Below are 226267 nucleotides of genomic sequence, written 5' to 3'. Positions count from 1 at the left end.
CCCGGCCTGCTGTTGGCCGCCCTGTCGTCGCTGGCCAGTGCCCAACCCGTGCTCGAGGTGCCGATGCACCTGGTCGACGAGAAGGGCGTGGGTGCGGCCATCGGGCGGGTCGGTGTGAGCCAGACGCCCTACGGCCTGGTCTTCAGCCCGGCGCTGACCGGGCTGCCGCCCGGCGTGCACGGCTTCCATGTGCACGAGAACGCCAGCTGCGACCCCCGCGAGGCCAACGGCCGGCCGGTGCCGGCCGCGGCCGCCGGCGGCCATTACGACCCGCAGAAGACCGGCCGCCACGGCCTGCCCTGGGGCGACGGCCACCTGGGCGACCTGCCGCCGCTGTTCGTCGATGCGCAGGGGGCCGCGGCCCAGCCGGTGCTGGCCCCGCGGCTCAAGCTGGCCGACCTGGCCGGCCGCTCGCTGATGGTCCACGCCGGGGGCGACAACCACGCCGACCATCCCGCGCCGCTGGGCGGTGGTGGCGCGCGGGTGGCGTGCGGCGTGGTGCCGGCGTCATGAGCGCGCCGACAGGGAGGCGAAGCGACGGGAGGGGCCCGCCTTGAGCCTGATCCTTCGGCACGCGGAGGTGCTGGTCACCATGGACGGGGACCGGCGCGAGATCCGCGACGGCGCGCTGGTCTGCGAAGGTCCGGTGGTGCGCTGGGTCGGCGCCACCGCCGATCTGCCGTCGCCCTGGCGCGAGCAGGCCGGCGACGGCCGGGCGGAGGTGCTGGACCTGCACGGCCATGTCGTCATGCCCGGCCTGGTCAACACCCACCACCACATGTTCCAGAGCCTGACGCGCGCGGTGCCCGCCGCGCAGGACGCGGAGCTCTTCGGCTGGCTGTCGCACCTGTACGGCCTGTGGTCGCGGCTGACGCCGGAGATGATCGCGGTGTCCACCCGCACCGCGATGGCCGAGCTGCTGCTGTCCGGCTGCACCACCAGCAGCGACCACCTCTACCTCTACCCCAACGGCTGCCGGCTGGACGACGCCATCGATGCGGCCGAGGCCGTGGGCCTGCGCTTCCATGCGGCGCGCGGCTCGATGAGCGTGGGGCAGCGCCAGGGCGGGCTGCCGCCCGACAGCGTGGTCGAGGACGAGGCCGCCATCCTGGCCGACAGCCGGCGGCTGATCGAGCGGTACCACGACGCCTCGCGCCATTCGATGCGGCGCATCGTGCTGGCGCCGTGCTCGCCGTTCTCGGTGTCGCGCGAGCTGATGCGCGAGTCGGCGGCGATGGCGCGGGCCTACGGCGTCTCGCTGCACACCCACCTGGCCGAGAACGACAACGACGTTGCCTACACCCGCGAGCGCTTCGGCATGACGCCGGCCGAGTACGCCGAGGACGTGGGCTGGGTCGGCCGCGACGTCTGGCATGCGCACTGCGTGAAGCTCGACCCCGAAGGCATCGCGCTCTTCGCCCGCACCGGCACCGGCGTGGCCCACTGCCCGTGCTCGAACATGCGGCTGGCCAGCGGCATCGCGCCGGTGCGAACCATGCGCGACGCCGGCGTGCCGGTGGGCCTGGGCGTGGACGGCAGCGCCAGCAACGACGGCGCGAACCTGCTGGGCGAGGCGCGGCAGGCGCTGCTGCTGCAGCGGGTGGGGCATGGCCCGGCGGCGATGACGGCGCGCCAGGCGCTGGAGATCGCCACCTTGGGCGGTGCCCGGGTGCTCGGGCGCGACGACATCGGCGCGCTGGCCCCGGGCATGAGCGCCGACGTCGTCGCCTTCGACCTGCGCGGCGTGGCGCATGCGGGGGCGCACCACGACCCGGTGGCGGCGCTGGTGTTCTGCACGCCGGTGAACGCTTCGCTGACGGTGGTCAACGGCCGGCTCGTGGTGCGCGACGGGCGGCTGGTGACGCTGGATCTGCCGGTGGTGCTGGAGCGGCACCGGGCGTTGGCGAAGCAGTTGGCGGCTTCAGGTTGAAGAAGCTGTTTTGCGGTGCAGCCCGTGGGCCTGCGCGGCCCACACCCGCGGTTCTTTCTTTTGGTGGCCCAAAAGAAAGGAACCAAAGAAAAGGGCCTTCAACACAACATCCGATTTCGCTCTCGAACTGGATGACGGGGGCCGCTTCTCGCTCCAGTTTCTGCCTGCCACCAGGCCCTGCCTCAGTCTGCAAGGGCGTCTGACGCTCACGTGCTGCTGGCTTCCGATCAGGCTCGTGTCTGGGTCCGCGCCGCTTCGCTTCGCTCGCTTGCAAGCCCGAAGGCACCTCTTGCCCCCACTGTCTGTTGTAGGCGAGCGCAGCGATGCCGCATGGGCCAAGACACGAGCGCTGTCGGAAGCTGCCGCGGGTGGAGTGTTCCCCTTCCTCGCAGACTGAGGCAGGGCCTGGTGGCGGGCAGAAACTGGAGCGAGAAGCGGCCCCCGTCATCCAGTGAGGGAGCGAAATCGGATGTTGAAGCGCCCTTTTCTTTGGTGACTTTCTTTTGGGCAAGACCAAAAGAAAGTTACCGCGGGCGTGGGCCGCGCAGGCCCACGGGCTGCACCGCTAAAGAACCCGCACCCAAGCCCTACCGGGCAATCAACTGCTCGATCGGCCTCAGATCGTCCGGCGACAACTGCCCCGCCGCCTGACGCAGCCGCAGCGACCCCAGCAGCACTTCGTAGCGCGCCCGGGACAGGTCGCGCTGGGTGGTGAAGAGCTGGGTCTGCGCGTTCAGCACGTCGATGTTGACGCGCACGCCGACGCGGTAGCCGGTCTGCGTGGCCTCCAGCGCCAGCCGGCTGGACGCCTCGGCCGCCTCCAGCGCGCGCACCTGCGCCTGCCCCGACTGCACGCCCAGCCAGGCCACCTGCGTGGCCTGCGTCACCGTGCGCCGCGCGGCCTCCAGGTCCTCGCGGGCCTTGTCCTCCAGCAGCAGGGTCTCGCGGATGCGGTTCTGGATGGCGTAGCCGGCGAACAGCGGCACGTTGAGCTGCACGCCCACGGTCTGCGAGCTGCGGATGACGCCGGCCGGCACGTTGTTGATGTTGGTGCCGTCGCGCCGGTCCACCGACGCCACCGCGTCCACCGTCGGCAGGCCCTGCGCGCGGGCGCGCTCGGTCTCCAGGCGGGCGATCTCGGCGCCCAGCTCGGCCCGGCGCACCTGCGGGTGCTCGCTGCGCGCACGGTCGACCCACTGCTCGACGTTGCCGGCGCCCAGGCTCTCGGGCAGGGTCAGCGGCACGGCCAGCGCGCGCGGCTGCACGTCGGGCCGGCCGACCAGCAGGTTCAGCGCCACGCGCTTGCTGCGCAGGTCGTTCTCGGCGCCCAGCTCCTGCGCCGTGGCCAGGTCGAAGCGGGCCTGCGCCTCGCGGGTGTCGGTGATGGTGGCGTTGCCCACCTCGAAGTTGCGCCGCGCCGAAGCCAGCTGCTCGGCGATCGCCGCCTTGCCGGTGCGCGAGGTGGCCAGGCTGTCCTGCGCGGCCAGCACGTCGAAGTAGGCCTGCGCCAGGCGCACCAGCAGGTCCTGCTCGGCGCCGGCCAGCTCGGCCTGCGAGGCGGCCAGGCTGCGCAGCGCCTGGTCGACCTCCACCGTGCCGGTGGGGTTGTACAGCGGCTGCCGGCCCGTCACGCCGACCTGCGACTGGTTGCCGTAGCGCTGGCCGAGGTTGGAGAACTCGGTGGCGCTGCGCGACGTGCTGGCGGCCAGCGACAGGCTGGGCCGCAGCCGGGCACGCACCTGCTCGGCCCGGTATTCGGCCGACGCGGCGAGCGCGCGGGCCGCGCGCACGGTGGCGTCCTGGTCACGGGCGGCGGCGTACAGCTCGACGAGGCTTTGCGCACCGGCCGTGGCACCGCACAGCCCCAGCGCCAGGCCGACCAGCCAGCGGCGTGCGCCGGCGGCGCGGGGGCCTTGCTCGCCGCCGCGGCGGCTCGAGTCACGGGACATCCTGTCTCCCTCGTCGCGGCGTCGGCCGTCGTTCAGAACTTGAAGCGGGGCGGCTCTTCGAAGCCGATCAGGCGCTGGGCCACGGTGTCGAACAGCTCCACCGTCTCGAAGCGGTCGTCGGCGCCGCGGTCGATGCGCACCGCCCGCATGATGGGTTCGGTGCCGACGATGCCCACCAGCCGGCCGCCGGGCTTGAGCTGGTCGAGCAGCGCCGCCGGCACGCGGGCCACCGAGCCGGAGAGCAGGATGGCGTCGAACGGGGCCTCCTCGGCCAGGCCGGCCGCGCCGTCGGCCTCGTGCACCGCCACGTTCTGCACCCCCGCCCGGCGCAGGTTGTCCCGCGCCAGCTGCGCCAGCGTCGGCTTGATCTCCATCGAATGGACCTGCAGCGCCTTGTGGCCGAGCAGCGCGGCCATGTGGCCGGAGCCGGTGCCCACCTCCAGCACCCGTTCGTGGCGCTGCAGCTTCAGCGCCTGCAGCAGCCGCGCCTCCACCTTCGGCGCCAGCATGCACTCGCCCTCGGGCAGCGGCACCTCGGTGTCGACGAAGGCCAGCGCGCGGTAGGCCGCGGGCACGAACTCCTCGCGCTTGACGACCTCCAGCAGCGACAGCACGCCGTCGTCCAGCACGTCCCAGGGGCGGATCTGCTGCTCGATCATGTTGAAGCGGGCGCGTTCGATGTCCATGGTGGGGTCGGCGTCGGGTTTGGGGCGCGGGATTCTATTTCGCGGCACCCGGGCGGCCGGGGCGGCGCAACAGGCCGTTCAGCACCAGGTCGAGCTGCAGGTCGACCAGCGCGGCGTCCAGCGTCACCGGCAGGCTGACGCAGGCGCCCAGCGAGTGCTCGCACAGCGAATGGAAGAGGGTCTGCGCGAACAGCAGGTGCGCCACCGGGACCGGTTCGACGGGCCGGAACTCGCCGCTGTCGATGCCCCGCTGCAGCGCGCCGACGATGAGCCGCTGCGCCGGCAGCACCACCTCGTCGAGGTAGAACTGGGCCAGCTCCGGGAAGCTGCGCACCTCCGCGATGACCACCTTGTGGATGCCGGAGGCCGCGCCCGCCGCGCGCTCGCGCCAGGTGTGCATCAGCAGTCGCAGCAGGGCGTCCGCCGGGCCGTCGAAGGCTTCGACGATGGCGCTGCCCTCGGCGATCAGCTCGGACAGGTTGCGCCGCACCACCGCCTTGAACAGCTCTTCCTTGCTGGGGTAGTAGAGGTAGAGCGTGCCCTTGGAGACCCCGGCACGCGCGGCCACCTCCTCCGAGCGGGTGGCGGCGAACCCCTTCTCGACGAAGAGCGTCAGCGCCGCGTCCAGCAGTTCCTGGGGGCGTGCTTCCTTGCGGCGCCGCCGGGCAGCGCCGGTGCTGTCACCCACGGGACCGGCGGGCGAGGAGGGGTCGGGGGAGGCTCATTAATGACTAACCGGTCAGTAACTATAGGTCAGCCGGTCGGCCGCGGTCAACGCCGAGGCGGTAGGGTGCGAACCTTTGTCCGCCGCCGGGGGTCCCTGGCGGTCGGACCCACCGCCCCGTTGCCGATGCCACGACCGCCCCTTCGCCCCCACCCTGACGACGACGCCAGCGTCCCCGGCCGCCGTGGGCTGCTGCTGGCCGCCGCCGGCGCGCTGCTCGGCGGCTGCGCCGGCCTGGGTCTGGCCCCGCAATTCACCCTCACCGAGGCCCGGCTGCAGGCGCTGGTCGAGCGGCAGTTCCCGCGCCGGCACCGCCTGCTGGAACTGTTCGACGTGACGCTGGCCGCGCCGCGGCTGACGCTGCTGCCCGAGCGCGACCGGCTGGCCGCCGACTGGCCGCTGGAGGTGGCCGACCGTTTCGGCGGCACGCCTCGCCGCGGCCGGTTGCAGCTGGACAGCGGCCTGCGCCTGGAACCGTCGGACTTCTCGCTGCACCTGCGGCAGGTGACGGTGCAGCGGGTGGCGCTGGACGGCGTGCTGCCGGTCAGCCTGCAGGCGCTGGGCGCCGCCATCGCCGAGCGGCTGCTGGAGGACCTGCCGGTCTACCGCATGAGCGACGAGCGGCTGCAGCAGTTCCGCTCGCTGGGCTTCACCGGCGGCCGCGTGACCATCGGCGGCCAGGGCGTGGAGATCGCGCTCCACCGCCAGGCGCCGCCGCCGCCCCAGGCGGCGCCGTTCGGCCTGCCGCGCTGAAGACGGGCGGCGCCGCCACGGCCCGCTTAACATCGCGCCCGCAACGCCGCCGGTGCCTCCGAGGCCGGCGGCTTTTTTTATGCTCGCCCACGGGCGACCGCTCGACACAAGGACTGACAACGCGTGGACGCCATCCTGCTCGCCAAGGCCGCCGTCATGGGCATCGTCGAGGGCCTGACCGAGTTCCTGCCCATCTCGTCCACCGGCCACCTCATCCTGGCCGGCGCGCTGCTGCGCTTCACCGGCGAATCGGTCAAGGTGTTCGACATCGCCATCCAGACCGGCGCCATCTTCGCCGTCATCCTCGTCTACTGGCAGCGGCTGGCGGCCACCGCACGGGGCCTGGGGTCGCAGCCGCAGGCGCGGCGCTTCGTCGTCAACGTGGCGATCGGCTTCGCGCCCGCGGTGGTGCTGGGCCTGCTGCTGGGCAAGGCCATCAAGGAGCACCTCTTCAACCCGTCGGTGGTGGCGGCGGCCTTCATCGTCGGCGGCTTCGTCATCCTGTGGGCCGAGCGGCGGCCGGCGAGCAGCGTGCGCGTGCAGACGGTGGACGACATGACGCCGTGGGATGCGCTGAAGGTCGGCCTGGCGCAGTGCCTGGCGCTGGTGCCCGGCACCAGCCGCTCGGGCGCCACCATCATCGGCGGCATGCTGCTGGGCCTGTCGCGCCAGGCGGCCACCGACTTCAGCTTCTTCCTCGCCATGCCGACGCTGATCGGCGCCGGTGCCTACAGCCTCTACAAGGAGCGGGCGCTGCTGTCGCCGGCCGATGCGCCGGTGTTCGCGGTCGGGCTGGTCTTCAGCTTCCTGTCGGCCTGGGTCTGCGTGCGCTGGCTGCTGCGCTACGTCGCCACCCACGACTTCAAGCCCTTCGCCTGGTACCGCATCGTCTTCGGCGCCCTGGTGCTGCTCACCGCCTGGACCGGCTGGATCGACTGGAGCGCTTGAGTCAGTCGCGCCGCGTGAACACCAGGTCCCACACGCCGTGGCCGAGCTTGAGGCCGCGGGCCTCGAACTTGGTGAGCGGTCGCACCTCCGGCCGCGGCGCATACCCGTCGAACGGGTTGGCCAGCAGCGGCTCGGCCGACAGCACGTCCAGCATCTGCTCGGCATAGGGCTGCCAGTCGGTGGCACAGTGCAGCCGCCCGCCGGGTGCGAGCCGGCTCGCCACCAACGCGATCAGCGCCGGCTGCACCAGCCGCCGCTTGTGGTGCTTCTTCTTGTGCCAGGGGTCGGGGAAGAAGACGTTCACCCCGGCCAGCGAGGCGGGCGCCACCATGTGCTGCAGCACCTCCACCGCGTCGTGGCGCACGATGCGCAGGTTGGCCAGACCCTGCTCGCCGATGTGCCGCAGCAGCGCGCCCACGCCGGGCAGGTGCACCTCCACGCCGATGAAGTCGTGTTCGGGCCGCGAGGCCGCGATGCGCGCGGTGGCGTCGCCCATGCCGAAGCCGATCTCCAGCACGCGCGGAGCGCTGCGGCCGAAGACCGCATCCCAGTCCACCGGCGCGGGCTGGAAGGGCACGACGAAGCGCGGCCCCAGTTCGGCCAACGCCCGCTCCTGGCCGCTGCCCATGCGCCCGGCGCGCAGCACGAAGCTGCGGATGGGTCGGCGCGGCGCGGCCTCGTCGGCCGGCGGGGTGGGGTCGGGCGTGGTCATGCGGCGCGGGTTGGCAGGGCAGGGCGGCGATTGTGCCGAGGCCTCCGCGACGGCCGACCGTGCAGGCGCTGAGGTATCCTTGCGGCCACCGCTCGACGGTGCCTGAGCGGGCGTCGTTCAATGGCAGGACCTGAGCTTCCCAAGCTCAAGACGTGGGTTCGATTCCCATCGCCCGCTCCACGATGGCGCCGTTGCCGCGGGCTGCCGAGTTGCGGGGCGCCAGCATGCCGTCCCGGAGCTTCCCCGGAGGTGGAACACCTGACTTTGAGGGTCGACGCCGTGGCTAGAGTCGTCACGTGCGGTTTCACGACCTTACATAAGGCGGCTGCCGTGGGTATCGGACCGCTGCACAAGCTCCTCCGCACTGGAGCAAGCCCGAATCCAGCCTCATGTGGGCGTGAGCCGCGCGGCCGCAAGGACGCATAGACCCTCCGATGCAGTTTCAAATACTGGACGATACGGAGGCACACGTCCTCACTCTTCGGCGGCTGAGTTTCGTTGAGACCGAACCTTTGACTGCTGGCCTGCAGGGAGCTCACCCCTCATGGGGCTTGCGACATTGATCGGTTCAAGCGCGCCGGACAAGGGCAGGGGCGGCCGCGACGAAGCCAAGGCAGTGCCGGGCCGCCGGCGCTCGCACTTCCTGACGCGTCTCATGGTCACGGTGATGGCGGTGCTGCTTCCCATGCTGTGCCTGCATGCCTACACGCTGTACAGCGACTTCCGCCGCGCTCACGCCGCGGCCTATGGCGCGGTGCTCAACGACTCCCAGGCGGCGGCCCAGCGGGTTGGCGACCTGATCGATCGCAGCGAGCGACTGTTGCGTCTGATCGCGTCGCGCGAAGACATCCTGGCGCTGGACACGGCGCGCTGTGAACGTTTTCTGGGCGGGTTCGGCTCGGTCAACCCGATCTACGCCAACGTGACGGTGGCCGACCGGCGGGGGCGCATCGTCTGCGTCTCCGTCGGTGCGCGGCCGGCATCGTCGCCGGCGCTGGCGGAGCGCGAATGGTTTCCGCGCACGCTGGCCAGCAACGACTTCGTCCTCAGCAAGCCCATCCTTCGGGGCGTGGTCGTTCAACGGCCGCTGATGCTGCTGGCCATCGCCCTGCGCGACCCGCAGGGGCAGGCGATCGGCACGCTCGCGGTGTCGCTCGACCTTGCCGAACTGTCGAGGTTGCTGGCCTTGCACGCGCAGCCCCCCGACGGGGCCATCACGCTGATCGACCGTGATGGGGACATCCTCGCGCGCAATGTCGATCCGCTGAGTTGGATCGGCCACCGCCTGTCGCCGTCGGCGCAGGCCCTGCGCAGCGAATCACCGGAGGGCGTGATCGTCGTGCGCGGCGTGGACGGCATCGAGCGGGCGTTCGCCTCGGCCGACGTCGGCAAGTACGGGCTGCGCGTGAGCGCCGGGATTCCGGTGCAGTCCATCTTCGCAGCGCCCCGCACCGCGGCCCTGCAAAGTGCGACCGTCGCGCTGCTGACGCTGCTGTTCGCGGTCTCGCTGGCGGGGCTGCTGGCACGCTCGCTGTCCCGCCCGATCGCGTCTCTTTCCGCCGCGGTTCGCGCCTGGGCCACGGGCGACCAGGCGGTTCGCGCCGACGAGCGACTCCCCGGCGAGTTCGGCGAGCTGGCGCAGGAGTTCAACCGCATGATCGAGGCACGCCAGGCCAGCGAAGATCGGCTGCGGCAGACGGAGATGCGCTACGCCGACCTGCTCGACAGCGTCGACATGATCGTCGTCACGGTCGACACGGCGGGGCGGGTGACCGCCTGCAACGACGCGTTGCTGCGCCTGACCGGCTGGCGCCGGGACGAGGTGATCGGGGTCGACTGGTTCACGCAGTTCCTGCCGGACGACTCCGGCCTTCGCGAACGCCTGCGCCGCGCGCAGGCCCAAGACCGGCTGCCGCGCGTCAACGAGAACGAGATCGTGACGCGCAGCGGCCGCCGGCGCCTGGTGCGCTGGAACAACTCGGTGCTGCGTGCCGAGGACGGCACGGCGCTGGGCGTGCGCGGCATCGGCGAGGACATCACCGAGCGCCATGAGGCCGAGCTGGCCCGCCAGGCCAGCGAGGCCGCCGCTTCGGCAAACCGGGCGAAGACCGAGTTCATCTCGCGAATGAGCCACGAGCTGCGCACGCCGCTGAACGCCGTGCTCGGCTTCTCGCAGCTGCTCAGGCACAGCGCCGGCGCGAAGGTCGATGCCGGCGAGCGCCAGCAGCTCGAGATGATCATCATGGCCGGTGAGCAGCTGCGCGCGCTGATCGACGATCTGCTCGACATTGCGTGCATCGAAGCCGGCCGCATCAAGGTCACGCCGCAGCCGCTGGAGCTGTGCGCACTGCTCGACGGTGCGCTCCAGCTCTGTGCGCCGCAGGCCGAGGCGCACGATGTGACGCTGACGCGGGCCTATGCCGGACGGGCGACGCGGCATGTGTGCAGCGACGCCACGCGCCTGACCCAGGTCGTGCTCAACCTCGTGTCCAACGCCATCAAGTACAACCGGCCTGGCGGCGCGGTGACGGTCGACATTCGACCGGTCGCGGACGAGGCGGCGCACGCGGTCGAGATCGTGGTGGCGGACACCGGCATTGGGATGACGCCGCAGCAGCTGCAAGGGCTCTTCCAGCCGTTCAACCGGCTCGGACGCGAGCATGAAGGCATCCCGGGCACCGGCATTGGCCTGATGCTGTCGCGCCAACTGGTGGAACTGCTTGGCGGCACGCTCGAGTTCCGCAGCGAAGCCCAACACGGCACGGTCGCCACGGTGCGCCTGCCGGCGACGCCGGGGCTCGAGGCAATGCCATCGCGGGAGACGGTCGCAGCACCGTCGCCTGCGGCCGCGCCGGTCTCGAGCCCCCGCGAGCCCTCCGGGTCGGTCCTCTACATCGAAGACAACCCGGTCAACGCGATGCTCGTCATCCAGCTGCTGGCGCGATGGCCCTCGGTGCGCGTCGAGGTCAGCACCGACGGCCAGACCGGGCTGCGGCGCGCCCGCGAGCTCAAGCCCGATCTGTTGCTGCTCGACATGCAGTTGCCCGACATGCCGGGGTTGGAGGTCATGCAGCGGCTGCGAGCCGACCCGGCGACGTGCACCCTGACGGTGGTGGCGCTGTCGGCCAGCGCGATGCCGGAGGAGGTGGAGGCCGCCCGGCATGCCGGCGCGATTGCGTACTGGACCAAGCCGATCGACTTCGAGCGGTTCCTGCTCGATCTCTCGGCGCACCTGCCAAGCGTCGAGCGCCCGGACGAAGAAAGTCCGGTCGTGTAGCGCAAGCTGCCCTGCCCGGGCCGCCAGATGGCCCGGGTGCGCAGGAGAAGGATCGACACCGCCGCAGACCGCTTGCGCGGTGTTCGGGCCGCTCGCCGACTGCCACGCTCCAGTGCGCAGCAGGGAGAACCGGCCACTTGCCGCGACGACGGCATGGCCGAGAGCCCGAGCGTCCGAGGACGGCGCTTCGCGGACCAGCGCGACGTGGCATGCCCTCAGCGAAGCGTGCGCGCACACCATCAGCGCCGTCACGCCATGAAGGAAGCGCCGACCGTCGTCGACGGTCGACGTTCGCGGACCGCCGGAGGCGGTGATGTGCCTGGGTCGGCGGCATCGGAGCGTTTCGCCGTTTGATGCGAGGCAGGAGCGATCTCGCCGGAGCGGCTTGATCCTCCGCAAGCGGGCCTTGCGGCCCCGCCCTCGCCGGTCCACGCTGCGTCCGGACGAAGCGCGCCGACGGACTTTGCGCGACGTCAAACACCCAACCCCGGCGGGCGACGACGATGGCGACCCGCCCACAGGCGGGGGCGTTCGCCATGCACCAACACGACCTTGTTCCCCTCGACGCCGGAACGACCGCGCAGCGCGGTCCACGCGAGGCAATGATCGAACCCCCGCCGTCGTCGATCGGTACGAAGAGGGGCTCCGCTGCGGTGTGGAAACAGGGCGGCGGAGCTCCCGAGGTCGACTTGCCGTGACCGTGCCCGCGGCCGTCCCCGTCTTTTCCGCCCGCGGCCTGACGAAGGTCTATGGAAGCGGCAGCGCCGAAGTGCGCGCGCTGGTCGATGTCGATCTCGACATCTGCCGCGGGGAATTCGTCGTGCTGCTCGGCGCGTCGGGCAGTGGCAAGTCGACGCTGCTGAACATCCTGGGCGGACTTGACACGCCCACGCGCGGCGAGTTGCGTTTCGCCGATCACCTGCTCACCGGCGTGAACGAGGCCGAGCTGACGCGCTACCGCCGCGAGCACGTCGGCTTCGTCTTCCAGTTCTACAACCTGATCCCCAGCCTCACGGTGCACGAGAACGTCGCGCTGGTCACCGACATCGCGTCGCACCCGATGCCAATCGACGAGGCGCTGTCGTGGGTGGGCCTGAGCGAGCGCCGCGACCACTTTCCGTCGCAGCTTTCCGGGGGCGAGCAGCAGCGTGTGGCCATCGCGCGGGCCATCGTCAAGCAGCCCGAGGTGTTGCTGTGCGACGAACCGACCGGCGCGCTCGACTACAGCACCGGCAAGCGCGTGCTGGAGGTCATTGCCAAGGTCAACGCCGAATTGGGCACGACGGCGGTCGTGATCACGCACAACGTCGCCATCGCGGCCATGGCCGACCGGGTGATGCGCCTGGCCGACGGTCGGGTCGCCGACGTGCAGGCCAACCCGCAGAAGAAGACGCCGGCCGAGCTGTCGTGGTAGCGATGACGGCGCTCGACCGCAAGCTGCTGCGCGACCTGCGCCTGATGTGGAGCCAGGCGTTGACCATCGCCTTGGTGGTCGCCAGCGGCGTCGGCGGTTTCATCACGACGCTGTCGGCGGTCGATTCGCTGGCGCTGGCACGCGACCGCTTCTACGCCCAGGGGCGCTTTGCCGATGTGTTCGCATCGGTCAAGCGGGCGCCGACCTCGTTGGTCCACGCGCTGCGCGAGATCCCCGGCATCGCCGACGTGCAGGCGACGATCGAGCAGACGGTGCGCGTCGAGCTGCCGGGTGCCTCCGATCCGATCATCGGCATCCTGATCGGCGTCGACCCGGGCGCGCCGCCGTCGATGAACCGCTTGACGGTGAGGACGGGACGCATGCCCGACACGCAGGCGACCGCCGGCACCGTGCTGCCGGCGCTGGTCTCGCCGGGCTTCGCCGAGAAGCGCGGGCTGGCCCCGGGCGCGCAGGTGGAGGCGCTGATCAACGGCCATCGGCGCACGCTGCAGATCACCGGCGTCGCGTTGTCGCCCGAGTACGTGTTCGCCGGCCTGATGGGCATGCCCGACCTGCGCGGCGTCGGCGTGTTCTGGGTGCCGGGCGACGCGCTGGCCGCCGCCTACGACATGAAGGGCGCGTTCAACCGCGTCGCGGTGAAGCTCGCGCCCGGCGCCAGCGAGCGTGCGGTGATCGACGCGTTGACCGCGCGCCTGGCCCGCTTCGGCGGTCGTGAGGCGAGGGGTCGCGAGGACCAGCCGTCGCACGCCATGCTCGCCAACGAGATCAAGGAGCAGCAGGTGCTCGGCACCGTGCTGCCGGCGATCTTCCTCGCGGTGGCGGCGTTCCTGCTCAACGTCGTCGTCTCGCGCCTGCTGGCGACGCAACGCGAGCAGATCGCGGCATTGAAGGCCCTGGGCTACGCCAACCGCGCCATCGCGGCGCACTACCTGAAGCTGGTGCTGCTGATCGTCGGCGTCGGCCTGCTGCTGGGTGTCGCGCTCGGCGACCGGCTGGGCACCATGTTCACCGGCCTCTACGCCGAGTTCTTCTACTTCCCGAGCTTCGAGCACCGCATCGAGCCGAGGCTGCTGGCCAGCAGCCTGGGCATCACGCTCGTGACCGCCGTCGCCGGGACGCTGAACGCGATCGCCTCCATCGTGCGGCTGGTACCGGCCGAGGCGATGCGGCCGCCCGCGCCCGGCACGTACCGCCGCACGCTCGCCGAGCGCCTGGGTGTCACCCGCATCGGCCCCGCGCTGCGCATGATCCTGCGCCAGATGGAGCGCCGGCCGTGGCGCACGGCGCTGGGCATCGCGGGCATCGCGGCGTCGGTGGCGATCGTCGTGATGGGCAACTTCTTCCGCGACGCGATCGACCACATCGTCGACTCGCAGTTCAACCTGTCGATGCGCAGCGACGTCATCGTCTGGATGGACGAGGCGGCCGACGAGGCCGAGGCGCGCCGCGCCGTGCAGCGGCTGCCGGCGGTGTTCTTCGCCGAGTCGGGCCGCGACGTTCCCGTGCGCTTCGTGGCCGGCCACCTTCACGAGCGCGGTCAGATCCGGGGGCTCTCGCAGGACGCGCAGCTCACCCGGATCATCGACGACCGCCAGCGCCAGGCGAGCCGGGTCCGCGACGATGGGCTGGTGATGACCGACCGCCTGGCCGCCAAGCTCGGCCTGCGCGTCGGCGACACCGTGCGCGCCGAGGTGCTCGAAGGGCGGCAGCGCGTGCTGGAACTGCCGCTCGCCGCCACGGTGCGCGAGACGATGGGATTGAATGCCTGCCTCGAGCGGCGCGCGTTGAACCGGGCGCTGCAGGAGGCCGACCATGCGAGCTGGTTCGCGCTCGCGCTGGACCGCGGCCGAGAGGCTGAGTTGCTGGCCGCGAGCCGCAACGTGCCCCGCCTCGTCGGCGTGTTCAGCAAGGCCGCGTTGCTCGCCAATGTGCAGGAGGTGAGCGCGCGCAACGTGCGCATCATGAGCACCGTGCTCACGCTGTTCGCGACGGTGATCGCGGTGGGCGTGGTCTACAACAACGCGCGCATCGCGCTGGCCGAGCGCGCCTGGGAGCTGGCGTCGCTACGCGTGCTCGGCTTCACGCGCGCCGAGGTGTCGGCCCTGCTGCTCGGCGAGATGGGTCTGGCGGTGGCGGTGGCGCTGCCGCTCGGCATGTGGCTCGGCTTCGGGCTGGTGCACGCAGTCGTCGGCCGGCTGGCCTCCGACGCCTTCTTCTTTCCGGTGGTGATCCGGCCGCGGACCTACGCCTGGGCCGCGCTCGCCGTGTTGGCCGCGGCCATCGCCAGCGCGCTGGTGGTGCGGCGGCGCATCGACCGGCTCGACCTGGTGGCCGCATTGAAGACGAGGGAGTGAGGATGAATCGACGCACCCTGCTTGCCGCCGGCGTGGCGACCGTGCTCGCCGCCGCGACGCTGGCCTGGGCCTTTGCGCCGAGGCCGGTGGAGGTGGAAACCGCGACCGCCGCGGTGGGCCCGTTCGAGCTGACGATCGACGAGGACGGGCGGACGCGCCTGCCCGACCGCTACCTGGTCTCCGCGCCGCTCGCGGGTCGGGTCGCGCGGATCGGGCTGCGGGCAGGCGACGCCGTCGAGGCCGGCGCCGTCGTCGCGACCCTCGCGCCGGTGCTGTCGCCGATGCTGGACGAGCGCGCCGCGCGCGAAGCGCAGGCCCGCGTCGAGGCGGCCGCTGCGCTGCTGCAACGCGCGTCGGCACGCGTCGAACGTGCGGCGGTGGCCGTTGAGCAGGCGCGAAACGAGGCGCGGCGCAGCGAGCAATTGGCGCGCGAGGGCTTCCTGTCGCCGAGCCGGCTCGAGACCGACCGGCTCGGCGTGCGGGCCGCCGCTGGCGAACTGGAGGCCGCCCAGCAGGAGCGCCATGTGGCACGGCACGACCTCGAGCAGGCGCGCGCCGCGCTCGGTGCGATGCGGCCATCCCCGGCCGCGCCGGCACGTGCCTTCGAGGTGCGCTCGCCGGTGGCGGGGCAGGTGCTGAGGGTGCTGCAGGCCAGCGAGGGCACCGTCGCCGCCGGCACGCCGCTGCTCGAAGTGGGCCAGCTCGACACGCTGGAAGTCGTCGTCGAGCTGCTGACGACCGACGCCCCCAGGGCGCAGTCCGGCACGCCAGTGCGTTTCGAACGGTGGGGCGGCGAGGGTGTGCTCGAAGGCCGTGTCGTGCGCATCGAGCCGGCGGCGTTCACCAAGGTCTCGGCGCTCGGCGTCGAAGAGCAGCGCGTCAACCTGATCGCCGACGTCTCGACGCCGCGCGCGAAATGGCGGGCCCTGGGCGACGGCTTTCGCGTGGGTGCGCGCATCGTCGTCACCGCCGTCGATCAGGCGTTGCTCGTGCCGTCGAGCGCGGTGTTCCCGATGCCCGAGGGCGACGACCACCAGATGGCGGCCTTCGTGGTCGACCGCGGCCGCGCGACGCTGGTGCCGGTGACGCTGGCCGGTCGCAACAGCGCTTGGGCCTGGATCGCGCAGGGCTTGACCGCCGGTGCAAAGGTGGTCGTCTATCCGCCGCCGGCCGTGCGCGACGGCGTTCGCGTGCGGGAACGCAAGGTGTGAGCGCGTGCGGAACCGGTGCACGACTGCCGGGCGGGAACATCGGCGTCGGGGTCGTGCGGCGTGCCGATGGCGCCATCGCGACGGCGGCGCACGTGGTGCGCGGGGGGCCAGAGCGTCATCGTCAAGCTCGACGCCGACATCGCGCTCCTGCAGGTCGACGAGCGTTGGCCCCAGGAGCCTCCGCTCGGCAGTTCGAAGGGGTTGCACACGGGCGATTGGGTGGTGGCGGTGGGCGAACCGTTCGCGCCAGGTTGGTCGCCTGCAGCGCTGAGGCGCTTTCCGCGATGACCCGGACCGCCACCGGATGGGTGGTAAAGCTGGTGCTGCCCGTGGCAGTTGCCCGGCGCGGACATCTTCCTGGTCTTCACGCCGCGAGGCCACCTGGCGCCGAAGACGCGCGCCCTCATCGACTTTCTCGGCGCCGAGTTCGCGCCATACCGGGACGCCAAAGCCCGTCCGATCGACCTGTGGGGCTGAGACCGGTGGGCGCCCGTCCTCCGACCGGACGGGCCTCCGCATCGCTTGACCGAGGACAAAGGGCCCGGCTCACGGCCGCCGCACAGTGCGCCATGCACCTGACCTTCCTCGGCGGCTCGGACGGCGTGACCGGTTCCAAGGCACTGCTCGAAGCGGGCGGCGCGAGACTGTTCGTCGACTGCGGACTGTTCCAGGGCGTCAAGCGGCTACGCCTGCGCAACTGGGACGCCCTGCCGCTTGCGGCGGCGCAGATCGATGCCGTCGTGCTGACGCACGCCCACCTGGACCACAGCGGCTTCCTGCCGCGGCTGATGCAGCTCGGCTTCGCGGGCCGCGTGCACGCCACCGAGGCGACCCGCGATCTGTGTGCGCTGCTGCTGCCCGACGCCGGCCACCTGCAGCAGGAGGAGGCGGACTATGCCAACCGCCACGGCTTCTCGCGCCACGCGCCGGCGTTGCCGCTGTACGACGAGGCGCAGGCGCGGCGCTCGCTGGCGTCGTTCGCCGTGCAGCGCTTCGATGTCGGCTTCGAACCGGTCCCCGGACTGCACGCGCGCTTCGGCAGCGCGGGCCATTTGCTCGGTGCCGCGAGCGTGCGCATCGAGCACCAGGGACGGTCGATCCTCTTCTCGGGCGACCTCGGCCGTGCCGACGACCTGCTGATGCCACCGCCGGCCCCGCCGCCGGCGGCCGACGTGGTCGTCGTTGAGTCGACCTACGGCGACCGCCTGCACGGCGATGCCGACCCGCTCGAGGCCGTGGCGCAGATTGTCAACCGCACCGCGGCCCGCGGCGGCACCGTGGTCGTGCCGGCCTTCGCCGTCGGCAGGGCGCAGATGCTGCTGTACTGCCTCCACCGGCTCAAGCTCGCGCGGCGCATTCCCGACCTGCCGGTGTACCTCAACAGCCCGCTCGCGGCCGGCGCCAGCGCGCTCTACAGGCAGACGTCGGCAGGCGCCTGTCGCTTGAGCCCGGCAGATCGCACCGCGATGTTCGAGGGCGTTACGGTGGTCGGCAGCGTCGAGGAGAGCAAGCGGCTGAACGAACTGCGCTGGCCGTCGGTGATCATCTCGGCCAGCGGTATGGCCAGCGGCGGGCGCGTCGTGCATCACCTCAAGGCCTATGCGCCGCAGGCTCGCAACACGCTGTTGTTCTGCGGTTTCCAGGCCCCGGGTACCCGCGGCGCCGCGCTGGTCGGTGGCGCCGGCCGCGTGAAGATCCACGGGCAGTACGTTCCGGTGCGCGCCGAGGTCGTGCACCTCGACATGCTCTCGGCGCATGCCGACCGAGACGGGCTGCTCGGATGGCTCGGTGCGCTGCCGCGTCCGCCGCGACGGGTCTACGTCAACCATGGCGAACCGGTTGCATCGGACGCCCTGCGGCTCGCGATCGAGGAGCGCTTCGGCTGGCCGGCCGAGGTGCCCGAGCACGGCCGCCGCATCGCCGTCGACTGAGGGCCGCACACGCGGCGCTCGCCGGCGGCTCGCCGGAACAGGCGCCGCCAGACCTGCTCAGTGCGCCAGCAGCGCGGGCACCGTCATCGCGTCGAGCACGCCGCGACTGACGCCCCCGAGCACCCATTCGCGCGCACGGCCATGGCCGTAGCAGCCCATCACGATCAGGTCCGCGTCGAAATCGGCGGCGCGCGAGAGCACCGCTTCCGCGAGATGGCGTGGCGGCTCGCCTTCGGCGTGGTATCGCGCCTGCACGCCGTGGGCCAGCAGCAACGGCTCCACCTCGCGCGGATCGTCGCCCCAGCTCGCGACATGCACCGCGCGGGCCCGCTTCAACAGCGGCAGCGCGGCGGTGACGGCGCGCGCCGATTCGCGCGTCGGTTTCCACGCCACCAGCACCTGGCCGCCGACGTCGCGGAAGCTGCCCGCGTACGGCACCACGATGGCGGGCCGGCCGATGTCGATGACGACGGATTCGACGAAGTTCGCCGGCGTGCCCTGGGGGCCGCGCGCGGCCTTGTCGTGCTGCCCGAGCACCAGCAGATCGGCCGTGAAGGCGCCGCGCACGATGGCCGGCACGATCGCGGCCTCGTCCAGCTCCCGGTAGACCAGACGCGGGCCGGCATTGCAGGCGTCGAAGCGCTCGCGCGCTTCGCCTCGGCGCTGGTCGTCGAGCTGGCGCCAGGTGTCGGCGAACAACGACGTGCCCTCGCTGCCTGCCGCGGCCATGCGCAGCAGGCTGGACACGACGGCATAGGTCGCGCTGACGGTCGCGTCGTGGTGCTCGGCCAGCGCGGCGGCGATGGCGACGCGCGCGGCGGTGCGGTCCGAGTCATCGAGGTGCAGCAGGATCGATCGGATGGCGTCCATGACGGCGCCTCCGTCACGCGACGCGCGGCGGCGCGGTGCGCACCAGCATCACCGGCACCGGGCTGGCCTGCACCACCGCCATCGCGTCGCTGCCGAGCACCAGGCGCCCCAGGCCGCGGCGACCGTGGGTGCCCATCACGATGAGGTCGCACTTCGACCGGCGTGCCTCGTCGACGATGGTGTCGGCGGCACGGCGGTCGGTCGTCTCGCGCACCGACGTCTCGGCCTGGACGTCGCGGGCCGCTGCGGTCTGGCGGGCCTTCTCGACGACGTTCTCGGCGTAGCGCAGCACCTCCTGGTGCGCTTCGGCCGAGCTCGCGATGGCCGCGCCCTCGACAAGCCAGTCGAGGTCGTTGACGACGCTCAGCAGCAGCAGCCGGGCCTTCATCGGCTGCGCGATGGCGATGGCTTCGGCGAGTCCGAGTTCGGCGGTCTGGCTGCCGTCGACGGGAACGAGGATGCGTTGGTGCATGGTCGGCTCCGGTGGTGGGGACAGGACGTGGTCAGCCTAGGCAGCCGGGGCGAGGCGCGCCTTGACGCCGCGCAAGCCGGCCGCGAGGTCCACCGCCGACACTGGCCGCACCCACCGAGCCATGATGGAGCGAACACCGCCGCATCCCGCCCCGGCCGACGCGGCCGCGTGGGATGAGGCCGACGCGTTGGCGCGCTTCACGCGCCGCGTGCCGTCGGCAGGGACGGCGCTCGTGGCGTCGACCTTCGTCGTGGAGGGCATGACCTGCGCCGCCTGCGCCGCCGACGTCGAGCGGGCGCTGCGGCAGGTCGACGGTGTCGTCGCGGCCGATGTCGTCGGCGCGACCGGCCGCGCCCGGGTGCGATGGCAGCCGCAGCGCACCTCCGCGTCGACGCTGGTGTCGGCGATCCGGGCCGCCGGCCACGGCGTGCGGCCGGCGCTCGGGCACGTCGCCGAGGACCGCCGCCGCCACGAGCGGCGGCTCGCGTTGTGGCGGCTCTTCGTCGCCGGCTTCTGCATGATGCAGATCATGATGGTCGCGACGCCGGCGTACGTCGCCGCGCCCGGCGAGCTGGCGGCCGACGTCGACGCGCTGCTGCGCTGGGCCGGCTGGCTGCTCGCGGTCCCGGTGCTGCTGTTCTCGGCCGGCCCATGGCTGCTGGGCGCCTGGCGCGACCTGCGTGCGCGGCGGGTGGGCATGGACGTGCCGGTGGCCCTGGGCGTCGTCGTGACCTTCGTGGCCAGCAGCGGCGCCACCTTCGCACCCGGTGGCGCGTTCGGCCGCGAGGTCTACTTCGACTCGCTGGCGATGTTCGTCTTCTTCCTGCTCGCAGGACGCTGGCTCGAGCTGCGCTCGCGGCACGCCACGCTCGGCGCGCTCGATGCGCTCGTCGAGCGTGTGCCGGAGCGGGTCGAGCGCCTGCTCGACGACGGCCGCAGCGAGGCGGTGCCCGCGACGAGCCTGCGCGCCGGCGACCGTGTGCGCGTGCGGCCCGGACAGGCCTTCCCGGCCGACGGCTGCCTCGACGAGGGCTCGACGCAGGTCGACGAGGCGCTGCTGAGCGGCGAGTCGCTGCCGCTCGCGCGGCGCGCCGGCGACGCGGTGCTGGCGGGCAGCATCAACCTCTCGTCGCCGGTGGCCGTGCGCGTGGAGCGCACCGGCGAGGACACGCGTTACGCCGCCATCGTCGCGCTGGTGGAGCGCGCCGCGCTCGACCGGCCGCCCTTGGTGCAGGCGGCCGACCGCGTCGCCCGTCCCTTCCTGTGGGGCGTGCTGCTGCTGGCCGCCGCCGGTGCGGCCATGTGGGCCTCCGTCGACCCGTCGACGAGCGTGCGTGTCGCGGTGGCGGTGCTCGTCGTCACCTGCCCGTGCGCGCTGTCGCTGGCCGCCCCGTCGGCGCTGCTCGCGGCCGCGGGTTCGCTGGCGCGCCGCGGCGTGCTGGTGCAGCGGCTCGGTGCCATCGAGGCACTGGCGCGCGCCGACGTGTTCGCCTTCGACAAGACCGGCACATTGACCGAGGACCGGCTGGCCCTGGCGGAAGTCCGCTGGTGCGCCGAGGGTGCGATGGGCAGGCCGATGCCGCAGGTCGTGGCGCTCGCCGCGGCGTCGCTGCACCCGGTGGCGCGGGCGCTGCGCCAGGCGGGCCGCGGCGTCGCGGCCGCGCCGCTGCGCTCGCTGGTCGAACACCCCGGGCAGGGCGTCGAGGGTGTCGACGCCGATGGCCGTCGCTGGCGGATGGGGTCGGCGGCGTTCACCGGGGCGCCGGCCGGGGCGGCGCCATTGCGCGGAACGACCGCGTGGTTGTCGGTCGATGGCCTGGCGGTCGCCTGCTTCGGGTTCGAGCAGGCAGTGCGCGCGGGCGCGGGCCCGGCGCTCGCTGCGCTGCGTGACGACGGTGCGCAGACCTGGATGCTGTCCGGCGACCGGCCCGACGCGGCGGACGACGTCGCCCGTGCACTCGGCATCGGCCGGGTGCACGCCAGCGCGACGCCCGAGGACAAGCTGGCGCTCGTCGCCGCGCTGCAGGGCCAGGGACGGCGCGTCGCGATGGTCGGCGACGGCATCAACGACGCGCCGGTGCTGTCGCGGGCCGACGTGTCGGTGGCGATGGGGCAGGGCGCGGCGCTGGCCCGGGCGCATGCCGACTTCACGCTGCTGTCCGGCCGGCCCGACGACCTCGTCGCCGCGCGCCGGCTCGCGAAGCGCACGCTGTCGGTGATCCGCCAGAACCTGGCGTGGGCCGCCGTCTACAACCTGGCGTGCGTGCCGCTGGCGCTGGCCGGCTGGCTGCCGCCGTGGGCGGCGGGGCTCGGCATGGCCGCGAGCTCGCTGTGGGTGGTGGTGAACGCGCAGCGGCTGCGCCGGCCCGCGTCGCCTTGACGCAGCGCAAGCGGCCGTGCGCACGGCCGCCCACACTGCCGCGATGGACATCCTGTTCCTGCTCGTTCCGATGTCGGTGGTGCTCGCGCTGCTGGTGCTGGCGCTGTTCGCCTGGGCCTTGAACGGCGGGCAGTTCGACGACGTCGAACAGGAAGGCGAACGCATCCTCCTGGACGGCGGTCAGGCGCCGTGCAGCGCCGGGCTTAACGCACGTCAAGGCGCGCCGGCGGCGGCCCTTCCAGAATGGCCCGGCAACACAAGAGGGACGCCATGACCACCACCGCCGCCGCACCGCCGCCCGGCTACGACGACGCCGCCGTCCGCCTCTTCACCGTGGCGTCGGTGGCGTGGGGCGTCGTGGGCATGGCGGTGGGGCTGCTGATCGCCGCGCAGCTCGCGTGGCCCGAACTGAACTTCGGCGTCCCGTGGCTCAGCTACGGGCGCCTGCGCCCGCTGCACACCAACGCGGTGATCTTCGCCTTCGGCGGCTCGGCGCTGTTCGCGACCAGCTACTACGTCGTGCAGCGAACCTGCCAGGCGCCGCTGTTCCTGCCGCGGCTGGCGCGCTTCACGTTCTGGGGCTGGACGGCGGTGATCGTCGCCGCGGCGATCTCGCTGCCGCTCGGCTACACGCAGGGCAAGGAGTACGCCGAGCTCGAATGGCCGATCGACATCCTGATCGCGGTGGTCTGGATCGCCTACGCGGTCGTCTTCTTCGGCACGGTCGCCAATCGGCGCGTGCGCCACATCTACGTCGCCAACTGGTTCTTCGGCGCCTTCATCCTCACGGTGGCGTTGCTGCACATCGTCAACAGTGCGGCCATTCCGGCCGGCTGGATGAAGAGCTACAGCGCCTACGCCGGCGTGCAGGACGCGATGGTGCAGTGGTGGTACGGCCACAACGCGGTGGGCTTCTTCCTCACCGCCGGCTTCCTCGGGATGATGTACTACTTCATCCCGAAGCAGGCCGAGCGACCGGTGTACAGCTACCGGCTGTCGATCGTGCACTTCTGGGCCCTGATCTTCACGTACATGTGGGCGGGCCCGCACCACCTGCACTACACCGCGCTGCCCGACTGGGCGCAGTCGATCGGCATGCTGTTCTCGCTGATCCTGCTCGCGCCGAGCTGGGGCGGGATGATCAACGGGATCATGACCCTGAGCGGTGCCTGGCACAAGCTGCGCGACGACCCGATCCTCAAGTTCCTCGTCGTCTCGCTGTCGTTCTACGGCATGTCGACCTTCGAGGGTCCGATGATGTCGATCAAGACGGTCAACGCGCTGTCGCACTACACCGACTGGACGGTCGGCCACGTGCACAGCGGCGCCCTCGGCTGGGTGGGACTGGTCTCGATGGGCTGCCTGTACCACCTGATCCCGCGCATGTTCGGGCAGCGGCAGATGCACAGCGTGTCGGCGATCAACCTGCACTTCTGGATCTCGACCGTCGGCATCGTGCTCTACATCGCCGCGATGTGGATCGCCGGCGTGATGCAGGGCCTGATGTGGCGCGAGGTCAACGCCGACGGCACGCTGGCCTACGGCTTCGTCGAGGGCGTCAAGGCGACCTACCCGTACTACGTGATCCGCTTCGTCGGCGGCGCGCTGTACCTGGCCGGCATGCTGGTCATGGCCTGGAACACCTGGATGACCGCCAGCGAGGGCGGACGCCGGTCTGCCGGGGCGCTGCCGGGCGCCGCGGCCGCGGCTTGACTCGACGGGAGGATCCGATGACCGAGCACACCAAGGTCGATGCGCTGTCGCACGAACGCATCGAGACCAGCAACACGCTGATGATCGTGCTGATCGTGCTGGTGGTGGCGATCGGCGGGCTGGTGGAGATCGTGCCGCTGTTCTTCCAGCGTTCGACCACCCAACCGGCGCCGGGCCTGAAGCCCTACTCGCCGTTGCAGCTGGCCGGCCGCGACGTCTACGTGCGCGAGGGGTGCTACGGCTGCCACTCGCAGATGGTCCGGCCCTTCCGCGCGGAGACGCTGCGCTACGGCGCGTACTCGCAGGCCGGCGAGTTCGTCTACGACCGCCCGTTCCAGTGGGGGAGCAAGCGCACCGGGCCGGACCTCCACCGCGTCGGCGGACGCTACACCGACGAGTGGCACCGCGTGCACCTGCTGCAGCCGCGCGACGTGGTGCCCGAGTCGAACATGCCGGCCTACCCCTGGCTGGAACGCAGGGCCGTCGACGGCCCCTCGATGACGCGGCACATGAAGGCGCTGCGAACCGCCGGCGTGCCGTACGACGAGGCGGAGATCGCCGGCGCCGCCGATGCCGTCGAGGGCAAGACGGAGCTGGACGCCCTGATCGCCTACCTGCAGGTGCTCGGTACCAGCGTCAAATGAGGAACGCGCCGTGAACCTGGACGTCAACGACCTGCGCGTCGCCGCCACGCTGGCGTCGTTCGCGGTCTTCCTCGGCCTCTGCGTCTGGGCCTGGTGTCGGCGCAACCGTGCCCGCTTCGACGAGGCGGCGCAACTGCCCTTCGAGGACACCCGCCCTTCGAGCCGGAGCTTTTCATGAGCGACTTCCTGCACGACGGCTGGTCGGTCTACATCGCCACGACCACGCTGGCCGGCATCGTGGCCTGCCTCGTCCTGCTGAGCCTGGCGGCTCGGCGCAAGGTCATGTCCGGCGACAACACCACCGGCCACGTCTGGGACGACGACCTGCGCGAGCTGAACAACCCGCTGCCGCGCTGGTGGATGGGCTTGTTCGTCATCACCATCGTGTTCGCGCTGTGCTACCTGGCGCTCTACCCCGGGCTCGGCACCTTCGCCGGCTCGCTGGGCTGGACGCAGCAGGCGCAGTACGACGCCGAGCTGCGGCGCGCGCGCGAGCTGGAGGCACCGATCTACGCCCGCTTCGCCGCGATGGAGGTCGATCGACTGGCCGCCGACCCGCAGGCGCTGCGCATCGGCGAACGCCTGTACGTCAACCACTGTGCGCAGTGCCACGGCTCGGACGCCCGCGGCAGCAAGGGCTTTCCGGACCTGACCGACAAGGACTGGCTGTGGGGCGGCACGCCCGAGCGGATCGTCGAGACGATCACGGTCGGGCGCCACGGCGTGATGCCGCCGATGGCCGCGGCCGTCGGCTCCGGCGAGGAGGTCCGCCAGCTCGCGCACTACGTGTTGAAGTTGTCCGGCAGTGCGCACAACAACCTCGCGGCGCAGCTGGGCCGGCCGAGGTTCGGCGTGTGCGCCGCCTGCCACGGCGTGGACGGCAAGGGCAACACGGCGCTCGGCGCGCCCAACCTGACCGACAAGGTGTGGCTGCACGGCTGGGGCGAGCAGGCGGTGGTCGCCGCCATCGAGCGCGGCGTGGACAACCGCATGCCCGCCCACGCCGACAAGCTCACGCCCGAGCAGGTCCGCGTGCTCGCTGCGTACGTCTGGGGACTGTCGCAGCCGCTGCCGCTGCCGCAGCCGCAGCTGCAGACACAACGGCTCTCGGCCCGGTGAACCGGCGCGCGACGCCGACGCGGCCGGCACCATGATCCCGATCGTGCCCTCCGGTGCGGCCGGCGGCGGCGGCGAAACAGCGCGCGTCGTCTCGCTCTACCAGAAGGCGCCCACCATCTACGCCCGTGCGGTGCACGGCCGCTTCGCCCGCTGGCGCTGGGCCTTCGTGTGGCTGACGCAGCTCGTCTTCTACGGACTGCCGTGGCTCGGTTGGAACGGGCGCCAGGCCGTGCTCTTCGACCTGGAGGCGCGCCGCTTCTACCTCTTCGGCCTCGTGCTGTACCCGCAGGACTTCGTCTACCTGACGGCGCTGCTCGTGCTGTCGGCGCTGGGCCTGTTCCTGTTCACCGCGGTCGCCGGCAGGCTGTGGTGCGGCTACGCCTGTCCGCAGACGGTCTACACCGAGCTCTTCCAATGGGTCGAGCGCCGCATCGAGGGCGACCGCGTCGCGCGCATGCGGCTGGACGCGTCGCCGTGGGGCTGGAACCGCGTCTGGCGCAAGGGGGCCAAGCATGCGTGCTGGGTCGTGATCGGCCTGGTGACCGGCGTCACCTTCGTCGGCTACTTCACGCCGATCCGCGGGCTGCTGGGCGCCGTCGCGTCGTTGGACCTCGGGCCGTGGGAGACCTTCTGGTCGCTGTTCTACGGCGTCGCGACCTGGGGCAACGGCGGCTTCATGCGCGAGCAGGTGTGCAAGTACATGTGCCCTTACGCCCGCTTCCAGAGCGCGATGTTCGACCGCGACACGATGGTCATCGGCTACGACGCCGAGCGCGGCGAGCCGCGCGGCCCGCGCCCGCACAAGGCCGACCCGAGGGCGCGGGGCCTCGGCCACTGCGTGGATTGCACGCTGTGCGTGCAGGTCTGCCCGACCGGCATCGACATCCGCGACGGACTGCAGTACGAGTGCATCGGCTGCGCCGCCTGCATCGACGCCTGCGACGGCGTGATGGACAAGCTCGGCTACGCGCGCGGGCTGATCCGCTACGCGACCGAGAACGGCATCGCGGGCCGCTGGAGCCGCTCGCGGATGCTGGGGCGGGTGCTGCGTCCACGGGTGCTGGTGTATGCCGCCGTCGTGGGCGCCGGCGCGCTGGCCGTCGTCACCAGCCTGGCGCTGCGGGCCCCGTTCAGGGTCGACGTGCTGCGCGACCGCGGCGTGCTCGCGCGCAGCGTCGACGACGGCCGCATCGAGAACGTGTACCGGCTGCAGATCATGAACGCGACCGAGCGTGTGCAGCGGTATGCCGTCGCCGTCGAGGGCCTGCCCGGCCTGGCCGCCGTCGACGCGCCGACGGCCGAGGTCGGACCGGCGCAGGCGCGCTGGGTGCCCGTGCGCGTCCAACTGCCGGCCGACGCCGCCGCCGCGGCGAGCCGGGGCTCGAACCCGATCCGCTTCCGCGTCGAGCGGCTGGCCGAGGGTGCACAAGGCGCCAGCGTCGTGCTCGAGAAGTCGACCTTCATCGTGCCGCGTTGAACCCCGAAGGAGAGCGACCGTGAGCGAAGCCCGTTCGACCCCCACTCCCACCCCCACCCCCCGCCCCCGCCCCCGCCCCGAGCGCGTGGCGCGAGCCGATGGTGTGGCTGGTGTTCGCGCTGCCGGCCGCGGCGGTGGTCGCCAGCGTCGGCACGGCGGTCGTCGCGCTGGCGCGGCCCGACCCGGTGATCGCCGTCGCGGCGGGGCGCACCCCCGCGGTCCAGGGCCGCAACCATGCGGCCACCCCGGGCGCGACGGCGCCGCGGCGATGACACGGCGGCTGATGTGGATCGCCTGGCCGGCGTTCCTGGCGGCCGCCGTCGCCGAGATGCTGATCTTCGCCTTCGTCGATCCCGGCCGGCTGCACGGGCCCGACGGCGAGCCCCTCGGGTGGTCGCGCACCGCCGTCTACACGGGGGTGTTCGTCGCCCTGTGGGCGACGACGTTCGCCGCCAGTGCGCTGACCACGCTGCTCGCGGCGTCGCCTTTCGAGCAGGACCGTTGTCCGATGCCGCGCGCCCGGCGGCCGCCGGCCTGTCCGAAGTAGGGCGCTCGCAGCGCCGGTTGCGTTGGGTCAAGGTGGCCGCGCCGCCGGCCGCAGAGTCGTCGCCATGATCGACTCCACCACGTCCGCGCCGGCGGCGCGCGCCGCGACGGCGCTGCTGTCCGGGACCACCGCGCCGCGCTACACGTCGTACCCGACGGCCGACCGTTTCCGTGAGGACTTCGGGCCCGACGACTATGCGCGCGCGCTCGGCCAGCACGCCCGCGCTGCGCCGCGCCCGCTGTCGCTGTACGTTCACCTGCCGTTCTGCGAGTCGGTCTGCTACTACTGCGCGTGCAACAAGGTCGTCACGCGCGACCGTGGGCGGGCGGTCGAGTACCTGGCCGCGCTCGAAGCGGAGATCGAACTCCACGCGCGCCTGCTCGGCACGCGGGCCGCGGTCTCGCAGGTGCACTTCGGCGGCGGCACGCCGACCTTCCTCGACGACACCCAGCTCGCACGCCTGACGGAGGCGCTCGAGCGGGCGTTCGCGATCGCGCCGGGTGCCGAACGCGCCATCGAGATCGACCCCCGCACGGTGGACGCGGCTCGCCTGAGCGCGCTGGCCGGCCTGGGGTTCGACCGCCTGAGCTTCGGCGTGCAGGACTTCGACCCCGCGGTGCAGCAGGCGGTGCACCGCGTGCAGCCTTTCGAGTCGGTGGCGTCGCTGGTGCACGCGGCGCGCCGCATCGGCTTCGAGGCGATCAACGTCGACCTCATCTACGGGCTGCCGCGGCAGACGCCGTCGTCCTTCGCCCGCACGCTGGATCGCGTGCGGCGGCTGCGGCCGGACCGCATCGCGCTGTACGCCTATGCCCACCTGCCGGAGCGCTTCAAGCCGCAGCGCCGCATCGACGCCGCCGAGTTGCCGCCACCGGACGACAAGGTGGCGATGCTCCGCACGGCGATCGACACCTTCGTCGCGGTCGGCTACGACACCATCGGCATGGACCACTTCGCGCTCGGCCACGACGCGCTGGCGGTGGCCCGGCGGGAAGGCCGGCTGCAGCGGAACTTCCAGGGCTATGCCAGCCACACCGGCGGCGACCTGATCGGCCTGGGCGTCTCGGCGATCGGCCAGATCGGCGACTGCTATGCGCAGAACGCGAAGGCGCTGCCCGATTACCTCGACGCGGTGCGCGCCGGCCGCTTCGCCACCGAGCGGGGCCTCGCGCTCCAGGCCGACGACCGGCTGCGGCGCGACGTGATCATGTCGATCATGTGCCGCGGACGGCTGGTGTACGCGGCGGTCGAAGCCGCGCACGCCATCGACTTCCGCAGCACGTTCGCCGACGAGCTGGTGCGGCTTCGCGCCCTGGCCGGGCGCGGCTGGGTCGAATTCGAAGCGGGCGGCTTCAGCGTCACGCCGGCCGGCTGGTACGCGGTGCGCGCGGTGGCCGCGGTGTTCGACCGCCACCTGCAGGCGGCGGGTGGCCGGGGCGCCCACTCGCGCATCGCCTGATGTCGACCGGACTGATCGCCGCGGCCGCGCTGGCCGGCGCCGTCGGCAGCCCGCACTGCGTGGCCATGTGCGGCGCGGCCTGCGCCGGCCTCGGCGGCACACGCGCCCGTGCGGCGGCCTTCCAGGCCGGCAGGCTGGTCGGTTATGCGCTGCTCGGCGCGATGGCGGCCGGCCTGGCCGGCGGCCTGCAATGGATGGCGAACCACGCCGCACCGCTCAAGCCGCTGTGGGCCATGTTCCATGTGGCGGCCATCGTGCTCGGCGCGAGCCTGATCCGGCTCGGCGCGCAGCCGGCGTGGCTGGATCGAGGCGCCCAGGCGGCGTGGCGCGCGCTGCGCGTGCGCACGCTGGGCCTCGACCCGGCACGCTGGCCGGCGCTGGCCGGTGCGCTGTGGGCGCTGCTGCCCTGCGGCCTGCTCTACTCGGCGCTGATGCTGGCGGCGCTGGCCGACGGGCCGCTGCACGGCGCGGCCGTGATGGCGGCATTCGCCGCCACGTCGGGCGGCGGCCTGCAGTTTGGCGCGTCGTTGTGGCGACGCTGGGGCTTGAACGGCGGCCGCATGGGCGTGCGCGTGTCCGGGGCGGCGCTCGCCGCGGGGTCGGCGTGGGCGCTGTTCCGAGGCGTCTGGCCCGGGCTCGCCGAGCGGTGCGGCTGAGGTCGGGCCGCATCGCCCGGCCGTGCGATGGGCCTGGGCGTGGTCGCGGCGGCCGGCGTCGCGGTCCCGGGCGTCACCGTGGCGCGCAAGGCGTGACGCTGGCGAGGGTCCGGAACAGCGCTGCATACTGGGCTTCCGGCTCGGCGCCGGCAAGTGCGTCTCGGTGCGTGCCGAACGCGCGTTCGAGGATCAGCCAGTCGGCCGCGCCGAAGCACCGTTCGGCCAGGGGCAGCACCGCGGTCTCCTCGACGCGCATGTGGTTGAGGTAGAACTCGACGTACTCGTCGAGCGCCCGTTCGAACGCGGGCCGGCGCGCTTCGCCGAGCAGTTCCCACGCCGTCAGCAGGTGCTCCAGCTCGCGCACGCGCCTCGCGCCGCTGGCGTGGTCACCGTCGAGCTGCTTCAGCACCGCGTCGGCTTCGGAGGTCAACTCGCGAAGCCGGGGGAAGAGCATCGTCGTTTCCTTCACGTGGTGCAGGCGTTCCGGAAACTCGTCGACGTAGAACAGCATCGCGCGCAGGCACCTGAAGTCGGGGGCGCGGTTGCGGTGGCGGGCGTCGCGCACCAGCAGCAGCAGGGCGTGCAGCACCGAGGCGAGCGCGGCGTGCTCGTCGCGGATGATCCTCAGCGCGGCGGTGGTGTCGGCCATCTCGAGGGTCTCCGGGGTCCACGGCGGCGGCGATGGCCTGCTGCGCCAGCCGGCCGCGGCGTGGGCTGGGCGCGGCCGCGGAGCCTATCGGACGATCAGCACGGGCACCCGGCACGAGGCCAACACCTGTTGCGTCACCGAGCCCATCACCAGGCTGCCGACCGCCGAGTGGCCGTGGGACCCCATCGCGACCAGGTCGTAGCGGTCGCCGGTCGCGGCCTTGGCGATCTCGTTGCCGGCACGTCCGACGGGCGCGCGGGTGTCGAATCGCCAGCCGTGGCGGCGCGCGAACTCGGCGACGGGATCGAGCACCGCCTTCGCGGTGTCGGTGTAGTGGCCGTCGATGCTGGACGGCTCGATGTGGTGCGTCGCGATCGGGGGCAGCGGCGGCACGACGGCGATGAAGGTGTACGACACCTCCTTCGCCAGCAACTCGTCGTGGGTTGCCAGCCATGCCAGCAGTCGCTTCGTGTAGTCGCTGCCATCGACGGCGACGAGGATCTTCATGGTCGTCCTCCGCGAGCGGGGTTGCGACCATCCTAGGATGCGGTGCGCACGGGCGTTTGCGCTGGATCAAGCCGGCGTCCCGCCGTCGTCCTCAGCAGCGCGACCGCCACCGCGATGCACCCCAGCATCGCCGCCGCGACGGGCGCCGACGGCAGCGCGATGCGGAACACGTCGCGCAGCGCCGGCACGGCGAGCACCGTGCCCCAGGCGGCCAGCGTGGCGCCGACGACGCTCCACAGCACCCCGTTCGGCGCCGCCACCGCCGCGGCGCGGTTGTGGAGGATCAATGCGACGTTGAGCAGCACGATCGAGGTGACGACGACCGCCCGCGTCGCCGCCTCCCCGGCGCCGGCGGCGACGCAGGCCGCGAACGCGCCGACGCTTCCGCCCAGCGCCAGCAGGCCCTGCAGCGCGGCCTGCGCGAACTGCCGCCGTCCCAGCACGTGCTCGTGCACCGGCCGGGGCGGCTGCGCCATCGGATCGCCGCCGTCGGGTTCGGCTTCGAACGCGAGCGAGCACGCCGGGTCGATGACGAACTCGAGGAACATCACGTGCAGCGGCAGCAGCAGCGGCGGCGCGCCGACGAGCAGGGGCAGCAGCGACGCGCCGACGAGCGGCACGTGCACCGCCAGCACGTAGAGCAGTGCCTGCCGGAGGTTGGCGAAGATGCGCCGGCCCTGGCGGATGGCGGCCACCAGCGAGCCGAAGTCGTCGTTCAGCAGCACCAGCGACGCCGCCTCGCGCGCCACGTCCGATCCGCGCTGGCCCATCGCCACGCCGATGTGGGCGGCACGCAGCGCCGGCGCGTCGTTGACGCCGTCGCCGGTCATCGCGACAACGTGGCCGTTGCGCTGCAGGGCCTGCACGAGGCGCAGCTTCAGCAGCGGCGTGGCGCGCGCCACGGCATGCAGCGACGGCAGTCGCTCGTCCAGCGCCGAATCGCTGCAGGCGGCGAGCTCGGCGCCCTCCACGACGCGCGGCTCGTCGGCGATGCCGGCCGCGCGCGCGATCGCCGCCGCGGTGGCCGGATGGTCGCCGGTGATCATCAGCAGGCGGATGCCGGCGCGACGGCAGTCCCGTACCGCGGTCGGCACCTCGGGTCGCAGCGGGTCCTCGAAGGCGAGCAGCCCGACGAAGCGCCAGGCGACGTCGACGAGCTCGGCCGGCGCCTGCTCGCCGTCGTGGTGGGCCGCCGCCACGCCGAGCACGCGCAGGCCGTCGGCGGCGAGTCGCCGTGCCGCCTCGACCACGCGCTCGCGCGCGCCCGGCTCGAGCGTGCAGACCGCGAGCACGTGCTCCGGGGCGCCCTTGGCGGCGAGGGTCCACCCGTCGTCGAGCGACCAGGCGTGGCCGACGACGAGGCGCTCGCTCGCCATCGCGTAGCGCCGCCGCAGCCGCGCCGCGGGTGGCAGTTGGACTGATGTCCCGGCCCAGGCACGACAGGCCTGGTCCATCGGATCGGCCGGCTCCGGCTCGCTGGCGAGCGCCGCGGTCCGGGCGAGGTCGCGCGCGGCCTCGCCGGGCGCGACGGCGCCGTCGACCGCCGTGATCGACGCATCGGCCGTCGCGATGCGGGCCAGGCGCATGCGGTTGCGGGTGAGGGTGCCGGTCTTGTCCACCGCCAGCAGCGTGGCCGCGCCGAGCGCCTCGATGGCACCGGTGCGCCGGGTCAGCACCTGCGCCGCGGTGAGCCGCCGCGCGCCAAGCGCCAGAAAGACCGTGATGACGAGCGGAAACTCCTCGGGCAGCACGGCCATGGCCAGCGTCAGCGCGCGCAGCACCCCCTCGCTCCAACGGCCATCGATCACCCCGTGGCCGAGCGCCAGCAGCAGCGACAGCCCGAGGCCCAGGGCGCCGAACAGGCGCGCCAGCTGGCGCGTGTCGCGCTGCAGCGGCGTGACGGCGTCGTCGAGGCCGTGCAGCGCCTCGCCGATGCGGCCGACCTCGGTCCGCGTCGCGACCGCGGTGACCACCGCTTCGCCGCGGCCGGCGAGGACCAGCGTGTTCGCGTACAGCACGGAGCGCGGCGCCGCCGGCGTGGTGCCGTCCGGCGCGAACTTGTCCACCGGCACCGCTTCGCCCGTGAGCAGCGATTCGTCGACCCGCAGGTTGTGCGCGCGGACCAGGCGGGCGTCGGCGGCGAGGCGATCGCCTTCGGCGACGACGACGACGTCGCCCACCACCAGCTCGCGCGAGGGCACGCGCCGCAGCGTGCCGTCGCGCAGCACCAGCGCGCGCGGGCTGGACAGGCTGCGCAGGGCGAGCAGCACGCGCTCGGTGCGGTACTGCTGCGCCACCGTGATCGCCGCGGCGGCGACGGCCGACGCGACCAGGGCGATGGCGTCGCCGCGCTCGCCGAGCCACGCATACAGCGCGGCGGCGGTGAACAGCAGCAGGAAGAGCGGCTCGCGCAGCAGCGCCGCCAGCGCGTGCAGCACGCTGCTGCCTTGCGTGGTCGGCGCTTCGTTCGGCCCGTCGCGACGCAGCCGCGCGGCGGCTTCGGCCTCGCTGAGGCCGCGACGGGGTGCTGGCTCGGTCATCGGTCGGGCCCCAGGGTCAGGCGTCGTCCCAACGCGAGTCTGTCGGGACGGCCCGGCCGCGCCCTGATCCAGCGCAAGCCCGCCATGCGCCCATGCGACGATGGGCTGGTCGCGGCCGGCGCGCCGTTTGCGCTGCTCCGCCATCCGGGGTGACCCTGAAGGGTCCATCCAGGGTGGCGGCACCGCAGGTTCCCCTGTCGGGCGCACCGCAGCGTTGCACAATGCCGCCGGTGACGAGCAAAGCCACGCCCTTCCGGCTCAACCTCGCCGGCGACCTGCTGCGATGGCGGATGTTCGTCGCCATCGGCGAGATGGGCAGCCTCACGCGCGCGGCGTTGTTCCTGGACTCCAACCCGTCGCTGTTGAGTCGGCAACTGAACGCGCTGGAGCGCGATTGCGGTGCCCGCCTCTTCACCCGCACCGGCCGCGGCGTCGAGCTTTCGGACCTGGGTCAGCGCATCTTCCCTCGTGTCAAGGCGTTGCTCGCCGACGCCGCCCAGCTGGAAGACGACATCGTCGGCGCGGCCCGCGAACCGGCCGGCGTGGTGGCGCTGGGCGTGCTGCCGTCGATCGGCAACACCCTGGTCGACCGTCTCTTCGGGGTCCTGCGTCAGCGGTACCCGGGCGTCATGCTGCGGGTCTTCGAGGGTTCCAGCGGGCAGGTCGAGGAATGGCTGGCCGACGCGCGGATCGACATCGCCATCCTCTACCGGTACGGCAGCCACCTCCCGGATGGTGAGGAGGCGCTGGCCATCGTGGACAGCTACCTCGTCGGCCGGCCGGGAGGGCCGCTCACCGCCACGGGCGAGGTGGCCTTCGACGCGCTCCACGAGCTTCCCTTCATCCTGCCCGGGGCCCCCAACGGCCTGCGCAATGCGCTCGACACGCTGGCGCGGCAGCGCCACCTGTCGCTGGTGCCGGTGATCGAGGCGGACTCGCTGCCGCTCCAGAAGCTGCTGGTGGCCCGCGAGAGCCTGTACACGGTGCTACCGCTCCACGCCGTGTGGCAGGAGGTCGTCGATGGCCGGCTTCAGGCGGCGCGCATCGTCGATCCGCCGTTGCAACGCACCGTGTCCATGGCGTTCTCGCGAGCCAAGGGGCCGGCACGGGCGGTGTCCGCGGTCGCCGCGGAGATCGTGCGCAGCGTGCGCGAGATGGCCGACTACGGCATGTGGCGGCACGACGCCGAGGCGGTGACCGGCGCCAAGTGACGTCCGTCCTCGCCGCCCGGCGGCGGGTGATGATCGGGGCGGCACGGCTGGTTTGCGTTGGGGGTGGTGGATGGCGGGCGGAAGGTCCCCTAAGCTCATCGTCTTGCTTCGACACGCCCCATGCCGCGATTGCCCCTGCCCACGGTTGACACCTTCACGCCCGAACAGCGTGCCGTGCACGACCAGGTGGTGGCCGGCCGCCGGGGTCGCGTGGTCGGCCCGTTGCGCGCGGCGCTGCACAACCCCGAGCTGGCGAGCCGCTGGCAGGCGCTGGGCGAACTGCTGCGCTACGGCACGTCGTTGCCGCCGCAGCTGTCGGAGCTGGCGATCCTGGTCACGGCGGTGGCCTGCCGTTCACCCTTCGAGTGGCACGTGCACCGGGAAGAGGCCGAGCGTGCGGGCCTGCCGGCGGCGGTGATCGAGGCGCTGCTGGACGAGCGCGAACCGCCCGGGTTGGACGAGCCGGCGCAGGCGGTGCACCGCTACGCCGTGGAGCTCAACCATCACCGCACCGTGTCCGACACCACCCATGCCCGGGCCCGTGCGGTGCTGGGCGACAAGGGGGTGGTCGAGCTCACCGCGCTGGTGGGTTACTACACGCTCGTCGCGATGACGCTGAACGCGCACGAGATCCCCTTGCCCGATGGCGCCGCCCCGGCCTTTCCGCTGCCGCAACACGTGCGCGGCCACCCGGTGTGCGCCGACGGGGACGTGCCGGAGGCCAGGCCCTGAGCGCTTCCTCGATGAGTCCTGCGCTGCTGAAGGGCGAGACGTCCACATGATCCGTTGGGACTGCCACGCCCACCTCTTCGGTCCTTACGACCGCTTCCCGTTGGCCGCGGAGCGCAGCTACACGCCGCCGGAGGCGACGCTGGCGCAGTACGAGGCCGTGCTGGCGCGTCAGGCGCTGACGGGCGGCGTCCTGGTGCAACCCAGCGCCTACGGTGGCGACGCATCGCTGCTGATGCATGCGCTGTCGCGCCGGCCGCTGCTGCGGGGCGTGCTCGTGGCGCGCGCCGGCACGGCGCTGGACCTGGCGGCGCTGCGCCGCCGCGGGGTGCGTGCGCTGCGCTTCAGCCAGCGCAGCGGACAGGACGCGAACTTCACCGGGAGCGCCGGTGTCGACGACCTGATGGCGCTGGCACCGCGATTGGCCGATGCCGGCCTGCATGCCGAGCTGTGGACCGACCATGGCGCGCTCGTCGCGCTGGCGCCGTTGCTGAGAACGATGCCGGTGCCGGTGGTGATCGACCACCTCGGCGGCTTCGACGCCCGCGCCGGCCTGGACCAGCCCGGCTTCGTCGCGCTGCGGCGGCTGCTGGCGGGCGGCCATGTGCACGTGAAGCTGACGGCGTACCGCAACCTGCTGCCCCTGGGCGATGCGCTGTCCGAGGTGGGCGCGCCGTTCGTTCAGGCCCTTCTGCAGGACGACCCCACCCGCCTGCTGTGGGGCAGCGACTGGCCGCATCTGCGGGTGTCGCCCGTGCCGGACGCCGTCGCCCTGCAGGCCCAGATGCGGCGCTGGGTGGGCGACGAGGCGTCATGGCAGCGCATCCTCGGCGCCAACGCCCAGGCGTTGTACGGCTGAGGGATCAGCCGTCCGTCGCCTCGGTGGCGCGAAACGATGGCCGTTCGGACAGCGTCGCGAACCAGCCGGCCAGGCGCGGTGCGTCGCCGCGCCAGTCCATGGCACCGAAGCGGAAGTCCAGATAGCCCAGCGCACAGCCGATGGCCACGTGGCCGATGCCGAAGGGTGCGGCGTCCATGGCCGCGGCCTCGCGGTCCAGCTGCTGCAGCGCCGCGCGCGCCTTCACGGTGAGCGACTCGATGAGCTCGGCCAGCGGCTGCGCGCGCTCGCGCTCGTTGCGCCACAGGATGAGCAGGTCGAGCAGGCCGTCGCCCAGCGCCTGCCACCGCAGCGCCTGCCAGCGCGCCGCGCCCCCGCGGGGGAACAGCGAGCCGCCGGCCATCTCGTCCAGGTACTCGCAGATCACCGCCGAGTCGAACAGCGTGCCGCCGTCGTCCAGCACCAGGGTCGGGATCTTGGACAACGGGTTGTCCCGCATCAGATCGGGGTTGGGCCGCAGCATGACGGCCACCGTGCGGACCCGCTGCAGCCGCCCTTCCAGGCCCAGCTCGTGGGCGCACACCATCACCTTGCGCACGTAGGGCGACTTGGGCGACCAATGCAGCCGCATGCTCAGATCACCTCCCTGGCCCGCAGGTCGGCGATGCGCTCGTTCGCATAGCCCAGCTCCGCGAGGATCTGCTCGCTGTGCTGGCCCAGCCCCGGGGGCACGCGGCGCGGTGCGGGCGGTCGGCCGCCGAAACGCATCGGGCTGGACACCAGCGGCAACGATGCGCCGCTGGGATGTGCCACCTTCTGCAGCATGCCGCGGGCGACCACCTGCGGGTCGGCAAAGACCTGCGCCACGTTGTTGATCGGGCCGCACGGCACGCCGACGGCGTCGAGCGCGTTGATCAGCGCCTCCCGCGGCCAGCGCACGAACGCCTCGCGCAGCAGTGGCGACAGCGTCGCGAGGTTGCGCACGCGCTGCGCGTTGGTGGCGAACCGCTCGTCCAGCGCCCAGTCCGGCCGCTGCAGCACGTCGCACAGGCGACTGAACTGGCCGTCGTTGCCCACCACCAGGATGAACTCGCCGTCGGCGCAGGCATAGACGTCCTGCGGCTGGATGTTGGGATGCGCATTGCCGTTGCGACGCGGCACGTTCCCGCTGACCAGGTAGTTCATGGCCTGGTTGGCCAGCGCGGCTACCTGCACGTCCAGCATGCCGATGTCGATCGTCTCGCCCTGGCCGCTGCGTTCTCGACGCGCCAGCGCGGCCAGCACCGCCACCGCGGCGTACATCCCGGTCATCAGGTCGACGATGGGGACGCCCACCTTCTGGGCCCCGGCACCTGGGCGGCCATCGCGCTCGCCGGTCACGCTCATCAGCCCGCCCATGGCCTGGATGAGGAAGTCGTAGGCCGGCTGGTCGCGCCGCGGGCCGGTTTGGCCGAAGCCGGTGACCGAGCAGTACACCAGGCGCGGGTTCACCGCATGCAGCGACGCCGCGTCCAGGCCGTAGCGTGCCAGCGTGCCGGCCTTGTAGTTCTCCAGCACCACGTCGCTGCGTGCCGCCAGCTCGCGCACGATGCGCTGCCCCTCGGGCTTGTCCAGCGCCACGGTGATGGAGCGCTTTCCGCTGTTGACGGCCAGGTAGTAGCCGGCCTCGCGGGTGTCGCGGCCGTCCGCATCCTTCAGGAACGGCGGGCCCCAACTGCGGGTGTCGTCGCCGCTGCCCGGACGCTCCACCTTGATCACGTCGGCGCCCAGGTCGGCCAGCACCTGTCCGGCCCATGGGGCGGCCAGGATCCGGCTCAGGTCGAGCACGCGCACATGCGACAGCAGGCCGGCGCCGGCTTCGCCCCCGGCGGCAGCAGGGGCGTGGAAGAGGTCGCCCATCATCGGCCCGAGAACACCGCGGGACGCTTCTCCCGGAAGGCCGCCTGCGCCTCGCGCGCGTCGTCGGTCTTGGCCAGCATCGCGGTCATGTCCTGCTCGTAGCGGTAGCCGTCGCGCAGGCTCAGTTCCTCGATGACATTGAGCGTGTGCTTGCCCAGCCGGGTGGACAGCGGGCTCTTGGCGGCCACCGTGCGCGCGATCTCGAGTGCGGTGGGCAGCAGCGCCTCGGACGGCACGCAGGCCTCGACCACGCCCAGCCGGTAGAGCTCTTCGCCGCTCAGGCGCATGCCGGTGAGCGCGAGGCGCCGCAGGCGTGAATGCCCGAACAGGCGCATGGCATGGCGGCCGCCCCCCAGCAGGCCGACGTCCACCTCGGGCAGGCCGAGCGAGGCCGTCTCGGCGGCGACCAGGATGTCGGCCGACGCCACCATGGCCAGCCCCGACCCAAGCGCGGGGCCGTTGATCGCCGCGATGACCGGTTGTGCGGCCTCGCGGATGGCGTGAAAGCACTCGCGGGTGCGCCGCGAATGGGCGGGCAGGTCGCCCGGTCCGCGCAGGACCTCGGCACGGCCCTTGAGATCGGCGCCCGCACAGAAGACCCGGCCGTGGCCGGTGAGCACGATGGCACGGACCGCGTCCGTCTCGCTCAGCCGGTCCAGCGCCAGCGTCAGCTCGTCGTTGAGGGTGCGTGTCAGCGCGTTGACCGGCGGGCTGTCCAGCGTCAGCACCGCGACATGGTCCTCGATGGCCAGCCGCAGCTGGGTGTAGTCGTGCATTCGTCCTGTCTCCTGTGGCCGGGGGGCGCTCTCGTTGGACGACCAGTCTAGGCCGCCGCTTGCGGCAAGCGGCTGCAAACCAGCCTTGTCGTGAGCGGCATGTGCAGAGCGACCGTGGGCCGTTAGCGTGCCGCCCCGTCGGCCGACGCTCGACTGCACGGCACGACGCACACCAACGAGGAGGCAAACTCTTGAAAACCCTTGCGAACCCCATCGCTCGCAGCGCCCTGTCTGCGTCCCTCGCGCTGTTCGCCATCGGCGCTCAGGCGCAGGCCAGCAGCGTCACCGTGTTCGGCGTGGCGGACGCTTCCGTGCGGCAGACCCGCGTGCAGGGCGACTCGGCCGTCAACTCGCTGGCCTCCGGCGGTGTCGCCGGCAGCCGGCTCGGCGTGCGAGGTGTCGAGGACCTCGGCGGCGGGCTTTCGGCGCAGTTCTGGCTGGAATCGGACATCGCGCTGGACACCGGCGCGGCCAACGCCACGTCGTTCTGGAGCCGCCGCGCCACGCTGGCGCTGGCCTCGCGTGACTGGGGCGAGCTGCGGGTGGGCCGCGACTACGTGCCGCTGTTCGTCCGCCAGTACGTGCCGTTCTCGCCGTTCGGGCCCAACGGCGTGGCCTCCAACGGAAGCCTGTTCTTCGGCACCCCGTCGCTGTTGGGATCGGGCTCCGGCGCCGGCGTGCGGGCCGACAACATGGTCAAGTACATCCTGCCGGCCCAGCGGCTCGGCGGCTTCTACGGCGACCTCATGGTCAGCGCCGGCGAAGGCCGCAACGTGAACAAGCACCGCGGCGCGCTGGTCGGTTATGCCTCGGGACCGGTCAACGTCAACGTCGGCTTCGGCGACACCGACGACACCGCCGGCACCGACCGCATCCGACTGCGGTCGGTGGGCGGCGCCTACGACTTCGGCGTGGTGCGGCTGACCGCGCTGCTGCAGGACGGCCGCTACAAGCAGCGCCGCCAGCGCACGCTGGACGTGGGGGCCGCGGTGCCCGTGGGTGCCGGCACCGTCAAGGCGAGCATCATCCGCGCCGACCAGTCCGGCGGTGGCACCGACGCCAACGACGCCACCCAGCTCAGCGTGGGCTACACGCATGCGCTGTCCAAGCGCTCGTTGCTCTACGGCACCTTCTCGCGCATCGACAACCGGGGCACCCAGGTGTTCGGTCTCGGTGGTGTGACACCGGCGGCGGGCCGCGACATTCGCGGCGTCGAGGTCGGCATCAGCCACCTGTTCTGAACATGCCCAGGCTCGTCAAACCCCCGAGCGGCCCGCGCCGCCGCACCGTCGCGGCACTGGCGGCGGTCGCCGCCGGCGCGGCGATGCTGGCCGGCTGCGCCACGCCGCCGCCGTCTGCCCGCGAACTGCTGGTCGAGGGCGGACGTCGCGTCGACGTGCGCATCGACGGCCGCGGACCCGCCGTCGTGCTGCTGCCCTCGTCACTGCGCGACTCGTTGGACTTCGATCCGCTCGCCCGGCGCTTGGCAGGTGCCGGCTTCCGGGTGCTGCGACCGCAGCCCCCGGCATGGGCGACAGCAGCCCGCCGCCGCCCGGCATGACGCTGGACACCCTGGCGAACGACGTGGCGTTGACGATCCGTCGCCTGGCCGACGGGCCGGCGGTCGTGGTCGGCCATGCCTACGGCCACTGGGTGGCGCGGGTGACGGACCTGCGCCATCCATCGCTGGTGCGCGGCGTGGTGGTGCTGGGCGCCGCGGCGAAGGAGTTCCCGCCGGGGCTGGTCGAGCAACTCGCCATCGCCTCCGATCCCGCACAACCGGAGGCACGGCGCCTGCAGGCGCTGCAGGCGTCGATGTTCGCGCCCGGTCACGACCCGCGGCCATGGTTGGAGGGCTGGTACCCCCAGTGGCGCACCGCCTACCGCCAGGCCGGGCAGCAGCCACCGAAGGACGTCTGGTTCGGCCGCACCCATTCACCCATCCTCGACCTGCAGGGCGCACAGGACCCATGGCGGCCGCTTGCCACCCGAAACGAGCTGAAGGACCTGCTGCCCGACCGCGTCACGGTGCAGGTGATCGAGCATGCCAGCCATGCCCTGGTGCCGGAGCAGCCGAAAGCGGTGGCCGATGCCATCGTCGGCTGGATCGGCCGACTGCCGCCGCGCTGAGCGCGCGGAGCAACACAGGCTTGACCGCCGGGACATGGCGGCATCGACGGGACCCCGCTTAGCATGACCGCGGCGGGGCACCGACACCGACACCACCGGTTCCCTCGCCATCGAACAACAGAACCACTGGAGACACCATGCTGTTCCACCGCGCCGCACGCCGGCTGCTGTCCGCGCTGCTGTTAGCCGCCGTCGCCACCCAGGCGCAGGCCGCCTATCCGAGCCGTCCGGTACGTCTCATTGTCCCGTTCGCCGCCGGCGGGCCCGTCGATGTGCTGGCACGGGCGATCGGTGCGCATCTGTCGCGGACCACCGGTCAGCAGTTCATCGTCGACAACCGGCCTGGTGGCGGCTCCATCATCGCCTGGGACAGCGTGGCCAAGGCGGCGCCGGACGGCCACACGCTGCTCGTCGCCGGGGTGGGCAGCCGCACCATCCTGCCGTCGTTGGCCACGCTGCCCTTTGACCCTGCGCAGGACCTGGTGGCGGTCACACGGCTGGCCGACGCGGCGAACGTCTTCGTCGCGCACCCGGGCAGCGGGCTGAAGACGCTGCCCGACCTGGTGAGCCGGGCAAAGGCACAGCCGGGCAAGGTCAGCATCGCCATCCCGGCCCCGGCGACCGTCACCCACTTCGCCGCGACGCTGCTGCAGCGCGACGCCGGCATCGCGCTCAACGAAGTGCCGTACAAGGGGGTGCGCCGGCGGCCCAGGCGGTGGTGGGTGGTGAGGTGGAGGCCATGGTGGCCGACATCGGTGCCGTGCTTGGCCAGGCACAGGCCGGGCGCGTGGTGGTCCTGGCGACGGCCACGTCGAAGCGCCTGCCCGTGCTGCCGCAGGTGCCCACCACGACGGAAGCTGGGCTGCCCAACATCGTGGCGGTCAACGTCTACGGCCTGTTCGCGCCGGCCGGCACGCCCCGGGACCTGGTGGCGCGCCTCAATGCGCTGGCGGTCGAGGCCATGCAGGCGCCTGAGGTGCGGGAGAACATCGCGAAAGTGGGCATGCAGGCGGAAACGAGCAGCCCCGAGGCCTTCGAGACCTACCTGCGCGAGCAGACGCAGAAGTGGGCTCCGCTGGCCAAGGCCAGTGGCGTGCGGCTGAACTGACGAGGACCGAATGCTCGACCACACCCACGACCCGCAGGCGCGCAGCTGGGTGCCCGGCGCCAACGACAAAGAGACCCCCCTTCCCGCTGCAGAACCTGCCGCTGGGCTGTGTCGATGACCGATTGGCCGTCGCCATCGGGGACCGCTGGCTGGACCTGCGGGCCGCCGCCGAGGCCGGCCTCCTCGCGACGTTGCCGTCGACGGTGGCGCAAGCGCTGCGGGCGCCGAAGCTGAACCCGCTCTTCGGGCTGGGTCGGCCCGCGATGTCGGCGTTGCGGCATGCGCTGTTCGACCTGCTGCGCGAAGGCCATGGGCACGCCCATCGCGCGGCGGACTGCCTGCGCCCGCTGCCCTCGGCGCGGCCGGCGCTGCCCTGCGACGTCGGCGACTACACCGACTTCTTCGCCTCGCTCAACCATGCACGCAACACGTTCGAGCTGTTCCGTGCCGGCCAGGCCTTTCTGCCCAACTACAAGCACCTCCCCATCGCCTACCACGGCCGGGCGTCCACGGTGTTCGCCGCGCCCTTCGACGTGCGCCGTCCGGTGTCGCAGATCAGGCCGGAGGCCGACAAGGACCCGCTGACCGCGCCTTCACGCAAGCTCGACTTCGAGATCGAGCTGGGCTTCTGGATCGGCAAAGGCAATGCACATGGCGACGCGATCCCGCTGGACACGGCGGAGGAGCACATCGCGGGCGTCTGCCTGCTCAACGACTGGTCGGCGCGCGACGTGCAGGCCTGGGAATCACAGCCGCTGGGGCCGTTCCTCAGCAAGAATTTCGCGACCGTTGTGTCGCCCTGGGTGGTGACGCTCGACGCGCTGGCGCCGTTCCGCGTTCCCCCGCCGGCGCGCGACGACACCGATCCCGCGCCGCAGGGGTATCTGTCCGGCTCGCTCAACGACGCGGAGGGTGCGTTCGACATCGAGATCGAGACCCGCCTGCAGACTCGAGAGATGCGCGAGCTCGGCCTGGCGCCGACCGTGGTGGCGCACGCCAATGCCGCCCGCGACCTGTGGTGGACCGTGGCGCAGATGGTGGCCCATCACACCGTGGGTGGTTGCCACCTGCGGCCGGGCGACCTGCTGGGCAGCGGCACCATCTCCGGTGCCACGCCGGGCAGCGAAGGCAGCCTGCTCGAGCGCACGTGGAACGGCGCCTGGCCACTGGCGTTGCCCGGTGGCGAGTCACGCCGATTCCTGGAGGACGATGACGACGTGCTGATCGAGGCGTGGTGCGAGGCCCCTGGTCGGCGGCGCATCGGCTTGGGACAATGCCGCGGCCGGGTCCTGCCCGCACGCAAGGCGACGACATGAGCCGCATCATCGACATCTCCATCCCGCTCGAAAACGACGTCCTCTCCGACCCGCCTCACCTGGCGCCGAAGATCCAGTACATCGAGCACCGCGGCGCGGTGGACTCGATGTTGAAGTACTTCCCCGGCGCCACCGCCGATGACCTGCCCGACGGCGCGGCGTGGGCGTTCGAGCGGGTGCAGCTCAACACGCACAACGGCACGCACCTCGACGCGCCATGGCACTTCCATCCGACGATGAGCCGCGGTGAACGGGCGCTCACCATCGACGAGGTCCCGCTGGAATGGTGCTTCCAGCGCGGGGTCAAGCTGGACTTTCGGCACCTGCCCGACGGGCATGTGGTGAGTGCGGCCGAAGTCGATGCGGCGCTGGCGAGCATCGGCCACGTTCTCGAGCCGCTGGACATCGTCGTGGTCAACACCGCGGCCGGCGCGCGCTATGGCCACGACGACTACGTCGATTCCGGCTGCGGCATGGGGTATGAGGCCACCATGTACCTGCTCGAGCGGGGTGTGCGCCTGACCGGCACCGACGCCTGGAGCTGGGACGCCCCCTTCCGGTACACGGTCGAGAAGTTCGCGGCCAGCGGCGACGCGAGCCTGATATGGGAGGGCCACAAGGCCGGCCGCCACATCGGCTACTGCCATCTGGAGAAACTCGGCAACCTGGCCGCGCTGCCTCCGACGGGCTTCCGCATCGCCTGCTTCCCGGTGAAGATCAAGGGGGCTTCGGCCGGCTGGACGCGTGCGGTCGCCATCTTCGACGAATGACCCGTGCAGGGCGGTTCGATCGCAGGCCGGTCCTTGATCGGGGACCGGCACAGGGTCCCCGTGCGCAAGAATGGGGCGCCTCGTCTGCCGCCCCCGTCATGCCTGCGAAAAGAACGCCCTCCCTCCCGGCCGCCGACGGATCAAAGCGCCGGGCGGCCGCGCCCCGACGCGCCAGCGTCGGACGCACCGCGGCGCCGCGCGAGGCCCAGCCGGACCGGCGCACGAGCATCCTCATGGCGGCGGAGAAGCTCTTCGCGCTTCGCGGGTTTCACGCCGTGTCGATCCGGGACATCGCCGGCGAGGCGGACGTCCCGATCGGCCTCGTCGGCTACTACTACGGCGCCAAGCACGAGCTCTACCACGCCATCTTCGAGTCCTGGGCGCCGACGATGGCGGCCCGGCTGGACGCCTTGCGCCTGTCCTGCGAGGAGCCGGATCCGAGTACCCGGTTGAATCGCATCTTGGAGGCCTTCGTGGGTCCCATCTTGGACCTGCACCAGCACCCCAAAGGGCAGTACTACGCGCTGATGGCGGCCCGGGATCTCGTGGCGCCCACGCCGGAAGCGGACCGCGTGCACCGGGAGTTCTTCGATCCCTTGGCCAACGCCTTCATCGACGGGTTGATGACCACGGTCCCGAACGCCAGCCGTGGCCGGGTGGCATGGTGCTACCAGTTCACGCTGGGCGCGTTGCTGCACTTCCTCACCGACCAGCGCGTCGAGCGGCTCTCGAACGCCGAGAACCGGGCGTCCGACCCGGCTGCCAAGGTTGAACTGCTGACCTTCATCGGTGGCGGCTGCCAGGCCCTGCTGGGCGTGAGCCGGAAGTAGCCGCATCCGCAACGGGCAGCGTGAGCCGCTGGGTGCGATGGCCTCGGGCGGCGCTGCCACACGACCGCCGTCAAGGGCGGCGCCGGGTGTCCCGCCCGACGATTGCCGTCGATCAGCCGGAAGGCTCGGCCGTGCCGAAGGCGGCCGATCGGTTCACTGCTCCGGCGTGAAGCCCACGCGCTTGACGATGGGCCCCCAGGCAAGGTGTTCTCTTTCGATGGAACGGGCCAGGTCCGCCGGCGGGGCCAGGTCCACTTCCAAACCGTAGTGCCCCAGCGCCTCGGAGGTTTCGGGGCCGGCCAGCGCGGCCCGGATGGCCGTCGAGGCCCGCTGCACCACCTCGGCCGATGCCTTGCCGGGCAGGAGGAAACCGTACCACTCGACCTGCTCGATGGCCTTGTAGCCCTGTTCGGTGAAGGTGGGCACGTCGGGAAGGAAGCGCGAGCGCTTGGGGCCCGACGTGGCCAGCACCCGCAACCTGCCCGAGCGCACGTGCGGCAGGTAGTCCCCGATGGGCCCGCTGAAGGCGGAAATCTGGCCGCCCAGCAGGTCCTGGATGCCGGGCACCGTGCCGCGGTAAGGCACATGGTTGAGGTCGACGCCGCTTTCCTTCTCCAGCAAGGCACCCACGTAGTGGGGGAGGGGAACCCGCGCCTGGGGGAGCCGTAGCTCCCGCGGTCCGGGTTCGCCTTCGCCCAAGCGAGGAAGTCCTTCACCGTCTTCACCGAATCGGGAACCGCAGGACCGACGCCGAAGCCGAACACCACGGTGGTGGCGCCGCACACAGGCGTCACGTCCTCGATGCGGTAGGTCAGCTTCGGGTACAGGTGCGGGTACAGCGTGATCATCGCCGCCGGCGTGATCAACAGAGTCGATCCGTCGTTGGGGCTGCGGCGCAGTTCATCCACTGCCAGCCGGCCGCCGGCGCCGGGACGGTTCTCCACCAACGCGACTTTCGCGTAGCTGCCGCGAAGTTTGTCGGCCACGCGGCGCGCGACGACATCCAACGTGCCACCGGGAGGGAAACCGGTGAGGATGCGCACGGTGTCGATGGCCTGTGCACGGGCGACGTGGCTCAGCGGTGCAAGCAGGGCGGCAGAGATCAGGTGGCGGCGCAGGAGCATGGCAGGTCGGCAACGGAGGTTGGTGCGACGGGATGATGCTGCATGTTTGTACGGTCGTACAATAGATGGTTGTACGAATGTTCAACCTCGAGCGGCGGCAGGTTCAATGCTTGCGCATATCCCCGATCGTGACCATGCCCAGACGCTTCATCGACCTTTCCATCTACCTTGAAAACGAGGTCGCTTCGGACCCGCCGGGACTGGAGCCGCACATCCAGTACTTTGCGCACGACAGCAGCTACGAGCAGATTGCCCCTTTTTTTCCTGGGCTTCGCAAGGAGGACCTTCCCGATGGCGAAGGCTGGGCGGTGGAACTGGTTCGGCTGTCGACGCACAACGGTACGCACCTCGACGCGCCCTATCACTTCCACAGCACCATGGACAAGGCCCTGGGCGCGCAGCGCTCGGCCATCTCCATCGACGAGGTGCCGTTGGAGTGGTGTTTCCAACCCGGCGTGAAGCTTGATTTCCGCCATTTCGAGGACGGCTATGTCGTCACCGCGGCCGACGTGGACGCGGAACTGGCCCGCATCCAGCACCGACTCAAGCCGCTGGAGATTGTCATGGTCAACACGAGCGCGGGCCAGCGCTATGGCCAACGCGACTACGTCAGCGCCGGCTGCGGGATGGGGCGTGAGGCGACGCTGTACCTGCTGGAGCGTGGTGTTCGCCTGACCGGCACCGACGCCTGGAGTTGGGACGCTCCCTTCGTGCACACGGCCAAGAAGTATCGCGAGACCGGCGATGCATCCCTCATATGGGAGGGCCACAAGGCAGGCCGCGACATCGGCTACTGCCACCTGGAGAAGCTGCACAATCTCGAGTCGTTGCCGGCGCATGGCTTCTACGTCAGCTGCTTCCCCCACAAGATCCGCGGTGCCTCCGCGGGCTGGACCCGTGCGGTGGCCATCTTCGACGATGCCCTGACCGCGGCGGATGCGGCGGCGTCCTGAAATACCGGAGCACCCATTGCTGACCGGCATCGACTTCACGCACGACCCCGGCGCCCGCAGCTGGGTCGTGTCCGCCAACGCGGCGGAGACCGACTTTCCACTGCAGAACCTGCCACACGGGGTCTTCCGCCGCCGCGGGCGTCACGAGGCCTGGCGGGGTGGTGTGGCGATCGGTGCGCAGGTCCTGGACCTGGCCGCCGTCGTGGCGTCCGGCCGTTTGTCGGACGGGTTGGAGCGCACCGCGATCGAGGCTGCATCGCGGGACTCGCTGAACTCGTTGATGGCGTTGGGGCGACCCGCCTGGCGCGCGCTCAGGGCGCTGCTGTTTCGCCTGCTGCGTGACGGTGCGCAGGAAGCCGTCTGGCTGTCGGAATGCCTCGTGCCGCAGGACGAGGTCGAGTTTGCACTGCCGGCACAGGTGCGCAACTACACCGACTTCTTCACGTCGCGCCACCACATGCTGAATGCGGGCCGGATCTTCCAGCCCAATGCGGGGCCGCTCGAAAACTTCGGGTGGCTGCCGATTGCCTACCATGGCCGCGCATCGACGGTCGAGGTCAGCGGCGCGGACTTCGCTCGACCGCGGGGCATCACGGTGGATGGGGAAGGTCGCGTGGGGTTCGGCCCGACGAAGGCGCTCGACTACGAACTGGAACTGGGTGCCTGGATCGGCCCCGGAAACCATCGGGGAGCGCCGATCGCCGTTGCCGATGCCGAAGAACACCTCTTCGGACTCACGCTGCTCAACGACTGGTCGGCGCGTGACGTGCAGCGCTTCGAGGCCCTTCCGCTCGGCCCGTTCCTGGCGAAGAACTTCCTGACGACCGTCTCGCCCTGGATCGTGACACTGGAGGCGCTGGCGCCCTTCCGCTGCGCCTTGCCGCGCGAGCCGGGGATCCGCCCACGCTGCCGCACCTGAGGACCGCCGAGCCACGGCCTGGCATCGATCTGCAACTGCAGGCGCTGCTGCGAACCGCGACCGGCGGTCCGGTGGAGATGCCGCTGTCGCGCAGCAGCTTCCGCCACTGCCATTGGTCGCTGTCACAGATGGTCGCTCACCACACCGAAGGCGGCTGCAGCCTGTTGCCGGGAGATCTGCTCGGAACTGGAACGCAAAGCGGTCCGGTGGACGGCGAGCAGGGGTGCCTGCTGGAACTGACGCAGAACGGACGTCGACCGCTGACGCTGCCCACCGGTGAGTCGCGTGGTTATCTCGAGGATGGCGACACCGTCATCCTGCGCGCCTGGGCCGAAAGCCCGGGGCGGCGTCGCATCGGCTTCGGCGAGTGCAGGGGAACGGTGTCACCGCCTCGTCCTCCGGTCGCGGACACGCCGTCCCATGGCGCCAGCAGGGGGTGACCTGTGCCGTGAGCCCATGAGCGGCGCATGGCTGGCGCGCATCGGCCGGCCGCATGTCGGCGCCGGCCGCGGGTTCGACGAGGGGTAGGGCGGGGGCCTCGAGGGCCGAGACCCCCGCGCCAGGACGAGGGCCGGCGCCGCTCAGCCAGCCGATGCCAAGCGGATCGGCTCCACGGCATGGCGCAGCACCGCCACCAGGTGGTCGCGCTCGGCCTCGATCTCGCGCAGCGGACCGCCCACGCTCAGGCTCATCGGTTCCCGGTCCCGTGCCACCGGGATCAGCACCGCCAGCGCCGCCGCACCGGCCATCGACGTGCCCAACGAAATCGCGTGGCCGCTTCGGCGCACCTGCGCGATCTCCCGCCGCACGGCGTCGAACGCCAGCCGCTGCGCAGGGTCCGCCTCCAGTGCGTTGGCCTTGCGCAGCAGCATGGCCATCTCGCGTTCCGAGATCGTGGTCAGCAGCACCTTGCCGGCCGCGCTGCGGAAGAGCGGCCTCAGCGACCCGGTCTTGGCGATGAAGCGGCCTTCGCGCGTGGCCTGCAGCACGTGCAGGTAGCGCACCTGGACGCCGCGGCGCGTCCCGATCATCACGGTGTGGCCGGTGCGCTCGAGCACGCTTTCCATCAGGCGCAGCAGGTTGTGCTCGCTGTACAGATGCTCCTGCAGCCAGGCGGTGGCCAGCGCGATGCGCACGTTCGGAACGTACATCCCGGTGCGCCCGTCATGGTCGAAGAAGCCGGTGTCGGCCAGACCCTTCAGCAGCACCGACGTGCTGGACTGCGGCCAGCCCAGGGCCTGCGCGATGACGCCGACCCCCGCCGGACGGCGCTCCTCGGCGAAGAACTCCAGCAGTTCGAGCACCCGCTGCGCGGATTTCACCGGTGGTGCCATGGCATCTCATCCGAGAAGTTGAATCACGAATGTGATTCTGCGCGCCGAACGGCGGCCGGCGGGCATGCTCCGCGTCGTCGTGCACCGCCCTGCTGCCGGGTGCGCGGTCGACATCAGACCAGAGGAGACATTCATGCCGGACATCAAGCCGATCGCCATCGCGCGCCGCCCGTTGCTGCTGGGAACCTTGCTGTGGGCCGCGTCCGGCGCGGCCATGGCCCAGCCGGCCTATCCGGAAAAGCCGGTTCGCCTGGTCGTGCCCTACGCGCCGGGTGCGGCCGCCGACCAACTCGGCCGTGCGGTCAGCGAGCGCCTCGCCCAGGCGCTGGGCCAGCCGGTGGTGGTGGACAACCGGGCGGGCGCCGGCGGCACGCTCGGGTCCGACAACGTGGCCAAGGCGGCGCCCGACGGCTACTCGATCGTCCTGGGCACCGACGCCTCGCACGCCACCAACATCTTCGTGGCCAAGCGGTTTCCGTACGACCCCATCAAGAGCTTCACGCCCATCGCCCCGGCGGCCATCAACCACATCGTGCTGGTGGTCCACCCGTCGCTGCCGGTGAAGTCCGTGGCGGAGCTGATCGCCTATGCCAAGGCCCATCCGAACAAGCTCAGCTTCGGCAGTTCCGGCCCGGGGTCGGCCCACCACCTGGCGGGTGAACTGCTCAAGGAGACGGCGGGCATCGACATGGTCCACGTCGCCTACAAGGGCGGCGGGCCGGCGATGACGGACCTGCTGGGCAACAACATCCCGATGGTGTTCGCCAGCATGGCCACGGCGCGGCCGCACATCGATGCCGGCAAGGTGCGGGCGCTGGCGGTGGTGGAGGGCAAGCGGTTCCATGGCCTGCCGAACCTGCCGACGGTCGGTGAAACCGTTCCCGGTTACGCCATCGAGTCGTGGTTCGCCTTCTTCGGGCCGGCCGGGATGCCGCCGGCCGTCACCGCCCGGCTCAACGGCGAGATCAACAGGGCGCTGGCCCAGCCGGCGCTGCGCGAGGGTCTGGAAAAGGCCGGCATGTCGGCCACGGGCGGCAAGGCCGAAGACCTCGCGGCGTTCCTGCGGACCGAGCTCGCACGTCGCGAAAAGCTGGTGAAGGCGGCCGGCATCGAGCCGGAGTGAGCCCGCCATGAGCGAAGGGCACATCCCCGGTCTCGAGGTCGACGGCCCGGTGGCCACGATCCGCCTGCGCCGGCCGGCGCAGCGCAACAGCCTGCGCGACGAGGACCTGCGTGCGCTGCTGACCATGTTCGGCCAGCTCGACGCCGACCCGGCGGTGCGCGTCGTCGTGCTGACGGGTGAGACCACGGCGCAGAAGCGCCCGGTGTTCTGCGCCGGCTACCACGTCGCCGGCTTCGACGACGCCACCCACGACCCGCAGCTGTTCGAGCGCGTGCCCGATGCGCTCGAGCGCCTGCGCCCGATCACCGTGTGCGCGCTCAACGGCAGCGTCTACGGCGGCGCCACCGACCTGGTGCTGGCCTGCGACCTGCGCCTGGCGCTGGCCGGCTGCGAATGGCGCATGCCGGCCGCGGCGCTGGGCCTGCACTACTACCCCAGCGGCCTGCGGCGCTATGTCTCCCGCCTCGGCCTGGCCGGCGCGAAGCGGGCCTTCCTGACCGCGCAGGCGTTGCCGGTGGAGGCGCTGGCCGCGTCGGGGCTTTTCGAATCGGTCGTCCCCGCCGAGGCCTTCGACGGCGCCCTCGCGTCGCTGGTCGGCACCGTGGCCGCGCTGGCCCCGCTGGCGGCGCAGGCCACCAAGCAGTCGCTCAACGAGATCGCCGCCGGCCGGGCCGACGAGGCCGCTTGGCGCGCCCGCGAGCAACTGACCCAGCGCAGCGCCGATTTCGCCGAAGGCCGTGCCGCCTTCGCCGAGCGCCGTCCGCCGCGCTTCACCGGTCGTTGAAAGGACCCAGCATGCCCGTCGCCCAAGCCCACCGGCCGCTCGCCGGCGTTCGTGTCGTCGAGATGGCGCAGATCATGGCCGGTCCCACCTGCGGGATGATGCTGGCCGACCTCGGCGCCGAGGTCATCAAGATCGAGAAGTTCCCCGGTGGCGACGACGCGCGCCAGTACCAGAAGCCCGGCGACAGCGCGATGCCGCCGTCGTTTCGCATGATCAACCGCGGCAAACGCTCGCTGGCGCTGGACGTGCGGACGCCCGAAGGCAAAGCCGTGCTGCTGCGCCTGGTCAAGGAAGCGGACGTGCTGACCGAGAACTTCCGCTCCGGCGTCATGGAGCGGCTGGGGCTGGGCTACGAGGACCTCAAGGCCGTCAACCCGGCGCTCATCTACTGCTCGATCACCGGTTACGGCCGCGTCGGGCCGATGGCGCGCGTCGGCGGTTTCGACCTCATCCTGCAGGCCTTCAGCGGCATCATCGACGCCACGGGGGAGCCCGAGCGAGACCCGGTCAAGCCGGGCGTGTCGCTGGCCGACACCAACGCCGGCATCCTGGCTGCGCTGGCCATCCTCTCGGCCTATGTGCACCGCCTGAAGACCGGCGAAGGGCAGCACGTCAGCACCTCGCTGCTGCAGGCCGCGATGCAGCAGACCTACTGGCTCGCCGCCAACTACTTCTCCAGCGGACGCGAGACGCAGCGGCTGGGCACCGCGCACTCGCTGATCGCGCCCTACCAGGTGTTCAAGGCGGCCGACGGGCGCATCGTCATCGGCGCCGGCAACCCCAAGGCGTGGCAGGGCGCCTGCCAGGTGCTGGGCCACCCCCGAATGGGTCACCGACCCCCGGTTCGACCATCCGCAGCGACGGGTCCAGCACCGGCTCGAGCTGCAGGACCTGATCGAAGCGGAACTGGCCAAGGCCCCGGTCGCGGACTGGTGCGCCCGCTTCGACGCCGCCGGCGTGCCCGCCGGGCCGGTGAACAGCGCGGGCCAGGCGCTCGAGCACCCGCAGGTGCGCGCGGTCGGCATGGTGATCGACGTGCCCGACGGCGAGGGCGGCATGGCGCGGGGCATCGGCAACCCGATCACCCTGAACGGCAAGGCCGAAGCGGCCACCACGCCGGCGCCCAAGGTCGGCGAGCACAGCCGTGCCGTGCTGCGGGAGCTCGGGCTGTCGCACGCGGAGATCGACGGCCTCGTGGCGGCCGGCGTGGTGCAGGTCGCGGGTCACTGACGCAGCGGTCCCCGGGGAATGCGTGAAGGCCGCGGTGCGCCACGCCTGGCCCCGCGCACGGCCTTGGAGCCGGCCCGCGACGGCGGGTGCCGTCAGGCGCTGCCCACCCGGGCCGGCGGGTCGGCCGGCAGCCGCATGGTGGCGGACCGGCCGCGCATGATCCCGCTGTGCCGCAGCACGCGGAAGTGGTCGGTGACCAGGCCGCGCATCCAGACGTTGCCCGGGTCCAGGTCGAAGCGCGGGTGCCAGAACTGCTTGAGGCTGTAGCGGGCCAGCGGCACCGGCACCTCCAGTTGCTGCAGCGGGTGCTCCTCGCACAGCCGGTGGCCGAGCAGTTCGGGCACCGTGGCCAGCAGTTCGGTGCAGGCCACCACCCGGCCGACGCCGACATGGCTGGGCAGCCCCAGCACCACCCGGCGCTTCACGCCGTGCCGCAACAGCCCGCGGTCGACCACCGACTGCACCGCCAGCGGTCCGTGGATGCCGACATGCCCCTCCGCTTCGTAGCCGGCGACGTCGATGCGGCCGTCGACCCGCGGGTGCCCGCGTGCCGCCAGGCAGACGAAGCCCTGCTCGAACAGCACCGCCTCCTGCACCAGCCCCTCCAGCGCGGGCAGGTAGCCGACGGCCAGGTCGATCTCGCCGCTGTCCATCAGCCGCTTGGTGTCCGGCGTGCTGCGCTGCACGTCCAAGGTGACGCCCGGTGCCTGCCGCGTGATGGTGTTGGCCAGCGCGCTGAGCAGACCGGCCTCGGACATGTCCGACACGCACAGCCGGAAGCGCCGGGTCGAGGTGGCCGGCTCGAAGCAGGCCAGCGTGGTCTCGGCCCGCTCCAGGTCGGCCAGTGCACTGCGCAACAAGGGGTACAGCGCCCGGCCCTTGGCGGTGGGCTCCATGCCGCTTGCCGTGCGGCAGAACAGCGGGTCGTCGAAGTGGCGGCGCAGCTTGGCCAGGGTGGTGCTGGCCGACCCCTGGCCCATGTCCAGGCGCTCGGCGGCGCGCGTGACACTGGCTGTTTCATAGATGGCGACGAAGACGTCGAGCCAGTGGGTGTCGAGGTGGCGCATGGCGGACTATCGGCAGTCGAGATGATCGGCATCGCCGCTTGTGGATTGACCCGATGCTAGGCAGGTCGAAGACTGGTCTTCCTCCGGGATGACCCGGCGACCGGCCACCTGCAGGCACCGACCGGCAGGGGCACAAGGAGACAAGACATGCACAAGCGATGGGGCCTGGGCCTGCTGGCCGGCATGGCGGCGGCGAGTGTGGGTGCGGCCGTGCCCGCCCTGCCCAACGTGACCGGACCGGTGCCCGATCCGGACCCGGTGCTGGGGCCGATGTTCGCCGGCCTGCGGCCGAGCCTGACGCCGGGCCACCAGCTGAGCGACTTCCAGTACGTCACCGAGGAGTACTGGATCAGCGGCATGGGCTGTTCCGTGCCGTACAAGACCCGCATCGTCGTGCGCCGCCCGGCCGATCCGGCGCGCTTCAGTGGCGTGGTGGTGGCCGAGCCTCTGCACCGCGGCGGCAACGCACTGATCTTCAACTTCAGCCGCTTCGGTCTCATGCAGCGCGGCCACATCGGCGTCGAGATCGACGCGCGCAGCATCAACCTCAACAACGCCAACAACCCGCTGCAATCGCTGCAGCCGTTCAACCCCACCCGCTACGGCGCGGTGGGCAACACCAACGTCAGCACCGGCTTCGTGCTGGCGCCCAACAACGCCGGCCAGGCCAACGAGGTGCTGGCGCAGGTGGGGCGGCTGATCAAGTCCAACGTGGCCGCCAACCCGCTGCGGCAGTGGGGCGTGCAGCGGGTGGTGATGGCCGGCACCTCGGACGCGTCCGAGGTCGTCCGCCAGTACCTCGCCGGCGCCACCGGCGCCGGCTGCGACGGCACGCTCGGCCACGCCTCGCTGCGCATGCCCGACGGCGGCCCGGTGTTCGACGGCTTCTTCCGCGGCTCCATCCTCAACCGGGTGCCGACGCCCGCGCTGGCCGACGTGCCGCACATCGAGATGCCCACGCAGTTCGAACTGCACAGCAGCAACGGCTTCCGCAAGCCGGACAGCGATGCCGCCGACAACCGGTACCGGCTGTACGAGGTCTCCGGCATGGCGCACAACGACAGCCGCGACAACGCCGGCTTCGACCCGCGCTTCCCCGGCGGCCAGCAGTGCGACCCGGTGATGAGCCGCTTCCACTTCCCGGCGTTCTACTTCCTCGGGCTGCAGCACGTCATCGACTGGACCTACGGCCGCACGCCGCCGGTGGCGCCGTCGCGCATGGGCGTGGACGACAACCTGGCCGGCGACGGCACCCGCGTCGCCACGGACGCCCTGGGCAACGCCACCGGCGGCGTGCGCTCGACCTACCTCGACGTGCCGCTGTTCCGCTACCGCACGCCGGGCACCGGCCCGGGCAGCCTGTGCAGCCAGATCGCGCAGCAGTTCCGCTTCGACGACGAGACGGCGCGCCGGCTGCACCTCAACCCGCGCCACTACGCCGACAAGTGGAAGCAGCGGCTCGGGCAGTTGCTCGACGAGGGCTGGGTGCCGCCGGAGTACGCCGACGAGGTCCGCGCCGACGCCCGCGAGTACTGGGACAACGGCCCCGAGGCGGTGTTCTGGCGCCGCGGCCGCGAGCTGGCCGTGTGGCGGCTCGACGGCGAGCGACTCGTCGCAAGCGGCGTGCTGCCGGCCGTGCCGCCCGGCTGGGACATCGCCGCCCGCGGCGACCTCGACGGCGACGGACAGCTCGACCTGGTGCTGCACCACGCCCGCGGCGACGTCGCGGTCTGGCTGGTCCAGGGCACCGGCCTGAAGGCACAGCTGGCCCTGCCGACGGTGCGGCCGGGGGCCCGCCTGGTGGGCAGCGGCGACGTCGACGGCGATGGCTTCGCCGACCTGGTGTGGCAGCTGCCGGGGCAGGGCCTGTCGGTGCAGCGCATCCGTCCGGGCGGCGCACCGGGCGCCGTGGCGCTGCCGCCGGCGGCCCCGGGCTGGCGCCTGGCCGGCGTCGGCGACGTCGATGGCGACGGCCGGGCCGACCTGCTGCACGCCGGCCCCGATGGCCAGCTGGCCGTCTGGCGCCTGGACGACAGCGGCGCCGCACGCAGCGAGCCGGTCGTGGCACGGCTGCCCCGCGGCACCACCGTGCTGGCGCTGGCCGACGTGACCGGCGACGGCCGCGCCGACCTGCTGCTGCAGCACGCCGGCGGCGGGCTGTCGCTGTGGGCGATGCGCGGTGCCCAGGTGACGTCGGACCGGCCGTTGCCGACGCTGCCCGGCGGCTGGCGCCTGTCCGCGCAGGGCGACTTCGACCGCGACGGCCGGGAGGACCTGGTCTGGCAGGCGGCGGACGGCCGCAACGTGGTCTGGTTCATGGGCGCGACCGGCGTGCTGCGCAGCGCCTACACGGCCAGCAGCGAACCCGGCTGGTCGCCGGCCCAGCCCTGACCGACACCCACCGAGGATCCGCACGATGTCAGCGCTTCACACCCGAACGTTCGTCGCCGCCCTGGGCAGCGGCCTGCTGCTCGCCGCCTGCGGCGGCGGCGACGACGATCGCCGCGTCGTTCAGCACGACGTCGCCTGCACGGCCTTGCCCACCACCTTCCAGGGCACGGTCGACGCCGTGAGGATCACCTCGGCGACCGAGGTTGCCGCAACGGCCACCGTGCCGGCCTACTGCGACGTGCGCGGCACGATCAAGGGCAACGTCAAGTTCGCCGTCCACCTGCCCAAGGCCTGGAACGGCCGCTACCAGATGGTGGGCAACGGCGGCAAGGCGGGCACCATCTCGTTCCCCGCCATGGTCACCGCCGTGCAGCAGGGCTACGCCAGCGCCTCCACCGACACCGGCCACGACGCCGCGGTGCCGGCGCAGAGCGGTGCCCGCTTCGGCTACGACGCCGAGTTCGGCGACGAGATGGAGATCGACTTCGGCTACCGGGCGGTCAACCTCACCGCCCGCGCCACCAAGGAGATCGTCAACGCCCACTACCCGCGCGACCTGGCCTACGCCTACTGGAACGGCTGCTCCACCGGCGGCCGGCAGGGCCTGATGGAGGCCCAGCGCTTCCCCGAGGACTTCGACGGCTACGTCGTCGGCGCGCCGGTCTACGACTACACCCGCCAGCAGCTCTCGGCGCCGGCCCTGCTGCAGCACCTCTACAAGAACGGCATCGCCGGCGGCTCGGCCCTGCCGCCGGCCAAGCGCGACCTCATCGGCAACATCGTCTACAACGGCAACGGCGGCAACTACGCCGGCTGCGACGCGCTGGACGGCGTGCAGGACGGGCAGATCCGCAACCCGCTGAAGTGCAACTTCGATCCCGCGGTGCACGTGCCGGCCTGCGGCGCCACCAACGGCCCCAACTGCCTCACGGCGTCGGAGCTGGCGGCGGTGCAGGGCGTGTACGCCGGCCGGCCCGCGGTGGGCGTGCACCCGCTGCCGGTGGGCTCGGAGAACACCAGCGGCGGCTGGAGCCAGTGGCTGGTCAGCACCGGCACGCCGGGGCTGCACACGGTGATGGTCGACGCCTTCCAGTACCTGCTGTTCCAGCCCGACCGGCCGACCTTCGACTACCTGACGCAGCTCGACTGGACCAACGACCTGACCAAGCTGGACAAGGCCAAGCAGCTCTACAACGCCACCCAGGCCGACCTGCGCAGCTTCGCCGCCGCGGGCAAGAAGATCGTCATGTACCACGGCTGGACCGACCCCGGCGTCAACCCGATGGGCACCCTCGAGTACAAGACCAAGGTCGAGGCGGCCTCGGGCGGCAGCGCCGCGGTCGCAGGCTTCCTGCGGCTGTACCTGGTGCCCGGCCTGGGCCACTGCAGCGGCGGCCCCGGCCACACCGAGGTCGACTGGATGGCCGCCGTCAGCGACTGGGTGGAGAAAGGCCAGGCGCCGACCGCCATCGTCGGACGCAAGCCCAACTCGACCAGCACCCGGCCGCACTGCCCGCACCCGCAGGAGGCGGTGTACGCGGGCAGCGGCGACGTCAACAGCGCCGCCAGCTACACCTGCGCCGTGGTGCCCTGACGCGGGCTCGTCGGGGGGCCGGCGGTGCGTCAGCCCAGCGTGGCTTCCGGCACCGTCCTCAGCCCCGAGATGTCGCGGACCGGCGGCGCACCGAACTGCCGGCTGTACTCGCGGCTGAACTGCGACGGGCTCTCGTAGCCGACGCGGTAGGCGGCGGTGGCGGCGTCCAGGCCGTCGGCCAGCATCAGCCGGCGCGCCTCCGTCAGGCGCAGCCGCTTCTGGTACTGCAGCGGGCTCATCGCCGTCAGCGCCTTGAAGTGGTGGTGGAAGGTGGACGGGCTCATGCGCGCCTGTCGCGCCAGGTCCTCGATGCGCAGCGGCTCGGTGTAGCGCGTCTTCAGCAGCGCGATGGCGCGGGCCACCTGCGCGGCCTGGCCCTCCACCGCCGCGATCTGGCGCAGCCGTGCCCCGGCCTCGCCGACGAGCAGCCGGTACAGGATCTCGCGGCGCACCAGCGGCGCCAGCACCGCCAGGTCCTGCGGCTGGTCGAGCAGGTCGAGCAGGCGGCGGAAGGCGTCGAGCAGCGGCGGCGTCACCACGCCGGTGGCCATGGCCGGGCCCTGCGCCGACGACGCCACCCGGGGCGGCGGCACCGGCTCGTCGAGCAGCAGCGCCGCGATCTCGCGCAGGTCCAGGCGCAGCGCCAGTGCCAGGTAGGGCCGCTCGGCGCTGGCTTCCAGGATGGTGGCCACCACCGGCAGGTCGAGCGAGGCGATGAGGAAGCGGCCGCGGCCGTAGACCACGCTGTGGTCGCCCATCAGCACCTGCTTGCTGCCCTGGAGGATCAGCGCGACGCAGGGTTCGTAGACACCGCAGACGGAGCCGAGCAGGCTGTCGCTGCGGTACAGCGTCAGCCCGGGCAGCGCCGTCGTCGCCATCTGGCCGTCGGTCGCCAGGCGGGCCACGCGCCGGGCCAGTTCGTCGCTCAGGCGGGCGAGGTCGGCGTCGGCGGAAGAGGCGGCGGTGCGCTGGGTCATGGCCTGCGCATGCTAGCGAAGGCGCAACGCCGCGCGCCGCCCGGCCGGAGGATCGGGCAAACAAGCGGCAGCTTCAGGCTAGCGCACGCGCCGTGTGCGGAAGGACACTGCCCGGCACCCAAATCCTCCTCGTCCACCATGGTCTCCTTGAACGTCAACGGCCGCCAGCAGGCGCTGGACGCCGACCCGGGCACCCCCATCCTCTGGGCCCTGCGCGACCACCTCGGCCTCACCGGCACCAAGTTCGGCTGCGGCCAGGCGCTGTGCGGCGCCTGCACGGTGCACCTGGACGGCCAGGCGGTGCGGTCCTGCGTGACGCCGGTGTCCGCCGCGCAGGGCCGGCACCTCACCACCATCGAGGCCGTGGCCGCCGGCGACCGGGTCGGGCAGGCGGTGCAGGCGGCCTGGGTGAAGCACGACGTGGCCCAGTGCGGCTACTGCCAGAGCGGCCAGGTGATGACGGCCACCGCCTTCCTCAAGTCGCTGCCGCGCGGCCAGCGGCCCACCGCGGCGCAGATCGACGCCGCCATGGCCGGCCACCTCTGCCGCTGCGGCACCTACGAGCGCATCCGGGCCGCCGTCGGCGATGCCGCCCGGGCGCTGGCCTGACCGGAGGATCGGACATGCTGCCCTTCACCCAGGACCCCGCCCTGATCGCCGAACTGCCGCCGGCCGTGCGCCGCCTGCTGCAGCCTGCCGCCGAGGCCGGGGCACCGACCGGCCTGCCGCGCCGCAGCGTCCTCAAGCTGGCGGGCGCCGGCGGGCTGGCGCTCGGCGCCTTCCCGCTGTCGGCGTCCACCGCCGCCGCGCCGGCGGGTGACGCCGGCCTCAAGCCCACCCAGCAGCCGTCGGCCTTCGTGCAGATCGCGCCCTCCGGCGAGGTCACCGTCGCCCTCAACCGGCTGGAGTTCGGCCAGGGCGTGCAGACCGCCCTGCCGATGGTGCTGGCCGAGGAACTGGACGCCGACTGGCGCCTGGTGCGGGTGCGCCACGGCAGCAACGATCCCGCCTACGCCGACCCGCTGTGGGGCCTGCACCTCACCGGCGGCTCCACCGCGCTGAAGAACAGCTTCACCCAGTACCGCGAGCTCGGCGCCCGGGCGCGCGCGATGCTGGTCGCCGCGGCGGCCGCGCGCTGGAACGTCGACGCCGCCACGCTGCGCACCCGCGACGGCCGCGTGCTGGGCCCCGGCGGCCGCAGCCTGGGCTACGGCGAGCTGGCCGAGGCCGCGATGGCGCAGCCGGTGCCGCTGCAGGTCGCGCTGAAGGACCCGAAGGACTTCCGCCTCATCGGCCGGCCGACCGGCCGGCTGGACGCGGTGGCCAAGAGCAGCGGCCGCCAGGTCTTCGGCATCGACGTGCGCCTGCCCGGCCAGCTGACGGCCGTGATCGCCCGGCCGCCGGTGTTCGGCGCCAAGGTGAAGTCGGTCGACGATGCCGCCGCGCGGGCCGTCAAGGGCGTTCGCGCCGTGGTGCGCGTGCCGCTGGACCGCGGTGCCGAAGGCGTGGCGGTGATCGCCGACGGCTACTGGCCGGCGCGCCAGGGCCGCGAGGCGCTGAAGCTCGACTGGGACACCGACCGCGTCGAGAAGGTCGACAGCGAACGCCAGCGCGCGATGTACCGCGAGCTGGCCGGCCGCCCCGGCCCGCGCCACTTCGACGCCGACATGGCACCGCTGGCCAGCGCGCCGCGCCGCCTCGAGGCCGAGTTCCACTTCCCCTACCTGGCCCATGCGCCGATGGAGCCGCTGAACTGCACGGTGCAGGCCGTTGGCGACGGCGTCGAGCTGTGGGTGGGCACGCAGATGCCCGGCCTGGACGGCGCGGCGGCCGCCCGCGTGTTCGGCCTGAAGCCCGAGCAGGTGAAGGTGAACGTGCAGTACGCCGGCGGCGGCTTCGGCCGCCGCGCCATCCCGAGCAGCGAGTACGTGGTCGAGGCCTGCGAGGTGGCCAAGGCCGCCCGCGGCGCCGGCCTGCAGGGCCCCATCCGCACGCTGTGGAGCCGGGAGGACGACCTCCAGGGCGGCTACTACCGGCCGTCGCAGCTGCACCGCGCGCGCATCGGCTTCGACGCCGCCGGCCGCGTGCTGGCCTGGGACCACGTCATCGTCGGCCAGTCCATCATGGCCGGCACCTTCTTCGAAGGCGCGATGGTCAGGAACGGCATCGACACCACCGGCGTCGAGGGCATGCGCGAGCCCTACGAGCTGCCGATGCGGCTGACGGTGCACCACCCGCAGCAGAACGTGCCGGTGCTGTGGTGGCGCAGCGTGGGCTCGACCCACACCGCCTTCGTCATGGAGACGCTGATCGACGAGATCGCCCGCGCCAGCGGCCAGGACCCGGTGGCCTACCGGATGAGGCTGTTCGGCACCGAGCACCCGCGTCACCGCGCGGCCCTTCAGCTCGCCGTGGACAGGAGCGGCTACGGCAAGAAGGCGCTGGCGCCGGGGCGGGCCTGGGGCGTGGCGGTGCACCAGTCGTTCGACTCGGTGGTGGCCTACGTGGTCGAGGCCTCGGTCCAGCAGGGCCGGCCGGTGCTGCACCGCGTGACCGCGGGCGTGCACTGCAACCTGGTGGTCAACCCGCGCACGGTGGAGGCGCAGGTGCAGGGCGCCGCGCTGATGGGCCTGGCCATGTGCCTGCCCGGCCATGCCATCACGCTGAAGGACGGCCGCGTCGAGCAGCGCAACTTCGGCGAGTACGCCCTGCCGCGCATCACCGACATGCCGCAGGTCGCGGTGCACACCGTGCCCAGCGCCGACCCGCCCACCGGCATGGGCGAACCCGGCCTGCCGCCGCTGGCGCCGGCCTTCGCCAACGCCGTCGCCCGCCTCACCGGCAAGCCGCAGCGGCAGCTGCCCTTCCAGCTGGCCTGAGGCAGGTCAGCCGGGCGCCTGGCCGCCGCCCCGGCCGGCCATGCGCTCGGCCATCTCCGCCCGCCATTCGGCCCGCGGGCGGAAGCCGGGCAGGGTGCGGGCATGGGCCTCGGCCCAGCGCATCAGCGCGTCGGCCGGCAGGTCGAACGGCGCCGGCACCCGCGCCGGCTGGCTGACGTACCAGGGCGTGTCGACGTAGACCTCGATGCGGTTGCCCTCGGGGTCGCGGAAGTACAGCGACAGCGCGTTGCCGTGGGTCACCGGCTGCAGGTCGTCCACGCCCCAGGCCAGCACCTGGCGGTGGAAGGCCAGCAGCGAGGGCAGGGTCCCGGCGTGCAGCGAGATCTGGTTGATCGGGTTGAAGGCCAGTCGGGACGGCCGGCCGGACACCAGCACAATCTGGTGGTGCTCGTCGGGGTCGCGGCTGAGGAACACCAGGTCCAGCGTCTCGCCGTCGGCGCCCGGCAGGCGGCCGCGATCGGTCTCGGTGAAGCCGAGCAGGCCCTGGTAGAAACCGGCCATCCGGTCCAGGTCGTGCACGCGGAAGCCGATGTGGCTGAACCGCAGGACCACAGGGTCGTCTGCCATGGGCCGCTCCTCTTCGTTCGTCAACGTCATGCCGACATGAACCCATCGCTACGGCAGCTGCGCGGGCTTCATCGGCGTCGCCTCCTCGGGAAGCTTCACCAAGACCGCCCAGCGCCTGCACCTCAGCCAGGCCGCCCTCAGCACGATGGTGCGGGAGCTGGAGTCGCAGCTCGGCTGCCGGCTTTTCCACCGCACCACGCGCGCGGTGGAACTCACCGAGGCCGGCCGGCGCTTCCTGCCGGTGGCCACCCAGATCGTCGAATCGCTGGAGGCCGCGGCCACCGAGCTCGGTGCCCTCGACCGCCTGAACGGCAGCCGGCTGAACATCGGCGTGACGCCGATGATGGCGACCAGCCTGCTGCCGCTGGTGCTGACCCGCTTCCGCGCCGTCATGCCCGACGTGGAGATCGGCGTCGCCGACGCCGCACCGGCCGACCTGCGCGAGCTGGTCGAGTGCGGCGACATCGACGCCGGCTTCGGCGCCTTCTTCACGCGGGTTTCCGGCCTCGACCGCGAGCCGGTCTTCACCAGCCGGATCCAGGTGGTGCAGCCGCGCGGCGCGGAGGTGCTGAAGGGCGGCACCATCCGCTGGTCCGACCTCGCCGGGCAGGCGGTGGTGACGGTGACGGAGGCCAGTCCGGTGCAGCAGCTGGTGGAGGCGCAGCTGACGAAGCTGACCATCGCGCCGAAATCCCGCCTGGTGGTCAACCAGCTGGAGACGGTGATCGCCTTTGCCGAAGCGGGCCTCGGCATCGGGATCATCCCGTCGTTCGCGGGGGCCGCCTGCCGCCGCTATGCGGTGTCCATCGCCAACCTGGGCCCCGCGGTGGAGTTCCAGTTCCAGCGCATCGTGCGCGCCGGCCACCCCAGCAGCCCGGCCCTCACCGCCTTCTCCGAGCTGTTCGCCGCGGTCGCCGAGGAACTGGACAGTTCCGGCGCGCGGGGCACGCCGCCCGCGGTGGCGGGCGGCGGCTGAGCGCCGGGCCCGGGTCATCTCATTCCGGCTGGATGCCGGCCAGCTGCACCAGCCGGCCCCAGCGCTCGGTGTCGCTCTGCACCCGCTGCGCCAGCTCCTGCGGCGTGCTGGGCTGCGGTTCGGCGCCGATGCCGCGCAGGAAGTCCACCGTCGCCGGGTCCTTCAGCGTGGCCTGGATGAAGCCGTTGAGCCGGGTCACCGCGGCGGCCGGCACCTGGGCCGGCATGAACACCGCGAACCAGCCGGCCAGGTCGTAGCCGGGCAGGCCGGACTCGGCCACCGTCGGCACGCCGGGCAGGGCCGCGATGCGCTGCGAGCCGGTCACCCCCAGCGCCTTGATCCGGCCCGCCTTGACCATCGGGATGGCCAGCGTGGCATCGGCGAAGACCAGCTGCACCCGGCCGCCCAGCAGGTCGGTCATGGCCTGGGGCACGCCCTTGTACGGCACGCCCAGCAGGTCGACGCCGGCCAGGCTCTTGAACAGCTCGCCGGCCACCAGGCCGGTGGCGTTGCCGCTGCCGTAGCTGTGCTTGCCCGGTTCGCGCTTGAGCAGCTCGCGCAGCTCGCCGATGGAGTTGACCTTCAGCACCGTCGGGTCGCAGACGACGACGAAGCTCAGCGTGGCCACGCTGCTGACCGGGGTGAAGTCGCGCACCGGGTCGAAGGGCAGCTTGCGGAAGAGGTGGGTGTTGGCGGCGTGGGTGGAGTTGGGCGTGAACAGCAGCGTGTAGGGGTCGCCGGGCGCGGCCGCCACCGCCTGCGCGGCGATGTTGCCCAGCGCCCCGGCCCGGTTGTCGACGAGCACCGTCTGCCCCGACAGCTTCTCGATGCCACGCGCCAGCTGGCGTGCGGCGGCGTCGATGCCGCTGCCCGCGGGGTAGCCGACGATCATGCGCATCGGCCGCGAGGGCCAGGCCTCCTGCGCGCGCAGCGACAGGGTGGCCGTGCCGGCGGCGCCGGCGGCCCATTGCAGGACACGGCGGCGCGAGGGGGTGTTCAACGGCATGGCGGCCTTTCGGTGGGTGTTCAGTAACGCGCGGACAGCGCGGTGGCGGCCAGGTGGCCGGCGAAGCCGCTGGCCGCCGTCGGGCCCATGCCCGGGGCCAGCTGCAGGTACTGCTTGACGGCGCGCAGCGCCACCGGGCTGCGGTCGAGCATCGGCGCCAGCACCGCCGTCGCGGCCGCTTCCAGTTGGTCCGCCGGCACGGCGGTGGTCACCAGGCCGGCGGCCTGCGCGGCCCGGCCGTCGAGGCCGAGGCGGGTGAGGACGAGGTGGGCCAGCGTCTTCGGCGGCACGCGGTCGATGAGCGCGGCCATCACCAGCGTCGGCGGGATGTCGCGTTCCATTTCCGGCACCTGGAACTGCGCGTCCTGCGCCGCCACGGTGATGTCGCAGACGCAGGCCAGCGCGGTGCCGACGCCGATGGCCCGGCCCTGCACCACGGCGACGGTGGGCAGCGGGCAGGCCTTCAGCGCGTCGTACAGCGCCAGCGCCGGCGCGGCGACGCGCAGCCGCAGCTGCTCGGCCGAGGGCACCGGCCCGCCCTTGGGCGGCGTCGGCGATTCGCGGCCGGCGCAGAAGTCGGCGCCTGCGCCGCGCAGGCAGACCACACGCACGTCCTCGTCCAGCGCCTGCAGCGCGGCGACGATGGACGCCGCCATGCCGGCGTCGAGCAGGTTGCCGGTGTCGGGCCGGTTGAGCGTGAGCGTGAGCAGCCCGCCGTCGCGGCGGCTCAGGACGGTGTCGTGTGGCATGCGGTCTCCTGGTCGGTGCCCGGTCGGTGGATGGCCTGCCACAGCGCCAGCGGCGTGGCCGGCATCGGCAGCTCGCCGGTGGTGTGGTCGGACAGCGCGTCGTGCAGCGCGTTGAAGGTGGCCGCGGTCGCCGGCGTGATGCCGCTCTCGCCGCCGCCCTTCACGCCCAGCGGGTTGCCGTGGGTCGGGTCCTCGGCCAGCGCGATCGCCAGCGGCGGGATCAGGCCGGCGCGCGGCATGCCGTAGTCCATGAACGAGCCGGACAGCACCTGGCCCTCGTCGTCCATCGCATGCGTCTCGCACAGCGCCTGGCCCAGGCCCTGCGCCAGCCCGCCGTGCACCTGGCCCTCGACGATGAGCGGGTTGATCGGGCGGCCGACGTCGTCCACCGCCGAATACCGCTGCAAGTGGACCGTGCCGGTGTCGGGGTCGACCTCCAGCTCGCACACCGCGGCGCCGGTGGGGAAGGCCGGCAGGCGGCCGCTGAACTCGGCCTCGGCGACGAGCGAGCGCACCGACCGGTCGTCGGGGCGGCCGTGTCGGGCGACGTGCCGTGCCAGCTCGAACAGGCTCACCGAGCGCCGGTCGTCGGCGACGAAGCGGTGCCCGTCGCGCTGCACGCGCGCGGGCGGTGCCTCCAGCACCTCGGTGGCGGCCAGCGCGGCGTGCTGCAGCAGCGTGGCGCAGGCCTGCAGCAGCAGCGTGCCGCCCAGGCGCATCGAGCGGTCGGAGTGGGTGCCGCCGCCGACGGCAATGTCGGCGGTGTCGCCGGTGCGCAAGCGCACCTGCTGCGGCACCAGCCCCAGCTGGTCGGCCACCACCTGGGCGAAGGTGGTGGCGTGGCCCTGCCCGGTGGACTGGGTGCCGGCGACGATCTCCACCGCCTGGGCCTCGGGGTCCACCGTCAGCCGAACGCGTTCGCGCGGGGCGCCCACCGGCGACTCGATGTAGTTGGCCAGCCCGATGCCGCGCAGGCGGCCGCGGGCGCGGGCTTCGGCGCGGCGGGCGGGGAAGCCGTCCCAGTCGGCCATCGCCAGCACCCGCTCCATGTTGGCGGGGAAGTCGCCGGCGTCGTAGGGCAGGCCCATCGGCGACAGGCGGGGCAGCTGCTCGCGCCGCAGGAGGTTGCGCCGGCGCAGCTCGATGCGGTCGAGGCCCGTCTGGCGGGCGGCGATGTCGAGCAGCCGCTCGAAGACGTGCATGGCCTCGGGCCGGCCGGCGCCGCGGTAGGGGCCGGTGGCCACGGTGTGGGTCAGGGCGGCGCGCACACGCAGCGACACCGCGGGCACGTCGTACACGCTGGTCAGCACCCGCGTGTGGTTGGCCATCGGCACGTAGGAGACGGTGTGCGCGCCGACGTTGCCCAGCAGCTCGTGGTCGAGCGCGAGGATGCGGCCGTCGGCGTCGAAGGCGATGGCGGCGCGCACCAGCAGGTCGCGGCCCTGGTGGTCGCTGACGAAGGCCTCGCTGCGGTCGCTGGTCCACTTCACCGGCCGGCCGACGCGCCGCGCTGCCCACAGCACCGCCACCTGCTCCATGTTGAGCGAGCTGCGCGGCCCGAAGCCGCCGCCGACGTCGGGGCAGACCACGCGCAGCCGGTCGGCCGGCAGGCCGAGCGCGTCGCACAGCCCCAGGTGCTGCCGGTGCACCCCCTGGCTGCCGGAGATCAGCGTGTGCAGGCCGGTGGCCGCGTCGAACTGGCCGATGGCCGAGCGCGGCTCCATCTGCGCGTTGACGATGCGGCTGTTGCGGAACTCGCGGCGCACGGTGAAGGCGGCGCGGGCGAAGGCCTGCCGCACCGCGTCGGCGTCGCCGTGGTGCGCCTCGAAGCACAGGTTGCCCGGTGCGTCGTCGTAGAGCTGCGGCGCGCCGGGCGCCAGCGCGTCGTCGGCCCGCAGCACGGCGGGCAGCGGCCGGTAGTCGACCACCACCGCCTCGGCGCCGTCGCGGGCCTGCAGCGGCGTTTCCGCGATCACCATCACCACCGCCTCGCCGACATGCCGCACCCGGTCCACCGGCAGGGGCAGCTGGCGTCGGTTGTAGACCGGCCCGCTGGCCGGCGGCGCGAAGGCCTTGTCGGCGGGTCGCACGGCGTCGGCCGGGTTGGGGATGTGGTCGACGCCGCGGTGGCCGTCGGCCAGGTAGTCGGCGCCGGTCAGCACCGCCAGCACGCCGGGCAGCGCGAGCGCCGGCGCGACGTCGATGCCGGCGATCTGCGCGTGCGCATGCGGCGACCGCAGGAAGGCCGCCCAGGCCTGGCCGGGCAGCGACACGTCGTCGGTGTAGCGGCCGCCGCCGGTGACGAGCCGTCGGTCCTCCAGCCGCGGCAGGCGCCGGCCGATGTGCGGGCCGCTCACCCCCGGCCCTCCGCATCGCGTGGGGCCGCCGCCGCCTGCCGCACCGCGTCGATGATGTGGACGTAGCCGGTGCAGCGGCAGAGGTTGCCCTCCAGCGCGGTGCAGATGCTGTCGTGGTCCACCGGCCGGCCGGACCGCAGCAGGCCGTCCGCCGCCATGATCATCCCCGGCGTGCAGAAGCCGCACTGCAGGGCGTGGCAGTCGATGAAGGCCTGCTGCAGCGGGTGCAGCGTGCCGTCGTCCTTCTGCAGGCCCTCGATGGTCACCACCTCGCCGCCGCTGGCCTGCACCGCCAGCACGGTGCAGGACTTCACCGCCAGCCCGTCCAGCCGCACGGTGCAGGCGCCGCACTGGCTGGTGTCGCAGCCGACGTGGGTGCCGGTCAGCCCCAGGTCGCGGCGCAGGAAGTCGACGAGCAGGGTGCGGTCGTCGACGCGGCGGCGCACGGCCTGGCCGTTGACCGTGAGCTCGACGTTGGGGGCTTCGTCAGCAGGGTTCATCGGGTCAGGGCGCGAGGTCGGCCATCGCGCGGCGGGCCAGGGTGGACACCAGGTGGGCGCGGTAGTCGGCGCTGGCGCTGCGGTCTTCGTTGAGCCCGGCGGGCGACAGCGCCAGGCGCTGCAGGGCCGCGGCGTCGAAGCGCTGCGCCAGCCTGGCCTCGGCCTCGTGCCAGCGGAAGGCGCAGGGGCCGACGCCGGTGACGCCCACGCGCACCGCGCCGTCGGCGTGGCGGGCGATGAAGACACCGGCCACCGCATATCCCGAGGCCGGGTGGCGCTGCTTGGCGTACAGCGACCGCTGCGGCCGCATGAACTCCACCGCGACGATCAGCTCGCCGGGGTCGAGCGCGGTTTCGAACAGGCCGGTGAAGAAGTCGTCGGCGGGGATGCGGCGGCGATCGGTCAGCACGGTGGCGGCCAGCGCGAGCAGCGCCGCCGGGTAGTCGGCCGCCGGGTCGCTGTTGGCCACCGAGCCGCCCAGCGTGCCGCGGTGGCGCACCTGGGCGTCGCCGATGAGGCCGGCCAGCGTCGCCAGGCCGGGGGCGGCCTGCCGCACCGCGGCCGAGTCGGCCACCTCGGCGTGCCGGGTGGCGGCGCCGATGCGCAGCGTGGTGTCGCCGAGTTCGATGCCCTGCAACTCGCGCAGCCGCGCGACGTCCACCAGGTGCGAGGGTGCGTCCAGCCGCTGCTTCAGCGTGGGCAGCAGCGTCATGCCGCCGGCCAGCGGCTTGGCCTCGGGGTGGCGGGCCAGCCACTCGGCCGCCTCGGCCAGCGAGCTCGGGCGCAGGTAGGCGAAGGGGTACATCCGGCGGGGTGTTCGTCGGGCGTCAGGCTCAGGCGGTGAGCCAGCGCTGCAGCGCGGTGGCGGTGGCCACCGGCGCTTCGAGCATCGGGTAGTGCCCGGCGCCGGGCAGGGCCTGCAGCTCGGCCTGCGGGTGGTGCAGGCGCCAGCTGCGTTCGGCCGTGTCGAGGTTGATGCTGGGGTCGTGGGCGCCGACCAGCACCTGCACCGGCAGGCCGCGCAGGGCCACCACCTCGTCGGCGAAGCCGGGGCCGCTGCCCCATTCGCGCAGGTAGCCCGCCATGGCCTGCGGCCGGTTCGCCGCCAGGCTGTCGGCGGCGATGCGCGCGCACCAGGCGGGCGACAGCCGCTGGCCGGTGGAGAAGTCGACGATGCGCTGGCGGGCGCCCACGTCCTGCACGGCTTGCTCGAACAGGGCCAGGCGCGGGCCGTCCAGCTGCGAGCCGGCGGCCGACACCGGCGCCAGGCCGAGCAGGCGCGTCACCCGCTGCGGCGCCATCAGCGCCACGCGCTGCATGGCCATGCCGCCCATCGAGTGGCCGACCAGCGCAAAGCGCTCCCAGCCCAGCGCGTCGGCCAGCGCCAGCACGTCGGCGGCCGCCTCGCGGAAGGTGAAGTCGCCCTCGACGTCGCGCCGGGCGCCGTAGCCCCGGTAGTCGAAGACGGCCAGCTGCAGCGCCTGCGGATCGAGGGACTGCAGCATCCAGTCCCAGTGGTGCGGGCTGCCCAGCCAGCCGTTGAGCAGCACGGCCTTGTGCGGGCCCTCGCCGTGCAGGCGCGCGCCGGGCGCCGTCATGCGAGGTCCCCGGCGAGCGCGGGCAGGATGCGCCCGCTGCAGGCGCCGAAGCCGATGGGCACCGCGCCATCGCGCTGGGCGCGGGCGCGCAGCTCGATCTCGTCGCCGTCCTGCAGCCACAGCCGCTCGTCGCCGTCGGGCAGCCGCAGCGGCTCGCGGCCGGCGCTGGTGATCTCGGTCAGGCAGGCGCGGCTCTCGTCGGCCTCGCCGGAGACGGTGCCGCTGCCGATGAGGTCGCCCGGCCGCAGGTCGCAGCCGTTGGAGGCGTGGTGGGTGAGCATCTGGGCGAAGGTCCAGCTGAGGTGCGACAGGTGGGTGGCGGCCAGCCGCAGCGGCGGCCGGCCGGCGCGGCGCATGCGCTCGCTGCTGAACCAGGCCTCCAAGTGCAGGTCCAGGCCGCCGGCCGCGCGGTCGCGGGCGCTGTGCAGGTAGGGCAGCAGCGGCGGCGCCTCGGCCGGTCGCGCGGGTGCCTCGCAGGCGAAGGGCCACAGCGCCTCGGCCGTCACCACCCAGGGCGAGACGGTGCTCATGAAGCTCTTGCCGAGGAAGGGCCCGAGCATCTGCTCCCACCACTGCACGCCCTTGGACGACCAGTCGTTGAGCAGCACGTAGCCGAAGAGCTGCGCCGGCGCGTCGTCCAGCGCGATCGGCTGGCCCAGCGTGTTGCCGGGGCCGACGAAGGCCGCCAGCTCCAGCTCGAAGTCCAGCGCCTCCACCGGGCCGTGGCGCACGGCGCCGCTGTCGGCGTCGCGCCACTGGCCGCGCGGGCGGCGCAGCGGCGTGCCGCTGACGCGGATCGACGACGCCCGGCCGTGGTAGGCCACCGGCAGCGAATGGAACACCGGCGGCACCGGGTCCTTCAGGCCCTTGAAGCGGCCATGGCGCGCGGTGTGGTGGAAGGAGGTGAGGAAGTCGGTGTAGTCGCCGATGGCGACGGGCAGCACCATCTCGACGCCGTCCATCGGCCGCAGCAGGTGCTCGGCGCGGTCGCGCAGCCCGGTGTCGGCACCGTCGGCGCGCAGCAGGTCGGACAGCCGCGCGCGCAGCGCCGACGCCGGCGCGTGCCCCAGCGCCATCAGGCCGTTGAGGTGGCCGTCGACGCTGCGCACGGCCGCCGCCGCCAGGCCGCCGAGCAGGCCCGCCGCGTCGACGGCCTGCAGGTCGACCACCCGGTCGCCGATGGCCACACCGGGACGCGGCCGGTCGGCCGGCCGTTCGCGGAACAGGCCCAGCGGCAGGTTCTGCAGCGGGAAGTCGCCGCCCGGGGCGGCGCTGGCCAGCCAGGCGCCGCGCCGCGGGTCGTGGGTGGCGTTGAGGTCCGGCCGCGTCATGCCCGGCCTTCCCGCGGCCGGTCGGTCCAGGCCGCGAGCAGGGCGTGGGCCGAGGCGCGGTGGGCCCGGTCCTCGGCTTCGGTCATGGTCGGCACGGTGAACTCCACCCGCAGGCCGTTGGGGTCGAAGCAGTAGATCGAGCGGCAGATGCCGTGGTCGGTCACGCCCACCACCTCGACACCCTCGGCGGTGAGCCGGCCGCGCAGCGCCAGCAGCGCGTCCTCGCTGGCCACGGTCAGCGCGATGTGGTTGACCCACGGCGGCGTGTTCGGCGAGGGCAGCGCGGCGGTGTCGTCGCCGAGGTCGAAGAAGGCGATGCTGGAGCCGTCGGCCATGCCGAAGAAGATGTGCACGTAGGGGCAGTACTCGCCGGTGCTCGGCACGTGGTCGAGCGCGATCACGTGCACCAGCGGCAGGCCGACCACGTCCTCGTAGAAGTGGCGCGTCTGCTCGGCGTCGCGGCAGCGCCAGGCGAAGTGGTGCAGGCCCTTGGCGACGGGGGTCTTGGTGATGGTCATGTCAGTGGCGCCCGGCCGCCCGGAGGCACTGAGCGCCCCCTCGGGGGGCAGCGAACGAACGTGAGCGTGGGGGTTTCATGTCAGATCGGCACCTCGTCGACGCGGTAGTCGAACAGCCAGTCGTAGCGTTCCTTGACCTTGTCCTCCTGCCACTCGCGGTCGACGTAGTCGGCGGCGCCGGCGGCATGGCCGAGCGCGGGGTTGTGGAAGCGCTTCGCGTTGGCCGAGGAGCCGAGCACGATGCGCGCGGTGCGGTCCTGCCGCGCGGCCTCGTAGCGGCGCAGGCCGGTGGCCGGGTCGTCGCGGTGCGCGTCCAGGCAGCGCGCCAGCACGTAGCCGTCCTCCAGCGCCATCACCGCGCCCTGGGCCAGGAAGGGCAGCGTGGGGTGGCAGGCGTCGCCGAGCAGCGTCATGCGGCCCTCGCCCCAGCGCGGCATCGGGTCGCGCACCATCAGCGCCCACTTGTACGGCGTCTCGATGGCGCGGATGAGGTGGTGCACGTCCTCGTGCCAGCCGGCGAAGTCGGCCAGGCAGTCCTCGGTGCGGCCGCGGTGCGACCACGACTCCACCTCCCAGCCCTGGCGCTCGACCGCGCCGACGAAGTTGAACAGCTGCTGCCGGCGCAGCGGGTAGTGGATGACGTGGGCGCCGGGCCCCACCCAGTTATAGCCGTAGGGGTCGCGCAGGTGCGCCGGCAGGCGCTCGGCCGGGATGACGCCGCGCCAGGCGATGATCCCCGAGAAGCGCGGGCTGTCGCCGCCGAAGACGCTGTGGCGGATCGGCGAGTGCACGCCGTCGGCGCCGATCAGCACGTCGGCCTCGGGCAGGTCGCCGCCGTCGCCCAGCGGCGTGGCGCCCTGCGCGCCCAGCCGCACGCCGGTGATGCGGGTGCCCAGGCGCACCGCGTCGGGGTCGAGCGCCTGCACCGCGTCGAGCAGCACCCGGTGCAGGTCGGCCCGGTGCAGCGTGAGGTAGGGGTGGCCGTAGCGCTCGCGCGAGACCGAGCCCAGGTCGAACAGGTTCCAGGTCTGCCCGGAGTTCCACAGCCGCACCCGCTTGCCCAGCGGCTGCGAGGCGATGCCCTGGATGGCCGCGTCCAGGCCGAGCAGCGAGAACACGCGGGTGCCGTTCGGGCTGATCTGCACGCCGGCGCCGATCTCGCCCAGCACCTGCGTCTGCTCGTACACCCGGACGTCGAAGCCGAGGCGCAGCAGCGCCAGGGCGGCGGTCAGCCCCCCGATGCCCGCGCCGACGATGGCAATCTTCATGTCGACTCCGTTTGCGGCCGCTTCATTCGGCGTGTCATTCGGCCTTGGCGCCCGAGGCCTGGGCGATCTCGGCCCACTTGCGCGCTTCCTCGCGCACGAAGCGGGTGAACTCGTCGACGGACAGCCGCTGCGGCGCGGTGCCCAGCAGGCGCAGCTGCTCGACCACCTCCGGATCGGCCACCACCTTGGCGATGTCGGTCTCCAGCCGGGCCAGCACCTCGCGCGGCGTGCCGGCCGGCGCGACGACGCCGCTCCAGAAGTCGGCCACCAGCTTCGGGAAGCCCGACTCCACCGCCGTCGGCAACGCCGGCACCAGCGGGCTGCGCGACTCGCCCAGCAGGCTCACCGCCTTCAGCCGCCCGGCCTTGACGAAGGGCAGCATGGTGCCCACCGCGTCGATGGTGAACTGCGTCTCGCCGGCGACGACGGCGTTGACCGCGGGCGAGCCGCCCTTGTAGGGCACGTGCAGCGCGGGGATGCCGGTGACCGACTTCAACAGCTCGGCGGTCAGGTGGCCGACCGAGCCGTTGCCCGCCGACGCGAAGCTCATCGGCTGAGCCTGCCGGCGCGCGAAGGCGACGAACTCCTTCAGGTCGGCCGCGGGCACCGACGGGTGCACCACCAGCATCTGCGGGCCGCGGGCCACCAGCGCCACCGGCTGGAAGGCGGTGGCCGCGTCGTAGGGCAGCCGCGGGTACAGCGCCGGGCTGACGGCCAGCGTGCTGGTGCTGCCGAACAGCAGCGTGTAGCCGTCGGCCGGGGCCTGGGCCACCGCGGCCGCGCCCACCGTGCCGCCGGCGCCGGGCCGGTTGTCGACGATCACCTGCTGGCCGAGCAGGGCGCCCAGCTTCTGCGCCAGCAGGCGGCCGGCCACGTCGGTGGGGCCGCCGGGCGCGAAGGGCACCACCAGCCGCACCGGCTTGTTGGGGTAGGCGCCGGCCTGGGCGCGGGCCAGGCCGCACAGGCCCGTCGACAGCGAGCCGAGCGCGGCGAGGACGAGACGGCGTTGCATGCGCGGGGCCCTCATTCGCGGCTGAAGCCGGTCGACTTCATGACCCGGCTCCAGGTCGCCGTCTCCTTGACCAGGAAGCGGGCGAACTGGTCGGGCGTGCTGCCCACCGGCTCGAAGCCCATGCCGACGAACTTCTCGCGCAGCGTGGGGTCCTGCAGCGACCGGGCGACGGCCTTGGACAGCGTGTCGATCACCGGCGCCGGCGTGCCGGCGGGCGCGTTGAGGCCGATGAAGTTGTACCAGGCGTAGGACGGGTAGCCCGACTGCGCGACGGTGGGCACCTCGGGCAGCAGGCGCGAGCGGCTGCTGCCCACGTTGCCCAGCACCTTGATCTTGCCCTCGCGCAGCAGCGGCGCCGCCAGCGAGGCCGAACCGAAGACCAGGTCGATCTGGCCGCCGAGGAGGTCGGCGATGGCCGGGTTCTCGCCCTTGTAGGGCACGTGCACCAGCTTGCCGCCGGTCTCGGTGCGGAACCATTCGCCGCCGAGGTGGTGGGTGCCGCCGGCGCCCGGCGTGCCGAAGGTCAGGCCGGCCGGCTGGCTGCGCGCCAGGGCCACCAGGTCCTTCAGGTTGTCGGCGGGCAGGTCGCGCCGCGCCATGATGACGTTGTCCATGTTGATGACATGGCTCACCGGCACCAGGTCCTTCAGCGGCTGGTACGGCACCTTCGGGTCGGTCAGCGGCGTGATGGTCAGCGGGCCGGTGGGGCACCAGCACAGCGTGTGGCCGTCGGCCGGCGCCTTGGCCACGAAGTCGGCGCCGGTGGTGCCGGCCCCGCCGGGCCGGTTCTCGATCAGCACCGTCTGGCCGAGGATCTTGGTCATCTCGGTGGCCACCAGCCGGGCCGAGGCGTCGAGCGCGCCGCCGGGCGCGTACGGCACGACGATGCGCACCGGCTTGGTGGGAAAGGATGCGGCGGTCTGCGCCGGCGCGCTGCCGCACAGCCCGGCGAGCAGCGCCAGCACGGCCAGCGGTGCGGGGTTCCGCGTCATGGGTGTCTCCTCGTCGTCATGTCGTTCAGGCGGCCCGGGCCACCGGGCCCTGCACCGCGTCGTGTCCGTAGATCCAGTCCACCGGCAGCGGCGGCGGCGGCGGCACGAGCTGGTTGTTGAGGAACTGCTGGCGCGCCTGCAGCTGCACGCGCGAGGCCCGCGGCTGGCGCTCGCGCTCGTAGGCGGCGAGCGCGGCCACCGGGTCCGCCGCGCCGTCGGCGAGGTGGCGGGCCACCGCCGCGCCGTCCTCCATCGAGATGGCGGCGCCCTGCGCCAGCGTGGGCATCATCGGGTGGGCGGCGTCGCCGAGCAGGGCGGCGCGGCCGCGGGCCCAGCGCTGCAGCGGGTCGCGGTCGTAGATGCCCCACTTGAAGCACTCGCTGGCGCGGCGGAAGACGGCGAGCAGGCCCTCGTTCCAGCCGCGGTAGGCCTCGATCAGTTTGTCGACGTTGCTGCGCACCGCCCACGACTCGTCGGCCCAGCCGTGGGGCTCGACGCGGCCGGCGAAGACGTTGAGCAGTTCGCCGCCGCGCAGCGGGTAGAACAGCACGTGGCCGTTCGGGCCCAGCCAGCCGGTGTACTCGCTGCCGTCCAGCGGCGTCGGCAGGCTGTCGGCGCAGGCGGCCAGCTCGGCCATCGGCAGGATGATCCGCCAGCAGATCTGGTGGGTGAAGCGCGCCTCGGCCGGGCCGAAGAGCGCATCGCGCACCACCGAGTGGATGCCGTCGGCGCCGAGGATGACGTCGGCTTCGATGGCCTGGCCGTCGGCGAAGCGGGCCGAGGCGACGTCGCCATCGGCGTCCAGCGCCACGCACTGCCGGCCGGTGTGCACCCGGTCCTCGGGCACCTTCGACAGCAGCAGGCGGTGCAGGTCGGCGCGGTGCGCGGTGTGGTAGCGCGCACCGTAGCGCTCCTGCATCTGGCCCATGAACTGCTCGCGCGCCCGCACGCTGCCGTCGTCCCACTTCAGCGACAGGCGCACCTTCGGCTCGGCGCCGACCGCCCGCAGCGCGTCCTCCAGGTCCAGCGAGCGCAGCACCTTGATGGCGTTGGGCGCGAGCTGCAGCCCGGCGCCCACCTCGCCCAGCTGCGAGGCCTTCTCGTAGACCGCCACCTCGCAGCCCCGGCGGTGCAACGAGGCCGCGGCGGTCAGCCCGCCGATGCCCGCACCGATGATCGCCACGCGCGGTGCACGCCGCCCCGGCAGAACCATGTCGTCTCCTTGTCGTGCCGGGGGCTTGCCGTCGCGACCGTCGCCGACCGTCGTCCCCGGGCCGGTGGATCCCGGCGACGGCCATTGGAGGCGATCCGGCCCGGGCTGTGAATCGCAAAGATTCGATGACTCAACAGCCGTGGCTTATGAGTCGGCCCGCGGGCCGCTCAGCGCGGCACCTTGCCCAGCGCCTGCAGCACCCGCTGCGGGGTGATGGGGATCTCGGTGAGGAAGGCGCCGAAGGGCGCCAGCGCGTCGTTGACGGCGTTGAGCACCGCGGCGGAGGCGCCGGCGACGCCCGCCTCGCCGGCGCCCTTGGCGCCGAGCGTGGAGGTCCGGGTCGGCGTGTGCAGGTGGGCCACCTCGATGTCGGGCATCTCGCCGGCCATGGGCACCAGGTACTCGGCCAGGCTGCCGTTGAGCAGCTGGCCCTCGTCGCCGTAGAGCACCTCCTCGTACAGCGCGGCGCCCAGGCCCTGCACCACCCCGCCGCGGATCTGCTCGTCGACCAGCAGCGGGTTGACCACGGTGCCGCAGTCCTCCACCACCCAGTGGCGCAGCAGCCGCACCCAGCCGGTGTCGAGGTCCACCTCGACATGGCTGGCGTGCACGCCGTTGCTGAAGACGCTGCCGTAGGCCCGCTGCGAGAAGCTGCGCGTGACCATCAGCTCGGGCGTGATGTCGGCCGGTGTCAGGTCGGGCCGGAAGTAGGCGCGGCGGGCCAGGGCTTCCAGGCTCAGGTGGCGCTCGCCGCCCTCGCGTTCCACCACCTCGCCGCCGCGCAGGTCGAGCGCGTCGGCCGGCCGGCCGAGCACCCGGGCGGCGAAGGCGAGCAGGTTCTCGCGCAGCGCCCGCGCCGCCAGCCACACCGCCTCGCCGCCGATGCCGGTGCCGCGCGACCCCCAGTTGCCGCCGCCGTAGGGCGTGACGTCGGTGTCGCCGAGCAGCACCCGCACGCGCTCCACCGGCACGCCGAGGCCGCTGGCCGCCACCTGCGCCACCATCATCGCCGCGCCCTGGCCGAACTCGGTGATGCCGACGGCGCAGTGCACCATGCCGCTGGCGGTCAGCCGCAGCATGCAGGCGTCCTGCGAGGCGATGGGCGCCCCGCCGGCGCCGTACACCCGCCCCGACGGCGAGGTCATCTCGACGAAGTGCGCCAGCCCGATGCCGCGGTGCACGCCGCGCGCCCGCTCGCGCGCCTGCGCGGCGCGCAGCCCGTCGTAGTCCATCATCTGCAGCAGGCGGTCCAGCGAGGCCTGCTGCGACAGACCTTCCACCACCGGGCCGGTGGCCAGCGTCCACGGGTAGGCGTCGTCGGCCACCAGGTTGCGCCGTCGCGCCTGCGCGGGGTCGACGCCGACGGCGCGTGCCGCCTGCTCCAGCATCACCTCGGTGGCCAGGCAGGCCACCGGGTGGCCGACGGCCCGGTAGGGGCCGACCATGCCCTTGTGCTGGAAGGCGACCCGCAGCCGGCCCCGGTAGTGGCGGTTGCGATAGGGCGCGCCGGCCAGGTTGAGCACCTGGTTGCCCTCGCCGGTGCCGGCCCGCGGGTAGCAGCCGTAGGGCCCGAAGGTCTGCACGTCGTCGAGCTCGAAGGCCAGGATCTCGCCCTCGGCCGACACCGCCATGCGGGCCTCGATGCGGTGGCCGCGGGCGTGCACGTCGCTCTGGAACGACTCCAGCCGGTCGGCGACGAACTTCACCGGCCGACCGAGCTGCAGCGCCATCGCCACCGCGGCCATCTCGTCGCCGAAGACGTGGATCTTCAGCCCGAAGCTGCCGCCCACGTCGGGCACGATCACCCGCACCTGCGACTCGGGCAGTCCGAACTGGTCGGCCAGCAGCCACTGCATCATGTGCGGCACCTGCGACGCATGCCACACCGTGAGCTGCCGGTCCGCCGGGTTGAAGTCGGCCAGGATGGCCCGCGGCTCCAGCGTGACGTGGGTGTGGCGGCCGGTGCGCAGCGTGGCGCTGACCACCGCCGCGGCGGCGGCGAAACCCTGCTCGACGTCGCCGCTCGCCACCTCGCGGCGGTAGCAAACGTTGTCGGCGTCGCCCGGGTGCACCGGCCGCGCGTCCGGCGCCAGCGCGGCCAGCTCGTCGGCCACCACCGGCAGCGGTTCCCAGGTCACCTCGACGCGCTCGGCGGCGTCTTCGGCCTGGGCCCGCGTGCCCGCGACCACGACGGCCACCGGCTCGCCCTGCCAGCACACGCGGTCGATGGCCAGCGCGTGCTGCGGCGGCGAGCGCATGCCCGGCGCGGTGGCCAGCGTGCCGACCCAGGGCTTGCACCAGCCGGCCATGTCGCGGCCGGTGGCGACGGCGAGCACGCCCGGCGCCCGCCGCGCCGGCTCGACGTCGATCGAGACGATGCGGGCGTGCGCGTAGGGGCTGCGCACCATCACCGCATGGGCCAGTCGCGGCGGCTGCAGGTCGTCGACGTAGCAGCCGCGGCCCTGCAGCAGGCGCTCCAGGCCGCGGCGGGGCAGCGGCTGGCCGATGCAGGCGTCGGCCGTCTGCGCCTGCGGCAGGTCGCGCGGGCTGTTCATCCCTGCAGCGCCCGGCAGGTCGCTTCGACCGCGTCGACGATGGCCTGGTAGCCGGTGCAGCGGCACAGGTTGCCGGACAGGTGCTCGCGGATCTCCTCCCGGCTCGGGCGGTCGGGCCGGTCCAGCAGGTCCGCCGCGGTGAGCAGCATGGCCGGGGTGCAGAAGCCGCACTGCGCGGCGTTGTGCCGGTGGAAGGCCGCCTGCAGCGCCGCCATGCGGGCATCGGCTGCGCCCTCGATGGTCTGCACCGAGGCGCCGTCGGCCTGCACCGCGAGCACCAGGCAGCCGCGCACCACCCGGCCGTCCAGCCGCACGGTGCAGGCACCGCACACGCCGTGTTCGCAGCCGACATGGGTGCCGGTGAGGCCGAGGTCCTCGCGCAGGAAGTCGGCCAGGTGCCGGCGCACCGCCACCGGCCGCTCGACGGCCTCGCCGTTGACCTGCAGCCGCAGGGTCATGGACTCGATGGGCTCGGTGCTCATGGTGGCGCGAGGGTGGTGAGCAGCCGCCGCAACTGCACCGTCGCCAGGTGGTGCTTGGTGGCCGCGGCGGTGTGCAGGTCGCCTTCGCAGCGCAGCTCATCGCGCAGCGCGGCGCAGGCGTCGTCGATGGCCTCGGCGTCCAGCCGGCGGCCGCACAGCGCCGCCGCCGCGCCGGGCAGCCGCAGCGCGCGGTCGGCGACGCCGAACTGCACGACGGTCGCATCGTGGATGCGATCGGGGCCGCCGGCCAGCCGCACGCAGGTGCCGACCACCGCATAGTCGCCCCGGCGGCGCGCCAGCTCGTCGAAGGCCACGCGTTCGCCGGGCGGTGCGTCGGGCAGCACGATGGCCGTCAGCAGCTCGTCGGGGTCCAGCGCGGTGCTGAAGGCGCCCTGGAAGAAGTCCTCGGCGGCGACGGTGCGCGGTCCGCGGCGACGCGACCGCAGCTCGAAGCGGGCCGCGAGCGCGGTACACACCGCCGGCACTTCGGCGGCCGGGTCGGCCAGCGCCGCGCTGCCGCCCAGGGTGCCGCGGTGGCGGATGGCCGGATGGGCCACGTGCGGCAGCGCCAGCGCGAGCAGCGGTGCCGCTGCGGCGAGCCGCGGGTCGGCCTGCGCCTCGTGGTAGGTGGTCATGGCGCCGAGGCGCACGCCGCCTTCCCCGCGCGCGATGCCGCGCAGCGCCGCCACGTCCTGCAGGTCGACCAGCACCGCCGGCGCGGCCAGCCGCAGGTGCAGCACCGGCAGCAGGCTCTGCCCGCCGGCCAGGGGCCGGGCGTCGGCACCGTGCTGGTCGAGCAGGGCCAGCGCCTCGTCGAGGTCGCGCGGCCGGCAGTAGGCGAAGGCGGGCGCCTTCATCGTGGTGCGGCTCAGTCCTCGGCGACGAAGCCGGTGGCGCGGATGGCCGGTCCCCAGCGGTCGTGGTCGGCCTTCTGCACCCGGGCCAGCACGTCAGGGCCGCCGCCGGTGAGCTGCAGGCCCACCTTCGCCCCCTGCGCCCTGAGCTCGGGCTGCCGCGTGGCCTCGACCAGCGCCTGCGACAGCCGCTGCACCACCGGTGCCGGCGTGCCGGCCGGCGCGTAGGCGCCGTACCAGAAGCTGCCCTCGATGTCGTGGCCCAGTTCCTTGAAGGTGGGCACGTCGGGCAGGGTGGCCTCGCGCCGCGGCGCCGACACCGCCAGCGCGCGCAGCTTGCCCGCCGCGTGCTGCGGCGAGATGTCGTTGACGGTGAGGATGGCCGCCTTGATGTGGCCGCCCAGCAGCGCGTTCATGACGTCGGCGCTGCCGCGGTGCGGCACGTGCGTCATCGACACCCCGGCCGCGCGCTCGAACATCGAGATGAAGAAGTGCGACGGCGAGCCGACGCCGGTGGAGCCGTACAGGCCCATGTCGCGGTCGCGCTTCACCGCCTCGACGTACTCCTGCAGCGTGCGCGCCGGGGCGTCGGCGCGCACGGCCAGCGCGAGGCCGAACTCGGCCAGGTGCGCCACCGGCACGAAGTCCTTCGCCGGGTCGTAGCGCAGCTGGCGGTAGGTGTGGGGGAAGATGGTCATCACCGCCATCGGCGCGACGAGCAGGGTCGAGCCGTCGGCCGGCGTCCGCTTGACGTGCTCGGCGGCGAGCCGACCGGCGGCGCCGACGCGGTTCTCCACGATCACCGGCCGGCCGAGGGCCGGCGCGATGCGCTCGCCGAGCTGGCGGGTCAGCGCATCGATGCCGGCGCCGGGCGGGAACCCGAGCACCAGCGCCAGCGGCCGCTCCTGCGCGGCAACGGGCCAGGGCAGTGCGCCGGCCAGCGGCGCGGCGAGCAGGGCGAGGGCGCGCCGGCGGCGCAGCGGGGTCGACGGCATGGCGGCCTCCGGGCTCACAGGTACAGCCGCGCCACCTCGTGCACGGCCTTCGCTTCGGGGAAGCGCTCGACCAGCTGGGTCCAGCGGGCGTGGGCGTTGCGCAGGCCGGGCAGGTCGATGCCCAGGGCGTCGGCTTCTTCCAGCGCCAGCGTCAGGTCCTTGACCACGTGCACCGGGTGGAAGTTGGGCGGGAACTCGCCGCGCAGGGCCAGCGGCGCCAGGCCGTGCAGCGACTTCGAGTCGGTGAGGCCGGCCTGCAGCATCTGCAGCATCTGGTCGGTGTCCAGCCCCGCGCGGCGGGCGAAGAACAGGCCCTCGATGGCGCTGATCATGTTCTGCATCGCCACGCACTGGTTGACCAGCTTGGCGCGCTGGCCGTTGCCGGCCGGCCCGTAGTGCAGCACGGTGCGGCTGAAGGTGTCGAGCAGCGGACGGGCGCGCTGCAGGGCGTCGGCCTCGCCGCCCACCATCACGATCAGCGCCCCGGCCTGCGCCCCCTGCGGCCCGCCGGTGACCGGCGCGTCCAGCGCCTGGTGGCCGTGGGTGGCGGCGGCCTCGTGCAGCCGCTGGGCCAGCCGGGGGCTCGAGGTGGTCATGTCGATCAGCAGGGCGCCGTGCGGCGCCGCGTCGAGGATCTCGCCGAAGTACAGGCCCTCGACGTCGCGCGGCCCGCCGACCATGGTGAAGACCACTTCCGCGTCGCGCACCGCCTCGGCGGCGGTGGCGGCCCAGCGGGCGCCGCGCTCGACCAGCCCCTGGGCCCGCGACGGCGTGCGGGCGTGCACGCTCAGCGTGTGGCCGGCGGCCATCAGGTGGCCGGCCAGCGGCCCGCCCATGGTGCCGGTGCCGATGAAGGCGATGTTCGACATGGCAGCTCCCGCGGCCACCCCGCGGGCCGGTGCGAAGCATTGTCGAAGCCGCCGGCGCGGCCGGGGCGCGATGACGGTTATCGCCGCCGCGACCGCGAACTGCGGGCTAGTCCCGAGAGACAGCGTCGGCCGGTGTGGGGGCCGGCGCCTGCTGGAACTGCGCGGCGATCTGCTGGCGCAGCCAGACCAGGCCGGGGTCGTGGTGGCGGCGCCGGTGCCAGAACTGGCGCACCTCCCACTGCGGCAGCTCGAAGGGCAGGGCGCAGTGGCGCAGCCCGGGCTGGCGGCAGAACAGCTCGGCCACCGTGGCGGGCACGACGGCGACGAGGTCGGTGCCGGCCAGCACATGCGGCGCGGCCGACAGGCTGGACAGCTCGACGACGATGCGGCGTTCGATGCCGCGCTGCTTCAGCGCCGCCTCGCACAGCGCCTGGTAGCCGATGTCGGTGCCGACCACCGCATGGTCGAGCCGGGCGAAGGCCTCCAGCGTGAGGGCGCCGGACGCGGCCGCCGGGTGGTCCTGCCGCATCAGCACCACCAGCGGCCGCGCGGCGTAGAGCTTCTGCTGGAACATGCTGGCGCCGCCGAACTCGGGGAAGAGGCCGACGGCCAGGTCGGCCTGCCCGCTTTCGAGCAGCGCCTGCCGGTGTTCCGCCGAGCCGCCGAGCACCTTCAGGTCCACCCCCGGCGCCCGCTGGCGCAGGTGGGCCAGCAGCCGGGGCACGAACACCATCTGGCCGAGCTCGCCGAACACCAGCACGAAGGTGCGCCGCGAGGTCGGCGGGTGGAACGCCGGGGCCGTCAGGATCTCGTCCTGCAGCAGCGCCAGCACCTGCGCCAGCGGCGCGCGCAGCGCCAGCGCGCGGGCGGTGGGCTCCACGCCCAGCGCGTGCTTGACGAACAGCTCGTCGCCGAGGGCGGTGCGCAGCCGGGCGAGGGCGGTGCTCACCGTCGACTGCGCCAGCCCCAGGCGTTGCGCCGCGGCGCTGACGTTGTGGTCCTTCAGCAGCGCGTCCAGCACGAGCAGCTGCTGCAGGTCGAGGTGGTGCAGGCTCACGCCCGTTCGAGCTGCGCCTTGGCCTCGGCCTCGAAGGCCAGCGCCCGCTGCACCGACGCTCGCGCCTCCATGCGCGTGCGGTGGGCCTGCGCGCGGGGAAGGCCGACAGGTCGAGCCCCAGCTGCGACGCGCGGCGGACGCACCAGTAGTAGTAGGCGTCGGCGGCGCTGAAGTCGCCGAACAGCCAGGCCTGCTCGCCCAACGCGGCCTCGCCCACCGCGAAGTGCTGGGCCAGCAGCTTCTGCGCGCAGCGCCGCACCGACTCGGCCGAGTCGGGCAGGTCGCAGTAGCGCTCGGGCCGGGCGTTGGGCGTCAGCGACGGGTGGATGGCCGAAGCGCACCAGGCCATGAAGGCGATGGCCTTCAGTTCCTGCAACGGGTCGGCGGGCAGCAGGCGCGCGTCGGGGAAGCGCCGCGCGACGCACTGCTGGATGGCCACGTTCTCGGTCAGCGGCTCGCCGTCGATCAGCAGCACCGGCACCTTGCGCTTGGGGTTGAGCCGGGCGAAGTCGTCGCCCAGCTGCTCGCCCTTGGCCATGTTGACCAGGCGCACCGAGAAGTCGGCGCCGGCCTCGGTGAGGGTGACGTAGGGCACCAGCGAACAGGCCAGCGGCGCATAGAAGAGGACAAGGCTCATCGAAAGCTCCGGAAGGGGGTAAGGGCGCCGGGCGTGGCAGGCTCGGCATTGTCGAGGTCGGTCCGAAGGACTCGACGCCGCGCTAACCAAGTGTCATGGGCTCGTCGATCTTTTCAATGGGCGACGGACGAGGGTCACCGAACAATCGACGCGCCCGCCCGGAGCTCGCCCGATGTCCACCGCCTCCCTCGCCGCCCCTCGGCTGACCGTGCACCACCCGCAGGGCGACCCGCCGGTGCCGGCCACCCGGCAGCCGGCCCGTCGCCCGCCGAGCCTGGAGGGCAGGACGGTCTACCTGGTCGACACCCGCTTCGACGACGGCGTGGAATTGCTCAAGCAGGTGCAGCGCTGGTTCCACGAGCGGATGCCCGGCGTGACCACCCGCCTGGTGCAGCTGTCCAGCTACTACGGCCAGGACGACCCGGCGCTGTGGACCGAGATCCGCGAAAAGGGCCATGCTGCCATCGTCGGCGTCGGCCACTGCAGCACCTGCGCGCCCGCGGTCTCCACCCATGCCATCACGCTGGAGACGCAGTACGGCGTGCCCACGGTGGCCCTGCACACGGCCGCCTTCCGCCGCGTGGTGCAGTCGGTGGTCCGCGTCGCCGGCCTGCCGCAGGCGCCGCTGGTCTTCGTGCCGCAGCCGGTGATGGGCAAGGGCGAGGACGAGCTGCGCGCCTACGTGCACGGCGCCGACCCGGTGACCGGCCGGCCGGTGATGGAGGAGGTGATCGAGGCGCTGACGCGGCCGCTGCCGGCCAGCGCCGACGTGGCGCCGGTGCCGCACCGCACGCCCCGGCTGCTGCCGCCGGACAGCGAGGACCGGCTGCACGAGGCCTTCGCGCAGCGCGGCTGGACCGACCACCTGCCCATCGTGCTGCCCACCGAAGAGCGCGTCGCCGCCATGCTGGCCGGCACCCGCCGGCGGCCCGACGAGGTGGTCGGCCGCCTGCAGCCCACCGCCAACCGCGGCGCCTGGCAGTTCACCGTCGAACGGGTGGCGGTGAACGCGGTGATGGCGGGCTGCCGCCCGGAATCCCTGCCGGTGCTGCTGGCCCTGGCGGCCAGCGGCATCTCGGCGCGCGGCAGCACCTCCAGCTCCGCCTCGGCCATGGTGGTGGTCAACGGGCCGATCCGCCGGCAGATCGGCATGAACGGCGGCCTCGGCGCGATGGGGCCCTACAACCAGGCCAACGCCACCATCGGCCGCGCGTACGGGCTGCTGTCGCAGAACCTGCAGGGCGGCTCGGTGCCGGGCGACACCTTCATGGGCTCGCTGGGCAACAACTACACCTACAACAGCCTGACCTTCGCCGAGAACGAGGAGCGCAGCCCCTGGGAGCCGCTGCACGTGCAGAAGGGCTTCGCCGCCGACGCGAGCACGGTCAGCGTCTTCCACGGCTGCCGCTCGACCACCTTCGGCCTCGGCCTGCGCCGCGCGCACTGGCGCGAGCACGTGCGCGACATGCTGCTGGGCACCGACGCCATCACCGCGCCGGTGCTGCTGCTCGATCCCATCGCCGCGCGGCAGTTCGTCGAGCGCGGCGGCTTCGTGCGCAAGGCGGCGCTGATCCGCTGGCTGCACGAGACGGCGGAGATGCCCGCCGCGCGCTACTGGGACCTGCAGCTGGTGCAGAACTACGTGCACCCCCGCGCCACCGCCGGCCAGTCGCCCAAGTCGCGTTACCTCGACACACCGCCCGACGCACCGGTGCGCGTCTTCGAGGAGCGCGACATCCACGTCGTGGTGGTCGGGGGCGAGGCCAACGGCTACTGGCAGATGATGGGCGCGCACCATAAGGCCACCGTGTCCATCGACGACTGGCGCTGACGCCGGGGCGGTCGGCGGGCCGGGCGCCAGGACCTCAGCCCCAGCCCGGCTCGCGCGGCGGGTGGGCGCGCACCGCCTCCTCCACCACGTCGGCGCCCCAGCCGGGCCCGGTCGGCAGCTGCAGCCGCCCGCGTTCGACACGCGGCGGCACGGTGAGCAGCGAGTCCTTCCAGGGCACGTCGTCCACCTCCACCTCCATGATGCGCAGGTTGGGGATGGCGGCCGCCAGGTGGGCGTTGATCAGCGTGTACAGCGGGCCGCAGAAGTTGTGCGGTGCCACGTTGACGTCGTAGGCGTCGGCCATGGCGGCGATGCGCACCGACTCCAGCAGCCCGTTCCACGGCGCGTCGACGATGGCCACGTCCATCGCCCGCTGCTCCAGGAAGGGCCGGTAGGCGCGGCGGCCGTGCAGCGCCTCGCAGGAGGCGATGGGCGTGGCCGTGGCGGCGCGCACCATGGCCAGCGCCGCCGCGTCGAAGGTGTCGACCTCCAGCCAGGTCAGGTCCAGCGGTTCCAGGTCGCGGGCGATGCGCAGCAGCGCCTCCGGCCGCACGCCGAAGTTGAGGTCGACCATCAGCCCGGTGTCGGGGCCGGCGCCGTCGCGGAAGGCCTCCAGCAGCGCCACCATGTCGCGCCGTGTGCCGGCGTCGGGGTTGAGCTCGAACGCGGTCGGGCTGGGGCCGAAGCCGGGGTAGACCATCGACACCCCGTCCGGCGTGAAGCGCAGCGGGTTGGTCTTCAGCGCGGCGAAGCCCCGCGCACGCACCTCTTCGCCGATGCGCTTGACGTCGTCCAGCGTGCGCAGCGGGGGGTGCCGATGACCTGCTCAAACAGCTCCGGCGCGCGGGCGCGGAACGAGCCGCAGTGCGACCAGTACAGCGGCAGCTCGTGCCGGAAGGGACCCCCGAACAGCGCCACCACCGGCACGCCCAGCGCCTTGGCCTTGACGTCCAGGCAGGCGTTCTCCAGCGCGCCGATGGCCTGGTGGTTGAGGCCGCCCTCGGTGACCCGGGTGCGCGCGGCCAGCTTGGCCGACAGCCGCGCCACCTCGCGCGGGTCCTCGCCCACCAGCACCGCGCCGAGCCGGCGGATGACGTCGGTGAGGCCGCGGCTCCAGTAGGTCTCGTAGTACTCGGCCCAGCCGACCAGCCCTTCGTCGGTGATCAACTTCAAGAAGCTGAAGACGCGCCAGCCGCCGTCGGCGTGCAGGGTCTCGATGCCGGTGATGCGCATCTAGCGACCCTGCAGGTTGGCCGCGCGCACGGTGTCCTTCATCGACTCGTCCATCCGGGCCGCCCAGTCGGCGTAGGCCTTCGAGCCCTGCAGCCAGCGCTCCTTCTTCAGGTCGTCGAGCAGCTTCTCGGTGGCGGGGTCGGTCAGCGCCTTGCTGAACGCGGCGTGCAGCCGCTGCACCACCTCCTCCGGCATGCCCTTGGGGCCGACGATGCCGATGGTGCTGCTGGCGGTGTCGTAGCCCTTCTGCCGCGCCGTGGGCACGTTGGCCATGTAGGGCGCCGGCTCGGCGTTGAACTGCAGCAGGTAGCGCACGCGGTCGGCGGCGACGAAGGGCAGGTTGGCGCCGGCCAGGTCGGAGGTGACCATCACCTCGCCGGCGACCAGCGCGCGGATGACCTCGGCCGTGCCCTTGTACGGCACATGGGTGGCGCTGACGCCCAGCTTGCGGAAGAGGTTCTCGGCGACCAGGTGCATGGTGGTGCCGACGCCCGGGCTGCCGTAGGTCAGGCGTCCCGGGTTGGCGCGGGCCCACGCCACCAGGTCCTCCATGGTCCTGAGCGGCGAGGCGGACGCCACCTGCAGCGACAGCGAGTCGCTGGTCAGGCCGATGATGTAGGTGAAGTCGGTCAGCGGGTTCCAGTCCACCTTGTTCATGTGCGGATAGGACAGCAGCGACGCCGAGAACATGGAGACGGTGTAGCCGTCGGGCTTGGCCGTCTTGGCCATCATCACCGGGCCCAGCGAGCCGCCGGCGCCGGGGCGGTTGACCACCACCACCGCCTGCCCCAGGTCCTTGCCGGCCTGCTCGGCCAGCGCCCGCATGATGGTGTCGGCCGGCCCGCCGGTGAAGGGCACGATGAGCGTCAGCGGCTTGGTGGGGAAGGGCTCGGCCGCACGCGGCGCGCCGGTCGCCATCAGGAGGGCGCTGCTGGCCAGCAGGGACAGCAGGCTGCGGATCACGCGGTTCATTGCACATCTCCGGGGGGTTGGGTCAGCAGGCGGTGCCACTCGCGGTAGCAGGCGTGCATCACGGTCTCGCCGCCGAAGGCCATGCCGCCGGCCTGGGCGTCGGTGGGGCGCACGCCGAGGTCGCGGGCCAGCTGCCAGGGGTCCAGCCGCGGCGAGGCGGGGGCCGGGCCGAGGCCGCGCAGGTGCCCTTCGGTCACGCCGGCGGCGGTGGCCGCCAGCCCGCGCTGTGACAGCTCGAACATGGTGTTGTCGTCCGAGGTCGCCATGCCGCTGGGGTTGAAGAAGTCCTCGTACTGGCGGATGCGGTCGCGGCGGGCCGCGGCCGCTTCGCCCACCGGCGCCAGGCACCACGACCGCATCAGCGTGCGATCGGGCGCCAGCGGCTGCCAGACCCGCAGCTGCAGCGAGTGCACGTCGATGATCTGCAGGTTGGGGAAGATGGTCAGGTTGCGGTTGAGGTGCATCCACTTCAGCCGCAGCGGGTCGGTGCTGCCGCTCACCCGGTCGAACAGACGCGGGTCGGCGCGCAGCGGCCGTGTCACCCGCAGCGAGTTGCGGTTGCCCCACATCACCGCATGGCCGCGGTCGAAGCCGAAGGTGCCCTGGTCCATGGTGTCGTCGGGGAACCAGCGCTCTGGCGCGGGCGGGTTCGCGCCCTCGCCGCCGCGGTTGCGGATCACGTCCATGTAGGACGCGTGCGTCGACGAGAAGTGGTAGTAGTCCAGCCCGTTCTCGAGCTGCAGCTTCCAGTTGGCGTTGAAGGTGTAGGCGATGGCGCCCGGCACCGTCTCGAAGCCGTCGGGCGCCTGGTCCATCACCAGGTCGATGAAGCGGCGCGCGTCGCCCAGGTGCGCCTCCAGGTCCGGCACGTCCGTCGACAGGCTGGCGAACAGCAGGCCGCGGTAGCCGGCGAAGCGGGGCACCGGCACCAGCCCGTGGTCGGACGACGCGTCGAAGGCCGGCGGGTAGCGGCCGTCCTCCTTGCCGGGCAGGAAGGCGCAGCGGCCGCTGGGCTCGTAGGCCCAGCCGTGGTACTGGCAGACGTGCACCCGCTTGTTGCCCGCCGGCTCCAGCGCCACCAGCGCGCCGCGGTGGCGGCAGCTGTTGAGCAGGCAGTGCAGCCGGCCGTCGCCGTCGCGGGTCAGCAGCACCGGCTGCCGTCCGAGGGTGGTGGTGAGGTAGTCGTAAGGCCGCGCCACCTGCGACTCGAGGCCGACGAAGACCCAGGTCGACTCGAAGATGCGCGCCTGCTCCAGCTCGAAGACGGCCCGGCTGGTGTAGGCCGACCGGTCGACGCGGAAGAGCCCGTCGGCGGGCCGGTCGTGCAGCAGACCGGCGAGGTCGGGCGTGTCGTTGCGGTCCTGCGTCATGGCAGGGCCCTCCTAAAATCGAGGCGATGGACCACGACCCGTCGGCCCGGCCGATCAGCCTGGATGACCATGTGCCGACGCTCGCGTCGATCCTCGCCAGTCGTCTGCGGCGCGTGGCCAGCCGGTACTACCTTCGTCATTTCGGGGTGGGCATCGTGGAGTGGCGCATCGTGATGTGCCTGGGGGTGCAGCCGGGCCTGAGCGCCATCGAGATCTGCCGCCGCACCGACCTCGACAAGGCCGCGGTCAGCCGCACGCTGATCGAGCTCGAAGGCCGCGGCTGGACCGAGAGCACGCCGCTCAACGAAGGCGGGCGGCAGAAGCAGATCTGGCTGACGGCCGAAGGCCGTTCGCTGTACGCGCGGCTGGGCGTGGCCATCGCCCAGCGGCACGAGACGCTGCTGAGCACCCTCTCGCCCGAGGAGACGCGCACGCTGGTCGACCTGATGCGCCGGCTCATCGCACGCGCCGACGTGCTGGAGGCCGAACAGGGCGAGGCCGGCGAGCGCGACGACGACATGGCGGGCTGAGGCACGGCCTACAGGCAGTAGACGTCGATCAGGGTGGACACCCGGTCGTTGACCAGCACCACCTTCTTCGCCGCGATGCGCAGCGGCGCGCCGGGCCGCCGGGTCATGCGCACCTCGTAGCGGCCGAACAGGGTGTGCTGCTCGGCCGTGCGCGGGTGCACCGTCATCACGCACCAGGTGGCCGCCACCTGCAGCCCGCCGGCCTCGGCGGCGTCGGCCACCACGTTGCTCACGAAGTGCGCGGTGCGCGGCAGCGGCATCGCCGTCACCGACTTCTGCGAGGTGATGCGCCGCACGCGCTCGACCAGCCCGGCCTTCGACGGGTGGTAGATCCAGGAGATCTCGCGGTCCGGGTCGTCGGTGGTGGTGCCGTCGTCGCGCCAGGCCGGCACCCAGAACACCGCGTCCTCCTCGTAGAGGTCCAGCCAGGCCGCCCAGTCGCGCCGGTCCAGCGCGGCGCCCTCGCGGTGCAGCAGCGCCGCCGCCTGGGCGGCCGCGTCGCGAAGGTCGGGGCCGGCTGGCGTCAAGGGCGCTCCCTGGGAAAAGGCGAGGTGCATCGGGCGAAAGTTCAGTCTAGGATTGGCAAGTTGACAAATCAACTCAACAGAAACCCCTAGCCGCTCGCCATGAAGATCGTCGACGTCCAGAGCCTGCATGCCGATGGCGGCTACCGGGTGTGCTCCTACCTCAAGGTCACCACCGACGAAGGGCTGGTCGGCTGGTCGGAGTACTACGACAGCTTCGCGCTGACGCGCATCGACCCGCTGATCCAGGACCTGGCCCGGGCGGCCATCGGCATGGACCCGCGCCAGTTTGGGCGCGTCAGCGAGAGCCTGCTCGCCACCACGCGGCTGTCGGCCGGCGGGCTGGCGCACCAGGCCGTCGCGGCCATCGAGAACGCCTGCCTGGACATCGCCGGCAAGGCGGCCGGCCTGCCGGTGCACACGCTGCTCGGCGGCCCGCTGCGCGACCGGGTGCCGGTGTACTGGACCCATTGCGGCAGCTTCCGCGTCGGCCCGCGCAAGCGCTTCTACACCGAGGTGCTGGGCTGCCCGCCCGTCCGCACCCTGCAGGACCTGGCCGACGTGGCGCGGCAGGCGGTGGCCCAGGGCTATCGCGCGGTGAAGACCAACCCGGTGTTCTTCGACGGCGAGGAGCCCACCTTCTTCAACGGCGGCTTCCGCATCGCGCCGGGGTTCCTCGACCGCTCGCTCTCCGACCGGCAGGTCGGCGCCATCGTCGAGCAGATGACCGCCTACCGCGAGGCGGTGGGGCCCGACGTGGGGCTGATGCTGGACCTGAGCTTCAGCCAGCGCACGGAGGGCTACCTGCGCATCGCGCAGCGGCTGGAGCCCCTCAACCTGTCGTGGCTGGAGCTCGACACGCCCGACCCGCAGGCGCTGGCGCTGATCCGCCGCCACACCCGGGTGCCCATCGCCTCGCTGGAGTCGCTGCACGGCATCGGCCAGTACCGGCCGTTCATCGACCAGCAGACGGTGGACACCTGCATCGTCGACCCGATGTGGAACGGGGTCTGGCAGTCGGCCCGCATCGCCGCCTTCGCCGACGCCTACGAGACCACCATGGCGCCGCACAACCCGGTGGGCGCGCTGGGCAGCCTGATGAGCCTGCACCTCAGCGCCGCGGCGCCCAACCTGCGCATCATGGAGCTGCGGGTGGACGAGGCGCCGTGGACGCGCGACTTCCTGACCCATCCGCCCGAGGTGGTCGACGGCGCGATGCGCGTGCCCGACCGGCCGGGCTGGGGCAGCGACCTCGACGAGGACGCGCTGCGGGCCCGACCGCCGCGCGGCCGCTGACCTTCCGACCGAGGAGCCTTCCCATGCGCATCGTCTACTGGGCCCGCATGAAGCTCGGCCGCGACGAGATCGTCGACGCGGTGAAGCGGGTGCCGGGCGTCGAACTGCAGGTGACCACCGAGCTCGACGAGACGCTGCAGGCGCTGCCTGGCGCCACCGGCCTGGTGCTGGCGCACGGCCCGCAGGACGAGGCGCGGCAGGTCTTCGCCACGCTGCGCGGCCCGGCCCGCAGCGTGCGCTGGCTGCACTTCACCACCGCCGGCCGCGAGGGCTACGAAGAGCTCGGCTGGCCCGAGGGCGTGACCGTCAGCTACGCCGGCGGCGGCGTGTCGCCCGCGGTGGCCGAACACGCGATGGCGCTGCTGCTGGCCATGGTCCGCCGCGTGCCCGACCTGGTCGGCAGCGTGATGGCCCGCCGTGCCTTCGACCGCACGCTGGTCGCGCCGCGCGCCCGTTCGCTGGAGGGCGGCACGCTGGTGGTGGTGGGGTACGGCCACATCGGCCGGGCGCTGGCGAAGCGGGCGCGCGCCTTCGACATGCGCATCGTCAGCGTGTCGCGCACCGCGCGGCCCGACGGCCTGGTCGACGAGGCGCTGCCGCTGGCGCGCCTGCACGACGCGCTGGCCGTGGCCGACGCGACGGTGGTGGCGATCGCGCTGACGCCGCAGACCACGCGGCTGCTCGACCGCGCGGCCTTCGCCGCCTGCAAGCCGGGCGGCCTGCTGGTCAACGTGGCGCGGGGCGGGGTGATCGACCAGGCGGCGCTGTGCGAGGCGCTGCACAGCGGGCGGCTGGGCGGCGCGGCGCTGGACGTCACCGACCCCGAGCCGCTGCCCGCCGACGACCCGCTGTGGGACTGCCCCAACGTGCTCATCTCGCCGCACTACGCCGGCGCCGGCAGCCCGCACAGCGTGCTGCGCCTGGCCGAAGGCGTGGGCGAGAACCTGCGACGGCTGACGGCGGGCGAGCCGCTGCTGCACGTCGTGTCCGGTGATTGACGCAGGAGACCGCATGACCACCCGACGCCAGCTCCTTCAATCGGTCGGCGGCAGCCTCGCGCTGTCGGCGATGGCCCTCGACGCCCGAGCCCAGGCGGCACCGCCGCTGCTGCGGCAGCTCACCCTCGTGGTGGGCTTTCCGGCCGGCGGCGGCACCGACGTGGCCGCGCGGGTCATCGCGGAGGGACTGCGAGGCCGATATGCCGAGACGGTGATCGTCGACAACCGGGTCGGCGGCAGCGGCCGGCTCGGCGCCGCGTACGTCAAGGACGCGCCGGCCGACGGCAGCGTGCTGCTGTTCACGCCGGCCTTCCCGCTGGCCATCTTCCCGCACATCTACAGGAAGCTGCCCTACGACGCGCTGGCCGACTTCACCCCGGTGGCCACCACCAGCAAGGGCGCGCTGGGGCTCTCGGTGGGGCCGGCAGTGCCGGCGTCGGTGCGCACCGCGCAGGAATTCGTCGCCTGGTGCAAGGCCCACCCGGATGCGGCCACCTACGGCGCGCCGGCCGGCGGCGGCCAGCACTTCGCCGGCGTGATGTTCGCGCGGCGTTCGGGCGCGCCGCTGCGCATGGTGCCGTACAAGGGCGGCGCGCCGTCGGTCACCGACGCCCTGGGCGGGCACATCGCGTCGGTGGTGACGCCGCTGTCGGAGGTGCTGCCGCACGTGAAGGAAGGGCGGCTGCGCCTGCTGGCCACCACCACCCGGCAGCGCAGCCGATTCACGCCCGACGTGCCGTCCATGCAGGAGCTGGGCTGGGACGTGGTCTTCGACGACTGGTCCGGCCTGGTGGCGCCGGCGAAGACACCACGCGAGGTGGTGGCGCGGCTGAACGCGCTGGTGGGCGACATCGTGCGCGCGCCGGCCGGCACGGCGGCGCTGCAGAACCTGGGCATCGACATCGACCTCAACAGCCCCGAGGACTTCGCCGCGCTGTACCGCACGACCTGGGAGCGCTACCGCGACGTGGTCCGCTCCACCGGCTTCACCGCCGAGGACTGACAACCGGCACTGGCAGGACACATGAAGATCACCGACCTCACGATCACCGTCTTCACCTGGGACGGCCTGGTGCCGCTGCGCTATTCGCGGCACGTCGCGTCGAGCAAGCCCTCGTGCCAGCTCGGTCTGCTGCAGGTCCACACCGACGAGGGGCCGGTCGGCCGCGCGTTCATCGGCTCCCCCACGTCGCCGGCCGAGTTCGACGTGCAGCGGCTGATCGACGTGCTCAAGCCCATCGTGATGGGGCAGGACCCGCTGCAGCGCGAACGGCTGGGCCGGCTGATGTGGGGGCGGGTGCGGGCGGCCAGCGTGCGCACCGTCGGCGCCGTGGACACCGCGCTGTGGGACATCGCCGGCCAGGCGGCGGGGCTGCCCATCCACGCGCTGATCGGCGGCTACCGCCGCAGCCTGCCGGCCTACGCCAGCTCGCCGGCGCGCGACGACATCGCCTCCTACTGCGAGGAGGCGCTGCACTGGAAGTCGCGCGGCGTGACGGCCTACAAGATCCACGCGCCGCACCCCTGGCGGCAGGACATCGCGGTGTGCGAGGCGGTGCGCCGTGCGGTCGGCGACGACCACGTGCTGATGCTGGACGCCAGCTGGAGCTACGACTACCCGACCGCGCTGCGCGTCGGCCGGGCGCTGGAGGCGCTGAAGTTCCACTGGTTCGAGGACCCGCTGGGCGAGTGGTCGATCCCCAGCTACGTCAAGCTGCGGCAGAAGCTGGACGTGCCGCTGATGGCCACCGAGCTGCCCTTCGCCGGCTTCGACACCTACGCCCCCTGGCTGATGGCGCAGGCCACCGACTTCCTGCGCGGCGACGTGGCCTTCAAGGGCGGCATCACCACCATGCTGAAGACGGCGCACCTGGCCGAGGGCTTCGGCATGAACTACGAGATCCACCACGGCAGCAACTCGCTGAACAACGTGGCCAACCTGCACGTGGCGGCGGCCATCCACAACTGCGAGTACTTCGAGGTGCTGCTGCCCGACGCCAACAACAAGCACGGCCTGGTGCAGGACCTGGAGATCGACGGCCAGGGCCAGGTGCACGTGCCCGACGGCCCCGGCCTGGGCGTCGAGGTGGACATGGACCGGGTGCGCCGGCAGCAGGTGGCGGTGCTGCGCTGAGCGGCGGGCCGACCCCAACGACAGGAGACGACCTTGCAACGCAGACACCTTCTCGCCTCGGCGCTGGCCGCGCCGCTCCTGCCCGCCGCGGCGCAGGCACCGGACGGCTTCCCCAACCGCCCGCTGCAGCTGGTGGTGCCGTTCCCGCCCGGCGGGGCGGTGGACATCGTCGGCCGCAAGATGGTGGAGAAGTTCAGGGACGGCCTGGGCCAGCCGGTGGTGGTGGTCAACCGGCCGGGGGCCAACGGGGTGGTGGCCTGGCAGTCGCTGCTGACCGCCAAACCCGACGGTCACGACATCCTGGCGCCGGCCGGCCAGGGCCTGGGCTTCATCCACCTGATGAACCCGCGCATCACCACGCCCTTCCTCAGCGAGTTCGCGCCGGTGGCCTCCTATGCCAACTACCCGGTGGTGTTCCTGGTGCACAAGGACCTGCCGGTGAACAGCCTGAAGGAGCTGGCCGCGCACGCGCTGCGCCATCCCCGCACCTTGAACTACGGCACCACCGGGGTCGGCTCCGGCGGGCACTTCCTGTTCGAGCTGTACAAGTCGGTGGCCGGCGTGCCGGACGATGGCCTGCAGCCGGTGCACTACGCCGGCATCGCGCCGGAGCTCACCGCGCTGGTCGGCCAGCAGATCCAGGCCGCCATCATGCCGCTGACCTCGCTGGCGGCGCAGCAGATCGACGCCGGCAGCATCCGCGCGCTGGCGGTGTCGGCGGCGACCCGCTCGCCGTTCCGCAAGGAGATCCCGACGGTGGTGGAGCAGGGCTTCCCCGACCTGGTGGCCAAGGACTACCTGACCTACTGGGTGCCGGCGCGCACGCCGGCGTCGACGGTGCGGCGGCTGGCCGACGCCACGCGGGCGGCCGTGGACGACCGCGAGGTGCGCAAGATCCTCGAGGACCTGTACCTGGAGGCGGAGTTCCTCGACGGCGCCGGCGCACGGCGCCAGTTCGAGCAGCGGGCGGCGGCGTACGAGCCGCTGATCAAGCGGCTGAACATCCGCCTGCAGTGACGGGCCGGCGGGCTGCCGCCGGAGGCCGCGTCCTAAGCTGAACGCGCGTCGGTCGTCGAATGTGTCAATCGACGCCGCGGCCCCCGCCGCCAATACTGGGGGGCCGGGCGAATTGACCCGAGCGCGAAGGAGACCTGAATGACCCTCAACCGACGCGACCTGCTGGTCCATGCCGCCGGACTGGCGGCCTCGGCCGGCGTGCCGCTGGCCGCGCAGGCCCAGGGTGGCGCCGCCGCCAACTGGCCCCGGGGCCCCGTGCGCATCATCGTGCCCAACGTGCCGGGCGGCGCGCTCGACATGACCGCGCGGCTGCTCGAGAGCGAACTCGGCAAGGTGTGGAAGACCCCCATCGTCGTCGAGTTCAAGCCCGGTGCGGGCACCATCACCGGCACCGACGTGCTGGCCAAGTCGCCGCCCGACGGCCACACCCTCGGCATCCTGGCGGTGGGCTCGCTGGCCATCCAGCCGGCGCTGCGCAAGGACATGCCCTTCGACCCGCAGCGCGACCTGTCGGGCATGCTGCTGGTGCTGGGCAACATCCTGCTGGCGGCCTCGCCCAAGCTCGGTGTCAACAACCTGGCCGAGCTGATCGCCTACGGCAAGGCCAACAAGGGCAAGCTGACCTACGCCACGGCCGGTGCCGGCAGCTCCATGCACCTGGCCGGCGAGCAGATCAACCTGCTGACCGGCATCGAGATGACGCACATCCCGTACAAGGGCGCGGGCGGCGCCTACGGCGACGTGTTCGAGAACCGGGTCAACCTCATCATCGACCCGCTGTTCAGCACCATGCCGCACGTCAAGAACGGCCGGCTGAAGCCGATCGCGGTGATGTCGGCCAAACGCGACCCCAGCGCGCCGGAGATCGGCGCCGCCGGCGAGGTGTTCGCGGACTTCGACTTCTCCAGCAACACCGGCCTGGGCATGCCGCGGGGCACGCCGCGCGAGATCGTCAACAAGATCGTCACCGACGTGAACCAGGTCATCCGGTCGGAGGCGCTGGCGCCGCGGCTGAAGGAGGCCGGCCTCATCGTCACCGGCTCGACGCCCGAGCAGTTCGACGAGTACATGCGCCGCAGCACCAAGTACTTCGCCGAGATCGTGGCCAAGGCCAAGGTCACGATCTGACCGGCCGGCCCGCCGCCCGGCGGGTCGGACAGGGTCGGCGCGGCTCGGCAAGAATCGGCCGCAACCGACACGGAGGCACAGGTGCTCGAACGTTTGCTGGCCGAACGCCATTCCTGCCGGGCGTTCCGGCCCGACCCGGTTGCGCGCGCGACCATCGAGCGGCTGCTGTCGCTGGCGCAGCGCACCGCGTCCTGGTGCAACACCCAGCCGTGGCACGTGCACCTGGTCTCGGGCGACCGGCTCGACGCCCTGCGGCGCGACTACGTGGCGCGGCAGCGCGGGCGCTCGCCGGCCGAGGCCGCGCCGGACCTCGAGTTCCCGCTGGCGTACCGCGGGGCCTACCAGGACCGGCGCCGCGCCTGCGGCTTCGGGCTCTATGCAAGCCTCGGCATCGGCCGCGAGGACCGCGACGGCGCGCAGCGGCAGAACCTGGAGAACTTCCGCTTCTTCGGCGCGCCGCACCTGGCGGTGGTCTCGACCGCCCGCGACCTCGGGGTCTACGGCGCCATCGACTGCGGCGGCTACATCGCCACCTTCCTGCTCGCGGCGCAGCACCTCGGCCTGGCGGCGGTGGCGCAGGCGGCGGTGGCGGTCGATTCGGCCTTCGTGCGCCAGTCGCTCGGCATCGCCGACGACCGCCAGGTCGTGGCCGGCATCTCGTTCGGCCATGAGCAGACCGACCACCCGGCGAACGCCTTCCGGGTCGACCGCGCGCCGATCGAGCAGGCGGTGACCTGGGTCGACTGAGGTGGACCGACCGGGGTGGCGACGGGCTCGGAACCGGTCGCGTGCGGCCGGCGGCCGGTCGCTCGAAGGGTTGACTGCGCCCCTGGGTCGGGGTCGACGTGGTAAAAACCCGTGGTTGCCGTGGAACTTGTTGTTGCGTTGCCGGCTCCGTCACCCGCCGCAACGCTCCAGCCCTTCCCTTCGTGACCTTCGCCAACCCTGCCCGCCGCCTGCCGCCCGGTCTCCACCGGGGGCTGGTGCTCGGGCTGCTGCTGTTGCTGGCGCTGCTGTCGTGGGCGGTGTCCGCCTCGGACTGCCCGACGCGCAGCGCGCGGGCGGGCCGCACGCTGCTGCCGGCGGAGCCGGCCAGCGCGACGGCGGCCGTCGCTGCGGCGCGTCCCTCGTGGAGCCAGGCCGCCTCGGTCACCACCGCCACGGTCGCGGCCTGCGCGGTGCGCGAGGCGCCGGCCCCGGCCCTTCCAAAGGAGGCGGCGACGGTGGACGCGCCGGAGTTCGGCCCCATGCCGGGGCTGGCCCTGGCCGCCGGCGGGCGCCCGTCGCAGGCGTGGCCGCTGGCCGCGGGCCCGGCCCATCCCAACGCGCCGCCGCAGCGGCTGCTGCGCCCGCCCGCCCTGGGTTGACGGTGTTGCCCGCCGCGCCGGTCTGGTGACCCGCGCGGCGGTGCGTGTCACGATCCGCCGTCCCGACAGCCCAGGCTTCGGGCGGCGGCCGCGGCCCGTAGCCCCTTCGACCGCTCGGCACCGGACTGCCCCCTCGGCAGGTCGTGGCGTGAAGCGTGCAGGGCTCCGGCCCAACCTTGTCCCGCCCCCCCATGCGCTCCTGCCGTTCGTCCCGTTTTCCCTGGTCGGCCTGTGCCCTGGTCGCCGCGCTGCTCCTGCCCGTCGGCGCCCTGGCCCAGCCGGCCGACCCGGTGCCGCCGCTGCCGGCCATGCCGGCGCCGGCGCCGCTCGGTCCGGTGCCCGAACTGGTCGTGCCCCAGCTCAACCTGCCCTCCGGCCAGGCCTACCGGCTCGACGACCTGCTCGCCCTGGCGCGGGAGGCCAATCCCGCGCTCGCCGCGGCCCGTGCCCGCATCACCGCGGCGCAGGCCGGCCTCATCACCGCCGGCGCCTACCCCAACCCCGACATCGAGGTGATGACCGGCCGCCAGCGCGCGCGGCTGCCGGCCGCCGCGGGGGGCAACGGGCAGAGCCTGTCGATCACGCAGCCGATCGAGCGGCCGGCGCTGCGCGAGGCGCGGCGCAACGTCGCCGAGTCGTCGCTGGAGGGCTCGCGTGCCGCCGCGGGCAGCTTCTCGCTGGACCTGCTGACCGACCTGCAGCTGCGCTACTACGCGCTGCTGCGCGCGGCGGCCGATGCGCGCAACGCGCGCGAGGACCTGGCGCTGGCCGAGCAGATCCGCAACCGGGTGGCGGTGCGGGTGGACACCGGCGAGGCGCCGCGCTTCGAGCTGATCCGCGCCGACACCGAGCGCCTGAACGCCCAGCGCGCCGTGCAGGCGGCCGTGCTGCGCGTGCAGCAGGCGCGCAACGAACTGCGCCGGCTGGTCGGCCCCACGCTGCCGACCGACTTCCGCCTCGTCGGCAGCATCGAGGACCCGCCGGGCGCGCCGCCGGCGTCGCTGGAAGCGCTGCGCGTCTCGGTGCTGCAGCGCCACCCCGAGCTGCGGCTGGCCCGCGCCGAGCTGCAGACCGCCGAGGCCCGCCTGGCGCTGGAGCGCCAGCGCCGCCTGCCGGCCTTCGCCTTGCGCGGCACCTCCGAGCAGGAGCCCGACGTGCGCATCAACCGGGTCGGCGTGGTCGTCAACGTGCCGCTGTTCGACCGCCGGGTCGGCCCGATCGCCGAGGCCGAGGCCGAGCTGATGCGCCTGCGCAGCAGCCTGGCCGACCGTGAGCTGCAGATCGGCCAGCAGCTGGAGATCGCCTGGCAGCAGTACGAACTGGCCGCCGGCCAGGTCGCCGCGCTGGAGGGCGGCGTGCTGCGCCAGGCCGCCGACGCGATGCGGGTGGCCGAGGCCGCCTACCGCGCCGGCGAGCGCGGCATCCTCGAATGGCTGGACACGCAGCGCGCCTTCCGCCTGGCGCGCAACGACCTGAACACCGCCCGCTACGACCTGCGCGCCGCGCTGGTCGAGCTGGGCCGACTGGGCGCGGAGCTGCCATGAGCGCCATGACCGTTGCCCCACACACCACCCGAAGGACCGCCATGTCGTCACACCGCCCCATCGCCGCAGCGCGTGTCCTGCTGCTGACCGCCGCCCTGGCCGCCGCCGGTCTGGTCGCCGGCTGCGGCAGCGAGGCCGAAGCGAACAAGCCCGCCGCCGCCGCGGCGCCGACCGACCCCCGCCTCGTGACGCCGCCGGATTCGCTGGCCCAGCGCCTGAAGACCGGCGTCGTCGCCCGCGTGCCGGTGAGCGAGCCGCTGCAGGTGGTCGGCCGGGTCGACTTCGACGAGCAGTCGGTGGCACGCATCGGCGCGGCGGTCACCGGCCGGGTGACCGAGCTCTACGCGCTGCCGGGCCAGTCGGTGCAGGCCGGCGAGGTGCTGGCGCAACTGCACAGCGCGGAGCTGGCCACGGCGCAGCTGGCGCTGCTGAAGGCGAGGGCGCAGCGCGACCTGGCCGGCAAGGCGGTGGAGCGCGCCCGCACCCTGCTGGCCGCCGACGTCATCGGCAGCGCCGAACTGCAGCGGCGCGAGAACGAGCTGGCCGTCGCGCAGGTCGAGGAGCGGGCCGCCACCGACCAGCTGCGCGTGATGGGCGTCTCGCCCAAGGCGATCGCGCAGACCACCGCCAGCGGTGCCATCAACTCCACCTCCTCCATCGTGTCCACCGTCAACGGCGTGCTGGTCGAGCGGCGGGTCAACCGCGGCCAGGTGGTGCAGCCGGCGGAGATGCTGTTCACCGTCGCCGACCTGTCGCGGGTGTGGGTGGTGGCGCAGGTGCCGGAAAGCGAGATCGGCCGCGTGCGCGTCGGCCAGCCGGTGAAGGTCGAGGTGGCCGCGCAGGGCATCGACGCCATCGAAGGCCACCTGGTCTGGGTGGCCGACATCGTCAACCCCGAGACGCGCACGGTCACCGTGCGCACCGAGGTGGCCAACCCGAAGCGGCAGCTGCGGCCGGCGATGCTGGCGAACATGGCGATCGAGCCGCTGCCGGTGGAGCGCCTGGTCGTGCCGTCCAGCGCGGTGGTGCGTGAGGAGAACGTCGACCACGTCTTCGTCAAGACCGACAAGGGGCCCTGGCGGCTGACGCCGGTGAAGCTGGGCGACGAGGTCAACGGCCTGCGCGCCGTGCGCTCCGGCCTGGTCGGCGGCGAGACCATCGTCATCGAGGGTGGCTTCCACCTCAACAACGAGCGCAAGCGCGCCGAACTGGGCGGCGCATCATGATCGAGTCGCTCATCCGCGGGGCGCTGGCGCAGCGCCTGATCGTCGTCGTCTTCTCGGTGATCCTGCTGGCCTTCGGGCTGGACGCCGCGCGCAAGCTGTCGCTCGACGCCTTCCCCGACGTCACCAACGTGCAGGTGCAGATCGCCACCGAGGCGCCTGGCCGCAGCCCGGAGGAGGTGGAGCGCTTCGCCACCGTGCCGATCGAGATCGCCATGACCGGCCTGCCGGGCCTGGAGGAGATGCGCTCGCTCAACCGGCCGGGGCTGTCGCTGATCACGCTGGTGTTCACCGACGCCACCGACGTCTACTTCGCCCGCCAGCTGGTGATGGAGCGGCTGATCGAGATCGCCGGCCGGCTGCCGGTGGGCATCTCGCCGGTGCTGGGGCCGGTGTCCACCGGCCTCGGCGAGATCTACCAGTACACGCTGGAGCGGCCCGACGACGCCGACCGGCAGCTCTCCATCGACGAGCTGACCGAGCGCCGCACCGCGCAGGACTGGGTGGTGCGGCCGCTGCTGCGCTCCATCCCCGGCATCGCGGAGATCAACTCGCAGGGCGGCTACGAGAAGCAGTACCAGGTGCTGGTGGCGCCCGACAAGCTGCGCTACTACGGCCTGACCATCCACCAGGTGTTCGAGGCGCTGGCGCGCAACAACGCCAACGCCGGCGGCGGCGTGCTGCCGCACTTCGCCGAGCAGTACCTGATCCGCGGCGTCGGACTGGTGCAGTCGCTCGACGACATCGGCCGCATCGTGCTGAAGGAGTTCCAGGGCACGCCGGTGACCATCCGCGACGTGGCGGAGGTGCGCATCGGCACCGCGGTGCGCGTCGGCGCGGTGGTGAAGAACGGCGTCACCGAGAGCGTGGGCGGCGTGGTCATGATGCTGCGCGGCGGCAACGCCAAGGAGGTGGTCGGCCGCGTCAAGGAACGGGTGGCCGAGATCAACGAGCGCGGCATGCTGCCCGACGGTCTGAAGATCGTGCCCTACTACGACCGCTCGGAGCTGGTCGACTCGGCGGTCAACACCGTGGTCAAGGTGCTGATCGAGGGCGTCATCTTCGTCGTCGTCGTGCTGCTGCTGTTCCTCGGCGACATCCGCTCGGCGCTGGTGGTGGTGGGCACGCTGGTGCTGACGCCGCTGGTCACCTTCCTGGCCATGAACCACCTCGGGCTGTCGGCCAACCTGATGTCGCTCGGCGGCCTGGCCATCGCCATCGGCCTGATGGTCGACGGCTCGGTGGTGGTGGTGGAGAACGCGGTGTCGCACCTGTCGCGGCCGGGCGCCGCGTCGGAGTCGCGCATCCGCGTGCTCTTCGAGGCCGTCAAGGAGGTCGCCACGCCGGTGATCTTCGGCGTCGGCGTGATCATCCTGGTGTTCCTGCCGCTGATGACGCTGCAGGGCATGGAAGGCAAGATGTTCGCGCCGCTGGCCTACACCATCGCCATCGCGCTGGCCATCTCGCTGGTGCTGTCGCTGACGCTGTCGCCGGTGCTGGCGTCGTACCTGCTCAAGGTCAAGGCCACGCCCGAGGGCGAGCACCACAGCGAGGAGGCGCACGACACCTGGCTGGTGCGCAAGCTCAAGCGCCCCTACCTCGCGCTGCTGCACCGGGCCATCGCGCGGCCCGGCGTGACCGTGCTGGCCTCGCTGGTGATGCTGGTCGGCGCCGGCGCGCTGATCCCCTTCCTCGGCAGCTCCTTCATCCCGGAGATGAAGGAGGGCTCGGTGGTGCCGGCCATCGACCGGGTGCCCAACATCTCGCTGGAGGAATCCATCCGCATGGAGATGGAGGCGATGAGGCTGGTCATGCAGGTGCCGGGCGTGAAGTCGGCGGTGTCCGGCGTCGGCCGCGGCGAGAGCGCCGCCGACCCGCAGGCGCAGAACGAGTCGACGCCCATCGTGTCGCTGGCCGACCGCGACGACTGGCCCGACGGCTGGACGCAGGACACCATCGCCGACGAGATCCGCAAGAAGCTGACGTCGCTGCCCGGCGTCAACATCGTCATGGCCCAGCCGATCAGCGACCGGGTCGACGAGATGGTGACCGGCGTGCGCGCCGACATCGCGGTGAAGATCTTTGGCGACGACCTGGGCCAGTTGAAGCGGCTGGGCGACGACATCGCCCGCGTGGCCAAGGGCCTGCGCGGCGCACAGGACCTGAAGGTCGAACGCATCGCGGGCCAGCAGTACCTGCAGATCGAGATCGACCGCCAGGCCATCGCCCGCTACGGCCTGAACGTCAGCGACGTGCACAACGTCATCGAGACGGCCATCGGCGGCAAGGCGGCGACCGAGATCTACGAAGGCGAGCGCCGCTTCTCGGCGGTGGTGCGGCTGCCGGTGGACTACCGCGACGACATCGAGTCCATCCGCAAGCTCATCATCAGCGCGCCCAACGGCGCCCAGCTGCCGATGTCCAGCGTGGCCCGGGTGGAGGTGGCCGAGGGCCCGGCGCAGGTCAGCCGCGAGCTGGCCAAGCGCCGCATCGTGGTGGGCATCAACGTCGCGGACCGCGACCTCGGCGGCTTCGTCGCCGAGCTGCAGCAGAAGGTGGCGCAGCAGGTCAAGCTGCCGGAGGGCTACCGGCTGGAGTGGGGCGGCCAGTTCCAGAACATGGAACGCGCGCTGGGCCACCTGTCCATCATCGTGCCGATCACGGTGGGCGCCATCTTCTTCCTGCTGTTCCTGCTCTTCCGTTCGGTGAAGACGGCCTCGCTGATCATCCTGGTGCTGCCCTTCGCCTCCATCGGCGGGGTGGTCGGGCTGTTCGTCTCCGGCGAGTACCTGTCAGTGCCGGCCAGCGTGGGCTTCATCGCGTTGTGGGGCATCGCGGTGCTCAACGGCGTGGTGCTCATCAGCTACATCCGCGACCTGCGCGCCAAGGGCATGGACGTGGCCGAGGCGGTGGTGGAGGGCGCCAAGCTGCGCTTCCGGCCGGTGATGATGACCGCCACCGTGGCCATGCTGGGCCTCATCCCGTTCCTGTTCGCCACCGGGCCCGGCTCGGAGGTGCAGCGGCCGCTGGCCATCGTGGTCATCGGCGGCCTCATCACCTGCACGCTGCTCACGCTGGTGATGCTGCCCACCATCTTCCGCTGGTTCGACGACCAGCCCAAGACGGCCTGAGGCCGTCGATCGACGAGGACGACATGAAGGAGATCAAGGCCGTGATGGCGCCCCAGCGGCTGCCGGGTCTGCATGCGGCGCTGCGGGCGCAGCCCGGCTTCCCGGGCATGACGGTGCTGCGCGCCGAAGGCTATGTCGGCGCCGTCAGCGGTGGCGCGGTGTCCATCCGCGATGCGCTGCGCGACCACGTGCCCCGGGTGCGGGTGGAGATGGTGGTGTCCGACGAGGTGGCCGAGCGGCTCTACGACTGCGTGGTGGCCAGCGTGTCCAGCGGCCAGCCCGGCGACAGCGCGGTGTGGATGACCGACGTCGACCGCGCGGCGTTCGTGCACAAGACGGTCTGACCTGGGCCACCGCCGCCACCCCGGGCATCTGGTCGCCTTCGGCGGCCCGTCCCCTGCCGGGGGGTGGTGAGCGCAGGGTCGCACAATGGACTCATGTCCGACGTCGAACCGCTTCAACTGCTGCAGGTGACCCCGCCGGGCGCGCCGCTGCTGGCCGCTGCCGGCTGGCAGGCGACCCGCTGCGACGACCTGGCCCAGGCCACGCAGGCACTGGCCGCCCGCCGCTTCGACGCGCTGCTGGCGCCGCTGCCGGCGGCGCCGTGGCCCGGGCTCGGCGCCGCGGCGCTCGACACCGCGGTCGTGCTGCTGGCGCCGGGGCGTCAGCAGCTCGACGCGGCGCTGCCGCTGCTGCTGCAGGGCGTGCAGGACCTGCTGCCCGACGACGCCGACGACGCCGAGCGCCTGCGCTCGCTGCGCCTGGCGGTGGAGCGCAAGCGGGTGGAGCGCGAGGCGCGCAAGGCCTGGACCACCGACCTGGCCACCGGCCTGCCGTCGCAGGCCCAGCTGGCCGAGCACATGAGCCAGCTGCTGGCGCTGCGCCAGCGCGAACCCGCGCCGATGGCGCTGCTGGTGCTGCGGCTGGAGGGCTTCGCCACCACGGAGCAGCGGCTGGGCCGTGAATCGGCGCAGGTGCTCAGGCGCAAGGCCGCGGTGCGGCTGCGCGCCGGCGTGCGCGCCAGCGACGTGGTCGCCGCGCTCGGCCCCGATGCCTTCGGGGTGCTGCTGTCGGCGCTGGAGGAGCCGGCCCATGCCCGCCGCGTCGCCGACAAGCTGCTGGCCGCGCTGCACCGGCCGTTCAGCCTGGCCGGCCACCCGGTGGCGGTGGCGGCGGTGGCCGGCGTGGCGCTGTGCCCCGGCGACGGCGACCAGCCCGACGCGCTGCTGCGCCATGCCGCCGCCCAGGCGGCCCTGCAGGCGGCCACCCACCGCGGCGGGCTGGCCAACCGGGTGGAGCAGGGCGGTGCGCTGCCGCGCGCGGCCAACGACGACGAACCGCCGTCGGACGGCTGAGGCCCGGCGCGCGAGCCGCCGGCCGCCGCCGGGGTTCACGCTTCTTTACCTGGGCGGCAAGGCCGGTTCACCGCCGGCCGCGATGCTCCTTCCATCGAGCCTGCCACTGGGCTCGCCACCCGAAGGAGAGAGATCGATGAACGCCCTCAACCCCACCGCCTGGACCCCCGCGCGCCGTCCGCTGCGCCTGTTCGCCGCCGGCCTGGTGCTGGCGATGGCCGGCAGCGTGGCCCTCACCGCCTTTGCGCAGCCGGTCCCGCCCGCCCCCGCGGCGGAGCGCGGCATGGGCCACCACGGCCATGGCCATCATGGCCACCATGGCGGCCCGGGCGGCCCCGGCATGGGCTGGCTGGGCGGCCGCGGGCTCGACCGGATGCTCGACAGCGTGAAGGCCACCGACGCCCAGCGCACCGAGATCCGCCGCATCGCCGACGCCGCGCGCAGCGACCTGCGTGCCCAGCACGAGAGCGGCCGTGCGCTGCGCGGCCAGGCGCTCGACCTGTTCGCCCAGCCGACGGTCGACGCCAACGCCGCCGAAGCGCTGCGCCAGCAGACGCTGCAGCAGCACGACGCCGCCTCGCGCCGCATGGTCCAGGCCATGCTGGAGGTCAGCCGGGTGCTGACGCCCGAGCAGCGCCAGCAGCTGGTGCAGCGGATGAAGCAGCGCCAGGAGCGCATGGCCGAACGCCATGGCCGCGACCGCGCACCGGGCGCCCCCGCCACCGGCGCCATGCCGGCCACGCCGCGCTGAACACGCCGGCCCGCCGGTCCCCCGGCGGGCCGCCGTATGCTGCGCCGCCAACGCCGATCCTTGCCGCATGACCCACCACCGCCTGCTGCTCATCGACGACGACGCCCGCCTGGCCGGCATGGTGGGCGACTACCTGCGCGGCGCCGGCTTCGAGGTCGACGTCGCCGGCACGGTGCAGGCCGGCCGCGAGCGGCTGGCGGGCGGCGGCTACGACGCGCTGGTGCTCGACCTCATGCTGCCCGACGGCGACGGCCTGTCGCTGACGCAGGCGCTGCGCGCCGACCCGAGGACGCGGCGGCTGCCGCTGCTCATGCTCACCGCCCGCGGCGAGCCGACCGACCGCGTGGTCGGCCTCGAGCTGGGCGCCGACGACTACCTGCCCAAGCCCTTCGAGCCGCGCGAGCTGCTGGCCCGCGTGCGCTCGCTGCTGCGCCGGGCCCAGCCCGAGGCCGCCGACGCCGCGCCGGCGGAGCGCCTGCGCTTCGGCCGGCTGGAGATCGACACCGGCGCGCGCAGCGTGCGCGTCGGCGAGCGCGACTGCGACCTCACCGCGCACCAGTACGAGCTGCTGCTGGTGCTGGCCCGCCACGCCGGCCGGGTGATGAGCCGCGACCAGATCATGGACGCCCTGCGCGGCCACCCGCAGGAGGCCTTCGACCGCTCGATCGACGTGCACGTCTCGCGCATTCGCGCCGCCATCGAGGACGACCCGAAGAACCCCCGCCGCGTGCTCACCGTGCGCGGCGCCGGCTACCTCTTCGCCAAGAAGCAAGACGAATGACGCCGGCGCCGTGAAGTCCCTGTACCTGCGCATCTACCTCACGGTGGTGGCCGTGCTCGGCGTGTTCGCGCTGATCGCCGGCGGGCTGGCGCAGAACCGGCTCGACCAGGAGCGGGAGCGGCTGGGCCAGTTCGCCAGCGAGCGGGTACAGGCCTGGGCGGCGCTGATCGAGAACAGCCTGCCGCCGGCCGACGCGCCGCTGGACGAGCAGCGCGACGCCCTGCTCGACTGGGCGCAGCGGCTGCGCCTGCCGCTGGCGCTGGACGACCGGCGCGGTCTGCGCATCGCCACCTCGGAGGCCTACAGCCGCCGCGAGGCCGACGCCGGCCCCGGCGCCCGGGCGCCGCTGCGGGTGGCGTTGAGCGACGGCCGGGCGCTGTGGCTTTTCCGGCCGTGGCCCCGTCGCGACCGCGAGCCGCGCGCCTTCGGTCCGGGCCCCGGGCCGGGCGATGCCGGGCCGGTCCCGCGCGCCGACGACGGCCGGCCGCCCGGACCGCCGCCCGGCCTGCTGGCCGGCTGGTGGTGGAGGGCCGGCGGTGCCGGCATCGCCGTCGGGCTGGTGCTGCTGTTCATCGCCATCGCCGCCGGCGCCTGGCCGGTGGTGCGGCGGCTGACCCGCCGGCTGGAGCGGCTGCAGCGCGGCGTCGAGGCCTTCGGCGCCGGCGACCTGAAACACCGGGTGGCGGTGGACGGCCGCGACGAGGTGGCCGCGCTGGCCGGCAGCTTCAACCGGGCCGCCGGCCGCATCGAGCAGCTGCTGGCCTCGCACCGCTCGCTGCTCGCCAACGCCAGCCACGAGCTGCGCTCGCCGCTGGCGCGGCTGAAGATGGCGCTGGCGCTGCTCGACGACGACGTCCTGCCGGCCGAGGGCCGCCAGCGCCTGCGCAGCGAGGTGGCGGCCAACATCGCCGAGCTCGACGCGCTGGTCGAGGAGGTGCTGCTCGCCAGCCGGCTCGACAGCGCCGCGCAGCCGCTGTCGCGCGCGCCGGTGGACCTGGTCGCGCTCGCCGCGGAGGAGGCCGCCCGCGCCGGCGCCGAACTCGAGGCCGACCCCGGCCTGGCCCCGCTGGACGGCGACGAGCGCCTGCTGCGCCGCGCGCTGCGCAACCTGCTCGACAACGGCCGCCGCTACGGCGGCGAGGCGCTGGCGGTGACGCTGACGCGCCGGGGCGCCGTCGTCGAATGCCGGGTCTGCGACCGCGGCCCCGGCGTGCCCGAGGACATGCGCGAGCGCATCTTCGAGCCCTTCTTCCGCCTGCCCGGCCATGCCGAGCAGGCCGGCGGCGTGGGCCTGGGCCTGTCGCTGGTGCGCCAGATCGCCCGCGCCCATGGCGGCGAGGTGCGCTGCGAAGCCCGCGAGGGCGGCGGCAGCTGCTTCGTGCTCGGCCTGCCGGGCTGAGCGGTCAGCCCGGCGCGGCGACCTGCCGGGCCTGCGCCCGCGCCGCCACGTGCCGCAGCAGCGCCACCAGCGCCAGGGCCGCCAGCACCAGCGCCATGGCGCCGGCGGCCCAGAAACCCGGCGCGCCGGCCAGCGCCGGACCGGCGCCGCCACGGCCCAGCCACCAGCCGCCGCCCAGGCCGACGCCCCACAGCGACAGCGCGTAGATGAGCACCGGCACGGTGGCCACCCGCCAGGCGCGCAGCACCTGCGACGACACCGCCTGCGCCGCATCGGCGACATGGAAGGCCGCCACCCAGGCCAGCAGCGGCACCACGCTGGCCGCCAGCGCGGCGTCGCCGGTGTAGAGGCCGGCGATGGGCTGGCGCAGCAGGGCCAGCAGTGCCGCCGCCACCGCCGCGATGCCGAGCGCCAGCCGCAGCGCCCGCCGGCCCAGCGCCTGCGCCCGGCCGACCTCGCCGGCGCCCAGGGCCTGCGCCACCAGCGCACCGGCCGCCTGCGCCATCGACAGCGGCATCATGAACAGCAATGCGGTGAGGTTGGCGGCGATCTGGTGGCCGGCCACCTGGTCCGGCGCCAGCCGCGAGATGAGCAGCGCCATGAAGGAGAAGCCGGTGACCTCGATCAGCACCGCCAGGCCCATCGGCACCCCCAGGCGCAGCTGGGCGCCCAGGCTGTGCCGCTGCGGCCGCGGCCAGCCGCGCGACCACAGCGCGAAGGGTTCGTAGAAGCGGTCGCGCCGCGTCAGCAGCGCCGCCGCCGCCAGCTGCGTCCACATGACGATGGCGGTGGCCACGCCGCAGCCCGTGACACCGAGCGCCGGCACGTCCAGCGGTCCCAGCGACCCCCCCGACACCAGCAGCGCCGACAGCGGCACCTTCAGCGCCAGCCCGCCGAGTTGCAGCGCCATCACCGCCTTCGGCCGCGACACCGCGGTGTTGAAGCCGCGGAAGGCGGTGAAGAGCAGGGCGGCGGGCACCGCCACCGCCAGCGCCAGCAGGTAGCCGCGCACCCGGTCGGCCACGTCCGGCCCGGCCTTGGCCAGCCAGAGGAAGGGCTGCGGGAAGGCCAGCAGCGCCGCCGCCGGCAGCGCCAGCACCAGCGCCAGCAGCAGCGCCTGGCGCAGCTGCTCGCCGGCGTCGGCGTACCGGCGCCCGCCGAAGAACTGGCCGGCGATCGGCCCCACCGCCATCACCATGCCCATCAGCCCGATGAAGACGGTGACGTAGGCCGACGCACCCACCGCCAGCGCCGCCAGGTCCAGCGCCGAATGGCGGGCCAGCAGCACGGTGTCCACCGTGGCGAAGCCGAGCACCGCGATCTGGCCGATGAAGACGGGCCAGGCCAGCGCGAGCAACCGCCGCGCGTCCTCCATGAAGCGGACCGTCACGTCGGTCCGCCGGTGCCGGCTGGCGCGAGGTTGAGGCTCGCCGGGTCCGGGTGGTCCTCGCCGGAGGCCTTCTGCGCCCGCTCGGCGTAGCGGTTGAAGCGCCAGGCCGTGCCCTCGCGCACGATGCGGTGCCACACCGCACGCTTCTCGCCGGGGCTGTAGGACGGCCAGTGCTGCACCTCCTCGAAGCTGCGGCCGCAGCCCTTGCAGGTGTCGTCGCCCTGGCTGGTCGAGCAGATGGCGATGCACGGCGCGTCGGGCGTGGTGGCGTACCAGGCCAGCCAGGCGTCCTTGGCCTTCTTCGGCATGCTGGCCTCGTCGCACAGCGCCTCGTGGTAATAGACCATCAGGGCGTAGACCTCGGCCAGCGCCCGCACCTCGGGCGCGGCCTTGACGCCGTCGGGCGAGGGCGAGCGCTCGCGCCACCAGTTGATGGCGGCCTCGATGTCGGCGATGTGGATGCCGGCCATCGGCGCGGGTGCAACGCCGTTCAGGCCGCCGCCTCGGCAGCGGCCAGCGCGTCGAGGGCAGCGGCCGCCGCGGCCAGGTCGCCCTGCGCCCGGTCGAGCGGCGCCTCCGCCAGCGCCGCGGCGCCCTCGGCCTTCAGCCGCTTGACCCAGGCGCCGGCGTCGCGGCCGTTGTCGAAGCCGGTGCTCTGCAGCAGCAGCGCGCCGTCGGCGGCCACCAGCTTGAAGTAGAAGCGGCCGTCGGCCTCGCGGTACTGCTTGAAGGCGGCCAGCGCTTCGGCCCGGGGCTTGGCCGGCGCGGCGCCGCCGGTGTCGGCGGCGGTGGCGGGGCGCAGCCCCACCGCCTCGCGCAGCTCGTCCAGCAGCGGCCGTGCCACCGCGCGCGCCTTGGCGGCGCCGGCCTGAAGGATGTCCTCGATGCGGTCGGGCCGGGCCATCAGCTCGACATAGCGCTCGCGCATCGGGCCGATGTGCCGCTCGACCAGGGCCACCAGCCGCTGCTTGGCCTCGCCCCAGGCCAGGCCGGCGCGCAGCTCGGCGTGGAAGGCGGCGCGCTCGTCCGGCGTGGCGAAGGCGTCGTGCACCATGACCAGCGCGCTGCCGTCGGGCTCCTTCGGCTCGCCGGGCGCGCGCGAGTCGGTGACGATGCGCGCGATCGCGTCCTTCAGCGCCGCCGCGCCGCCCGCGAACAGCGGGATGGTGTTGTCGTAGCTCTTCGACATCTTGCGGCCGTCGAGCCCCGGCAGCGTCGCCACGTCTTCCTCGATCTCGGCGCGCGGCAGCACGAAGAGCTCGCGGCCGGCGCCGAACAGGTGGTTGAAGCGCTGCGCCATGTCGCGCGCCATCTCGATGTGCTGCACCTGGTCGCGGCCCACCGGCACCCGGTGCGCGTTGAACAGCAGGATGTCGGCGGCCATCAGGATGGGGTAGCTGAACAGGCCCATGCTGACGCCGTCGTCCGGCTCCTGGCCGGCGGCCTCGTTGGCGTCGGTGGCGGCCTTGTAGGCATGGGCCCGGTTCATCAGCCCCTTGGGGCAGACGCAGGTCAGCAGCCAGGTCAGCTCCGGGATCTCGGGGATGTCGCTCTGCCGGTAGAAGGTGACGCGCGCCGGGTCCAGCCCGCAGGCCAGCCAGGTGGCCGCGATCTCCAGCCGCGAGCGGGCGATGCGCGCCGGGTCGTCGCACTTGATCAGCGCGTGGTAGTCGGCCAGGAAGAAGAAGCTCTGCACACCCGGCTCGCGGCTGGCCGCGACCGACGGCCGGATGGCCCCGACGTAGTTGCCCAGGTGGGGCGTGCCGGTGGTGGTGATGCCGGTGAGGACGCGTTCGGACATCCGGACATTCTGCCCCTGGCCGTCGGGCGGCCGCCGCTACACTGCCGCCCCTTCATGAAACCGCAGCGCATCGTCGTCCTCATCTCCGGCCGCGGCAGCAACATGGCCGCCGTGGCGCGGGCCTGCGCCGACGAGGGCTGGCCGGCCGAGGTGGCGGCGGTGATCGCCGACCGGCCGGAAGCGGCCGGCCTGGCCTGGGCCCGGGACCACGGGCTGCACACCGACGTGGTCGACTTCCGCCGCCATGGCGGCGACCGCGCCGCCTTCGGCGCCGCGCTGGCCGAGGCCATCGACGCCCAGGCGCCGGACCTGGTGCTGCTGGCCGGCTTCATGCGCATCCTCACGCCGGACTTCGTCGCCCGCTACGAGGGCCGGCTGATGAACGTGCACCCCTCGCTGCTGCCGGCCTTCACCGGCCTGCACACCCATCGGCGGGCGCTCGAGGCCGGCGTCAAGTGGGCTGGCGCGACGGTGCACTTTGTCACCGCCGAGCTGGACCACGGCCCCATCGTGCTGCAGGCGGCGGTGCCGGTGCGGCCGGATGACGACGAGGCCTCGCTGGCCGAGCGCGTGCTGGCCCAGGAACACCGGATCGTGCCGCGCGCGGTGCGCTGGTTCGTCCACGGCCGGCTGCGGCTGGACGGCGGCGCGGTGCGCCAGCTCGACGGCGAGCCGCAGGCCGTGGTGGCCGAGTAGGCGGGGGCAGCAGCGGTGCACCCCAAGGCCCTGCTGGCGCTGGCCGCCGACCTGGTCGCGCGCCTCCAGAAGCTGGACGCGCCGGCCGACGGCACCGTCTCCACCTTCTTCCGCGAGCAGCGCGGCCTCGGCCCGCGCGAGCGCCACACCCTGGCCGAGACCGCCTACGCCGTGCTGCGCCAGCGCCTGCGCTGGCAGCACCTGGCCCAGGGCGGCCCGGGCCCGATGGAGCGGCGGCTGGCGCTGCTGGCCTGGCAGGGCGACGAGGGGTTCCTGGCCGTCGCGCTGAACCCCGACGAAGCGGCCTGGCGGCGCCAGGCGCTGGCCGTCGACCCCGCCACGCTGGCGCCCAAGCTGCGCCACAACCTGCCCGACTGGATCGCCCAGCCGCTGCAGGCCCGGCTGGGCGAGGCCGACTTCATGGCGCTGGCCGACGCCCTGCTGCAACCGGCGCCGCTGGACCTGCGGGTCAACGTGCAGAAGGCCAAGCGCGAGGCGGTGCAGCAGGCGCTGGCCGAGGCCGGCATCGCGGCCGAGCCCACGCCGTTCTCGCCCTGGGGCCTGCGGGTGCCGGGCAAGCCGGCGCTGCAGAAGCTCGACGTCTTCACCCGCGGCGAGGTCGAGGTGCAGGACGAGGGCAGCCAGCTGCTGGCGCTGCTGGTGGCGCCGAAGCGCGGCGAGATGGTGGTCGACTTCTGCGCCGGCGCCGGCGGCAAGACGCTGGCGCTCGGCGCGGCCATGCGCAGCACCGGCCGGCTGTACGCCTTCGACGTCTCCGGCCACCGGCTGGAGGCGATGAAGCCGCGGCTGGCGCGCAGCGGCCTGTCCAACGTGCACCCGGTGCAGATCGCCCACGAGCGCGACGACCGCGTCAAGCGGCTGGCCGGCAAGGTCGATCGGGTGCTGGTCGACGCGCCCTGCACCGGCCTGGGCACGCTGCGCCGCAACCCCGACCTGAAGTGGCGCCAGTCGCCGCAGGCGCTGGCCGAGCTGACGCAGAAGCAGGCCGCCATCCTGGCCAGCGCCGCCCGGCTGCTGAAGTCCGGCGGCCGGCTGGTCTATTCCACCTGCAGCCTGCTGGCGCCGGAGAACGAGGCCATCGCCGAGGCCTTCGGCGCCGCGCACCGCGACTTCCGGCCGCTGCCCGCCGCCGACCTGCTGGCGCAGGCGCAGGTGGGCGAGGCGGCCTCGCTGGTCGACGGCGACGTCCTGCGGCTGTGGCCGCACCGCCACGGCACCGACGGGTTCTTCGCCGCCGCCTGGCAGCGGGCGTGACCCCACGGCCGCGTCGGCATGGGCGTTGCACGGGTCGGATGACCAGCGCGGGCCGGGTCGAAGCCCGGATGAGGACAGGAAATACCGTCCCCCGGGATGGAACCCTGCGACGGCAGGCCGTCTAACCTCGTCGGCTGTAAGGTGGTTCCCCGGGGCGCCACTTACAATCCGCCCGCCTTCTTTCAGGCTCCTCAGGCATTTACCTCGATGAACGAACTCTCTACGGTGTGGGCTGCGCTGGTCGACTGGCTGGCCCACGGCGTTGTCGACGCCAACTGGTGGCAGCTGGTGCTGATCACCCTGGCGCTGACCCACGTCACCATCGCGTCGGTGACGATCTTCCTGCACCGCGCCCAGGCGCACCGGGCGCTGGACATCGCGCCGGCCGCCTCGCACTTCTTCCGCTTCTGGCTGTGGCTGACCACCGGCATGGTGACCAAGGAGTGGGTCGCCATCCACCGCAAGCACCACGCCAAGTGCGAGACCGAGGACGACCCGCACAGCCCGCAGACCCGCGGCATCAAGGCCGTGCTGCTGACCGGCAGCGAGATGTACCGCGCCGAGGCGAAGAACCAGGAGACGCTGGCCAAGTTCAGCCACGGCGTGCCCAACGACTGGATCGAGCGCAACCTGTACAGCCGCTACACCTGGCAGGGCGTGGGCCTGATGCTGATCCTCGACCTGTTCCTGTTCGGCGCCGTCGGCCTGACGGTGTGGGCGGTGCAGATGCTGTGGATCCCCATCACCGCCGCCGGCATCATCAACGGCATCGGCCACTGGTGGGGCTACCGCAACTTCGAGGCGGCCGACGCCAGCACCAACGTCTCGCCCTGGGGCATCCTCATCGGCGGCGAGGAGCTGCACAACAACCACCACACCTACCCGACCAGCGCCAAGCTGTCGGTCAAGCCGTACGAGTTCGACATCGCCTGGGGCTACATCAAGGCGCTGGAGTTCATCGGCCAGGCCAAGGTGCGCAAGACCGCGCCCCAGCTGAAGCTGGGCGACGTGCGCCCGGTGGCCGACGACAAGACGCTGGAGGCGCTGATCGCCCACCGCTACGAGGTGATGGCGAGCTACGGCAAGGCGCTCAAGCGCAGCTGCGCCGAGGAGCTGGCGCGGCTGAAGGCCCAGGGCGGCAAGACGGCGGCACAGGCCTCCGAGCTGCGGCTGGCCAAGCGCTGGCTGCACCGCGACGAGGACAAGATCCCGCACGGCGTGAAGCCGCAGGTGGCCCGCGTCGCCGCCGAGCACGCCACGCTGGGCAAGCTGGTCGCCATGCGCGAGGAGCTGCGCCTCATCTGGACCCGCACCAACGCGTCGGCCGACCAGCTGGTGCACGACCTGCAGGCCTGGTGCAAGAAGGCCGAGGAAAGCGGCATCGCCGCGCTGCAGGAGTTCTCGCTGAAGCTGCGGGCGGCCAGGGCCTGAGCGCGACGCGGCGTCTTCACATGACGAAGAAGGGCCCCTCGGGGCCCTTCGTCATTTCTGCCCGGGTGATGGAGGGCCGACGCGGTAGGGCACCACTTTGTCCTGCTCGGCGGGGTCGTTGCGGGCCACGACCGCGCGGGCCGGCTCGGTGGTGCTGAGGTTCGTCGCGTCGTGCGGCACCCCGGGCGGGACGAACAGGAACTCGCCCGGCCGGCTGACCACCTCGTGCTCGAGGTGCTGGCCCCAGCGCGTGCGGACCGTGCCCTCCAGCACATAGATCCCCGTCTCGTAGCCCAGGTGGACATGCGGCTCCGCCTGGGCGCCGGGCGGAATGACGACCAGGTGCATGGACAGGCCGCCGGCCCCGACCGACGCGCCCGAGATGCCGAGGAAATAGGGCAGGCGCTGCAGCGTGGCGACTTCCTCGGTGGGGCGCACCGCTTGCACGGCCGCTGGCGATGGCGACATGGGCTTGCTCCTCGGTCAGGCCCGCGGCCAGCGCCGCAAGCCGGTGGACGCGCTACGTGGCGGACGCCGGGATGACGAACGCCCGCAGCTCTGCCAGTTTGCCCGAGCGAACCCGCCAGACATCGCAGTACCGGTGAGGCACGGTCCGTCCGTCCTGGTCCTGCGCCAGGATCTCGCCGATGGCCACCAGCGTGTCGCCCTCGGCAATGAGTTCATCGACGGTGTACTGCGGCGGGGTGGCGTAGGCCGTCGCCATCCACCGACGAACGGCGTCCTTCCCGCTCAGCGTCATCTCGCCCACCGCCGTCCACTGCAGGTCTTCGGTGCAATGCGACAGAAACGCCTCGGTGTCGCCTCGGTCGATGGCCGCGTTGGCTTCCCGGAGAACCGCCTTGTTGCGTTCAGACATGGTGACCTCTGCCCAAAGCCGGTTGAGCCGCAAACGGCGGGCCCGGCGGGGCTGGCCGCTGGTGGGCGGAGGGATGCTAGGGCGCGAAACCGCCGAGTGACCAGGCAGCGACCGTTGCAAGCCCCTGAAGTACAGACCAGTTAGCTGCCGCGACACCGGCTAACGCAACCCCGACAGTGCGCACAGTGGCACCAACTGTGCGGATGACGAGCGCAGCCAGCGCGACGGTGACCACGACGAAGAGCCCTTGGCCCGGGAAGTACCACGGCGATGCCCACGCCAGTAAGTCGAACGCAGCGGCGGCGGACACTGAGGCGAAGAAGAGACTCCATACAAGGGCGGCTCGCGACGTTGAGGTCATTTGCTATCGCCGCGCCGAGCGTTCGACAAAAGCGGACGACCCCGCGTGCCGGGACCTGTCCGCTCAATGGAGGGGTTAGCCGACACTCCTGCTCATCCTGAGGTTGGTTCGGACGGCCTCCGCAACGGCGATATGTCGGATCTCATCCTCGATGGCGCGGAAAGCCTGCTCGTCGAACATGTAGCTCCGCTCCGCCCTAGGGTGATTGCGATCGCCGATGAAAGAAGTCAGTTCGATCGTTCCTGCGTTGCACACCAGCTTGCATCTTGTGTGGCCGCAGCCGGCTTCACCAGAGGACTTGCCAGGTGAACCCTCTCGCCGATGCCCGTGAGGCTCGGCGTCGAGACCTCATGACCTTGTGCCCGCAGAAGCCGACGGACATGCCGGAAGCCGTGGGCGCCGCCCCAGGCGCCGTGAACCAACACGAAGGTCGCCATGAAGTTCCTTTCCAGAGGCGGTGCGGTGACTGTGCGGCCCAAACGCCGCACTAGCACCTGAGTTCGCGGAACCGGCTTCTTGCAGCCAGAAGCGCCCGCTGGACCTGGATGAGGGAGTCCGACCGAGCCGACTTCTCCTGACTCTCCAGCTCGGGGATCTGCGCGTCCAGGGCCTCGCATTCTGACTTCGCTGCGGCTGACAGCTTGAAGCGCTTGTGGCGTGTTGCGCGTTGCTCCGGACTCTCGTTCAGCAGTGGTCGCAGCGCGTCCGACATCAGTTCGTTGTGCGTCTCCCGGCGAACATCAGCGCCGGCTTGAGGACGCCCGCTTGTCGCGTCCAAGCCGCGAGTTGGAGCGACGTCAACACGCTTGGCACCAAGGCACGGCGCATCGGAATACACCACCTTGCCGTCCTGTTCGCACCGATAGACCGTACGCGACGGTGGCGGGAGGGTTTGTGCGACCGAGCTTGCAAAGACAACAGGAAGCGCGAGAGCGACGAGGTGTATGCGGAGCGATTTCATGCAAGGCGGCGAGAGTGTGCGGCCGAACGTCAATAGCCACCAGATGGGTTACGACGACGAGTGAAGAGTCCTGCCCCAGCGGTTGGTATCTGGGCCCGCACCGAGACACCGGTGCAACAAGGCCGCCTGTAGATGTGCAGTCTGTTCTCTGTGGTGCTGCGGCTTCAAGCACGCAATGAGAAAAGGATCAAGAGAGAGAGCTATCAACGAAAGTGTTGACTCGATGGGAAGTCCCTGTAGAAGGGTTAGCCGTCTCTGCCAATGCCGACGCGTTGAGAGAAGCGCATGTTGGATCTGTGATGGCTAACGTTCGAGCTGAGCGGGCCGGAGACGGCAGAGGCGCCTGGCCCTGGAGGGGGCGATATCCTGCTGGCCCCGGAAGGGCCAGGCGGCTCTGCCGCTGGAGGTCCGCTCGAGCGAAGGGTTAGGCCGCACTGCCACGGCTAGATGTGCTTGACCCAATAGATTCCCGCGTAGCCGAGCATGACGCCAACCAAGGCGGCAAACCCTACCACGCTCCAGGGTGCGGACAGCAAGACGGCAATCGCTGCCAGTGCCACAGCTCCAGAGGCGACCCGAAGCCAGGCGCCGGACGAAGCGTACTTCTGGTTCTCTTCCGTCACGAGGACCACTCCGACGAAAGTGCCGAATATCAGGAAGATAAATGCTGCAGTGGCGATGGACCGGAGCGGTGCGGACCCTACAGGAAGTAGGTGCCCGAGGCTCATGCCGACTGCAAACAAGAAGCCGATTGCAATCACGCTACGAGCGTCACTCCGAAACGCCCAAAGGAGGGCGCGCGCAAAAGGGGTCAACTGAGCAGGCGGCTGCGCAAGTGTTTCCTTAAAGGCTTTGGACGGATGGCGACGAGGCATTGCGTCGTGTGGGGCCTAACGTTCGACATGAGCGACGCGCAAAGGCGAGGCATGGAAGCCGTGAGGCGCAACATGAGCCTGTGCGACTCGCGGCCGGAGTGCCTTGTCGTAGCGCGTCCGCTCGATGGAGGGGTTAGGCGTCATGGTTGGAGCGCGCCTCGGTACCTGGCTGGACCCGGGTGCGGCTCTCGCGCCACCGCCGTAGAAGCTGATAAGTGATTGACACGACAAGCACAAGAAAGCATAGCCAGAACAGCGGCGTGGCCAGATGCTTCCAGGGGGACTGTAGTAGCACATAGAACGCAAGAAGCGAAAGAGCAACGGCAGCCATCCGCACAAAGATGAGCTTGTACTCCCACCATTTGGTCGGACCAAACACGAAGCGGAGGAATGACGTCATGGCGCCTAACGTCAAATGGACGCCACGCAGCCACCGCTGCAGGGTCGGATAAAAATCCTACTCATCGCGCGATGCTGCCGCGGACCTCCCTCTGTGGGAACCCCCGGTTCCTCCGTCTTTCGAAGGACGGTTCTGCGCAATAGGCGGCCTAAGTTTCTGCGGATGGGCTGGCGCTTTTGCCCTGGGCGCTTCGACCCGCGGACCCCGCCCCTCGCCGCCAGCCCGCCCGCCACCGCCAGCGCCGGAAAGAACAGAAAACTGTTGAGCAGCGCATCCCCGACCGTGAGCAGCGGCAGCAGCGCCAGCGCTGCCGTGGCGTCGAATGGCGCGGCCGGCCGGTCGTCGGCCCGGTCAACCCGGTGCTCCCCCGCCCGTCGCCACGCCCACACCCACGACGGCAGCAGCAGCATTCCCAGCGCGGCCGCCAGCGCCGGCAGGCCGTAGGCGCCGGCCAGCAGCAGGGGCAGGCCCCAGGGCCGGGTCCCTCGGTCCATGAACCAGTCCCAGCGGCCGCTGCCGACCATCGGCCGGGCGATGGCCTCGCGCGCCAGCTTCTGGTCCTGCGACACCCGCCAGGCCAGGGAGTTGCCGCCGGCGGTGCGGGACAGGGACAGCGCCTTGGCGCCCCAGGCGGTGTCGCGGGCCCAGTGGTGGATGGGCAGGCGGCCGGAGGCGTAGACGCCGGCGAGCAGCAGCGCGGCCAGCGGCAGGCCGACCAGCCAGGTGCGCCTTGGGCGCGGGCCGACGGCCAGCAGCACGGCGCCGATCGCCATCAGCACGATGGCGCCCACCGATTGCGCGGCCAGCGCCTGGACCACCAGCACGCCGGCGAGCCAGCGCCCGCGCCGGTCGTGCGCCAGCGCCAGGCCGGCCAGCGCGCACAGCGCCACCCACACGCCGTACTGGTTGCCGTGTTCGAAGAAGCCGATCGGCCGGAAGCCGAGGGTGCGCTCGGCGCCGTCCTCCAGGAAGGGATGCGGGCCGTACAGCGCGTCGTGCAGCCAGGGGCCGCGGATGCCTTCCAGCAGCGCGATGGGCAGGCAGGCCAGGCCGGCGGCGCGCAGCGCGTGCAGCAGCGTGGCCCGGCCGGCGGCGTCGGCGGCGTACAGGCGGCCCAGCAGCCAGGGCCCGCCCCAGGCCAGCAGGGCCTCGGCACTGGCGGCCAACGGCGCGGGCGCCGGGTCGGCGTGCCAGGGCCCCGTCCACAGCGGCGCCAGGCACCACAGCAGCGGCAGCGCGTCCAGCGGCACCGGCCGCAGCCGCCGCCAGCGGCCAGGGTCGGCCACGAGCGAGCCGAGCAGCGCCACCGCCGACGCCAGCATGGCCTTCGACCCGCCCACGTCCGACGGCAGCGCCAGGCCGGTGATCCAGTAGGGGAAGCGGCCGGCCGGGGTCGGCGGCCAGTCGCCCACCGGCAGCAGCAGCCAGCCGCCGAGGAAGACCGCCCAGGCGGCCTCGGCCGGCGGCCGCCAGCGGAACAGGGCGACGGCGGCCAGCGCGAACAGCGCGTAGGCCACCCAGGCGCTCAGCGGCATCGGCGCTCCCCGCAGCCGGCCACAATCCGCGCCGCCATCCCATGACCCATCTCTGGCCCTCCAACCCCTCTCAGTGGACCGGCATTGTGGTGTTCACGCTGGCCGCGCTGGCGTGCGCGGCGGTGCGCGGCCGGGCGGTGGGCCGCTGGGGCGTGATGGCGGGGGTGCAGGCGGCCTGGGTGCTCGAACTCTTCCTGGAAGGCCGCTTCGCGCTGCGCGCGGCCGGCATCGCGCTGTTCCGGGCGGCCGATGCCTATGGCTCGCGCGTGCCGTGGCAGGTGGGGCTGCTGGTGCTGCTGTGCGCGGCGTCGGGGGCAGGGCTGATCGTCCTGTCCCGCCAGCGCGGCACGGCCTGGCGCATCGCCTGCCTCGCCGCGGGGGGCCAGGCGGCCACGCTGCTGGCCGAGGCGGTGTCGCTGCACCAGCTCGACACCTGGCTCTACCGCGGCTGGGCCGGCGTGGCCTTCATCGCCTGGGGCTGGGTGGGGCTGTCGGCCGTCGTGATCGTCGCCGCGCTGGCCGCCGCGCGTGCGGGACTCAGCCGGCCAGGCGCGCCCGGTGCCGCGCCACCTGGGCGCGCACCTGCGCCGGCGCCGTCCCGCCGGTGAGCGCGCGGGCGTTCAGCGAGCCGCGCAGCGACAGCACCTCGAACACGTCCTCGCCGATGCTGGGGTGGAAGCCCTGCAGCGTGGCCAGCGGCAGTTCGGCCAGGTCGCGGCCGTCGGCGATCGCCTGCTTGACGGCATGCGCCACCACCTCGTGCGCGTCGCGGAAGGGCAGGCCCTTCTTCACCAGGTAGTCGGCCAGGTCGGTGGCGGTGGCGTAACCCTTCAGCGCCGCGCGCTCCATCGCTTCGGGCTTGACCGTGATGCCGCCCACCATCTCGGCAAAGATGCGCAGCGTGTCCTTCAGGGTGTCCACCGTGTCGAACAGCGGCTCCTTGTCCTCCTGGTTGTCCTTGTTGTAGGCCAGCGGCTGGCCCTTCATCAGGGTCACCAGGCCCATCAGGTGGCCGACCACGCGGCCGGTCTTGCCGCGGGCCAGTTCGGGCACGTCGGGGTTTTTCTTCTGCGGCATGATCGACGAGCCGGTGCAGAAGCGGTCGGCGATGTCGATGAAGCCGAAGTTCTGGCTCATCCACAGGATCAGCTCCTCGCTGAAGCGGCTGATGTGCACCATGGTCAGCGTGGCGGCCGAGGTGAACTCGATGGCGAAGTCGCGGTCGCTCACCGCGTCCAGGCTGTTCTGGCACACGCCGTCCATGCCGAGTGTCTTCGCCACCCGCTCCCGGTCCAGCGGGTAACTCGTGCCGGCCAGCGCGGCGGCGCCCAGCGGCAGGCGGTTCACCCGCTTGCGGGCGTCGGCAAAACGCTCGGCGTCGCGCGAGAACATCTCCACGTACGCCAGCAGGTGGTGGCCGAAGCTCACCGGCTGAGCCACCTGCAGGTGGGTGAAGCCGGGCAGGATGGTCTCGGCCTGCTGCTCGGCCAGGTCCACCAGCGCGGTCTGCAGCGCGGCCAGCAGCGTGCCGATGGCGTCGATCTCGTCGCGCAGCCACAGCCGCACGTCGGTGGCCACCTGGTCGTTGCGCGAGCGGCCGGTGTGCAGCCGCTTGCCGGCGTCGCCCACCAGCTGGGTCAGCCGCGCCTCGATGTTCAGGTGCACGTCCTCCAGCGCCAGCTTCCAGTCGAAGCGGCCGGCCTCGATGTCCTCGGTGATCTGTGCCATGCCGCGCCGGATGGCGGCGTGGTCATCGGCGCTGATCAGGCCCTGCGCGGCCAGCATCTCGGCATGCGCCAGCGAGCCGGCGATGTCCGCCCGCCACAGCCGCTGGTCGAAGAAGACGCTGGCGGTGTAGCGCTGCACCAGCTCGCTCATCGGTTCGGAGAACAGCGCGGACCAGGCTTCGGACTTCTTGTCGAGTTGGTTGGACGACATGGCGATGGGAAACGGGCAAGGGCAGGGTGCTGCCGCACAATGCGGCGCCCTTCAGGCGAAGGGCCAGGGGCGGCGTGAGGCCGCCATGATCGAGTCAGGCGCGTATTTGACCACCGCACGATCCGAAGCCGCCGACCCGCTGGACCACCTGCCGCTGCGCAGCGCGGTGCCCGCGGGCTTCGACCTCTGCCACCCCGGCCTGGCGCTGCGGGCGGTGTTCACCGTGCAGTCGGTGCTGCTGGTCGGCGCGCTGCTGCAGGCGGCCACCTGGTGGCAGGCGCTCAGCCTGCTCGGCCCTGCCGTCATGGCCGGGCTCATCGCCACGCTGCTCTGGCTGGTGGCGGTGTGCGCCGCCAAGCGCCGACTGGCGGCGCTTGGCTCCGGCCCGCGCTGGGCGCTGGTCACGGTGTGGGGGGCGCTGTGCGCCACGCTGGGCTTCGGCCTGCTGCGGCTGCTGGGCGTGGTCGACATGGAGGCGCCGCGCTGGGTGGCGGTGCCGCTGGCCGGGGCCGGGCTGGCGGCGGTGCTGTGGGCCTGGCTGGTGCTGCGGCTGCGTTCGCGGCTGCCGGCGCACACGGCGGCGCGGCTGGCCGAGCTGCAGTCGCGCATCCGGCCGCACTTCCTGTTCAACGCGCTCAACACCGCCATCGCGCTGGTGCGGGTCGATCCGCAGCAGGCCGAGTCGGTGCTGGAGGACCTGGCCCAGCTCTTCCGCGTGGCGCTGGAGAACCAGGGCGAGCCGGTGAGCCTGGCCGACGAGCTGGAGCTGGCGCAGCGCTACCTGGCCATCGAGCAGGTGCGCTTCGGCGAGCGGCTGCAGGTGCGCTGGGAGCTCGACCCGCACGCCGACGCGGCGCGCCTGCCGCCGCTGCTGCTGCAGCCGCTGGTGGAGAACGCCGTGCGCCACGGCGTCGAGCCGTCGCCCCATGGCGGGCGCATCGTCGTCAGGACCGAAGCGCGCCGCCATGCCGCGCGCATCACCATCCTCAACACCGTGGCGCCGCAGCAGCCGGCGCAGCCCGGCCACGGCATCGCGCTGCAGAACGTGCGCGAGCGGCTGCGGCTGCTGCACGACGTGGCCGCGGAATTCGAGGCCGGTCCGGTCAAAGGCCACGACGGCGAACCCGGCGCGGGCTTCCGCGTGCGGCTGGAAGTGCCGCTGTAGCGCTAGGCTCGGCCGTGTAGGAGGAGTTCCATGAGCCAAGACCGCCTGCGGGTGCTGGTCGTCGACGACGAGCCCCTGGCCCGCATCCGCCTGCGCACCCTGCTGCAGGAATGCCGCTCGCCGGCGGCCGAGGTCATCGCCGAAGCCGGCGACGCGCAGCAGGCGCTGGCCTGCCTGGCCGCGCAGCCCTGCGACCTGCTGCTGCTGGACGTGCGCATGCCCGGCCGCGACGGCACCGCGCTGGCCGAGGACCTGCGCCGCCGGCCCAACCCGCCGGCGGTGGTGTTCGTCACCGCGCATGCCGAGCACGCGGTGCAGGCCTTCGAACTGGACGCGGTGGACTACCTGACCAAGCCGGTGCGCCGCGAGCGGCTGCAGCAGGCGCTGCAGCGGGCGGCGCAGCGTCTGATGGCGCCGTCGCCGCCCTCGGCCTCGGCGGACGGCGACGACGTGCTGGTGGTCAGCGACCGCGGGCGCCTGGTGCGGCTGCCGGTGGCCGAGGTGCTCTACCTCAAGGCCGAGCTGAAGTACGTCACCCTGCGCACCGCCGAGCGCAGCTACCTGCTCGACGACTCGCTCACCGACCTGGAGCGGCGGCTGGGCAGCCGCCTGCTGCGCGTGCACCGGAACGCGCTGGTGGCGCGGCGCGCGGTGCGCGCGCTGGAACGCCGCGCCGTGGCCGGGGCCGACGACGCCGACGCGGGCGAGGTCGGCTGGGCGGTGCAGGTGGCGCCGCTGGGCGAATGGCTGGCGGTCTCGCGCCGCCAGCTCGCCGCAGTGCGCGAGGCGCTGGGCGGCTGAGCGCCCGCGCCCCGCTGGCGCCCTGCACCGGGCGTCCGCCGTCGGCCGGTCAGGCCTGCGTCGCCCGGCGCCGACGCGCCACCCAGCCCATGGCGCCCAGGCCGGCGAGCATCAGGGCGTAGGTCTCGGGCTCGGGGATGGGCGCGACCGTCAGGTCGAGCAGCGGCGGGGCGACGGCCAGGTTGCCGCCGATGCCGAACTCGCCGACGAAGCTGGCGGCGCCGGTGGCCAGGTTCACGCCGTACAGGCCGCTCTTGCCGGTGTCGGCGTTGGTCAGCGCCGCGAAGGCGGTGCTGGCGCCGGCGATGTCCAGCCCGGCCACGCCGTTGGCGTTGAAGCCCAGCGCGCCGACGGTGTTGATCACCGGGGCGTTGAAGTTGGCGGTGGCCACCTTCAGCACGTCGGCCGCGCTGTCGACGTAGTACAGGGCGGTGCCGGTGCCCGGGTCGGTGTCGTTGTTGGAGTAGGCCACCGCCGCGAAGTTGGACTGGATGTCGGTGGCGATGGTGGTGGCGCCGTTGGCCACGTTGAAGGCCAGGTTCTGGCCGCTGCTGCTGACCACGCGCAGCGAGGCCATGCCGCCCACGTCGGCCACCGGGTTGAAGTCGATGTCCACCGCGTCGCCGACCAGCGGCTCGCCCAGCAGGGCCACGAAGCTGGCCGCGCCGTTGGTGCCCAGCGTGTAGACCTTGGAGTCGGTGCTGACGCCGTAGATCAGGCCGGTGGTGGGCCGCAGGTCGATGGCGAGGATGCGCTCGTTCGCCGACTGCAGGCCGGTGATGCCGGCCAGCGCCGAACCGAAGCTGGGCGTGGCGCTGTCGAAAGTGATGAGCGCGTTGGTGGTGGTCAGGCCGACGATGGGCGCGGCGTGGGCGACACCCGCGGCCAGCAGCGCGGCGGGCAGGGCGGAACGGAGGATTCGGGCCGAAGGCATGTTGGAGTGCTCCCTGAGTGATGACGCCGGCGGTCGACGCTGACCGCCGGCGCGAAGCACTACGTCGGCACCCGGTGTGCCGGATGCATGGCCCAGGCCCCCCAGTTCCGGGGGTGGGGAGGGTCCGCAGCTTGCCCGACCGCCGCGAACCTGCCGGTCGTCAACCCGTGTTGCGCAGCCCCGCCGCGATGCCGTTGATCGACAGGTGGATGCCGCGTTGCAGCCGCTCGGCCCCGGCGGCCTGGTCGCCGCCCCGGCGCCAGCGGCGCAGCAGTTCCACCTGCAGGTGGTTCAGCGGGTCGAGGTAGGGCCGCCGGTGCTCGATGGCGCGCGACAGCGTGGTCTGGCCGGCCAGCCGCTCGGCCTCGCCGGTGATCAGCGACAGCGCCTCGCAGCAGCGCTGGAACTCGGCGGCGATGGCCTTGAAGATGGCCTTGCCGCGGCGCGGGTCCTCGCTCAGCGCCGCGTAGCGCTCGGCGATGCCGAGGTCGGCCTTGGCCAGCACCATGTCCAGGTTGCCGAGCAGCGTGCGCAGGAAGGGCCACTGCTTGTGCATGCGCTGCAGCAGGGCCAGCCGGTCGTCGCGGCCACTGCTGTTCTCCTGAGGGCCGTCCTGGTCGAGGAAGGCCATCACCGCGCTGCCGAAGCCGTACCAGCCCGGCAGCGCCAGCCGGCACTGGCCCCAGGAGAAGCTCCAGGGGATGGCGCGCAGGTCCTCGATGGCGCGCGTGGCCTTGCGCGATGCGGGGCGCGAGCCGATGTGCAGGCCGGCGATCTCGCGGATCGGCGTGGCGGCGAAGAAGTGGTCGACGAAGCCGGGCGTCTCGTAGACCAGCCGGCGGTAGGCCGCCATCGAGGCGGTGGACAGCTGCGCCGCCACGTCGAGGAAGCGCTGCGGCGCCGGCTTCGACGGGTGCAGCAGCGTGGCCTCCAGCGTGGCGGCGACCAGCGTCTCCAGGTGCTGCAGGCCGATGGCCGGGTGGCTGTACTTGGAGGCGATGACCTCGCCCTGCTCGGTCAGCCGGATCTGCCCGTTCACCGTGCCGGTGGGCTGCGCCAGGATGGCCTGGTAGCTCGGGCCGCCGCCGCGGCCGACGGTGCCGCCGCGGCCGTGGAAGAGCCGCAGCTTGAGGCCCTGTTCCTGCTCCAGCGGGCCGAACAGCTCGACCAGCGCCAGCTCGGCGCGGTAGAGCTCCCAGTTGCTGGTGAAGAAGCCGCCGTCCTTGTTGCTGTCGCTGTAGCCCAGCATCACCTCCTGCTCGCCGCCGCCGGCCTTGAGCAGGTCCAGCATGCCGGGCAGGGCCAGCAGCTCGCCCATGATGGCCGGTGCGTTGCGCAGGTCGCCGATGGTCTCGAACAGCGGCACGACGATGAGCGCCGCCTGCGCGCCGCCCTGGCTCAGGCGGCCGCGCACCAGCCCCACCTCCTTCTGCAGCAGCAGCACCTCCAGCAGGTCGCTCACCGCCTCGGTGTGGCTGATGATGTAGTGGCGGATGGCGGCGCGGCCGAAGCGCCGCAGCGCCACGGCGGCGGCCTCGAACACCGCCACCTCGCCCACCGTGTCCTCGCTGTAGGCGTGGCCCGGCACGCGCAGCGGCCGCGGGTCGTCGAGCAGCCGCAGCAGCAGCGCGCGCCGGGCCGGCTCATCGAGTGAGCCATAGTCGTCGCAGACGCCCGCCGCCGCCAGCAGCTCGGCCAGCGCCGCCTCGTGGCGGTCGGAGCTCTGGCGCAGGTCGACGGTGGCCAGGTGGAAGCCGAACACCTCCACCGCCCGCATCAGCGGCGCCAGCCGCGGCGCCACCAGCGCGCGGCCGTGGTGGGCGGCCAGCGAGTCGGCCACGCAGCGCAGGTCGGCGAGCAGGCCGTCCGGGCCGGCGTAGGGCGTGCTCGGCGCCAGCGCATGGCGCAGCGCCTCGGTGCCGGTCAGCGTGTGCAGGGTCGCCGCCAGCCGGGCGTAGACGCCGATCAGCGCGCGCCGGTAGGGCTCGTCCTGCCGGTGCGGGCCGAGGTCGCCGGAGGCGTCGGCCAGCGCCATCAGCGCGGGCGTGGCGCCGGCCAGCTGCAGCGACATCGACAGCTCGGCGCCCAGCGTGTGCACCTCGGTCAGGTAGTGGCGCAGCGCGGTCTCGCTCTGCCGCGACAGCGCGCGCTCCAGCGTGCCGGCGCCGACGTTGGGGTTGCCGTCGCGGTCGCCGCCGATCCAGTGGCCCATGCGGAAGAAGGGCGGCACCGGCTGCCCGGGCAGCAGCCGCTCCAGCCGGGCGTACAGCTTGGGCACGGTGGCGAGGAAGGTGCTGCGGTGGTAGCCCAGCGCGTTCTCGATCTCGTCGGCGACGGTGAGCTTGGCGGTGCGCAGCATGCGCGTCTGCCACAGCTGGGTGAGTGCTGCGCGCGCAGCAGCGCCTCGGTCTCGGCCAGCGCGGCGTCGTCCTCGGCCGCGTCGTGGCGGTGCTCGATCAGCAGCGCGATGGCGCGCTCGGCGTCGAGGATGCTCTGCCGCTGCACCTCGGTCGGGTGCGCCGTCAGCACCGGCGAGACGTGGAAGCCCTTCAGCGCCTCGGCGATGTCCTCGGGGTGCAGGCCGCCCTGGGTCAGCCGCTCCAGCGCGTGTTCCAGCGTGCCGGCCTGGCGGTGCGCCTGGCGCCGCTGGGCGCGCTGGCGCCGGGCCTCGGCCCGGTCCTCGGCCAGGTTGGCCAGGTGCAGGAAGTAGCTGAAGGCGCGAATCACGCTCACCGTCTGGTCGCCCGACAGCTGCTTCAGCAGCTTGTCCAGCTTGCGGCCGGCCTCGGCGTCCTCGCGCGCCCGGTAGGCCACGGCCAGGCGGCGCACCTGCTCGACCAGGTCGAAGGCGGCCTGGCCCTCCTGTTCGCGGATGACGTCGCCGAGCAGCCGGCCGAGCAGGCGGATGTCGTCGAGCAGGGCGCGGTACTCGGCTTCGGCGGCGGTGGTTGAAACGGCGGCGGGGGTGCGGGGCATCGTGGGTCGGCGAGGGGGGGGTGGGGCGGGCCTCGGCCATGCAAGAACCGGCCCGTGCGGGGGCGATGTTGCCTGCGCCGGCCGCGGGGTGCACTTCCGCTAGCATCCCTTCGATGTCCGCTCCCCTCTTCATCGCCACCCGCGAAAGCCGGCTCGCCCTGTGGCAGGCCGGGCATGTGCGCGACCTGCTGACACGGCGCTTCGGCCTCGAGGTCGAGCTGCTCGGCATGACCACCCGCGGCGACCAGATCCTCGACCGCACGCTGTCCAAGGTCGGCGGCAAGGGCCTGTTCGTCAAGGAACTGGAAACGGCGCTGGAGGAAGGCCGCGCCCAGTTGGCCGTGCACTCGCTGAAGGACGTGCCGATGGACCTGCCCGACGGCTTCGTGCTGGCGGCGGTGCTGGAGCGCGAGGACCCGCGCGATGCGTTCGTCAGCGCCCGGTTCGACGGCGTGCGGGCGTTGCCGCAGGGCGCGGTGGTCGGCACCTCCAGCCTGCGCCGGGTGGCGCAGCTGTGTGCGCTGCGGCCGGACCTGCGCATCGAGCCGCTGCGCGGCAACCTCGACACCCGGCTGCGCAAGCTGGACGACGGGCACTACGACGCCATCGTGCTGGCCGCCGCCGGCCTGAAGCGGCTGGGACTGGCCGCCCGCATCCGCTCGGTGTTCGAGGTGGACGAGATGATCCCGGCGGCCGGGCAGGGCGCGCTCGGCCTGGAGGTGCGTGCCGACGACGCCGAGCTGCGCCACCGGCTGCAGGCGCTGGTGCACCGGCCGAGCTGGCTGGCGGTGCTGGCCGAACGCCAGGTATCGCGTGCGCTGGGCGGCAGCTGCAGCATGCCGCTGGCCGCGCATGCCCGCTGGGACGGCGCCATGCTGCGGCTGCAGGCCGCGCTGGGCCAGGTCGACGCCCCCCAACGGCCGCTGCTGCGCACGCACGTCGACGCCGAGGTGGCCGACGAGGCGCAGGCCCATGCCCTGGGGCAACGCGCGGCCGATGCGCTGTTCGCCGCGGGGGCCGCGGGCTACCTCGCACCCGCCGGCGCATGACGCCGGCGTCGCCCGTCCACGGCGACGGTCCGCGCCTGATCGTCACCCGGCCGCCACCGCAGGCGGATGCCTGGGTCGCGCGGCTGGCGGCGGCCGGTCTCGACGCGGTCGCGCTGCCGCTGCTGTCCATCGGACCACCGGCAGATCCGCGGGCGGTCACGGTGGCCTGGCAGGCGCTGCCCGGTGCGGCGCTGGCGATGTTCGTCAGCCCTAACGCCGCGGCACGGTTCCTTGCCGCACGGCCCCGGGACCGTGCGTGGCCCGCCGGCGTGCTGGCCGGTGCCACCGGCCCGGGCACGGCCGAGGCGCTCGTGCAGGCCGGCGTGCCGGCCGCGGCCATCGTGCAGCCGCCGGTCCACGAGGGCGTGTTCGACTCGGAGGCGCTGTGGCGGGTGTTGAAGCCGCTGCGCGACTGGCGCGACACCGAGGCCTGGATCGTGCGCGGTGAGGGCGGCCGCGAGTGGCTGGCCGAGGCGCTGCGTGCCGAGGGCGCCGCCGTGCACTTCGTCGCCGCCTACCGCCGCGAGCCCGCCCGGTGGACGGCCGACGACCAGGCGCTGGCCGCCCGGGCGCTGGCCTGGCCGCGGGCCCACGTCTGGCTGCTCAGCAGCGGCGAGGCGGTGGACCACCTGCGGCGGTTCTGCCCCGGGGCCGATTGGTCGGCCGCGCGGGCGGTGGCCAGCCACCCACGCATCGCCGAGCGGGCGCGGGCGATCGGCATGGTGGGCGTGCAGGTGCTGCCGCCCACGGTGGACGCGCTGGTCGCCGCCTTCGGACGGCCCTGACCGACGGGACCCCCTGCATACAATCCGCCGCCCCCCATTCCATCGCCCCCGTGGAGCCCATTCCCCCACCACCCGCCGCCGCGCCTTCGGTGCCCACCGTGGGCGCCGCCGTGCCCGTGCGCGACCGCCGGGCGCCGCTGCTGGCCTTCGGCGTGGTGGCGCTGCTGGCGGTGATCGGCCTCGGCGTCGCCTGGTCGACGCACCAGCGGCTGCAGCAGCTGGAGCAGGAGCTGGTGCGCCGGCAGCAGGAGAGCCAGGACCAGGCCGGCGAGGCGCGCCTGGCGGCCAAGCAGGCGCAGGACCTGTCGCGCGACGCGGCGGCCAAGGTGGCCCTGCTGGAGGCGCGGCTGGCCGAGGTGGCGGTGCAGCGCACCCAGCTGGACGAGCTCATCTCCTCGCTGTCCCGCTCGCGGGACGAGAACCTGCTGGCCGACGTCGAGGCGTCGCTGCGCGTGGCCCTGCAGCAGAGCGCCATCACCGGCAGCCCCGAGCCGACGGTGGCCGCGCTGCGCCAGGCCGACGAGCGGCTGGCGCGCTACAACCAGCCGCGGCTGGAGCGCGTGCGCCGTGCCATCGCCAAGGACCTGGACCGGGTCAAGGCGGTGGGCCTGACCGACGTGGCCGCGCTGACCCTGCGGCTGGACGAGGCAGTGCGTCTGGTCGACGAGCTGCCGCTGCTGGCCGGCGCCGAAGCCCGGCGCGAACGCCGCGGCGGTGCCAGCGCGGCCGAGCCGCCGCTGCCGCCCAACCCCGGCCTGCTCAGCCTCGACCAGCCGCTGGGCGCCTGGCTGCTGGCGCAGTGGCGCTTCATCAGCGCCGTGGTGGGGCAGGAGGCGCGCTCGCTGCTGCGCATCACCCGCATCGACAGCCCGGACGCGATGCTCATCGCGCCCGAGCAGGCCTGGTTCCTGCGCGAGAACCTGAAGCTGCGGCTGCTCGATGCCCGCATCGCGCTGCTGTCGCGCCACTTCGACACCGCGCAGGCCGACCTGCGCGACGCGCTGGTGGCGCTGGAACGCTACTTCGACCGCGGCTCGCGGCGGGTGCTGTCGACCGCCGAACTGCTGCGCCAGGTGAGCTCGCAGGCCAAGGCCGTGGGCGTGCCCCGCGCGGACGAGACGCTGGCCGCCATCACCGCCGCGGCGGCCGGCCGCTAGCCCCGCACAGCCCATGCGCGCGGTCATCTGGCTGGTGCTGCTGTTCGCCGCCGCGGTGGTGGCGGCGGTGACCCTCGGCCGCAACGACGGGCTGGTCACGTTCTACTGGGGAGGCTGGCGGCTGGACCTGTCGCTCAACCTCTTCCTGCTCGGCCTGGTGGCGAGCTGCTTCGTGCTGGTGTCGGCCATCCACGGCATCGGCTCGCTGGTGACGCTGCCGCGACGCGCCCGCGAATGGCGGCTGCTGACGCGCGAGCGCGCGGCGCAGCGGGCGCTGCGCGAATCGCTGGCCGAGTTCTTCGGTGCGCGCTACACCCGGGCCGAGAAGGCCGCGGCGCGGGCACTGGCCATCCAGGACGGCACGCCGGAGCTGTCCGGCGACCACGAGCTGCGGGTGCTGTCGCACCTGCTGGCCGGCCACAGCGCCCACCGCCTGCAGGACCGCCAGCGCCGCGACGCGCAGCTGCGCCAGGCCATCCGCCTCGGCAAGCGGCCGGGCCCAGTGAGCCGCATCGCCGACGAGGCCGCGCGGCTGCTGGCCGCCGAATGGGCGCTCGACGACCGCGACGCCCCGCGTGCGCTGCAGATGCTGGCCGAACTGCCCGCCGGTGCCGCCCGCCGCACGCATGCGCTGCGGCTGAAGCTGCAGGCCGCCCGCCTGGCGCGCCAGCCGCAGGAGGCCCTGCGCACCGCGCGGCTGCTGGCCAAGCACCAGGGCTTCTCGCGGGTGGCGGCGCAGGGCCTGCTGCGCTCGCTGGCCTGCGAGGCGCTGGACCAGGCGCACGACGCCGACCAGCTGCGCCGCATCTGGCTCGGCTTCGAGGCCGCCGACCGGCGCGACGCCTTCGTCGCCGCGCGCGCCGCCCACCGGGCCGCGCGCTTCGCCGCCTTCGAAGACGCCCGCGGCTGGCTGCGGCCGTTCTGGGACCGCATCGGCGAACTGGGCGCCGACGAGCGCGAGCAGGTGGCGCTGGGCCTGGTCGACGCCGCGCCGGGCATCGGCGCCGACTGGCTGCCGCGGCTGGAGTCGGCCGCCACCGCCTTCAACCACGAACCGGCGGTGCTGGCCGCGGTGGGCACCGTCTACGCCGAGCGGCAGCTCTGGGGCAAGGCCCGGCGCGTGCTGGCCGAGGCCGCCGCGTCGCCCGGCCTGCAGCCGCGCGCGCGCCGTCGCGCCTGGCGCCGCCTGGCCGACCTGGCGCTGGAGGAGGGCGACACCGAGCGCGCCCGCCAGTGCCAGCACGAAGCGGCGTCCATCGACTGACCCGGGCCCGGCGCCGCGGGGCCGATTCGCCTTCGGTTGACACGGTCCGCACCGGCGCCGACAGTGCCGTTCCGCTGAAACGCATGGGTTCGCCGAGGCGAACGACCGCAGTCCATGAACTCCCCGACCACCACGCCCTCCGACGACGGCACCGGCCTCGTCCCCACCGTCAACCGCGACGCCGAGGCCGGCCGCGCCGGCTTCTACGAGCGCGCCCGCTCCCAGCACCTGGCGCCGCTGTGGCGCGTGCTGCACGGCCTGGTGACCGAGACGCCGCAGCCGCGCTGCGTGCCGGCGCACTGGCGCTACGAGGACGTGCGGCCCTTCGTGATGGAGGCCTGCCACCAGATCTCCACCGAGGAGGCCGAGCGCCGTGTGCTGGTGTTCGAGAACCCGGGCCTGCCCGGCCAGTCGCGCATCACGCAGAGCCTGTTCGCCGGCTTCCAGATCATCCTGCCCGGCGAGACGGCGCCGGCGCACCGGCACGTCGCCTCCGCCCTGCGCTTCATCATCGAGGGCCGCGACGCCTACACCGCGGTGGGCGGCGAGAAGACGATGATGCTGCCGGGCGACTTCGTCATCACGCCGTCGTGGACCTGGCACGACCACGGCAACGTCGGCAGCGAGCCGATGATCTGGCTCGACGGGCTGGACATGCACATCGTCAACCTGCTGGCGGCCAGCTTCCGCGAGGGCTACCCGGGCAAGGTGCACCCGGTGGACCGGCCCGAGGGCGCGGCCATGGCCGAGGCCGGCACCAACCTGCTGCCGGTGGACCAGGACTACGGCACGCTGACCTCGCCCATCTTCAACTACCCGTACGACCGCACCCGCGAGGCGCTGGACCGCCTGTCGCGCTTCCGCGAGATCAGCCCGTGGCACGGCCACAAGATGCGCTACGTCAACCCGGTCAACGGCGGCTGGGCCATGCCCACCATCGCCACCTGCATGCAGCTGCTGCCCAAGGGCTTCGAGAGCCGGCCCTACCGGTCCACCGACAGCACGGTGTTCACCGTGGTCGAAGGCCACGGCACCAGCCGCGTGGGCGACCAGGTGTTCCACTGGGGGCCGCACGACCTGTTCGTGGTGCCGAGCTGGACGACGGTGCAGCACGCCACCGCCACCGACGACGCGGTGCTGTTCAGCTACTCCGACCGCGCGGTGCAGGACAAGCTGGACCTGTTCCGCGAGGAGAAGCTGTGAGCCGGGGCCGGGCAGGCGCCGTGTTATAGTCCGGGGCTCAGCGGCTGTAGCTCAGTTGGATAGAGTACTTGGCTACGAACCAAGGGGTCGTGGGTTCGAATCCTGCCAGCCGCGCCAGAATCTTGGTTCTGGATGAACGGGCCAGATGCTTCAAGCGTCTGGCCCGTTTTTCTTTGCCTGGTGGGGGAACGTCCGGGCCGTCTCAGGGCCCGGACGACCGCCGCCTGCGCAGGTCGCCCGGCGAGCGGCCGGTCCAGCCCTTGAAGGCGCGGATGAAGCTCTTCTCGTCCTTGAAGCCCACCGCCTCGGCCACCTGCTTGACCGGCTTGGCGGTGCGGTGCAGCAGGTGCAGGGCCTGGTCGCAGCGGACCTCGTCGCGCAGGCGCTGCACCGAGCTGCCCTGGTCGGCCAGCTGGCGGTGCAGCGTTCGCGACGACTGCCCCAGCGCCGCGGCCAGCGACTCGGCGGTGCGCAGTTCGGCGCCGCGGGTGCGCAGCAGGTGGCGCACCGAATCGGCCAGCAGCCGGTCGCGCCGATAGGGCCGCACGGTCAGCGGCAGCGCGTGCTGCAGCATGCCGCCCAGCGCCGCCTCGTCGCGCAGCAGCGGCAGCTCGAGGTAGCTGGCGTCCAGCCGCATCTGCGTGCGCGCGGCGCCATGCCGCACCGGGCCGGGGAAGATGAGCTCGTGCACCGCGCCGTGTGGCGGCCGGGCGATGGGCAGGGCCACCTCGCGCAGCGCGATGCGCGAGTCGACGGCCCAGCAGGCATAACCGTGCAGGTAGCGCAGGCTGCTGACCAGGCAGAACTCGCGCATCGCCGCCAGGTCGACGCGCTCGTCGATGGCGACGACGGCGTCTCCGCCCTCGACCGTCAGCGACAGGTGCAGGTCGTCGGTGAGCAGCCGGTGGTGGCGGCACCAGCGCTTGAGCGCCAGCCCCAGCGTCGGCGCGCCCAGCGAGGCGCGGCACAGCAGGCCGTAGCTGCCCCAGGGCAGGCGGCGCGAGAACCAGCCCAGCGCCTCGTCGTCCAGCTCCTGCATGGCATGCGCGCACAGCCGCTCGAACTGCGCGGAGGTGATGCAGGCCGTCGCATCGTCGAGCAGCGACGGCGACACCTGCGCCGCCTCCAGCGCGCCCTGCGGCGGCACGCCGTAGCGGGCGTAGGCCAGCAGCACCGCGCGCACGAAGGCCATCGGCGTCGCCGCGCGCGGGGCGGCCGCGGGCGCGGGGCGGGGGCGGGCAGGCATCGCCGCAGTGTGCAAAGCGCTGGCAGCATTTGCAACCAACTCGGCGCACCCGCGCCGTCGGCCCGCGCTAGGCTCGGCGGCAATCCACCCGACGAGGAACCGCCGTGAACCACCTCCCCGGCCTTGACTTCGACCTCGGCGACACCGTGGCCATGCTGCGCGAGTCGGTGCGGGCCTTCGCCGCGGCGGAGATCGCACCGCGCGCCGCGCAGATCGACCACGACAACCAGTTCCCCGCCGACCTCTGGCGGAAGCTGGGCGGCCTGTGCCTGCACGGCATGACGGTGTCCGAAGCCCATGGCGGCACCGCGATGGGCTACCTGGCGCACCTGGTGGCGATGGAGGAGGTGTCGCGCGCCTCGGCCGCGGTGGGCCTGAGCTACGGTGCGCACTCCAACCTCTGCATCAACCAGCTCCACCGCCACGGCAGCGAGGCGCAGAAGCGGCGCTACCTGCCCCGGCTGGTCAGCGGCGAGCACGTCGGTGCGCTCGCGATGAGCGAGCCGGGCGCCGGCTCCGACGTGGTCAGCATGGCGCTGCGCGCCGACCGCCGGGGCGACCGCTACGTGCTCAACGGCTCGAAGATGTGGATCACCAACGGCGGCGACGCCGACACCCTGGTCGTCTACGCCAAGACCGACCCCGGCGCCGGCCCGAAGGGCATCACCGCCTTCATCGTCGAGAAGGGCTTCAAGGGCCTCGGCTTCGGCCGCAAGCTGGACAAGCTGGGCATGCGCGGCTCCAACACCTGGCCGGTGTTCTTCGAGGACTGCGAGGTGCCCGAGGACAACGTGCTGGGCGGCGTCGGCCACGGCGCGCGGGTGCTGATGTCCGGGCTGGACTACGAGCGGGCGGTGCTCTGCGGCGGGCCGCTGGGCATCATGGCCGCCTGCATGGACCTGGTGCTGCCCTACGTGCACGAGCGTCGGCAGTTCGGCCAGCCGATCGGCGAGTTCCAGCTCATGCAGGGCAAGCTGGCCGACCTGTACACCACCTGGCAGGCCTGCCGGGCCTACGGCTACGCCGTCGGCGCGGCCTGCGACCGCCGCGACCACGCCCGCAGCCTGCGCAAGGACGCCGCCGGGGCCATCCTGTACCTGGCCGAGAAGGCCACCTGGATGGCCGGCGAGACCATCCAGGCGCTGGGCGGCGTGGGTTACACCAACGAGGTGGCGGCGGGGCGGCTGTGGCGCGACGCCAAGCTGTACGAGATCGGCGCCGGCACGTCGGAGATCCGGCGCATGCTCATCGGCCGCGAGCTGTTCAACGAGACGGCATGACATGGGCACCGTGCTGACCTCGCGCATCGACCCGCGCGGCGAGCCGTTCCGCGCCAACGCGCAGGCGATGCGCGCGCTGGTCGACGACCTGCGCGCGAAGGTGGCCGAGGCCGCCCTCGGTGGCGACGCCGCGGCCCGCGAGCGCCACACCGCCCGCGGCAAGCTGCTGCCGCGCGAACGGGTCGACCGCCTGCTCGATCCCGGCACGCCCTTCCTGGAGATCGGCCAGCTGGCCGCGCACGGCCTGTACGAAGGCCAGGCGCCGGCCGCCGGCCTGATCGCCGGCGTCGGCCGGGTGCAGGGGCTGGACTGCATGGTGCTGGCCAACGACGCCACGGTGAAGGGCGGCACCTACTTCCCGATGACGGTGAAGAAGCACCTGCGCGCGCAGGAGATCGCGCTGCAGAACCGGCTGCCCTGCATCTACCTGGTCGATTCCGGCGGCGCCTTCCTGCCGCGGCAGGACGAGGTCTTCCCCCGACCGCGAGCACTTCGGCCGCATCTTCTACCACCAGGCGGTGATGAGCTCGCTGGGCATCGCCCAGGTGGCGGTGGTGATGGGCTCCTGCACCGCCGGCGGCGCCTACGTGCCGGCGATGAGCGACGAGACCGTCATCGTGCGCGGGCAGGGCACCATCTTCCTCGGCGGGCCGCCGCTGGTGAAGGCGGCCACCGGCGAGGAGGTGAGCGCCGAAGACCTGGGTGGCGGCGACGTGCACACCCGCGTCTCCGGCGTGGCCGACCACCTGGCCGAGGACGACGCGCATGCGCTGGCCATCGCGCGGCGCATCGTCGGCCGCCTCAACCGGCGACGGCCGGTCACGGTGACGCTGCAGCCCGCCGAAGCCCCGCTGTACGACCCCGAGGAGCTGTACGGCATCGTGCCGCAGGACCCCCGCAAGCCCTACGACGTGCGCGAGGTCATCGCCCGCGTGGTCGACGGCTCGCGCTTCGACGAGTTCAAGGCCCGCTACGGCGCCACGCTGGTCACCGGCTTCGCGCGGCTGTACGGCATGCCGGTGGGCCTGGTCGCCAACAACGGCGTGCTGTTCTCCGAGTCGGCGCTGAAGGGCGCGCACTTCATCGAGCTGTGCGCGCAGCGCGGCGTGCCGCTGGTGTTCCTGCAGAACATCACCGGCTTCATGGTCGGCCGCAAGTACGAAAGCGGCGGCATCGCCAAGGACGGCGCCAAGATGGTCACCGCGGTGGCCACCGCGCAGGTGCCCAAGCTCACGCTGCTGATCGGCGGCAGCTTCGGCGCGGGCAACTACGGCATGTGCGGCCGCGCCTTTTCGCCGCGCTTCCTGTGGATGTGGCCCAACGCGCGCATCAGCGTCATGGGCGGCGACCAGGCCGCCGGCGTGCTGGCCGCCGTCAAGCGCGACGGCATCGAGGCCCGCGGCGGGCAGTGGAGCGCCGAGGACGAGGCCGCCTTCAAGGCGCCCATCCGCGCGCAGTACGAACACCAGGGCCATCCGTACTACGCCACCGCCCGGCTGTGGGACGACGGCGTGGTCGACCCGGCGCAGTCGCGCCGCCTGCTGGGCCTGTCGCTCTCGGCCGCGTTGAACGCGCCGATCGAGCCGACGACGTTCGGCGTCTTCAGGATGTGAGGCCGACGTGCCCGTGCCTTCTGCCACCGTGAACGCCATGCACTTCACCACGTTGGAGATCGAACGCCGCGGCCCGGTGGCCTGGCTGTGGATGGCCAGGCCGACGGTGCACAACGCCTTCGACGAAGGCTTGATCGCCGAGCTGACGGCCGCCTTCCGGTCGCTGGCCGCCGACCCCGGCGTGCGCGTGCTGGTGCTGGCCGGTCGCGGCAAGAGCTTCTCCGCCGGCGCCGACCTGGGCTGGATGCAGCGGCTGGGCGCCGCCTCGCCGGACGACAACCTGGCCGATGCGCGCCGGCTGGCGCTGATGCTGCGAACGCTGGCCGAGCTGCCGCAGCCCACCATCGCACGCGTGCACGGCGCCGCGCTCGGCGGCGGCCTCGGGCTGGCGGCGGCCTGCGACCTCTGCGTCGCCTCCACCGAGGCGCAGTTCGCCACCTCCGAGGTGCGCCTGGGCCTCATCCCCTCGGCCATCGGTCCCTACGTGCTGCGGGCCATCGGCGAGCGGCAGGCGCATCGCTACTTCCAGACCGGCGAGCGCATCGACGCGCAGCGCGCGCATGCGCTGGGGCTGGCGCACGAGGTGGCGGCGCCGGACGCGCTCGACGCCGCCGTGCAGTCGCTGGTCGACGCGCTGCTGGCCGGCGGCCCGCTGGCGCAGCGCGCGTCCACCGAGCTGATCCGCGCGGTGGCCCACCGGCCGGTGGACGACGCGCTGGTGGAGGACACGGCGCAGCGCATCGCCCGCCTGCGCGCCACCCCCGAGGCGCGCGAGGGCCTGGCCGCCTTCCTCGGCAAGCGCAAGCCGTCGTGGAGGGACTGACGATGTTCGGCAAGGTCCTCATCGCCAACCGCGGGGAGATCGCCTGCCGCGTCGTCCGCACCGCGCGGCGCCTCGGCATCGCCACCGTCGCCGTGCATTCCGAAGCCGACGCCAACGCCCGCCACGTGCGCCTGGCCGACGAGGCGGTGTGCATCGGCCCGGCGCCTGCGCGCGCGTCGTACCTGGTGGGCGATCGCATCCTCGCGGCGGCGAGGCAGACCGGCGCGCAGGCGATTCACCCGGGCTACGGCTTCCTGTCCGAGAACGCCGACTTCGCCGACGCCTGCGAGCGCGCCGGCCTCGTCTTCATCGGCCCGCCGGCCTCGGCCATCCGGGCCATGGGCAGCAAGTCGGCCGCCAAGGCGCTGATGGCGGCGGCCGGCGTGCCGCTGACGCCGGGCTACCACGGCGACAAGCAGGACGCCGGTTTCCTCGCGGCACAGGCCGACCGCATCGGCTACCCGGTGCTGATCAAGGCCAGCGCCGGCGGGGGCGGCAAGGGCATGCGCCGCGTCGACGCCCCAGCCGACTTCGAGGCCGCGCTGCTGTCGTGCCGGCGCGAGGCGCTGAACGCCTTCGGCGACGACCAGGTGCTCATCGAGCAGTACGTGCTGCGGCCGCGGCACATCGAGGTGCAGGTCTTCGGCGACCGCCAGGGCGGATGCGTCCACCTGTTCGAGCGCGACTGCTCGGTGCAGCGCCGCCACCAGAAGGTGCTGGAGGAAGCGCCCGCACCCGGCATGACCCCCGAACGCCGCGCCGCCATGGGCCGCGCCGCGGTGGACGCGGCCCGGGCGGTGGGCTACGTCGGCGCCGGCACCGTCGAGTTCATCGCGCAGCCCGACGGCCGCTTCTACTTCATGGAGATGAACACCCGGCTGCAGGTGGAGCACCCGGTCACCGAGCTGGTCACCGGGCTGGACCTGGTCGAGTGGCAGCTGCGCGTGGCCGCCGGCGAGCCCCTGCCGCTGCGGCAGGAGCAGCTGTCGCTGACCGGTCATGCCATCGAGGCCCGGCTGTACGCCGAGGACCCCGACAAGGGCTTCCTGCCCTCCACCGGCCGGCTGACGCACCTGGCCCTGCCGGCGGACTCGGCCCACGTGCGGGTGGACAGCGGGGTCGAGTGCGGCGACGAGATCACGCCCCACTACGACCCGATGATCGCCAAGCTCGTCGTCTGGGACCACGACCGGGCGCGCGCGCTGGCGCGCCTGCGCCGTGCGCTGGCCGAGGTGCAGGTGGTGGGCGTGGCGAACAACGTCGGGTTCCTGTCGCGGCTGGTGGCGACGCCGTCCTTTGCCGACGCCGACCTCGACACCGCGTTGATCGAGCGCGAGCACGGGCGGCTCTTCCCGCCCCCGCAGGACCCGCCCGAGGACGTGTGGCGGCTGGCCGCGCAGGCCGAGCGGCAGCGCGAGGACCGGTGCACGCTGGCCGCCGCCGACGCCGCCGGCGACGGGCCCGATTCACCCTGGCGGCTGCTCGACGGCTGGCGGCCGAACGGCCGCGCGCCGCGGCCGGTGACGCTGCGCCATGGCGAGGTCGTGCGAACGCTGGCGGTGGACGAGGCGCTGCCGCACGGCCGCCGGCGCGCCGCCACCGCGGTGGCCGGCGCCGACGGTCGCTGGCACGTCTTCCTCGACGGCCGGGTCTGGGTGCTGGCACCGGTGCACGCCGGCGACGGCGACGGCGCGGAAGATGACGTCGCCCGCGGCCTGAGGGCGCCGATGCCGGGCAAGGTGATTGCGCTGCTGGTGGCCGAGGGCGCCGCGGTGGAGGCCGGCACGCCGCTGCTGGTGATGGAGGCGATGAAGATGGAGCACACCCTGCAGGCGCCGGCGAAGGGCGTGGTCAGCGCCTTCCGCTTCGTCGCGGGCGAGCAGGTGGACGAGGGCGTCGAACTGCTGGACTTCGAGGTGCGGCCCTGACCATCGCGCAGGGCCGCCGCTCGGCCGCCGCCCGGCGGCTCAGCGTGCCTCCGCCTGCGCCAGGCGCTCGACCAGCGCGCGGAACTGGCCCAGCGCGGCGTCCAGCGCGACGGGGCGCATCGGCAGGTCCGGCGTGGCCAGGATGGCCCGGTACTGCGCGGTGATCATGTCGCGGTCTTCGACGAAGGCCTTGAGCAGCACCTCGTGCATGCGCTGCGGCGTCTCCGCCGCGCGCTCGAAGTCCTGGCGCTGGCAGGACTGCTGGAAGAAGTAGTGGCTGCTGGTCTCGGTTTCCGGCGTCACCGCCTGGCAACTGTGCATCCGCACCGTGCGCGCCACGTCGTCGGGCGCGTCCATCGGATGGCCGCCGGAGTCCATCAGCAGGACGCCGGGCAGCACGAAGTCGTAGTGGAACCATCGCCGGTAGTCGCCCGCCAGCCCTGGCCGGAAGCTGTGCCAGTAGGGCGACGCGGGCACGCCCTTGACCTCGCGGGTGATGCGCACGCCCACCTGACGGTCGCCCACGCGCACCGGCTCGTTGTGCTGGCGGGCCCGGGCGATCTCGGTCGAACCGCCCAGCGTCGTCGCGTGCACATAGCTCAGGTGCGAGAAGTCCAGCAGGTTGTCGCAGATCAGCAGGTAGGGCACCTCGTAGTGCATGTACCCCGGCTGGTTCACCCAGTCCGGCGAGTCGTTGGAATGGTTGTCGGGCAGCAGGGCGGTGTCGGCGAGCGCGGGATCGCCCATCCAGACGAAGATCCAGCGCCGGTGCTCGACCACCGGGTAGGTCTTGAGGTCGAGGCCGGGCGGCACGCGCTCGGTGCCCGGCACCTCCAGGCAGCGGCCGGTGGCGTCGAACCGGATGCCGTGGTAGGCGCAGCGCACGGTGTCGCCCTCGCGCTGGCCGATCGACAGCGGCGCCAGCCGGTGGCTGCAGCGGTCGAGCAGGGCGGTGAGGCGGCCGTCGGCGCGCCGCATGAGCAGGACGGGCTCGCCGATCACCGTGCGGCTGAAGAGCCCGCCGTCCGGCACTTCGTGCGACCAGGCGATCACGTACCAGCAGTTGCGCACGAAGGGCGTGTCGACGTGGCGGCTCCTGGTGATCTTGCCATTGCTGCTGCTGAGGGTGCTCTGGGTCATGGCCTTGCCGGTGCGCAGTGCGGTGGTCGCCGAGGCGGCGGGCGTTGATGTCGAGCACCGGCGGCCCGTCGTCCGCCCGTGCCCGTCGTCGGCCGCGAGGGACCCACTGTAGGCAGCGCGGGCGGCGTTGTCTGTGCCATGCGGATGGCACGGGACGACCCGCGAGTCCGGCCGGCCTGGAGGCGCAGGCCGTCAGGCCGCCGGCAGCACGGTCCCCGTGCAGGCGCCGAAGCCGATGCGCCGTGCGCCGGGGCGTTCGCACCAGCCGCGCAGCGTCACGCTGTCGCCGTCCGCCAGGAAGGTGCGCGTCTCGCCGGTGGGCAGCGCGATGGGCTGCTTGCCGCCGCGGCTCAGCTCCAGCATCGAGCCGGCCTGCTCGGGCGCGGGGCCGGACAGGGTGCCGGTGCCGAGCAGGTCGCCGCTCTGCAGGTTGCAGCCGTTGATGGTGTGGTGCGCCACCAGCTGCGCCAGCGTCCAGTACGCGTCGGTGAAGTTGGAGCGGCTCAGGGTCACCGCCGGCAGGCCCTGCTCGCGCATGGCGGCGGTCTGCAGCAGCACCTCGAGCCGGAGGTCGATGGCGCCCTGGCGTCGGTTGGCCTCGCCGTCGAGGTAGGGCAGCGGCTCGGGGTCGCCGGCCGGCCGGGTGAAGGGCACGCGGAAGGGGGGCCAGCGCCTCCAGCGGCACGACCCACGGCGACAGCGTGCTGGCGAAGCTCTTGGACAGGAAGGGCCCCAGCGGCTGGTACTCCCAGGCCTGGATGTCGCGCGCGCTCCAGTCGTTGAACAGGCCCAGGCCGAAGACATGCGCCTCCGCCTCGGCCATGGCCACCGGCTCGCCCAGCGCATTGGGCGCGCCGACGAAGACCGCCAGCTCCAGTTCGTAGTCCAGCCGCTGGCTCGGGGCCAGCACCGGCACCTCGGCATCCGCCGGCTTGAGCTGGCCCTTGGGCCGGCGGAAGGCGCGGCCGCTGGGCAGGATGGACGACGCCCGGCCGTGGTAGCCGATGGGCACCCACCGGTAGTTGGGCAACAGCGGCGCATCGGGCCGGAACAGCTTGCCGACGCTGGTGGCGTGGTGGATGCCGGTGTAGAAGTCGGTGTAGTCGCCGATACGGCAGGGCAGGCCCATCTCGGCCTCGGCCTGCGGCAGCAGGCAGGGCGCCAGCGTGGCCTGCAGCGGGCTGCCGTCGCGCAGGGCCTCGCTCAGGGCCAGCCGCAGGGGCGCACGGCGGGCCGCGGGCAGCGCCATGAAGGCGTTGAGGTCGCCGGCCGCCAGCGGCTGCAGCAGCGGCTGGACGGCCGCCGGCCAGTCGTGCGCGGCGGCGGCACGGCGCAGGTCCAGCACCTGGTCGCCGATGGCGATGCCGATGCGCCAGTCGCCGTCGCCGCGTTCGCCGCGCCGACGGAAGCGCCCGTAGGGCAGGTTCTGGATCGGGAAGTCGGCGTCGTCGGCGTTGGCCGAGGCGACCCAGCTGCGCAGGTCGGGGTTCAGGGTGGGGTCGGTCATGGGTGCGGCTCAGAGCGGGGCGCGGGCGGACAGGCCGGCCCAGCAATCGGCGTACGCCTCGTCCAGCGCGCCGCCGTTCAGGGCGAAGGGCGTGGGGACGAAGCGCAGGCGGCTTTCGAACATGAAGGCGAGCGTGCCGTCGAGCTTCTGCGGCGCCAGGTCGGCGCCGGTCGCCTTCTCGAAGGCCTCGCCGTCGGGCCCGTGCGGCACCATGCCGTTGTGCAGCGAGGCACCGCCGGGTTTGAAGCCTTCGGGCTTGGCGTCGTACTCGCCGTAGACCAGTCCCATGAACTCGCTCATCAGGTTGCGGTGGTACCAGGGCGGGCGGAAGGTGTCCTCCATCACCAGCCAGCGCGGCGGGAAGATGACGAAGTCGGCGTTGGCGGTGCCCGGCGTGTCGCTGGGGCTGGTCAGCACGGTGAAGATCGACGGGTCGGGGTGGTCGAAGCTGATCGAGCCGATGGCCATGAAGTGCGCCGTGTCGTACTTCACCGGCGCCAGGTTGCCGTGCCAGGCCACCACGTCGAAGGGCGTGCGCTTCAGCGTCGTGCGCCACAGCCGGCCGGCGAATTTCTTCACCAGCTCGACCTCGCCCTGCGGCGCCTCGAAGGCCGCCACCGGTGCCAGGAAGTCGCGCGCGTTGGCCAGCCCGTTGGAGCCGATCGGCCCCAGCTCCGGCAGGCGGAAGTGCGCGCCGTAGTTCTCGCACACATAGCCGCGCGACGGGCCGTCGGGCAGGTCGACGCGAAAGACCAGGCCGCGCGGCAGCAGCGCGATCTCGCCGGGCCGGACCGCCAGCACGCCGAGCTCGGTGGTGATGACGAGCCGCCCCTGCTGCGGCACCAGCAGCAGTTCGCCGTCGGCATTGACCAGCGCGCGGCCGTCCATCGAGCGGTTGGCCAGGTACACATGCGCGGCCATGCCGGTCTGCGCCTCGGCGTCGCCGTTCAGCACCACCGTCTTCAGCCCGTCGACGAAGTCGGTGGGCTCGGTGGGCAGCGCGAAGGGATGCCAGCGCATCGGCTCGGGCGGGACCACCGCCTCGCGCAGCGGCGGTGTGAGCCAGCCGTCCTGCCGGTAGGGCGCGAAACGGCCGGCCACCACCGACGGCTGGCGGCGGTACAGCCAGCTGCGCCGGTTCTCGGCGCGCGGTGCGGTGAAGGCGGTGCCCGAGACCAGCTCCGGGTACAGGTCCAGCGGCGCCCGCTGCGGGCTGTTGCGCCCGCGCGGCAGCGCGCCGGCGATGGCCTCGGTGGCGTGTTCGTTGCCGAAGCCGCTCTGGTAGCGAAGCGTCGGGTCGGGGTCGGTCATGGTCAGTCCAGCCTGATGTTGTTGGCCTTGATGAGGCGGCCCCAGCGCTCGCGCTCGGTGCCGGCGTAGCTCGCCATCTGCTGCGGCGTGCCGGGCAGCGCCTCCAGCGCCAGCGATTGGAACCGGGCCTTCACCGGCGTGGCGTCCAACGCCGCCTGCAAGGCCTTGCTGAACCGGGCCACGGTGTCGGGCGGGGTGCCGGCCGGCGCCACCAGCCCCTGCCAGGCGTAGGCCTCGTAGCCGGACACGCCCTGTTCGGCCAGGGTGGGCACGTCGGGCAGCGTCTGCAGCCGCGCCGCGCTGGCCACGCCGATGGCCTTCACCCGGCCGGCCACCACCGCCTGCTGCACGCTGGCCGAGTCGATCATGCCCACCGGCACCTGGCCGCCCATCAGATCCTGCACGGCGGGCGCCGCGCCCTTGTAGGGCACGTGGTTGAACTTGAGGCCCGTGCGCTCGCGCAGCAGCTCCACCGCCAGGTGGTGCGGGGTGCCCAGGCCCGGCGAGGCGTAGGACACGTTGTCCTGCGCCTTGGCCCAGGCGGTGAACTCCTGCCAGTTCTTCGCCGGCACGTTGGGCGCGACGACCAGCAGCAGCGGGAAGCGCGCCAGCAGCCCCACCGGCACGAAGTCCTTGACCGGGTCGTAGGGGAGGCGGCCGAAGAGGAACGGGTTGGCGGCCAGGGTGGCGAAGTCGGCGGTGAAGAGCAGCGTGCCGCTGGTGTTGCCGGCGCGGACCACGTACTCGGCCGCGATGTTGGTGCCTGCGCCGGGTTTGTTGTTGACGACGATGGGCTGGCCCAGCGTGCGGGCCATGGCCTCGGCCACCGTGCGGGCGACGGTGTCGGAGCCGCCGCCGGCGGCAAAACCGACGACCCATTCGATGCTGCGGTTGTCCTGGGCCCGCACGGCGCCGGGCACGAGCAGGCCGAGGGCGGCGCCCAGCGTGATCTGGCGGCGGTTGGGGGTCGATGCGGTCATGTCGGTCCTCCGGTGGGGATGCAAGGTGGGTGGTGTCAGGCGGGCTGCGGCGCGCTGTCGCGGGCGGCCTGCAGCGCCTCGCACAGCACCGGGTGGTCGCCGATGTGGTTGGCCAGCAGCAGGACCAGCCGGGCGTTGAGCGCGTGCGACTGCTCGATCGGCAGGTCGCGGTGGGCGTCGAGCAGCGCCTCGTAGAAGTCGTCGGGCTGGTCGAGGTGCGGTTCGGTGATCAGGTGCGGCATGGCAAGGTCCTGCGTCAAGGTCAGGCGCGGGCCAGCGCGCGCTTCAGGGCGGCGCGCAGGTCGTCGCCGTGCGGCCGGCGCCAGCGGGCGCAGACGTGGTGGTCGGGGCGCAGCAGCACCACGCCGCCGCCGGCCAGGCCATAACGTTGCGCGACCAGGCCCTGCTCGTCGTGCAGGTCGGCGCCGGGGGCGGAGCCGATGCGCAGCACGGTGGAGCGGGTCAACCCGTCCGCCGCGCGTCGCAGCTCGGCGGTCAGCGCGTCGTCGCCGTCGTAGACCAGCACGGTGAAGTCGGGGCCCAGCTCGCGCAGCAGCCAGCCCGCGCTGCCGTCGCCGCGCCGCACCGGCGCATCCAGGGCCGCCGCGCCCGGCACCACCGGCGCGTCGAAGGCGTCCCGGTCGGGCGTGGTCAGCGCCGAGGCCGACAGCGTGCACGGCACCGACAGCCGGCCGCTGTTGACCAGCCGGCGGGCGAAGCCGTGCTGCCGCGCCAGCTGCAGCACCGCGTCGCGGAACAGCCGGCTGACCTCGCTCTTGGGCGTGATGAAGTCGGTGGACCGGCTGGAGTTGCGGATGTTCTCGTCGGCGGCGAACTCGCGTTCGTGGGCGTAGCTGTCCAGCAGCGCGTCGCCGGCCTCGCCGCGCAGCACCGCGGCCAGCTTCCAGGCCAGGTTCTCGGCGTCCTGCACGCCGGAGTTGGCGCCACGGGCGCCGAAGGGCGACACGCCGTGCGCCGAGTCGCCGGCGAAGAGCACGCGGCGGTGGCGGAAGCGTGCCATGCGCTGGCAGGCGAAGGTGTAGACGCTGGCCCATTCGAGCTCGAACTCGACCTTGTCGCCGAGCAGCGCCTTGACGCGGGGAATGATGTTCTCGGGCCGCTTCTCGACCTCGGGGTCGGCGTCCCAGCCCAACTGGAAGTCGATGCGCCAGACGTTGTCGGGCTGCTTGTGCAGCAGAACACTCTGCCCCGGGTGGAAGGGCGGGTCGAACCAGAACCAGCGCTCCGCCGGGTGGTCGAACGCCATCTTCACGTCGGCGATGAGGAAGCGGTCGCGGAAGACGCGGCCCTGGCTCTCCAGGCCCAGCAGCTGGCGCACCGCCGAACGCGACCCGTCGCAGGCGGCGACGTGGTCGGCCTGCAGCCGGTACTCGCCGTCGGGGGTCTGCACCGTCAGCAGCACGCCGTCGGCGCGGTTGTCCACACCGACCACCTTGTGCTTCCAGCGCACGTCGATGCCGGGCAACGCGGCCGCCCGCTCGGCCAGGTAGCCCTCCACGTAGTACTGCTGCAGGTTGATGAAGGCCGGCCGCTGGTGGCCGGTTTCCGGCAGCAGGTCGAAGGGGTAGACCTCCTGGTCGCGGAAGAACACCCGGCCGCGGCTCCAGGACACGCCCTTGTCCACCATGCGCTGGCCGACGCCGAGGCGGTCGCAGACCTCCAGCGTGCGCTTGGCGAAGCAGATGGCGCGCGAGCCGGTGGACAGCGTGTGGTCGTTGTCCAGCAGCACCACCGGCACCTCGCGCTGGGCCAGGTCGATGGCCAGGGCCAGGCCCACCGGTCCGGCGCCGACCACCACCACCGGGTGGCGCACCGGTGCGGCGGCGTCCTGGTCCGGGCTGCGCTCGTGCTCGAAGGTCAGGCGCTGGTAGTCGAGCGCCTGCGCGCGTGCCTCGCGCGGCAGGTCGGCGAAGCGCACGGCCTCAGCCCTCGAGCGTTTCCCACATCACCCGGTCGCGCTCGGCGGTCCAGATGCGCGGGTCGGCGAACTGCGTCACCTCGTCGTAGCAGCGGGTGACGTCGAAGGGCATGCAGTGGTCGAAGATGACCCAGTGGCCGTAGGTGGGCTTGAGCTTGGCGTAGACCTCCTTGTAGACGGCGTTCAGGTCCTTGCCGGCCTTCACGCCGGCCTCCACCGCGTCACGCACGTCGGCGATGAAGGCGCGGGTGCCGGCCAGGCCCTGGGCCACCGCGTCGGGTGTGGTCAGGGCGGCGCCGCGGCCGGGCACCAGCGCCTGCGGCTTCAGCGCGGCCAGCCGGTCCAGCGTCGCCGGCCAGTCCTTGAAGTAGGCGTCGCCGGCGTAGGGCGTGGCGTCGAACTCCACCAGGTCGCCGGAGAACAGGATCTTCTGCTCGGGCAGCCAGGCCACCGTGTCGCCCTTGGTGTGGCCGCGGCCCAGCTGCAGCAGCTGCACCTCCAGCTTGCCGAGCCAGATCGACAGGCGGCCTTCGAAGGTGATGGTCGGCCAGGTCAGGCCCGGCGGCACCGACTCGACGTTGCGGAACAGCCGCGGGAAGCGGCCGATCTCGCTGGCCTTGTCCTGCTCGCCGCGCTCGACGATGAGGTCGTAGGTGTCGCGGCTGGCGACGATGTGCTGCGGCTGGTAGGCGGCGGCGCCGAGCACCCGCACCGCGTGGTAGTGGCTCAGCACGACGTAGCGGATGGGCTTGTCGGTCACCTCGCGGATGCGGCGGATGACGTCCTGCGCCATCGCCGGCGTGGCCTGGGTGTCGACCACCATCACCGCGTCGTCGCCGACGATGACCCCGGTGTTGGGATCGCCCTCGGCGGTGTAGGCGTAGGCGTTGTCGGAGAGCCTGGTGAAGCTCACCTGCTTTTCCTGCAGGTCCGCCTGCGAGGCGAAGCTTTTGCTCATATCGAATCCGTTAGACATTGACGACGATCAAGCGATCATAGCCGCGGGCTTGATAATCGCAAACCCATTTGTCTAAGTAGAACTCCGATGACCCAGGCAGACAGCGAGGACGAGGCGCCGGTGGAGGGGCGCCGCTCCCGAGGCATCCAGAGCATCGAGGTGGGCGGGCGGCTGCTGCTGGCGCTGGTGCACCTCGGCCGGCCGGTGGCGCTGAAGGACCTGGCGCGCGAGGCCGGCATGTCGGCGGCCAAGGCGCACCCGTACCTCGTCAGCTTCGGCGCGCTGGGGCTGATCGAGCAGGACCCGGCCAGCGGCCGCTACGGGCTCGGGCCGCTGGCGCTGCAGATGGGCCTGATCAGCCTGCACCAGGCCGATCCCATCCGCCTCGCCGCGGCCGAACTGCCGGCGCTGGCGCAGCGCATCGGCCAGACGGTGGGCATCGCCATCTGGGGCAACCGCGGGCCGACCTTCGTGCGGCTGGAGGAGGGGCCGACCGCGGTGCACGTGAACATGCGCCACGGCACGGTGGTGTCGGTGCTGGGCACCGCCTCCGGCCGGGTGTTCGCCGCCTTCATGGACGACGAGCGCCGCGCGCAGTGCCTGCGCGCCGAGAACCCCGGGCCGCGGGCGCTGGCCCGCTTCGAGAAGGAGCTGGCGACGGTGCGCGCCCAGCGCTTCGCCGGCGTGGTCGACGGCACGGTGCCCGGCGTCACCGCCATCGCCGCGCCGGTGTTCGACGGCTTCGGCGCGCTGGTGCTGGCGCTGACCGCCATCGGCCCGGGCGCGATGCTGGACGCGTCGCCGGACGGCCCGGCCGCCCGCGTCCTGCGCGAGGCCGCCAGCGCGCTGTCGCGGCGGCTGGGCGCGGTGCCGCAGGGCTGAGCGGCCTCGGCCCTGCGGCCTCGGCGAGCGCACGGGCGTGCGGTTTGCCGCGCCGGTGGATGACCCAGCGGATCGCGCTCGCCCTGTCCGGGGGCAACGCCCTCGGCGCCTACGCCGCCGGCGCCTGCGAAGCGCTGCAGGACGCCGGCCTGTGGCCGCACCTGGTCAGCGGCGCCTCCATCGGCGCGGTGGTGGCCACCTTGCTGGCCGGCAACCCGCCCGAGCGCCGGGTGCCGCAGCTGCGGCGCTTCTGGGAGGCCGCAGCCCAGCACAGCCTGCTGCCGCCGGCCACCACCGGGCCGGCGCGCGACGCGGTGAACAAGTGGCACGCCGCGCAGGCCTTCTTCTGGGGCCGGCCGGCGCTGTTCACGCCGCGGCCCAGCGGCTTCCTGTCGCTGCTGCCGGGCACGCCGCCTGACATCGGGCTGTTCGACGGCCGGCCGCTGCTCAACACGCTGGCCGAACTGGTCGACTACGAACTCGTCAACCGGGGCGACCTGCCGCTGCTCATCGGCTGCGTCGACCTGGAGACCGGCGAGGCCGTGACCTTCGACAGCCGGCGCCAGCGCATCGAGCCCGAGCACGTGCTGGCCAGCACCGCCTTCATCCCCGGCTTCCCGCCGGTCGAGGTGGGCGGTCGGCTGCTGGGCGACCCCGGCATGCTGTGCAACCTGCCGCTGGACCCGCTGCTGGCCGAGCACGAGCGCGACCAGCTGCTGGTCGCGGTCGACCTGTTCGACGCCCGCGGCGAGCGGCCGCACTCGATGGACACCGCGCTGGAGCGCACGCAGGACATCGCCTTCGCCTCGCAGTCGCTGCGCACGCTGGAGGCGTTCCGCCGCGAGCAGCGGCTGCGCCACCGGCTGGCCGAGCGGGGCGACCAGGACACCGTGGCCGCGACCACCGAGGTGGTGCTGGTCGCCTACCGGCCGCCGCGCCACGAACTGGGCGGCAAGGCGCTGGAGTTCTCCGCCGCCTCGGTGCAGCAGCGCTGGGTGGCCGGGCGCGACGACCTCGCCGCCGCGCTGAAGGCGCGTGCCGAGGGCCGGGTGGCCTTGCGCGAACCCGGTTACGTGCTGGTCGACGGGCGCTGGCCGCATGCGCGGGAGCACGGCCGGCCGGAGCCGGTGTCCGGCGCGGGCGACCTCAGGCCGACGGCAACCGCCGGCGGAACGAACTGAACCAGCCCGCCGGCGGGCGGCGACGGCCGTCGCGGCCGTAGCGCAGCGCGTCGAGTTCGCGCAGGGCGCGCGCGGCCGGCCCGGCCGCCTCGGGCCCGTGCGCCGCTTCCAGCCGCTCGGCCAGGCGGCGCGGGCCGTCGCTGGGCAGCGGCTGCAGCCCGCGGCGTGCCAGCGCCCTGCGCACCCGGGCCAGCAGGCGCTGCCAGGGGTCCTGGCGGTGGCGGTCCCACAGCGCCCAGCCGGCGGCGGCCGCGCTGGCGGCGCTGAGCAGGCCGATGAGGACGCGGCTCAGGTCGGTCCAGTCGGGGGCCGACACGCCCAGGCGTTCGAGCAGCGCGAACTGGCTGGACCGGGAGTAGTTCAGCACCCACTGGTTCCAGCCCTGGTTCATGCGCTCCCACTGGCGGCGCAGCCGGGCCAGCAGCTCGGGGCTGACCTGGCCCAGCGCGCCGGCCACCAGCCCGGGCGCCGGCTGCAGGGCCTGGCTGCGCACCACCCGTTCGGGCGCCACGGCGGCGGTCGGGTCGGCGCGGGTCCAGCCGCGGCCCGGCTGCCAGTACTCGGCCCAGGCGTGGGCGTGGCTCTGGCGCACCACCCACCAGCCGTCGACCGGCGTCGGATCGGTGCCCTGGTAGCCCGTGACGATGCGCGCCGGGACGTCGAGCGCCCGCAGGGCCACCACGAAGGCGACGGCGTAGTGCTCGCAGAAGCCCAGCTTGCGGTCGAACCAGAAGGCGTCGACCGCGTTCTCCTCGTACACGCCGGGCGCCAGGGTGTAGGTGTAGCCGCCGTTGCGGATTAGGTCGAGCAGGTGCGCGGCCAGGGTGTCGGCGTCGGCGTTGGCGAAGGCCGGCTGGCGGCGCAGCGCCAGCGCCCAGGCCAGCATGCGCGGGTTGTGGCCGGGCGGCAGCTCGACGTGGCGGCGCAGCGAGAGGGCGTCCCCCGGTTCGTCCAGCCGCCAGCGGGGGTGCGCGCTGGCCTGCAGGCGGAGCCGGTCGTTGACCGGGCGGTCCGTCAGCCACTGCAGGTCGTGGCGCAGCACCGCGCGCAGCCCGGCCTGCGCCAGCCCCTCGGGCTCGACCGCCACCGTCGCCTCCAGCAGCGGCAGCATGGCCAGGCGCGACGGCTCCAGCATCAGCTCGTAGCGCCGGGCCGGGCCGAACGGCTGCAGCCGCGGCGGCTGCCAGCTGTGCCGCAGCAGCGGCGAGGCCCGCCATTCGTCGCCGTCGAAATCGGTCAGCACCGGGCCGCGGAAGTACAGCGACTGCGGCGGCGGCGGCGGGCCCTCGAAGCGGATGCGGAAGGCCGGCGTGTCGTCGGTGGCCAGCTGCGCCACGCCGCCCAGCTTGAGGCTGCCCGACAGGCCGGTCTTGCCCAGCGCGTCCTGCGGCAGGCCCCACAGCGGGCCGATGCGCGGGAAGAGCAGGAACAGCGCCACCATCAGCGGCAGGCCGAGCAGCGCGGCCTTGGCGGCCAGCGCCGCCGCGTCCTTCAGCGCCGGCCGGCCGACCGGCATGTGCGCCAGCACCAGCGCGGTCAGCAGCGCCCACACCGACACCAGCATCGCCGCCGCGACGGCCAGGCTCTGCGAGTAGAGGAAGTGCGTCAGCACCAGGAAGAAGCCGAGGAAGAACACCACCAGCGCGTCGCGCCGGGCGCGCAGCTCCAGCGTCTTCAGCACCATCAGCAGCACCAGCATGGTCACGCCGGCTTCCTTGCCGAGCAGCGTCTGCTCGGTGATCAGCGTCAGGCCGGCGGCCACCGTCAGCACCGCGATCACGGCCCAGCGGCTGGGCAGCGGCGCCTGCGCCAGCGCCAGCCGGCCGCGCCACAGCAGCACCACCGCCGACAGCGCCGCGCACCACAGCGGCAGGTGCGCCAGGTGCGGCAGGATGGTCCAGGTGATGACGCCGAGCAGGAACAGCGTGTCGCGGGTGTCGCGCGGCAGGCGACGCAGGCGCAGCCGCAAGTTCGTGTTGGCCCCTCGTCCGACGGGTACGTCGGCCGATCCCCCGAGGGGATGCGGGCCGGCTTGGGAGCGGCCCGGCGCTCGGCCCGCCGTCGCGTCCGGTTCGATCCGGTTCATGACCACAGCGCCAGCGCCTCCAGCGCCTGACGGCAGTGGACCTCGCCCTGGCCGGGGGCGATCTCGCGGCCGGGCAGGCGCAGGCCGTGCTGCAGCCCGCGCGCTTCGGCCTGCAGCACCCAGGCGGCCAGGCGCGACAGCCGGCCTTCGGGGTCGTTCAGGCGCAGCTGTTCGAAGTCCAGCCACAGCTGCTGGCGCGCCGGGGTGGCGGTGTCGCGGCTGACCAGCTCGCCCGAACGCGCGGCCTTCTTCCACACGATGCGGCGCAGCGCGTCGCCGCGCTGGTAGGCGCGCACGCCTTCGAGGTCGCCACCGCCCTCGCGGCGGCCGGCCGGCGCGTCGGGCCCGCTGGCCTGCGCCCGCGGCAGCGGCACCGGCGGCTGTTCCGGCGCCGGGTAGGCCAGCAGCGGCGATTGCGTGCGCCACAGCGTCCAGGCGCGGAACAGGCCGAAGGGGTAGCGCGTCTCGGCGATCAGCAGCGGCAGCCGGTGCACGCCGCGATGGGGCGGGGTCCAGGCCAGCTGCACCCGGGCCTCGCCGGCGGGCGGCACCTCCAGCCGCACCCAGATGCGCTGGTGGCGGCCAACCTCGGGCTCCAGCAAGGCGAAGCCCAGTCCATGGCCGCGGCGGCCGGCGCTCTGCACCGCGATCTCCAGCATGGCCGGCGCGCCGGCGAACACCGCCTGCGGCGGCCTCAGGCGCAGCGACAGGCCACGCAGCACCCGGTGCGTCAGGATCATCGACGTCAACCCCGCCCCGGCGAGCAGGAAGGTCAGCGCGTAGCCGAGGCTGAGCTGGTAGTTGATCGATGCCACCAGCATCAGCGCCAGCGTCAGCGCGAAGGTGACGCCGGCCTTGCTCGGCAGGATGTAGATGTTGCCCTGGGTCAGGGTGAGGGCGTCGGTGGCGGGCAGGCGGTCGTGCCACCAGCGGCGCAGCCGCGAATAGGCCATCGCCGAAGACCTATGGCAGCGGCACCGCGTCCATCATGGCGCGCACCTGCTCGCGCCGGCCGCGGCCGGCGCCGCTGGCGGGCACCAGCCGGTGGGCGATGGTCTGCGGCAGCACCGCCTGCACGTCGTCGGGTGCGACGTAGTCGCGGCGGTCGAGCAGGGCGCGGGCCTTGGCCGCGCGCAGCAGGGCGATGCCGGCGCGCGGGCTCAGGCCTTCCTCGAACCACTGGCCCGAGCGGGTGGCCGCGATCAGCGCCTGCAGGTAGTCCAGCAGCGGCTCGCCGGCGTGCACCCGCAGCACCGCCTGCTGGGCGGCGAGCAGCTGCTCCGGCGTCATCACCGGCACCAGGTTCTCGATGATGCGGCGGCGGTCGTCGCCGGCCAGCAGGGCGCGCTCGGACAGCCGGTCCGGGTAGCCCAGCGTGATGCACATCAGGAAGCGGTCGAGCTGCGACTCGGGCAACGGGTAGGTGCCGAGCTGGTCGCTCGGGTTCTGCGTCGCGATGACGAAGAAGGGTTTCGGCAGCGGCCGGGTCCGGTTCTCCACCGTGACCTGGTGCTCCTCCATCGCCTCGAGCAGCGCGCTCTGCGTCTTCGGGCCGGCGCGGTTGATCTCGTCGGCCAGCAGCACCTGGGCGAACACCGGCCCGGGGTGGAAGGCGAAGGCCTCCTTGCTGCGTTCCCAGACGCTGACGCCGACCAGGTCGGACGGCATCAGGTCGGCGGTGAACTGCACCCGCGAGAAGTGCAGCCCCAGCGAGGTGGCCAGCGCCTGCGCCAGGGTGGTCTTGCCGACGCCTGGCACGTCCTCGATCAGCAGGTGGCCGCCGGCCAGCAGGCAGGCCACGCAGTCGACGATCTGCGGGCGCTTGCCCACGATGATCGTGCTAACCTGATCCAGCAGTCGGTCGAGCAGGGCCGGCAGGCCCTTGTCGGCACCGGCACCGGTTCCGGCATCCAGGCCTGCGTCGACACCGTCCTGGCGGCGGTGCACGGGTGAAGCGGCCACGCCGGCCGGCAAGGGGGTGAGGCTCGTCAGGCTCATGCAGCGTGCGACCTTACCCGAAACCCATGCCCGCCTCGCGCCGAGATCCCATGCCCACCGCCTTCTATTCCCATCCTGCGTGCAAGGCGCACGACATGGGCCGCGGCCACCCGGAATGCCCGGCCCGCCTGGACGCCATCGCCGACCACCTGCGCGCCACCGGCCTGGACGACGCGCTGGTCTTCGAGCAGGCCGGTCCGGCCACGCTGGCGCAGATGGCCCGCGCGCACGAGCAGCGCTACCTGCTGCAGCTGCAGGACGTGCTGAGCCACCTGGCCGAAGAGGGCGGCCACCATGCCTTCGACCCCGACACCAGCGCCTGCCCGGCCACCTGGGATGCGGTGCGGCACGCCGCCGGCGCGGCGGTGGCCGCCACCGACGCGGTGATCGACGGCCGTGCCGACAACGCCTTCTGCGCGGTGCGGCCGCCCGGCCACCACGCCACCCGCGACGAGACGATGGGCTTCTGCTTCGTCAACAACGTGGCGGTGGCCGCGCGCCATGCGCTCGACGAGCGCGGCCTGTCGCGGGTGGCCATCGTCGACTTCGACGTGCACCACGGCAACGGCACCGAGGACATCGTCGCCGGCGACGAGCGCATCCTCATGGTCAACCTCTTCCAGCAGGCGCTCTACCCCTTCAGCGGCGAGCGGCCGCGCGCCGGCAACATCGTCAGCATCCCGGTGCCGGCCTACACCCGCGGCCCCGAGGTGCGCGAGCTGGTGCAGGCCACCTGGCTGCCGCGGCTGCACGCCTTCCGGCCGCAGATGGTGTTCGTCAGCGCCGGCTTCGACGCCCACCGCGACGACGACCTCGGCCAGCTCGGCCTGGTCGAGGCCGACTACCAGTGGCTGACACAAGCCATCAAGGAGGTGGCCGACCGCCACGCCGGCGGCCGCATCGTCTCCTGCCTCGAGGGCGGTTATGCGATGGGGGCGCTGGCGCGCAGCGTCGCCGCGCACCTGAAGGTGCTGAGTTCCTGAGGTGGGGGCGCTCGGCTTCGGCACGCCGCTCGACCTGCGGGCGCTGGCGGCCACGCTGGCCCACCCCGGCATCGGCTGGGCGTTCGCCGCGCTGGCGCTGGCGCTGGGGCTCGCCTGGGGGCTGACGCGCTGGCTGCGCGGCCGCCAGCCGAAGCCCGGCAGCATCTGGTTCGGCGACCGCCTGGTCGACGGCGTGCTGTTCCCGGCGCTGGCGCTGGCGCTGGCCTTCGGCGCCCGGCTGCTGCTCACCACGCTCGGGCTGCCCACCGGGCTGTACCGGCTGGCGCTGCCGCTGCTGGCCTCGCTGCTGGCCATCCGCTTCGGCGTGCGGGTGCTGCGGGTGGCGTTCCCCCGGTCGCCGCTGGTGCGCGCGATCGAGCGCACGCTGTCCTGGCTGGTGTGGGGCTGGCTCGTGCTGTGGCTCACCGGCCTGCTGCCGCTGGTGCTGGCCGAGCTGGACGCCATCGGCTGGACGGTGGGCGATGCGCGCATCAGCCTGCGCAACGTGATCGAGGGCGCGGTCAGCGCGGGCGTGGTGCTGGTGGCGGCGCTGTGGCTGTCGGCCGCCATCGAGGCCCGGCTGCTGAAGGACGCCGAGGGCGCCACCCTGGCGCACCTGTCGCTGCGAAAAATGGCGGCCAACGCGGTGCGCGCGCTGCTGCTCTTCGTCGGCCTGCTGATGGCGCTGTCGGCCGCGGGCATCGACCTGACGGCGCTGTCGGTGCTCGGCGGCGCGGTGGGGGGTGGGCATCGGCTTCGGCCTGCAGAAGCTGGCGTCGAACTACGTCTCCGGCTTCGTCATCCTGGCCGAGCGCAGCGTGCGCATCGGCGACACGGTGAAGGTCGACAACTTCGAGGGCCGCATCACCGACATCAACACCCGCTACACCGTGATCCGGGCGTTGAACGGCCGCGAGTCCATCGTGCCCAACGAGCTGCTCATCACCCAGCGGGTGGAGAACTCCTCGCTGGCCGACCCGAAGGTGCAGATCAACACCGCGGTGTCGGTGGGCTACGGCAGCGACCTGGAGGCGCTGATGCCGGCGCTGTGCGAGACGCTGGCGTCGGTGCCGCGCGTGCTGGCCGAGCCCGGGCCCGCCGTGCTGCTGGAGAACTTCGGCGCCCACGGCCTGGAGCTGCGGCTGAACTTCTGGATCGCCGACCCCGAGAACGGGCAGGGCAACGTGCGCTCCGAGGTCAACCTGGCGGTGCTGCGCCGGCTGCGGTCGCTCGGGGTGGAGATCCCCTACCCGCAGCAGGTGGTGCACAACGCCGCGCCGCCGGAGGCGGCATGACGGGCGGCTGCGGCCTCAGCGCGGGATCGCCGACGTGCCGGCCATCTCCTCGCTCGGCAGCCGGGTGGCCGAGCCGAGGTAGCGTTCCAGCACCTCGAAGAAGCGGTCGTAGAAGCGCTCGGCGATGATGGTCTCGCTGGCCGTCTTGACCATGGCGTCGTTGCCCAGCGAGAAGGGCAGCGACAGCGAGGCGATGGCCGGCACGCCGATGCTGGCGGCGTTGCTGCTCTTCTTCAGCTCGTAGCGGTCCTGCACCGCGTTGACGAAGACCTCGCCCTGGTCGGCGCCGCCGGCGGCCAGGGCGCAGACCACGTGCACCTCCACCTGCGCATGGCGGTCAGCCTGCGGCTGGAAGTTCTTGCGGCCGCGCAGCTCGTCGGCCTTCAACACGCTGACCTGGTAGCCCTGGCTGAGCAGCGCCAGCCGCGCGGCCTCGCAGGCCTGCGCCGGTGGCGCGCTGACACGCCGCGAAAAGCGGTCGGTGGCGTCGAAGGATTCGAGCGTGCCGCCCAGCGGCGAGCGACCGAACCCGGCGCAGCCCGCCAGCGTCAGGCACAGCGCGACGGCGACCAGCACGTCAGCGCTGCTGGACACGCTTGTCCTGACCATGACGGCAGCCATCGCGAATCAATCGTTGTCGAGCCGGCCGCGTGCCAATTCGGGCAACGGTACGAAGTAGCGCAGATGGGTCCGCCTCAAGGCCGTTTCGTCGGGGGCGTCCAGCAGCACGACTTCGACATCGGTACCGGCCTGCAAGTGGCGGAGCTCGGTGGCCAGTCGTTCTTCCTGCGCCTGGACTTGATCCAGGAACGGGCGCAGGGCGTCCAGCCGCCCGGCCGCTCGGTCGTATTCGACGAGAAAGTACATCGCTACTGCTCCTTGTCCAGTTCTGCCGCCGCCGTACGCAGGCCGTTCAACAGATCGTTTCGCATGGCCCGCAGTTGCTCCACCAGCGATCGATCGCCATACAGCTCGACGGCCTCAATCTGAGCGACCAGGATGCTGGCTCCCATCAATCGCTCTTTGAGCGATTCGCTGCCGCCGCCGTACTTCACCTCTAGCCCATAGCGATCTGAAAGCTTCTCGGAGAACTCGGCCCATTGATGCTGCAGCGCCGTCCGAAGTTGGATCTCAACAGGAAGTGGTTGATCCGCGGTGACGAAGTGAATGGCTCTGTAGCCAAAGCTGGGGGCGACTCGCCTGTCGTGCTTCCGACAACCTGGAAATATCTGTTCGATCCGGGCCGCGGCCATTTCCTGGTCCCTCGCGTCCCCAACGACGATGCGGCACCCGGCGATGTCCTGAATCTGGGTCAGGCGACAGTGTTCACGACGCAGCTTGGCACGAATGGATTGGGTGGCTTTGGCGGGCCGGCCGGTGACTTGGAAGCCGAAGTGTCGCAGGCGCTCACTCACGCTGTCATAAGCGGTCGATGCTGTCCTACGATAGTCGTCGAGCAAGCGCAGGTCGTCTTCGGACAGAGTACCTTGCTTGAGGCGCTCTCCCAGGCGATCCACCTGCGACTTGCTCAACATCGCATCGTGCTCAGGCCACCGCCACCGGGATCTTGCCGATCTTGGCCTGCCACTCCTTCGGCCCGGTGACGTGCGCGCTGGTACCGCCGGCGTCCACCGCCACGGTCACCGGCATGTCGACCACGTCGAACTCGTAGATGGCCTCCATGCCCAGGTCCTCGAAGCCGACGACCTTGGCCTGCTTGATCGCCTTGCTGACCAGGTAGGCCGCGCCGCCGACGGCCATCAGGTAGGCGCTGCGGTGCTTCTGGATGGCGTCGATGGCGGCCGGGCCCCGCTCGGCCTTGCCCACCATGGCGATGAGGCCGGTCTGGGCCAGCATCATGTCGGTGAACTTGTCCATGCGGGTGGCGGTGGTGGGGCCGGCGGGACCGACCACCTCGTCGCGCACCGGGTCGACCGGGCCGACGTAGTAGATGACGCGGTTGGTGAAGTCCACCGGCAGCGGCTGGCCCTTGGCCAGCATGTCCTGGATACGCTTGTGCGCGGCGTCGCGGCCGGTGAGCATCCTGCCGTTGAGCAGCAGCGTGTCGCCGGGCTTCCAGCTGGCGACCTGTTCCTTCGTCAGCGTGTTCAGGTCGACGCGCTGGCTCTTGTTGTAGTCGGGCGCCCAGCGCACGTCGGGCCACAGGTCGAGGCTCGGCGGCTCCAGGTAGGCCGGACCGCTGCCGTCGAGCACGAAGTGCGCGTGGCGGGTGGCGGCGCAGTTCGGGATCATCGCGATCGGCTTGCTGGCGGCGTGCGTCGGCCAGGTCTTGATCTTCACGTCCAGCACGGTGGTCAGGCCGCCCAGGCCCTGCGCACCGATGCCCAGCGCGTTGACCTTCTCGTACAGCTCGATGCGCAGCTCCTCCAGCTTGTCCTTCGGGCCGCGCTGCAGCAGCTCGTACATGTCGATGTCGTCCATCAGCGCTTCCTTGGCCAGCAGGGCGGCCTTCTCCGCCGTGCCGCCGACGCCGATGCCTAGCATGCCGGGCGGGCACCAGCCGGCGCCCATGGTCGGCACGGTCTTCAGCACCCAGTCGACGATGTTGTCGCTGGGGTTGAGCATGTAGACCTTCGACTTGTTCTCCGAGCCGCCGCCCTTGGCGGCCACCGTCACGTCGACGGTGTTGCCCGGCACCACCTCCATGAAGACCACCGCGGGCGTGTTGTCCTTGGTGTTCCGGCGCTCGAAGATCGGGTCGGCCAGCACCGACGCGCGCAGCTTGTTGTCCGGGTGGTTGTAGGCGCGGCGCACGCCCTCGTCGACCGCGTCCTGGATCGAGCCGGTGAAGCCCTCCCAGCGCACGTCCATGCCGATCTTGAGGAAGACGTTGACGATGCCCGTGTCCTGGCAGATCGGGCGGCGGCCCTCGGCGCACAGGCGCGAGTTGGTCAGGATCTGCGCGATCGCGTCCTTGGCGGCGGCGCTCTGCTCGCGTTCGTAGGCGCGGGCCAGGTGGGCGATGTAGTCGGCCGGGTGGTAGTAGCTGATGAACTGCAGCGCCGCGGCGACGGAATCGATGAGGTCCTGCTGGCGGATGGTGGTCATGGCAAGGGGCACCGTCATGGGAACGGCGGATTATCCCCGGTGCCCGTCACCCCGGCAGTGCCGCCCTTCGGACGGGCGGGGCCCCTCGCGCGGGCCGTCAGGAGCGCGGCGGCTGGTTGCGCCAGTCGATGGTCTGGATGCGGTCCTGCTCGGACTGCGGCTCCGGCAGCCAGCGCACCTCGAGGCTGCCCTCGACCTTCTCGGCGTCGGGATAGGCGGCGCTCGCCTCGGCGTCGGACATCCGGTGCTGCGACCGGCGACGCTGCCCGGTGAGCCGGTCAGGGATGAGCCAATGCCAGACCTCGACACGCTTCATGTGGATGCTGCTGCAGGGGGGGACGGTGACCGGCCAGCGTGGCCTTCGGTCGGACGCGCGGACGCTAAGGCGCCCGGCGACGGGATTATGTCCGCCGTGGCGGGGCTTTTCCGGAGTTGTTCGCGCTGTCTCTTCCTTACGATAGGCTGACGTCGTCCAACCGGAGTTCCGCGTGATCGGGCCCACCTCGCCTCCAGCCGCCTCGCCCCGGGTCCTCGTCGTCGACGACATGGACGACTGTGCCCAAAGCGTGGCCGAGCTGCTGCGCGACCAGGGTTTCGAAGTGCGCACCGCCGGCTCCGCGCTGGCCGCGTTGTCCGCCGCCGGCGAGTTCCGGCCCGACCTCGTGGTGCTCGACATCGGCCTGCCCGGCATGTCCGGCTGGGACATCGCGCCGGTGCTGCGCGAGCAGGGCGCCGTGGTGCTGGCGCTCAGCGGCTACGGCATGCTGGCGGCGCGCCACATGTCGCTGGAGGCCGGCTGCGCCGAGCACCTGCTCAAGCCCGCCCGGCCGGAGGAGCTGACCGCTGCGGTGGCGCGCCACCTGGGCCGCCAGCCGGTGAGCAGCAGCGCGCCGCCCGGCTGACGCCGGCCCGGGGAACTCCCGGGAACGGCCCAGATCGACCCGGGAACGACGTTTGCGCGGGGCGCTGCATCACCCGCACAGGAGGCCACCATGCCCCGTCCTTCGTCCCCGGTTGCTTCGTTGCCCCGCGCTCCGATGCCGCGCCTGCTGGCCCTGCTGGTCATCGGCGCAGCGCTGCACGGTCCGCTCGCCGCCCAGCCGCAGGAGACCACCGACCCGGGCAGTTGGACCGGTCCGCGCTACGGCCCGGCGCGCCAGACCGCGCCGGACGCCCGCCGCGAAAGCCTGAGCGTCTTCTCCGAGGCCCGTGCCGAATGCCGCCAGGGGGCCACCGGTCGGGACGAACGCCGCGAGTGCATGCGCGAGGCGGTGCGGCAGGACGATGGCAGCCTGAGGCGCCTGCCGGCGCCGCGCAGCGAGGGACAACTGCAGCAGGCCGCGCCCACGGTGGCGGCGCCGGCCGCAGCACCGGCCGCCAGACCCGCGCGCTGACCGTCGGCGCCGCAGCGCAGGGCGGGGACTTCCGGGGGGCCGGCGCGGTCGGTCCCTAGAATCCGCCCGCCCATGACGGACCTGCTGCCGTACCTCGTCGCCCTGCCGCTGCTGCCCGGCGTCGTCCTGGCGTGGTGGGCCGGCCGTCCGGGCGGTGCCATCGCACGCCGGCGCGCCGCCTGGGTCGCCGGCCTGACCGCGCTCGCCTGCTGCGCAGGGCTGCTCGCGCTGGCCGGTCCGGTGTTCGACGGCCAGGTGCTCGGCTGGCAGCGTGACTGGCTGCCGTCGGCGGGCCTGAACCTGTCGCTGCGGCTGGACGGCCTGGCCTGGCTGTTCGCGCTGCTGATCGCCGGCATGGGCGTGCTGGTGGTGCTCTACGCCGCCTGGTACCTCGGCGACGACGACCCGCCCGGGCGCTTCTTCGCGCTGCTGATGCTCTTCATGGCGGCCATGCTGGGCGTGGCGCTGTCGGGCAACCTGCTGCAGCTGGCGGTGGCCTGGGAGCTGACCAGCATCTCGTCCTTCCTGCTGGTGGGCTACTGGAGCCACCGTGCCGATGCGCGCGCCGGCGCGCGCATGGCGCTGGCGGTCACCGGTGGCGGCGGGCTGGCGCTGCTGGCCGGCCTGCTGCTGCTGGGCGACATGGCGGGCAGCTTCGAACTCGCCGAGGTGCTGGCCCGGCGCGAGCAGGTGCAGGCCGATCCACGCTACCCCGTGGCGTTGGTGCTCATCCTGCTCGGCTGCTTCACCAAGAGCGCCCAGTGGCCCTTCCACTTCTGGCTGCCCGAGGCCATGGCCGCGCCGACACCGGTGTCGGCCTACCTGCACTCGGCGACCATGGTCAAGGCCGGCATCTTCCTGGTCGCCCGCCTGCACCCGGTGCTGGCGGGCAGCGAGCTGTTCACCACGCTGGTGGCCGGTGTCGGTCTGGTCACCCTGGCCTTCGCCGCCTACGTGGCGGTGTTCCGCCACGACCTGAAGGGGCTGCTCGCCTATTCGACCATCAGCCACCTGGGGCTGATCATGTTCCTGCTCGGCTTGCAATCGCCGCTGGCCGCGGTGGCGGCGATGTTCCACCTGCTGAACCACGCCACCTTCAAGGCGTCGCTGTTCATGACCGCCGGCATCATCGACCACGAGACGGGGACCCGCGACATGCGGCGCCTGGGCGGTCTCTTCTCCCTCATGCCCTGGACCGGCACGCTGGCCATCGTCGCCGCGGCCTCCATGGCCGGCGTGCCGCTGGTCAACGGCTTCCTGTCGAAGGAGATGTTCTTCGACGAGGCGCTGCGCGCCGGCGGCGGCGCCTGGGGCTGGACGGTGCCGGTGCTCGCCACCTTCGCCGGCGTGTGCGCGGTGGCCTACTCGCTGCGCTTCGTGCACGACAGCTTCTTCAACGGCCCGCCGCGCGACCTGCCCAACGCCCATCCGCACGAGCCGCCCTGGCCGATGAAGCTGCCGGTGGGCCTGCTCGTCGTCGCCTGCCTGGTGGTGGGCATGCTGCCGGCCGCCACCGTCGGGCCGCTGGTCCGCGTGGCCGCCGGCGCGGTGCTCGTCGACACGCCGCTGCCCGACTACCACCTGGCCCTCTGGCACGGCCTGAACTGGCCGCTGCTGATGAGCATGGTGGCGCTGCTCGGCGGCGTCGCGATGTACCTGGCCCTGCAGCGCCGCTGGAACCTGCACCTGCACCATCCGCGCGGCGTCACCGGCAGGCTGCTGTTCACCCGCGCCGTCGACGGTGCGTTCGCCGGGGCGCGGCGCATCACCCGCGCGCTGGCTACCGGCTCGCAGCAGCGCAACCTGGCGCTGATGGTGGGCAGTGCGGTGCTGCTGGCGGCGTGGCCGCTGTGGCAGTCGCCGACGCCGCTCGCGGCCGGCACGCGGGCGCTGCAGCCGGCCTCTCCGCTGGCCTGGGCGCTGTGGGCGCTGCTGCTGGCCGCCGGAGGCGCCCTGGTGCTGCTGCACCATCACCGCCTGGTGGCGGTGGTGCTGGCCGGCGCGATCGGCCTGGTCACCGCGGTGACGTTCGAGGGCCTGTCGGCACCCGACCTGGCGCTGACCCAGCTGTCCGTCGAGGTGGTCAGCACCGTCCTGCTGCTGATGGCGCTGGCGCTGCTGCCCGCCACCAGTCCCCGCGAATCCAGCGCCGGGCGTCGTTGGCGCGACGGGCTGCTCGCCGGCGCGGCCGGCCTCGGCGTGTCGCTGCTGGCCTGGTGGACCTTGACCCGCGACCACGATTCCATCGCCTGGTACTTCCTGGAGCAGTCGCTGCCGGCGGGCGGCGGCACCAACGCGGTCAACGTCATCCTGGTCGACTTCCGCGGCTACGACACCTTCGGCGAGATCACGGTCCTCGGCGTGGCGGCGATCGGCGTGCTGGCGCTGCTGGACGGCTGGCGCGCCCGGCGTCCCGGGCACGACGCCGACGGGCGTGCCTGGTCCTTCGCCCAGCCGTCGCTGCTGCTGCGGTTGGCCGCCCGGCTGGTGCTGCCGCTGGCGCTGGCGGTGTCGCTGTACATCTTCTGGCGCGGCCACAACCTGCCGGGCGGCGGCTTCATCGCCGGGCTCGTCACCGCGGCGGCGCTGGTGCTGCAGTACATGGCGCTGGGCCACCAGACGGTGGAGACGGTGATGCGCGCAGGGCAGGGACGGCGCTTCACCCGCTGGATCGCCGGCGGGCTGGGACTGGCGGCGCTGACCGGCGTCGGCGCCTTCGCCTTCGGCCGTCCCTTCCTCACCAGCGCGCACGGCCACCCGCACCTGCCGCTGCTGGGCGAACTGCCGCTGGCGAGCGCGGCGCTGTTCGACCTGGGCGTCTACATCGTGGTCGTCGGCGCCACGCTGATGATGTTCTCCGTGCTCGGCGCGGTGACCGAGGACCGGCTGGCGGAGTCCGCCGAAGGGAGGCCGGCATGATCAGCCTGGAGTTCCTCCTCGCGACGGGCCTGGGCTGGGTCACGGCCTGCGGTGTGTACCTGGTGCTGCGTGGCCGCAGCTTCCCGGTCGTCATCGGGCTGACGGTGCTGGGCTACGCCGTCAACGTCTTCATCTTCGCCATGGGTCGGTTGTGGCTGGGCCTGCCGCCCATCCTCGATGGCAGCGCGCCTGCCGCCGACCCGCTGCCCCAGGCCCTGGTGCTCACCGCCATCGTCATCGGCTTCGCCACCACCGGCCTGGTGCTGGAGATGGCGCTGCGCAGCCGCCATGAATCGGGCACCGACCAGGTGGACGGTCGCGAACCGGGCGACGCCGCCGGCGAGGACGAGCACACCGCAGCGGCCACGCCCGCGGAGGGGCGGCCATGAACGCGCTCGTCGCCCTGCTCGACCCGCACCTGGCGGTGCTGCCGGTGCTGCTGCCGCTGGCCACCGCCTGCCTGCTGCTGGCCCTGGGCGATGCAGGCGCCGCCGCCATGCGCCGCGCGCGCGCGCTGTCGCTGGTCTCGGCGTTGCTCGGCCTGGGCTTCGCCTGGTTGCTGACCCTCGAGGCGGCCGGCGGCGAACTGCGCATCTACCGACTGGGCGACTGGCCGGCACCCTTCGGCATCGTGCTGGTGGTCGACCGGCTGGCCGCGCTGATGCTGTTGCTGACGCAGTGCGTGGCGCTGCCGGCGCTGCTCTACGCCGGCGCCGGATGGGACACCCGCGGCCGCCATTTCCACGCGCTGTTCCACCTGCAGCTGATGGGCCTGGCCGGTGCCTTCGTCACCGGCGACGTGTTCAACCTCTTCGTCTTCTTCGAGGTGCTGCTGATCGCGTCCTACGTGCTGCTGGTGCACGGGCAGGGGCGCGAGCGGCTGCGCTGGGGCGTGCCGTACGTGGTGCTGAACCTGGCGGCCTCGGCGCTGTTCCTGATCGGGGTGGCGCTGCTGTACGCCCACACGGGCACGCTCAACCTGGCCGACCTGATGCGCCGCGTGCCCCAGGTGACGGGCGCGGAGGCGGCAATGCTGCAGGCCGGCGCGCTGCTGCTGCTGGTGGTGTTCGGTTTCAAGGCGGCGCTGCTGCCGCTGCACCTGTGGCTGCCCGGCACCTATGCCGCGGCCAGCGCCCCGGTGGCGGCGCTGTTCGCCATCATGACCAAGGTGGGCGTCTACGCCATCGTGCGGGTGCACCTCGGCGTCTTCGGCGACGGTGCGGGCGAATCGTCGCGCCTGGCCGAGGCCTGGCTGCTGCCGCTGGCGCTGGCCAGCAGCGTGCTGGCGGTGCTGGGCGCCATGGCGGCCGGCACGCTGCCGCGGCTGGTGGCCTGGCTGACGGTGGTGTCGGTGGGCACCGCGCTGGTCGCCGTCGGCCTGTTCAGCACCGAGGCGCTGGCGGCCGGCCTGTACTACACCGTGCACAGCACGCTGGTCATCGCGCTGCTGTTCCTGCTGGCCGAACTGATCGCGCTGCAGCGTGGCGCCGGCGCCGGCCGGCTGCAGCCCGCCGGTGCGGTGTCCCAGCCGGCGCTGCTCGGCCTGCTGCTGCTGCTGGCGGCGGCCTCGGTGGCCGGGCTGCCGCCGCTGCCAGGCTTCCTCGGCAAGGTGATGATCCTGCAGGCCACCCCGGCCGCCGCCGCCCCATGGGTGTGGACGGTGGTGCTGGGGGTGGGTTTCCTCAGCCTGTTGACCCTGTCGCGCGCCGGCAGCGTGCTGTTCTGGGCGGTCGATGCCGGCCAGCGCCGCAGCACCGTCACCGCCAGCGGTGCGCCCCTCGGGGCCGTGCTGCTGCTGAGTGCGGCGCTGGTCGGCATGACGCTGGCGGCCGAGCCGATCAAGCGCTACACCGATGCCGCGGCGGCCCAGCTCGAGGACCGGGCAGGTTATGTCCGCGCGGTGTTCGGCGAGGCCGCCTCGACCCCGTCCACCCGGCCCTACGTCGGCGACCGCGGAGCGGCCCGATGAGCGCACCGCTGCCGCCGGAACGGCAGGTCGCGGCGCCGGCCGCACGCCGGCGCTGGGGCGCCCACCCCGTGCTGTCGGTGCTGATCGCCGCCGTGTGGCTGCTGCTGCAGGGCTCGCTGGCGCTGCCGCACCTGCTGGTGGCCGCGCTGCTCGCACTCGGGTTGCCGTGGCTGCTGTCCGGCTTCCTCGGCCCCGGCGCGCGGCTGCGCGGCGGCCGCGTCGCGCTGCGGCTGGTCGCCGTGGTGCTGTACGACATCGTCGTCGCCAACCTCACCGTCGCCCGGCTGGTGCTCGACCCGCGGGCGCAGCCGCGTCCGGACTGGGTGCGCCTGCCGCTGACGCTGCGCCATCCGCAGGGGGTCGCGCTGCTCGCCAGCATCATCACCATGACCCCCGGCACCGTGTCCTGCCGGATCGACGAGGCACGCGGCGAACTGCTCATCCACGCGTTGGACTGCGACGACCCCGAGGGCGCGGCGCAGGACATGCGCCGCCGCTACGAGGCACCGCTGATGGAGATCTTCGAGCCATGATCGCCTGGGCCCTCAACTTCGCGCTGGCCGGCGTGTCGCTGGCGCTGCTGCTCACCGGCTGGCGCCTGCTGGCCGGTCCTGCGCCCACCGACCGGGTGCTGGCGCTCGACACGCTCTACGTCAATGCGGTGGCGCTGGTCATCCTGCTCGGCCTGAAGTGGCGCAGCGACCTGCTGTTCGAGGCCGCGCTGGTCATCGCCCTGCTCGGCTTCATCGGCACGGTGGCGCTGTCGCGCTTCCTGACGCGAGGGGACGTGATCGAATGAACCCGGACGCGCTGGTCGAGCTCCACCCGCTGCTGCAGGCCGCCATCGCGGGCCTGCTGGTCGTCGGCACGCTGTTCACGCTGGTCGGCAGCATCGGCCTGCTGCGCTTTCCCGACTTCTTCATGCGGCTGCACGCGCCGACCAAGGCCAGCACGCTGGGCGTGGGCGGGCTGCTGATGGCCAGCTTGCTGTGGCACTGGGGCCACGGCGAATGGGTGCTGCGCGAGTTGCTGATCACGCTGTTCCTGTTCCTGACCGCGCCGGTGTCGGCCAACCTGCTGGCGCTGGCGGGGCTGCACCTGCGACTGCGCTCGACCGCGCCGCTGCCGCCGGACCCGCCACCGCCGTAGCCGTCCGGACCCGCGGCCGGGCGTCGCCGGTCCTCCATCATTTGACAGATGCGGTCCGACGGCGGGCTGCCCACACTGGTCTCCAACCCACCCTGAGGAGACCTCCATGCGCCGTGCCGTCCATCCCTTGTCGCTGTCGCTGGCCGCGGTCGCCGCGGCCGCGCTCGTCGCCTGCGGCGGCGGTGGCGACGCGCCACCGGCCGCGGCGGCGACCACCGTCCTCGTCAGCGGCACCGCCGCCACCGGCGCCGCCTTCACCGGGGCCACGGTGCAGGTGCTGGACGCCGATGCCGCGGTGCTGGGCAGCGCCACGGTCGGCACCGATGGCCGCTGGCAGGTCACCGTGCCCGCCGACGCGAAGGTCCCGCTGGTGGTGCTGGCCACCCGCAGCGCCGACAGCGGCGAGACCGACACGCTGGTCAGCGTGCTCGACCGGCTAAGCGGCCCGGCGACGCTGAACGTGACGCCGGTGACCACGCTGATCGCGGCCCGGCTCAGCCCCTCGGGCAATCCGGCACAGCTGGCGGGCGAGATCAAGGCCGGCACCGCGACCGTCAACGGCACCACGCTGCAGTCGAAGGTGGCCGAGGTGCAGGCCCTGATCAAGCCGCTGCTCGACGCCACGGCCACCGCCGCCGTGGACCCGCTCAGCGGCGACTTCAGGACCGATGGCACCGGCTACGACCGGCTGCTGGACTCGCTGCTGGTCACCATCACGCCGGCGGGGGCGACGGAGGCCAACATCGAGATCGGCCTGAAGGTGCAGGGCACCGACCAGCCGCCGGTCATCCGCTTCTCCAGCACGCAGCCGATCGACGCCATCAAGGCCGACAACCAGGCCGTGCTGGCGGCGCCCATCGCCGCCAGCGCGCTGGTGGCCGAAGGCACGAACGCCAAGATCCAGGCGCTGCTGACGCGTCTCACCGCCTGCTACGCGCTGCCGAAGGCGACCCGGGTCGGCAACGGCACGATGGCGGCCGACGTCGTTGCACCGGCTTGCCGCACGCTGTTCGTCAACGACGACCCGGCCACCTACCGGTCCAATGGCGGGGTGGTCGGTGCGGGCCAGGCGTGGGGCGGTCTGTTCGTCGAGGGCGCGACCGGCGCGCTGTTCAGCCAGGGCAGCTACGAGTTCACCCGCAACAACGCCGAGAAGGACATCGTCGTCGCCTACAAGTGGCGCGTGCCGGGCGGCGCCGAGGCGTTCGAGACCGCCGTGGTGCGGGAGCAGGGCGGCCAGTTCAAGCTGATCGGCAACCAGTACGTCTATCCCGGCAGCATCACGGCCTTTCACCAGGTGCGCCGCTTCGCCACGCTGGACCAGTCGGCGTTCAACTACTTCTCCACCGGCTACAGCATGTCGGTGACCAACCGCACCGCCAGCGGGGTGCCGATCTTCGACCGGGTGGTGGTGACCGCACCCAACGGCGCCACCTTCACGCTCAGGCCCAATGCCGGCAGCGGCTTCCTCGGACTGGTCAAGAACGGATCGACGGTGGTCACCAACGTCGTCCGCCTGAGGGCCGCGTACGAGAGCGCGGCGACCACCGGCAACCCGGCCGACAAGGACGGCAACAACCTGGTCTTCGCCGCCCCGGCCTTCACCGAGGAGCAGATCGCCGCCATCCCGGCGCAGGCGGTGTGGACCTACACCTACTACCTGGCCAGCGACCCGTCGCAGGTGGCCGCGGTGCAGCGCTACACCTCCCGCAGCCGGGCGATGACCATCGCCGAATTCAAGGCCCAGCCGTTGGCGCGGTTCAATGCCGCCACGCTGGCCGGCCTGGCCTCCTCGGCCAATGCCCAGGGCACGGTGCCGCTGGCCGGCACCACACCCTTCGGACCGCTGACCTGGGAGATGCCGACCGGTGCGCTGGCGCCCACCGACGTCACGCTGTTCGGCGTTCGCACCCAGTCAGGCCAGCCCAACGCCTCCTTCAACGACAGCGCCGCCGTGGCCAGCACCGCGCGCTCGACCAGCGTCAACTGTGTACCGGCCTCCAATGCCGACGCCCACTGCGCCAACGGTGGGCCGGGGTTCGCGTCCAGCACCTTCGGCACCGGCGTGCGGCTGCTGAGCACCGACAGCCGCGGGCGGCAGTTCGACGTGCATTACGCGACGTACCGGCTGCCGTGAGCGGGGGCGCACCCCCGGTGGCTGCCGCTTCACGCCCCCTTGTGCGGCCCCGCCGGGTTGTGCATCAGCCGGTCGGCCATGGCGATGGCCAGCGCCGACAGCAGGAAGGCCACGTGGATGACGGTCTGCCACAGCAGCACCTTCTCGGTGTAGTTGCCGGCGTTGATGAAGGTCTTCAGCAGGTGGATGGAGCTGATGCCGATGATGGCGGTGCCCAGCTTGACCTTCAGCACCGAGGCGTTGACGTGGTTCAGCCATTCAGGCTGGTCCGGGTGGCCCTCCAGCCGCATGCGCGAGACGAAGGTCTCGTAGCCGCCGACGATCACCATGATGAGCAGGTTGCTGATCATCACCACGTCGATCAGCGCCAGCACCACCAGCATGATCACCGTCTCGTTCAGCGAGGTCAGCGGCACGTCGGTCTTGTAGCCGATGCTGGTGACCAGCTTGTTCAGCGCCACCGTGTCGCCGAACGCGGCCTCGATGAGGTGCACCAGTTCCACCCAGAAGTGGAAGACGTAGACCACCTGCGCCAGGATGAGGCCGAGGTACAGCGGCAGCTGCAGCCAGCGGCTCATGAAGATGAGGTTGGGCAGCGGCCGCAGCCGTGCGGACGGGGCGTGGGGATCGTTGGGTTTCACGGGCGGCGATTCTAGGCAGTGCCGGTGACGGTTTCCGGGACGAGCGCCCGCGGGGGTCGGTGGCGAGCAGGTTGCCGCCGTCGAGCGCCTTGGCTTAACCTCGGCAGGTCGCCGTCGCCGGGCGCGGGCGTGGCAGTAAGGCCTTCGTCAGGCCTTCGCACCACATTGCGCCCAAAGCCGTCCACCGGCCCCAAGAGGAGACCGTCATGTCCGAGTCCGTGAGCGCACCGTCCGCCGCGTCCAGCCCCGTCTACCCGCCGCCCCCGGTGCTGCAGGCCGGCGCCCATGTCGCCGGGCGCGCGGCCTACGACCGGCTGGTCGCCGAGGCCGAGGCCGACCACCCCGCCTACTGGGCGCGGCTGGCGCGCGAGTTCATCGCCTGGAAGACGCCGTTCACCCAGGTGCTGAACGACCGCGAGGCGCCGTTCTTCAAGTGGTTCGAGGACGGCACGCTGAACGTCTCCTACAACTGCCTGGACCGCAACGTCGAGCGCGGCCTGGGCGACAAGGTGGCCATCCGCTTCGAGGCCGACGACGGCACGGTGACCACCGCCACCTACGCCGACCTGCTGGCCCGCACCTGCAAGCTCGCCAACGCGCTGAAGGCCGAAGGCGTGGCCAAGGGCGACCGGGTGGTCATCTACATGCCGATGTCCATCGAGGGCGTGGTGGCCATGCAGGCCTGCGCGCGCATCGGCGCGACGCACTCGGTGGTCTTCGGCGGCTTCTCGGCGCAGTCCCTGCGCGACCGCATCCAGGACGCCGGCGCGGTGATGGTGCTCACCGCCGACGAGCAGGTGCGCGGGGGCAAGAGCCTGCCGCTGAAGGCCATCGTCGACGAGGCGCTGGCCATGCCCGGCTGCGAGACCATCCGCCGCGTCGTCGTCTACCGCCGCACCGGCAGCGACAAGGTGGCGTTCCAGGCGCCGCGCGACGTCTGGCTGCACGAGGTGACGGCGAACCAGCCCGCCACCTGCGAGCCCGAATGGGTGGGCGCCGAGCACCCGCTGTTCCTGCTCTACACCTCCGGCTCCACCGGCAAGCCGAAGGGCGTGCAGCATTCCAGCGGCGGCTACCTGCTGCACGCGGCGCTGACCACGAAGTGGACCTTCGACCTGCACGACGGCGACACCTTCTGGTGCACCGCCGACATCGGCTGGGTCACCGGCCACACCTACATCACCTACGGCCCGCTGGCGCTCGGCATGACCGAGGTGGTGTTCGAGGGCGTGCCCACCTACCCCGACGCCGGGCGCTTCTGGCAGATGATCGAGCGGCACAAGGTGACGGTGTTCTACACCGCGCCCACCGCGATCCGCTCGCTGATCAAGGCGGCCGAGGCCAACGAGGCGGTGCACCCCAAGCGCTACGACCTGTCCAGCCTGCGCATCCTGGGGTCGGTGGGCGAGCCGATCAACCCCGCCGCCTGGGAGTGGTACCACCGGCACGTCGGCGGCGGCCGCTGCCCCATCGTCGACACCTTCTGGCAGACCGAGACCGGCGGCCACATGATCACGCCGCTGCCCGGCGCCACCGACCTGGTGCCCGGCTCCTGCACGCTGCCGTTCCCCGGCATCGCGGCGGCGGTGGTCGACGAGACCGGCACCGACGTGCCCAACGGCCAGGGCGGCATCCTGGTGGTCAAGAAGCCGTGGCCGTCGATGATCCGCACCATCTGGGGCGACCCCGAGCGCTTCAAGAAGAGCTACTACCCGCCGGAGCTCAAGGGCTACTACCTGGCCGGCGACGGCGCCATCCGCGACGCCAAGACCGGCTACTTCACCATCACCGGCCGCATCGACGACGTGCTCAACGTCAGCGGCCACCGCATGGGCACGATGGAAATCGAGTCGGCGCTGGTGAGCTGCACCGACCTGGTGGCGGAAGCCGCGGTGGTCGGCCGGCCGGACGACACCACCGGCGAGGCCATCTGCGCCTTCGTGGTGCTCAAGCGCGCTCGCCCCAGCGGCGACGAGGCCAAGCAGATCGCCAAGCAGCTGCGCGGACTGGGTGGGCAAGGAGATCGGTCCCATCGCCAAGCCGAAGGACATCCGCTTCGGCGACAACCTGCCCAAGACCCGCAGCGGCAAGATCATGCGGCGGCTGCTGCGCTCCATCGCCAAGGGCGAGGCCATCACGCAGGACACCTCGACGCTGGAGAACCCGGCGATCCTGGAGCAACTGGGGCAGGCGCACTGAGCCCTTGATCGTCCGGCGCATGAGCATGTGCGCCGGGCGAGCGTCGGTGGGGCTTCTCAGCGGCGGAGGGCCGCCGAATAATCGGCGGCCTCTCCACCGCAGGAGCCGCCCATGTCCCTCCGCATCAACGACATCGCGCCCGACTTCACCGCCGACACCACGCAGGGGCCGATCCGCTTCCACGACTGGATCGGCGACCAGTGGGCGGTGCTGTTCTCGCACCCGAAGGACTTCACCCCGGTGTGCACCACCGAGCTCGGCACCATGGCCGGGCTGGAGCAGCAGTTCGCCCAGCGCGGCACCAAGATCATCGGCCTGTCGGTGGACCCGGTGGACAGCCACGCCAGGTGGGTGGTGGACATCGAGGAGACGCAGGGCCACCGCCCGAACTACCCGATGATCGGCGACCCCGAGCTGAAGGTGGCCAAGCTCTACAACATGCTGCCGGCCGACGAGCCCGGCACGTCGGAAGGCCGCACGCCGGCGAACAACGCCACCGTGCGCTCGGTGTTCGTCATCGGTCCGGACAAGCGCATCAAGCTGCAGCTCACCTACCCGATGACCACCGGCCGCAACTTCGACGAGATCCTGCGCGTGCTGGACTCGATGCAGCTGACGGCCAAGCACAAGGTGGCCACGCCGGCCAACTGGCAGCCTGGCGACGACGTGATCATCACCGCCGCGGTGTCCAACGAAGAGGCCGAGAAGACCTTCCCCGGCTACAAGACCATCAAGCCGTACCTGCGCACCACGCCGCAGCCGAAGTGAGCGGCGCGTGATCTTCGAGCAGGTCGCCACCGGCGGCTGCCAGTCCTACCTGGTCGGCTGTGCAGACAGCTGCGCGGCCGCGCTCATCGACCCCGAGGCCAGCCAGGTCGACCGCTACCTGGCGCTGGCCGGCCACCACGGCCTGCGCATCCGCTGGCTGATCGACACCCACACCCACGCCGACCACTTCTCGGCGACGCGGGCGCTGGCCGCGCAGCTCGGCGTGCCGGTGGTCATGCACCGCGCCAGCCCGGCGCCCGGCGTGGGCCTGAAGGTCGACGACGGCGAGATGCTGGCGGTGGGCCGCCTGCGCCTGCAGGTGCTGCACACGCCGGGCCACACCGCCGACTCGATGTGCCTGGTGGTCGAGGACCGCGTCTTCACCGGCGACACGCTGCTCATCGGCGGCACCGGCCGCACCGACCTGCCCAGCGGCGATGCGGCCGCGCTGCACCACAGCCTGTTCGAGCGCCTGCTGCGGCTCGACCCGGCGCTGAAGGTCTACCCGGCGCACGACTACAAGGGCCGCAGCCATTCCACGCTGGCCGACGAGATCGCGCACAACCCGCGACTGCAGGTGCGCGACCGCGAGGCGTTCGTCGCGATGATGAACGGCCTCAACCTCAGCCTGCCCACCCACATCACCGAGGCGCTGCGCACCAACCTGCATGGCGGCCGCACGGTGAGCCAGCTGCTGGCGGAGGCCGCGGCGCGGGTGCCCTTCATGTCGCTGGCCGAACTGCGCTCGCGCGTCGACCGGGGCGATTCGGACCTGGTGGTGCTGGACGTGCGCGAGCGCGACGCCTACGACGCCGGCCATGTCGCCGGGGCGGTGCACCTGCCGCGCGGGCAGTTGGAACTGCGCGTCAACGAGGTGCTGCCGGATCCCACGCGGCGGATCCTCGCCTGCTGCGAGTTCGGCCGCATCTCGACCTTGGCGGCGGCGACGCTGCGCGACATGGGCTTCGTCCGCGCCGTGGCGCTGGACGGCGGCCTCAAGGCCTGGCGCGAGGCGGGCCATCCGCTGGTGAGCAGGCCCTAGAATCGCGCCCCTCTCGCCGGACGGCGAGCGACCCCCGCGCCCCGACCGCGTGCCACCGCGCCGGGGCGTTCTTCATGTGGCCATGTCGAGGACAACCATGCTCAAAAACCTCATCGGCGCGCTCGCGTTCGCGCTGCCGTTGACCCTGCCGGCCCAGACCGTCACCCCCCGACCTCCCGTGCCGCCGCCGCTCAAGGTCGGCTTCGTCTACGTCAGCCCGGTGGGCCAGGCCGGCTGGAGCTACCAGCACGAGCAGGGTCGCCTGGCGTTGCAGCAGGCGCTGGGCGCTCAGGTGCAGACCACCCGCGTCGAAGGCGTTGCCGAGGGGCCGGACGCCGAACGGGTGATGCGCGAACTGGCGCGCGACGGGCACCGGCTCATCTTCGCCACCAGCTTCGGCTACCTGGAGCCGGCGCTGCGCGTCGCGGCCGACCACCCGGAGGTGGTGATCGAACACGCGGGCGGCCACAAGACCGCGGCCAACCTCAACACCTACAACGCCCGCTACTACGAGGCGCGCTGGCTGGCCGGCTGGCTCGCCGGCCGGACCAGCGCCAGCGGCACTGCGGGCTATGTCGCCGGGTTTCCGGTGCCGGAGGTGATCCAGGGCATCAACGCCTTCACCCTGGGCATGCGCGCGGCCAACCCGCAGGCGACGGTCAAGGTGATCTGGCTGAACACCTGGTTCGACCCGTCGCGAGAGCGCGAGGCGGCGATGACGCTGGTGCGCCAGGGCGCCGACGTGCTGACCAACCACAGCGGATCGCCGGCCGTGCCGCAGGCGGCCGAGGCGCTCGGCGTCAAGGTCATCGCCTACCAGAGCGACATGCGGGCCTTCGCACCCACCGCGCAGGTGGCCGCCGTGACCCACCACTGGGGCGCCCACTACACCGGGGTGGCGAAGCGGGTGCTGGACGGCAGGTGGACGCCGACCCCGGTCTGGGGCGGCCTGAAGGACGGGCTGGTCAGGGTGGAGGCGCTGTCGCCGTCGCTGCCCAGGGACGTCGTCGACGGCCTGCGACAGCGGGAACGCGACCTCCTCGACGGCCGGCTGAAGCCCTTCTCCGGCCGGCTGCACGACCAGCAGGGCCGCGAGCGGCTGGCCGGCGGCGCGCTGGACGATGCGCAGATCGCGCGCATGGACTGGCTGGTGCAGGGCGTCGTCGCCCCGTCGCCCGGCCGCCCCGGGCGCTAGCGTTCGGCGACGAGCGACAGCACCTGCGGCGGTGCCGGCAGCAGGCCGAGCAGGCGGGCCCGGCCGCTGGCCAGGTCGACCAGGGCCAGGCGGTTGATCAACGGCTCGCTGGCCAGCTGCAGCATCAGCAGGCCCTGGTCGGCGCCGTCGGCCACGCCCAGGCTGGCGCGGGCCAGCGGCGGCAGGCCCAGGCTGCCCACCGGCGCGGCCTGCAGGCCCTGCGGCCCCAGCTCCAGCCGCAGCAGCTGGCCACCGGTGGTGGCGATGCCGTAGCGTTGCACCGCGCGGCCGTCGGCGGCGCGGGCGGACGCGAGGCTGTCCAGCCGCACCGCGCCGGCGTCGGGCTGCAGCACGCCATCCGGTGCGCCGCGCCAGGCGCCGTCGTCGCCGAACACCCGCAGTTGTCCGTCGGCGGGGTCGACGTCCATGGCGAAGCGCTGGCCGGTCAACGGCGCGGGCAGTGGCCGGTTCAGCGCCGTCAGCGCGCCGGTGTCGGCGTTGACCGCGTAGACCCGCCCGCTGCGGCCGAGCACGACGAGCTGTCGGCGCGCCGAATGCCGGGCCAGCGCCAGCAGCGGTTCGCCGCCCACCGCGCCGGTGAGCTGCAGCCGCAGGTCCGGGTAGGTCGGCCGGGCGGCGAACAGGTGCAGCAGTTCGCCGGTCTCGGTCAGCGCATGGGCCGTCTCCCGGCGCGGCGGGCCTTCGTAGGCCGGGCCGCTGTAGCCGCCGGTGTCCAGGCCGCGGGTGGCGCAGCCGGCCAGCGTGGTCAGCGCCAGCGCGGTGCCGCCGGCCAGCCAGCGGCGGCGGCCGGCCGAGGTCGTGGCGCGGACGGTCGAGGGGAGGGTCGGGCGGGCAGGGCGCATGGGCTGAAGGCGGTGGTGACCTGTGGTTCGGTGACGGAGGGAAGTGTGCCCGCACGGGATGACGGGCGGCACACGCGACTCGAGGGACGATGCAGGAGCCGTCGGCAAGTGTCGGGCCCATGACGGTATCCAGGCGTAAGTAGGCGACCGGCGCACCGGGCCGTGCGCCGGCGTGTACCGTCGGGCCATGCCCACCGATCCGCCCCTTCCGCCCCTTTCGCCCGTGGCTGCCGTGCCGCCCGCGCCACCGCGCCTGCCGTCCTCCGCCCTCGCGCTGGCCTGGCGCCAGGGCCGGCGCGACCTGGCGGCCGGCGAGCTGCGGCTGCTGCTGGTGGCGGTGGTGCTGGCGGTGGCGGCGCTCACCGCGGTCGGTTTCTTCGCCGACCGGCTGCAGTCGGGCCTGGTGCGCGACGCGGCGCAGCTGCTCGGCGGCGACGCCCTGGTGGCCAGCGACCAGCCCCCCGCCGCCGTCGGTGCGCGAGGCGGCGCAGCGCCAGGGCCTGCGTCAGTCGGCCAGCGCGGTGTTCCCCAGCATGGCGCGCGCGCCGGACGACCGCGGCGGCGCCACCCGGTTGGTGTCGGTCAAGGCGGTGGAGGACGGCTACCCGCTGCGCGGCCGGCTGACGCTGGACGCCGGCGGTGGCGAGCCGCGACGCAGCGTCGCGCAGGGGCCGCGGCCGGGCACCGTGTGGGTCGATGCCGGCGTGCTCGACGCCCTGGGTCTGGCGCGGGGCGACACCCTGCTGCTCGGCGACGCCGCCCTGCGCATCGCCGAGGTCATCGCGCTGGAGCCCGACCGCGGGGCCGGTTTCCTCAGCTTCGCGCCGCGGGTGATGCTGCACCGGGCGGACCTCGACGCCACCGGCCTGGTGCAGCCGGCCAGCCGCATCGCCTGGCGGCTGGCGGTGGCGGCGGCCGAGGGCCAGGCCGACGGGCCGGCGCGGGTGGCGGCCTTCGTCGCCGCGGTCGAGCGCGAGATCGAACAGCGGCCGCTGCGCGGGGTGCGGGTGGAGTCGCTGGACAGCGGCCGGCCCGAGATGCGCCAGACGCTGGACCGCGCCCGCAAGTTCCTCGACCTGGTGGCGCTGCTGGCGGCGCTGCTGGCGGCGGTGGCGGTGGCGGTGGCCTCGCGCGACTTCGCGCTGCGCCACCTCGACGGCTGCGCCATGCTGCGCGTGCTCGGCGCGCCCCAGCGCACCATCGCCCGCGCCTACGCGCTGGAGTTCGGCGCCGTCGGCCTGGTCGGCAGCGCGCTGGGCGTGGCCGCCGGCTGGGCGCTGCACCATGTCTTCATCGCGCTGCTCGGCTCGCTGGTGTCGGTGGCGCTGCCGCCGGCGGGGCCGCGGCCGGCGCTGTTCGGCCTGGGTGTCGGGCTGGCACTGCTGTTCGGCTTCGGCCTGGCGCCGGTGCTGCAGCTGGCCCGGGTGCCGGCGCTGCGGGTGCTGCGGCGCGACGTCGGCACGCCGCGGCCGGCATCGGTGGGCGTGCTGGCCGCCGGACTGGCTGGCTTCTCGGCGCTGCTGCTGGCCAGCTCGGCCGACCTCTGGTTGGGCCTGATCGCGGTCGGCGGCTTCGCGGGGGCGCTGGTGGCCTTCGCGCTGCTGGCCTGGGGCGCGGTGCTGCTGCTGCGGCGCCTGGTGCCGGAGCGCGGCGCGCCGCGCTGGCTGGTGCTGGCCACCCGCCAGGTGGCGGCGCGGCCGGCCTTCGCGGTGCTGCAGGTCTCGGCGCTGGCGGTGGGCCTGCTGGCGCTGGTGCTGCTGGTGCTGCTGCGCACCGACCTCGTCCGCAGCTGGCGCCAGACCACGCCGCCCGACGCACCCGACCGCTTCGTCATCAACATCCAGCCCGACCAGGCGGCCGCCTACCGCGCGGCGCTGGCCGACGCCGGCGTGAAGGGCGACGACTGGTACCCGATGATCCGCGGCCGGCTGGTGGCGGTGAACGGCCGCGCCGTCAGCGCCGACGGTTATGCCGAGGACCGCGCGCGCCGCCTCGTCGACCGCGAGTTCAACCTCAGCCACGCCGCCCGGCCGCCGTCGCACAACCAGCTGGCCGCCGGCCGCTGGGTGCCGGACGAGCCCGACGCGCTGAGCGTGGAGGAGGGCCTGGCCAAGACGCTGGGGCTGTCGCTTGGCGACCGCCTGCGCTTCGACATCGCCGGGCAGCCGGTGGAGGGGCGCATCACCAGCCTGCGGCGGGTGGAGTGGGGTTCGATGCGGGTCAACTTCTTCGTGCTCTTCCCGCGCTCGCAGATGGCGGAGCTGCCGCTGACCTACATCTCCGCCTACCGCTCGCCGGCCGATGCGGCGGCGCTGGACCGGCGGCTCGGGCGCGACTTCCCCAACCTGACGGTGGTCGACGTCTCGGCGTCCATCGCGCAGGTGCAGTCGGTGCTCGACCAGGTGGTGCGGGCGGTGGAGTTCCTGTTTGTCTTCACGCTGGCCGCCGGGCTGGTGGTGCTGTTCGCCGCGCTGGGCGCGACGCGCGAGGCGCGCTCGCGCGAGTACGCGGTGATGCGCGCGCTCGGCGCCAGCGCCGCGCTGCTGCGCCGGGTGCAGGGCGCCGAGCTGCTGGGCACCGGCCTGCTGGCGGGCACGCTGGCCGCGGTGGCGGCCAGCGTCGTCGGCTGGGCGCTGGCCCGCCGCGCGTTCGACTTCCCCTGGGCGCCGTCGCCCTGGGTGCCGCTGGCCGGGGCGGCGGCGGGCGCGCTGCTGGCGCTGGCCGCCGGCTGGTGGGGCCTGCGCGGCGTGCTGGCGCGGCCGGTGGTGCAGACCCTGCGCGAAGCCGAGTGAGTGACGGCCCCGGGGCGCCGGGGTGCCGACGCCCCCCGAGGGGGTCGCCAGCCGCCCCAAAGTGCCTTGTGGTGGGCTCAGCTTTGGCGCGCCAGCGCCTCGCCCAGGGCCCGTGTCAGCGTCTCGGCGTCGAAGGGCTTCGGCAGCACCGCGAACCCTTCGCGCACCGCGGCCTGCAGCTCCTGGGTGTAGCCGGTCATCAGCAGCACCGGCAGGCCGGGGTGGCGGGTCCGCACCTCGCGCGCCAGGCCGACGCCGTTGAGCCGGCCCGGCATCACCACGTCGCTCAGCAGCAGGTCGGGCCGGGCCTCGGGCGCCTGTTCCAGCAGCGCCAAACCTTCGTCGGCGCTGGCCACCCGGCGCACCTCGCAGCCCAGCGACTGCAGCAGCTGCACGGTCGCCTGGGCCACGTCCTCGTTGTCCTCGGCCATCAGCACCCGGTGGGGCAGGGCCGGCCGGGCACCGGCCGGCGTGTTCGGCGGTGCCGGATCGGCCGCCGCGGCGGCCGGCAGCAGCAGGCAGACCGTGGTGCCGCGGCCGGGCTCCGAATCGAGCAGCACCCGCCCGCCCGCCTGCTCGCAGAAGCCCCAGACCTGGCTCAGGCCCAGGCCGGTGCCGTGGCCGGCCGGCTTGGTGCTGAAGAAGGGCTCGAAGACCTTGTCGCGCAGCTCGGCCGGGATGCCGCTGCCGCTGTCGCGCACCTCCACCGCGGCGTGGGGCCGGCCGTCGGCGCCGACGCGCGGCGCGGCGGAGACCGACAGCCGGCCGCCCGAGGGCATGGCGTCGCGCGCGTTGATGGCCAGGTTGAGCAGCGCCAGCTCGAGCTCGGCGGCGTCGACGTGCACCGGGGGCGTGGCCGGGTCGACGGCGATGTCCAGCTGCACCCGGCCGCCGACCGAGGTCTTCAGCAGATCGGCCAGCGCCGGCAGGCTGTCCTGCAGGCGCAGCACCTGCGGCTGCAGCGGCTGGCGCTTGGCGAAGGCCAGCAGCTGCCGGGTCAGCTGCGTGCCGGACACCACCGCACGCTGCAGCGCCTGCAGGGCGCGGCTGTCGGCCAGCGTCGGGTCGCGGCGGCCAAGCAGGTAGGCGTTGGTGTGGATCACCATCAGCAGGTTGTTGAAGTCGTGCGCCACACCGCCGGTGAGCTGGCCCAGCGCCTCCAGCTTCTGCGCCTGGCGCAGCGCCTGCTCGGCCCGGCCGCGCTGTTCCGACTCCTGGCGCAGCCGGGCCACCGCGGCCAGCTCGCGCCGGGTGCGCCGCATGGCGACGAGGGCGACGTAGGCGGTGGCCAGGGCGCCGGGCACGATGGCCAGCGCCAGCACCGCCAACTGCCGCTGCCACGGCGCCAGCGCGGCCGCCCGCGGCAGGCTGGCCGCCAGCACCAGGGGCGTGTCGGGCACCCGCTGCAGCACCGTCGCCACCACGCCGGCGTCGGGCTCGCGCCAGCGGGTGACGAGCCGCGGGCCGGCGGCCAGTTCGGTCAAGGCCGCCGGCAGGCCGGCGGACTCCGGCCGCGTGCCTGCGTCGGCGCTGTCGACCAGCACGCGGCCGTCGTCACGCAGCAGCCGCAGGCGCAGCCCGGGCTCGGCCTGCAGCAGCGGCCGGTAGAACTCGAGGAAGTGGTCCGGCCGCAGCGACACGCTGACGGCGCCGAGGAACCGGCCGTCCGCCGAGCGCCGGCAGCGGGTGATGTTGAAGACGTGGTCGCCGGTGCGCCGGCTGGTGAGCGGTTCGGAATAGAACCAGTCCGGCGACCCGTCGCGGCAGGCGGTGAAGTAGTCCCGGTCCTCGACCCGCAGGTCCGCCGGCGCCGGCAGGAACAGGCTGCCCAGCAGGGCTCGCCCCTCGGCGTTCCACACCCACACCGACTGCACCTGGCGCAGACCCTCCGACAGGCGACGCAGCCGCTGGTGCCAGGCCGCCTCGTCGGCACGCACGGCGTCGTCGTCCAGCTCGCCGAGGCTGATGGTCACCTGCTGGGCGATCAGCCGGTTGGTTTCCACCACCCGGGCGGCGTGTTCCTGCGCGGTGCTGGCCGTCGCCACCAGCCGGCCGAGGGCATCGTCCAGCGCCTTGTGGTGCGCGTACCAGGCGACGCTGCCGAAGAAGGCCGCGGGCAGCACCAGCATCGCGCCCATCAGCCACCGCAGCGACTGCAGGGAACGGGCGCCGTCGGTGTCGGGCATCGCGGCCTCTTCGGGCAGCCGCTCGCGCAGTGCGAGCACTCGGGCCAGGAAGGCGACGAAGAGCAGGGCGCCGGCGCCGAAGACCAGCGCATGCAGCGCCGTGGCCCGCGGCACCGGCAGCGCCTGCGACCACAGCACGCAGCCGAGCACCAGCACGACGGCCGCGCGCCCGCCGGCCAGCGCCTGCACCACGACCAGCGCCACGAAGGCCAGCACGAAGGGAACGGCGTCGCCCAGCCAGGGGTTCAGCAGCGCACGGCAGCCCATGGCCAGCACGACGCCCGCCAGTGCGATGGCGATGGCGCGTCCGGGCAGTGGACGCAGGGCGTGGCGATGACGGTCGCGCAGGGACGGGCCGGGCAAGGCGATCGGCCCGCACGAGGCGGGCCGCAGCAGGCGGAGCGGGCGATGATACGGGCGCCCTTGGCGCCCGCGGGCCCGCGATCGGGCCGGCTCAGCCGTCGATCAGTCCCATCTCGGCGCTGCTCATGAGGGACTCGATGTCCATCAGGATGAGCATGCGCTCGGCGTTGTCGGTCTTGATGCTGCCGATGCCGGTGATGAAGGAGGTGTCCACCGAGCTCGAGCTCAGTTCGGGCGCCGGCTTGATGTGGTCGCGCGCCAGCTCCAGCACGTCGGACACCGAATCGACCACCGTGCCGATGACGCGGCCCTTGACGTTGAGCACGATCACCACGGTGAAGGCGTTGTACTCGGCGGTGGGGCAGCCCAGCTTGATGCGCAGGTCGACGATGGGGACGATCACGCCGCGCAGGTTGACCACGCCCTTGATGAACTCGGGCGCGTTGGCGATGCGGGTCGGCTGCTCGTAGGAGCGGATCTCCTGCACACGCAGGATGTCGATGCCGTACTCCTCCTCGCCCAGGCGGAAGGTGAGGTACTCACCGGCCTGGGCACCGGCCGCGCCGGTGGCGCCGTGCGTTGCGGCGGGGCTGCTCGCGCGCAGCGTTTCGGGGCGGGTGACCGGTGCGTCGGTGATCATGTCCATGGTCGGCTCTCTTCGGTTGGTTCGGCGGTGTGTCGTCTCGGTCGCAAGACGGTGGATCAGAAGGTTTCCCAGTCGTCGTCGGCCGGCGCCTTGGCGGTCGCCGCGGGCGCCTTGGCGACGACGTCGCTCACCGTGGGCACGGCGGGCTTGGGCGCCACCGCACGGGCGGCAGGGGCGGGCGTGGCCGGGGTGGCCGGCGTCGGCGTGGCAACCGGGCGCGCCGGGGCGGCCTGGGACTCCTTCGCCGCCCGCTCCAGCGTGGCACGGGCCAGCGTGGCATGGGCGGTCGGCGCGACGGCCGGGGCCGGCGTGGCGGGCCGCGATGCGGCGCCGTCGGCCAGGCGGAAGCTGGACATCAGTTCGGTCAGGCGGCGGGCGTTGTCCTTCAGGCTCTCCGCCGCGGCGGCCGATTCCTCCACCAGCGCGGCGTTCTGCTGCGTCACCTGGTCGAGCACGCCCACCGCGCCGTTGACCTGCGCGATGCCGCCCGACTGCTCGCCGGTGGCCGCGCTGATCTCGGCGATGATGTCCGACACCCGCTGCACGGCCTGAACGATCTCGGTCATCGTGGAGCCGGCGTCCTGCACCAGGCGGGCACCCGTCTCCACCCGGTCGACCGAGCTGCCGATGAGCGCCTTGATCTCGCGGGCGGCTTCGGCGCTGCGCTGCGCCAGGCTGCGCACCTCGCCGGCCACCACCGCGAAGCCGCGGCCCTGCTCGCCGGCGCGGGCCGCTTCGACGGCGGCGTTCAGCGCCAGGATGTTGGTCTGGAAGGCGATGCCGTCGATGACGCCGATGATGTCGGCGATCTTCTTCGAGCTGGTGTGGATCTCGTCCATGGTCGAGACCACCTGCGAGACCACCTGGCCGCCGCGCGAGGCCACCGCCGAGGCGGAGCTGGCGAGCTGGTTGGCGGTGCGGGCCGAGTCGGCCGTCTGCTGCACGGTGCCGGTGAGCTGCTGGATCGAGCTGGCGGTCTGCTGCAGGTTGGAGGCCGTCTCCTCGGTGCGCTGGCTCAGGTCCTGCGCGCCGGAGGCCACCTCGCTGCTGGCCACCGAGATGCTGTCGGCGCTCTGCCGCACCTGGCTGACCGTGCTGCCCAGGGCCAGCTGCATGCCGGCCAGCGCCTTCAGCAGGCGGGCGGTCTCGTCCTGGCCGTGCACCTCGATGTCGCCGCTCAGGTCGCCGGTGGCGATGCGCTCGGCCACCCGCTGCGCCTCACGCACCGGCCGCACGATGGACAGGCTGTTGACCAGCGTCAGCGAGACCACCAGCAGCAGGGCGACGCCCAGCACGGCGGCGAAGACCAGCAGGGTCTGCTTGGCCAGGGCCTGGATCTGCCCCTGCGCGGCGTCGGCGTCGGCCTTCAGCCGCTCCTGCAGCGCGGCGATCGTCTCCTGCGACTCCTGGGCGCGCTGCTGCGCCGGCATGGTCACGCGGTTGATCGCCGTCGGGGTGTCGTAGTTCTCGAAGTTGGCGAAGGTCTTCTCGAAGGTCGTGCGGTAGACGGTGAGCTGGGTCACCAGCTTGTCCAGCACCTCGCCGGTCTCGGCGCTGCGCACGCCCTCCTTCAGCGTCTTGAGCTCGACGGCCACCTGGTCCATCGAGTCGGCCCACGACTTCTTCCAGCGCGTCACTTCCTTCTCGTTCTCGAAGGCGATGACGATGGACTTCTCCGCACGGCGGGCGTCGCCCATGTGGCGGTAGATGTTGGCCAGGGACACCGATTCCTTGAACGGCCCCTCGATGAAGACCGAGCCGGCGCCCTGGATGCGCTGCATGCCGATCAGGCCGGCCGCGCCGAGGGCACCGAGGAACACGACCACCATGCCGATGGCGCCCAGCATGCGCAGCTGGATGGTGAAGCGTCGAAAGAGGTTGATGAGCGTCATGTTGTCTCCCCGTGTCTCAATGGATGTGTCAATGGCGCGAACGGCGCACCAGGGAACCGATGTCGAGGATGAGGGCCACCCGGCCGTCGCCCATGATGGTGGCGCCGGAGACGTCGTCCACCTTGCGGTAGTTCGCCTCCAGGTTCTTCACCACGACCTGCTGCTGGCCGAGCAGTTCGTCGACCAGCAGGGCGACACGTCCGCCCTCGGCCTCGACCACGACCATGATGTTGCTGACGTGCTCGAAGTCGAAGCGCGGCACGTTGAAGACACGCTCCAGGTCGATCACCGGCATGTACTCGTCGCGCACCTGGACCACCCGGCCGGAGTTGCCGATGGTCTTGACCATGCCCGGCTGGACCTGGAAGGACTCGACCACCGAGGCCAGCGGCAGGATGTAGCACTCCTCGCCGACGCCCACGCTCATGCCGTCCATGATGGCCAGCGTCAGCGGCAGTCGCACCTTGACGCTCATGCCGTAGCCCTCGGCGGAGTCGATCTCCACCGTGCCGCCGAGCGAGGTGATGTTCTTCTTCACCACGTCCATGCCGACGCCGCGGCCCGACACGTCGGTCACCTGGTCGGCGGTGGAGAAGCCGGGCGCGAAGATCAGGTTCCACACCTCGGCGTCGGTCATGCTGTCCGGCGCGTCGATGCCCTTCTCGCGGGCCTTCTTGATCAGCTTGTCGCGGTTCAGGCCACGGCCGTCGTCGCGCACCTCGATGACGATGCTGCCGCCCTGGTGCGAGGCGACCAGCGTGATCGTGCCCTGCTCGGGCTTGCCCTTGGCCAGCCGGTCGGCCGGCGACTCGATGCCGTGGTCGCAGCTGTTGCGCACCAGGTGGGTCAGCGGGTCGGTGATCTTCTCGACCAGGCCCTTGTCCAGCTCGGTGGCTTCGCCGACGGTGACCATCTCGACCTTCTTGCCCAGCTTGCTGGCGAGGTCGCGCAGCATGCGGGGGAAGCGGCTGAACACCACCGACATCGGAATCATGCGGATCGACATCACCGCTTCCTGCAGGTCGCGGGTGTTGCGCTCCAGGTCGCCCAGGCCGGCGCTCAGCTGCTGGTACAGCGCGGCGTCCACGCCCTTGCTGTTCTGCGCCAGCATGGCCTGGGTGATGACGAGCTCGCCGACCAGGTTGATCAGCTGGTCCACCTTCTCCACCGACACGCGCAGCGTGCTGGCCTCGGGGGCGGCGGACTTGGCCTCGGCCTTGGCCGGGCGCGCGCCGGCGGCCGCCGCGACGGGTGCCGGTGCCGCGGCCGCTGCGCCGGCGGCCGGGGTCGGCGCGGCGTGGGCGGCGGCGGCCGTGGTGGCCTCCACCGGCGCGCCCGGCGCGTCGTCGAAGAAGCCGTAGCCGGGTTCCGGCTTGACCTCGGGTTCCGGCGCGCCCGGCGCACCGTCGTGGAAGCCGTAGCCGGTGTGGAAGGGCGACAGCCGCACCTTGTCGCGCTCGACGTGGAACGTGAACAGGTCGAGCAGGTCGGCGTCGGCCGACGCGGTGACGATCTTGAAGCGGCGCAGGCCGTCGGCGTCGCGGCCGCCGTCCAGCGGCTCGATGGTGCCCAGGTCGGTGATTTCCTTGAACAGCTCGACCAGGTTGTCGGCCAGTTCCGGCTTGTCCAGCGGGCCGACGGTGATCTCCAGCTCGCGCACGCCGGTCGTCAGCGGCACGGCCGCGGCCGGTGCGGCGACGGCCGCGGGTGCCGGTGCCGGTGCCGCCACCGGGGCGGGCGCGGCCACGGCCGGGCGGGGCTGGCCGTTGGCCAGCGCGCGGATGCTGCTGACCAGCGCGGCCGAGTCGAACACCTCGGTGGTGTGGCCCTGGTGGCGGGCGAGCAGCGCCTTCAGCGCGTCGCCCGACTGCAGCAGCACGTCGACCATCTCGGTGGTCGGGTCCAGTTCGTGGCGGCGCAGCTTGTCCAGCAGCGTCTCCATCTGGTGCGTCAGCTCGGCCACGTCGGCGAAGCCGAAGGTGGCGGCGCCGCCCTTGATGGAGTGCGCACAACGGAAGATCGCGTTCAGCTCCTCGTCGTCGGCGGACGTGATGTCCAGCTCGAGCAGCTGACGCTCCATGTTGTCCAGGTTCTCACCGGCCTCCTCGAAGAAGACCTGGTAGAACTGGCTCAGGTCGAAGCCGGCATTGCCGCCGGCTTCGGATGTGGTCTCGGCCATGTGTCCTCGCTCCTAGTCCTGGATCCCCGTCGCCTTCAGCGGATCACCTTGCCGATCACCTCGATCAGCTTGGCCGGGTCGAAGGGCTTGACCAGCCAGCCGGTGGCGCCGGCGGCGCGTCCGGCCTGCTTCATCTGGTCGCTGGACTCGGTGGTCAGGATCAGGATGGGCGTGGACTTGAACTTCGGGTTCTCGCGCAGCTTCTTGGTCAGGCTGATGCCGTCCATGCGGGGCATGTTCTGGTCGGTCAGGACCAGGTTGAAGTCGTTCTTGGCCGCCTTTTCGTAGGCGTCCTGGCCGTCCACGGCCTCGACGACGTTGAAGCCGGCGTTCTTGAGGGTGAACGAGACCATCTGCCGCATCGAGGCGGAGTCGTCGACGGCGAGGATCGAGTGCATCGTGTTCTCCAGGGATCTCTGGGTGTGTGCTGGACGGGTTTTCGTCTGCGAAGGCGAGGACTTGAGCGGTGCGGGGTCCAGGGGCTAGAACAGCTCCACCGAACCCGCGTCCATCTCGTCCTGGGTGACGGGGTTGGGCCGCAACGGCTCCTCCTCGACCACCGCCTCGCCGTCCTCGTCGTCGCCCATGGCGTCGCGGGCGAGGCGGTCGCAGCAGTTGCGCAGCCGCTTGTTGGTGTGGGTGATGAGCTGCGAGGCCATGTCCTGGAACTGCAGCGCGGTGACCGCGCCGCCCAGGTGCCGCAGGGCCACTTCCATCGCCTCGTGGGCGCCGGCCGGCGCCTGGCCGAGGCCCTTCAGGTGCTCGGAGGCACCGTAGAAGCTCGCCATCAGCGCGTCGCAGGCGTCGGTGAGCAGGGTCTGCAGCCGCTCCAGGTCGTGGGCGGCGGTCATCAGGTGGTCCTGCAGGTCGGCGGCCACCGCCAGCGGCATGCCGCCGGGCGGGGTCGTCGCCTGTGCATCGTTCATCACCATCGTCGCTCCTGTCATCGTCGGAAGCCTGCCGCGGGTCGGTCCGGGCGGTGCCCGGGCCCGCAAGGCCTCCCTGGCCCTGCACGCCATCCGTTCGGACAGTTTTCGGCACCCGCCGCCCGCGGTTGAGCCCAATGAAGGCCGGCGAATGCCGCCGTATTCACGCCGCACGGGCCCGTCCCGGCGGGCGGGCGCGCCGGTCGGCCGTGCCGCCGCCAGGGACCTTCCGGCCTGCACGGCATACTCGCCGCCATGGCCGACGCGTCATCCGCCCTGCGCAGCCGTCTGCGGGTGCTGCACCTCGAGGATTCCGAACCCGACCATGAACTGGCGCTGGCCCACCTGCGCCGTGGCGGCCGCGAGGTGACGACCCGCCGGGTGGACACCGAGCGCGACTTCCGTGCCGCGCTGCAGGACGACTGGGACGTGGTGCTGTCGGACTTCAACCTGCCCGGGTTTTCCGGCCTGATCGCGCTGGAGGTGCTGAAGGAAAGCGGCCGCCTGCTGCCCTTCATCCTGGTCTCCGGCGAGATCGGCGAGGACACCGCGGTGGCCGCCATGCGCAACGGCGCCTCCGACTACCTGCTGAAGAACAACCTGGCGCGGCTGCTGCCGGCGGTGGAGCACGCCATCGAGGCCAACGAGCAGCGGCGCGCCCGTCGCCACGCCGACCGCGAGCTGGCCGCCTCGCGCCAACGCCTGTCGGAATTGGCCCAGCACCTGCAGACCAGCGTCGAGATGGAGCGCGCGGCCATCGCCCGCGAGATCCACGACGACGTCGGCGGCGCGCTGACGGCGTTGAAGTTCGACCTGGCCTGGATGTGCCGCCACAGCACCGAGCCCCAGGTGCGCGAGCGGGCGCAGGCCGCGGTGGAGACGGTGACCCACGCCATCGAGAGCAGCCAGCGCATCATGCACAACCTGCGGCCGGCCATCCTGGAGCAGGGCCTGGTCGCCGCGCTGCAGTGGATGACCAGCCGCTTCGAACGCCGCACCGGCATCGCCTGCGCGCTGTCGACCAGCCACGAGGGCATGACGCTGCCGGCCGGCGTGCCGCTGGTGGCCTACCGCACGGCGCAGGAGGCGCTGAACAACGTCACCAAGCACGCGCAGGCGCGGCGGGTGACGCTCGACCTGACGCTGGCCGGCGACACGCTGACGCTGGAGGTCACCGACGACGGCCGTGGCCTGTCGCCCGGCGACCTGGCCAAGGCGCGCAGCTTCGGCATCCGCGGCCTGCACGAACGCGCCGGCACCGTCGGCGGCTGGGTCGAGCTGACCAGCCGCCCCGGCCGCGGCACCACGCTGATCCTGGTGGTGCCGATCAAGGCGGCCACCGACCAGTCGCCGCCCACCATCGACCTGTTCGCCGACGAGCACGACCCGTCGGCCTGGGGCCCCACACGATGATCAACGTCATCCTCTGCGACGACCATGCGCTGATCCGCCGCGGCATCCGCGACACGCTGTCCGACGCGCCGGACATGACCGTGGTGGGCGAGGCCGGGGACTACGGCGAGCTGCGCTCGCTGCTGCGCGGCTGCAGCTGCGACGTGCTGGTGCTGGACATCAACCTGCCCGGGCGCAGCGGGCTGGACGTGCTGCACGCCCTGAAGGACGAGGGCTCCACCGTGAAGGTGCTGATCGTCAGCATGTACCCCGAGGACCAGTACGCCATCCGCGCCCTGCGCGCCGGCGCCTACGGCTACGTCAACAAGGGCGGCGACCCGCAGCTCATCGTCAGCGCGGTGCGCACGGTGTCGCAGGGCCGCAAGTACGTCACCCCGGAGATCGCGCAGATGCTGGTCGAGAGCCTGACCACGCCGCTGCCGGAGAACGCGCACGAGAAGCTGTCCGACCGCGAGCTGCAGACGCTGGTGATGATCGCATCGGGCAAGCGGCTGTCGGACATCGCCGAGGAGCTGATGCTCAGCCCGAAGACGGTGTCGGTCTACCGCGCCCGGGTGCTGGAGAAGCTGAGCCTGGCGAACAACTCGGAGCTCACCGTCTACGCCATCCGCCACGGGCTGGTCGGCAGTTGAGACCCGCTTCGCTGTTGCTGGCCACCGGCCTGGCCCTCTCGTCCGGGGTCCGCGCGCAGCCTGCCGCGCCCGGCGCACCGGAGTCCGCCGCCGAAGCGGCGGCCTGCCGGGTCATCGCCGACGACGCCGCCCGCCTGGCCTGCTACGACCGCCGCTTCGGCCGCGAATTGCTGCCGGTGCCGACGACGCCGCTGCCCACGCCGGCGGCCGTCGCGCCCCTGCCAGCGCCGGGCACCGCCCGCGCGCTGGCCGCCGCCGAGCCGGCCGGCGGCGGGCTCAAGCCGGCGCCGAGCCCGCTGTCGCAGTTCTGGGAACTGGACGAGGCCGACAAGCGCGGCACCTTCCGCGTCCTCACCTACCAGCCCAACTACCTGCTGCCGCTGAACGTGAGCAACCGGGTCAACCTGAGCCCGCAGTCGCCGACGCAGCCGACGCCGCCGGGCGTGCCCGAGTACCGCAACCTGGAGGCGATGGTGCAGCTGTCGCTGCGGCTGAAGGTGGCCGAGGGCCTGGTGCTGCCGCGCGGCGACCTGTGGTTCACCTACACCCACCGCGCCCAGTGGCAGATCTGGTCGGGCGGCATCTCGCGGCCGTTCCGCAACAGCGACTACGAACCCAGCCTCATCTACGTCCTGCCGGTGCCCGACGCGCTGCAGCCGCTGCCCGGCGGCTGGCGCTGGCGCCTGCTGACGGCCGACCTGACGCACCAGTCCAACGGCCAGACCGACCCGCTGTCGCGCAGCTGGAACCGGGTGGGTCTGGGCACCGGCATCGAGCGCGACAGCCTCAGCCTGCAGGCTCAAGCGTGGCGCCGGCTGCGCGAGCGCCAGGACGACAACAACCCCGACCTCACCGACCACGTCGGCCGCGGCGAGCTGCGCGCCGCCTGGCTGCCCGGCCGCGCCACCGCCAGCCTGGCCTGGCGCAGCAACTTCCACGACTGGGACCGCGGCTCGGTGCAGTTCGACTGGACCTACCCGGTCAGCGAAGACCAGCCGCAGGGCCTGCGCTGGTACCTGCGCCTGTTCCACGGCTACGGCGAGTCGCTGCTGGACTACAACTTCCGCAAGACCAGCCTGGGGCTGGGGGTGACGCTGTTCGCGTTCTGACGTCGCGGCTCACCGCACCAGCGCGAACAGCCGTTCGCGCTCGAAGCGCACCCGCACGCTGTCGGCCGGCACCGCCGCCAGCACCTTGTGCTGCAGCCGGCCGGTGTCGCGCGCCAGGGGCTGGGTGAACGCCAAGCCGGTGGCGTCGGTCAGGCTGCACACCTGCGGGGTGGTGGCGCACGGGCCGCGGCGCACCACCACCGCCAGCTCGCCGCTGGCCAGCTTGACGTAGGTGCCCGGCGGGTACAGGCCGGTTTCCTTCACGATCGCGGCCGTCACCGGATCGTGCTGGCCGTCGAACTGCGCGAAGAAGTCGCGGGCGGCCTGGGGGCGGACAGCGCCGGCCGGCTGGCGCGGCTGCCGAGTTTGGCCAGGTAGACGTCGCAGTGGCCGATCAGCCGGGCCAGCGGGTGCAGCGCCCGCCGGCCTTCGGGGTAGCCGGTGCCGTCGTCGCGTTCGTGGTGCTGCCGCACCGCGGTCAGCCAGCCGTCGTCGGTCACCCCGTGCAGGGCCAGCAGTTCGGCGCCGCGCTGCGGGTGGCTGCGGATCTGCTCGCGCTGGGCCGGCGTCGGCGGTTCACGCCGGGCGCACAGGGCGGCCTGCAGCGGCAGCATGGCCAGGTTCATCGTCAGGGCCGCGCACACCGCCGTGCGGCGCTCGTCCGCGCCCAGGCCCAGGCGCAGGCCGACCAGCGTGGCGAGGTAGGCGGTGTGCAGCGAATGCCGCACCGGATAGTCCACCGCGGTCAGGTGCGCCAGCTCGAAGCTGCCGACGTCCGGGTGACCCTCGGCCGAGGCCTGGATGCGCTGCGCCAGCTGCCGGACCTCGCCGTCGAACGGCCCGTGCAGCGCCGGGTTGCGCAGCAGCAGGTTGGCCTTGCGCGCCAGGTCGCCCCACACCGAGAACGGGTCACCGCCCGTCGCGTCCTCCTCGTCCGCCTTGCCGCGGTGGCGCTGGAACTCCTCCTGGTCGACGTACATGCCGCGGTCGAGCAGCGCCTCGAGCTGCCGCGCCTCGCTGATGAGGTAGCCCTTGGACAGCAGCAACTCGCCGCCGGCGGTGCGCACGTTCCAGGGCAGCGGCTCGCCCAGTCGCAACTGGCCGGTGCACAACTGCAGCAGCTTCATGGCCGTGTCCTCCCTGCCGGTCGATGCCGTGACGGCACCAGTGGGCGGCTCTTGTCGCCTTCCGCCCCGTGGCTTGTGGGGGTCTTCGGCGGCGCCGGCCGCCCGCACAGGCGCCCCTAGGGTTTGCGCGTAGGGGATCCATGACGAGGTCGTGCACCGGTCACATCCCGTCCACGGTGCGTGCACCCGATGAATGGGACCCCTCTCCAGAACAGCGCCGGTGCGCCCGACAAGCGGGGATTCCCGCCCGCATCGCCCCGCGGTGCGCCCCTTCACGTCGACAACCCAGTCCAACCCCATGCGTTCATTCGTCTCCCTCGGTGTCAAGGCCAAGCTGCGCCTGGCCTTCGGCAGCCTGGCCCTGCTGGTGCTGGTGGTGGCCGCGCTGTCGCTGGTCTCCATGACCCGATCGCAGCGGCACTTCGCCATCTACGTCGACCACATCACCAGCCGGCTGGACATGGCACGAGCGGTGCTCGACGCGGCCCATGCGCGTGCCGTGAGCGAGCGCAACCTGGTGCTGCTGTCCGAGGCCAAGGACCAGCAGGCCGAGAAGGCGGCGGTGTTGGCCGCACAGGCCGAACTCAACCGCACGCTGGCCGGCCTGAAGCAGGCCCTGGCCGGCGGCGTGCAGGTGTCGGCACAGGAGCAGCGCCTGTTCGCCGAGGTGGAGGCGGTGGAGGCCCGCTACGCGCCCTGGTCGCGCAAGGTCGTCGCGCTGGTCGACGCCGGCGAGCTGGACGAGGCGGTGCAGAACATGAACACCGAATGCCGGCCGCTGCTGGCCGCGCTGGTCAGGGCCACCCGTGCCTACATGGACCACGGCACCGAGAGGACCGCCGCCCACGTGGCCGACAGCGAGACGGCCTTCCGCCGCGGCTGGATGACCATGCTGGCGGTGGCCGGCGTGGCCATCGCCCTGGCGGTGGCGCTGTCGGCCTGGTTGGCCGGCGGCTTCACCCGCCCCATCCTCGATGCCATGCGGGCGGCCCAGCAGGTCGCCGGCGGCGACCTGCGCTGCACCATCGTGCCCCGCGGACGGGACGAGACCGGCCAGCTGCTCGGCGCGCTGAAGACCATGAACGACGGCCTGGTCGCGCTGGTGCAGCGGTTGCAGGACACCGGCGAGCGCATCAACACCGGCAGCCACGAGATCGCGGCCGGCAGCGTCGACCTCTCGCGCCGCACGGAGGAGCAGGCGTCCAGCCTGCAGGCCACCGCCTCGTCAATGGAGCAGATGAACGCCAACGTCGGCAACACCGCGCAGACGGCGCTGAAGGCAACCGAGCTCGCCAGCGAGGCCAGCGCCGCCGCCGAGCGCGGTGGCCAGCGGGTCGCGCAGGTGGTGTCGACGATGCAGGAGATCGCCGGCAGCGCCCGCCAGATCGCGGACATCACCGGCGTCATCGACGGCATCGCCTTCCAGACCAACATCCTGGCGCTGAACGCGGCGGTGGAGGCCGCCCGGGCCGGCGAGCAGGGCCGCGGCTTCGCGGTGGTCGCGTCGGAGGTGCGCAGCCTGGCCCAGCGCTCGGCCGAGGCGGCGCGCCAGATCAAGGCGCTGATCGGCGCGTCGGTCGAGAAGGTCGAGACCGGCACGCGCACGGTCGCCGACGCCGGCAGCACGATGGAGGACATCGTCGCGCAGGTGCGCAAGGTGGCCGAGCTGATCCACGAGATCGGCGCCGCCACGCGCGAGCAGGCCAGCGGCATCGGCCAGGTCAACGAGGCGGTGAGCCAGCTCGACCGCACCACGCAGCAGAACGCGGCGCTGGTGGAGCAGAGCGCGGCGTCGGCCGAAGGCCTCAAGGCGCTCGCCGCGGAGCTGCACGAGGTGATCGGCAGCTTCAAGCTCGGCTGACCGCCGCCGCGGGACCTACTGGAACTGTGCCAGCACGCGCTCCAGCGCCATCGTGAAGGGCGCCTGCATCATCGGCAGCGTCAGCAGCATGCCGACGAGGCCCACGCCGACGGTGACGGGGAAGCCGATGGCGAAGATGTTGAGCTGCGAGGCCACCCGCGACACCAGGCCCAGCACCAGGTTGACGAAGAGCAGCATGGCGATCAGCGGCAGCGCGATCCACAGGCCGAGGCGGAACAGCTCGGTGCCCCACACCTGCGGCTGCAGCGCCTTGAGGAAGGCGAACGGCTCCGGCCCGACCGGAAAGGCGTTGAAGCTCTGCACCACCGCATGGATCACCGTCAGGTGGCCGTTGATGACGATGAACAGCCAGGCGACGGTGGTGCCGAAGAAGCGGCTGGTGGCGGTGGCCTGGGTGGCGGTGATGGGGTCGAAGAAGCCGGCGAAGTTCAGGCCCATCTGCAGGCCGATCAGCTCGCCGGCCAGCTCCAGCGCCGCGAACAGCACCCGCACCGCAAAGCCCAGCGCCATGCCCACCAGCAGCTGCTGCACCACCAGCAGCACGGCGGCGCTGCCGTCCAGCGCCACCGCCGGCATGGGCGGCAGGCTGGCCTGGGCGGCGAAGGCGATCAGGAAGGCCAGCGCGATGCGCACCCGCAGCGGCACCTGACGGCCGCCGAGCACCGGCAGCGTGGTGAACAGCGCCAGCACGCGCAGGAAGGGCCAGAGCAGCGGCGTGAGCCACGCCACCAGCTGGGCTTCGGTGAAGGTCAGCACCGGCGTTCCCGGGGATGCCGAAGCCGCAGCGTCAGCCGACGGCGCCGGGGATCGACTGCAGCGTGCGCTGGATGTACTCGACCAGCGTGTTCATCATCCACGGCCCGGCGATGGCCAGCACCGCGACGGCGCCGACCACCTTGGGCACGAAGGACAGCGTGGCCTCGTGGATCTGCGTGGCCGCCTGGAAGACGCTGACCACCAGACCGACGGCCAGCACCACCAGCAGGATGGGCGCGGAGACGGTGAGCAGCAGGTACAGGCCCTGTTGGCCCACCGTGAAGACTTGAGTGGAATCCATGTCAGGTGGCGAACGAAGAGGCCAGCGATCCGAGGAGCAGGTTCCACCCGTCGGCCAGCACGAACAGCATCATCTTGAAGGGCAGGGCGACCAGCACCGGGCTCAGCATCATCATGCCCAGGCTCATCAGCACGCTGGCGACGATCATGTCGATGATGAGGAAGGGGATGAAGATGAGGAAGCCGATCTGGAAGGCGCTTTTCAGCTCGCTGGTGACGAAGGCCGGCACCAGCACCTTCAACGGCACCTCGGCGGTCGGCACGTCGGCCTCCACCTTGGCCAGCTTGGCGAAGAGGGCGACGTCGCTCTGCCGCGTCTGCTTGAGCATGAACTCGCGCATCGGCACCTCGCCGCGCCGCATCGCCTCGTCGAAGGCGATCTGGTTGGCCTGGAAGGGCTGCCAGGCCTGGCTGTAGACCCGGTCCAGCGTCGGCCCCATCACGAAGAAGGTCAGGAACAGCGACAGGCCGATGATCACCTGGTTGGGCGGCGCGGCCTGCGTGCCCAGCGCCTGGCGCAGCAGGCTCAGCACGATGACGATGCGGGTGAAGCCGGTCATCATCAGCAGCACCGCCGGCAGGAAGCTGAGCGCGGTGAAGAACAGCAGCGTCTGGATCGGCACCGAGTAGCTGGTGCCGCCGGGCGTCGAGGCCACCATCAGCGGCAGGCCGGCCGCGGTGGGCTGGCCCGCGGCCTGCGCCAGCGCGCCGCCGGCGACCAGCCCCAGCGAGAGACCCGCCAGCAGGCGCAGCGGCTTACGCATGGCCGCCTCCCGCGTCGCGGCCGGGCAGGCCCTTCTTCTTCAGGTTGTCCAGCAGCTGGGCGAACGGCGTGGCCGCCTGCGCCGCGGCCAGCGAGGCCACCGCCTCGTCGCCCGGCACCAGCGTGTGCAGGTTGGTGATCGACTGCGGCGTGACGCCCAGCACCAGCCAGCGCCGCTCGTCGCCCTGGCCGACCTCGACGGCCATCAGCCGCTGGCTGGCCGACAGCGGCAGCACGGCGACGGTGCGCAGCACGCCATGCGCCGCCGCGCCGCCGGCCGGCGTGCGCTTGAGCAGCCACAGCGCCAGCGGGATCAGCGCCAGGATGGCGACGAACCAGAGCAGGGAGGTGATTCCAGAAGACATCAAGAGGCGGTCACTCAAGTCCCTTGGGGACAGGCCGCGAAGCGGCCAGGGGCGGGATGTCGGCCGAGGAGCGCGTTGCGATCCGGGTCTCCCGGTCGCAACGCGAGCCCCTCGGGGGGCGGCCCCTAGGGCCGGGGGCTTCACGTTCAGGCGCGATTGCTCAGTCGGCGCATGCGTTCGCTGGGCGTGACGATGTCGGTCAGCCGGATGCCGAACTTGTCGTTGACCACCACCACCTCGCCCTGGGCGATCAGGTAGCCGTTGACCAGCACGTCCATCGGCTCGCCGGCCATGGCGTCGAGCTCGACCACCGAGCCCTGGGCGAGCTGCAGGATGTGCTTGATCGGGATGCGGGTGCGGCCGAGTTCAACCGTGAGCTGGACGGGGATGTCCAGGATCATGTTGATGTCGTTGCCCGCGCCCGGCGTCACCGTGTTCGAGAAGTTGGTGAAGGCCGCGGGCGCCACGCTCTCGGCGACCTGGCTCACCGCCGAGTTGACGTCGCCCGAGTCGCCGGGTTTGGTCTCGGCCAGGGCCGCGGCCCACTCGGCCGCCATGCGGTCCTCTTCGCTCATGCCGCCCGTGTCCACGGCGGTGTTGTCAGCCGACATTCGCTTCTCCCAGCCAGCTGGCGTTGTTGCTGGTGATCAGTTGTTGAACCTTGACCGCGTAGCGGCCGCTGGAGGTGCCGTAGTGCGCGTCGAGCACCGGCACGCCGTCGACCTTGCACTGGATCATGGGCTGCAGGTCGAGCTCGATGAAGTCGCCGGGCTTGAACGACAGCAGCTGCTCCACCGTCGCCGGCGCGTGCGCCAGCTCGGCCACCAGCTCCACCTGCGCGGCCTGGATCTGCGTCTTCAGCAGGTTGACCCAGCGGCGGTCGGGCTCGGCCGAATCGCCCTGCACGGTGGAGTACAGGACATCGCGGATCGGCTCCAGCGTCGAGTACGGGATGCAGAAGTGCACCGCGCCCGAGGTGTCGCCGATCTCCAGCGTGAAGGAGGTGGCGACCACGATTTCGCTGGGCGTGGCGATGTTGGCGAACTGCGGCTGCATCTCGCTGCGCTGGTAGTCCAGCTCCAGCGGGTAGATGCCGTGCCAGGCCTTGCGGTATTCGGCGATCACCACCTCGACCAGGCGGGCGATGACGCGCTGCTCCGTGGGCGAGAAGTCGCGGCCCTCGATGCGCGTGTGGTACTTGCCGGCGCCGCCGAACAGCGCGTCGATCACCGCGAACACCACGTTCGGGTCGCAGACGATGAGGCCCGAGCCGCGCAGCGGCCGCACCGAGACGATGTTGAAGTTGGTCGGCACCACGATCTCGCGCAGGAAGGCCGAGTACTTCTGCACCTTGATGCCGCCGATCGACACCTCGGGGCTCTTGCGGATGAAGTTGAACAGCCCGATGCGGATGTTGCGGGCGAAGCGCTCGTTGATGATCTCCATCGTGGGCATGCGCCCACGGACGATGCGCTCCTGGCTCGCCAGGTCGTAGTCGCGGATGCCGCCCTCGGGCTGCTCCTCCTGCTCGAGCTTCTGGCTCTCGCCGGTGATGCCCTGCAGCAGGGCATCGACTTCGTCTTGGGAAAGGATTTGTTGAGTCATCGATCCGACACCGTCCCGGGCAGGGCACGGTGGCCATTGAACGCAGGACCCGTATCAGCGCCCGCCCCGAGCGCCGGGCCGCCCCAAGCGAGGGGCGAGTCCCCTCGGGGGACGGCGAGCGAGAAGCGAGCAGGGGTGAACATTCACTGGATGATGAAGTTGGAGAAGTGGACCCGCTTGATGGGCAGCGGCTCCGCGGGGGCCTTGCGCTTCTTTTTCTTCTTCGGCTTGGCCTCGCCGTCGGCGTCGCTCGCGGCGGGCTTGGCCTGCGCTTCCTCGTCCTCGTCGTCCGGCACGTCCACGCCCAGGGCGCGCGACGCCTCGCGCTGGATCTGCACTGCGGTCTTCTCCTTGCCTTCGCGGCCCAGCAGGTCGGCGGCGGTCTTCTGCGACAGCAGCAGCAGGATGTTGTTGCGGATGGCCGGCATGTAGGCCTTGATCTTGTCGCCCACCTTGGCGTCGTCCAGCTCCAGCGTGATGCCGATCTGCGCGTAGCGCTCGGCCTCGCGGTCGGCCAAGTTCACGGTGAAGGGGTCCAGGGGCACGAAGGTGGGCACCGCCTTGTCGTCGTGCTTCTCCTTGGCGTGGGCCTTGACCGGTGCGCTGTCGCCGTCCTCGGCCTCCTCGGCGGCGGCGGCGGCGGCCTGCTTGCTCTTGACCCAGAACAGCGCGCCGCCGCCCGCCACGGCGACCAGCAGCAGCACCACGCTCAGCATGAGGATCAGCTTCTTCTTGCCGCCGGCCTTGGGGGCGGCAACGGCGTCGGCGGTGGCGGCAGCGGACATGGGCGTGGGGGTGGGCTCGTCTTCGGTGGCGCCGGCGTGTCGAAGGTCACGACGGGGCACGGCGGATGCGGACCATTGTCGGCAGCGACCCCCGCCGGGATGCGGCGAAAAGCGGGCGAAATCCCCCCCGCGCGCCGACCGGTCAGGGCCGGGCGCGGGCGTTGGCGGTGGTCGGGCGGTGGCGGGCCACGAAGTCGAACAGCGTCTGCGCGGCCAGCGACAGGCTGCGGTCGCGCCGGCGCAGCACGAAGATCTCGCGCACCAGCCCGCGCGCCACCACCGGCCGGGTGACCAGCCCCGGGTCGCGGAAGTGGAACAGCGTCAGCGCCGGCACCACGCTCACGCCCAGGCCCGCGCGCACCATGCCGGCCACGCTGCTCAGCTGTTCCAGCTCCATCACCGTCTTCGGCGGGTGGCCGCGGGTGGCGGCCTCGATGTGCTGGCGCACGCTGCTCGAGCGCGCCAGCTGCACGAAGGGCTGGCCGGCCAGGTCGGCCAACGCGATGCGGGACTTGCGGGCCAGCGGGTGGTCGGCGCGGCAGACGAGGTGGAAGCGGTCGCTGCAGAAGCGTTCGGTGCGCAGCTCGGGCGACGCGGCCCGCACCGAGGCCAGCGCGAAGTCGGCGCGGCCGCTGCGCACCCGCTCGACGCACTGCTCGGACAGCGCGTCGGCCACGTCGAGCTCGATGTCGGGGTACTCGGCCTGGAAGGCGGCCAGCACGTCGGGCAGCCAGCCGGCCGCCAGCGCGGGCAGGGCGGCCAGCGCCACCCGGCCGCGCCGGCGGGCCACGTGTTCGCCCAGGTCGTGCAGCGTGTGCTCGAACTCCTGCAGCAGCCGCTCGGCGCCGGCGAGGAAGCGCTGCCCCTCGGCCGTCAGCTCCACCTTGCGGGTGTCGCGGTCGAACAGCCGGCAGCCCACCGCCTCCTCCAGCCCCCGCACCAGGGCCGAGAACGCCGGTTGCGACAGGTGGCACTGCGCCGCCGCGCGGGTGAAGTTGCGGGCCTCGGCCAGCGCCACGAAGGCCCGCAGCTGCCGGGTCGAGAGGTGGCGCTGGGTGGTCATCGGCTTTCCAGATCAATTGATCCAAACAAGCGAATTCTCCTACCGCCGACCGATCCATAGAGTGTCCTCATCGCGGCGCCGTTCGGTGACGCCCGGGCAGCGGACACGAAGGCGTGCACATGAAGGACAGCTTGCTGGTCGGTTCCGCCGCCGGCTTCTCCGGCGACCGGGTCGATGCGGCCCGGCCGGTGGTCGACACCCTGATCGCGCGCCGGCAGCCCGCGGTGCTGATGTTCGAGACGCTGGCCGAGCGCACGCTGGCGCTGGCCCAGCTGGCCCGGCAGGCCGACCCCGAGGCCGGCTACGAGCCGCTGCTCGACGAGATGATCGGCCCGGTGCTGGCCGACTGCCTGGCCCACCGCATCCGCATCGTCGGCAACTTCGGCGCCGCCAACCCCGCGGCGCGGCGCGGCGGCTGCAGGCGCTGGCCGACCGCCTGGGCCTGCGCCGGCCGCGCATCGCGGTGGTGGAGGGCGACGACCTGTCCGGCCCCGGGCAGCGGCCGCTGCTGCACGCCTGCCTGGCCGAGGCGCGCGGTGACGCCGCCGACGCGCTGGACATCGCCAGCGCCAACGCCTACCTGGGCGCCGAGGGCATCGTGCAGGGCCTGCGCGCGGGGGCGGACATCGTGGTCACCGGCCGGGTGGCCGATCCCTCGCTGGCGCTGGGCCCGGCGATGGCGCACTACGGCTGGGCCGACGACGACTGGGACCGGCTGGCCCGGGCCACCATGGCCGGCCACCTGCTCGAGTGCGGCGCCCAGGTCTGCGGCGGCTACTACGCGGACCCCGGCTTCAAGGACGTGCCGGGCCTGGAGGCCATCGGCTTTCCCATCGCCGAGATCGACGCCGACGGCCACTGCACGATCACCAAGGCCCAGGGCACCGGCGGCCTGATCGACGAGCACACCGTCAAGGAGCAGCTGCTGTACGAGCTGCACGACCCGTGCGCCTACCTCACCCCCGACGTGATCGCCGACATCGGCGAGGCCGAGGTGCTGCCGATGGGGCGCGACACGGTGCGCCTGCAAGGGGGTGCGCGGCCGCGCGCGGCCCGCCACGCTGAAGGTCAACGCCTTCCATCGCCAGGGCTGGCTGGCCGAGGGCGAGATCTCCTACGCCGGCCGCGGCGCCGAGGCGCGCGCCCGCCTGGCCGCCGACGTGCTGCGCCGGCGGCTGGCCGGCTGCGGGCCGCTGCGGGTGGACCTGATCGGCGTGGCCAGCGTCTTCGGCGACGACGAGGGCCGCTGGCTGGCGGCGCAGCCCGTCGGCGACGCCCGCGACGTGCGGCTGCGCGTGGCGCTCAACCATGCCGACCGCGCGGTGGCCGAGCGCCTGGCGCGCGAGGTCACCGCCCTCTACACCTGCGGCCCCGCCGGCGGCGGCGGCGTCCGCACCGGCCTGCGACAGCGCCTGGGCACGGTGTCGTGCGCCGTCGACCGCGCGCAGGTGCAGGCGCGCGTCGAGGTGATGGCGTGACGCCCATGACGCCGGACACCTTCACCGTGCCGCTGTACCGCGCCGCCCACGGCCGCACCGGCGACAAGGGCGACCGCTCGAACATCAGCGTGATCGCCTGGCACCCGGCGCTGTGGGACCTGCTGGTCGAGCAGGTGACGGTGGACGCCGTCACCCGCCAGTTCGCCCACCGGCGGCCGCTGCGCGTCACCCGCCACCTGCTGCCGCGGCTGCAGGCCATGAACGTCGTGCTCGACGGCGTGCTCGACGGCGGCGTCAACGACGCACTCAACCTCGACAGCCACGGCAAGGCCCTGTCCTTCCTGCTGCTGGAGCTGCCGCTGCGGGTGCCGCCCGACCTGCAGCCCTTCCTGAAACCAGAACCGGACCTGCCCAGAGGAGACATCGCCCCATGACCCCGTTGCAACGCCGAGCCCTGCTCGCCACCCTCGCCGCCGCCCTGGCCGGCGGCCTGCCCGCCGCACACGCCCAGGGCCGCTACCCGGACAAGCCGATCACCTTCGTCGTGCCGTTCCAGGCCGGCAGCGCCACCGACCAGCTGGCCCGCGCGCTGGCGCAGTCCATCACCGAGCAGACCAAGCAGACCGTGGTGGTGGAGAACAAGGCCGGCGCCAGCGGCATGCCGGCCGCGCAGCAGGTCGCGCGGGCGGCCCCCGACGGCTACACCGTCTTCATCACCACCAACACCACGCACGCCGCCAACGAGCACCTGTTCAAGAAGCTGAGCTACGACCCGGTGAAGGACTTCGCGCCGGTGACCGGTCTGGGCAAGGGCGGCCAGGTGCTGGTGGTGCGGCCGGATGCGCCGTACAAGACCGTGGCCGACCTGGTCGCCGCGGCGAAGAAGACGCCCGGCCGCTTGAGCTTCGGCAGCGGCAGCGCGTCCAGCCGGGTCGCCGGCGAGATGTTCAAGCAGCTGTCGGGCACCGACATCCTGCACGTGCCCTACAAGAGCAACCCCGGCGCCATCACCGACCTGCTCGGCGGGCAGATCGACCTGATGATCACCGACACGGCCACCGGCCTGCCGCAGGTGCGTGCCGGCAAGTTGAAGCCGCTGGGGTTCTCCACCCAGAAGCGCAGCCCGCAGCTGCCCGACGTGCCGACCCTCGACGAGGCCGGCGTCAAGGGCTACGACATGAGCTACTGGTTCGCCGCCTACGTGCCCGCGGGCACGCCGGCGCCGGTGGTCAATGGCTTGCAGGAGCTGCTGGTGGCGGCGGTGAAGAGCGCCCCGGCGAAGACCTTCTTCGACACCTCCGGCGCCGAGGCCTGGACCACGACGCCGGCCGAGCTGGCCCGCTTCCAGGCCAGCGAGTCGCAGAAGTGGGGCCGGGTCATCAAGGCCGCCGGCATCGAGCCCGAATGAGCCGCCGCTAGGCCGCTCCCACGGCCCACCCCGATCGACGACACGGCCCGCCGCCCGGCGGCGGGGCCTTCGACCGCGCTCGCCCAGACGAGCCGACAACGACAAGAGCCCAGGAGACCCCCATGACCCGCATCCGACGCGCGCGTCCGGCGCGCCTTCGCCGCCTGCTTCCCGCCACCGCGGCCACGCTGACGATCGCCACGCTGGTGGCGGCCTGCGGCGGCGGCGACGAAGCGCCCCCCGCCACCGCGGCACCCGCCGCCCCGGCCGCGTGCGACACGGCGAGCGTGGCCGCCGCGGTCGCCCTGCAGGGCGCAGCCGTGACGGCCGCCACCGCCGTGCCGGCCGGCAGCTACACGCCGCCGGGCAGCGGCGCGCTGGCCAACCTGCCGGCGTTCTGCCGCATCGAGGCCAGGGCCACGCCGACCAGCGACTCGCTCATCAACTTCCAGGTGTGGGTGCCGCAGGGCACGGCCTGGAACGGCAAGCTGGTCACCACCGGCAACGGCGGCTACAGCCCGGCGCTCAGCTACGGCGACATGGCCTACGCGCTGCGCCAGGGGTATGCCGCGGTGGGCGGCGACACCGGCCACCAGTCCAGCGACCCCAACGAGATGTTCTGGGGCGTGGGCCATCCCGAGAAGATCCGCGACTGGGGCTCGCGCTCCATCCACGCCATCACCGTGCCGGCCAAGCAGCTGGTGGCCGGCCTGCGCGGCGAAGCCATCAAGCGCGCCTACTACTACGGCTGTTCCACCGGCGGCCACCAGGCCTATGCGCAGCTGCAGCGCTACCCGGAGGACTTCGACGGTGTGGTCGCCGGGGCGCCGGGCAACAACCGGACGCGGCTGAACGTCGAGTTCCTGCACCGCTTCCTGTCCAACCGGGCGCCCAACACCAACGGGCCGCTGATCCTGTCGGCCGCCAAGGCGGCCACCATCACCACCGCCGCCGTCGCCGCCTGCGATGCGCTGGACGGCGTGACCGACGGCGTGATGGAGGACCCGCGCGCCTGCACCTTCAACGTCGACACCCTGCTGTGCGCGTCCGGCCAGACCACCGGCTGCCTCACCGCCGACGAGATCGGCGTGGCCAAGAAGATCTACGCCGGGCCGAAGAACCCGCGCACCAACGCCCAGCTCTACCCCGGCCTGCCGGTGGGCACCGAAGCCGGCTGGTCGGGCTACTGGGGCGGCAGCGAACCGGTGCGCGCCGACTACTGGCGTCTGTGGGTGTTCGGCAACCCGCAGTGGAACTGGTGGAGCTTCGACCACGACCGCGACGTCACCTACGCCGAGGCGGTCGTCGGGCCGCTGGTCGACCAGACCAGCGTCGACCTCGCCGCCTTCAAGGCCCGCGGCGGCAAGGCCATCGTCTACCAGGGCTGGGCCGACCCGGTGGTCAACGCGGTGGACACCATCGCCTATGCCGATCGGCTGCGGACGGCGCAGGGCTCGCAGGCCGCCGTGGACGGCTTCTTCCGCCTGTTCCTGGTGCCCGGCATGGGGCACTGCTCGGGCGGCAGCGGCACCGGCCACTTCGGCAACCAGGGCGGCCCGTCGCCGGTGGTCAACGCCGACCGCGACGTGCTGATGGCGCTCGACCGCTGGGTCGAGCAGGGCACCGCCCCCGACCAGATCGTCGCCAGCCGGGTGGTGGCGGGCAACACCGTGCGCACCCGCCCGCTGTGCCCCTACCCGAAGAAGGCCACCTACCGGGGCCAGGGCAGCACGGACGACGCGGCCAGCTTCAGCTGCAACTAGAACGCACCAGGAGACGCACCATGACCTTCCTCATCCTCCGCGGCGCCGCGCTGCTGACCGCCACGCTGGTGGCGGCCTGCGGCGGCGGCGACGACGCCCCGGCCGCCGCGCCGAAGACACCGCGCCTGACGCTGGCGGTCACCGCCACGCAGGACTTCCCCGGCAGCTACGGCAGCGTGGGCGCCTACGAACAGCTCACCGGCACGGTCAGCGGCGAGGTCGACCCCGACGACCCGAAGAACGCCGTCATCCAGGACCTCAGGCTGGCGCCGCGCAACGCCAACGGGCTGGTCGACTACAAGGCCGACTTCCTGCTCATCAAGCCGAAGGACATGAGCAAGGCCAACGGCGTGCTGCGCTACGACGCGCCCAACCGCGGCAACATCCTCACGCTGATCAACCCGACGGCGTCGCCGGGTGACGCGGTGTACCTGGAGCGCGGCTACGTCTTCCTCTACTCGGCCTGGCAGGGCGACGTGCCGAAGAGCAGCCCGCAGCGGCTGACGGCGACGGTGCCGGTGGCGAAGAACGCCGACGGCAGCGCCATCACCGGGCCCTACCGGACCGAGCTGGTGCCCACCGCGGCCACGCCCTCGATGACGCTGCCCGGCGGTGTCTTCAACGGCACCATGATCCCGTACGAGCCGGCGAGCCTGGACAACACGCAGCCGGGCTATAGCCTGACGCGGCGCGTCAACGAGACCGACCCGCGCGTGCTCATCCCCGCCGCGGACTGGACCTTCGCCACCTGCAGCGGCGCCAACCCGTTCCCCGGCACGGCCAGCCCGACCAGCGTGTGCCTGAAGGGCGGCTTCGACCCCAAGTACCTGTACGAGCTGGTCTACGTCGCCAAGGACCCGAAGGTGATGGGCGTCGGCCTGGCCGCGCTGCGCGACACGGTGAGCTTCTTCCGCCGTCAGGCGGCCGACAGCGCCGGCACGCCCAACCCGCTGGCCGGGCGCATCACGCACACCATCGGCCAGGGCACCTCGCAGTCGGGCAATGCGATGAAGACCTTCCTGCACCTGGGCTTCAACCAGGCGCTGGACGGCGGCCGGGTGTTCGACGGCCTGTACGCCCACGTGGCCGCGCGGCAGACCCACATCAACACTCGCTTCGCCGTGCCGGGCGGCGGCGGCGGCCTGCGCACCGACCACACCGCGTTCGGCCAGACCGCCCCCCGCGCGCTGGCCGCCGACTACACCGACGAGATGACCGGCCGCCGCGGCGGCGTGATGGCCCGCTGCAGCGCCAGCAACACCTGCCCGAAGTTCTTCCTCGGCCTGTCGGGCACCGAGTTCTGGCAGCTGCAGGGCTCGCCGGTGCTGACCGACGCCTTCGGCCTGCGCGACCTGGTGCAGCCGGACAACGCGCGCATCTACTACTACGCCAGCACGCAGCACGGCGGCGCTGGCGGCACCGCCAGCATCAGCTTCGCGCCGACGCGCAACGTCTACCCGGCCGGCACGGTGGTGCATTTCAACGACACCTTCCGCGCGCTCTTCATCGCGCTGGAGGACTGGGTGGTGCGCAACACCGCCCCGCCCGCCAGCCAAACGCCGCGCATCGCCGACGGCACGCTGGTGCGCGCCGACCAGCTCGTCTTCCCGGCGATGAAGGGGCTGACCTGGCCGGTCAGCGGCACGCCCACCGCCATCCCCGAGTTCCAGTACCTGGCGCGCTACAACGGCTTCCCGCTGCTGGACTTCGGCCCGCAGTACCTGCCGCAGGACGAGTCGGGCATCGCCAGCGTGCTGCCGCCGGCCTACCTCAACCGCGACTACGCCATCCTCGTGCCGCAGGTCGACCCGGCGACCGGGCTCACCCGCGCCGGCATCCGCAGCGTCGAGGCGCGGGCGCCGCTGGGCACCAGCGTCGAGTTCAACTACGTGGCCACGCCGGGCATCGTCGACCTGTCCAACCTGACGGGCGGCTACATCCCCTTCCACAAGACGACGGCCGCGGCGCAGGCGGCGGGCGACGGGCGGCCCTCGCTGGAGCAGCTGTACGGCACGCAGGCCGGGTACGTCGCGGCGGTGACGGCGGCGGCCGACGAGCTGGTCGCGCAACGGCTGCTGCTGCGACGCGACGCCGACGCCATCGTGGCGCGGGCGATCGCCAACCCCGTGCTGCCGTGAGGCGCGGGCCGGCCGAGACCTCCACCTGAGGGGTCGTTCGGGCATGCCAATTGGCATGCCGGCGAGGGTCCTGCAGCTAGGGGAAGCGGGGTTCCGCGCACCCACCTAGAGTGGCCGCGCGGGAGTCCGTCCCGTGCAGCAGGAGTACCCATGAACCACAAGACCCTGGTGGCCCTTGGCGCCGCGTTGGCGAGCGCCGTGTCGGTGCAGGCCAAGACGGCCGACATCGTCGTGCTGATGGACGAGTCGGGCTCGATGTCCGGCGAGCAGGCCTGGATCGCCGCCTCGATCCCGACGCTGGACGCCGGCCTCAACGCCGCGGCCGTCACGGACAACCGCTACGGCCTGGTCGGCTTCAGCGCCAGCGCCGCGCCGGCGCCCAGCCGGGTGCGCAGCTTCGCGGTCGACGGCGGGCAACTCGGCTCGGTCGCCGGGTTCGCCACCGCGGCCAGCGGCCTGCAGGTCACCGGGTCGACCGAGGACGGCTGGGCCGCCATCGCCTTCGCCAACGGCTACGCCTTCCGCGGCGATGCCGTGCGCAACTACATCCTCATCACCGACGAGGACCGCGACAACACCAACAACGCGCTCAGCTTCAACGGCGTGCGCGACAGCCTGCTGGCCACCGGCACCCTGCTCAACGCGGTGGTCAACGCCACCTTCGGCTGCGGCGACGGCAGCGCGGCCATCGGGCTGATCGGCAGCACCGGCTACAAGGCCGATGGCGCCGGCGGCTTCACCACCTGCGCCGGCGCCAGCGTGCTGTCCGGCACCGGCAACACCGAAGCCCAGTACGTCGACCTGGCGCTGGCCACCGGCGGCGGGGCGTGGGACCTGAACCTGCTGCGCAGCGGCGGCCTGACGGCCCAGTCCTTCACCAACGCGTTCATCGCCGGCAAGGTGGGGGAGATCGTCGAGCAGCCACCGGTGCCGGCCATTCCCGAGCCGTCCACCTACGCCCTGATGGTCGGCGGGCTGGGGCTGCTCGGCTGGGCGGTCAAGCGCCGCCGTCGCGGCTGACGGGGCCCCGGGCGCGGGGCCTCAGGCCACCAGGTCGACCAGCCCGCGGCCGGTGAACACCGCCGGCCGCGCGGTCGGCTCGGCCTCGGCGCCGCCGGAGGTCGCATCGCGGCCGCCGGACGTGGTGCCGCCCGGCCGTCCGTCGCGCGCACCGGGCTGGCCGTCCTGCCGTGAGGACTGCTGCGACACGCCGCCGCCGGTGAGCGTGAAGCCGGCGTCGTTCAACGCGCTGGCCAGCGTGGGCAGGCTGTCCTGCAGCGCGTCGCGGGTGGTGGCGTGCTCGGCCTGGAAGTGCACCTGCGCCTGCTGGCCGTCGAGGGCGATCTGCACCGTGACCGGACCCATCTCGGCCGGGTTGAGGTGCAGTTCGGCCTGCTGCACGCCTTCGGCGACGAGCAGGCTGACCTGCACGCCCAGCGCGGGCGCGAAGTCGGCCGAGCCGACGGCCGCCGACAGCCGGGCCTGGAAGGACGAGGCCGAGGTGGCCGGCATGCCGGCCGGCGCCTGCAGCGCGCCGCCGAGCAGGCTGGCGAAGCCGCTGGGCAGCGGCAGGGCCGCCGCCGTGGCGGTGGCGGGCGCCGCCGCCGTGGCGGACGCGGCCGAGGCGGCCACGGGGCCACCGGCCTGGGCGTCGGCGCCCTTCGGGTCGCGAGCGTCGGCGCGGTGGCGGACCAGGTCCGTGCCGGCCTCGGCGCGGGCGCCGGTCGGGCGCGTGGCCTCGGCGCGGCCGCGTCGGTCGGCGGCGTGCAGGGCGGCGGGGTCGCTGTCCAGGTCGGCGGTCGGCAGCGCCGCGGTGGCGGGACGGCCCTCCGGCGCCGGCGCGCCCGGCACGGCCTGCGCCACGGCGCCTTCGGCGGCGCCGGGGGCGGTCCAGCCCGGCAGCAGGTCGCGCCAGGCCTGGTCGTCCGGTGCGGCGGTCGCCTCGCCGCCGGCCGCGGCCATGGGGTGTGCGGTGCCCGGCAGCGCCTGCCCGTCGAGGGCGGCCGCGTCGGCGGCGGCCTCGTCCGCCACCGCGGTGGACGCGCCGTCGGTCGTCGCCGCGTCGGTGTCCGCCGTCTCGGCGGTGGCCTTGTTCGCCGCGTCGGGCTTGCCCTTCGGCGCTTCCGCTTTGGCGGCGGGACCGGTGCTGCCCGTGGCCTGTGCCGGCTTGGCCGCCGATCGGCGGCTGGCCGATGCCGCGGGCGCCGCGGGCGCGGCCGGGTTGTCCTGCGCCTGCGCGAGCGCGCCGGCGAAGCTGCCCGGGCCCTGCGGCGGGGCGGTGACGGCGGGGTTCGCCGGGGCGGCCACGGGCGGCAGCGGGGCGGGGACGGCGCTCAGTGCGGACAGCAGGTCGGGCATGGGCGATCGGGGAAGAAGAGGTGAAGGGGTGGCGGACCGGTCAGCCCAGCACGCCGGGCAGGGTGGCGGGTCGGCTGCGCAGGGCCGCCTCGTCGCTGGCCTTCTGCTCGCGCCGCGACTCGGCCTGGTTCAAGGCGGCCAGCCGGCGCTCGGCCAGCTTGCGCACCGAGGCCAGCCGCAGCTCGCGCTGCTGCAGCTGCAGGCGCAGGCGCTGCACCTGCGCCTGCGCGTGGCCCACCGAATGCGTCTGCTGGCCGATGGCCTGCTCCAGCCGCTCGGCGAAGCTCTGGTAGCACTGCACGATCTCCATGCCGCCGCCGCCGCGCTGGCCGAACTGCGAGGTCCAGCGGTCGCGGTAATGGGCGCGGTAGTCGGCGAGCTGCCGCTGCTGGCGCTCGGCCGCGACGACACGCGCCTCGGCGGCCTGCAATGCGGCCACCGCCTCGTCGCGGTCCTGCGTGGCCTGGTCGAGCAGCGTTCTCAGCGCGGGGGTCGGCATGTCAGGTCGTCTCTGTTCGTTCAACCGGCGACGATGGCCGCCAGCTGCTCGGCGGCCTCGTCCAGCGGTGCGTGTTCGTGCATGTCCTGCTGCAGCAGGGCGGCCAGCGCGGGCTGCAGGCGCACGGCGCTGTCCAGCTCGGCGTCGTGGCCGGGCTGGTAGGCGCCCAGCGCGATCAGGTCGCGCGCCTTGTTGTAGCGGGCGATCAGCTGGCGGGCGCGGCGGGCGGCGGCCAGGTGCGTCTTCGGCGCCACCGAGGTCATCACACGCGACACCGACTTCTCGACGTCGATGGCCGGGTAGTGGCCGGCCTCGGCCAGTTCGCGGCTGAGCACGATGTGGCCATCGAGGATGCCGCGCGCCGCGTCGGCGATCGGGTCTTGCTGGTCGTCGCCTTCGCTCAGCACGGTGTAGAACGCTGTGATGGAGCCGACGCCGTTCAGGCCGTTGCCCGAGCGCTCGACCAGCTGCGGCAGCTTGGCGAAGCAGCTCGGCGGGTAGCCCTTGGTGGCCGGCGGCTCGCCGATGGCCAGCGCGATCTCGCGCTGCGCCTGGGCGTAGCGGGTGAGCGAGTCCATCAGCAGCAGCACGTGCTGGCCGCGGTCGCGGAAGTGCTCGGCGATGGCGGTGGCGTAGCCGGCGCCCTGCATGCGGGTGAGCGGCGGGGCGTCGGCGGGCGCGGCGACGACCACCGAACGCTGCAGGCCTTCCTCGCCGAGGATGTCCTCGATGAACTCCTTGACCTCGCGGCCGCGCTCGCCGATCAGGCCGACGACGATGACGTCGGCCGCGGTGTAGCGGGCCATCATGCCCAGCAGCACCGACTTGCCGACGCCGGTTCCGGCGAACAGGCCCAGCCGCTGGCCGCGGCCGACGGTGAGCAGCGCGTTGATGGCGCGCACGCCGGTGTCCAGCGGGTGGCGCACCGGGTCGCGGTCCATCGCGTTGATCGCGCGCCGGGTCATCGGCTTGGTGATGTGCTCGGCCAGCGGGCCCTTGCGGTCCATCGGCCGGCCATGCGAGTCGACGACGCGCCCGAGCAGGCCGTCGCCCATCGGCAGGTGCAGGCCGCGGTCCTCGCTGCGCCGCCACGGGTGGTTGACGCGGCCGAGCACCGGCGGCGTGTTGGGCACCGGGCGCGGCACGACGGCCGCGCCGCTGGCCAGGCCGTGCACCTCGCCGGTGGGCATGAGGAAGGCGCGGTCGCCGTGGAAGCCGACCACCTCGGCCAGCACCGCCGGCTGGCCGGGCACCCGCACCTCGCACACCGAGCCGACGGGCACGCGCACGCCGGCGGCCTCCAGCACCAGGCCGGTGACGCGCACCAGCATGCCTTCGGCGCGCAGCGGCATCTGGGCCGCCGCGAAGCTTTCCATGTCGTGCAGGTAGCGCTGCCAACGGTCGCGGATGTCGGCCCCGCGTCCGACGGGTACGTCGGCCGATCCCCCGAGGGGATGCGGGCCGGCTTGGGAGCGGCCCGGCGCTCGGCCCGCGGCCGCCATGTCGCGTGCGGTCATGCGTCAGCCCGAGGATTCAGGGTCGAGGGCTCGTCGGCGTTCCAGGCCAGCACCTGCTGGCCCAGCGTCTCGGCGGCCTGCTGCCAGCGGGTCTCGATGCGGGCGTCGATGGCGCCGACGTCGGACTCGATGCGGCAGCCGCCGCGGGCGATGTCGGGCGCCGGCATGAGGCGCGCGCCGCGGGCGGCCAGCGCCTCGGCGGCGCCCTGGGCGATCAGCGCCTGGTCCTCCGGGTGCACCAGCACGCGGATGTGCTGCGCGGACAGCAGCACCGCGTTCACCGCCTCCTCGGCCACCTTGGCCACCAGTTCGGGCCGGGCGGCGAGCTCGGTGCGCACGATGTGGCGGGCGAGCAGGGTGGCGGTGCGCGCCACCGTGCCGGCGATCTCGCCTTCCAGCGCCTTGAGCTGCGCATCGACGCTGTCGAGCAGCGCGCCCACCTGCGCCGTCATCGCCTGGGCGTAGCTCTGCTTGAAGCCGTCGAGCGCGACCAACCCGTCGCGGTAGCCGTCCTGGTAACCGGCCTGGCGCGCCGCCTGCACCTGGCGCGCGATCTCCTCGGCGCTCGGGCCGGCGGCGGCCCTTTGCTCCGCGGCCTGTGCGGCGGCGCGGCGGTCGAAGCCGCTGCGCCGGTCGTGGTGGTTGAAGTCGCTGAAGCCGGCCGACTGCGCCTCCAGGCCGTCCATCTCCTCGCGCGGGATGAACCGGGCGTAGGCCGGCCGGGACTCGCCCTGGGGCGGCGGCACCTGGCGCGGGCCGGGGCCGGGGCGGGTGCTGTTCGGGTTGGAGGGGGAGCTGCTCATGCTTGGCAGCGATTCTTCAGGGGATGACCCTGTGGGGATTCTTGAAGAAGGTGGTCTTCACGATCCTGTTTCCGGGTTGCTTCGGCTGCTCGGGCCGGGCTTCTTCTTGGGGTTGCAGCCCGGTGGGCCTGCGCGGCCCACACCCGCGGTAACTTTCTTTTGGTCTTGCCCAAAAGAAAGTCACCAAAAAGAAAGGGCGCTTCAACATCCGATTTCGCTCCCTCACTGGATGACGGGGCCCGCTTCTCGCTCCAGTTTCTGCCTGCCACCAGGCCCTGCCTCAGTCTGCGAGGACAGGGGACGCGCCACCCGCGGCAGCTTCCGAATGCGCTCGTGTCTTGGCCCATGCGGCGTCGCTGCGCTCGCCTACAGCAGGCAGTGGGGGCACGAGGTGCCTTCGGGCTTGCAAGCGAGCGAAGCGAAGCGGCGCGGACCCAGACACGAGCGCATTCGGAAGCCGGCAACGCGTGAGTGTCAGACGCCCTTGCAGACTGAGGCAGGGCCTGGTGGCGGGCGGAAACTGGAGCGAGAAGCGGGCCCCGTCATCCAGTTCGAGAGCGAAATCGGATGTTGTGTTGAAGGCCCTTTTCTTTGGTTCCTTTCTTTTGGGCCACCAAAAGAAAGAACCGCGGGTGTGGGCCGCGCAGGCCCACGGGCTGCCCCGCAAAGAAGCTCGGGCCGCAGCGCGAAGAGCCCCCCGGGCTGCCCCGCAAACAGAACAGACCGTCAGACGAACTGGTCGTCCCCACCCCCCGCCCAGCACGATCTGCCCCTCGTCCGCCAGCCGGCGCACGATCTTGAGCATCTCCTTCTGCTCGGCCTCCACCTCCGACAACCGCACCGGGCCGCGCGACTCCAGGTCCTCGCGCAAGGTCTCGGCCGCCCGCGTCGACATGTTGCGGAAGATCTTCTCCCGCAGCTCCGCCGTCGCCCCCTTGAGCGCGATGACCAGCGACTCGGACTGCACCTCCTTCATCAGCGCCTGGATGCCCTTGTCGTCGAGCTTGTCCAGGTCGTCGAAGGTGAACATGTTGTCCATGATCTTCTGCGCCAGCTCGTTGTCGGCCTCGCGGATGTAGTCCAGCACGGAGCTCTCCACCTGGCTGCCCATCAGGTTGATGATCTCGGCGGCGGTCTTCACGCCGCCGAGCGAGGCCTTGCGCAGGCGGTCGCCGCCGGCCAGCACCTTGCTCATCACCTCGTTGAGGTCCTTCAGCGCCGACGGCTGGATGCCGTCCAGCGTGGCGATGCGCACCAGCACCTCGTTGCGCTGGCGTTCGGTGAAGCACTTGAGCACGCCGCTGGCCTGGTCGTAGTCGAGGTGGACCAGGATGGCGGCGACGATCTGCGGGTGCTCGTTGCGCAGCAGCTCGGCCACCGAACCGGCGTCCATCCACTTCAGGCTCTCGATGCCGGAGACGTCGGAGCCCTGCAGGATGCGGTCGATCAGCAGGTTGGCCTTGTCCTCGCCCAGCGCCCGGCGCAGCACCACCTTGACGTACTCGTCGGTGTCGGCGACGAGCATGCTCTGTTCGTCGGCTTCGGAGGCGAAGCGGTCGAGCACGTGCTCCACCTTCTCGCGCGGCACGGCCTTCAGGCGAGCGATGGTCTCGCCCAGCCGCTGCACCTCCTTCGGCTCCAGCTGCTTGAAGACCTCGGCCGCTTCCTCCTCGCCGAGGGACATCAGCAGGATGGCGGCGTCTTCCAGGCCTTGTTCGTCCATGGCGTCAGCGCTTCTCAAAGGTCCTTGTTGACCCAGCCGCGCACGATGTTGGCCACCGCCACCGGGTTCTCCTTGGCCAGCTCGCGCGCGTTCTTCAACTGTTCCTGCATGCGCGGCGCCTCCAGCTGCAGCGGCACGGCGCTGGGCGGGTCGTCGGCGACGACGTCGAGCTGGCCGCCCTTGAGCGGCACCACCGGCGTGGTCGCGGCCTTCAGCGCCGGGCGGATGAAGCCGAACACCGCCACCAGCGCGACCAGGGCCAGGGCCGCCGGCATGGCCGCGCCGCGCAGCAGGTCGACCAGCCAGGGCTGGCGGTACAGCGGGGTGTCGTCCTCCTTCGGCGCCACCGCGGCCTTGAACGGGGCGTTGATCACCTTCACCGAGTCGCCGCGCTCCTTGCTGAAGCCGATGCTCTCCTGCACCAGCGCGGTCAGCTTGTCCAGCTCCTCGGCCGACAGCGCCTCGCTCTTGGTCTTGCCCTTGGCGTCGGTGCTCACCTTGTGGTTGACCACCACCGCGGCGTTGAGCCGCCGCACCTGGCCGACCGCGTTGCGCGTCACCCGCACGGTCTTGTCCACCTCGTAGTTGGTGGTGCGGTCGCGCCGGCCGTTGGCTGCGCCCGCGCCGCCCTGCGCGCCCTGCAGCGCCTGGGCCGTTCCGGTGATCGGCGCGCTGGCCGGCACCGGCGGCTGGTTGCTGGCCGCGCCGGGCACGCCGGCGGGCGCGCCGGGCGTGGACTGGTTCGATTCGCTGGTCTGCTGGCTGCGCACCGCGGCCTGCGACGGGTCGCCCTGGTTGGGCCGGAACTCCTCGGCGGTGGACTCCACCTGCGAGAAGTCCAGCTCGGCGGTGACGTTGGCGCGCAGGTTGTCGCGGCCGACCACCGGCTCCAGCAGGTCGACGATGCGCCGGGTCAGGTTGCCCTCGACCTGCGCCACGTACTGCAGCTGCTGCGCGTCCAGGCCCTGGTGCGCCTGGCCGTCGGGCGCCTGCGACAGCAGGCTGCCGGTCTGGTCGAGCACGCTCACCGCCTTGGGGCTGAGTTCCGGCACGCTGGACGACACCAGGTGCACGATGCCGGCGATCTGCGAGCGGTCCAGCGTGCGGCCGGGGTGCAGCGTCAGCATCACCGAGGCGCTGGGCTTCTGCTGCTCGCGGAAGAACCCGTTCTGGTTGGGCAGCGCCAGGTGCACGCGCGCCGACTGCACCGCCGCCATCGCGCCGATGGAGCGGGTGAGCTCGCCTTCCAGCCCGCGCTGGAAGGTCAGCCGCTCCTGGAACTGGGTCTGGCCGAAGCGGGCGTTGTCCATCAGCTCGAAGCCGACCACGCTGCCCTTGGGCAGGCCGGCCGAGGCCAGCTTCAGCCGCACGTCGTGCACCTTGTCGGCCGGCACCAGGATGGCCGAGCCGCCGTCGGCGTGCTTGTAGGGCACGTTCATCTGCGACAGCTGCGTGAGGATGGCGCCGCCGTCCTTGTCCGACAGGTTGGCGTACAGCACCTTCCAGTCGCCGGGGTTGCCGGCCATCGTCAGCGCGGCCAGCACGGCGATCAGCGCCGCGATGCCGGCGGCCATCATCAGCTTCGACTTGGCGGGCAGCGCCGACAGGCGGGCGGCGAAGCCCGGCGTGGCGGGCACCAGCGGCGTGGCCAGCGAGGCGCTGGCGGCCGGGGCGAGGGCGTTGTCCATCAGGCGGGGTGGGGCGTCAGGCGACAGGAAGAACGCATCGGTCGGGGCGCCGCGTCAAGCCGGCACCGATCGGGGCGATTCTTCGGCAGCACCGCAGCGCAGCATCGGGCGAACAGCCCGACGAAAGCGGCGGTTCTCCCCGCGGCCGGTGGCGGCGCCGGGGCCCGGCCCGGGGCGCCGGCCGTCAGTCCGCCGAGGCCGGCAGCACCGTGTTGCGGCCGCCGGCCTTGGCGCGGTAGAGCGCCTGGTCCGTGCGTTCCAGCAGCCGGTCCACCGGTTCGCCGGGGTCGGCCAGCGCCACGCCGGCCGACAGCGTCAGCGCCAGGCCCTCGGCCACCCGGGACCAGTCGTGGTCCTGCACCCGCTGGCGCAGCCGGTCGACGGCGGCGACGGCCGCGTCCAGCTCGGCCACGCCCCGCAGCAGCAGCAGGAACTCCTCGCCGCCGTGGCGGGCCGCCGTCTGGTCGGCCGGCAGCGCTTCATGCAACAGGTGGGCGAAGCGGCGCAGCACCTCGTCGCCGGCCTGGTGGCCGAAGCGGTCGTTGACCTGCTTGAAGTGGTCGATGTCGAGCAGCGCGACGGCGAAGGGCGCCGCGCCCTGCAGGTGCCGACGCTGCTGCTCGTTGAGCGCCGCCATCGCGCTGCGGCGGTTGAGCAGGCCGGTCAGGTCGTCGCGGGCGGCCAGCGACTCCACCAGCCGCAGCGCCTCGGTCAGCCGCTCGTTGGCCTTGGTCAGTTCGTGCTTGAGCAGTGAGCCGACGACGTTGATGGCGCTGCCCTTGATCAGCAGCAATGCCAGCCACACGGTGGTGAGCGCCTGTTCGCCGGTGCTGCCGAAGGCCAGGCCGAGGTCCGAGCCGATGGTGGCCAGCGTGCCCACCATGCCGGCCAGGGCCAGCACGCTGGCCAGCGCCAGCATGCGCGGCGGTGCACGGATGGCCAACGTCGCGACGACGGTGACCACCGTCATCAGGAACATGGCGGCGATGCGCGGCGCCGCCATGGCCATCGACAGCAGCACGGACACGGCGATCATGGTGTTGATCAGGGAGAACCAGTGCTCGCCGACGCGGCGGTGCCAGCCGGCCCGCACGGCGGCCACCGCCCCGGCGCAGCTGGCCGCGCCGAGCAGCAGGTGCACGGCGGCCAGCCAGGTCGGCACCACGCTGAGCGCCGAGTAGCCGGTCAGCACCACCGCGTCCACCAGGTAGAAGACCAGCACCGGGCGCTGCACGCCGATCAGCAGCAGGCCGACCTTGTCGCTGGAGGGCGCCTTGGGGGGTCAGGGGGACGGTGAACGAGGAGGCGAGGGTCGACATGGGCGGACGGCGGATCCCTCGGATGTCGGCCTCCGGTGGGCCGGCTTGAGCGGCGTGCCCGGCCGTCCGGTGTCGAAATGGGCGGCGAAGCGCCGCTTCTTCGGTCGCTGCCCGCCGGGCCGCGGCCCTAGCATGGCCGCGTGGACCTCAAGCTCAAGCCCTTCGACTTCGCCAGTGCGGTGGCGCGCGCCGGCCTGGGCACCGACGGCCTGCCCGTCAAGGGCCCGCGCTCGGCCGCCGGCGCGGAGAAGCCGAGCTTCCAGAGCGCGATGACGCAGGCGCTGAAATCGGTCAGCGACAGCCAGCTGGAGGCGTCACGCCTGCAGCGCGAGGTGCAGCTGGACAACCCGACCGTCAGCCTGGAAGAGACCATGGTCGCCATGCAGAAGGCGCAGATCGGCTTCCAGGCCACGCTGCAGGTGCGCAACCGCCTCGTGCAGGCCTACTCCGAGATCATGAACATGCAGGTCTAGCGGTGGCCCCGGCTCGCCTGCCGGCGAGCGGTCCCGAGGGACCAAGCCCGCCGCTCAGCGCAGCTTGGTGCGGCGCAGTCGCTTCGCGTTGGCCGTGGCGGCGCGGTGCACCGGGGCCAGGCCCTGGCCGAGCACACCGAGCGCGGCCTGCTGCCATTGTTCGGCCAGCGTCGACGACCACGCCGCCATCGCCCGCGGGCCGCCGAGGCCGCTGCTCAGCCAGCCGGCGGCCAGCTGCTGCTGCGCCTGCAGCGCCTGGGCGCCCATGGCGCTCCACGACGCGCCGAAGGCCTGCGCCTTCTCGGCGCACATGCGGCTGAACTCGCGCTGGTCGCGCGCGCTGGGGTGGGGGCCGGCCAGCGCCATGCGGGTCAACCGGTGGGCCATCACCTGCGGCACGGCGAGCGCCAGTTCGGCGCTCTTCGTCATCAGGGCGGGGGAAAGGTTCTTGCGGCGGGTGGGCATCGGGGGGGGTGGGGGGCGGCGAGACCCTCGTGTCAGCAGTTGACGGGCCCGGGGCGCGGGGTCAATCCGACGGCGGCTGCAGCGCCGCCGCCAGCCAGCGGTGCAGCGCGGGCGCCTGGCGGCCGCGCCCCGGATGGTGGGCGGTGCCGTAGGGCAGCCACGCCAGCCGCAGGTCCGGGTGGTCGCGCAGCGCCTCCAGGTCCTCGGCCGCCAGCCGGGCCGCCTCGCCCGGTGCCATCCGCCGCGCATCGACCACGGTGACGCCGCCGCTGCCCACCACGTCGAAGCCGTCGGCGGACAGGGCCAGCCCGGTGTCCTCGTCGACGCCGATGCCCAGCAGCGCCGGCTGGGCCGCCACCGCGGCCAGCAGCCGCGGCAGGCGACGGCGTTCGCTGAAGTGCTGGTCGACGATGGCACCGGGCAGCAGGCCCAGGCCTTCGGTGACGTCGCGACCGACCAGCATGCGGGCCGACATCGCCGCGGCGCCGGCGCTGGAGCCGGCCACGCACAGCTGCCGCCGGGCGAAGCCCTGCTGCAGCGCCGCGGCCAGCGGGCTGCCGTCGAGCACCTCCATCAGCCGGCGCTGGTTGCCGCCGCCCATCAGCACGCCGTCCACCCGCTGCAGCTCGGCGATCCAGCGCGGGTCGGCGGCGTCGGCGCGGTCCTGCACGGCCAGGCGCACCCGCTCGGTCACCCCCAGGTCGGCCAGCGCCTGGTCGTAGCGCTCGAAGCCGGCATCGGGAAAGGCGGTGGCCGCCGGCAGCACGGCGATGCGCAGCGGACCGTCTCGGCGGCCGGCCGCGCACAGCTCGACGAAGCGCCGCAGCACCTCCTTCTCGCCGCGCCGGTCCTCGGCGCCGCCGATGATGAACAGGCGCCCGCCGGTGCGGCCGGCGCCGGCCGCGGCGCCGGCCGTCGTCGGCAGCCCGCCGCCCAGCAGCGCCAGGCCCAGCGCCGCGTTGGCGCGGCGACGGTCGGCACGGAAACGGGTCGATGGAGGCGACGGGCGGTCGGACGGCATGGCCGGGACCTTATCGCGATGCGAAAGCCCGAGCACGGCCACGGGCCGGGTCCTCAGCCCGGCCAGCAGCGCGCGTGCGGACCGGTCACCACCTCGGTGCCGCGCACCTGCAGGGTGAGCCGCATGCAGTCGGCATCGCCGGCCGCGTCGACCCGCTGCGCCACGGCGCGCCAGCCGTCGTTGCCGACGTCCTCCAGCGACAGCCGCCAGTGGCCCTGCCGGCTGTGGTCGGGCTGGCGCAGCTCGGCCAGGCGTTGCGCGTAGCGGCCGTGCCGGCCGTGGTGGCGGGCCTGGGCACCCTGCAGCGCGAGCAGGGCGTCCACCGCGTCCGCGCGCCGGCCGCGCTGCCGGGCGGCGTCGAAGGCCTGCAGCAGGCTGCCCACCAGCACGCCGCCGATGAGCGCGACGACGAGCAGCTCGACGAGCGTGAAACCCTGCTGGGACGACGGTGGCCGAGGGCGTCGCACGTCAATCCAGCGACAACAGACGGCGGCGCTTCTGGGTCAGGTCGATGTAGCGCTGCAGCGTGCGCGCGGCGGCACCGCTCAGCGCGTGGAACTCGCAGCCCAGCCGCAGGCCCTGCGCGCTGCCGTGCAGGGCGCTCACGTGCTGCAGGGTGAGGCGGGTCTCGAAGCGGGTGTCGGCGTCCAGCGCCAGCCGCACGCCGGCGATCTCGCTGCCGGGGGCCAGCGGCGGCACGTCGGCCGGCAGCAGCAGGGCGCAGCCGCCGATGCTGACGTCGAGCACCCGCAGCGCCAGCGTCATGTCGGGCAGCGCCGGGTGGCGCAGCGTGGCGGTGGGGCCGCCGCGCTCCGGCGTGCGCACGCGGTAGGCGTCGCGGCGCTGGAAGCGGTAGAGCACTGTCGGCAGGCCGGTCTGCAGCGTGCAGCCGCCGCTGCCGTGCACCAGCACCGCGTCGTCGACGTCGAACTGCAGCTTGACCGCGTCCAGGTAGGCGACGGCGGTCAGCTCCGTTGCGGCGAGCAGCGCATCCAGCGCCGGCTCGTCGGCGTCGGCGCTGAAGGACAGCCGGCGCCGCGAGGCGTCCACCGTCCACAGGGTGGCGCCGAGGTGGGCGCCGCCCTCGCTGCTGAGCTGCACGGCGGCGCCGGCGTCCTGCAACTGCCGCAGCATGGCCAGGCGCTCGCCCTCGCCGTCGAGCCGGAAGGCCGCCAGCGCGTCGGGCTCGCCGAGCGGCGACAACGCGGCCGGTCGGGTGTGCAGCGACATCGCCGTGCTCAGTGCAGCGTCTTCGGCCGCCCGGCCATCATGTGGTCCAGGTCCTCCAGCCAGGGCTCGGCCAGGTGGCGGATCTCGGCGTCGTTGACCAGGATGCGCTGCATGATCTTCGACTTGAGCCGTGCCTCGTCGGGGCCGAGCGCCTTGCCCTGGGCGGCCTGCTTGAGCTGCGAGATCAGCAGCACGCAGGCGCCCTCCAGCTTGACGACCTGGTCCCAGTCGCCGGCCTTGGCCGCTCGCAGCATCTCGGCACTGGCCTGCTCGATGGCCTCGTAGTAGCTCAGCAGCTCGTTGTTCATGGCGGGGGTGGACGCGGCAGGGGTCACGTGGGTCTTCTTCTGGTTGGGGGTCGGGCCTCAGGCGGCGGGGCGGATCTCGGCCCAGGCCTGCTGCAGCGGCAGCACCAGCGCACGGCACTCGTCCAGCGGCGCCGGGTCGTTGCGCAGGTTGGCCTGCGTCAGCCGCAGCGTGAGGTAGTCGTACAGGTCGCGCAGGTCGCCGGCCAGCTTGCCGCCGGCCTGCATGTCCAGCGCGGCCTTCAGGCCCTCCTCGACGATGCGCACCGCGCGGCCGATGGCCTCGCCCTTGGTGATCAGGTCGCGCTGCTCGATCGCGCCGCGGGCGCGGGCGACGGACTCGAGCAGCCCGTCGAACAGCAGCGCCACCAGGTGGTGCGGCGTGGCGGCGAGCACCTGCGTCTCCACCCCGGTGCGGCGGTACAGCGCGCTGAAGTCGTTGCTGCCGGCGGACCGGCTGGAGGATGTGAACATCTGGATGCAGTCTTCGACGGGTGCGATGACTGTTTTTCGGCGCGCCCCCGGGAAAACTTGAAGCCGCCCGCGAGGGGGGAAGGGGGTGGAAAACCGACCCCCAAAACGCCGACGGCCGCCCCCGCCGTCAAGGCGGTGCGGCCGTCGCTGCGGCGCCCGGAAGGGGGGGTCAGCTGCTCTGCTTGGCGAGCAGGCTCATCTGCTGCGAGACGTAGCTCGACAGTCCCGACAGGCTGCTCATCTTGGCGTCCAGCGTCTGGTACTGCAGCCGGATGCGCTTCTCGAAGGCCGCCACCCGGTCCTCCAGCCGGTCCTGCTGGTCATCGTTGCGCTTGATGCGGCTGTTCAGGCCCTCCTTGCGCGACTCCAGCGGGCCCTCGGCGCCGAGCAGCCCGGCCAGGTAGAGCTTGAACTGCTGGCCGATGCCGTTGCTGGCGCTGCCCGGCGTCGCCTCGTCGCCGAGGGTGGAGAAGGCCTTGGCCAGCTCGTCGAGCTTGCCGATCGCCTTGTCCAGCTTGCCGCCGTTGACCTTGAGCGAGCCGTCGGACTGCGGGTCCAGGCCGATGTCGGACAGGCGGCCGAAGGCGCTGGACGCCGACGAGCCGTTGGACACCAGGCCGCGCAGCTGGCCGAGCAGGCCGATGGCGGTGCGGTCGCCCTGCAGCGGGCCGGCCTTCTTGGTGTCGGCGTTGTAGGCGGTCTGCTCGCGCAGGTACTTCACCACGTCGTTGTAGGCGGTGCTGAAGTCGGTGATGGCCTTCTTGATCGACTCGTTGTCGTGGCTGACCGACAGCGTCACCGGCACCGCGGTGGTGGTGTTGGTCTGCGGGTCGGTGACGGTGGCCGTCGGCTTGAGCAGCTGCAGGCTGATGCCGTCGATGACCTCGTTGACGCTGTTGCTCGCCGATTCGATGGCGATGCCGTCGATCGTGGCGCTGGCGTTCTGCGCCTTCTGCGACAGCGCCATGCCGCCGCTGCCGGACGCCGGGTCGTGGTTGAGCCCCGACAGGTCGCCGCTGGTGCTGCTGGTCTGGATGCGGAAGCCGTTCTCCAGCCCGGTCTCGGCCGAGCGGATGGACAGCCGCGCGCCGGTGACGTCGCGCACGATGGTGGCGGTGACGCCGGCGCCGGCGGCATTGATCTTGTCGCGGATCTTCTCCAGCGTGTTGTCGCCCGGGCCGATGGTCACGGCCACCGGCGGCGGCGTGCTGCGCGGCGTGAAGCTGGGCGGCGTGCCGTCGGTCCAGCGGCCGATGTCGATGGTGATGGTGCCCTCGCCGATGCTGGCGGTGGCGCTGGCGAAGGCGGCGCTGGTCACCGCCTGCGCGGCGGCCAGGCGGGCGACGGTGATGTTGTAGCTGCCGATGGGTGCGCCGCTGGTGGCCGTGGCCTTGACCACCGTCTCGTCCGACACGCCGGCGGTGGCGGCGCGCCAGGTCGAGGCGTCGGTCAGCGTGCGCGCCGCGTCGCGCAGGGTGGAGAGCATGCTCTGCACCTTGCCGAAGCTGGAGACCTGGGTGTCGAGCTCGGTCTTCTGCGTCTGCAGCTGCGTGATCGGCTTGCGTTCGAGCGCGACCAGCTGCGAGACGATGGTCTCGACGTCCAGTCCGCTGCCCAGTCCGGTGGATGAGATGGCCATATCGTCGTCAGGCTCCCATGGAAACGATCGCCCGGCGCGAAGGCGCAGATGCCTTCACGGCGGACGATCGGTATATCGGCCGGGGTTTCGCCTACTTTAGGGACGGACACCGCCGGTTTCAGGCTGGGTGTCGCCCCGCGTCCGCCGGGTGCGTCGGCCGATCCCTCGAGGGGATCGCGTGCCGGCGGGGGAGCGGCCCGGCGCTCGGCCCGCGTCCGCCCGAGGATCAGCGTTGCAGCAGCTGCAGCACCTGCTGCGGCAGCTGGTTGGCCTGGGCCACCATCGCCGTGCCGGCCTGCTGCAGGATCTGCGAGCGTGACATGTTGGCGGTTTCCTGCGCGTAGTCGGCGTCCATGATCCGGCCGCGGGCGGCGGCCTGGTTCTCGATGCCGGTCTGCAGGTTGTTGATGATGGCCTCGAAGCGCGACTGCACCGCGCCGAAGGTGGCGCGCTGGTTGTTCACCGTGTCCAGCGCGCTGTCGATCGCGTCGATCACCGAGGCGATGGCGCTGATGTCGGCGCTGCTGTCGATGACCACTGTCGAGTCGCTGATGGCGGCGATGTCGACGTTGCTGTTCAGGTTCTCGGTGTTGACGACGATGGTGTCGTCGGTCGAGGTGTTGGCGCCGATCTGGAACACCATGGCCGTGCCGTCCGCGCCGATGATGCGGCCGCCGTTGAAGCTGGTCGCCCCGATGATCCGGGTGATTTCCTGCTGCAGCTGGGCGAACTCCTTGTTCAGCGAGTCCTTGTCGTCGGCGCTGTTGCTGGCGTTGCGCGCCTGCAGGGCCAGCTCGCGCATGCGCTGCAGCGAGTCGCCGATCTTCGACAGCGCGCCTTCGGCGACCTGGGACAGCGAGATGCCGTCGTTGGCGTTGCGGATGGCGACGTTCATGCCGCGCATCTGCGCGTTCATGCGCTCGGCGATGGCCAGGCCGGCGGCATCGTCCTTGGCGCTGTTCACCCGCAGGCCCGACGACAGGCGCTGCATGGAGGTCGACAGCGACGCCTGTGACGAGTTCAGGTTGCGCTGCGCGTTCAGCGACTGGATGTTGGTGTTGATGGTTTGCGGCATGGTGTGACAGCACTCCAATAGAAGCCATTGACTCCCGGCGGACCTGCGGCCGGTCTGCATCCACTCGGGGCTTAGGCTCGAACGGTGCTTGGGATCATTTTCGACAGCCCGCAGGGGGCCGATGGCTGGAAATGGGGCTGAAAAGCGCGCCGTCTCGCCGCCGCGCACGGCCGGTGGCGATCCGCCTTCGCCAATGGAAAAGGGCACCCGAAGGTGCCCTTTGCGTTGCGTGCGGCCGAGGGGTGTTACGCCTCGCCGGGCACGCCGCCCCTCAGGGGCGTGCCGGCGTCAGCGAAGGAGCGAGAGCACCTGCTGCGGCAGCTGGTTGGCCTGCGCGACCATCGCGGTGCCGGCCTGCTGCAGGATCTGGGCACGCGACAGGTTCGCCGTTTCCTGGGCGAAGTCGGCGTCCATGATCCGGCCGCGGGCGGCCGACTGGTTCTCCACGCCCTGCTGCAGGCTGGAGATGATGGCCTCGAAGCGCGACTGCGTGGCACCGTAGGTGGCGCGCTGGTTGTTCACCGAGTCGATGGCGCTGTCGATCGAGTCGATGGCGCTGCCGATGGCGCTGAAGTCGGCCGAGCTGTCGATCACCAGCGAGCTGGCGATGGCCGCCGAGATGTCGGCGTTGCTCGACAGGTTCTCGCCGGTGACGGTGATGGTGTCGTCGGTCGAGGTGTTGGCGCCGACCTGGAAGGTCATGTCGGTGCCGTCGGCGCCGATGATCTTCTTGCCGTTGAAGCTCGTGCCGCCGATGACGCGGGAGATCTCCGACTGCAGCTGCGCGAATTCCTTGTTCAGCGAGTCCTTGTCGGCGTCGCTGTTCGAGGCGTTGCGGGCCTGCACGGCCAGCTCGCGCATCCGCTGCAGCGAGTCGCCGACCTTGGACAGCGCGCCTTCGGCGGTCTGCGCCATCGAGATGCCGTCGTTGGCGTTGCGGATGGCGACGTTCATGCCGCGCACCTGGGCGTTCATGCGCTCGGCGATCGCCAGGCCGGCGGCGTCGTCCTTGGAGCTGTTGACGCGCAGGCCGGAGGACAGGCGCTGCATCGAGGTCGACAGCGAGTTCTGCGACATCGCCAGGTTCCGCTGTGCGTTGAGCGACGAGATGTTGGTGTTGATGGTGGTAGCCACGAAATTTCCTTTCAGTTAAGCGAACCCCGGCAATCCCGCCGGACGTCAACTCGGACCCCTCGCTTGTGATGAGGTCCTTGCCTTCGCCCCGCTCGCGCCGCGCCTTTCATGTGAAGCGGCCCTTGCAGGACACCGCCCGACGCTAGCCAGACCTCGAACGCACCACCTTCGGTTGCTGCCCGGGCCGGTCTAACCGGACCACGCGACTTGGTGTCAAGTCCCGTTGGGGTGGATATCGAGCCCCGGTCTTTCGAACTTGAGCGGTTTTTCCCGCCTTCTCACCATCTCTCACAGGGCCGCAAAGGGGCGAACAGAGCGGCCCAACCGGGCCATATCGGCCGCCGCCCGCCGGTTCTTGAATGCCAGACTTCCGCCGGCCGATCCTGGCCGCATCACGCCCGACGTCTCCCCCCCATGCCCGCCATCCCGCCCGCCGTTGCCCATCAAGCCCGCCAGCAGTGGAAGCAGGGCCAGGACCTGGTGGCCGCCGGCCGCTGGGCCGACGCCTCCAGCCGCTTCCGCCAGGCCTGCGCGCTGGTGCCCGGCGACGTGGTGTACGCGCTCAACCTGGCGCGCTCGCTGCTGCGCGAGGGCAAGCTGCGCGAGGCCGGCGACGAGGCGCGGCGCGCCTTCGAGATGGACCGCGCCAACGCGCTGGCCTGCGGCTTCTGGGCGCATTGCCTGGAAGGGCAGGGCCGCCACGCCGAGGTGGTGCACGCGCTGCGCTCGCTCGACCCGGCCACCCCCCGCGACGTCGACCACCACCAGGCGCTGGGCCGCGCGCTGCAGGCGCTGCGCCGGCCGCGCGAGGCGATCGCCGCCTACTTCGACGCGCTGGCGCTGAAGATGGACATCGCCAACGTGCACTACCAGGTCGGCGTCTGCTTCAACGACCTGGACATGAAGGAGGAGGCCAGCGAGTGCTTCAAGACCGCGCTGGTGCTGGACATCGGCCTGCACGAGCTGGGCGTGCGCGGCCTGCTGGCCTTCTTCGAGCGCGAGGTCTGCCGCTGGGACGATGCCGAGGCCGACCTGGCGCACCTGGTGCAGGCCGTGCGGGCGCTGCCCGACGACGCCGCCGCGCCGACCACGCCCTTCGCCCAGGTCACGCTGCTCGACGACCCGCGCGACCAGCTGCGTGCCGCGCGGGTGGCGGCGCGCCACCTGTCGCGCGGCATCGTGCCGCTGCCGGCGCTTGCCCCCCCGCAACGCGGCCGAGCGCGCCGGCCGCATCCGCGTCGGCTACCTGTCGGCCGACTTCCACCAGCACGCCACCTGCATCCTGATGGCCGAGCTGCTGGAGCGCCACGACCGCGCCCGCTTCGAGGTCACCCTGTACTCGCACGGCAAGGACGACGGCACCGACATGCGCCGCCGCATCGAGCGCGCCTGCGAGCACTTCGTCGACCTGCGCGGCCAGAGCGACGTGCAGATCGCCGAACGCATCCGCGCCGACGGCATCGACCTGCTCGTCGACCTGAAGGGCTACACCCGCGACAACCGGCTGCCGGTGCTGGCGTACCGGCCGGCCCGCGTGCAGGCGGCCTACCTGGGCTTCCCCGGCACCACCGGCGCCGGCTTCATCGACTACCTGATCGGCGACGCGGTGGTGACCCCGCTCGAGCACGCCGACCGCTACAGCGAGAAGCTGGTGCAGCTGCCGCGCTGCTACCAGCCCAACGACCGCCAGCGCGCCCGCCCGGCGCCGACGCCGCGCGCGGCGCTCGGCCTGCCCGAGCACGCGCTGGTGCTGTGCGGCTTCAACCAGCCGTTCAAGATCTCCAAGGACGTGTTCGACGTCTGGTGCCGGCTGCTGCACGCGGTGCCCGGCTCGGTGCTGTGGCTGCTGGAGTGGAACGGCCAGGTGCGGCGCAACCTGGAGCGCGAAGCGCAGGCCCGCGGCCTCGACCCGCAGCGCCTGGTGTGGGCGCCGCGCGTCAAGCCGGCCGACCACATCGCCCGCCTGCAGCAGGCCGACCTCTTCGTCGACACCTGGCCCTGCAACGCCCACACCACCGCCAGCGACGCGCTGTGGGCCGGCGTGCCGGTGGTCACCTTCCTCGGCGAGACCTTCGCCTCGCGGGTGGCCGGCTCGCTGGTGCGCAGCGTCGGCCTGCCGGAACTGGTGTGCGCCGACGTGGCGGCCTACGAGGCCAAGGCGCTCGAACTGATGCACGACGCCGGCGCCCGCGCCGACCTGCGCGCGCGCCTGGTGGCCGCGCGCGAGACCAGCCCGCTGTTCGACAGCGCCCAGAGCGCACGCGACCTCGAGGCGGTGTTCACCCGCCTGGTCGCCCGCCACGACGCGGGCCTGGCCCCCGACCACCTCGCCGCCGAGCACGACGCCGCCGAGTGAGCGCGGGCGGCGGCACCGAATAGGCGCCGTTTCCGCCTGCTCATGCGCCGCTTCTCGCAGGACCGGCGACCTAGCATCGAAGCGTCACCTCGCCGGCCCATCGGGCCGCTTCCACCATGCCCCTTCCAGCGCCCACCGACGCCGCCGTGCCGCCCGAAGCGCGCGCGCCGCTCGAACGCGCCCGTTCCGGCGCCATGCCGCTGCCCGAGCTGCTGGAGCAGGCGGCGTCGCTGTCCCAGCTCGGCCATGCGGCCGCGTCGGCCGCGCTGTACGAGCAGTGGCTGGCCAGCACCGAGTCGCCGCACCGCCACGTCGCGTGTTTCAACTGGGGCACGGTGCTGGGCGCGCTCGACCGCCCCGCCGAGGCCGAGGCCGCCTACCGCCAGGCGCTGGCGCTGAAGCCGGGCTTCGCGCCGGCGCTGCTCAACCTCGGCCACCAGCTCGAACGCCAGGGCCAGGTCGACGAGGCGCTGGGCTGCTGGCAGCAGGTGGTGGACCGGCCCGATGCCGCCGCCGACCTGTCGCTGACCTTGCATGCGCTCAACAACCAGGGCCGCCTGCTCGAACAGCAGCGCCGCTTCGACGAGGCCGAGGCGGCCATGGCGCGCAGCCTGCAGCTCAAGGCGGACCAGCCCGACGTGCTGCAGCACTACGTGCACATCCGGCAGAAGCAGTGCAAGTGGCCGCTGTACACGCCGCCCGACGGCGTGACCCGGAACCAGCTGCTCACCGGCACCTCGGCGCTGGCCATGCTCGGCGCCAGCGACGACCCGGCGCTGCAGCTGCTGGCGGCGCAGCGCTTCGTGCTGACCAAGGTGGCCAGACCCGCCGATCCGCCGCTGCACACGCTGACCGTGCCGCGCACCGGCCGGCTGCGCATCGGCTACCTGTCGGGCGACCTCGGCATGCACGCCGTCGGCCTGCTGACGCCCGAACTCTTCGAGCTGCACGACCGCAGCCGCTTCGAGGTCTTCGGCTTCTGCTGGAGCCGCGAGGACGGCAGCGCCCAGCGCGCGCGCATCGTCAAGGCGCTGGACCACTGCGTGCGCATCGGGTCGATGGACGACGCGGCGGCGGCCAAGCTCATCGCCCAGTGCGGCATCGACGTGCTGGTCGACCTGCAGGGCCTGACCAGCGGCGCCCGTCCCGGCATCCTGGTGCAGCGGCCGGCGCCGGTGCAGGTGGGTTACCTCGGCCTGCCCGGCACGTCCGCGCTGCCCGGCGTCGACTGGATGGTGGCCGACCGCTACGTCGTGCGGCCGGACTACGAGCCCTACTGCAGCGAGAAGCCGCTCTTCGTCGAGCAGCACTGCTACCAGGTCAGCGACCGCCGGCGCGAGGTGGGCCGCGTGCCCAGCCGCGCCGAATGCGGCCTGCCCGAGCACGGCGTGGTCTTCTGCAGCTTCAACAACAACCACAAGTTCACCGAAGAGGTGTTCGCCTGCTGGATGCGGGTGCTGGCGCAGGTGCCGGGCAGCGTGCTCTGGCTGCTGGCCGACAACCGCTGGGCCGAAGCCAACATGCTGGCCGCGGCCGACGCCCACGGCGTGGCACGCGAGCGGCTGGTCTTCGCGCCGCGCGTCGCGCCGCCGGACTACCTGGCGCGCATGGCGGTGGCCGACCTCTTCCTCGACACCTTCCCCTACAACGCCGGCACCACCGCCAGCGACGCGCTGTGGATGGGCACCCCCCATCCTCACCCGCTCGGGCCGCAGCTACATCTCGCGCATGGCCGGCAGCCTGCTGACGCACGTCGGCCTGCCCGACCTGATCACCGAGTCGGTCGGCCACTACGAGCGGCTGGCGGTGGCGCTGGGCCAGCACCCGGCGCGCCTGGCCTCGTACAAGCGCTACCTCGCCGAGCAGGGCCGCGGCTCGCGGCTGTTCGACATCCCCGGCTTCGTGCGCTCGCTCGAAGACGGTTTCGAGCGCCTGGCCCTGCAGGCGCGCGCGGCCCACCCGCGGCGCTGACGCACGACGAGCGACACCGACCGCGTGGACCGGCAGGAACCCTTCCTCCCCCCGGCGCCGCAGGCGCTGCCGGCGAGGGTTCGCCCGCCGGCGGCATGCCGCCGCCGCTGCCGCGCGCCGCCCCCGAGGACCGTGCCCCCGCCGACGACCAGCCGCTGCTGCACGCGCTGTCCTGGCTGACCCGCCACCACGGCGCCGAGCGTTCGCCCGCGTCGCTGCTGGCCGGCCTGCCGATGGAGCAGGGCCGCTT

Annotated in this window: 198 protein-coding genes, 2 tRNA genes and 14 pseudogenes (2 of these 214 running past the window's edge); 109 read left to right on the top strand and 105 right to left on the bottom strand. The window is 72.7% G+C overall.

The genetic code is table 11. From position 1 onward, the window contains the following. On the top strand, positions 1 to 513 hold the 3' portion of the coding sequence (sodC, locus tag LRS07_RS17685) for a superoxide dismutase [Cu-Zn] SodC (RefSeq protein WP_260499257.1). The gene continues 15 nt to the left of window position 1, outside the view; 513 of the gene's 528 nt are visible here — the last part of the coding sequence; the start codon falls outside the window, past its left edge; its stop codon occupies positions 511 to 513. A 40-nt stretch (positions 514 to 553) separates the two neighbouring features. Continuing rightward, complete coding sequence (locus LRS07_RS17680) at positions 554 to 1930, top strand: 8-oxoguanine deaminase (RefSeq protein WP_260499256.1); 1377 nt, start codon at positions 554 to 556, stop codon at positions 1928 to 1930. A 587-nt stretch (positions 1931 to 2517) separates the two neighbouring features. Here the strand turns inward: LRS07_RS17680 and LRS07_RS17675 are convergent. From LRS07_RS17675 to LRS07_RS17665, 3 genes are read right to left on the bottom strand one after another with little or no spacing between them, the layout of a single operon-like run. Continuing rightward, positions 2518 to 3879, bottom strand: coding sequence for a TolC family outer membrane protein (locus LRS07_RS17675; RefSeq protein WP_260499255.1), 1362 nt, complete (start codon positions 3877 to 3879; stop codon positions 2518 to 2520). A gap of 32 nt (positions 3880 to 3911) precedes the next feature. Further along, positions 3912 to 4565 carry a protein-L-isoaspartate O-methyltransferase family protein gene (locus tag LRS07_RS17670; protein ID WP_260499254.1) on the bottom strand — a complete coding sequence of 218 codons (654 nt, stop codon included), beginning with the start codon at positions 4563 to 4565 and terminating at the stop codon, positions 3912 to 3914. 34 nt (positions 4566 to 4599) lie between these two features. After that, positions 4600 to 5253, bottom strand: a complete 654-nt coding sequence (locus LRS07_RS17665; RefSeq protein ID WP_260499253.1) for a TetR/AcrR family transcriptional regulator — start codon at positions 5251 to 5253, stop codon at positions 4600 to 4602. 162 nt (positions 5254 to 5415) lie between these two features. Between LRS07_RS17665 and LRS07_RS17660 the strand changes: the two genes are divergently transcribed. Beyond that, positions 5416 to 6042: a DUF1439 domain-containing protein gene (locus LRS07_RS17660; RefSeq protein WP_260499252.1), complete on the top strand. Its 627-nt coding sequence runs from the start codon at positions 5416 to 5418 to the stop codon at positions 6040 to 6042. Positions 6043 to 6165: 123 nt separating this feature from the next. Further along, complete coding sequence (locus tag LRS07_RS17655; RefSeq protein WP_260499251.1) at positions 6166 to 6990, top strand: undecaprenyl-diphosphate phosphatase; 825 nt, start codon at positions 6166 to 6168, stop codon at positions 6988 to 6990. Between the two features lies 1 nt (position 6991). Here the strand turns inward: LRS07_RS17655 and trmB are convergent, their stop codons facing one another. Beyond that, on the bottom strand, positions 6992 to 7702 hold the full coding sequence (gene trmB, locus LRS07_RS17650) for a tRNA (guanosine(46)-N7)-methyltransferase TrmB (protein WP_260499250.1): 711 nt from the start codon (positions 7700 to 7702) through the stop codon (positions 6992 to 6994). Positions 7703 to 7808: 106 nt separating this feature from the next. On the opposite strand from trmB, the gene LRS07_RS17645 reads away from it, so the two are divergent. The 6 genes from LRS07_RS17645 (at position 7809) to LRS07_RS17620 (ending at position 17910) form a co-directional block, all read left to right on the top strand. Then, positions 7809 to 7882 (top strand) — tRNA-Gly (locus tag LRS07_RS17645). A gap of 364 nt (positions 7883 to 8246) precedes the next feature. Then, positions 8247 to 10979, top strand: a complete 2733-nt coding sequence (locus LRS07_RS17640; RefSeq protein WP_260499249.1) for an ATP-binding protein — start codon at positions 8247 to 8249, stop codon at positions 10977 to 10979. 694 nt (positions 10980 to 11673) lie between these two features. Further along, the gene (locus tag LRS07_RS17635) at positions 11674 to 12393 is read left to right on the top strand and encodes an ABC transporter ATP-binding protein (RefSeq protein WP_260499248.1); all 720 of its coding nucleotides are present in this window, start codon (positions 11674 to 11676) and stop codon (positions 12391 to 12393) included. A gap of 2 nt (positions 12394 to 12395) precedes the next feature. Further along, on the top strand, positions 12396 to 14768 hold the full coding sequence (locus LRS07_RS17630) for an ABC transporter permease (protein ID WP_260499247.1): 2373 nt from the start codon (positions 12396 to 12398) through the stop codon (positions 14766 to 14768). Positions 14769 to 14800: 32 nt separating this feature from the next. Continuing rightward, positions 14801 to 15979: an efflux RND transporter periplasmic adaptor subunit gene (locus tag LRS07_RS17625; protein ID WP_312028316.1), complete on the top strand. Its 1179-nt coding sequence runs from the start codon at positions 14801 to 14803 to the stop codon at positions 15977 to 15979. A gap of 569 nt (positions 15980 to 16548) precedes the next feature. Beyond that, positions 16549 to 17910 carry an MBL fold metallo-hydrolase RNA specificity domain-containing protein gene (locus tag LRS07_RS17620; protein ID WP_260502154.1) on the top strand — a complete coding sequence of 454 codons (1362 nt, stop codon included), beginning with the start codon at positions 16549 to 16551 and terminating at the stop codon, positions 17908 to 17910. Between the two features lie 57 nt (positions 17911 to 17967). On the opposite strand, the gene LRS07_RS17615 is transcribed toward LRS07_RS17620, so the two are convergent. Beyond that, complete coding sequence (locus LRS07_RS17615) at positions 17968 to 18780, bottom strand: universal stress protein (RefSeq protein WP_260499245.1); 813 nt, start codon at positions 18778 to 18780, stop codon at positions 17968 to 17970. Positions 18781 to 18793: 13 nt separating this feature from the next. Next, on the bottom strand, positions 18794 to 19252 hold the full coding sequence (locus LRS07_RS17610) for a universal stress protein (RefSeq protein WP_260499244.1): 459 nt from the start codon (positions 19250 to 19252) through the stop codon (positions 18794 to 18796). Positions 19253 to 19376: 124 nt separating this feature from the next. Here LRS07_RS17610 and LRS07_RS17605 point away from each other — a divergent pair, with 124 nt between their 5' ends. The 11 genes from LRS07_RS17605 (at position 19377) to LRS07_RS17555 (ending at position 29247) form a co-directional block, all read left to right on the top strand. Next, the gene (locus LRS07_RS17605; protein ID WP_260499243.1) at positions 19377 to 21632 is read left to right on the top strand and encodes a heavy metal translocating P-type ATPase; all 2256 of its coding nucleotides are present in this window, start codon (positions 19377 to 19379) and stop codon (positions 21630 to 21632) included. A 43-nt stretch (positions 21633 to 21675) separates the two neighbouring features. Beyond that, positions 21676 to 21906 carry a cbb3-type cytochrome oxidase assembly protein CcoS gene (gene ccoS / locus LRS07_RS17600; RefSeq protein WP_260499242.1) on the top strand — a complete coding sequence of 77 codons (231 nt, stop codon included), beginning with the start codon at positions 21676 to 21678 and terminating at the stop codon, positions 21904 to 21906. After that, positions 21903 to 23345, top strand: a complete 1443-nt coding sequence (gene ccoN / locus LRS07_RS17595; RefSeq protein WP_260499241.1) for a cytochrome-c oxidase, cbb3-type subunit I — start codon at positions 21903 to 21905, stop codon at positions 23343 to 23345. The genes ccoS and ccoN overlap by 4 nt, the downstream gene beginning before the upstream one ends. Positions 23346 to 23362: 17 nt before the next feature. Then, complete coding sequence (gene ccoO / locus LRS07_RS17590) at positions 23363 to 23989, top strand: cytochrome-c oxidase, cbb3-type subunit II (protein WP_260499240.1); 627 nt, start codon at positions 23363 to 23365, stop codon at positions 23987 to 23989. A gap of 16 nt (positions 23990 to 24005) precedes the next feature. After that, positions 24006 to 24167, top strand: coding sequence for a cbb3-type cytochrome oxidase subunit 3 (locus LRS07_RS17585; RefSeq protein WP_260502153.1), 162 nt, complete (start codon positions 24006 to 24008; stop codon positions 24165 to 24167). Further along, entirely contained in the window at positions 24164 to 25108 is a 945-nt protein-coding gene (gene ccoP / locus LRS07_RS17580) for a cytochrome-c oxidase, cbb3-type subunit III (RefSeq protein WP_260499239.1), read from the top strand. Before LRS07_RS17585 ends, ccoP begins: the two co-directional genes overlap by 4 nt. Before the next feature lie 31 nt (positions 25109 to 25139). Beyond that, positions 25140 to 26585 carry a cytochrome c oxidase accessory protein CcoG gene (gene ccoG, locus LRS07_RS17575; RefSeq protein ID WP_260499238.1) on the top strand — a complete coding sequence of 482 codons (1446 nt, stop codon included), beginning with the start codon at positions 25140 to 25142 and terminating at the stop codon, positions 26583 to 26585. Positions 26586 to 26683: 98 nt separating this feature from the next. Continuing rightward, entirely contained in the window at positions 26684 to 26857 is a 174-nt protein-coding gene (locus tag LRS07_RS17570) for a hypothetical protein (protein ID WP_260499237.1), read from the top strand. Further along, positions 26854 to 27132, top strand: coding sequence for a hypothetical protein (locus LRS07_RS17565; RefSeq protein ID WP_260499236.1), 279 nt, complete (start codon positions 26854 to 26856; stop codon positions 27130 to 27132). The genes LRS07_RS17570 and LRS07_RS17565 overlap by 4 nt, the downstream gene beginning before the upstream one ends. A gap of 64 nt (positions 27133 to 27196) precedes the next feature. Beyond that, the gene (gene hemN / locus LRS07_RS17560; protein WP_260499235.1) at positions 27197 to 28591 is read left to right on the top strand and encodes an oxygen-independent coproporphyrinogen III oxidase; all 1395 of its coding nucleotides are present in this window, start codon (positions 27197 to 27199) and stop codon (positions 28589 to 28591) included. Beyond that, positions 28591 to 29247 (top strand): sulfite exporter TauE/SafE family protein, encoded by a 657-nt coding sequence (locus LRS07_RS17555; RefSeq protein WP_260499234.1) that lies wholly within the window; start codon positions 28591 to 28593, stop codon positions 29245 to 29247. Before hemN ends, LRS07_RS17555 begins: the two co-directional genes overlap by 1 nt. Positions 29248 to 29320: 73 nt before the next feature. On the opposite strand, the gene LRS07_RS17550 is transcribed toward LRS07_RS17555, so the two are convergent. The 3 genes from LRS07_RS17550 to LRS07_RS17540 form a co-directional block, all read right to left on the bottom strand. After that, positions 29321 to 29896 (bottom strand): hemerythrin domain-containing protein, encoded by a 576-nt coding sequence (locus LRS07_RS17550; RefSeq protein WP_260499233.1) that lies wholly within the window; start codon positions 29894 to 29896, stop codon positions 29321 to 29323. An 84-nt stretch (positions 29897 to 29980) separates the two neighbouring features. Then, on the bottom strand, positions 29981 to 30403 hold the full coding sequence (locus LRS07_RS17545) for a universal stress protein (protein ID WP_260499232.1): 423 nt from the start codon (positions 30401 to 30403) through the stop codon (positions 29981 to 29983). Positions 30404 to 30435: 32 nt separating this feature from the next. Continuing rightward, a complete protein-coding gene (locus tag LRS07_RS17540; protein ID WP_260499231.1) occupies positions 30436 to 32943 on the bottom strand; it encodes a cation-translocating P-type ATPase in 2508 nt (835 codons plus the stop codon). A gap of 149 nt (positions 32944 to 33092) precedes the next feature. Here LRS07_RS17540 and LRS07_RS17535 point away from each other — a divergent pair, with 149 nt between their 5' ends. The 3 genes from LRS07_RS17535 (at position 33093) to LRS07_RS17525 (ending at position 35742) form a co-directional block, all read left to right on the top strand. Then, on the top strand, positions 33093 to 34154 hold the full coding sequence (locus tag LRS07_RS17535) for a LysR substrate-binding domain-containing protein (protein WP_260499230.1): 1062 nt from the start codon (positions 33093 to 33095) through the stop codon (positions 34152 to 34154). 120 nt (positions 34155 to 34274) lie between these two features. Next, complete coding sequence (locus LRS07_RS17530) at positions 34275 to 34886, top strand: carboxymuconolactone decarboxylase family protein (RefSeq protein ID WP_260499229.1); 612 nt, start codon at positions 34275 to 34277, stop codon at positions 34884 to 34886. A 46-nt stretch (positions 34887 to 34932) separates the two neighbouring features. After that, the gene (locus LRS07_RS17525) at positions 34933 to 35742 is read left to right on the top strand and encodes an amidohydrolase family protein (protein ID WP_260499228.1); all 810 of its coding nucleotides are present in this window, start codon (positions 34933 to 34935) and stop codon (positions 35740 to 35742) included. A 4-nt stretch (positions 35743 to 35746) separates the two neighbouring features. On the opposite strand, the gene LRS07_RS17520 is transcribed toward LRS07_RS17525, so the two are convergent. Genes LRS07_RS17520 through LRS07_RS17510 form a run of 3 tightly spaced genes read right to left on the bottom strand, consistent with a single transcriptional unit; the run spans position 35747 to position 38396 of the window. Further along, positions 35747 to 36352 (bottom strand): glutathione S-transferase family protein, encoded by a 606-nt coding sequence (locus LRS07_RS17520; protein ID WP_260499227.1) that lies wholly within the window; start codon positions 36350 to 36352, stop codon positions 35747 to 35749. A gap of 2 nt (positions 36353 to 36354) precedes the next feature. Further along, positions 36355 to 37620 (bottom strand): CaiB/BaiF CoA transferase family protein, encoded by a 1266-nt coding sequence (locus LRS07_RS17515; RefSeq protein ID WP_260499226.1) that lies wholly within the window; start codon positions 37618 to 37620, stop codon positions 36355 to 36357. Further along, positions 37620 to 38396 (bottom strand): enoyl-CoA hydratase/isomerase family protein, encoded by a 777-nt coding sequence (locus LRS07_RS17510; RefSeq protein WP_260499225.1) that lies wholly within the window; start codon positions 38394 to 38396, stop codon positions 37620 to 37622. The genes LRS07_RS17515 and LRS07_RS17510 overlap by 1 nt, the downstream gene beginning before the upstream one ends. A 191-nt stretch (positions 38397 to 38587) precedes the next feature. On the opposite strand from LRS07_RS17510, the gene LRS07_RS17505 reads away from it, so the two are divergent. From LRS07_RS17505 to LRS07_RS17470, 7 genes and pseudogenes are all read left to right on the top strand, one after another. Beyond that, on the top strand, positions 38588 to 39637 hold the full coding sequence (locus LRS07_RS17505) for a porin (protein WP_260499224.1): 1050 nt from the start codon (positions 38588 to 38590) through the stop codon (positions 39635 to 39637). A 2-nt stretch (positions 39638 to 39639) separates the two neighbouring features. After that, positions 39640 to 39957, top strand: coding sequence for an alpha/beta fold hydrolase family protein (locus LRS07_RS17500; RefSeq protein WP_260499223.1), 318 nt, complete (start codon positions 39640 to 39642; stop codon positions 39955 to 39957). Beyond that, positions 39924 to 40526, top strand: a complete 603-nt coding sequence (locus tag LRS07_RS17495) for an alpha/beta fold hydrolase (protein WP_260499222.1) — start codon at positions 39924 to 39926, stop codon at positions 40524 to 40526. The genes LRS07_RS17500 and LRS07_RS17495 overlap by 34 nt, the downstream gene beginning before the upstream one ends. A 137-nt stretch (positions 40527 to 40663) precedes the next feature. After that, positions 40664 to 41634 (top strand): annotated as a pseudogene (locus tag LRS07_RS22325) (Bug family tripartite tricarboxylate transporter substrate binding protein). Then, positions 41592 to 42950, top strand: coding sequence for a fumarylacetoacetase (gene fahA / locus LRS07_RS17480; RefSeq protein WP_312028315.1), 1359 nt, complete (start codon positions 41592 to 41594; stop codon positions 42948 to 42950). Before LRS07_RS22325 ends, fahA (LRS07_RS17480) begins: the two are co-directional and overlap by 43 nt. Continuing rightward, entirely contained in the window at positions 42947 to 43720 is a 774-nt protein-coding gene (locus tag LRS07_RS17475; RefSeq protein ID WP_260499219.1) for a cyclase family protein, read from the top strand. Before fahA (LRS07_RS17480) ends, LRS07_RS17475 begins: the two co-directional genes overlap by 4 nt. Before the next feature lie 233 nt (positions 43721 to 43953). Next, positions 43954 to 44550 (top strand): TetR/AcrR family transcriptional regulator, encoded by a 597-nt coding sequence (locus tag LRS07_RS17470; RefSeq protein ID WP_260499218.1) that lies wholly within the window; start codon positions 43954 to 43956, stop codon positions 44548 to 44550. A gap of 153 nt (positions 44551 to 44703) precedes the next feature. On the opposite strand, the gene LRS07_RS22470 is transcribed toward LRS07_RS17470, so the two are convergent. Together LRS07_RS22470 and LRS07_RS22465 are read right to left on the bottom strand one after the other, a co-directional pair. Next, on the bottom strand, positions 44704 to 45171 hold the full coding sequence (locus LRS07_RS22470) for a tripartite tricarboxylate transporter substrate-binding protein (RefSeq protein WP_312028314.1): 468 nt from the start codon (positions 45169 to 45171) through the stop codon (positions 44704 to 44706). Positions 45172 to 45263: 92 nt separating this feature from the next. After that, positions 45264 to 45674 (bottom strand): annotated as a pseudogene (locus LRS07_RS22465) (tripartite tricarboxylate transporter substrate-binding protein); the annotation flags it as partial. Between the two features lie 134 nt (positions 45675 to 45808). Between LRS07_RS22465 and LRS07_RS17460 the strand changes: the two are divergent. Further along, the gene (locus LRS07_RS17460) at positions 45809 to 46627 is read left to right on the top strand and encodes a cyclase family protein (protein ID WP_260502152.1); all 819 of its coding nucleotides are present in this window, start codon (positions 45809 to 45811) and stop codon (positions 46625 to 46627) included. Further along, a pseudogene (gene fahA, locus LRS07_RS17455) lies at positions 46611 to 47986 on the top strand (fumarylacetoacetase). The gene LRS07_RS17460 and the pseudogene fahA (LRS07_RS17455) overlap by 17 nt, the downstream one beginning before the upstream one ends. A gap of 141 nt (positions 47987 to 48127) precedes the next feature. Here the strand turns inward: fahA (LRS07_RS17455) and LRS07_RS17450 are convergent. Beyond that, complete coding sequence (locus LRS07_RS17450) at positions 48128 to 48880, bottom strand: IclR family transcriptional regulator (RefSeq protein ID WP_260499217.1); 753 nt, start codon at positions 48878 to 48880, stop codon at positions 48128 to 48130. A 133-nt stretch (positions 48881 to 49013) separates the two neighbouring features. Here LRS07_RS17450 and LRS07_RS17445 point away from each other — a divergent pair, with 133 nt between their 5' ends. The 4 genes and pseudogenes from LRS07_RS17445 to LRS07_RS22070 all read left to right on the top strand — a co-directional run bounded on the left by LRS07_RS17445 (position 49014) and on the right by LRS07_RS22070 (position 52017). Further along, positions 49014 to 50003, top strand: a complete 990-nt coding sequence (locus LRS07_RS17445; protein WP_260499216.1) for a Bug family tripartite tricarboxylate transporter substrate binding protein — start codon at positions 49014 to 49016, stop codon at positions 50001 to 50003. A 7-nt stretch (positions 50004 to 50010) separates the two neighbouring features. Continuing rightward, positions 50011 to 50787: an enoyl-CoA hydratase/isomerase family protein gene (locus tag LRS07_RS17440; protein ID WP_260499215.1), complete on the top strand. Its 777-nt coding sequence runs from the start codon at positions 50011 to 50013 to the stop codon at positions 50785 to 50787. An 11-nt stretch (positions 50788 to 50798) separates the two neighbouring features. Then, positions 50799 to 51575, top strand: a pseudogene (locus LRS07_RS22075) (CaiB/BaiF CoA transferase family protein); the annotation flags it as partial. Between the two features lie 94 nt (positions 51576 to 51669). Continuing rightward, the gene (locus LRS07_RS22070) at positions 51670 to 52017 is read left to right on the top strand and encodes a CoA transferase (protein WP_409450651.1); all 348 of its coding nucleotides are present in this window, start codon (positions 51670 to 51672) and stop codon (positions 52015 to 52017) included. A gap of 92 nt (positions 52018 to 52109) precedes the next feature. Here the strand turns inward: LRS07_RS22070 and LRS07_RS17430 are convergent, their stop codons facing one another. After that, the gene (locus LRS07_RS17430) at positions 52110 to 53084 is read right to left on the bottom strand and encodes a LysR family transcriptional regulator (protein ID WP_260499214.1); all 975 of its coding nucleotides are present in this window, start codon (positions 53082 to 53084) and stop codon (positions 52110 to 52112) included. A gap of 147 nt (positions 53085 to 53231) precedes the next feature. On the opposite strand from LRS07_RS17430, the gene LRS07_RS17425 reads away from it, so the two are divergent. Then, entirely contained in the window at positions 53232 to 55475 is a 2244-nt protein-coding gene (locus tag LRS07_RS17425; RefSeq protein ID WP_260499213.1) for an alpha/beta hydrolase domain-containing protein, read from the top strand. A gap of 25 nt (positions 55476 to 55500) precedes the next feature. Continuing rightward, entirely contained in the window at positions 55501 to 57069 is a 1569-nt protein-coding gene (locus LRS07_RS17420) for a tannase/feruloyl esterase family alpha/beta hydrolase (RefSeq protein ID WP_260499212.1), read from the top strand. Between the two features lie 29 nt (positions 57070 to 57098). Here the strand turns inward: LRS07_RS17420 and LRS07_RS17415 are convergent, their stop codons facing one another. After that, on the bottom strand, positions 57099 to 58046 hold the full coding sequence (locus LRS07_RS17415) for an AraC family transcriptional regulator (protein ID WP_260499211.1): 948 nt from the start codon (positions 58044 to 58046) through the stop codon (positions 57099 to 57101). Between the two features lie 138 nt (positions 58047 to 58184). Here LRS07_RS17415 and LRS07_RS17410 point away from each other — a divergent pair, with 138 nt between their 5' ends. Continuing rightward, entirely contained in the window at positions 58185 to 58655 is a 471-nt protein-coding gene (locus tag LRS07_RS17410; RefSeq protein WP_260499210.1) for a (2Fe-2S)-binding protein, read from the top strand. Between the two features lie 14 nt (positions 58656 to 58669). After that, positions 58670 to 60925 (top strand): xanthine dehydrogenase family protein molybdopterin-binding subunit, encoded by a 2256-nt coding sequence (locus LRS07_RS17405; RefSeq protein ID WP_260499209.1) that lies wholly within the window; start codon positions 58670 to 58672, stop codon positions 60923 to 60925. A gap of 6 nt (positions 60926 to 60931) precedes the next feature. Here the strand turns inward: LRS07_RS17405 and LRS07_RS17400 are convergent, their stop codons facing one another. Beyond that, the gene (locus LRS07_RS17400) at positions 60932 to 61513 is read right to left on the bottom strand and encodes a VOC family protein (protein ID WP_260499208.1); all 582 of its coding nucleotides are present in this window, start codon (positions 61511 to 61513) and stop codon (positions 60932 to 60934) included. A 70-nt stretch (positions 61514 to 61583) separates the two neighbouring features. On the opposite strand from LRS07_RS17400, the gene LRS07_RS17395 reads away from it, so the two are divergent. After that, on the top strand, positions 61584 to 62489 hold the full coding sequence (locus tag LRS07_RS17395) for a LysR family transcriptional regulator (protein ID WP_260502151.1): 906 nt from the start codon (positions 61584 to 61586) through the stop codon (positions 62487 to 62489). A 19-nt stretch (positions 62490 to 62508) separates the two neighbouring features. On the opposite strand, the gene LRS07_RS17390 is transcribed toward LRS07_RS17395, so the two are convergent. The 20 genes and pseudogenes from LRS07_RS17390 to LRS07_RS22315 form a co-directional block, all read right to left on the bottom strand. Next, positions 62509 to 63495, bottom strand: coding sequence for a Bug family tripartite tricarboxylate transporter substrate binding protein (locus LRS07_RS17390; RefSeq protein ID WP_260499207.1), 987 nt, complete (start codon positions 63493 to 63495; stop codon positions 62509 to 62511). Between the two features lie 20 nt (positions 63496 to 63515). Next, positions 63516 to 64244 (bottom strand): enoyl-CoA hydratase/isomerase family protein, encoded by a 729-nt coding sequence (locus LRS07_RS17385; RefSeq protein WP_260499206.1) that lies wholly within the window; start codon positions 64242 to 64244, stop codon positions 63516 to 63518. Further along, positions 64223 to 66601, bottom strand: coding sequence for a xanthine dehydrogenase family protein molybdopterin-binding subunit (locus LRS07_RS17380; protein WP_260499205.1), 2379 nt, complete (start codon positions 66599 to 66601; stop codon positions 64223 to 64225). The genes LRS07_RS17385 and LRS07_RS17380 overlap by 22 nt, the downstream gene beginning before the upstream one ends. Then, on the bottom strand, positions 66598 to 67101 hold the full coding sequence (locus LRS07_RS17375) for a (2Fe-2S)-binding protein (RefSeq protein ID WP_260499204.1): 504 nt from the start codon (positions 67099 to 67101) through the stop codon (positions 66598 to 66600). Before LRS07_RS17375 ends, LRS07_RS17380 begins: the two co-directional genes overlap by 4 nt. Positions 67102 to 67105: 4 nt before the next feature. Then, a complete protein-coding gene (locus LRS07_RS17370; protein WP_260499203.1) occupies positions 67106 to 67906 on the bottom strand; it encodes an FAD binding domain-containing protein in 801 nt (266 codons plus the stop codon). Between the two features lie 28 nt (positions 67907 to 67934). Further along, positions 67935 to 68699: an alpha/beta fold hydrolase gene (locus tag LRS07_RS17365; protein ID WP_260499202.1), complete on the bottom strand. Its 765-nt coding sequence runs from the start codon at positions 68697 to 68699 to the stop codon at positions 67935 to 67937. Next, on the bottom strand, positions 68696 to 70030 hold the full coding sequence (gene fahA / locus LRS07_RS17360) for a fumarylacetoacetase (RefSeq protein WP_260499201.1): 1335 nt from the start codon (positions 70028 to 70030) through the stop codon (positions 68696 to 68698). Before fahA (LRS07_RS17360) ends, LRS07_RS17365 begins: the two co-directional genes overlap by 4 nt. Continuing rightward, positions 70027 to 70548 (bottom strand): VOC family protein, encoded by a 522-nt coding sequence (locus LRS07_RS17355; protein WP_260499200.1) that lies wholly within the window; start codon positions 70546 to 70548, stop codon positions 70027 to 70029. Before LRS07_RS17355 ends, fahA (LRS07_RS17360) begins: the two co-directional genes overlap by 4 nt. An 80-nt stretch (positions 70549 to 70628) precedes the next feature. Continuing rightward, the gene (locus LRS07_RS17350; RefSeq protein WP_260499199.1) at positions 70629 to 71816 is read right to left on the bottom strand and encodes an FAD-dependent monooxygenase; all 1188 of its coding nucleotides are present in this window, start codon (positions 71814 to 71816) and stop codon (positions 70629 to 70631) included. Between the two features lie 34 nt (positions 71817 to 71850). Then, positions 71851 to 72828, bottom strand: coding sequence for a Bug family tripartite tricarboxylate transporter substrate binding protein (locus LRS07_RS17345; RefSeq protein ID WP_260499197.1), 978 nt, complete (start codon positions 72826 to 72828; stop codon positions 71851 to 71853). Between the two features lie 11 nt (positions 72829 to 72839). Then, the gene (locus LRS07_RS17340; RefSeq protein WP_260499196.1) at positions 72840 to 73820 is read right to left on the bottom strand and encodes a Bug family tripartite tricarboxylate transporter substrate binding protein; all 981 of its coding nucleotides are present in this window, start codon (positions 73818 to 73820) and stop codon (positions 72840 to 72842) included. A 25-nt stretch (positions 73821 to 73845) separates the two neighbouring features. Next, on the bottom strand, positions 73846 to 75033 hold the full coding sequence (locus LRS07_RS17335) for an FAD-dependent monooxygenase (protein WP_260499195.1): 1188 nt from the start codon (positions 75031 to 75033) through the stop codon (positions 73846 to 73848). Between the two features lie 167 nt (positions 75034 to 75200). Continuing rightward, positions 75201 to 77588, bottom strand: a complete 2388-nt coding sequence (locus LRS07_RS17330; protein WP_260499194.1) for a xanthine dehydrogenase family protein molybdopterin-binding subunit — start codon at positions 77586 to 77588, stop codon at positions 75201 to 75203. Beyond that, on the bottom strand, positions 77585 to 78070 hold the full coding sequence (locus LRS07_RS17325) for a (2Fe-2S)-binding protein (RefSeq protein WP_260499193.1): 486 nt from the start codon (positions 78068 to 78070) through the stop codon (positions 77585 to 77587). Before LRS07_RS17325 ends, LRS07_RS17330 begins: the two co-directional genes overlap by 4 nt. After that, positions 78067 to 78927, bottom strand: coding sequence for an FAD binding domain-containing protein (locus tag LRS07_RS17320; RefSeq protein WP_260499192.1), 861 nt, complete (start codon positions 78925 to 78927; stop codon positions 78067 to 78069). The genes LRS07_RS17325 and LRS07_RS17320 overlap by 4 nt, the downstream gene beginning before the upstream one ends. An 11-nt stretch (positions 78928 to 78938) precedes the next feature. Continuing rightward, the gene (locus tag LRS07_RS17315) at positions 78939 to 79919 is read right to left on the bottom strand and encodes a tripartite tricarboxylate transporter substrate-binding protein (RefSeq protein ID WP_260499191.1); all 981 of its coding nucleotides are present in this window, start codon (positions 79917 to 79919) and stop codon (positions 78939 to 78941) included. A gap of 14 nt (positions 79920 to 79933) precedes the next feature. Beyond that, positions 79934 to 80788, bottom strand: a complete 855-nt coding sequence (locus LRS07_RS17310) for an NAD(P)-dependent oxidoreductase (RefSeq protein ID WP_260499190.1) — start codon at positions 80786 to 80788, stop codon at positions 79934 to 79936. Between the two features lie 106 nt (positions 80789 to 80894). Next, positions 80895 to 81845, bottom strand: coding sequence for a LysR family transcriptional regulator (locus LRS07_RS17305; protein WP_260499189.1), 951 nt, complete (start codon positions 81843 to 81845; stop codon positions 80895 to 80897). Beyond that, a complete protein-coding gene (locus LRS07_RS17300) occupies positions 81842 to 81988 on the bottom strand; it encodes a hypothetical protein (RefSeq protein WP_260499188.1) in 147 nt (48 codons plus the stop codon). The genes LRS07_RS17305 and LRS07_RS17300 overlap by 4 nt, the downstream gene beginning before the upstream one ends. A gap of 284 nt (positions 81989 to 82272) precedes the next feature. Then, a pseudogene (locus tag LRS07_RS22315) lies at positions 82273 to 82482 on the bottom strand (glutathione S-transferase N-terminal domain-containing protein); the annotation flags it as partial. A 172-nt stretch (positions 82483 to 82654) separates the two neighbouring features. Between LRS07_RS22315 and LRS07_RS17295 the strand changes: the two are divergent. Further along, positions 82655 to 84313: a UGSC family (seleno)protein gene (locus tag LRS07_RS17295; protein ID WP_260499187.1), complete on the top strand. Its 1659-nt coding sequence runs from the start codon at positions 82655 to 82657 to the stop codon at positions 84311 to 84313. 34 nt (positions 84314 to 84347) lie between these two features. Here LRS07_RS17295 and LRS07_RS17290 read toward each other — a convergent pair whose 3' ends face one another. The 4 genes from LRS07_RS17290 to LRS07_RS17275 are packed head-to-tail and all read right to left on the bottom strand — an operon-like array spanning position 84348 to position 87888. Continuing rightward, the gene (locus tag LRS07_RS17290) at positions 84348 to 85079 is read right to left on the bottom strand and encodes an enolase C-terminal domain-like protein (protein ID WP_260499186.1); all 732 of its coding nucleotides are present in this window, start codon (positions 85077 to 85079) and stop codon (positions 84348 to 84350) included. Then, the gene (locus LRS07_RS17285) at positions 85052 to 85546 is read right to left on the bottom strand and encodes an enolase-like domain-containing protein (RefSeq protein ID WP_260499185.1); all 495 of its coding nucleotides are present in this window, start codon (positions 85544 to 85546) and stop codon (positions 85052 to 85054) included. The genes LRS07_RS17290 and LRS07_RS17285 overlap by 28 nt, the downstream gene beginning before the upstream one ends. Continuing rightward, complete coding sequence (locus LRS07_RS17280; RefSeq protein ID WP_260499184.1) at positions 85547 to 86518, bottom strand: Bug family tripartite tricarboxylate transporter substrate binding protein; 972 nt, start codon at positions 86516 to 86518, stop codon at positions 85547 to 85549. Next, a complete protein-coding gene (locus tag LRS07_RS17275) occupies positions 86515 to 87888 on the bottom strand; it encodes an aromatic ring-hydroxylating oxygenase subunit alpha (RefSeq protein WP_260499183.1) in 1374 nt (457 codons plus the stop codon). Before LRS07_RS17275 ends, LRS07_RS17280 begins: the two co-directional genes overlap by 4 nt. Positions 87889 to 87914: 26 nt before the next feature. Between LRS07_RS17275 and LRS07_RS17270 the strand changes: the two genes are divergently transcribed. Next, positions 87915 to 88418, top strand: a complete 504-nt coding sequence (locus tag LRS07_RS17270) for a MarR family winged helix-turn-helix transcriptional regulator (RefSeq protein ID WP_260499182.1) — start codon at positions 87915 to 87917, stop codon at positions 88416 to 88418. Between the two features lie 8 nt (positions 88419 to 88426). Here LRS07_RS17270 and LRS07_RS17265 read toward each other — a convergent pair whose 3' ends face one another. Further along, on the bottom strand, positions 88427 to 88945 hold the full coding sequence (locus tag LRS07_RS17265) for an aromatic-ring-hydroxylating dioxygenase subunit beta (protein WP_260499181.1): 519 nt from the start codon (positions 88943 to 88945) through the stop codon (positions 88427 to 88429). A 99-nt stretch (positions 88946 to 89044) separates the two neighbouring features. Between LRS07_RS17265 and LRS07_RS17260 the strand changes: the two genes are divergently transcribed. The 16 genes from LRS07_RS17260 to LRS07_RS17185 all read left to right on the top strand — a co-directional run bounded on the left by LRS07_RS17260 (position 89045) and on the right by LRS07_RS17185 (position 107066). Continuing rightward, complete coding sequence (locus LRS07_RS17260) at positions 89045 to 90238, top strand: mandelate racemase/muconate lactonizing enzyme family protein (protein ID WP_260499180.1); 1194 nt, start codon at positions 89045 to 89047, stop codon at positions 90236 to 90238. A 23-nt stretch (positions 90239 to 90261) separates the two neighbouring features. Next, positions 90262 to 91236 carry a D-2-hydroxyacid dehydrogenase gene (locus LRS07_RS17255; RefSeq protein ID WP_260499179.1) on the top strand — a complete coding sequence of 325 codons (975 nt, stop codon included), beginning with the start codon at positions 90262 to 90264 and terminating at the stop codon, positions 91234 to 91236. Positions 91237 to 91249: 13 nt separating this feature from the next. Then, positions 91250 to 92239: a Bug family tripartite tricarboxylate transporter substrate binding protein gene (locus tag LRS07_RS17250; protein ID WP_260499178.1), complete on the top strand. Its 990-nt coding sequence runs from the start codon at positions 91250 to 91252 to the stop codon at positions 92237 to 92239. A 21-nt stretch (positions 92240 to 92260) separates the two neighbouring features. Beyond that, complete coding sequence (locus tag LRS07_RS17245; protein WP_260499177.1) at positions 92261 to 93370, top strand: enolase C-terminal domain-like protein; 1110 nt, start codon at positions 92261 to 92263, stop codon at positions 93368 to 93370. A 33-nt stretch (positions 93371 to 93403) separates the two neighbouring features. After that, the gene (locus tag LRS07_RS17240; protein WP_260499176.1) at positions 93404 to 94387 is read left to right on the top strand and encodes a Bug family tripartite tricarboxylate transporter substrate binding protein; all 984 of its coding nucleotides are present in this window, start codon (positions 93404 to 93406) and stop codon (positions 94385 to 94387) included. 138 nt (positions 94388 to 94525) lie between these two features. Further along, positions 94526 to 95515 (top strand): Bug family tripartite tricarboxylate transporter substrate binding protein, encoded by a 990-nt coding sequence (locus tag LRS07_RS17235; protein ID WP_260499175.1) that lies wholly within the window; start codon positions 94526 to 94528, stop codon positions 95513 to 95515. Positions 95516 to 95596: 81 nt separating this feature from the next. After that, a complete protein-coding gene (locus LRS07_RS17230) occupies positions 95597 to 96262 on the top strand; it encodes a nitroreductase (protein WP_260499174.1) in 666 nt (221 codons plus the stop codon). Between the two features lie 182 nt (positions 96263 to 96444). After that, a complete protein-coding gene (locus tag LRS07_RS17225) occupies positions 96445 to 96882 on the top strand; it encodes a hypothetical protein (protein WP_260499173.1) in 438 nt (145 codons plus the stop codon). A gap of 191 nt (positions 96883 to 97073) precedes the next feature. Next, positions 97074 to 98426 (top strand): TolC family protein, encoded by a 1353-nt coding sequence (locus tag LRS07_RS17220; RefSeq protein WP_260499172.1) that lies wholly within the window; start codon positions 97074 to 97076, stop codon positions 98424 to 98426. A gap of 41 nt (positions 98427 to 98467) precedes the next feature. Then, complete coding sequence (locus LRS07_RS17215; protein ID WP_260499171.1) at positions 98468 to 99652, top strand: efflux RND transporter periplasmic adaptor subunit; 1185 nt, start codon at positions 98468 to 98470, stop codon at positions 99650 to 99652. Beyond that, on the top strand, positions 99649 to 102780 hold the full coding sequence (locus LRS07_RS17210) for an efflux RND transporter permease subunit (protein WP_260499170.1): 3132 nt from the start codon (positions 99649 to 99651) through the stop codon (positions 102778 to 102780). Before LRS07_RS17215 ends, LRS07_RS17210 begins: the two co-directional genes overlap by 4 nt. A 23-nt stretch (positions 102781 to 102803) precedes the next feature. Continuing rightward, positions 102804 to 103124 carry a P-II family nitrogen regulator gene (locus tag LRS07_RS17205; protein WP_260499169.1) on the top strand — a complete coding sequence of 107 codons (321 nt, stop codon included), beginning with the start codon at positions 102804 to 102806 and terminating at the stop codon, positions 103122 to 103124. A gap of 93 nt (positions 103125 to 103217) precedes the next feature. Further along, positions 103218 to 104135: a GGDEF domain-containing protein gene (locus LRS07_RS17200; RefSeq protein ID WP_260499168.1), complete on the top strand. Its 918-nt coding sequence runs from the start codon at positions 103218 to 103220 to the stop codon at positions 104133 to 104135. A 136-nt stretch (positions 104136 to 104271) separates the two neighbouring features. Beyond that, positions 104272 to 104886 carry a Spy/CpxP family protein refolding chaperone gene (locus LRS07_RS17195; protein WP_260499167.1) on the top strand — a complete coding sequence of 205 codons (615 nt, stop codon included), beginning with the start codon at positions 104272 to 104274 and terminating at the stop codon, positions 104884 to 104886. Between the two features lie 67 nt (positions 104887 to 104953). After that, entirely contained in the window at positions 104954 to 105667 is a 714-nt protein-coding gene (locus LRS07_RS17190; RefSeq protein WP_260499166.1) for a response regulator transcription factor, read from the top strand. Positions 105668 to 105677: 10 nt separating this feature from the next. Then, on the top strand, positions 105678 to 107066 hold the full coding sequence (locus LRS07_RS17185) for a sensor histidine kinase (RefSeq protein ID WP_260499165.1): 1389 nt from the start codon (positions 105678 to 105680) through the stop codon (positions 107064 to 107066). A gap of 4 nt (positions 107067 to 107070) precedes the next feature. Here LRS07_RS17185 and LRS07_RS17180 read toward each other — a convergent pair whose 3' ends face one another. Genes LRS07_RS17180 through LRS07_RS17170 form a run of 3 tightly spaced genes read right to left on the bottom strand, consistent with a single transcriptional unit; the run spans position 107071 to position 110257 of the window. Next, complete coding sequence (locus tag LRS07_RS17180; protein WP_260499164.1) at positions 107071 to 108456, bottom strand: MATE family efflux transporter; 1386 nt, start codon at positions 108454 to 108456, stop codon at positions 107071 to 107073. Beyond that, complete coding sequence (locus LRS07_RS17175) at positions 108453 to 108926, bottom strand: DUF3717 domain-containing protein (protein WP_260499163.1); 474 nt, start codon at positions 108924 to 108926, stop codon at positions 108453 to 108455. The genes LRS07_RS17180 and LRS07_RS17175 overlap by 4 nt, the downstream gene beginning before the upstream one ends. 20 nt (positions 108927 to 108946) lie before the next feature. Beyond that, positions 108947 to 110257: a tryptophan--tRNA ligase gene (locus tag LRS07_RS17170; RefSeq protein ID WP_260499162.1), complete on the bottom strand. Its 1311-nt coding sequence runs from the start codon at positions 110255 to 110257 to the stop codon at positions 108947 to 108949. Between the two features lie 54 nt (positions 110258 to 110311). On the opposite strand from LRS07_RS17170, the gene purN reads away from it, so the two are divergent. The 3 genes from purN (at position 110312) to LRS07_RS17155 (ending at position 113659) form a co-directional block, all read left to right on the top strand. Continuing rightward, entirely contained in the window at positions 110312 to 110953 is a 642-nt protein-coding gene (gene purN, locus LRS07_RS17165) for a phosphoribosylglycinamide formyltransferase (RefSeq protein ID WP_260499161.1), read from the top strand. A 15-nt stretch (positions 110954 to 110968) separates the two neighbouring features. Then, on the top strand, positions 110969 to 112228 hold the full coding sequence (locus tag LRS07_RS17160; RefSeq protein WP_260499160.1) for an RsmB/NOP family class I SAM-dependent RNA methyltransferase: 1260 nt from the start codon (positions 110969 to 110971) through the stop codon (positions 112226 to 112228). 207 nt (positions 112229 to 112435) lie between these two features. Continuing rightward, a complete protein-coding gene (locus LRS07_RS17155; protein WP_260499159.1) occupies positions 112436 to 113659 on the top strand; it encodes a DesA family fatty acid desaturase in 1224 nt (407 codons plus the stop codon). A 51-nt stretch (positions 113660 to 113710) separates the two neighbouring features. Here LRS07_RS17155 and LRS07_RS17150 read toward each other — a convergent pair whose 3' ends face one another. From LRS07_RS17150 to LRS07_RS17130, 5 genes are all read right to left on the bottom strand, one after another. After that, positions 113711 to 114127 carry a cupin domain-containing protein gene (locus tag LRS07_RS17150; protein WP_260499158.1) on the bottom strand — a complete coding sequence of 139 codons (417 nt, stop codon included), beginning with the start codon at positions 114125 to 114127 and terminating at the stop codon, positions 113711 to 113713. A gap of 52 nt (positions 114128 to 114179) precedes the next feature. Further along, the gene (locus LRS07_RS17145) at positions 114180 to 114536 is read right to left on the bottom strand and encodes a nuclear transport factor 2 family protein (RefSeq protein WP_260499157.1); all 357 of its coding nucleotides are present in this window, start codon (positions 114534 to 114536) and stop codon (positions 114180 to 114182) included. 1765 nt (positions 114537 to 116301) lie between these two features. Next, a complete protein-coding gene (locus tag LRS07_RS17140) occupies positions 116302 to 116619 on the bottom strand; it encodes a hypothetical protein (RefSeq protein ID WP_260499156.1) in 318 nt (105 codons plus the stop codon). Positions 116620 to 116866: 247 nt separating this feature from the next. Beyond that, the gene (locus LRS07_RS17135; RefSeq protein WP_260499155.1) at positions 116867 to 117133 is read right to left on the bottom strand and encodes a hypothetical protein; all 267 of its coding nucleotides are present in this window, start codon (positions 117131 to 117133) and stop codon (positions 116867 to 116869) included. An 11-nt stretch (positions 117134 to 117144) separates the two neighbouring features. After that, positions 117145 to 118668 (bottom strand): hypothetical protein, encoded by a 1524-nt coding sequence (locus tag LRS07_RS17130; protein ID WP_260499154.1) that lies wholly within the window; start codon positions 118666 to 118668, stop codon positions 117145 to 117147. 41 nt (positions 118669 to 118709) lie between these two features. Here LRS07_RS17130 and LRS07_RS17125 point away from each other — a divergent pair, with 41 nt between their 5' ends. After that, positions 118710 to 119276, top strand: a complete 567-nt coding sequence (locus LRS07_RS17125) for a hypothetical protein (protein WP_260499153.1) — start codon at positions 118710 to 118712, stop codon at positions 119274 to 119276. Here the strand turns inward: LRS07_RS17125 and argH are convergent. Next, positions 119206 to 120606: an argininosuccinate lyase gene (argH, locus tag LRS07_RS17120; protein ID WP_260499152.1), complete on the bottom strand. Its 1401-nt coding sequence runs from the start codon at positions 120604 to 120606 to the stop codon at positions 119206 to 119208. The two genes, LRS07_RS17125 and argH, sit on opposite strands and share 71 nt — an antisense overlap. A 106-nt stretch (positions 120607 to 120712) precedes the next feature. On the opposite strand from argH, the gene LRS07_RS17115 reads away from it, so the two are divergent. Beyond that, the gene (locus LRS07_RS17115; protein WP_260499151.1) at positions 120713 to 121771 is read left to right on the top strand and encodes a sensor histidine kinase; all 1059 of its coding nucleotides are present in this window, start codon (positions 120713 to 120715) and stop codon (positions 121769 to 121771) included. Positions 121772 to 121801: 30 nt separating this feature from the next. After that, a complete protein-coding gene (locus LRS07_RS17110; RefSeq protein ID WP_260499150.1) occupies positions 121802 to 122572 on the top strand; it encodes a LytR/AlgR family response regulator transcription factor in 771 nt (256 codons plus the stop codon). Positions 122573 to 122621: 49 nt separating this feature from the next. Here LRS07_RS17110 and LRS07_RS17105 read toward each other — a convergent pair whose 3' ends face one another. Both LRS07_RS17105 and ppc read right to left on the bottom strand, forming a co-directional pair. Then, on the bottom strand, positions 122622 to 123506 hold the full coding sequence (locus LRS07_RS17105) for a DUF4394 domain-containing protein (RefSeq protein ID WP_260499149.1): 885 nt from the start codon (positions 123504 to 123506) through the stop codon (positions 122622 to 122624). Between the two features lie 160 nt (positions 123507 to 123666). After that, a pseudogene (gene ppc, locus LRS07_RS17100) lies at positions 123667 to 126482 on the bottom strand (phosphoenolpyruvate carboxylase). A gap of 113 nt (positions 126483 to 126595) precedes the next feature. Here ppc and hemC point away from each other — a divergent pair. The 6 genes from hemC to LRS07_RS17070 all read left to right on the top strand — a co-directional run bounded on the left by hemC (position 126596) and on the right by LRS07_RS17070 (position 132057). Beyond that, positions 126596 to 127531: a hydroxymethylbilane synthase gene (hemC, locus tag LRS07_RS17095; protein ID WP_260499148.1), complete on the top strand. Its 936-nt coding sequence runs from the start codon at positions 126596 to 126598 to the stop codon at positions 127529 to 127531. Continuing rightward, the gene (locus tag LRS07_RS17090) at positions 127528 to 128316 is read left to right on the top strand and encodes a uroporphyrinogen-III synthase (RefSeq protein WP_260499147.1); all 789 of its coding nucleotides are present in this window, start codon (positions 127528 to 127530) and stop codon (positions 128314 to 128316) included. Before hemC ends, LRS07_RS17090 begins: the two co-directional genes overlap by 4 nt. Before the next feature lie 50 nt (positions 128317 to 128366). Continuing rightward, complete coding sequence (locus tag LRS07_RS17085) at positions 128367 to 129473, top strand: uroporphyrinogen-III C-methyltransferase (protein WP_260499146.1); 1107 nt, start codon at positions 128367 to 128369, stop codon at positions 129471 to 129473. A gap of 13 nt (positions 129474 to 129486) precedes the next feature. Next, a complete protein-coding gene (locus LRS07_RS17080) occupies positions 129487 to 130737 on the top strand; it encodes a heme biosynthesis HemY N-terminal domain-containing protein (RefSeq protein ID WP_260499145.1) in 1251 nt (416 codons plus the stop codon). 114 nt (positions 130738 to 130851) lie between these two features. Next, positions 130852 to 131940 (top strand): gentisate 1,2-dioxygenase, encoded by a 1089-nt coding sequence (gene gtdA / locus LRS07_RS17075; RefSeq protein WP_260499144.1) that lies wholly within the window; start codon positions 130852 to 130854, stop codon positions 131938 to 131940. Between the two features lie 40 nt (positions 131941 to 131980). Then, positions 131981 to 132057, top strand: a tRNA-Arg gene (locus tag LRS07_RS17070). 85 nt (positions 132058 to 132142) lie between these two features. Here the strand turns inward: LRS07_RS17070 and LRS07_RS17065 are convergent. Next, positions 132143 to 133186 carry an AraC family transcriptional regulator gene (locus LRS07_RS17065; RefSeq protein ID WP_260499143.1) on the bottom strand — a complete coding sequence of 348 codons (1044 nt, stop codon included), beginning with the start codon at positions 133184 to 133186 and terminating at the stop codon, positions 132143 to 132145. A 104-nt stretch (positions 133187 to 133290) separates the two neighbouring features. On the opposite strand from LRS07_RS17065, the gene LRS07_RS17060 reads away from it, so the two are divergent. The 4 genes and pseudogenes from LRS07_RS17060 to LRS07_RS17045 all read left to right on the top strand — a co-directional run bounded on the left by LRS07_RS17060 (position 133291) and on the right by LRS07_RS17045 (position 138830). Then, positions 133291 to 134466 (top strand): acyl-CoA dehydrogenase family protein, encoded by a 1176-nt coding sequence (locus LRS07_RS17060; protein WP_312028313.1) that lies wholly within the window; start codon positions 133291 to 133293, stop codon positions 134464 to 134466. 1 nt (position 134467) lies between these two features. Then, positions 134468 to 136079 (top strand): annotated as a pseudogene (locus LRS07_RS17055) (carboxyl transferase domain-containing protein). Positions 136080 to 136116: 37 nt separating this feature from the next. Further along, entirely contained in the window at positions 136117 to 136902 is a 786-nt protein-coding gene (locus tag LRS07_RS17050; protein WP_260502149.1) for an enoyl-CoA hydratase/isomerase family protein, read from the top strand. A 2-nt stretch (positions 136903 to 136904) separates the two neighbouring features. Then, entirely contained in the window at positions 136905 to 138830 is a 1926-nt protein-coding gene (locus tag LRS07_RS17045; RefSeq protein ID WP_260499142.1) for an acetyl/propionyl/methylcrotonyl-CoA carboxylase subunit alpha, read from the top strand. 39 nt (positions 138831 to 138869) lie between these two features. Here LRS07_RS17045 and LRS07_RS17040 read toward each other — a convergent pair whose 3' ends face one another. From LRS07_RS17040 to LRS07_RS17010, 7 genes and pseudogenes are all read right to left on the bottom strand, one after another. Continuing rightward, positions 138870 to 139970 (bottom strand): Rieske 2Fe-2S domain-containing protein, encoded by a 1101-nt coding sequence (locus tag LRS07_RS17040; protein WP_260499141.1) that lies wholly within the window; start codon positions 139968 to 139970, stop codon positions 138870 to 138872. A gap of 192 nt (positions 139971 to 140162) precedes the next feature. After that, positions 140163 to 141477, bottom strand: a pseudogene (gene fahA, locus LRS07_RS17035) (fumarylacetoacetase). A 9-nt stretch (positions 141478 to 141486) separates the two neighbouring features. Beyond that, positions 141487 to 142788 carry a homogentisate 1,2-dioxygenase gene (gene hmgA / locus LRS07_RS17030; RefSeq protein ID WP_260499140.1) on the bottom strand — a complete coding sequence of 434 codons (1302 nt, stop codon included), beginning with the start codon at positions 142786 to 142788 and terminating at the stop codon, positions 141487 to 141489. 2 nt (positions 142789 to 142790) lie between these two features. Continuing rightward, complete coding sequence (locus tag LRS07_RS17025) at positions 142791 to 143768, bottom strand: Bug family tripartite tricarboxylate transporter substrate binding protein (RefSeq protein ID WP_260499139.1); 978 nt, start codon at positions 143766 to 143768, stop codon at positions 142791 to 142793. Positions 143769 to 143803: 35 nt separating this feature from the next. Then, positions 143804 to 144010, bottom strand: coding sequence for a DUF2783 domain-containing protein (locus LRS07_RS17020; RefSeq protein ID WP_260502148.1), 207 nt, complete (start codon positions 144008 to 144010; stop codon positions 143804 to 143806). A gap of 20 nt (positions 144011 to 144030) precedes the next feature. Then, positions 144031 to 145692: an FAD-dependent oxidoreductase gene (locus tag LRS07_RS17015; RefSeq protein ID WP_260502147.1), complete on the bottom strand. Its 1662-nt coding sequence runs from the start codon at positions 145690 to 145692 to the stop codon at positions 144031 to 144033. A 19-nt stretch (positions 145693 to 145711) separates the two neighbouring features. Further along, a complete protein-coding gene (locus LRS07_RS17010) occupies positions 145712 to 146665 on the bottom strand; it encodes an MBL fold metallo-hydrolase (protein ID WP_260499138.1) in 954 nt (317 codons plus the stop codon). A gap of 87 nt (positions 146666 to 146752) precedes the next feature. Between LRS07_RS17010 and LRS07_RS17005 the strand changes: the two genes are divergently transcribed. Then, positions 146753 to 147547 (top strand): IclR family transcriptional regulator, encoded by a 795-nt coding sequence (locus LRS07_RS17005; RefSeq protein ID WP_260499137.1) that lies wholly within the window; start codon positions 146753 to 146755, stop codon positions 147545 to 147547. A gap of 59 nt (positions 147548 to 147606) precedes the next feature. Then, entirely contained in the window at positions 147607 to 148728 is a 1122-nt protein-coding gene (locus tag LRS07_RS17000; RefSeq protein WP_260499136.1) for a patatin-like phospholipase family protein, read from the top strand. Here LRS07_RS17000 and LRS07_RS16995 read toward each other — a convergent pair. From LRS07_RS16995 to LRS07_RS16985, 3 genes are all read right to left on the bottom strand, one after another. Next, complete coding sequence (locus tag LRS07_RS16995) at positions 148694 to 150697, bottom strand: transglutaminase TgpA family protein (RefSeq protein WP_260499135.1); 2004 nt, start codon at positions 150695 to 150697, stop codon at positions 148694 to 148696. The two genes, LRS07_RS17000 and LRS07_RS16995, sit on opposite strands and share 35 nt — an antisense overlap. Positions 150698 to 150810: 113 nt before the next feature. Next, entirely contained in the window at positions 150811 to 151767 is a 957-nt protein-coding gene (locus tag LRS07_RS16990) for a DUF58 domain-containing protein (RefSeq protein WP_260499134.1), read from the bottom strand. A 10-nt stretch (positions 151768 to 151777) separates the two neighbouring features. Then, positions 151778 to 152812, bottom strand: a complete 1035-nt coding sequence (locus LRS07_RS16985) for an AAA family ATPase (RefSeq protein WP_260499133.1) — start codon at positions 152810 to 152812, stop codon at positions 151778 to 151780. A gap of 50 nt (positions 152813 to 152862) precedes the next feature. Between LRS07_RS16985 and LRS07_RS16980 the strand changes: the two genes are divergently transcribed. Together LRS07_RS16980 and LRS07_RS16975 are read left to right on the top strand one after the other, a co-directional pair. Further along, positions 152863 to 153795, top strand: a complete 933-nt coding sequence (locus LRS07_RS16980) for a histone deacetylase family protein (RefSeq protein ID WP_260499132.1) — start codon at positions 152863 to 152865, stop codon at positions 153793 to 153795. Positions 153796 to 153829: 34 nt separating this feature from the next. Then, positions 153830 to 155090 (top strand): annotated as a pseudogene (locus LRS07_RS16975) (mechanosensitive ion channel family protein). Between the two features lie 15 nt (positions 155091 to 155105). On the opposite strand, the gene LRS07_RS16970 reads toward LRS07_RS16975, so the two are convergent. The 5 genes from LRS07_RS16970 to LRS07_RS16950 form a co-directional block, all read right to left on the bottom strand. After that, positions 155106 to 155684: a DUF2242 domain-containing protein gene (locus LRS07_RS16970; protein ID WP_260499131.1), complete on the bottom strand. Its 579-nt coding sequence runs from the start codon at positions 155682 to 155684 to the stop codon at positions 155106 to 155108. A 33-nt stretch (positions 155685 to 155717) separates the two neighbouring features. Then, complete coding sequence (locus tag LRS07_RS16965; protein ID WP_260499130.1) at positions 155718 to 155957, bottom strand: hypothetical protein; 240 nt, start codon at positions 155955 to 155957, stop codon at positions 155718 to 155720. A gap of 2 nt (positions 155958 to 155959) precedes the next feature. Then, the gene (locus LRS07_RS16960; RefSeq protein WP_260499129.1) at positions 155960 to 156622 is read right to left on the bottom strand and encodes a RelA/SpoT domain-containing protein; all 663 of its coding nucleotides are present in this window, start codon (positions 156620 to 156622) and stop codon (positions 155960 to 155962) included. Between the two features lie 13 nt (positions 156623 to 156635). Next, a complete protein-coding gene (locus tag LRS07_RS16955; protein WP_260502146.1) occupies positions 156636 to 158159 on the bottom strand; it encodes a fumarate hydratase in 1524 nt (507 codons plus the stop codon). A 97-nt stretch (positions 158160 to 158256) separates the two neighbouring features. Continuing rightward, positions 158257 to 158475: a hypothetical protein gene (locus LRS07_RS16950; RefSeq protein WP_260499128.1), complete on the bottom strand. Its 219-nt coding sequence runs from the start codon at positions 158473 to 158475 to the stop codon at positions 158257 to 158259. Between the two features lie 172 nt (positions 158476 to 158647). Here LRS07_RS16950 and LRS07_RS16945 point away from each other — a divergent pair, with 172 nt between their 5' ends. The 9 genes from LRS07_RS16945 to LRS07_RS16905 all read left to right on the top strand — a co-directional run bounded on the left by LRS07_RS16945 (position 158648) and on the right by LRS07_RS16905 (position 167727). Then, positions 158648 to 159061 carry a response regulator transcription factor gene (locus LRS07_RS16945; protein WP_260499127.1) on the top strand — a complete coding sequence of 138 codons (414 nt, stop codon included), beginning with the start codon at positions 158648 to 158650 and terminating at the stop codon, positions 159059 to 159061. 135 nt (positions 159062 to 159196) lie between these two features. Next, entirely contained in the window at positions 159197 to 159553 is a 357-nt protein-coding gene (locus LRS07_RS16940; protein WP_260499126.1) for a hypothetical protein, read from the top strand. A 72-nt stretch (positions 159554 to 159625) separates the two neighbouring features. Continuing rightward, positions 159626 to 162472, top strand: a complete 2847-nt coding sequence (locus LRS07_RS16935; RefSeq protein ID WP_260499125.1) for a monovalent cation/H+ antiporter subunit A — start codon at positions 159626 to 159628, stop codon at positions 162470 to 162472. Between the two features lie 5 nt (positions 162473 to 162477). Continuing rightward, entirely contained in the window at positions 162478 to 162861 is a 384-nt protein-coding gene (locus tag LRS07_RS16930; protein ID WP_409450650.1) for a Na+/H+ antiporter subunit C, read from the top strand. Continuing rightward, a complete protein-coding gene (locus LRS07_RS16925) occupies positions 162858 to 164441 on the top strand; it encodes a monovalent cation/H+ antiporter subunit D (protein WP_260499123.1) in 1584 nt (527 codons plus the stop codon). The genes LRS07_RS16930 and LRS07_RS16925 overlap by 4 nt, the downstream gene beginning before the upstream one ends. Beyond that, positions 164438 to 164974: a Na+/H+ antiporter subunit E gene (locus LRS07_RS16920; RefSeq protein ID WP_260499122.1), complete on the top strand. Its 537-nt coding sequence runs from the start codon at positions 164438 to 164440 to the stop codon at positions 164972 to 164974. The genes LRS07_RS16925 and LRS07_RS16920 overlap by 4 nt, the downstream gene beginning before the upstream one ends. Next, complete coding sequence (locus LRS07_RS16915; RefSeq protein WP_260499121.1) at positions 164971 to 165240, top strand: K+/H+ antiporter subunit F; 270 nt, start codon at positions 164971 to 164973, stop codon at positions 165238 to 165240. The genes LRS07_RS16920 and LRS07_RS16915 overlap by 4 nt, the downstream gene beginning before the upstream one ends. Next, complete coding sequence (locus tag LRS07_RS16910; RefSeq protein WP_260499120.1) at positions 165237 to 165590, top strand: Na+/H+ antiporter subunit G; 354 nt, start codon at positions 165237 to 165239, stop codon at positions 165588 to 165590. The genes LRS07_RS16915 and LRS07_RS16910 overlap by 4 nt, the downstream gene beginning before the upstream one ends. A 106-nt stretch (positions 165591 to 165696) precedes the next feature. Next, entirely contained in the window at positions 165697 to 167727 is a 2031-nt protein-coding gene (locus LRS07_RS16905; RefSeq protein WP_260499119.1) for an Ig-like domain-containing protein, read from the top strand. A gap of 29 nt (positions 167728 to 167756) precedes the next feature. On the opposite strand, the gene LRS07_RS16900 is transcribed toward LRS07_RS16905, so the two are convergent. Continuing rightward, entirely contained in the window at positions 167757 to 168305 is a 549-nt protein-coding gene (locus LRS07_RS16900; RefSeq protein ID WP_260502145.1) for a YqhA family protein, read from the bottom strand. Between the two features lie 353 nt (positions 168306 to 168658). On the opposite strand from LRS07_RS16900, the pseudogene acs reads away from it, so the two are divergent. The 4 genes and pseudogenes from acs to LRS07_RS16880 form a co-directional block, all read left to right on the top strand. Beyond that, positions 168659 to 170567 (top strand): annotated as a pseudogene (gene acs / locus LRS07_RS16895) (acetate--CoA ligase); the annotation flags it as partial. A gap of 111 nt (positions 170568 to 170678) precedes the next feature. After that, positions 170679 to 171335 carry a peroxiredoxin gene (locus tag LRS07_RS16890; protein WP_260499118.1) on the top strand — a complete coding sequence of 219 codons (657 nt, stop codon included), beginning with the start codon at positions 170679 to 170681 and terminating at the stop codon, positions 171333 to 171335. A gap of 7 nt (positions 171336 to 171342) precedes the next feature. Continuing rightward, positions 171343 to 172377 carry an MBL fold metallo-hydrolase gene (locus LRS07_RS16885; RefSeq protein ID WP_260499117.1) on the top strand — a complete coding sequence of 345 codons (1035 nt, stop codon included), beginning with the start codon at positions 171343 to 171345 and terminating at the stop codon, positions 172375 to 172377. Between the two features lie 97 nt (positions 172378 to 172474). Beyond that, entirely contained in the window at positions 172475 to 173572 is a 1098-nt protein-coding gene (locus LRS07_RS16880) for a BMP family ABC transporter substrate-binding protein (protein WP_260499116.1), read from the top strand. On the opposite strand, the gene LRS07_RS16875 is transcribed toward LRS07_RS16880, so the two are convergent. Next, entirely contained in the window at positions 173569 to 174435 is an 867-nt protein-coding gene (locus LRS07_RS16875; RefSeq protein ID WP_260499115.1) for a DUF4394 domain-containing protein, read from the bottom strand. The two genes, LRS07_RS16880 and LRS07_RS16875, sit on opposite strands and share 4 nt — an antisense overlap. 253 nt (positions 174436 to 174688) lie before the next feature. Here LRS07_RS16875 and LRS07_RS16870 point away from each other — a divergent pair. Beyond that, a pseudogene (locus tag LRS07_RS16870) lies at positions 174689 to 177227 on the top strand (ABC transporter permease). 77 nt (positions 177228 to 177304) lie between these two features. Here LRS07_RS16870 and LRS07_RS16865 read toward each other — a convergent pair. The 6 genes from LRS07_RS16865 to LRS07_RS16835 all read right to left on the bottom strand — a co-directional run bounded on the left by LRS07_RS16865 (position 177305) and on the right by LRS07_RS16835 (position 185425). Next, positions 177305 to 179776: an ATP-binding protein gene (locus LRS07_RS16865; RefSeq protein ID WP_260499114.1), complete on the bottom strand. Its 2472-nt coding sequence runs from the start codon at positions 179774 to 179776 to the stop codon at positions 177305 to 177307. A 91-nt stretch (positions 179777 to 179867) separates the two neighbouring features. Next, positions 179868 to 180422, bottom strand: coding sequence for a chemotaxis protein CheW (locus LRS07_RS16860; RefSeq protein ID WP_260499113.1), 555 nt, complete (start codon positions 180420 to 180422; stop codon positions 179868 to 179870). Between the two features lie 56 nt (positions 180423 to 180478). Further along, the gene (locus LRS07_RS16855) at positions 180479 to 182314 is read right to left on the bottom strand and encodes a methyl-accepting chemotaxis protein (protein WP_312028311.1); all 1836 of its coding nucleotides are present in this window, start codon (positions 182312 to 182314) and stop codon (positions 180479 to 180481) included. A gap of 28 nt (positions 182315 to 182342) precedes the next feature. Continuing rightward, positions 182343 to 184493: a chemotaxis protein CheA gene (locus tag LRS07_RS16845; protein ID WP_260499112.1), complete on the bottom strand. Its 2151-nt coding sequence runs from the start codon at positions 184491 to 184493 to the stop codon at positions 182343 to 182345. 35 nt (positions 184494 to 184528) lie between these two features. Next, a complete protein-coding gene (locus LRS07_RS16840; RefSeq protein ID WP_260499111.1) occupies positions 184529 to 184891 on the bottom strand; it encodes a response regulator in 363 nt (120 codons plus the stop codon). An 84-nt stretch (positions 184892 to 184975) separates the two neighbouring features. Next, a complete protein-coding gene (locus tag LRS07_RS16835; RefSeq protein WP_409450558.1) occupies positions 184976 to 185425 on the bottom strand; it encodes a hypothetical protein in 450 nt (149 codons plus the stop codon). A gap of 249 nt (positions 185426 to 185674) precedes the next feature. On the opposite strand from LRS07_RS16835, the gene LRS07_RS16830 reads away from it, so the two are divergent. Genes LRS07_RS16830 through LRS07_RS16820 form a run of 3 tightly spaced genes read left to right on the top strand, consistent with a single transcriptional unit; the run spans position 185675 to position 188573 of the window. After that, the gene (locus LRS07_RS16830) at positions 185675 to 186832 is read left to right on the top strand and encodes a hybrid sensor histidine kinase/response regulator (RefSeq protein ID WP_260499109.1); all 1158 of its coding nucleotides are present in this window, start codon (positions 185675 to 185677) and stop codon (positions 186830 to 186832) included. Then, positions 186829 to 187464, top strand: coding sequence for a response regulator (locus LRS07_RS16825; RefSeq protein ID WP_260499108.1), 636 nt, complete (start codon positions 186829 to 186831; stop codon positions 187462 to 187464). Before LRS07_RS16830 ends, LRS07_RS16825 begins: the two co-directional genes overlap by 4 nt. Further along, the gene (locus tag LRS07_RS16820) at positions 187461 to 188573 is read left to right on the top strand and encodes a phospholipase A (protein ID WP_260499107.1); all 1113 of its coding nucleotides are present in this window, start codon (positions 187461 to 187463) and stop codon (positions 188571 to 188573) included. The genes LRS07_RS16825 and LRS07_RS16820 overlap by 4 nt, the downstream gene beginning before the upstream one ends. Positions 188574 to 188582: 9 nt before the next feature. Here LRS07_RS16820 and LRS07_RS16815 read toward each other — a convergent pair whose 3' ends face one another. Further along, positions 188583 to 188852: a hypothetical protein gene (locus LRS07_RS16815; RefSeq protein ID WP_260499106.1), complete on the bottom strand. Its 270-nt coding sequence runs from the start codon at positions 188850 to 188852 to the stop codon at positions 188583 to 188585. Further along, the gene (locus LRS07_RS16810; protein ID WP_260499105.1) at positions 188849 to 189700 is read right to left on the bottom strand and encodes an HD-GYP domain-containing protein; all 852 of its coding nucleotides are present in this window, start codon (positions 189698 to 189700) and stop codon (positions 188849 to 188851) included. Before LRS07_RS16810 ends, LRS07_RS16815 begins: the two co-directional genes overlap by 4 nt. A gap of 298 nt (positions 189701 to 189998) precedes the next feature. Between LRS07_RS16810 and LRS07_RS16805 the strand changes: the two genes are divergently transcribed. Beyond that, the gene (locus tag LRS07_RS16805) at positions 189999 to 191561 is read left to right on the top strand and encodes a methyl-accepting chemotaxis protein (protein ID WP_260499104.1); all 1563 of its coding nucleotides are present in this window, start codon (positions 189999 to 190001) and stop codon (positions 191559 to 191561) included. Between the two features lie 15 nt (positions 191562 to 191576). Here the strand turns inward: LRS07_RS16805 and fliR are convergent, their stop codons facing one another. The 8 genes from fliR to LRS07_RS16765 all read right to left on the bottom strand — a co-directional run bounded on the left by fliR (position 191577) and on the right by LRS07_RS16765 (position 197219). Continuing rightward, positions 191577 to 192338: a flagellar biosynthetic protein FliR gene (gene fliR, locus LRS07_RS16800; RefSeq protein ID WP_260499103.1), complete on the bottom strand. Its 762-nt coding sequence runs from the start codon at positions 192336 to 192338 to the stop codon at positions 191577 to 191579. Between the two features lie 31 nt (positions 192339 to 192369). After that, positions 192370 to 192639, bottom strand: a complete 270-nt coding sequence (gene fliQ / locus LRS07_RS16795) for a flagellar biosynthesis protein FliQ (RefSeq protein WP_260499102.1) — start codon at positions 192637 to 192639, stop codon at positions 192370 to 192372. A 1-nt stretch (position 192640) separates the two neighbouring features. Beyond that, the gene (gene fliP / locus LRS07_RS16790; protein WP_260499101.1) at positions 192641 to 193402 is read right to left on the bottom strand and encodes a flagellar type III secretion system pore protein FliP; all 762 of its coding nucleotides are present in this window, start codon (positions 193400 to 193402) and stop codon (positions 192641 to 192643) included. Beyond that, positions 193395 to 193766: a FliO/MopB family protein gene (locus LRS07_RS16785; protein WP_260502144.1), complete on the bottom strand. Its 372-nt coding sequence runs from the start codon at positions 193764 to 193766 to the stop codon at positions 193395 to 193397. Before LRS07_RS16785 ends, fliP begins: the two co-directional genes overlap by 8 nt. A 146-nt stretch (positions 193767 to 193912) precedes the next feature. Beyond that, positions 193913 to 194377: a flagellar motor switch protein FliN gene (fliN, locus tag LRS07_RS16780; RefSeq protein ID WP_260499100.1), complete on the bottom strand. Its 465-nt coding sequence runs from the start codon at positions 194375 to 194377 to the stop codon at positions 193913 to 193915. Then, complete coding sequence (fliM, locus tag LRS07_RS16775; RefSeq protein ID WP_260499099.1) at positions 194367 to 195371, bottom strand: flagellar motor switch protein FliM; 1005 nt, start codon at positions 195369 to 195371, stop codon at positions 194367 to 194369. Before fliM ends, fliN begins: the two co-directional genes overlap by 11 nt. Positions 195372 to 195514: 143 nt before the next feature. Next, positions 195515 to 196156: a flagellar basal body-associated FliL family protein gene (locus LRS07_RS16770; protein WP_260499098.1), complete on the bottom strand. Its 642-nt coding sequence runs from the start codon at positions 196154 to 196156 to the stop codon at positions 195515 to 195517. 142 nt (positions 196157 to 196298) lie between these two features. Continuing rightward, a complete protein-coding gene (locus LRS07_RS16765) occupies positions 196299 to 197219 on the bottom strand; it encodes a LysR family transcriptional regulator (protein ID WP_260499097.1) in 921 nt (306 codons plus the stop codon). A gap of 119 nt (positions 197220 to 197338) precedes the next feature. On the opposite strand from LRS07_RS16765, the pseudogene LRS07_RS16760 reads away from it, so the two are divergent. The 6 genes and pseudogenes from LRS07_RS16760 to LRS07_RS16735 all read left to right on the top strand — a co-directional run bounded on the left by LRS07_RS16760 (position 197339) and on the right by LRS07_RS16735 (position 204987). Beyond that, a pseudogene (locus LRS07_RS16760) lies at positions 197339 to 198697 on the top strand (acyclic terpene utilization AtuA family protein). Positions 198698 to 198702: 5 nt separating this feature from the next. After that, the gene (locus LRS07_RS16755) at positions 198703 to 199092 is read left to right on the top strand and encodes an AtuA-related protein (RefSeq protein ID WP_260499096.1); all 390 of its coding nucleotides are present in this window, start codon (positions 198703 to 198705) and stop codon (positions 199090 to 199092) included. Further along, positions 199089 to 200066 carry a Bug family tripartite tricarboxylate transporter substrate binding protein gene (locus LRS07_RS16750; RefSeq protein WP_260499095.1) on the top strand — a complete coding sequence of 326 codons (978 nt, stop codon included), beginning with the start codon at positions 199089 to 199091 and terminating at the stop codon, positions 200064 to 200066. The genes LRS07_RS16755 and LRS07_RS16750 overlap by 4 nt, the downstream gene beginning before the upstream one ends. 122 nt (positions 200067 to 200188) lie before the next feature. After that, positions 200189 to 201829 (top strand): tannase/feruloyl esterase family alpha/beta hydrolase, encoded by a 1641-nt coding sequence (locus LRS07_RS16745; protein WP_260499094.1) that lies wholly within the window; start codon positions 200189 to 200191, stop codon positions 201827 to 201829. Positions 201830 to 201849: 20 nt separating this feature from the next. Continuing rightward, positions 201850 to 203967 carry an alpha/beta hydrolase domain-containing protein gene (locus tag LRS07_RS16740; protein WP_260499093.1) on the top strand — a complete coding sequence of 706 codons (2118 nt, stop codon included), beginning with the start codon at positions 201850 to 201852 and terminating at the stop codon, positions 203965 to 203967. A 150-nt stretch (positions 203968 to 204117) separates the two neighbouring features. Continuing rightward, positions 204118 to 204987 carry a PEP-CTERM sorting domain-containing protein gene (locus LRS07_RS16735; RefSeq protein ID WP_260499092.1) on the top strand — a complete coding sequence of 290 codons (870 nt, stop codon included), beginning with the start codon at positions 204118 to 204120 and terminating at the stop codon, positions 204985 to 204987. 21 nt (positions 204988 to 205008) lie between these two features. On the opposite strand, the gene LRS07_RS16730 is transcribed toward LRS07_RS16735, so the two are convergent. From LRS07_RS16730 to LRS07_RS16700, 7 genes and pseudogenes are all read right to left on the bottom strand, one after another. Further along, positions 205009 to 206325, bottom strand: a complete 1317-nt coding sequence (locus LRS07_RS16730; RefSeq protein WP_260499091.1) for a flagellar hook-length control protein FliK — start codon at positions 206323 to 206325, stop codon at positions 205009 to 205011. Between the two features lie 40 nt (positions 206326 to 206365). Continuing rightward, complete coding sequence (gene fliJ, locus LRS07_RS16725) at positions 206366 to 206824, bottom strand: flagellar export protein FliJ (RefSeq protein WP_260499090.1); 459 nt, start codon at positions 206822 to 206824, stop codon at positions 206366 to 206368. Between the two features lie 20 nt (positions 206825 to 206844). Next, positions 206845 to 208341, bottom strand: coding sequence for a flagellar protein export ATPase FliI (fliI, locus tag LRS07_RS16720; RefSeq protein ID WP_409450557.1), 1497 nt, complete (start codon positions 208339 to 208341; stop codon positions 206845 to 206847). Beyond that, on the bottom strand, positions 208338 to 209144 hold the full coding sequence (locus LRS07_RS16715) for a FliH/SctL family protein (protein WP_260499088.1): 807 nt from the start codon (positions 209142 to 209144) through the stop codon (positions 208338 to 208340). The genes fliI and LRS07_RS16715 overlap by 4 nt, the downstream gene beginning before the upstream one ends. 726 nt (positions 209145 to 209870) lie before the next feature. Continuing rightward, positions 209871 to 210867, bottom strand: a pseudogene (fliG, locus tag LRS07_RS16710) (flagellar motor switch protein FliG). 14 nt (positions 210868 to 210881) lie between these two features. After that, positions 210882 to 212555: a flagellar basal-body MS-ring/collar protein FliF gene (fliF, locus tag LRS07_RS16705; RefSeq protein WP_260499087.1), complete on the bottom strand. Its 1674-nt coding sequence runs from the start codon at positions 212553 to 212555 to the stop codon at positions 210882 to 210884. 184 nt (positions 212556 to 212739) lie between these two features. Further along, a complete protein-coding gene (locus tag LRS07_RS16700) occupies positions 212740 to 213789 on the bottom strand; it encodes a GGDEF domain-containing protein (RefSeq protein WP_260499086.1) in 1050 nt (349 codons plus the stop codon). Between the two features lie 225 nt (positions 213790 to 214014). Here LRS07_RS16700 and fliE point away from each other — a divergent pair, with 225 nt between their 5' ends. Further along, the gene (fliE, locus tag LRS07_RS16695; RefSeq protein WP_260499085.1) at positions 214015 to 214347 is read left to right on the top strand and encodes a flagellar hook-basal body complex protein FliE; all 333 of its coding nucleotides are present in this window, start codon (positions 214015 to 214017) and stop codon (positions 214345 to 214347) included. A 54-nt stretch (positions 214348 to 214401) separates the two neighbouring features. On the opposite strand, the gene LRS07_RS16690 is transcribed toward fliE, so the two are convergent. The 10 genes from LRS07_RS16690 to LRS07_RS16645 all read right to left on the bottom strand — a co-directional run bounded on the left by LRS07_RS16690 (position 214402) and on the right by LRS07_RS16645 (position 222854). Beyond that, complete coding sequence (locus LRS07_RS16690; protein WP_260499084.1) at positions 214402 to 214812, bottom strand: polyhydroxyalkanoate granule-associated phasin; 411 nt, start codon at positions 214810 to 214812, stop codon at positions 214402 to 214404. A gap of 61 nt (positions 214813 to 214873) precedes the next feature. After that, a complete protein-coding gene (locus LRS07_RS16685; RefSeq protein WP_260499083.1) occupies positions 214874 to 215833 on the bottom strand; it encodes a cyanophycinase in 960 nt (319 codons plus the stop codon). 53 nt (positions 215834 to 215886) lie between these two features. Next, on the bottom strand, positions 215887 to 216300 hold the full coding sequence (locus tag LRS07_RS16680) for a type IV pilin protein (protein ID WP_260499082.1): 414 nt from the start codon (positions 216298 to 216300) through the stop codon (positions 215887 to 215889). A 1-nt stretch (position 216301) separates the two neighbouring features. Next, on the bottom strand, positions 216302 to 217063 hold the full coding sequence (locus LRS07_RS16675) for a flagellar brake protein (protein ID WP_260499081.1): 762 nt from the start codon (positions 217061 to 217063) through the stop codon (positions 216302 to 216304). Positions 217064 to 217071: 8 nt separating this feature from the next. Then, entirely contained in the window at positions 217072 to 217371 is a 300-nt protein-coding gene (locus LRS07_RS16670) for a flagellar protein FliT (protein WP_260502143.1), read from the bottom strand. A 57-nt stretch (positions 217372 to 217428) separates the two neighbouring features. Beyond that, a complete protein-coding gene (fliS, locus tag LRS07_RS16665) occupies positions 217429 to 217842 on the bottom strand; it encodes a flagellar export chaperone FliS (RefSeq protein ID WP_260499080.1) in 414 nt (137 codons plus the stop codon). A gap of 169 nt (positions 217843 to 218011) precedes the next feature. Further along, positions 218012 to 219481, bottom strand: coding sequence for a flagellar filament capping protein FliD (fliD, locus tag LRS07_RS16660; protein ID WP_260499079.1), 1470 nt, complete (start codon positions 219479 to 219481; stop codon positions 218012 to 218014). A gap of 226 nt (positions 219482 to 219707) precedes the next feature. Next, complete coding sequence (locus LRS07_RS16655; RefSeq protein WP_260499078.1) at positions 219708 to 220556, bottom strand: flagellin N-terminal helical domain-containing protein; 849 nt, start codon at positions 220554 to 220556, stop codon at positions 219708 to 219710. A 288-nt stretch (positions 220557 to 220844) separates the two neighbouring features. After that, complete coding sequence (locus LRS07_RS16650) at positions 220845 to 221690, bottom strand: flagellin domain-containing protein (RefSeq protein WP_260499077.1); 846 nt, start codon at positions 221688 to 221690, stop codon at positions 220845 to 220847. A gap of 288 nt (positions 221691 to 221978) precedes the next feature. Next, positions 221979 to 222854 (bottom strand): hypothetical protein, encoded by an 876-nt coding sequence (locus LRS07_RS16645; RefSeq protein WP_260499076.1) that lies wholly within the window; start codon positions 222852 to 222854, stop codon positions 221979 to 221981. 31 nt (positions 222855 to 222885) lie between these two features. Between LRS07_RS16645 and LRS07_RS16640 the strand changes: the two genes are divergently transcribed. From LRS07_RS16640 to LRS07_RS16625, 4 genes and pseudogenes are all read left to right on the top strand, one after another. After that, positions 222886 to 224046: an O-linked N-acetylglucosamine transferase, SPINDLY family protein gene (locus LRS07_RS16640; RefSeq protein WP_260499075.1), complete on the top strand. Its 1161-nt coding sequence runs from the start codon at positions 222886 to 222888 to the stop codon at positions 224044 to 224046. Between the two features lie 116 nt (positions 224047 to 224162). Continuing rightward, positions 224163 to 225677, top strand: a pseudogene (locus tag LRS07_RS16635) (O-linked N-acetylglucosamine transferase, SPINDLY family protein); the annotation flags it as partial. A 97-nt stretch (positions 225678 to 225774) separates the two neighbouring features. Further along, complete coding sequence (locus tag LRS07_RS16630) at positions 225775 to 226017, top strand: hypothetical protein (protein WP_260502142.1); 243 nt, start codon at positions 225775 to 225777, stop codon at positions 226015 to 226017. A 95-nt stretch (positions 226018 to 226112) separates the two neighbouring features. Next, a protein-coding gene (locus LRS07_RS16625; RefSeq protein ID WP_260502141.1) for a type I secretion system permease/ATPase crosses the window boundary here: on the top strand, positions 226113 to 226267 show its 5' portion. Its footprint extends 2107 nt past the window's final position; the window shows 155 of its 2262 coding nt (coding positions 1–155); the start codon lies at positions 226113 to 226115; the stop codon falls past the right edge of the window.

Origin of the sequence: Aquabacterium sp. J223, assembly GCF_024666615.1 — a bacterium.
In the GTDB taxonomy this organism is placed as follows: Bacteria; Pseudomonadota; Gammaproteobacteria; order Burkholderiales; family Burkholderiaceae_C; genus J223.
The sequence above is the reverse complement of the archived record's forward strand: the minus strand, read 5'-3'. Positions and strand labels throughout refer to the sequence as shown.

Coding starts and splice junctions, on each gene's coding strand:
- fliM (WP_260499099.1), bottom strand. CDS start 195,371: ATGACTCAACAAATCCTTTCCCAAGACGAAGTCGATGCCCTGCTGCAG.
- LRS07_RS16980 (WP_260499132.1), top strand. CDS start 152,863: ATGCCCACCGCCTTCTATTCCCATCCTGCGTGCAAGGCGCACGACATG.
- LRS07_RS17620 (WP_260502154.1), top strand. CDS start 16,549: ATGCACCTGACCTTCCTCGGCGGCTCGGACGGCGTGACCGGTTCCAAG.
- LRS07_RS16750 (WP_260499095.1), top strand. CDS start 199,089: ATGACCCCGTTGCAACGCCGAGCCCTGCTCGCCACCCTCGCCGCCGCC.
- LRS07_RS16810 (WP_260499105.1), bottom strand. CDS start 189,700: ATGAAGCTGCTGCAGTTGTGCACCGGCCAGTTGCGACTGGGCGAGCCG.
- LRS07_RS17080 (WP_260499145.1), top strand. CDS start 129,487: ATGCGCGCGGTCATCTGGCTGGTGCTGCTGTTCGCCGCCGCGGTGGTG.
- LRS07_RS17370 (WP_260499203.1), bottom strand. CDS start 67,906: ATGTACCCCTTCGCCTACCTGCGCCCGAGCTCGCTGGCCGAGGCGGCC.
- fliS (WP_260499080.1), bottom strand. CDS start 217,842: ATGTTCACATCCTCCAGCCGGTCCGCCGGCAGCAACGACTTCAGCGCG.
- LRS07_RS16785 (WP_260502144.1), bottom strand. CDS start 193,766: ATGTCTTCTGGAATCACCTCCCTGCTCTGGTTCGTCGCCATCCTGGCG.
- LRS07_RS17605 (WP_260499243.1), top strand. CDS start 19,377: ATGGAGCGAACACCGCCGCATCCCGCCCCGGCCGACGCGGCCGCGTGG.
- trmB (WP_260499250.1), bottom strand. CDS start 7,702: ATGACCACGCCCGACCCCACCCCGCCGGCCGACGAGGCCGCGCCGCGC.
- LRS07_RS17130 (WP_260499154.1), bottom strand. CDS start 118,668: ATGCCGCTGAGCGCCTGGGTGGCCTACGCGCTGTTCGCGCTGGCCGCC.
- LRS07_RS16630 (WP_260502142.1), top strand. CDS start 225,775: ATGGCCGGCAGCCTGCTGACGCACGTCGGCCTGCCCGACCTGATCACC.
- LRS07_RS17135 (WP_260499155.1), bottom strand. CDS start 117,133: ATGACGTCATTCCTCCGCTTCGTGTTTGGTCCGACCAAATGGTGGGAG.
- LRS07_RS16830 (WP_260499109.1), top strand. CDS start 185,675: ATGGCCGACGCGTCATCCGCCCTGCGCAGCCGTCTGCGGGTGCTGCAC.
- LRS07_RS16880 (WP_260499116.1), top strand. CDS start 172,475: ATGCTCAAAAACCTCATCGGCGCGCTCGCGTTCGCGCTGCCGTTGACC.
- hmgA (WP_260499140.1), bottom strand. CDS start 142,788: ATGACCGACCCCGACCCGACGCTTCGCTACCAGAGCGGCTTCGGCAAC.
- LRS07_RS16965 (WP_260499130.1), bottom strand. CDS start 155,957: ATGTACTTTCTCGTCGAATACGACCGAGCGGCCGGGCGGCTGGACGCC.
- LRS07_RS17215 (WP_260499171.1), top strand. CDS start 98,468: ATGTCGTCACACCGCCCCATCGCCGCAGCGCGTGTCCTGCTGCTGACC.
- LRS07_RS17125 (WP_260499153.1), top strand. CDS start 118,710: ATGACCCATCTCTGGCCCTCCAACCCCTCTCAGTGGACCGGCATTGTG.
- LRS07_RS16655 (WP_260499078.1), bottom strand. CDS start 220,556: ATGCCGCAAACCATCAACACCAACATCCAGTCGCTGAACGCGCAGCGC.
- LRS07_RS17090 (WP_260499147.1), top strand. CDS start 127,528: ATGACGCCGGCGTCGCCCGTCCACGGCGACGGTCCGCGCCTGATCGTC.
- LRS07_RS16925 (WP_260499123.1), top strand. CDS start 162,858: ATGAACGCGCTCGTCGCCCTGCTCGACCCGCACCTGGCGGTGCTGCCG.
- LRS07_RS17440 (WP_260499215.1), top strand. CDS start 50,011: ATGAGCGAAGGGCACATCCCCGGTCTCGAGGTCGACGGCCCGGTGGCC.
- LRS07_RS17285 (WP_260499185.1), bottom strand. CDS start 85,546: ATGCGCATCACCGGCATCGAGACCCTGCACGCCGACGGCGGCTGGCGC.
- LRS07_RS16920 (WP_260499122.1), top strand. CDS start 164,438: ATGAGCGCACCGCTGCCGCCGGAACGGCAGGTCGCGGCGCCGGCCGCA.
- LRS07_RS16765 (WP_260499097.1), bottom strand. CDS start 197,219: ATGACCACCCAGCGCCACCTCTCGACCCGGCAGCTGCGGGCCTTCGTG.
- LRS07_RS17315 (WP_260499191.1), bottom strand. CDS start 79,919: ATGCCGTCGACCCCGCTGCGCCGCCGGCGCGCCCTCGCCCTGCTCGCC.
- LRS07_RS17050 (WP_260502149.1), top strand. CDS start 136,117: ATGCACTTCACCACGTTGGAGATCGAACGCCGCGGCCCGGTGGCCTGG.
- LRS07_RS17270 (WP_260499182.1), top strand. CDS start 87,915: ATGGACCACGACCCGTCGGCCCGGCCGATCAGCCTGGATGACCATGTG.
- LRS07_RS17375 (WP_260499204.1), bottom strand. CDS start 67,101: ATGAACCCTGCTGACGAAGCCCCCAACGTCGAGCTCACGGTCAACGGC.
- LRS07_RS16715 (WP_260499088.1), bottom strand. CDS start 209,144: ATGAGCAGCTCCCCCTCCAACCCGAACAGCACCCGCCCCGGCCCCGGC.
- fliF (WP_260499087.1), bottom strand. CDS start 212,555: ATGGACAACGCCCTCGCCCCGGCCGCCAGCGCCTCGCTGGCCACGCCG.
- LRS07_RS16745 (WP_260499094.1), top strand. CDS start 200,189: ATGACCCGCATCCGACGCGCGCGTCCGGCGCGCCTTCGCCGCCTGCTT.
- LRS07_RS16835 (WP_409450558.1), bottom strand. CDS start 185,425: ATGGTGATGAACGATGCACAGGCGACGACCCCGCCCGGCGGCATGCCG.
- LRS07_RS17475 (WP_260499219.1), top strand. CDS start 42,947: ATGAGCCGCATCATCGACATCTCCATCCCGCTCGAAAACGACGTCCTC.
- LRS07_RS17170 (WP_260499162.1), bottom strand. CDS start 110,257: ATGTCCGAACGCGTCCTCACCGGCATCACCACCACCGGCACGCCCCAC.
- LRS07_RS17205 (WP_260499169.1), top strand. CDS start 102,804: ATGAAGGAGATCAAGGCCGTGATGGCGCCCCAGCGGCTGCCGGGTCTG.
- LRS07_RS17445 (WP_260499216.1), top strand. CDS start 49,014: ATGCCGGACATCAAGCCGATCGCCATCGCGCGCCGCCCGTTGCTGCTG.
- LRS07_RS16770 (WP_260499098.1), bottom strand. CDS start 196,156: ATGTCCGCTGCCGCCACCGCCGACGCCGTTGCCGCCCCCAAGGCCGGC.
- LRS07_RS17155 (WP_260499159.1), top strand. CDS start 112,436: ATGAACGAACTCTCTACGGTGTGGGCTGCGCTGGTCGACTGGCTGGCC.
- LRS07_RS17425 (WP_260499213.1), top strand. CDS start 53,232: ATGCACAAGCGATGGGGCCTGGGCCTGCTGGCCGGCATGGCGGCGGCG.
- purN (WP_260499161.1), top strand. CDS start 110,312: ATGAAACCGCAGCGCATCGTCGTCCTCATCTCCGGCCGCGGCAGCAAC.
- LRS07_RS17190 (WP_260499166.1), top strand. CDS start 104,954: ATGACCCACCACCGCCTGCTGCTCATCGACGACGACGCCCGCCTGGCC.
- LRS07_RS17470 (WP_260499218.1), top strand. CDS start 43,954: ATGGCGGCGGAGAAGCTCTTCGCGCTTCGCGGGTTTCACGCCGTGTCG.
- LRS07_RS17175 (WP_260499163.1), bottom strand. CDS start 108,926: ATGGCCGGCATCCACATCGCCGACATCGAGGCCGCCATCAACTGGTGG.
- LRS07_RS17570 (WP_260499237.1), top strand. CDS start 26,684: ATGGTGTGGCTGGTGTTCGCGCTGCCGGCCGCGGCGGTGGTCGCCAGC.
- fliD (WP_260499079.1), bottom strand. CDS start 219,481: ATGGCCATCTCATCCACCGGACTGGGCAGCGGACTGGACGTCGAGACC.
- LRS07_RS17385 (WP_260499206.1), bottom strand. CDS start 64,244: ATGCCACACGACACCGTCCTGAGCCGCCGCGACGGCGGGCTGCTCACG.
- LRS07_RS16845 (WP_260499112.1), bottom strand. CDS start 184,493: ATGGCCGAGACCACATCCGAAGCCGGCGGCAATGCCGGCTTCGACCTG.
- LRS07_RS17220 (WP_260499172.1), top strand. CDS start 97,074: ATGCGCTCCTGCCGTTCGTCCCGTTTTCCCTGGTCGGCCTGTGCCCTG.
- fliI (WP_409450557.1), bottom strand. CDS start 208,341: ATGACCGCACGCGACATGGCGGCCGCGGGCCGAGCGCCGGGCCGCTCC.
- LRS07_RS16730 (WP_260499091.1), bottom strand. CDS start 206,325: ATGCCCGACCTGCTGTCCGCACTGAGCGCCGTCCCCGCCCCGCTGCCG.
- LRS07_RS17545 (WP_260499232.1), bottom strand. CDS start 30,403: ATGAAGATCCTCGTCGCCGTCGATGGCAGCGACTACACGAAGCGACTG.
- ccoG (WP_260499238.1), top strand. CDS start 25,140: ATGATCCCGATCGTGCCCTCCGGTGCGGCCGGCGGCGGCGGCGAAACA.
- LRS07_RS16685 (WP_260499083.1), bottom strand. CDS start 215,833: ATGCCGTCCGACCGCCCGTCGCCTCCATCGACCCGTTTCCGTGCCGAC.
- LRS07_RS17555 (WP_260499234.1), top strand. CDS start 28,591: ATGTCGACCGGACTGATCGCCGCGGCCGCGCTGGCCGGCGCCGTCGGC.
- LRS07_RS17010 (WP_260499138.1), bottom strand. CDS start 146,665: ATGAGCAAAAGCTTCGCCTCGCAGGCGGACCTGCAGGAAAAGCAGGTG.
- LRS07_RS17515 (WP_260499226.1), bottom strand. CDS start 37,620: ATGGGCGACCTCTTCCACGCCCCTGCTGCCGCCGGGGGCGAAGCCGGC.
- LRS07_RS17245 (WP_260499177.1), top strand. CDS start 92,261: ATGAAGATCACCGACCTCACGATCACCGTCTTCACCTGGGACGGCCTG.
- ccoS (WP_260499242.1), top strand. CDS start 21,676: ATGGACATCCTGTTCCTGCTCGTTCCGATGTCGGTGGTGCTCGCGCTG.
- LRS07_RS17550 (WP_260499233.1), bottom strand. CDS start 29,896: ATGGCCGACACCACCGCCGCGCTGAGGATCATCCGCGACGAGCACGCC.
- LRS07_RS17310 (WP_260499190.1), bottom strand. CDS start 80,788: ATGTCGAACATCGCCTTCATCGGCACCGGCACCATGGGCGGGCCGCTG.
- LRS07_RS16955 (WP_260502146.1), bottom strand. CDS start 158,159: ATGACCACCATCCGCCAGCAGGACCTCATCGATTCCGTCGCCGCGGCG.
- LRS07_RS17210 (WP_260499170.1), top strand. CDS start 99,649: ATGATCGAGTCGCTCATCCGCGGGGCGCTGGCGCAGCGCCTGATCGTC.
- LRS07_RS17325 (WP_260499193.1), bottom strand. CDS start 78,070: ATGAGCACCGAGCCCATCGAGTCCATGACCCTGCGGCTGCAGGTCAAC.
- LRS07_RS17350 (WP_260499199.1), bottom strand. CDS start 71,816: ATGAAGATTGCCATCGTCGGCGCGGGCATCGGGGGGCTGACCGCCGCC.
- LRS07_RS17335 (WP_260499195.1), bottom strand. CDS start 75,033: ATGGTTCTGCCGGGGCGGCGTGCACCGCGCGTGGCGATCATCGGTGCG.
- LRS07_RS16915 (WP_260499121.1), top strand. CDS start 164,971: ATGATCGCCTGGGCCCTCAACTTCGCGCTGGCCGGCGTGTCGCTGGCG.
- LRS07_RS16985 (WP_260499133.1), bottom strand. CDS start 152,812: ATGAGCCTGACGAGCCTCACCCCCTTGCCGGCCGGCGTGGCCGCTTCA.
- LRS07_RS17150 (WP_260499158.1), bottom strand. CDS start 114,127: ATGTCGCCATCGCCAGCGGCCGTGCAAGCGGTGCGCCCCACCGAGGAA.
- LRS07_RS17235 (WP_260499175.1), top strand. CDS start 94,526: ATGACCCTCAACCGACGCGACCTGCTGGTCCATGCCGCCGGACTGGCG.
- LRS07_RS17400 (WP_260499208.1), bottom strand. CDS start 61,513: ATGGCAGACGACCCTGTGGTCCTGCGGTTCAGCCACATCGGCTTCCGC.
- LRS07_RS17110 (WP_260499150.1), top strand. CDS start 121,802: ATGAGCCAAGACCGCCTGCGGGTGCTGGTCGTCGACGACGAGCCCCTG.
- LRS07_RS16840 (WP_260499111.1), bottom strand. CDS start 184,891: ATGCACTCGATCCTCGCCGTCGACGACTCCGCCTCGATGCGGCAGATG.
- LRS07_RS17615 (WP_260499245.1), bottom strand. CDS start 18,780: ATGGACGCCATCCGATCGATCCTGCTGCACCTCGATGACTCGGACCGC.
- LRS07_RS16990 (WP_260499134.1), bottom strand. CDS start 151,767: ATGGCCTATTCGCGGCTGCGCCGCTGGTGGCACGACCGCCTGCCCGCC.
- LRS07_RS17540 (WP_260499231.1), bottom strand. CDS start 32,943: ATGACCGAGCCAGCACCCCGTCGCGGCCTCAGCGAGGCCGAAGCCGCC.
- LRS07_RS17610 (WP_260499244.1), bottom strand. CDS start 19,252: ATGCACCAACGCATCCTCGTTCCCGTCGACGGCAGCCAGACCGCCGAA.
- LRS07_RS16900 (WP_260502145.1), bottom strand. CDS start 168,305: ATGAGCCGCTGGCTGCAGCTGCCGCTGTACCTCGGCCTCATCCTGGCG.
- LRS07_RS17415 (WP_260499211.1), bottom strand. CDS start 58,046: ATGACCCAGCGCACCGCCGCCTCTTCCGCCGACGCCGACCTCGCCCGC.
- ccoN (WP_260499241.1), top strand. CDS start 21,903: ATGACCACCACCGCCGCCGCACCGCCGCCCGGCTACGACGACGCCGCC.
- LRS07_RS17320 (WP_260499192.1), bottom strand. CDS start 78,927: ATGAAGGCGCCCGCCTTCGCCTACTGCCGGCCGCGCGACCTCGACGAG.
- fahA (WP_260499201.1), bottom strand. CDS start 70,030: ATGACGCGGCCGGACCTCAACGCCACCCACGACCCGCGGCGCGGCGCC.
- fliJ (WP_260499090.1), bottom strand. CDS start 206,824: ATGCCGACCCCCGCGCTGAGAACGCTGCTCGACCAGGCCACGCAGGAC.
- ccoO (WP_260499240.1), top strand. CDS start 23,363: ATGACCGAGCACACCAAGGTCGATGCGCTGTCGCACGAACGCATCGAG.
- LRS07_RS17340 (WP_260499196.1), bottom strand. CDS start 73,820: ATGACGCGGAACCCCGCACCGCTGGCCGTGCTGGCGCTGCTCGCCGGG.
- LRS07_RS16910 (WP_260499120.1), top strand. CDS start 165,237: ATGAACCCGGACGCGCTGGTCGAGCTCCACCCGCTGCTGCAGGCCGCC.
- LRS07_RS17430 (WP_260499214.1), bottom strand. CDS start 53,084: ATGCGCCACCTCGACACCCACTGGCTCGACGTCTTCGTCGCCATCTAT.
- LRS07_RS17105 (WP_260499149.1), bottom strand. CDS start 123,506: ATGCCTTCGGCCCGAATCCTCCGTTCCGCCCTGCCCGCCGCGCTGCTG.
- LRS07_RS16905 (WP_260499119.1), top strand. CDS start 165,697: ATGCGCCGTGCCGTCCATCCCTTGTCGCTGTCGCTGGCCGCGGTCGCC.
- LRS07_RS16935 (WP_260499125.1), top strand. CDS start 159,626: ATGACGGACCTGCTGCCGTACCTCGTCGCCCTGCCGCTGCTGCCCGGC.
- LRS07_RS17510 (WP_260499225.1), bottom strand. CDS start 38,396: ATGCACGACTACACCCAGCTGCGGCTGGCCATCGAGGACCATGTCGCG.
- LRS07_RS17630 (WP_260499247.1), top strand. CDS start 12,396: ATGACGGCGCTCGACCGCAAGCTGCTGCGCGACCTGCGCCTGATGTGG.
- LRS07_RS17525 (WP_260499228.1), top strand. CDS start 34,933: ATGATCCGTTGGGACTGCCACGCCCACCTCTTCGGTCCTTACGACCGC.
- LRS07_RS16855 (WP_312028311.1), bottom strand. CDS start 182,314: ATGACGCTCATCAACCTCTTTCGACGCTTCACCATCCAGCTGCGCATG.
- LRS07_RS17195 (WP_260499167.1), top strand. CDS start 104,272: ATGAACGCCCTCAACCCCACCGCCTGGACCCCCGCGCGCCGTCCGCTG.
- LRS07_RS17500 (WP_260499223.1), top strand. CDS start 39,640: ATGCCCAGGCTCGTCAAACCCCCGAGCGGCCCGCGCCGCCGCACCGTC.
- LRS07_RS17390 (WP_260499207.1), bottom strand. CDS start 63,495: ATGCCGTTGAACACCCCCTCGCGCCGCCGTGTCCTGCAATGGGCCGCC.
- LRS07_RS17020 (WP_260502148.1), bottom strand. CDS start 144,010: ATGCCGCACCTGATCACCGAACCGCACCTCGACCAGCCCGACGACTTC.
- LRS07_RS16875 (WP_260499115.1), bottom strand. CDS start 174,435: ATGCGCCCTGCCCGCCCGACCCTCCCCTCGACCGTCCGCGCCACGACC.
- LRS07_RS17345 (WP_260499197.1), bottom strand. CDS start 72,828: ATGCAACGCCGTCTCGTCCTCGCCGCGCTCGGCTCGCTGTCGACGGGC.
- LRS07_RS17365 (WP_260499202.1), bottom strand. CDS start 68,699: ATGACGGCGCCCGGCGCGCGCCTGCACGGCGAGGGCCCGCACAAGGCC.
- fliQ (WP_260499102.1), bottom strand. CDS start 192,639: ATGGATTCCACTCAAGTCTTCACGGTGGGCCAACAGGGCCTGTACCTG.
- hemC (WP_260499148.1), top strand. CDS start 126,596: ATGTCCGCTCCCCTCTTCATCGCCACCCGCGAAAGCCGGCTCGCCCTG.
- LRS07_RS17660 (WP_260499252.1), top strand. CDS start 5,416: ATGCCACGACCGCCCCTTCGCCCCCACCCTGACGACGACGCCAGCGTC.
- LRS07_RS17025 (WP_260499139.1), bottom strand. CDS start 143,768: ATGACCGCATCGACCCCCAACCGCCGCCAGATCACGCTGGGCGCCGCC.
- LRS07_RS16825 (WP_260499108.1), top strand. CDS start 186,829: ATGATCAACGTCATCCTCTGCGACGACCATGCGCTGATCCGCCGCGGC.
- LRS07_RS17450 (WP_260499217.1), bottom strand. CDS start 48,880: ATGGCACCACCGGTGAAATCCGCGCAGCGGGTGCTCGAACTGCTGGAG.
- LRS07_RS17520 (WP_260499227.1), bottom strand. CDS start 36,352: ATGCGGCTGCATTGGTCGCCCAAGTCGCCCTACGTGCGCAAGGTGATG.
- LRS07_RS17275 (WP_260499183.1), bottom strand. CDS start 87,888: ATGACGCAGGACCGCAACGACACGCCCGACCTCGCCGGTCTGCTGCAC.
- LRS07_RS17530 (WP_260499229.1), top strand. CDS start 34,275: ATGCCGCGATTGCCCCTGCCCACGGTTGACACCTTCACGCCCGAACAG.
- LRS07_RS17045 (WP_260499142.1), top strand. CDS start 136,905: ATGTTCGGCAAGGTCCTCATCGCCAACCGCGGGGAGATCGCCTGCCGC.
- gtdA (WP_260499144.1), top strand. CDS start 130,852: ATGAACTCCCCGACCACCACGCCCTCCGACGACGGCACCGGCCTCGTC.
- LRS07_RS16740 (WP_260499093.1), top strand. CDS start 201,850: ATGACCTTCCTCATCCTCCGCGGCGCCGCGCTGCTGACCGCCACGCTG.
- LRS07_RS17040 (WP_260499141.1), bottom strand. CDS start 139,970: ATGACCCAGAGCACCCTCAGCAGCAGCAATGGCAAGATCACCAGGAGC.
- LRS07_RS17005 (WP_260499137.1), top strand. CDS start 146,753: ATGACCCAGGCAGACAGCGAGGACGAGGCGCCGGTGGAGGGGCGCCGC.
- LRS07_RS17145 (WP_260499157.1), bottom strand. CDS start 114,536: ATGTCTGAACGCAACAAGGCGGTTCTCCGGGAAGCCAACGCGGCCATC.
- LRS07_RS17280 (WP_260499184.1), bottom strand. CDS start 86,518: ATGAACCGCGTGATCCGCAGCCTGCTGTCCCTGCTGGCCAGCAGCGCC.
- LRS07_RS17260 (WP_260499180.1), top strand. CDS start 89,045: ATGAAGATCGTCGACGTCCAGAGCCTGCATGCCGATGGCGGCTACCGG.
- LRS07_RS17460 (WP_260502152.1), top strand. CDS start 45,809: ATGCCCAGACGCTTCATCGACCTTTCCATCTACCTTGAAAACGAGGTC.
- LRS07_RS17250 (WP_260499178.1), top strand. CDS start 91,250: ATGACCACCCGACGCCAGCTCCTTCAATCGGTCGGCGGCAGCCTCGCG.
- LRS07_RS17565 (WP_260499236.1), top strand. CDS start 26,854: ATGACACGGCGGCTGATGTGGATCGCCTGGCCGGCGTTCCTGGCGGCC.
- fliP (WP_260499101.1), bottom strand. CDS start 193,402: ATGCGTAAGCCGCTGCGCCTGCTGGCGGGTCTCTCGCTGGGGCTGGTC.
- ccoP (WP_260499239.1), top strand. CDS start 24,164: ATGAGCGACTTCCTGCACGACGGCTGGTCGGTCTACATCGCCACGACC.
- fliN (WP_260499100.1), bottom strand. CDS start 194,377: ATGTCGGCTGACAACACCGCCGTGGACACGGGCGGCATGAGCGAAGAG.
- LRS07_RS17675 (WP_260499255.1), bottom strand. CDS start 3,879: ATGTCCCGTGACTCGAGCCGCCGCGGCGGCGAGCAAGGCCCCCGCGCC.
- LRS07_RS16670 (WP_260502143.1), bottom strand. CDS start 217,371: ATGAACAACGAGCTGCTGAGCTACTACGAGGCCATCGAGCAGGCCAGT.
- LRS07_RS16860 (WP_260499113.1), bottom strand. CDS start 180,422: ATGGACATGATCACCGACGCACCGGTCACCCGCCCCGAAACGCTGCGC.
- LRS07_RS17355 (WP_260499200.1), bottom strand. CDS start 70,548: ATGACCATCACCAAGACCCCCGTCGCCAAGGGCCTGCACCACTTCGCC.
- LRS07_RS17410 (WP_260499210.1), top strand. CDS start 58,185: ATGGTCTCCTTGAACGTCAACGGCCGCCAGCAGGCGCTGGACGCCGAC.
- LRS07_RS17330 (WP_260499194.1), bottom strand. CDS start 77,588: ATGAACAGCCCGCGCGACCTGCCGCAGGCGCAGACGGCCGACGCCTGC.
- LRS07_RS17420 (WP_260499212.1), top strand. CDS start 55,501: ATGTCAGCGCTTCACACCCGAACGTTCGTCGCCGCCCTGGGCAGCGGC.
- LRS07_RS17000 (WP_260499136.1), top strand. CDS start 147,607: ATGACCCAGCGGATCGCGCTCGCCCTGTCCGGGGGCAACGCCCTCGGC.
- LRS07_RS17255 (WP_260499179.1), top strand. CDS start 90,262: ATGCGCATCGTCTACTGGGCCCGCATGAAGCTCGGCCGCGACGAGATC.
- LRS07_RS16890 (WP_260499118.1), top strand. CDS start 170,679: ATGTCCCTCCGCATCAACGACATCGCGCCCGACTTCACCGCCGACACC.
- LRS07_RS16675 (WP_260499081.1), bottom strand. CDS start 217,063: ATGTCGCTGCACACCCGACCGGCCGCGTTGTCGCCGCTCGGCGAGCCC.
- LRS07_RS16690 (WP_260499084.1), bottom strand. CDS start 214,812: ATGCCCACCCGCCGCAAGAACCTTTCCCCCGCCCTGATGACGAAGAGC.
- hemN (WP_260499235.1), top strand. CDS start 27,197: ATGATCGACTCCACCACGTCCGCGCCGGCGGCGCGCGCCGCGACGGCG.
- LRS07_RS16805 (WP_260499104.1), top strand. CDS start 189,999: ATGCGTTCATTCGTCTCCCTCGGTGTCAAGGCCAAGCTGCGCCTGGCC.
- LRS07_RS17405 (WP_260499209.1), top strand. CDS start 58,670: ATGCTGCCCTTCACCCAGGACCCCGCCCTGATCGCCGAACTGCCGCCG.
- LRS07_RS17200 (WP_260499168.1), top strand. CDS start 103,218: ATGTCCGACGTCGAACCGCTTCAACTGCTGCAGGTGACCCCGCCGGGC.
- LRS07_RS17495 (WP_260499222.1), top strand. CDS start 39,924: ATGGGCGACAGCAGCCCGCCGCCGCCCGGCATGACGCTGGACACCCTG.
- LRS07_RS17065 (WP_260499143.1), bottom strand. CDS start 133,186: ATGCCTGCCCGCCCCCGCCCCGCGCCCGCGGCCGCCCCGCGCGCGGCG.
- LRS07_RS16950 (WP_260499128.1), bottom strand. CDS start 158,475: ATGAAGCGTGTCGAGGTCTGGCATTGGCTCATCCCTGACCGGCTCACC.
- LRS07_RS16735 (WP_260499092.1), top strand. CDS start 204,118: ATGAACCACAAGACCCTGGTGGCCCTTGGCGCCGCGTTGGCGAGCGCC.
- LRS07_RS17640 (WP_260499249.1), top strand. CDS start 8,247: ATGGGGCTTGCGACATTGATCGGTTCAAGCGCGCCGGACAAGGGCAGG.
- LRS07_RS16755 (WP_260499096.1), top strand. CDS start 198,703: ATGACGCCGGACACCTTCACCGTGCCGCTGTACCGCGCCGCCCACGGC.
- LRS07_RS17295 (WP_260499187.1), top strand. CDS start 82,655: ATGTCCACCGCCTCCCTCGCCGCCCCTCGGCTGACCGTGCACCACCCG.
- argH (WP_260499152.1), bottom strand. CDS start 120,606: ATGTCGTCCAACCAACTCGACAAGAAGTCCGAAGCCTGGTCCGCGCTG.
- LRS07_RS17670 (WP_260499254.1), bottom strand. CDS start 4,565: ATGGACATCGAACGCGCCCGCTTCAACATGATCGAGCAGCAGATCCGC.
- LRS07_RS16940 (WP_260499126.1), top strand. CDS start 159,197: ATGCCGCGCCTGCTGGCCCTGCTGGTCATCGGCGCAGCGCTGCACGGT.